208 protein-coding genes and 2 tRNA genes (2 of these 210 only partly in view) are annotated in these 230,686 nt (G+C 32.8%); 123 read left to right on the top strand and 87 right to left on the bottom strand.

The features are described 5' to 3' along the window. The 3 genes from FG167_RS01965 to FG167_RS01955 all read right to left on the bottom strand — a co-directional run. Positions 1–11, bottom strand: partial view of a SusD/RagB family nutrient-binding outer membrane lipoprotein gene (locus FG167_RS01965; protein WP_203459794.1) — the beginning only. Its footprint begins 1,483 nt before the window's first position; the window shows 11 of its 1,494 coding nt (coding positions 1–11); the start codon lies at positions 9–11; its stop codon lies beyond the left edge, outside the window. Positions 12–24: 13 nt separating this feature from the next. After that, positions 25–3,135 (bottom strand): SusC/RagA family TonB-linked outer membrane protein, encoded by a 3,111-nt coding sequence (locus FG167_RS01960; RefSeq protein ID WP_203459793.1) that lies wholly within the window; start codon positions 3,133–3,135, stop codon positions 25–27. Between the two features lie 120 nt (positions 3,136–3,255). Next, positions 3,256–4,950, bottom strand: coding sequence for a hypothetical protein (locus FG167_RS01955; RefSeq protein ID WP_239004428.1), 1,695 nt, complete (start codon positions 4,948–4,950; stop codon positions 3,256–3,258). Between the two features lie 180 nt (positions 4,951–5,130). Between FG167_RS01955 and rpsL the strand changes: the two genes are divergently transcribed. The 38 genes from rpsL (at position 5,131) to ctlX (ending at position 29,473) form a co-directional block, all read left to right on the top strand. Next, the gene (gene rpsL / locus FG167_RS01950; protein WP_008269190.1) at positions 5,131–5,505 is read left to right on the top strand and encodes a 30S ribosomal protein S12; all 375 of its coding nucleotides are present in this window, start codon (positions 5,131–5,133) and stop codon (positions 5,503–5,505) included. Between the two features lie 21 nt (positions 5,506–5,526). Further along, a complete protein-coding gene (rpsG, locus tag FG167_RS01945) occupies positions 5,527–6,003 on the top strand; it encodes a 30S ribosomal protein S7 (protein WP_203459792.1) in 477 nt (158 codons plus the stop codon). Between the two features lie 6 nt (positions 6,004–6,009). After that, the gene (gene fusA / locus FG167_RS01940; protein WP_203459791.1) at positions 6,010–8,136 is read left to right on the top strand and encodes an elongation factor G; all 2,127 of its coding nucleotides are present in this window, start codon (positions 6,010–6,012) and stop codon (positions 8,134–8,136) included. Between the two features lie 12 nt (positions 8,137–8,148). Continuing rightward, positions 8,149–8,454: a 30S ribosomal protein S10 gene (gene rpsJ, locus FG167_RS01935; protein ID WP_010181931.1), complete on the top strand. Its 306-nt coding sequence runs from the start codon at positions 8,149–8,151 to the stop codon at positions 8,452–8,454. Between the two features lie 212 nt (positions 8,455–8,666). Next, positions 8,667–9,284: a 50S ribosomal protein L3 gene (rplC, locus tag FG167_RS01930; protein WP_055442884.1), complete on the top strand. Its 618-nt coding sequence runs from the start codon at positions 8,667–8,669 to the stop codon at positions 9,282–9,284. After that, positions 9,284–9,913 carry a 50S ribosomal protein L4 gene (gene rplD / locus FG167_RS01925; protein ID WP_055442883.1) on the top strand — a complete coding sequence of 210 codons (630 nt, stop codon included), beginning with the start codon at positions 9,284–9,286 and terminating at the stop codon, positions 9,911–9,913. The genes rplC and rplD overlap by 1 nt, the downstream gene beginning before the upstream one ends. 7 nt (positions 9,914–9,920) lie before the next feature. Further along, positions 9,921–10,211 carry a 50S ribosomal protein L23 gene (rplW, locus tag FG167_RS01920; protein WP_055442882.1) on the top strand — a complete coding sequence of 97 codons (291 nt, stop codon included), beginning with the start codon at positions 9,921–9,923 and terminating at the stop codon, positions 10,209–10,211. Positions 10,212–10,221: 10 nt separating this feature from the next. Next, the gene (gene rplB / locus FG167_RS01915) at positions 10,222–11,046 is read left to right on the top strand and encodes a 50S ribosomal protein L2 (RefSeq protein ID WP_203459790.1); all 825 of its coding nucleotides are present in this window, start codon (positions 10,222–10,224) and stop codon (positions 11,044–11,046) included. A 3-nt stretch (positions 11,047–11,049) separates the two neighbouring features. After that, positions 11,050–11,328: a 30S ribosomal protein S19 gene (rpsS, locus tag FG167_RS01910; RefSeq protein ID WP_055442880.1), complete on the top strand. Its 279-nt coding sequence runs from the start codon at positions 11,050–11,052 to the stop codon at positions 11,326–11,328. A 4-nt stretch (positions 11,329–11,332) separates the two neighbouring features. After that, positions 11,333–11,740, top strand: a complete 408-nt coding sequence (gene rplV / locus FG167_RS01905; RefSeq protein WP_055442991.1) for a 50S ribosomal protein L22 — start codon at positions 11,333–11,335, stop codon at positions 11,738–11,740. A gap of 7 nt (positions 11,741–11,747) precedes the next feature. After that, entirely contained in the window at positions 11,748–12,470 is a 723-nt protein-coding gene (rpsC, locus tag FG167_RS01900; RefSeq protein ID WP_055442879.1) for a 30S ribosomal protein S3, read from the top strand. Between the two features lie 20 nt (positions 12,471–12,490). Continuing rightward, positions 12,491–12,910: a 50S ribosomal protein L16 gene (rplP, locus tag FG167_RS01895; protein ID WP_055442878.1), complete on the top strand. Its 420-nt coding sequence runs from the start codon at positions 12,491–12,493 to the stop codon at positions 12,908–12,910. 12 nt (positions 12,911–12,922) lie between these two features. Then, on the top strand, positions 12,923–13,114 hold the full coding sequence (gene rpmC / locus FG167_RS01890; protein WP_055442990.1) for a 50S ribosomal protein L29: 192 nt from the start codon (positions 12,923–12,925) through the stop codon (positions 13,112–13,114). Between the two features lie 13 nt (positions 13,115–13,127). Then, positions 13,128–13,385 carry a 30S ribosomal protein S17 gene (gene rpsQ / locus FG167_RS01885; protein ID WP_055442877.1) on the top strand — a complete coding sequence of 86 codons (258 nt, stop codon included), beginning with the start codon at positions 13,128–13,130 and terminating at the stop codon, positions 13,383–13,385. 2 nt (positions 13,386–13,387) lie between these two features. Beyond that, positions 13,388–13,756, top strand: a complete 369-nt coding sequence (rplN, locus tag FG167_RS01880) for a 50S ribosomal protein L14 (RefSeq protein ID WP_055442876.1) — start codon at positions 13,388–13,390, stop codon at positions 13,754–13,756. A gap of 14 nt (positions 13,757–13,770) precedes the next feature. Next, positions 13,771–14,082 (top strand): 50S ribosomal protein L24, encoded by a 312-nt coding sequence (gene rplX / locus FG167_RS01875; protein WP_055442875.1) that lies wholly within the window; start codon positions 13,771–13,773, stop codon positions 14,080–14,082. Positions 14,083–14,084: 2 nt separating this feature from the next. Beyond that, on the top strand, positions 14,085–14,636 hold the full coding sequence (gene rplE, locus FG167_RS01870) for a 50S ribosomal protein L5 (protein ID WP_055442874.1): 552 nt from the start codon (positions 14,085–14,087) through the stop codon (positions 14,634–14,636). Between the two features lie 3 nt (positions 14,637–14,639). Next, the gene (rpsN, locus tag FG167_RS01865; RefSeq protein ID WP_055442873.1) at positions 14,640–14,909 is read left to right on the top strand and encodes a 30S ribosomal protein S14; all 270 of its coding nucleotides are present in this window, start codon (positions 14,640–14,642) and stop codon (positions 14,907–14,909) included. 68 nt (positions 14,910–14,977) lie between these two features. Beyond that, positions 14,978–15,376, top strand: coding sequence for a 30S ribosomal protein S8 (gene rpsH, locus FG167_RS01860; protein WP_055442872.1), 399 nt, complete (start codon positions 14,978–14,980; stop codon positions 15,374–15,376). A 17-nt stretch (positions 15,377–15,393) separates the two neighbouring features. Beyond that, positions 15,394–15,936: a 50S ribosomal protein L6 gene (rplF, locus tag FG167_RS01855; protein ID WP_055442871.1), complete on the top strand. Its 543-nt coding sequence runs from the start codon at positions 15,394–15,396 to the stop codon at positions 15,934–15,936. A gap of 10 nt (positions 15,937–15,946) precedes the next feature. Further along, positions 15,947–16,303, top strand: coding sequence for a 50S ribosomal protein L18 (gene rplR / locus FG167_RS01850; protein ID WP_055442870.1), 357 nt, complete (start codon positions 15,947–15,949; stop codon positions 16,301–16,303). 6 nt (positions 16,304–16,309) lie between these two features. Beyond that, positions 16,310–16,834: a 30S ribosomal protein S5 gene (gene rpsE / locus FG167_RS01845; RefSeq protein ID WP_203459789.1), complete on the top strand. Its 525-nt coding sequence runs from the start codon at positions 16,310–16,312 to the stop codon at positions 16,832–16,834. 12 nt (positions 16,835–16,846) lie between these two features. Next, positions 16,847–17,029, top strand: coding sequence for a 50S ribosomal protein L30 (gene rpmD, locus FG167_RS01840; protein ID WP_055442868.1), 183 nt, complete (start codon positions 16,847–16,849; stop codon positions 17,027–17,029). A 14-nt stretch (positions 17,030–17,043) separates the two neighbouring features. After that, on the top strand, positions 17,044–17,496 hold the full coding sequence (gene rplO / locus FG167_RS01835; protein WP_055442867.1) for a 50S ribosomal protein L15: 453 nt from the start codon (positions 17,044–17,046) through the stop codon (positions 17,494–17,496). 13 nt (positions 17,497–17,509) lie between these two features. Beyond that, entirely contained in the window at positions 17,510–18,856 is a 1,347-nt protein-coding gene (gene secY / locus FG167_RS01830) for a preprotein translocase subunit SecY (RefSeq protein ID WP_203459788.1), read from the top strand. 10 nt (positions 18,857–18,866) lie between these two features. Further along, positions 18,867–19,082 carry a translation initiation factor IF-1 gene (infA, locus tag FG167_RS01825; RefSeq protein ID WP_007094967.1) on the top strand — a complete coding sequence of 72 codons (216 nt, stop codon included), beginning with the start codon at positions 18,867–18,869 and terminating at the stop codon, positions 19,080–19,082. 17 nt (positions 19,083–19,099) lie between these two features. Further along, entirely contained in the window at positions 19,100–19,216 is a 117-nt protein-coding gene (ykgO, locus tag FG167_RS01820) for a type B 50S ribosomal protein L36 (RefSeq protein ID WP_013305171.1), read from the top strand. 2 nt (positions 19,217–19,218) lie between these two features. Next, a complete protein-coding gene (rpsM, locus tag FG167_RS01815; RefSeq protein ID WP_203459787.1) occupies positions 19,219–19,593 on the top strand; it encodes a 30S ribosomal protein S13 in 375 nt (124 codons plus the stop codon). Between the two features lie 98 nt (positions 19,594–19,691). Then, positions 19,692–20,075: a 30S ribosomal protein S11 gene (gene rpsK, locus FG167_RS01810; RefSeq protein WP_055442864.1), complete on the top strand. Its 384-nt coding sequence runs from the start codon at positions 19,692–19,694 to the stop codon at positions 20,073–20,075. A gap of 172 nt (positions 20,076–20,247) precedes the next feature. After that, a complete protein-coding gene (gene rpsD / locus FG167_RS01805) occupies positions 20,248–20,853 on the top strand; it encodes a 30S ribosomal protein S4 (RefSeq protein WP_055442863.1) in 606 nt (201 codons plus the stop codon). Between the two features lie 95 nt (positions 20,854–20,948). Beyond that, positions 20,949–21,941, top strand: coding sequence for a DNA-directed RNA polymerase subunit alpha (locus FG167_RS01800; protein WP_203459786.1), 993 nt, complete (start codon positions 20,949–20,951; stop codon positions 21,939–21,941). A gap of 61 nt (positions 21,942–22,002) precedes the next feature. After that, the gene (rplQ, locus tag FG167_RS01795; protein ID WP_203459785.1) at positions 22,003–22,476 is read left to right on the top strand and encodes a 50S ribosomal protein L17; all 474 of its coding nucleotides are present in this window, start codon (positions 22,003–22,005) and stop codon (positions 22,474–22,476) included. Positions 22,477–23,004: 528 nt separating this feature from the next. Further along, positions 23,005–23,229, top strand: coding sequence for a hypothetical protein (locus FG167_RS01790; protein ID WP_203459784.1), 225 nt, complete (start codon positions 23,005–23,007; stop codon positions 23,227–23,229). Between the two features lie 101 nt (positions 23,230–23,330). Then, the gene (gene carA, locus FG167_RS01785) at positions 23,331–24,437 is read left to right on the top strand and encodes a glutamine-hydrolyzing carbamoyl-phosphate synthase small subunit (RefSeq protein WP_203459783.1); all 1,107 of its coding nucleotides are present in this window, start codon (positions 23,331–23,333) and stop codon (positions 24,435–24,437) included. Positions 24,438–24,580: 143 nt separating this feature from the next. Further along, positions 24,581–25,873, top strand: coding sequence for a phosphopyruvate hydratase (eno, locus tag FG167_RS01780; RefSeq protein WP_203459782.1), 1,293 nt, complete (start codon positions 24,581–24,583; stop codon positions 25,871–25,873). A gap of 172 nt (positions 25,874–26,045) precedes the next feature. Continuing rightward, the gene (locus FG167_RS01775) at positions 26,046–27,332 is read left to right on the top strand and encodes a citrate synthase (RefSeq protein ID WP_203459781.1); all 1,287 of its coding nucleotides are present in this window, start codon (positions 26,046–26,048) and stop codon (positions 27,330–27,332) included. 67 nt (positions 27,333–27,399) lie between these two features. Then, the gene (locus tag FG167_RS01770; RefSeq protein WP_203459780.1) at positions 27,400–28,314 is read left to right on the top strand and encodes a dimethylarginine dimethylaminohydrolase family protein; all 915 of its coding nucleotides are present in this window, start codon (positions 27,400–27,402) and stop codon (positions 28,312–28,314) included. A gap of 223 nt (positions 28,315–28,537) precedes the next feature. After that, positions 28,538–29,473 carry a citrulline utilization hydrolase CtlX gene (gene ctlX, locus FG167_RS01765; protein ID WP_203459779.1) on the top strand — a complete coding sequence of 312 codons (936 nt, stop codon included), beginning with the start codon at positions 28,538–28,540 and terminating at the stop codon, positions 29,471–29,473. On the opposite strand, the gene FG167_RS01760 is transcribed toward ctlX, so the two are convergent. After that, a complete protein-coding gene (locus FG167_RS01760; protein WP_203459778.1) occupies positions 29,470–31,560 on the bottom strand; it encodes an ATP-binding protein in 2,091 nt (696 codons plus the stop codon). The genes ctlX and FG167_RS01760 overlap by 4 nt on opposite strands. Before the next feature lie 386 nt (positions 31,561–31,946). Here FG167_RS01760 and argS point away from each other — a divergent pair, with 386 nt between their 5' ends. Next, positions 31,947–33,731, top strand: coding sequence for an arginine--tRNA ligase (gene argS, locus FG167_RS01755; protein ID WP_203461026.1), 1,785 nt, complete (start codon positions 31,947–31,949; stop codon positions 33,729–33,731). Positions 33,732–33,917: 186 nt separating this feature from the next. On the opposite strand, the gene FG167_RS01750 is transcribed toward argS, so the two are convergent. Beyond that, positions 33,918–34,382: a hypothetical protein gene (locus tag FG167_RS01750; protein WP_203459777.1), complete on the bottom strand. Its 465-nt coding sequence runs from the start codon at positions 34,380–34,382 to the stop codon at positions 33,918–33,920. A gap of 126 nt (positions 34,383–34,508) precedes the next feature. On the opposite strand from FG167_RS01750, the gene FG167_RS01745 reads away from it, so the two are divergent. Genes FG167_RS01745 through FG167_RS01735 form a run of 3 tightly spaced genes read left to right on the top strand, consistent with a single transcriptional unit; the run spans position 34,509 to position 37,709 of the window. After that, positions 34,509–35,105 carry a SprT-like domain-containing protein gene (locus FG167_RS01745; protein ID WP_203459776.1) on the top strand — a complete coding sequence of 199 codons (597 nt, stop codon included), beginning with the start codon at positions 34,509–34,511 and terminating at the stop codon, positions 35,103–35,105. A gap of 4 nt (positions 35,106–35,109) precedes the next feature. Next, on the top strand, positions 35,110–36,189 hold the full coding sequence (locus FG167_RS01740) for a mannose-1-phosphate guanylyltransferase (RefSeq protein ID WP_203459775.1): 1,080 nt from the start codon (positions 35,110–35,112) through the stop codon (positions 36,187–36,189). A gap of 2 nt (positions 36,190–36,191) precedes the next feature. Then, positions 36,192–37,709: a DUF389 domain-containing protein gene (locus FG167_RS01735; RefSeq protein ID WP_203459774.1), complete on the top strand. Its 1,518-nt coding sequence runs from the start codon at positions 36,192–36,194 to the stop codon at positions 37,707–37,709. A 106-nt stretch (positions 37,710–37,815) separates the two neighbouring features. Here the strand turns inward: FG167_RS01735 and FG167_RS01730 are convergent, their stop codons facing one another. Both FG167_RS01730 and FG167_RS01725 read right to left on the bottom strand, forming a co-directional pair. Beyond that, positions 37,816–38,586, bottom strand: a complete 771-nt coding sequence (locus FG167_RS01730) for an ABC transporter ATP-binding protein (RefSeq protein WP_203459773.1) — start codon at positions 38,584–38,586, stop codon at positions 37,816–37,818. Then, entirely contained in the window at positions 38,586–39,323 is a 738-nt protein-coding gene (locus FG167_RS01725; protein WP_203459772.1) for an ABC transporter permease, read from the bottom strand. The genes FG167_RS01730 and FG167_RS01725 overlap by 1 nt, the downstream gene beginning before the upstream one ends. A gap of 122 nt (positions 39,324–39,445) precedes the next feature. Here FG167_RS01725 and pafA point away from each other — a divergent pair, with 122 nt between their 5' ends. Further along, positions 39,446–41,113: an alkaline phosphatase PafA gene (pafA, locus tag FG167_RS01720; RefSeq protein ID WP_203459771.1), complete on the top strand. Its 1,668-nt coding sequence runs from the start codon at positions 39,446–39,448 to the stop codon at positions 41,111–41,113. A 373-nt stretch (positions 41,114–41,486) separates the two neighbouring features. Here the strand turns inward: pafA and FG167_RS01715 are convergent, their stop codons facing one another. The 7 genes from FG167_RS01715 to rsfS all read right to left on the bottom strand — a co-directional run bounded on the left by FG167_RS01715 (position 41,487) and on the right by rsfS (position 46,663). After that, complete coding sequence (locus FG167_RS01715) at positions 41,487–41,825, bottom strand: SdpI family protein (protein ID WP_203459770.1); 339 nt, start codon at positions 41,823–41,825, stop codon at positions 41,487–41,489. Beyond that, a complete protein-coding gene (locus FG167_RS01710) occupies positions 41,822–42,088 on the bottom strand; it encodes an acyl-CoA-binding protein (protein ID WP_203459769.1) in 267 nt (88 codons plus the stop codon). The genes FG167_RS01715 and FG167_RS01710 overlap by 4 nt, the downstream gene beginning before the upstream one ends. After that, positions 42,088–42,738 (bottom strand): phosphatidylserine decarboxylase family protein, encoded by a 651-nt coding sequence (locus tag FG167_RS01705; protein WP_203459768.1) that lies wholly within the window; start codon positions 42,736–42,738, stop codon positions 42,088–42,090. Before FG167_RS01705 ends, FG167_RS01710 begins: the two co-directional genes overlap by 1 nt. Further along, positions 42,728–43,549: a phosphatidate cytidylyltransferase gene (locus FG167_RS01700; protein WP_203459767.1), complete on the bottom strand. Its 822-nt coding sequence runs from the start codon at positions 43,547–43,549 to the stop codon at positions 42,728–42,730. The genes FG167_RS01705 and FG167_RS01700 overlap by 11 nt, the downstream gene beginning before the upstream one ends. 88 nt (positions 43,550–43,637) lie before the next feature. Beyond that, positions 43,638–44,246, bottom strand: coding sequence for an LUD domain-containing protein (locus tag FG167_RS01695; RefSeq protein ID WP_203459766.1), 609 nt, complete (start codon positions 44,244–44,246; stop codon positions 43,638–43,640). Positions 44,247–44,363: 117 nt separating this feature from the next. Beyond that, positions 44,364–46,283, bottom strand: a complete 1,920-nt coding sequence (ftsH, locus tag FG167_RS01690; RefSeq protein ID WP_203459765.1) for an ATP-dependent zinc metalloprotease FtsH — start codon at positions 46,281–46,283, stop codon at positions 44,364–44,366. An 8-nt stretch (positions 46,284–46,291) separates the two neighbouring features. Further along, entirely contained in the window at positions 46,292–46,663 is a 372-nt protein-coding gene (gene rsfS, locus FG167_RS01685; protein WP_203459764.1) for a ribosome silencing factor, read from the bottom strand. Between the two features lie 86 nt (positions 46,664–46,749). Here rsfS and FG167_RS01680 point away from each other — a divergent pair, with 86 nt between their 5' ends. After that, positions 46,750–47,481 carry a biotin--[acetyl-CoA-carboxylase] ligase gene (locus FG167_RS01680; RefSeq protein WP_203459763.1) on the top strand — a complete coding sequence of 244 codons (732 nt, stop codon included), beginning with the start codon at positions 46,750–46,752 and terminating at the stop codon, positions 47,479–47,481. Here the strand turns inward: FG167_RS01680 and FG167_RS01675 are convergent. Both FG167_RS01675 and pyrE read right to left on the bottom strand, forming a co-directional pair. After that, on the bottom strand, positions 47,478–47,873 hold the full coding sequence (locus FG167_RS01675) for an SRPBCC family protein (RefSeq protein WP_203459762.1): 396 nt from the start codon (positions 47,871–47,873) through the stop codon (positions 47,478–47,480). The genes FG167_RS01680 and FG167_RS01675 overlap by 4 nt on opposite strands. Positions 47,874–47,939: 66 nt before the next feature. Continuing rightward, entirely contained in the window at positions 47,940–48,584 is a 645-nt protein-coding gene (pyrE, locus tag FG167_RS01670; protein WP_203459761.1) for an orotate phosphoribosyltransferase, read from the bottom strand. A gap of 89 nt (positions 48,585–48,673) precedes the next feature. On the opposite strand from pyrE, the gene FG167_RS01665 reads away from it, so the two are divergent. Then, positions 48,674–49,255 carry an NUDIX hydrolase gene (locus FG167_RS01665; RefSeq protein ID WP_203459760.1) on the top strand — a complete coding sequence of 194 codons (582 nt, stop codon included), beginning with the start codon at positions 48,674–48,676 and terminating at the stop codon, positions 49,253–49,255. On the opposite strand, the gene FG167_RS01660 is transcribed toward FG167_RS01665, so the two are convergent. The 4 genes from FG167_RS01660 to FG167_RS01645 form a co-directional block, all read right to left on the bottom strand. Next, positions 49,252–49,935: an N-formylglutamate amidohydrolase gene (locus FG167_RS01660; RefSeq protein WP_203459759.1), complete on the bottom strand. Its 684-nt coding sequence runs from the start codon at positions 49,933–49,935 to the stop codon at positions 49,252–49,254. The genes FG167_RS01665 and FG167_RS01660 overlap by 4 nt on opposite strands. Next, complete coding sequence (locus FG167_RS01655; RefSeq protein ID WP_203459758.1) at positions 49,932–51,158, bottom strand: glutamate-cysteine ligase family protein; 1,227 nt, start codon at positions 51,156–51,158, stop codon at positions 49,932–49,934. Before FG167_RS01655 ends, FG167_RS01660 begins: the two co-directional genes overlap by 4 nt. Positions 51,159–51,160: 2 nt before the next feature. Beyond that, positions 51,161–52,606, bottom strand: coding sequence for a RimK family protein (locus tag FG167_RS01650; protein WP_203459757.1), 1,446 nt, complete (start codon positions 52,604–52,606; stop codon positions 51,161–51,163). A gap of 99 nt (positions 52,607–52,705) precedes the next feature. Then, positions 52,706–54,439: a M14 family metallopeptidase gene (locus tag FG167_RS01645; protein WP_203459756.1), complete on the bottom strand. Its 1,734-nt coding sequence runs from the start codon at positions 54,437–54,439 to the stop codon at positions 52,706–52,708. Positions 54,440–54,538: 99 nt separating this feature from the next. Between FG167_RS01645 and FG167_RS01640 the strand changes: the two genes are divergently transcribed. Together FG167_RS01640 and FG167_RS01635 are read left to right on the top strand one after the other, a co-directional pair. Beyond that, the gene (locus FG167_RS01640; RefSeq protein ID WP_203459755.1) at positions 54,539–56,200 is read left to right on the top strand and encodes a SulP family inorganic anion transporter; all 1,662 of its coding nucleotides are present in this window, start codon (positions 54,539–54,541) and stop codon (positions 56,198–56,200) included. Positions 56,201–56,294: 94 nt separating this feature from the next. Beyond that, a complete protein-coding gene (locus tag FG167_RS01635) occupies positions 56,295–58,484 on the top strand; it encodes an ATP-binding protein (protein WP_203459754.1) in 2,190 nt (729 codons plus the stop codon). Here FG167_RS01635 and coaD read toward each other — a convergent pair. Continuing rightward, the gene (coaD, locus tag FG167_RS01630) at positions 58,471–58,932 is read right to left on the bottom strand and encodes a pantetheine-phosphate adenylyltransferase (RefSeq protein ID WP_055442829.1); all 462 of its coding nucleotides are present in this window, start codon (positions 58,930–58,932) and stop codon (positions 58,471–58,473) included. The genes FG167_RS01635 and coaD overlap by 14 nt on opposite strands. Positions 58,933–59,158: 226 nt before the next feature. Further along, positions 59,159–60,133 carry a D-alanine--D-alanine ligase gene (locus tag FG167_RS01625; RefSeq protein WP_203459753.1) on the bottom strand — a complete coding sequence of 325 codons (975 nt, stop codon included), beginning with the start codon at positions 60,131–60,133 and terminating at the stop codon, positions 59,159–59,161. Between the two features lie 104 nt (positions 60,134–60,237). Between FG167_RS01625 and FG167_RS01620 the strand changes: the two genes are divergently transcribed. The 3 genes from FG167_RS01620 (at position 60,238) to yaaA (ending at position 63,254) form a co-directional block, all read left to right on the top strand. After that, complete coding sequence (locus tag FG167_RS01620; RefSeq protein WP_203459752.1) at positions 60,238–60,792, top strand: PASTA domain-containing protein; 555 nt, start codon at positions 60,238–60,240, stop codon at positions 60,790–60,792. Between the two features lie 74 nt (positions 60,793–60,866). Further along, positions 60,867–61,907: an RluA family pseudouridine synthase gene (locus FG167_RS01615; protein ID WP_203459751.1), complete on the top strand. Its 1,041-nt coding sequence runs from the start codon at positions 60,867–60,869 to the stop codon at positions 61,905–61,907. Between the two features lie 588 nt (positions 61,908–62,495). Beyond that, a complete protein-coding gene (gene yaaA, locus FG167_RS01610) occupies positions 62,496–63,254 on the top strand; it encodes a peroxide stress protein YaaA (protein ID WP_203459750.1) in 759 nt (252 codons plus the stop codon). Positions 63,255–63,312: 58 nt separating this feature from the next. On the opposite strand, the gene FG167_RS01605 is transcribed toward yaaA, so the two are convergent. Beyond that, the gene (locus tag FG167_RS01605; protein ID WP_083478232.1) at positions 63,313–63,444 is read right to left on the bottom strand and encodes a 30S ribosomal protein THX; all 132 of its coding nucleotides are present in this window, start codon (positions 63,442–63,444) and stop codon (positions 63,313–63,315) included. 93 nt (positions 63,445–63,537) lie between these two features. Between FG167_RS01605 and FG167_RS01600 the strand changes: the two genes are divergently transcribed. The 3 genes from FG167_RS01600 to FG167_RS01590 are packed head-to-tail and all read left to right on the top strand — an operon-like array spanning position 63,538 to position 65,295. Further along, entirely contained in the window at positions 63,538–64,260 is a 723-nt protein-coding gene (locus FG167_RS01600; protein WP_203459749.1) for a TRAFs-binding domain-containing protein, read from the top strand. Between the two features lie 37 nt (positions 64,261–64,297). Further along, on the top strand, positions 64,298–64,639 hold the full coding sequence (locus FG167_RS01595; protein ID WP_203459748.1) for a hypothetical protein: 342 nt from the start codon (positions 64,298–64,300) through the stop codon (positions 64,637–64,639). A 2-nt stretch (positions 64,640–64,641) separates the two neighbouring features. After that, the gene (locus FG167_RS01590) at positions 64,642–65,295 is read left to right on the top strand and encodes a uracil-DNA glycosylase family protein (RefSeq protein ID WP_203459747.1); all 654 of its coding nucleotides are present in this window, start codon (positions 64,642–64,644) and stop codon (positions 65,293–65,295) included. A gap of 1 nt (position 65,296) precedes the next feature. Here FG167_RS01590 and FG167_RS01585 read toward each other — a convergent pair whose 3' ends face one another. From FG167_RS01585 to FG167_RS01575, 3 genes are all read right to left on the bottom strand, one after another. Then, positions 65,297–67,591, bottom strand: coding sequence for a TonB-dependent siderophore receptor (locus tag FG167_RS01585; RefSeq protein WP_203459746.1), 2,295 nt, complete (start codon positions 67,589–67,591; stop codon positions 65,297–65,299). Further along, on the bottom strand, positions 67,584–68,480 hold the full coding sequence (locus FG167_RS01580; protein WP_203459745.1) for a FecR family protein: 897 nt from the start codon (positions 68,478–68,480) through the stop codon (positions 67,584–67,586). Before FG167_RS01580 ends, FG167_RS01585 begins: the two co-directional genes overlap by 8 nt. Before the next feature lie 83 nt (positions 68,481–68,563). After that, a complete protein-coding gene (locus FG167_RS01575; protein WP_203459744.1) occupies positions 68,564–69,079 on the bottom strand; it encodes an RNA polymerase sigma factor in 516 nt (171 codons plus the stop codon). A gap of 143 nt (positions 69,080–69,222) precedes the next feature. On the opposite strand from FG167_RS01575, the gene FG167_RS01570 reads away from it, so the two are divergent. The 4 genes from FG167_RS01570 (at position 69,223) to FG167_RS01555 (ending at position 74,611) form a co-directional block, all read left to right on the top strand. Beyond that, positions 69,223–71,304, top strand: coding sequence for a LamG domain-containing protein (locus tag FG167_RS01570; protein ID WP_203459743.1), 2,082 nt, complete (start codon positions 69,223–69,225; stop codon positions 71,302–71,304). 205 nt (positions 71,305–71,509) lie between these two features. After that, positions 71,510–72,838: a signal recognition particle protein gene (gene ffh, locus FG167_RS01565; RefSeq protein ID WP_203459742.1), complete on the top strand. Its 1,329-nt coding sequence runs from the start codon at positions 71,510–71,512 to the stop codon at positions 72,836–72,838. Positions 72,839–72,974: 136 nt separating this feature from the next. Next, positions 72,975–73,853 carry a bifunctional 5,10-methylenetetrahydrofolate dehydrogenase/5,10-methenyltetrahydrofolate cyclohydrolase gene (locus tag FG167_RS01560; RefSeq protein WP_055442817.1) on the top strand — a complete coding sequence of 293 codons (879 nt, stop codon included), beginning with the start codon at positions 72,975–72,977 and terminating at the stop codon, positions 73,851–73,853. A 17-nt stretch (positions 73,854–73,870) separates the two neighbouring features. Further along, positions 73,871–74,611: a TIGR02206 family membrane protein gene (locus FG167_RS01555; RefSeq protein WP_203459741.1), complete on the top strand. Its 741-nt coding sequence runs from the start codon at positions 73,871–73,873 to the stop codon at positions 74,609–74,611. Here the strand turns inward: FG167_RS01555 and FG167_RS01550 are convergent. The 7 genes from FG167_RS01550 to FG167_RS01520 all read right to left on the bottom strand — a co-directional run bounded on the left by FG167_RS01550 (position 74,580) and on the right by FG167_RS01520 (position 80,218). Then, entirely contained in the window at positions 74,580–75,002 is a 423-nt protein-coding gene (locus FG167_RS01550) for a VOC family protein (RefSeq protein ID WP_203459740.1), read from the bottom strand. The two genes, FG167_RS01555 and FG167_RS01550, sit on opposite strands and share 32 nt — an antisense overlap. Continuing rightward, positions 74,995–75,741: a pseudouridine synthase gene (locus FG167_RS01545; RefSeq protein ID WP_203459739.1), complete on the bottom strand. Its 747-nt coding sequence runs from the start codon at positions 75,739–75,741 to the stop codon at positions 74,995–74,997. The genes FG167_RS01550 and FG167_RS01545 overlap by 8 nt, the downstream gene beginning before the upstream one ends. Before the next feature lie 58 nt (positions 75,742–75,799). Continuing rightward, positions 75,800–76,627 carry an alpha/beta hydrolase gene (locus tag FG167_RS01540; RefSeq protein WP_203459738.1) on the bottom strand — a complete coding sequence of 276 codons (828 nt, stop codon included), beginning with the start codon at positions 76,625–76,627 and terminating at the stop codon, positions 75,800–75,802. Position 76,628: 1 nt separating this feature from the next. Beyond that, entirely contained in the window at positions 76,629–76,994 is a 366-nt protein-coding gene (locus FG167_RS01535) for a cupin domain-containing protein (protein ID WP_203459737.1), read from the bottom strand. Between the two features lie 51 nt (positions 76,995–77,045). Then, the gene (locus tag FG167_RS01530; RefSeq protein WP_203459736.1) at positions 77,046–78,017 is read right to left on the bottom strand and encodes a YitT family protein; all 972 of its coding nucleotides are present in this window, start codon (positions 78,015–78,017) and stop codon (positions 77,046–77,048) included. Positions 78,018–78,029: 12 nt separating this feature from the next. After that, entirely contained in the window at positions 78,030–78,584 is a 555-nt protein-coding gene (locus FG167_RS01525; RefSeq protein WP_203459735.1) for a hypothetical protein, read from the bottom strand. A gap of 107 nt (positions 78,585–78,691) precedes the next feature. After that, complete coding sequence (locus FG167_RS01520; protein ID WP_203459734.1) at positions 78,692–80,218, bottom strand: helicase HerA-like domain-containing protein; 1,527 nt, start codon at positions 80,216–80,218, stop codon at positions 78,692–78,694. 206 nt (positions 80,219–80,424) lie between these two features. Here FG167_RS01520 and FG167_RS01515 point away from each other — a divergent pair, with 206 nt between their 5' ends. Then, complete coding sequence (locus FG167_RS01515) at positions 80,425–81,057, top strand: 7-carboxy-7-deazaguanine synthase QueE (RefSeq protein WP_203459733.1); 633 nt, start codon at positions 80,425–80,427, stop codon at positions 81,055–81,057. A 56-nt stretch (positions 81,058–81,113) separates the two neighbouring features. On the opposite strand, the gene FG167_RS01510 is transcribed toward FG167_RS01515, so the two are convergent. After that, the gene (locus FG167_RS01510; RefSeq protein ID WP_055442802.1) at positions 81,114–81,659 is read right to left on the bottom strand and encodes a DUF2911 domain-containing protein; all 546 of its coding nucleotides are present in this window, start codon (positions 81,657–81,659) and stop codon (positions 81,114–81,116) included. A 232-nt stretch (positions 81,660–81,891) separates the two neighbouring features. On the opposite strand from FG167_RS01510, the gene asnB reads away from it, so the two are divergent. From asnB to secDF, 7 genes are all read left to right on the top strand, one after another. Next, a complete protein-coding gene (gene asnB / locus FG167_RS01505) occupies positions 81,892–83,565 on the top strand; it encodes an asparagine synthase B (RefSeq protein ID WP_203459732.1) in 1,674 nt (557 codons plus the stop codon). A 306-nt stretch (positions 83,566–83,871) separates the two neighbouring features. After that, positions 83,872–85,821, top strand: coding sequence for a DNA topoisomerase (ATP-hydrolyzing) subunit B (gene gyrB, locus FG167_RS01500; protein WP_203459731.1), 1,950 nt, complete (start codon positions 83,872–83,874; stop codon positions 85,819–85,821). A 105-nt stretch (positions 85,822–85,926) separates the two neighbouring features. Beyond that, the gene (locus FG167_RS01495; protein WP_239004427.1) at positions 85,927–86,808 is read left to right on the top strand and encodes a tetratricopeptide repeat protein; all 882 of its coding nucleotides are present in this window, start codon (positions 85,927–85,929) and stop codon (positions 86,806–86,808) included. Between the two features lie 66 nt (positions 86,809–86,874). Continuing rightward, positions 86,875–87,801, top strand: a complete 927-nt coding sequence (mdh, locus tag FG167_RS01490; RefSeq protein WP_203459730.1) for a malate dehydrogenase — start codon at positions 86,875–86,877, stop codon at positions 87,799–87,801. 121 nt (positions 87,802–87,922) lie between these two features. After that, a complete protein-coding gene (locus FG167_RS01485; RefSeq protein WP_203459729.1) occupies positions 87,923–88,591 on the top strand; it encodes a hypothetical protein in 669 nt (222 codons plus the stop codon). A 105-nt stretch (positions 88,592–88,696) separates the two neighbouring features. After that, positions 88,697–89,317, top strand: coding sequence for a hypothetical protein (locus tag FG167_RS01480; protein WP_203459728.1), 621 nt, complete (start codon positions 88,697–88,699; stop codon positions 89,315–89,317). A 146-nt stretch (positions 89,318–89,463) separates the two neighbouring features. Beyond that, positions 89,464–92,436, top strand: coding sequence for a protein translocase subunit SecDF (gene secDF, locus FG167_RS01475; RefSeq protein WP_203459727.1), 2,973 nt, complete (start codon positions 89,464–89,466; stop codon positions 92,434–92,436). Between the two features lie 528 nt (positions 92,437–92,964). On the opposite strand, the gene FG167_RS01470 is transcribed toward secDF, so the two are convergent. From FG167_RS01470 to FG167_RS17485, 7 genes are all read right to left on the bottom strand, one after another. Further along, the gene (locus tag FG167_RS01470) at positions 92,965–93,813 is read right to left on the bottom strand and encodes an alpha/beta fold hydrolase (protein WP_203459726.1); all 849 of its coding nucleotides are present in this window, start codon (positions 93,811–93,813) and stop codon (positions 92,965–92,967) included. Further along, on the bottom strand, positions 93,803–94,297 hold the full coding sequence (locus FG167_RS01465; RefSeq protein ID WP_203459725.1) for a DUF192 domain-containing protein: 495 nt from the start codon (positions 94,295–94,297) through the stop codon (positions 93,803–93,805). Before FG167_RS01465 ends, FG167_RS01470 begins: the two co-directional genes overlap by 11 nt. A 6-nt stretch (positions 94,298–94,303) precedes the next feature. Continuing rightward, positions 94,304–95,230: a prolipoprotein diacylglyceryl transferase gene (lgt, locus tag FG167_RS01460; protein ID WP_203459724.1), complete on the bottom strand. Its 927-nt coding sequence runs from the start codon at positions 95,228–95,230 to the stop codon at positions 94,304–94,306. A 199-nt stretch (positions 95,231–95,429) separates the two neighbouring features. Beyond that, positions 95,430–95,666 carry a membrane protein insertion efficiency factor YidD gene (gene yidD / locus FG167_RS01455; protein WP_203459723.1) on the bottom strand — a complete coding sequence of 79 codons (237 nt, stop codon included), beginning with the start codon at positions 95,664–95,666 and terminating at the stop codon, positions 95,430–95,432. Positions 95,667–95,881: 215 nt separating this feature from the next. Next, positions 95,882–97,363: a cysteine--tRNA ligase gene (cysS, locus tag FG167_RS01450; RefSeq protein ID WP_203459722.1), complete on the bottom strand. Its 1,482-nt coding sequence runs from the start codon at positions 97,361–97,363 to the stop codon at positions 95,882–95,884. Positions 97,364–97,387: 24 nt separating this feature from the next. Next, entirely contained in the window at positions 97,388–98,065 is a 678-nt protein-coding gene (gene folE / locus FG167_RS01445) for a GTP cyclohydrolase I FolE (RefSeq protein ID WP_203459721.1), read from the bottom strand. An 814-nt stretch (positions 98,066–98,879) separates the two neighbouring features. After that, a complete protein-coding gene (locus tag FG167_RS17485) occupies positions 98,880–99,074 on the bottom strand; it encodes a hypothetical protein (protein WP_370568422.1) in 195 nt (64 codons plus the stop codon). Positions 99,075–100,034: 960 nt separating this feature from the next. Between FG167_RS17485 and FG167_RS01440 the strand changes: the two genes are divergently transcribed. The 3 genes from FG167_RS01440 to FG167_RS17385 all read left to right on the top strand — a co-directional run bounded on the left by FG167_RS01440 (position 100,035) and on the right by FG167_RS17385 (position 117,121). Beyond that, positions 100,035–107,819, top strand: a complete 7,785-nt coding sequence (locus tag FG167_RS01440; protein ID WP_370568421.1) for a T9SS type B sorting domain-containing protein — start codon at positions 100,035–100,037, stop codon at positions 107,817–107,819. 253 nt (positions 107,820–108,072) lie between these two features. After that, positions 108,073–115,236, top strand: a complete 7,164-nt coding sequence (locus tag FG167_RS01435; protein WP_203459720.1) for an Ig-like domain-containing protein — start codon at positions 108,073–108,075, stop codon at positions 115,234–115,236. A gap of 25 nt (positions 115,237–115,261) precedes the next feature. Further along, on the top strand, positions 115,262–117,121 hold the full coding sequence (locus FG167_RS17385) for a T9SS type B sorting domain-containing protein (protein WP_239004426.1): 1,860 nt from the start codon (positions 115,262–115,264) through the stop codon (positions 117,119–117,121). Positions 117,122–117,195: 74 nt separating this feature from the next. On the opposite strand, the gene FG167_RS01425 is transcribed toward FG167_RS17385, so the two are convergent. Together FG167_RS01425 and FG167_RS01420 are read right to left on the bottom strand one after the other, a co-directional pair. Continuing rightward, complete coding sequence (locus FG167_RS01425) at positions 117,196–118,788, bottom strand: OmpP1/FadL family transporter (protein ID WP_203459719.1); 1,593 nt, start codon at positions 118,786–118,788, stop codon at positions 117,196–117,198. 99 nt (positions 118,789–118,887) lie between these two features. Then, positions 118,888–119,907 (bottom strand): hypothetical protein, encoded by a 1,020-nt coding sequence (locus tag FG167_RS01420; protein WP_203459718.1) that lies wholly within the window; start codon positions 119,905–119,907, stop codon positions 118,888–118,890. 101 nt (positions 119,908–120,008) lie between these two features. Here FG167_RS01420 and proS point away from each other — a divergent pair, with 101 nt between their 5' ends. From proS to rpsT, 3 genes are all read left to right on the top strand, one after another. Then, positions 120,009–121,487 carry a proline--tRNA ligase gene (gene proS, locus FG167_RS01415; protein ID WP_203459717.1) on the top strand — a complete coding sequence of 493 codons (1,479 nt, stop codon included), beginning with the start codon at positions 120,009–120,011 and terminating at the stop codon, positions 121,485–121,487. 172 nt (positions 121,488–121,659) lie between these two features. Next, a tRNA-Glu gene (locus FG167_RS01410) sits at positions 121,660–121,731 on the top strand. 32 nt (positions 121,732–121,763) lie between these two features. After that, entirely contained in the window at positions 121,764–122,015 is a 252-nt protein-coding gene (rpsT, locus tag FG167_RS01405) for a 30S ribosomal protein S20 (protein ID WP_203459716.1), read from the top strand. Positions 122,016–122,338: 323 nt separating this feature from the next. Here the strand turns inward: rpsT and rho are convergent, their stop codons facing one another. Further along, on the bottom strand, positions 122,339–123,994 hold the full coding sequence (rho, locus tag FG167_RS01400) for a transcription termination factor Rho (protein WP_203459715.1): 1,656 nt from the start codon (positions 123,992–123,994) through the stop codon (positions 122,339–122,341). Positions 123,995–124,192: 198 nt separating this feature from the next. On the opposite strand from rho, the gene FG167_RS01395 reads away from it, so the two are divergent. Together FG167_RS01395 and FG167_RS01390 are read left to right on the top strand one after the other, a co-directional pair. Next, on the top strand, positions 124,193–124,603 hold the full coding sequence (locus tag FG167_RS01395) for a DUF4293 domain-containing protein (protein WP_203459714.1): 411 nt from the start codon (positions 124,193–124,195) through the stop codon (positions 124,601–124,603). A 116-nt stretch (positions 124,604–124,719) separates the two neighbouring features. Then, positions 124,720–125,214, top strand: a complete 495-nt coding sequence (locus tag FG167_RS01390) for a hypothetical protein (protein WP_203459713.1) — start codon at positions 124,720–124,722, stop codon at positions 125,212–125,214. A 51-nt stretch (positions 125,215–125,265) separates the two neighbouring features. Here the strand turns inward: FG167_RS01390 and FG167_RS01385 are convergent, their stop codons facing one another. Further along, on the bottom strand, positions 125,266–125,757 hold the full coding sequence (locus FG167_RS01385; protein WP_203459712.1) for a metallophosphoesterase: 492 nt from the start codon (positions 125,755–125,757) through the stop codon (positions 125,266–125,268). Between the two features lie 185 nt (positions 125,758–125,942). Here FG167_RS01385 and truA point away from each other — a divergent pair, with 185 nt between their 5' ends. After that, positions 125,943–126,692 carry a tRNA pseudouridine(38-40) synthase TruA gene (gene truA / locus FG167_RS01380; RefSeq protein WP_203459711.1) on the top strand — a complete coding sequence of 250 codons (750 nt, stop codon included), beginning with the start codon at positions 125,943–125,945 and terminating at the stop codon, positions 126,690–126,692. Beyond that, positions 126,682–128,451 carry an ABC transporter ATP-binding protein gene (locus tag FG167_RS01375; protein WP_203459710.1) on the top strand — a complete coding sequence of 590 codons (1,770 nt, stop codon included), beginning with the start codon at positions 126,682–126,684 and terminating at the stop codon, positions 128,449–128,451. The genes truA and FG167_RS01375 overlap by 11 nt, the downstream gene beginning before the upstream one ends. On the opposite strand, the gene FG167_RS01370 is transcribed toward FG167_RS01375, so the two are convergent. Genes FG167_RS01370 through folP form a run of 4 tightly spaced genes read right to left on the bottom strand, consistent with a single transcriptional unit; the run spans position 128,448 to position 131,584 of the window. Continuing rightward, complete coding sequence (locus tag FG167_RS01370) at positions 128,448–129,242, bottom strand: DUF3667 domain-containing protein (RefSeq protein ID WP_203459709.1); 795 nt, start codon at positions 129,240–129,242, stop codon at positions 128,448–128,450. The two genes, FG167_RS01375 and FG167_RS01370, sit on opposite strands and share 4 nt — an antisense overlap. 1 nt (position 129,243) lies before the next feature. Further along, on the bottom strand, positions 129,244–130,029 hold the full coding sequence (locus FG167_RS01365; RefSeq protein WP_203459708.1) for a diadenylate cyclase: 786 nt from the start codon (positions 130,027–130,029) through the stop codon (positions 129,244–129,246). A gap of 35 nt (positions 130,030–130,064) precedes the next feature. Continuing rightward, complete coding sequence (locus tag FG167_RS01360) at positions 130,065–130,760, bottom strand: hypothetical protein (protein WP_203459707.1); 696 nt, start codon at positions 130,758–130,760, stop codon at positions 130,065–130,067. Beyond that, a complete protein-coding gene (folP, locus tag FG167_RS01355) occupies positions 130,760–131,584 on the bottom strand; it encodes a dihydropteroate synthase (protein WP_203459706.1) in 825 nt (274 codons plus the stop codon). Before folP ends, FG167_RS01360 begins: the two co-directional genes overlap by 1 nt. A 311-nt stretch (positions 131,585–131,895) precedes the next feature. On the opposite strand from folP, the gene FG167_RS01350 reads away from it, so the two are divergent. The 12 genes from FG167_RS01350 (at position 131,896) to FG167_RS01295 (ending at position 139,958) form a co-directional block, all read left to right on the top strand. Continuing rightward, on the top strand, positions 131,896–132,432 hold the full coding sequence (locus FG167_RS01350; RefSeq protein WP_203459705.1) for a DUF1599 domain-containing protein: 537 nt from the start codon (positions 131,896–131,898) through the stop codon (positions 132,430–132,432). An 82-nt stretch (positions 132,433–132,514) separates the two neighbouring features. Beyond that, positions 132,515–133,645 carry a BT_3928 family protein gene (locus tag FG167_RS01345; protein WP_203459704.1) on the top strand — a complete coding sequence of 377 codons (1,131 nt, stop codon included), beginning with the start codon at positions 132,515–132,517 and terminating at the stop codon, positions 133,643–133,645. A 195-nt stretch (positions 133,646–133,840) separates the two neighbouring features. Next, positions 133,841–134,917: an ABC transporter permease gene (locus FG167_RS01340; RefSeq protein WP_203459703.1), complete on the top strand. Its 1,077-nt coding sequence runs from the start codon at positions 133,841–133,843 to the stop codon at positions 134,915–134,917. Between the two features lie 50 nt (positions 134,918–134,967). Continuing rightward, the gene (locus FG167_RS01335) at positions 134,968–135,459 is read left to right on the top strand and encodes a TlpA disulfide reductase family protein (protein ID WP_203459702.1); all 492 of its coding nucleotides are present in this window, start codon (positions 134,968–134,970) and stop codon (positions 135,457–135,459) included. 31 nt (positions 135,460–135,490) lie between these two features. Further along, complete coding sequence (gene tpiA, locus FG167_RS01330; RefSeq protein ID WP_203459701.1) at positions 135,491–136,240, top strand: triose-phosphate isomerase; 750 nt, start codon at positions 135,491–135,493, stop codon at positions 136,238–136,240. A 184-nt stretch (positions 136,241–136,424) separates the two neighbouring features. Continuing rightward, positions 136,425–137,261: a 50S ribosomal protein L11 methyltransferase gene (gene prmA, locus FG167_RS01325; RefSeq protein ID WP_203459700.1), complete on the top strand. Its 837-nt coding sequence runs from the start codon at positions 136,425–136,427 to the stop codon at positions 137,259–137,261. 21 nt (positions 137,262–137,282) lie between these two features. Continuing rightward, on the top strand, positions 137,283–137,558 hold the full coding sequence (locus tag FG167_RS01320; protein ID WP_203459699.1) for an ATP-dependent Clp protease adaptor ClpS: 276 nt from the start codon (positions 137,283–137,285) through the stop codon (positions 137,556–137,558). Positions 137,559–137,618: 60 nt separating this feature from the next. Beyond that, a complete protein-coding gene (gene idi / locus FG167_RS01315) occupies positions 137,619–138,146 on the top strand; it encodes an isopentenyl-diphosphate Delta-isomerase (protein ID WP_203459698.1) in 528 nt (175 codons plus the stop codon). After that, positions 138,143–138,553: a 6-carboxytetrahydropterin synthase gene (locus FG167_RS01310; RefSeq protein WP_203459697.1), complete on the top strand. Its 411-nt coding sequence runs from the start codon at positions 138,143–138,145 to the stop codon at positions 138,551–138,553. The genes idi and FG167_RS01310 overlap by 4 nt, the downstream gene beginning before the upstream one ends. Then, on the top strand, positions 138,554–139,528 hold the full coding sequence (locus tag FG167_RS01305) for a type I phosphomannose isomerase catalytic subunit (protein ID WP_203459696.1): 975 nt from the start codon (positions 138,554–138,556) through the stop codon (positions 139,526–139,528). A 27-nt stretch (positions 139,529–139,555) separates the two neighbouring features. Beyond that, positions 139,556–139,825, top strand: coding sequence for a hypothetical protein (locus FG167_RS01300; RefSeq protein WP_203459695.1), 270 nt, complete (start codon positions 139,556–139,558; stop codon positions 139,823–139,825). Between the two features lie 59 nt (positions 139,826–139,884). After that, positions 139,885–139,958, top strand: a tRNA-Thr gene (locus FG167_RS01295). 465 nt (positions 139,959–140,423) lie between these two features. On the opposite strand, the gene FG167_RS01290 is transcribed toward FG167_RS01295, so the two are convergent. The 5 genes from FG167_RS01290 to FG167_RS01270 all read right to left on the bottom strand — a co-directional run bounded on the left by FG167_RS01290 (position 140,424) and on the right by FG167_RS01270 (position 145,116). Next, positions 140,424–141,116, bottom strand: coding sequence for a DUF4369 domain-containing protein (locus tag FG167_RS01290; protein WP_203459694.1), 693 nt, complete (start codon positions 141,114–141,116; stop codon positions 140,424–140,426). A gap of 119 nt (positions 141,117–141,235) precedes the next feature. Beyond that, the gene (locus tag FG167_RS01285) at positions 141,236–142,546 is read right to left on the bottom strand and encodes a DUF819 domain-containing protein (protein ID WP_203459693.1); all 1,311 of its coding nucleotides are present in this window, start codon (positions 142,544–142,546) and stop codon (positions 141,236–141,238) included. 238 nt (positions 142,547–142,784) lie between these two features. Continuing rightward, a complete protein-coding gene (locus tag FG167_RS01280) occupies positions 142,785–143,210 on the bottom strand; it encodes a hypothetical protein (RefSeq protein WP_203459692.1) in 426 nt (141 codons plus the stop codon). Positions 143,211–143,215: 5 nt separating this feature from the next. After that, positions 143,216–144,139 carry an alpha/beta hydrolase gene (locus tag FG167_RS01275; RefSeq protein ID WP_203459691.1) on the bottom strand — a complete coding sequence of 308 codons (924 nt, stop codon included), beginning with the start codon at positions 144,137–144,139 and terminating at the stop codon, positions 143,216–143,218. Between the two features lie 380 nt (positions 144,140–144,519). Beyond that, a complete protein-coding gene (locus FG167_RS01270) occupies positions 144,520–145,116 on the bottom strand; it encodes an alpha-ketoglutarate-dependent dioxygenase AlkB (RefSeq protein WP_203459690.1) in 597 nt (198 codons plus the stop codon). Between the two features lie 59 nt (positions 145,117–145,175). Here FG167_RS01270 and FG167_RS01265 point away from each other — a divergent pair, with 59 nt between their 5' ends. Continuing rightward, positions 145,176–145,841 (top strand): M15 family metallopeptidase, encoded by a 666-nt coding sequence (locus FG167_RS01265; protein WP_203459689.1) that lies wholly within the window; start codon positions 145,176–145,178, stop codon positions 145,839–145,841. A 1-nt stretch (position 145,842) separates the two neighbouring features. Here FG167_RS01265 and FG167_RS01260 read toward each other — a convergent pair whose 3' ends face one another. The 3 genes from FG167_RS01260 to FG167_RS01250 form a co-directional block, all read right to left on the bottom strand. Further along, entirely contained in the window at positions 145,843–146,829 is a 987-nt protein-coding gene (locus tag FG167_RS01260; RefSeq protein ID WP_203459688.1) for a hypothetical protein, read from the bottom strand. A gap of 260 nt (positions 146,830–147,089) precedes the next feature. Continuing rightward, on the bottom strand, positions 147,090–148,877 hold the full coding sequence (locus FG167_RS01255; RefSeq protein ID WP_203459687.1) for a DUF885 family protein: 1,788 nt from the start codon (positions 148,875–148,877) through the stop codon (positions 147,090–147,092). A gap of 102 nt (positions 148,878–148,979) precedes the next feature. Continuing rightward, entirely contained in the window at positions 148,980–149,327 is a 348-nt protein-coding gene (locus FG167_RS01250) for a DUF6249 domain-containing protein (protein WP_203459686.1), read from the bottom strand. A gap of 139 nt (positions 149,328–149,466) precedes the next feature. Between FG167_RS01250 and FG167_RS01245 the strand changes: the two genes are divergently transcribed. Together FG167_RS01245 and FG167_RS01240 are read left to right on the top strand one after the other, a co-directional pair. Then, a complete protein-coding gene (locus FG167_RS01245) occupies positions 149,467–150,057 on the top strand; it encodes an RNA polymerase sigma factor (protein WP_203461023.1) in 591 nt (196 codons plus the stop codon). Continuing rightward, positions 150,038–150,451, top strand: coding sequence for a hypothetical protein (locus FG167_RS01240; RefSeq protein WP_203459685.1), 414 nt, complete (start codon positions 150,038–150,040; stop codon positions 150,449–150,451). The genes FG167_RS01245 and FG167_RS01240 overlap by 20 nt, the downstream gene beginning before the upstream one ends. 2 nt (positions 150,452–150,453) lie before the next feature. Here the strand turns inward: FG167_RS01240 and FG167_RS01235 are convergent, their stop codons facing one another. From FG167_RS01235 to FG167_RS01170, 14 genes are all read right to left on the bottom strand, one after another. After that, entirely contained in the window at positions 150,454–151,764 is a 1,311-nt protein-coding gene (locus FG167_RS01235) for a hypothetical protein (protein WP_203459684.1), read from the bottom strand. Between the two features lie 598 nt (positions 151,765–152,362). Then, positions 152,363–153,604: a DEAD/DEAH box helicase gene (locus FG167_RS01230; protein WP_203459683.1), complete on the bottom strand. Its 1,242-nt coding sequence runs from the start codon at positions 153,602–153,604 to the stop codon at positions 152,363–152,365. 97 nt (positions 153,605–153,701) lie between these two features. Beyond that, on the bottom strand, positions 153,702–155,960 hold the full coding sequence (locus FG167_RS01225) for an FUSC family membrane protein (RefSeq protein WP_203459682.1): 2,259 nt from the start codon (positions 155,958–155,960) through the stop codon (positions 153,702–153,704). A 77-nt stretch (positions 155,961–156,037) separates the two neighbouring features. Beyond that, positions 156,038–157,045: a transglutaminase domain-containing protein gene (locus FG167_RS01220; RefSeq protein ID WP_203459681.1), complete on the bottom strand. Its 1,008-nt coding sequence runs from the start codon at positions 157,043–157,045 to the stop codon at positions 156,038–156,040. A 13-nt stretch (positions 157,046–157,058) separates the two neighbouring features. After that, complete coding sequence (locus FG167_RS01215; protein ID WP_203459680.1) at positions 157,059–157,736, bottom strand: carboxypeptidase-like regulatory domain-containing protein; 678 nt, start codon at positions 157,734–157,736, stop codon at positions 157,059–157,061. A gap of 116 nt (positions 157,737–157,852) precedes the next feature. After that, positions 157,853–158,413: a hypothetical protein gene (locus FG167_RS01210; protein WP_203459679.1), complete on the bottom strand. Its 561-nt coding sequence runs from the start codon at positions 158,411–158,413 to the stop codon at positions 157,853–157,855. A gap of 21 nt (positions 158,414–158,434) precedes the next feature. Next, positions 158,435–159,016 carry a tRNA-(ms[2]io[6]A)-hydroxylase gene (locus tag FG167_RS01205; protein WP_203459678.1) on the bottom strand — a complete coding sequence of 194 codons (582 nt, stop codon included), beginning with the start codon at positions 159,014–159,016 and terminating at the stop codon, positions 158,435–158,437. A gap of 1 nt (position 159,017) precedes the next feature. Beyond that, positions 159,018–160,889, bottom strand: a complete 1,872-nt coding sequence (locus FG167_RS01200; RefSeq protein WP_203459677.1) for a Xaa-Pro dipeptidyl-peptidase — start codon at positions 160,887–160,889, stop codon at positions 159,018–159,020. Between the two features lie 161 nt (positions 160,890–161,050). Next, positions 161,051–163,945 carry an NACHT domain-containing NTPase gene (locus tag FG167_RS01195; RefSeq protein WP_203459676.1) on the bottom strand — a complete coding sequence of 965 codons (2,895 nt, stop codon included), beginning with the start codon at positions 163,943–163,945 and terminating at the stop codon, positions 161,051–161,053. Positions 163,946–164,239: 294 nt separating this feature from the next. Then, positions 164,240–168,622 (bottom strand): AAA domain-containing protein, encoded by a 4,383-nt coding sequence (locus FG167_RS01190; RefSeq protein WP_203459675.1) that lies wholly within the window; start codon positions 168,620–168,622, stop codon positions 164,240–164,242. Between the two features lie 472 nt (positions 168,623–169,094). After that, positions 169,095–170,573: a T9SS type A sorting domain-containing protein gene (locus tag FG167_RS01185; RefSeq protein ID WP_203459674.1), complete on the bottom strand. Its 1,479-nt coding sequence runs from the start codon at positions 170,571–170,573 to the stop codon at positions 169,095–169,097. 105 nt (positions 170,574–170,678) lie between these two features. After that, positions 170,679–171,101: a hypothetical protein gene (locus FG167_RS01180; protein WP_203459673.1), complete on the bottom strand. Its 423-nt coding sequence runs from the start codon at positions 171,099–171,101 to the stop codon at positions 170,679–170,681. Positions 171,102–171,181: 80 nt separating this feature from the next. Continuing rightward, positions 171,182–171,835, bottom strand: coding sequence for a Yip1 family protein (locus FG167_RS01175; RefSeq protein ID WP_203459672.1), 654 nt, complete (start codon positions 171,833–171,835; stop codon positions 171,182–171,184). A 312-nt stretch (positions 171,836–172,147) separates the two neighbouring features. Continuing rightward, on the bottom strand, positions 172,148–173,098 hold the full coding sequence (locus tag FG167_RS01170; protein ID WP_203459671.1) for a T9SS type A sorting domain-containing protein: 951 nt from the start codon (positions 173,096–173,098) through the stop codon (positions 172,148–172,150). 244 nt (positions 173,099–173,342) lie between these two features. Between FG167_RS01170 and FG167_RS01165 the strand changes: the two genes are divergently transcribed. Continuing rightward, positions 173,343–174,158 carry a T9SS type A sorting domain-containing protein gene (locus FG167_RS01165; protein ID WP_203459670.1) on the top strand — a complete coding sequence of 272 codons (816 nt, stop codon included), beginning with the start codon at positions 173,343–173,345 and terminating at the stop codon, positions 174,156–174,158. Positions 174,159–174,301: 143 nt separating this feature from the next. On the opposite strand, the gene FG167_RS17465 is transcribed toward FG167_RS01165, so the two are convergent. The 5 genes from FG167_RS17465 to FG167_RS01145 all read right to left on the bottom strand — a co-directional run bounded on the left by FG167_RS17465 (position 174,302) and on the right by FG167_RS01145 (position 182,855). Beyond that, positions 174,302–174,433 (bottom strand): hypothetical protein, encoded by a 132-nt coding sequence (locus tag FG167_RS17465; RefSeq protein ID WP_255564144.1) that lies wholly within the window; start codon positions 174,431–174,433, stop codon positions 174,302–174,304. A gap of 249 nt (positions 174,434–174,682) precedes the next feature. Beyond that, a complete protein-coding gene (locus tag FG167_RS01160) occupies positions 174,683–175,660 on the bottom strand; it encodes an endonuclease/exonuclease/phosphatase family protein (RefSeq protein ID WP_203459669.1) in 978 nt (325 codons plus the stop codon). 210 nt (positions 175,661–175,870) lie between these two features. Then, positions 175,871–178,114: an ATP-binding protein gene (locus tag FG167_RS01155; RefSeq protein WP_203459668.1), complete on the bottom strand. Its 2,244-nt coding sequence runs from the start codon at positions 178,112–178,114 to the stop codon at positions 175,871–175,873. A gap of 202 nt (positions 178,115–178,316) precedes the next feature. Further along, entirely contained in the window at positions 178,317–181,769 is a 3,453-nt protein-coding gene (locus FG167_RS01150; protein WP_203459667.1) for a pyruvate carboxylase, read from the bottom strand. A gap of 24 nt (positions 181,770–181,793) precedes the next feature. After that, positions 181,794–182,855, bottom strand: a complete 1,062-nt coding sequence (locus FG167_RS01145) for a hypothetical protein (protein WP_203459666.1) — start codon at positions 182,853–182,855, stop codon at positions 181,794–181,796. A 565-nt stretch (positions 182,856–183,420) separates the two neighbouring features. On the opposite strand from FG167_RS01145, the gene FG167_RS01140 reads away from it, so the two are divergent. After that, positions 183,421–184,278 (top strand): YitT family protein, encoded by an 858-nt coding sequence (locus FG167_RS01140; RefSeq protein ID WP_203459665.1) that lies wholly within the window; start codon positions 183,421–183,423, stop codon positions 184,276–184,278. Positions 184,279–184,343: 65 nt separating this feature from the next. Here the strand turns inward: FG167_RS01140 and FG167_RS01135 are convergent, their stop codons facing one another. Continuing rightward, positions 184,344–185,291 carry a tRNA-dihydrouridine synthase gene (locus tag FG167_RS01135; protein ID WP_203459664.1) on the bottom strand — a complete coding sequence of 316 codons (948 nt, stop codon included), beginning with the start codon at positions 185,289–185,291 and terminating at the stop codon, positions 184,344–184,346. 358 nt (positions 185,292–185,649) lie between these two features. On the opposite strand from FG167_RS01135, the gene FG167_RS01130 reads away from it, so the two are divergent. The 4 genes from FG167_RS01130 to FG167_RS01115 all read left to right on the top strand — a co-directional run bounded on the left by FG167_RS01130 (position 185,650) and on the right by FG167_RS01115 (position 187,819). Further along, positions 185,650–186,126: an Hsp20/alpha crystallin family protein gene (locus FG167_RS01130; RefSeq protein ID WP_203459663.1), complete on the top strand. Its 477-nt coding sequence runs from the start codon at positions 185,650–185,652 to the stop codon at positions 186,124–186,126. Positions 186,127–186,223: 97 nt separating this feature from the next. After that, positions 186,224–186,484 carry a hypothetical protein gene (locus tag FG167_RS01125; RefSeq protein WP_203459662.1) on the top strand — a complete coding sequence of 87 codons (261 nt, stop codon included), beginning with the start codon at positions 186,224–186,226 and terminating at the stop codon, positions 186,482–186,484. An 11-nt stretch (positions 186,485–186,495) separates the two neighbouring features. Then, on the top strand, positions 186,496–186,969 hold the full coding sequence (locus tag FG167_RS01120; protein ID WP_203459661.1) for a hypothetical protein: 474 nt from the start codon (positions 186,496–186,498) through the stop codon (positions 186,967–186,969). Positions 186,970–187,078: 109 nt separating this feature from the next. Continuing rightward, the gene (locus FG167_RS01115; protein ID WP_203459660.1) at positions 187,079–187,819 is read left to right on the top strand and encodes a hypothetical protein; all 741 of its coding nucleotides are present in this window, start codon (positions 187,079–187,081) and stop codon (positions 187,817–187,819) included. Between the two features lie 195 nt (positions 187,820–188,014). On the opposite strand, the gene htpG is transcribed toward FG167_RS01115, so the two are convergent. After that, positions 188,015–189,904 (bottom strand): molecular chaperone HtpG, encoded by a 1,890-nt coding sequence (htpG, locus tag FG167_RS01110; RefSeq protein WP_203459659.1) that lies wholly within the window; start codon positions 189,902–189,904, stop codon positions 188,015–188,017. 275 nt (positions 189,905–190,179) lie between these two features. Between htpG and FG167_RS01105 the strand changes: the two genes are divergently transcribed. The 3 genes from FG167_RS01105 (at position 190,180) to FG167_RS01095 (ending at position 193,820) form a co-directional block, all read left to right on the top strand. Further along, the gene (locus tag FG167_RS01105; protein ID WP_203459658.1) at positions 190,180–191,745 is read left to right on the top strand and encodes a GMC oxidoreductase; all 1,566 of its coding nucleotides are present in this window, start codon (positions 190,180–190,182) and stop codon (positions 191,743–191,745) included. Between the two features lie 203 nt (positions 191,746–191,948). After that, a complete protein-coding gene (locus FG167_RS01100; protein ID WP_203459657.1) occupies positions 191,949–192,959 on the top strand; it encodes a 3-oxoacyl-ACP synthase III family protein in 1,011 nt (336 codons plus the stop codon). Between the two features lie 498 nt (positions 192,960–193,457). Beyond that, positions 193,458–193,820, top strand: coding sequence for a CoA-binding protein (locus tag FG167_RS01095; RefSeq protein WP_203459656.1), 363 nt, complete (start codon positions 193,458–193,460; stop codon positions 193,818–193,820). A 7-nt stretch (positions 193,821–193,827) separates the two neighbouring features. Here the strand turns inward: FG167_RS01095 and FG167_RS01090 are convergent, their stop codons facing one another. After that, positions 193,828–195,264: a sodium:solute symporter gene (locus FG167_RS01090; RefSeq protein ID WP_203459655.1), complete on the bottom strand. Its 1,437-nt coding sequence runs from the start codon at positions 195,262–195,264 to the stop codon at positions 193,828–193,830. An 82-nt stretch (positions 195,265–195,346) separates the two neighbouring features. Here FG167_RS01090 and recR point away from each other — a divergent pair, with 82 nt between their 5' ends. From recR to FG167_RS01075, 3 genes are all read left to right on the top strand, one after another. Further along, the gene (gene recR / locus FG167_RS01085; protein ID WP_203459654.1) at positions 195,347–195,964 is read left to right on the top strand and encodes a recombination mediator RecR; all 618 of its coding nucleotides are present in this window, start codon (positions 195,347–195,349) and stop codon (positions 195,962–195,964) included. Between the two features lie 10 nt (positions 195,965–195,974). Then, positions 195,975–197,072: a glycosyltransferase family 2 protein gene (locus FG167_RS01080; RefSeq protein ID WP_203459653.1), complete on the top strand. Its 1,098-nt coding sequence runs from the start codon at positions 195,975–195,977 to the stop codon at positions 197,070–197,072. Positions 197,073–197,174: 102 nt separating this feature from the next. Next, positions 197,175–198,506: a dihydrolipoamide acetyltransferase family protein gene (locus tag FG167_RS01075; RefSeq protein WP_203459652.1), complete on the top strand. Its 1,332-nt coding sequence runs from the start codon at positions 197,175–197,177 to the stop codon at positions 198,504–198,506. 106 nt (positions 198,507–198,612) lie between these two features. Here FG167_RS01075 and FG167_RS01070 read toward each other — a convergent pair whose 3' ends face one another. Beyond that, positions 198,613–199,248, bottom strand: a complete 636-nt coding sequence (locus FG167_RS01070) for a glutaredoxin domain-containing protein (RefSeq protein WP_203459651.1) — start codon at positions 199,246–199,248, stop codon at positions 198,613–198,615. Next, the gene (locus FG167_RS01065; RefSeq protein ID WP_203459650.1) at positions 199,248–199,871 is read right to left on the bottom strand and encodes a glutaredoxin domain-containing protein; all 624 of its coding nucleotides are present in this window, start codon (positions 199,869–199,871) and stop codon (positions 199,248–199,250) included. Before FG167_RS01065 ends, FG167_RS01070 begins: the two co-directional genes overlap by 1 nt. A 69-nt stretch (positions 199,872–199,940) precedes the next feature. On the opposite strand from FG167_RS01065, the gene FG167_RS01060 reads away from it, so the two are divergent. The 8 genes from FG167_RS01060 to ftsY all read left to right on the top strand — a co-directional run bounded on the left by FG167_RS01060 (position 199,941) and on the right by ftsY (position 205,102). After that, positions 199,941–200,717 (top strand): 3'-5' exonuclease, encoded by a 777-nt coding sequence (locus tag FG167_RS01060; RefSeq protein ID WP_203459649.1) that lies wholly within the window; start codon positions 199,941–199,943, stop codon positions 200,715–200,717. A gap of 194 nt (positions 200,718–200,911) precedes the next feature. Beyond that, positions 200,912–201,523 carry a fumarylacetoacetate hydrolase family protein gene (locus FG167_RS01055; protein ID WP_203459648.1) on the top strand — a complete coding sequence of 204 codons (612 nt, stop codon included), beginning with the start codon at positions 200,912–200,914 and terminating at the stop codon, positions 201,521–201,523. After that, complete coding sequence (locus FG167_RS01050; RefSeq protein WP_203459647.1) at positions 201,524–201,865, top strand: Hpt domain-containing protein; 342 nt, start codon at positions 201,524–201,526, stop codon at positions 201,863–201,865. It abuts the gene before it with no gap. After that, positions 201,865–203,118, top strand: a complete 1,254-nt coding sequence (locus FG167_RS01045; RefSeq protein WP_203459646.1) for a competence/damage-inducible protein A — start codon at positions 201,865–201,867, stop codon at positions 203,116–203,118. The genes FG167_RS01050 and FG167_RS01045 overlap by 1 nt, the downstream gene beginning before the upstream one ends. A 75-nt stretch (positions 203,119–203,193) precedes the next feature. Then, positions 203,194–203,430 carry a 50S ribosomal protein L28 gene (rpmB, locus tag FG167_RS01040; RefSeq protein ID WP_055445229.1) on the top strand — a complete coding sequence of 79 codons (237 nt, stop codon included), beginning with the start codon at positions 203,194–203,196 and terminating at the stop codon, positions 203,428–203,430. 25 nt (positions 203,431–203,455) lie between these two features. After that, entirely contained in the window at positions 203,456–203,638 is a 183-nt protein-coding gene (gene rpmG, locus FG167_RS01035) for a 50S ribosomal protein L33 (protein ID WP_055445230.1), read from the top strand. 32 nt (positions 203,639–203,670) lie between these two features. Beyond that, complete coding sequence (locus tag FG167_RS01030) at positions 203,671–203,823, top strand: DUF4295 domain-containing protein (protein ID WP_083478355.1); 153 nt, start codon at positions 203,671–203,673, stop codon at positions 203,821–203,823. A gap of 304 nt (positions 203,824–204,127) precedes the next feature. Further along, complete coding sequence (ftsY, locus tag FG167_RS01025; protein ID WP_203459645.1) at positions 204,128–205,102, top strand: signal recognition particle-docking protein FtsY; 975 nt, start codon at positions 204,128–204,130, stop codon at positions 205,100–205,102. A gap of 71 nt (positions 205,103–205,173) precedes the next feature. Here the strand turns inward: ftsY and FG167_RS01020 are convergent, their stop codons facing one another. Then, positions 205,174–206,055 carry a fibronectin type III domain-containing protein gene (locus FG167_RS01020; RefSeq protein ID WP_203459644.1) on the bottom strand — a complete coding sequence of 294 codons (882 nt, stop codon included), beginning with the start codon at positions 206,053–206,055 and terminating at the stop codon, positions 205,174–205,176. A 282-nt stretch (positions 206,056–206,337) separates the two neighbouring features. Beyond that, positions 206,338–207,414 (bottom strand): serine hydrolase, encoded by a 1,077-nt coding sequence (locus FG167_RS01015; protein ID WP_203459643.1) that lies wholly within the window; start codon positions 207,412–207,414, stop codon positions 206,338–206,340. A 121-nt stretch (positions 207,415–207,535) separates the two neighbouring features. Between FG167_RS01015 and rimO the strand changes: the two genes are divergently transcribed. Then, complete coding sequence (rimO, locus tag FG167_RS01010) at positions 207,536–208,837, top strand: 30S ribosomal protein S12 methylthiotransferase RimO (protein ID WP_203459642.1); 1,302 nt, start codon at positions 207,536–207,538, stop codon at positions 208,835–208,837. Between the two features lie 279 nt (positions 208,838–209,116). Here rimO and FG167_RS01005 read toward each other — a convergent pair whose 3' ends face one another. Beyond that, on the bottom strand, positions 209,117–209,872 hold the full coding sequence (locus FG167_RS01005) for a GDSL-type esterase/lipase family protein (protein WP_203459641.1): 756 nt from the start codon (positions 209,870–209,872) through the stop codon (positions 209,117–209,119). A 120-nt stretch (positions 209,873–209,992) separates the two neighbouring features. Beyond that, positions 209,993–211,270: a carboxypeptidase-like regulatory domain-containing protein gene (locus tag FG167_RS01000; RefSeq protein ID WP_203459640.1), complete on the bottom strand. Its 1,278-nt coding sequence runs from the start codon at positions 211,268–211,270 to the stop codon at positions 209,993–209,995. 132 nt (positions 211,271–211,402) lie between these two features. On the opposite strand from FG167_RS01000, the gene bshC reads away from it, so the two are divergent. The 5 genes from bshC (at position 211,403) to FG167_RS00975 (ending at position 218,261) form a co-directional block, all read left to right on the top strand. Beyond that, entirely contained in the window at positions 211,403–213,004 is a 1,602-nt protein-coding gene (gene bshC, locus FG167_RS00995; RefSeq protein ID WP_203459639.1) for a bacillithiol biosynthesis cysteine-adding enzyme BshC, read from the top strand. Between the two features lie 389 nt (positions 213,005–213,393). Then, entirely contained in the window at positions 213,394–214,929 is a 1,536-nt protein-coding gene (guaA, locus tag FG167_RS00990) for a glutamine-hydrolyzing GMP synthase (RefSeq protein WP_203459638.1), read from the top strand. A 602-nt stretch (positions 214,930–215,531) separates the two neighbouring features. Then, a complete protein-coding gene (locus FG167_RS00985) occupies positions 215,532–217,475 on the top strand; it encodes a LysM peptidoglycan-binding domain-containing protein (RefSeq protein ID WP_203459637.1) in 1,944 nt (647 codons plus the stop codon). A 1-nt stretch (position 217,476) separates the two neighbouring features. Then, a complete protein-coding gene (locus FG167_RS00980) occupies positions 217,477–218,022 on the top strand; it encodes a DUF922 domain-containing protein (protein ID WP_203459636.1) in 546 nt (181 codons plus the stop codon). 2 nt (positions 218,023–218,024) lie between these two features. Further along, positions 218,025–218,261 (top strand): DUF3820 family protein, encoded by a 237-nt coding sequence (locus tag FG167_RS00975; RefSeq protein WP_203459635.1) that lies wholly within the window; start codon positions 218,025–218,027, stop codon positions 218,259–218,261. 50 nt (positions 218,262–218,311) lie between these two features. On the opposite strand, the gene FG167_RS00970 is transcribed toward FG167_RS00975, so the two are convergent. Next, positions 218,312–218,947: an aspartyl/asparaginyl beta-hydroxylase domain-containing protein gene (locus tag FG167_RS00970; protein WP_203459634.1), complete on the bottom strand. Its 636-nt coding sequence runs from the start codon at positions 218,945–218,947 to the stop codon at positions 218,312–218,314. Positions 218,948–219,224: 277 nt separating this feature from the next. Further along, complete coding sequence (locus FG167_RS00965) at positions 219,225–219,449, bottom strand: hypothetical protein (RefSeq protein ID WP_203459633.1); 225 nt, start codon at positions 219,447–219,449, stop codon at positions 219,225–219,227. Positions 219,450–219,626: 177 nt separating this feature from the next. Between FG167_RS00965 and FG167_RS00960 the strand changes: the two genes are divergently transcribed. The 7 genes from FG167_RS00960 to FG167_RS00930 form a co-directional block, all read left to right on the top strand. Next, a complete protein-coding gene (locus FG167_RS00960; protein ID WP_203459632.1) occupies positions 219,627–221,243 on the top strand; it encodes a CTP synthase in 1,617 nt (538 codons plus the stop codon). A 100-nt stretch (positions 221,244–221,343) separates the two neighbouring features. Next, a complete protein-coding gene (gene yidC, locus FG167_RS00955; RefSeq protein ID WP_203459631.1) occupies positions 221,344–223,242 on the top strand; it encodes a membrane protein insertase YidC in 1,899 nt (632 codons plus the stop codon). 130 nt (positions 223,243–223,372) lie between these two features. Further along, positions 223,373–224,071 carry a toxin-antitoxin system YwqK family antitoxin gene (locus tag FG167_RS00950; RefSeq protein WP_203459630.1) on the top strand — a complete coding sequence of 233 codons (699 nt, stop codon included), beginning with the start codon at positions 223,373–223,375 and terminating at the stop codon, positions 224,069–224,071. Positions 224,072–224,321: 250 nt separating this feature from the next. Continuing rightward, positions 224,322–225,509, top strand: coding sequence for a tRNA 2-thiouridine(34) synthase MnmA (gene mnmA, locus FG167_RS00945; RefSeq protein ID WP_203459629.1), 1,188 nt, complete (start codon positions 224,322–224,324; stop codon positions 225,507–225,509). A gap of 164 nt (positions 225,510–225,673) precedes the next feature. Then, positions 225,674–226,615, top strand: a complete 942-nt coding sequence (locus tag FG167_RS00940; protein WP_203459628.1) for a nitronate monooxygenase family protein — start codon at positions 225,674–225,676, stop codon at positions 226,613–226,615. Positions 226,616–226,659: 44 nt separating this feature from the next. Then, positions 226,660–229,665 carry a sulfatase-like hydrolase/transferase gene (locus tag FG167_RS00935; protein ID WP_203459627.1) on the top strand — a complete coding sequence of 1,002 codons (3,006 nt, stop codon included), beginning with the start codon at positions 226,660–226,662 and terminating at the stop codon, positions 229,663–229,665. Positions 229,666–229,745: 80 nt separating this feature from the next. Then, positions 229,746–230,686 carry the 5' portion of an MATE family efflux transporter gene (locus tag FG167_RS00930; protein WP_203459626.1) on the top strand. Its footprint extends 436 nt past the window's final position, so the window shows 941 of its 1,377 coding nt (coding positions 1–941); it begins with the start codon at positions 229,746–229,748; its stop codon lies beyond the right edge, outside the window.

Genomic DNA, 230,686 nt, shown 5'->3' with positions numbered 1-230,686 from the left:
ATTTTTTTCATTTTCTTTTTATTTTTAAAAAGTTACGTTTAAACTCATACCTATAGATTGTGTAACAGGATATTGACCTGTACTACTAATACCTTGAGCGTTACCAGTTGTAAAGTTAGATTCTGGATCAGCATAACCTCTATTTTCTTTTGGTAATACTGTAAATAAATTTCTTCCAATTACACTAAAACTTACAGCTGATATAGGTGTTTTGTCTAACATTTTTTGACCTAAGTCATATCTTAAAGATAATTCTCTTACTTTAAAAGCAGTAGCATCTAATACATTATTCTCCCCAACACTAGCAACATAAGTACTGTAAAATTGAGTTAATTCAGCTGGTGTATTTGCTGATGTTACACTCGTGTTAGCAATATATTGCCCAGGATTACTAGGGTCTTCTATTGATGAATTAGGAAATAAGAATGCTCCTCTATTGTCTCCAGTCTCCACTATGTGTCCTGGCCAAGTCATATCATATTTTGTTTGAGAATAGAACTGATGTCCTGTTCTATAGTCAAAAGTTCCAGAAAGCGTTAAGTTTTTATAACGTAATTTTGTGTTTAAACCTAAGATATAATCTGGATTACTATGACCAAGTATTTGTGGTTCAACTGAAACTTCAGGAGTACCAGTAGCAGCGTTAATTATAACACGTCCTTGATCATCTCTAATGTATGCAGCTCCTTTAATTGTTGGAAACTGTTCACCTTCTACAGCATAAATACCTGCAAGTCTAGCGTCTGTATAACCTCCAACAAATACTTCATCGGCTTGGTCACTTACTTTAACTACAGTTGATTCATTTGTAGAATATGACATGTTTACGTCCCAATTCCAATCATCAGATTTTAAAACTTTTACACCTAAATCAATTTCGAAACCTTTACTATCCATTTGACCAATATTAATTGTTGATCCACTTAACCCTGAAGTTAAACTAGGGGCAATTGCAGTAATTAAGTCTGTAGTAGTAGTAGAGAATACACTAGCATCTAAAGTAATACGTCTTTTGAAAAATTCAGCATTTAAACCAAATTCTACCGATTCTGTAAATTCTGGCTTAATGTTAGGATCTACCGTTTCTGGGTTTACAACAAAAGAGTTAATCGTTCCGTATGGAAAACCTCCTGCTTGGGTGAAAGTTGGATTAATTTCATATGGTTCTATACCACCATCATTTCCTACTTTTACAAAACTTGCTGAAACTTTTAAATAAGACAATACATCACTTTTTAAACCACTAATTGCTTTAGTAGGAATAAATGATAATCCTACACTAGGATAAAAGAAACTATTGTTTTCTTCAGAAAGAACTGAAGTCCAGTCATTTCTTGCCGTTGCATTTAAAAATAAGTAATCTTTAAATCCAATATCTAAATTAGCAAATGCACCATATTTTCTTTTAAAAGTATGGTTATCATAAGTAATAGTGTCATCAAACCCACTTGATAAATTGGATGATGTATATAATCCCGGTATTGTTAAATTAGATCCACCAATTGTAGAATAATCATAATAGTTATATTGATTATTTAAACCAAGGTTAGCTTTTAATGTAAAATCTTCACTTAATTCATAATCAAAATTAACAAGGAAGTCTGTATAATAATCTCTCCAAGTACTTTTTTGTCTTCTAAAAGAAGATTGTTGGTTACGATTCGTATTTCCTGTAATTGCTACTACAGAAGCAGGATCTTCGTAAAAAGCTTCGTGACTTAAAGAATTTGAATTTGTAATTCTAACATTAGGTCTTAAAACTGCACTAATATTATCATTAAAAGCATATGTCAAGTCTGTCAACAAGTTAATTCTTTCTACTCTAGAATCTTCTCTATTATTATCTCTCATCCAGTAAGGGTTGAAATAGTATCCATTCCAATGACCTTCGTTCCCAGAGTTTTCAAATTGTTCTATTGGAATGTTTGTTGCAGTTTGCAATAACTCTCCATATAAATCACTACTTGCTTCTTTTGTTTTAGCTGATGAGTATGTAGCATTTCCACTAACTCCCCATTTTCCTAAAGTTCTACCACCTTTAAAATTAAAAGTAGATTTAGACAACTCATCTCCTTCAATAATGAAGTCTGTTTGTTGTTTTTGTGCTGAGATATTAATATATCCGTCAGCATCACCTGCAGATAATGATACTTGGTTTTGTAACGTTAATCCAGTTTTAAAGAAACCTTCAATATTGTCTGCACCCAAAGATGAATATGGAGCAACTACATAAGTTCCATCTGCTTGAGGTAAACCAATTGTTGCTGGAGAACCATCAAATTCAGGTCCCCATCCTCCATTTTCATAAGTGAAATTTGTAAATCCTTGATCTGGATCTGACCATCCTTGTCCATATCTAGTTTGTCTATCTGGAGTGTATGATATCGATTCGAAATCAGCAGAAGATTTAAAATCTACTGTAAATTTACTAGCAGAATCACTACCTTTTCTTGTTGTTACAATAATAACACCATTAGATCCATCAGAACCATATAATGCAGCTCCATTTGCACCTTTAATAACGTTAACACTTTCAATTGAGTTAGGGTTAATCGACTTCAAGAAATTTGCTGTTGAAATAACTCCATCAATAACAACTAATGCTTGGTTGTTCCCTGTAATTGAACGAACACCACGAAGAACAATTCTAGTATCAGAATTTACTCCTACAGAAGTAGTGTTAATTTGTAAACCAGAAACTTTACCACTTAAACCTTGAATAATATCAGGATTGTTAGCTTGTGTTAATTGTTCACTTTTCACAACTTGATTTGCTGTAGTAATCTCGTCTCTCTTTCTTTTAATACCCATTGCTGTTACAACAACTTCATCTAAAGTGTTGTCAGGTTGTAAAGAAACATCTATTTTGTTAGATGCACCGACAGTTTGATTTTGGTTGGCATAACCAACATAACTAAAAATTAATACATCACCTTGACTCGCAGCTATTGAATAGTTACCATCAAAATCGGTTGATGTCCCAGTAGTAGTTCCTTGAATAATTATTGTTGCCGTTGGAAGAGGCAATCCATTTTCATCAGAAACTGTTCCCGAAATTGTTTTTCCTTGTGCAAACGTAAATTGCACAACAAACGCCAGTAATAGCGTTAAAATTCCACTAAACTTTGTTTTCATTTTATATTTTATTTGAATTAGTCTATGCCAAAAATCATAATAAAAAGTTAATAAAACAATAATAATTGGTTAAAATTTCGATTTTTTTTTAAAATCAGCACTTTTAAACACAATATTAAGTTAAAAAACCGCTGTTAAACTTAGGTGGATTTTGGAGTTGGAAAATTTGAACTTTTGATTTTCGCTCTTACCGTTTGCGTAATTAAACTTTAATATACCTGCTTTGGTTAGTAAACCAAAGCCAAAGCCAAAACCATATAGTTTTTCTTTTTGTGTGGTAAGCTCGTTTTCAAAATAAGCGAAGTCAATAATAGAATGTATGTACAGAGAATTGCTAAGTTGGTACCTATATTCTGTGTTTGCAAGTCCATAAAGTGAAGCGGTAAGACTGTTTTCTTCAAAACCCCTAATGGAGTTAATACCACCAAACCTAAATAATTCATTCTCTAAATAGTTTTTAGAAAGCAGCGACGAAGCATTAATTCTTAAATAAGCACTATTCTTTTTATTGAGATTAAAAATTTTATAGGCATCAATAAATAATAGCGTTTGGTTTTCAGTGTTGTTGGCATAACTTCTTTTCCCATTACCTGCTTCAATAGCCAAAAAAAGGTTTTTATTAAAGAGATAATTGTTTTGAAGCTTATTATAAGTAAACCTTAAATTGTATATATTAGAGTTGTAATCCTGTATTTGGGATATGACATTTTCTTCTTTTAACAAATTATTAGATTTTGTACTATTAACGCCAAGGTAAATATTTGCTTGCGGATTTATTTGGTAAAATAATTTAGCAATTTGATTTACGGTGGTAAAGGAGGAATCTTTCTTAAATATTTTCAAGCCAACTTCTGCTCCAAGAGGAGAATTAAAGAGGTACGGTAAATTTAAATTGACATCAAAGGTCTTTTGCTCATTTTCATCGCTTTTATAAATCAGTTGAAAAGACTCTCCAGAATTTAGGTTGTTGTTTAAGTTTAGATTTAGATAACCGGTAAAATCAATTTTATTTGTTGTCTCATTAGAACCAAATCCCAAAAAACCATCAAAATTATTACTTTTCGTTTTTTCTACATATATATATAGTATTGTAGAATCTTTAGTAAAAAGTACTTCAGGCTCTTTTATTTGATTTGCAAATTTTAATTCTTTAAAGATTTCTGTCTTCTGTTTGATTTCTGAAAGGTTAAAAGTTTGCTTTCTTTTTAATTTTAAATAATGCTTTAAATACGCTTTAGGGAATTTATCATAGCCCTTTAAAATTATTTTGTCGATACTTCTTTTTGTTATGATCTCTTTGGAAACTAAAAAAGCCTTTAAAGTCGTTGTATTTTTTATAGAGATATTTTGAAGTGTAATTTCGCTAAACGGAAAACCAAGATCGCTAATTTTAGTGTTTAAGGAATAGAGTGAAGTTTCGATCTCATTAAAAGGTAAAACAAAATAATCATCATAAACTTCCGAAGAAATTTCCTCAAGGATAGATTTCTTAATGAAGTCCTCCTTATAATATATATGGATGTCTTTATAATTTTGTTTTAAATCGAAAATCCCGAAGTAGGTAGAATCATTTTCTTTACGAAGTTGTTTCAACTCATTTTCAATATAGCCAATTTTATAAAGTTGCTTTTGAAGGGAATCTACTTCCTGTATAATGGAATTTAATTCCAGATGTATTTTTTTGTAAGTTATAGAATCTAGAATACTTGTTTCTCTATCCGATTGACCAGTAACTTTTAAGTATAGATTTTGACTAATTGCTTCTGAAGCGAATAGAAAAGATAGGAATAGGAATAAAAAGAAAGGCTTAGTCACAGATATATGAAAACTTTTTTATAATGTAAATCTAACGGAAAAACCACAAAAATAATATAGTTTGAAACTTAAATTTTAAATTCTCTGAAAAATTAATGGGTTGAAGTTTGATTTTTTCAAATTAATTCCTACATTTGCAGCCCTCTAAGAAGAGGATTTTAAAATTTATATATAATATATATGCCAACAATTTCACAATTAGTACGAAAAGGAAGAGCCAAAATAACCAAGAAGAGTAAATCGGCTGCTTTAGATTCGTGTCCACAAAGACGTGGTGTGTGTACTCGTGTTTACACGACGACACCTAAAAAACCTAACTCAGCAATGCGTAAGGTAGCAAGGGTTCGTTTAACAAACGGTAACGAGGTTAATGCATACATCGGTGGTGAAGGACACAATTTACAAGAGCACTCGATAGTATTGGTTAGAGGTGGAAGGGTAAAAGATTTGCCAGGAGTTAGATATCACATCGTTCGTGGTGCCTTAGACACAGCAGGTGTTGCAGGTAGAACACAACGTAGATCTAAGTATGGAGCAAAACGCCCTAAGAAGTAATTTAAACTTTAAGAAGAAGACATGAGAAAAAGAGCAGCGAAGAAAAGACCGCTTTTGCCAGATCCAAAATTTAACGACCAGTTAGTAACTCGTTTCGTTAACATGATGATGTGGGATGGTAAAAAGTCTATAGCTTTTAAAGTATTTTACGATGCAATTGCAATTGTAGAAGAAAAGAAAACAGATGACGAAAAAACAGCTTTAGAAATCTGGAAAGATGCCTTATCTAACGTTATGCCTCACGTAGAAGTACGTAGTCGTAGAGTAGGTGGTGCAACATTTCAAATTCCAATGCAAATCCGTCCAGACAGAAAAGTATCAACAGCAATGAAGTGGTTAATTAGTTATGCTCGTAAAAGAAACGAGAAATCTATGGCACAACGTTTAGCTTCAGAGGTTTTAGCAGCAGCTAAAGAAGAAGGAGCAGCTGTTAAGAAAAAGACAGATACTCATAAAATGGCAGAAGCAAATAAAGCATTCTCTCACTTTAGATTTTAATAAGAAATGGCAAGAGATTTAAAATATACAAGAAACATAGGTATCGCAGCTCATATTGATGCAGGTAAAACTACAACAACAGAGCGTGTACTTTATTATACAGGAGTTTCACATAAAATTGGTGAGGTACATGATGGTGCAGCAACAATGGACTGGATGGAGCAAGAGCAAGAACGTGGTATTACTATTACGTCTGCAGCTACAACTTGTACTTGGAAGTTTCCATTAGAAAATGCAGAGCCAACTCCTGATACTAAGGATTATCACTTTAATATTATTGATACTCCTGGTCACGTTGATTTTACTGTAGAGGTAAATAGATCGTTACGTGTATTAGATGGTTTAGTGTTCTTATTTAGTGCAGTAGATGGTGTGGAGCCTCAATCTGAAACTAACTGGAGATTAGCAGATAACTATAAAGTGCCAAGAATTGGTTTCGTTAATAAAATGGACCGTCAAGGATCTGACTTTTTAGGAGTTTGTCAACAAGTAAAAGATATGTTAAAATCTAACGCGGTGCCAATCGTTTTAAACATTGGTGACGAAGAAGATTTTAAAGGTATTATAGATTTAGTAAAGAATCGTGCTATTGTATGGCATGATGAGACTCAAGGAGCAACTTTCGATGTTATCGAAATTCCTGAGGATATGAAAGAAGAAGCTCGTAAATACCGTGCACTTTTAATTGAAGAAGTAGCAAGTTATGATGAGAATCTTTTAGAGAAATTCATGGAAGATGAAGATTCTATTACAGAAGACGAAGTGCATAATGCACTTAGAGCGGCTGTTATGGATATGGCTATCATTCCTATGATTTGTGGTTCTGCTTTCAAGAATAAAGGTGTTCAGTTCTTATTAGATGCTGTATGTCGTTACTTACCTTCTCCAATGGATAAGGAAGGTATTGTTGGTATGAATCCAGATACAGAAAAAGAAGAAATTCGTAAGCCAAGTGTAGATGAGCCTTTCGCTGCATTAGCATTTAAGATTGCTACAGATCCTTTTGTTGGTCGTTTAGCATTCTTTAGAGCTTATTCTGGTCGTTTAGATGCAGGATCTTATGTGTTAAACAACCGTTCAGGTAAAAAAGAACGTATTTCTCGTATTTATCAAATGCACGCTAATAAGCAAAATGCAATTGATTATATAGAAGCTGGAGATATTGGAGCTGCTGTTGGATTTAAATCTATCAAAACAGGAGATACACTTTCTTCACAAGATCATCCTATCGTTTTAGAATCGATGGACTTCCCAGATCCAGTAATTGGTATCGCAGTGGAACCTAAGACTAAAGCAGATGTGGATAAGTTAGGTATAGGATTAGCTAAATTAGCAGAAGAAGATCCTACCTTTACTGTTCGTTCAGACGAAGCTTCAGGACAAACTATTATTTCAGGAATGGGTGAACTTCACCTGGATGTAATTGTAGATCGTTTAAGACGTGAGTTTAAAGTAGAAGTAAACCAAGGGCAACCTCAGGTTGAATATAAAGAAGCTATTACACAAGCAGCAGATCATAGAGAAGTTTATAAGAAACAATCTGGTGGTCGTGGTAAATTCGCAGATATCGTATTTACTGTAGAACCAGCTGATGAAGGTGTTGTAGGTTTACAATTCGAATCCGTAATTAAAGGTGGTAACGTTCCTAAAGAATTTATTCCTTCTATTGAAAAAGGATTTAAAATGGCAATGGTAAATGGACCATTAGCAGGTTTTGAAGTAGATGCAATGAAAGTAACATTGAGAGATGGTTCTTATCATGATGTCGATTCAGATCAACTTTCTTTTGAATTAGCTGCAAAATTAGGATTTAAAAACTGTGCTAAAGCTGCTAAAGCGGTAATCATGGAGCCTATTATGAAGCTAGAAGTTATTACTCCAGAAGAAAATATGGGTGATATTGTAGGTGATTTAAATAGACGAAGAGGTCAAGTAAGTGATATGGGAGATAGAGCTGGTGCAAAAACTGTAAAAGCAACTGTACCATTATCTGAAATGTTTGGTTATGTTACTACATTAAGAACATTATCTTCAGGTCGTGCAACATCAACAATGGAATTTTCACATTACGCGGAAACTCCTTCAAATATTTCTTTAGAAGTAATTAAAGCAGCTAAAGGAGAACAATCTTAAAAAGTTAAGAAAATGAGTCAAAAAATTAGAATCAAATTAAAGTCTTACGATCATAACTTAGTAGACAAGTCTGCTGAAAAGATTGTAAAAACAGTAAAAAGTACAGGTGCTGTTGTAACTGGACCAATTCCATTACCAACACATAAGAAAATTTTCACTGTATTACGTTCACCTCACGTAAACAAGAAGTCAAGAGAACAATTTCAATTAAGCTCTTATAAGCGTTTATTAGATATTTACTCTTCATCTTCTAAAACTATTGACGCTCTTATGAAATTAGAGTTGCCAAGTGGTGTTGAAGTAGAGATCAAAGTTTAAGTAAATGAAACTATACTTTCATTTTTGAAAGTAGTATGTTGAATTTATCCTAAATTTATTTTGGGATCTCATGAAAAGAGATTTCTGCTTTCGCAGAAAGTAAACATGTCCTTAACGATGGTTAAGGAAAAACGGTAAAAATACAATTCAAGGCTGAAACGTATTTTCAGCCTTGTTTTTTAATAAATAGTAACAAATAAATAAATAATAATATGTCTGGGTTAATTGGAAAGAAAATCGGTATGACCAGCATCTTTGATGAAAACGGGAAAAATATTCCTTGTACAGTAATCGAAGCTGGGCCATGTATCGTTACCCAAGTCAGAACTGAAGAAGTTGATGGTTATAAAGCTATTCAACTTGGTTTCGATGACGCGACAGAAAAGAGCGCTACTAAAGCAGACTTAGGTCATGCTAAAAAAGCGGGTACTTCTGTTAAGCGTAAAATCGTTGAGTTTCAAGGTTTTGATGCGGAGTACAAATTAGGAGATGCTATAACAGTAGAACACTTTGCAGAAGGTGAGTTTGTTGATGTAGCTGGAACTTCAAAAGGTAAAGGATTTCAAGGGGTTGTAAAACGTCATGGATTCGCCGGGGTTGGTCAAGCTACGCATGGTCAACATAACCGTTTAAGAGCTCCAGGTTCTATTGGTGCAGCTTCATATCCTGCGAGAGTATTCAAAGGAATGAAAATGGCCGGAAGAATGGGTGGAGACACAGTAAAAGTTCAAAATTTAAGAGTTTTAAAAGTAGTTGCTGATAAGAATCTACTTGTGGTTAAAGGATGTGTTCCTGGTCATAAAAACGCTTATGTAATTATTAGAAAATAATGAAAGTAGCAGTTGTAGATATTAACGGAAAAGACACAGGAAGAAAGGTAGACCTTTCTAAAGATGTGTATGCTATTGAACCTAATAATCATGCTGTATATTTGGATGTTAAACAATATTTAGCAAACCAAAGACAAGGTACTCACAAATCGAAAGAAAGAGCTGAGATTACTGGAAGTACACGTAAGATTAAAAAGCAAAAAGGTACTGGTACTGCAAGAGCAGGATCTATCAAATCTGGTGTATTCAGAGGAGGTGGTCGTATGTTCGGTCCAAGACCAAGAAACTATAGCTTTAAATTAAATAAAAACCTTAAGCGTTTAGCACGTAAATCGGCTTTAAGTATTAAGGCTAGTGAAAAGTCAATTGTAGTTATTGAAGATTTAAATTTCGATACACCAAAGACAAAAAATTTCACTTCAGTTTTAAAAGCTTTAGGATTAGAAAACAAAAAATCACTGTTTGTGTTGGGTGCGTCAAATAATAATGTATATTTGTCGTCACGCAATTTAAAAGGCACTGAAGTGTTAATTAACTCAGAGTTAAGCACTTACAAGATTTTGAATGCAAATCAAATAGTTCTTTTAGAGAGTTCTTTAGAAGGAATTGAAACGAATTTAAGTAAATAAGAAACAAATGAATATCTTAATTAAACCGATAATCACGGAAAAAGCGACAGCGAATAGCGAGTTAAACAACTGCTATACTTTCCAAGTGAATACAAAGGCGAACAAGGTAGAAATCAAAAAAGCGGTGGAAGCTGCTTATGGAGTTTCTGTTGAAAAAGTTCGTACTATAAATGTCCGTCCAGATAGAAGTACTAAGTTTACAAAAACTGGTATTCAACATGGTAAAACAAATGCTGTTAAAAAAGCAATTGTACAACTGGCGGAAGGTGAGATAATTGATTTATACACTAACATGTAATTAAAGAGAAATGTCAGTAAGAAAATTAAAACCAATCACACCAGGACAGCGATTTAGAGTAGTAAATGGGTATGACGCCATAACTACTGATAAGCCGGAGAAAAGTTTATTAGCTCCGAAAAAACGTTCAGGTGGTAGAAACAGTCAAGGTAGAATGACCATGCGCTATATAGGTGGAGGTCATAAAAGAAAGTATCGTATTATCGATTTTAAACGTGATAAAGCAGGAGTTCCTGGTGAAGTTATGTCAATTCAATACGATCCAAACAGAACTGCCTTCATCGCATTATTGAGTTATCAAGATGGCGAGAAAAGATACATTATTGCTCAAAATGGCTTACAAGTAGGTCAGAAAGTAATATCAGGTGATACTGCGAGTCCAGAAGTTGGAAACGCTATGCCTTTAGGAAAAATACCTTTAGGTACTATTATTTCTTGTATTGAGTTACGTCCAGGTCAAGGTGCTGTTATGGCTCGTAGTGCTGGAGCATTTGCTCAATTAATGGCAAGAGATGGTAAGTTTGCAACTGTAAAATTACCGTCAGGTGAAACACGTTTAGTGTTAATCACTTGTATGGCTACAATAGGGGTTGTCTCTAATTCAGATCATCAATTGTTAGTATCAGGTAAAGCTGGTAGAACAAGATGGTTAGGTAGACGTCCACGTACTAGACCAGTAGTAATGAATCCTGTCGATCATCCAATGGGTGGTGGAGAAGGAAAATCTTCTGGAGGTCATCCTCGTTCTAGAAATGGTATACCTGCTAAAGGTTATAGAACCCGTTCTAAAACAAAAGCGAGTAATAAATATATTGTAGAACGTAGAAAGAAATAAGATATGTCAAGATCATTAAAAAAAGGACCTTACGTTCATTATAAATTAGAGAAAAAAGTTGCAGCTAATGTAGATGCTAACAAAAAGACAGTAATCAAAACTTGGTCAAGAGCAAGTATGATTACTCCAGATTTTGTAGGACAAACTATAGCAGTACATAACGGTCGTCAATTTGTGCCAGTTTACGTAACAGAAAACATGGTAGGACATAAGTTAGGAGAATTTTCACCAACAAGATCTTTTAGAGGTCACGCTGGTGCTAAAAATAAAGGTAAAAAGTAGAGCTATGGGAAGTCGTAAAAAACAAATGGCAGACGCTATTAAGGAAGCAAAAAAGGAAATCGCTTTTGCAAAACTTAATAACTGTCCTACATCACCAAGAAAAATGCGTTTAGTAGCCGATTTAGTAAGAGGTGAACGCGTAGAAAAAGCACTTAACATATTAAAGTTTAGTCAAAAAGAAGCTTCAAATCGTTTAGAGAAATTATTGTTGTCTGCAATTGCAAACTGGCAAGCTAAAAACGAAGATGCATCTATTGAAGAAGCAGAATTATTTGTTAAAGAGATTAGAGTAGATGGTGGATCTATGTTAAAAAGATTACGTCCAGCACCTCAAGGTCGCGCACACAGAATTAGAAAAAGATCAAATCACGTAACAATCGTGGTAGGAGCTAACAATAACACACAAAGCTAAGATAGATATGGGACAAAAAACAAATCCAATCGGAAATCGCTTAGGAATTATCAGAGGATGGGAATCTAACTGGTATGGAGGAAATGATTATGGTGATAAGCTTGCTGAAGATTATAAAATCAGAGAGTATGTTCATGCACGTTTATCTAAAGCTAGTGTATCAAGAGTAATTATTGAAAGAACTTTAAAACTTGTAACCGTTACTATCACTACTGCTAGACCTGGTATTATTATCGGAAAAGGTGGACAAGAGGTAGACAAGTTAAAAGAAGAGCTTAAAAAAATTACAGGTAAAGAGGTTCAAATAAACATATTTGAAATCAAAAGACCAGAACTTGACGCATTTTTAGTAGGATCAAGTATTGCTCGTCAAATTGAAAACAGAATTTCATACAGACGTGCAATCAAGATGGCAATTGCTGCTACAATGCGAATGAATGCAGAAGGGATTAAAATCCAAATTAGTGGTCGTTTGAATGGTGCTGAAATGGCACGTTCTGAACATTACAAAGATGGACGTATTCCTTTATCAACCTTCAGAGCTGATATTGACTATGCTTTAGTTGAAGCACATACTACTTATGGTAGATTAGGTGTGAAAGTATGGATCATGAAAGGTGAAGTGTATGGTAAAAGAGAACTTTCTCCGCTTGTTGGATTATCTAAGAAGCAAGGAAAAGGTGGAAGAGGCGGAAGAGATAATAAGAATCAATCTCGTCGTAGAAAGTAATTTTTTAAAGAAAAGGAAAAATGTTACAGCCTAAAAGAACAAAATTTAGAAAAATGCAAAAGGGACGTATGAAGGGGAACTCTGGTAGAGGTCACCAATTATCATACGGTACTTTTGGAATAAAATCATTAGATTCAAACTTTTTAACTTCACGTCAAATTGAAGCTGCACGTATTGCTGCTACTCGTTACATGAAAAGAGAAGGATCATTGTGGATAAAAATCTTTCCAGATAAGCCAATCACAAAGAAACCTCTTGAAGTACGTATGGGTAAAGGTAAAGGTGCTGTAGAATATTGGGCAGCAGTTGTTAAACCAGGAAGAATCTTATTCGAAATTGGTGGAGTGCCATTAGAAGTAGCTCAAGAAGCTTTACGTCTAGCAGCACAAAAATTACCAGTAAAAACTAAGTTTGTAATTGCTAGAGATTATCAAGCATAATAATTTAAGATGATGAAACAATCAGAAATTAAAGAATTATCTATTGCTGAGTTACAAGAGAAACTTAGTGAGACGAAAAAAAGTTATTCAGACCTTAAAATGGCTCATGTAGTATCTCCTTTAGAGAATCCAATACAGTTACGTTCTGTAAGAAGAGCAGTAGCTAGAATTGCGACTGAATTAACTAAAAGAGAATTACAATAATTCAGCTGAAAAGATGGAAAAAAGAAACTTAAGAAAAGAACGTGTAGGTGTAGTTACTAGCAACAAAATGATGAAATCAATCGTTGTTGCTGAAGTAAAAAAAGTAAAACACCCTATGTATGGAAAGTTCGTGTTAAAGACAAAGAAATATGTTGCACACGACGAAACAAACGACTGTAATATTGGAGATACAGTAAAGATCATGGAAACAAGACCTTTATCTAAATCGAAATGTTGGAGATTAGTTGAAATAATAGAAAGAGCTAAATAATTATGATACAAACAGAATCAAGATTAAAGGTAGCTGATAACACTGGGGCGAAAGAGGTTTTAACCATTCGTGTTCTAGGTGGTACAAAGAGAAGATACGCTTCTGTAGGTGACAAAATTGTTGTTGCCGTAAAAGATGCAACTCCTAATGGAAACATTAAAAAAGGAGCTGTTTCTACTGCAGTAGTAGTACGTACTAAAAAAGAAGTAAGACGTCCAGACGGATCTTATATAAGATTTGATGACAATGCTTGTGTGCTTTTAAACCCAACGGGTGAAATGAGAGGAACACGTGTATTTGGACCTGTTGCTAGAGAACTTCGTGATAAACAATTCATGAAAATTGTATCATTAGCACCAGAAGTGCTTTAAGACAATATATTAAGATGACAAAGCTTAAAATAAAATCAGGAGATACTATTAGAGTAATTGCTGGAGATCATAAAGGATCAGAAGGTAAAGTACTTAAAGTATTAACCGATAAGAACAAAGCGATCGTTGAGGGAGTAAACATGGTGAAGAAACATACTAAACCAAGTGCTCAAAGTCCTCAAGGTGGAATCGTAGAAAAAGAAGCTGCAATTCAAATATCTAACTTATCGTTGTTAACTTCGAAAGGAGAGACAACAAGAGTTGGTTATAGAATGGAAGGCGATAAGAAAGTAAGATTTTCAAAAAAATCTAATGAAGTAATATAGTTATGGCATATTCACCAAGACTTAAAGAAGAGTATAAAAGCAAAATAGTTGCTGCTCTTACAGAAGAATTTAGTTATAAAAATGTAATGGAAGTTCCAAAACTTAAAAAGATAGTTTTATCTAAAGGAGTTGGAGCTGCAGTTGCAGATAAAAAGTTAATCGACTACGCGTTAGAAGAATTAACTACTATAACTGGACAAAAAGCTATAGCAACAATTTCTAAAAAGGATGTTGCTACATTTAAATTACGTAAAGGGATGCCTATTGGCGCAAAAGTGACTTTACGTGGTGAAAGAATGTATGAGTTTTTAGACCGTTTAATAACATCTGCCTTACCTCGTGTAAGAGATTTTAACGGAATTAAAGCTACAGGATTTGACGGAAGAGGTAACTACAACTTAGGAGTTGTAGAACAAATTATCTTTCCAGAGATTAATATCGATAAGGTAAACAAAATCTCAGGAATGGATATTACATTTGTAACTTCTGCCGAAACAGATAAAGAAGCAAAATCATTATTAACAGAACTAGGGTTACCTTTTCAAAAGAACTAAGTTATGGCTAAAGAATCAATGAAAGCCCGCGAGGTGAAAAGAGCAAATACAGTAGCAAAGTATGCTGAGAAACGTAAAGCTTTAAAAGAAGCTGGAGATTACGAAGCATTACAAAAGTTACCTAAGAACGCTTCGCCAGTGCGTATGCATAATAGATGTAAATTAACAGGAAGACCAAAAGGTTACATGCGTACCTTTGGAATTTCTCGTGTTACATTTAGAGAAATGGCAAATCAAGGGTTAATCCCAGGCGTTAGAAAAGCAAGTTGGTAAAATTAAATATAATCAGATTTTAGGTTCAACACCAACGTTGAAAACCGAGATCACAAAATCAATTAGTTATGTACACAGATCCAATAGCGGATTATTTAACTAGAGTTAGAAATGCTGTAAGAGCAAACCACAGAGTGGTAGAAATTCCTGCATCTAACTTGAAAAAAGAAATCACTAAAATATTATTCGATCAGGGATATATTTTAAGCTACAAGTTTGATGATTCTTCAGTACAAGGGACAATTAAGATTGCCCTTAAGTACAATAAAGAAACAAAAGAACCTGTAATCAAGAAAATTCAAAGAATCAGTAAACCAGGTTTACGTAAGTATGCAAGTTCAAAAGAACTGCCTAGAATCTTAAACGGTCTTGGTATTGCCATCGTTTCTACTTCTCATGGAGTAATGACAGGTAAACAAGCAACAAGAGATAATGTAGGTGGTGAAGTACTTTGCTACGTTTACTAATTTAAAGCCCAAAAGAAATGTCAAGAATAGGAAATAATCCAGTAGCCATTCCAGAAGGCGTAACAGTAGACATTAAAGATAATGTTGTTACTGTAAAAGGTAAATTAGGAGAATTAACACAAAACTTTGATACCATTGATATCAAAGTTGAAGATGGTAACGTTTTAGTTACTCGTTCTTCAGACTCTAAAGATCAAAAAGCCAAACATGGTTTATATAGATCATTAATGAATAACATGATTGAAGGTGTATCTAAAGGATGGACTAAAAATCTAGAGTTAGTAGGTGTAGGATATAGAGCATCAAACCAAGGGCAAAAATTAGATTTAGCTTTAGGTTTTTCGCATAACATAGTATTGGATATTGCTCCAGAAGTCAAAATTGAAACAGTTTCAGACAAAGGAAAAAATCCAATTATAAAATTAACATCTTTCGACAAACAATTAGTTGGTCAAGTAGCTGCAAAAATACGTGGCTTCCGTAGACCAGAACCTTACAAAGGAAAAGGTGTGAAGTTTGTTGGAGAAGTACTAAGAAGAAAAGCAGGTAAATCAGCTTAATAAGTTAATTATGGCACTATCAAAATTCGAAAGAAGAATAAGAATAAAAAACAGAATCCGTAAGACTGTATCAGGTACAGGATCTAGACCGAGATTATCTGTTTTTAGAAGTAATAAAGAAATTTATGCTCAAATAGTTGATGATGTAACTGGTAATACTATCAGTGCTGCATCTTCAAGAGATAAAGACATTAGTTCTGCTAAAGGGAATAAAACAGAAATAGCTACATTAGTAGGTAAGGCTGTTGCCGAAAGAGCAATAAAAGCTGGTATAAATACAATCTCTTTTGATAGAGGTGGATATATATATCATGGTAGAGTAAAATCATTAGCTGATGGAGCTAGAGAAGCAGGACTTAAATTCTAAGAAATTATGTATCAAAAATACAAAAGCGCAGAGCTAGTTAAACCAAGTGGATTAGATCTTAAAGATCGTTTAGTTGGTGTACAAAGAGTTACAAAAGTAACTAAAGGTGGTAGAGCATTTGGTTTTTCAGCAATCGTAGTGGTTGGTGATGAAGCAGGTGTAGTAGGACACGGTTTAGGAAAATCTAAAGACGTTGCTAGTGCAATTGCAAAAGCAGTAGAAGACGCAAAGAAAAATCTAGTACGTATTCCTTTAATAAAAAGTACATTACCACATGAACAAAAAGGAAAATTTGGTGGAGCAAGAGTAAACATCATTCCTGCAGCTCCTGGTACAGGAGTAATTGCTGGTGGAGCTGTAAGAACAGTTCTTGAGGCAGTTGGAGTACACGATGTTTTATCAAAATCTCAAGGTTCATCAAACCCTCATAACGTAGTAAAAGCAACTTTTGATGCTTTATTACAATTAAGAGATGCAAGAACAATTGCTCGTGATAGAGGAGTTTCTCTTGAAAAAGTTTTTAAAGGATAATAAAGGAAAACGATGGCAAAGATAAAAGTTAAAAAAGTAAAGAGTGCAATCAATCGTACACAAAGACAAAAGAGAACATTATTGGCTCTTGGACTTAAAAAGATTGGTCAAGTAGTAGAGCACGATGCCACACCAAATATCCTTGGTATGGTTGCTAAAGTTTCACATTTAGTTTCTGTTGAAGAAGCAAAATAATATAACACTTACAAATGGATTTAAGTAATTTAAAACCTGCAGAAGGTTCAGTAAAAAATCAAGGTAAACGTATAGGACGTGGACAAGGTTCTGGGAAAGGTGGTACTGCTACACGTGGTCACAAAGGAGCAAAATCTCGTTCTGGTTACTCTAAGAAAGTTGGTTTTGAAGGAGGTCAAATGCCTATTCAACGTCGTGTACCTAAATTTGGTTTTACTAATATTAACCGTAAAGAATATCAAGGTGTAAATCTTGATAAACTACAACAGTTAATTGATGACAAAGTAATTAAAGATACTCTTGATTTAGATACAATGATAACGTTACGTTTAGCTGGCAAAAATGAGCTAGTTAAAATTTTAGGACGTGGTGAATTAAAATCTAAATTAACAGTAACAGCTCATAAATTTACAGCAACTGCAAAAGCAGCTATCGAAGCAGCTGGAGGAGAAGCAGTAACTTTATAATTAATTAAGAAGCATGAAATTTATAGAGACATTAAAAAATGTTTGGAAAATTGAAGAACTAAGAAACCGAATAATTTTAACATTAGGTTTACTTTTAGTATATCGTTTCGGAGCACAAGTAGTACTTCCAGGTATTGATGCTTCACAATTAGAAGGTATACAAGGTAATACAGAAGATGGTTTATTAGGTTTATTAAATGCATTTACAGGTGGAGCATTTGCTAACGCATCTGTTTTTGCTCTTGGTATCATGCCTTACATTTCTGCTTCTATTGTAGTTCAGTTGATGGGAATAGCAATTCCTTATTTACAAAAACTGCAAAAAGAAGGAGCAAGTGGACAAAAGAAAATCACGCAAATAACAAGATGGTTAACTATTGGAATATGTTTGGTGCAGGCACCAGGATATTTAGCAAGTTTACCAGCATTAGGTATTCCGCAATCAGCCTTTTTATTAGGTCAAGGAGGTTTATTCTATTTCTCTTCTGTTATTATTTTAGTAACAGGTTGTGTTTTTGCAATGTGGTTAGGTGAGAAGATTACAGATAAAGGTATTGGTAATGGTATATCATTATTAATTATGGTTGGTATTATTGCAACTTTACCTAAAAACTTCTTATTAAATGCATCTTCAAGATTAGAGGGAAATAACGTCATGTTAATTCTTTTTGAATTAGTAATTTGGTTAGCAATTATTGCAGCATGTATCATGTTAGTAATGGCGGTTAGAAAAATTGCAGTTCAATATGCTAGAAGAACAGCATCTGGAGGATATGAGAAAAATGTATTTGGTGGAGCAAGACAATTTATTCCATTAAAACTTAATGCCTCAGGAGTTATGCCAATTATATTTGCACAAGCTATTATGTTTGTACCAGGTTTAATAGGTAGCTCTTCTTTCTTAAAAGATACTGCATCTGGACAATGGATGCAAACTAACTTTTCAGATATGTTTGGGTTTTGGTACAATTTAATATTTGCTTTATTAATTATTATATTTACATATTTTTATACAGCAATTACAGTACCTACAAATAAAATGGCAGATGATTTAAAACGTAGCGGAGGATTTATTCCTGGTATACGTCCTGGATCTGAAACATCAGAGTATTTAGATAAGATAATGTCTCAAATTACATTACCTGGTTCTATATTCTTAGCGCTTATAGCAATATTTCCAGCATTTATTGTTAAGTTAATGAATGTACAATCTGGTTGGGCTTTATTTTTTGGAGGTACTTCTCTATTAATTATGGTGGGTGTAGCAATAGACACTATGCAACAAGTAAATTCTTACTTGTTAAATAGACACTATGATGGCTTGATGAAGACTGGTAAAAATAGAAAAGCAGTAGCTTAATTTATATACTATGGCAAAACAAGCAGCAATAGAACAAGACGGAACAATTATAGAAGCATTATCAAATGCGATGTTTCGTGTAGAATTAGAAAACGGTCACATTGTGACAGCTCACATCTCAGGTAAAATGCGTATGCATTATATTAAATTATTACCAGGAGATAAAGTGAAATTAGAAATGAGTCCTTATGATTTAACTAAGGCTCGTATAACTTATAGATACTAAATACCAATACTAATACGATGAAAGTAAGAGCATCAGTTAAAAAAAGAAGCGCAGATTGCAAAATAGTGCGTAGAAAGGGTAGACTTTACGTGATTAACAAAAAGAATCCTAGATTCAAACAAAGACAAGGATAATTATGGCAAGAATTGCAGGTGTAGACATACCAAAACAGAAAAGAGGAGTAATATCTCTAACTTATATCTACGGAGTAGGTAGAAGCAGATCAAAAGAAATTTTAGCTTCAGCTAAAGTTGACGAAAGTATTAAAGTTCAAGATTGGGACGATGACCAAATAGCAGCCATTCGTGATGCTGTTGGAACGTTCACAATTGAAGGTGAATTACGTTCTGAAACACAATTAAACATTAAGCGATTAATGGATATTGGATGTTACAGAGGTATTCGTCATAGATCTGGTCTTCCATTAAGAGGACAACGTACTAAGAACAACTCTAGAACTAGAAAAGGTAGAAGAAAAACTGTTGCTAACAAGAAGAAGGCAACTAAATAATAATATAGTCTTTAGTCTTTAGACGTTGGAAAGAATCTGTTTGAAATTAAGGTTTAGGATTCTAGCGACTATTAACTAATACTAAAAGCTAAAATAATATGGCAAAGTCAAGTACTAAAAAACGTAAAGTTATAGTAGATGCTGTTGGAGAAGTTCACATTACGGCTTCTTTTAATAACATCATTATTTCACTTACCAACAAAAAAGGAGACGTGATTTCATGGTCTTCAGCTGGTAAAATGGGATTCAGAGGTTCTAAAAAGAATACTCCTTATGCTGCTCAACTAGCTGCAGAAGATGCTGCAGGTGTAGCAAAAGAAGCAGGTTTAAAGAAAGTGAAAGCTTATGTTAAAGGACCAGGAAATGGTAGAGAATCTGCTATTCGTTCTATCCACAATTTAGGAATAGAAGTAACAGAAATTATTGATGTTACTCCATTACCTCATAATGGATGTCGTCCTCCAAAACGTAGAAGAGTATAATTTATATATTTAATAATTTAATAGCAACTGTATTTTTATAGTTGCTATTAAATTTTTTATACGTAAATTTGCAAACTGAAAAATAATAATCAAGTATCAACAAGAGATTCACGTTTGTCGAAGGATAAGATTAAGACCTTAATTCATAAACACTCTTAAAAAACAATTTAAAATGGCAAGATATACTGGTCCTAAAACTAAAATAGCACGTAAATTTGGCGAAGCTATATTTGGAGAAGATAAATCTTTTGAAAAAAGAAATTACCCTCCAGGACAACACGGAAACGCTAGACGTCGTGGAAAAAAATCTGAATACGCAATCCAATTAATGGAAAAACAAAAAGCTAAATATACTTATGGTATTTTAGAGCGTCAATTTAGAGGTTTATTCAAAAAAGCAACAGCTGCACAAGGTATTACAGGTGAAGTTTTATTACAACTTTGCGAGTCTAGATTAGACAACGTAGTATTCAGAATGGGAATTGCTCCTACAAGAAGTGGAGCTAGACAATTAGTATCTCACAGACATATTACTGTAAATGGTGGATTAGTAAACATTCCTTCATATTCTTTAAAAGCTGGAGATGTTGTTGCTGTTAGAGAAAAATCAAAATCACTTGAAGCTATTGATAGATCTTTATCAAACTCAAGTAATGTATACGAATGGATTACATGGAACAATGATACCAAGCAAGGAACTTATGTTTCTGTACCTGCTAGACTTCAAATTCCAGAAAACATCAACGAGCAATTCATCGTAGAATTATATTCTAAATAATAAATTAATCATATTGGTATTTAGCCAAAGGATTTATTAGTCTTCTTCATACTTTTAAATCGCGCAACTAAATAACAATTAAAACGAAGAGCAAAATGGCAGTATTTAATTTTCAAAAACCAGACAAAGTAATCATGATAGATTCTACTGATTTCGAAGGTAAATTCGAATTCAGACCACTAGAACCTGGTTATGGTTTAACCGTTGGAAACGCTTTAAGAAGAGTATTACTTTCTTCTTTAGAAGGATTTGCAATCACATCTGTTAGAATGGAAGGTGTAGATCATGAGTTTTCTACTATCGCAGGAGTTGTTGAAGATGTAACAGAAATGATATTAAACTTAAAACAAATGCGTTTTAAGCGTCAAATTGAAGATGTAGACAACGAATCTGTTTCTATCTCTATTTCTGGTCAAGAACAAATTACAGCTGGTGATTTTCAAAAATTTATTTCAGGATTCCAAGTATTAAATTCAGAATTAGTAATCTGTAATTTAGATCCTAAAGTAAATATCAACATGGAAATTACAATTGAAAAAGGAAGAGGTTATGTTCCTGCTGAAGAAAATAAAAAGTCTTCTGCACCAATAGGTACAATCTTTACTGATTCAATTTACACACCAATAAAAAATGTTAAGTATAGTATTGAGAATTTTCGTGTAGAACAAAAGACAGATTACGAAAAATTAGTTTTCGAAATCCAAACAGATGGTTCTATTACTCCTCAAGATGCATTAACAGAAGGAGCAAAAACTTTAATTCACCACTTCATGTTATTCTCAGATGAGCGTATTACATTAGAAGCGGATGAAATTGCACAAACAGAAACTTATGATGAAGAATCTCTTCACATGAGACAACTACTAAAAACTAAATTAGTAGATATGGACTTATCTGTACGTGCTCTTAATTGTTTAAAAGCTGCAGAAGTGGATACATTAGGAGACTTAGTTTCTTTTAATAAAAATGACTTAATGAAATTCCGTAACTTCGGTAAAAAATCATTAACAGAGCTTGAAGAGCTTGTAAATGTTAAAGGTTTGAACTTTGGTATGGACCTTTCAAAATATAAACTAGATAAAGATTAATTACTTCATAATTTGCTCCTCAATAATGAGTAGAGCAAGATGAAGCTAAAACAAAAATGTCATGAGACACGGAAAAAAAGTAAATCACTTAGGTAGACAAACTGCTCACAGAAAAGCAATGTTAGCTAATATGGCTTGTTCTTTAATAGAACACAAACGTATTAACACAACTGTTGCTAAAGCTAAAGCATTAAAAGGTTTTGTTGAACCAATGATTACAAAATCTAAGGAAGATACTACACATAACAGACGTATTGTTATGTCTAGATTAAGACAAAAAGAAGCAGTTACAGAACTTTTTAGAGAAGTAGCTACTAAAGTTGGTGATCGTCCTGGAGGTTATACTCGTATTATCAAACTTGGAAACAGACTTGGTGATAACGCTGATATGGCAATGATTGAACTTGTAGATTACAATGAAATCTATAATGCTGATAAAAAAGCGAAGAAAACTACACGTAGAAGTAGAAGAGGTGGTAACAAAACTGTTCCTCCTGCTGTAGATTCTAAAGCGACTAGCGAAGAAGAAGAATAGACAACATATTTAACATGTTAAAAAAAAGGCAAACTTATTTAAGTTTGCCTTTTTTATTTACGTTATATTTTAATGTAATAATGTAATAATGTTAAAATGAAAAAACGAGTTTTATTCTCTATAGTAGTTTTTCTTCAACACTTTACAAATACAATAACTGTTTTTGAGGTGGTAGATGTTAGAGTAACGTAAGTAAACAAATAGATGTTTACGGAAATTAATATCTTAATGTTAATTAGAATATAGAAGCAGAAGTTTTTTTTAATAGGAGAAGTGTGCTTTGTAAATAATTTAAGTTTAAATACGAAAACCTTCGAAGTGAAAATTATGGATTTAATTACTTAGGCTAAAAATGTTTTTGTTTTTTATTCAAAGAATATTTTAATTGTTAAAATTAGTAGTGATGGTTATGTTAAATAACGGTCTCCTAAAACAAATAAAACCTATAATAAAGAAGATTTAGTAGTTGTAGATAAGGTTTATGTTCTTAAATATTGTGTAATTATAATTTAAGAGTTAAACTTTAATGTGCTTACAAAGCAGGTGGAAACTAATGCAAAACTTCTTAAAGATGTAAATTATTTAAAATCGGAAGTTAATATTGTTACTGTATTTAAACCTAAGAAAAGGTGTATTCTAATACTATTTCCGCATAAAAGATCAGAAGTTGGTGGTTATATAAAAGGAAACAAACTTAATGTAAAGTATGAAAGGGATTTAGTTAAAATATTTACCGACTACAATACATTATAGTAAATGTTAACAAGCATTAATAATATAAAGGATAAACTATTTTAGTTTATCCTTTTTTTTGTGCAATTTTGCAAACCAAACAACACTACAATAATTACACAATGAAATACCAATCTCTTAGAAAAGCGCTTATTCTATTAGCAGATGGAACCATTTTTCATGGTAAAGCAGTTGCTAATAAAGAAGGTACTGCCTTTGGCGAAGTATGCTTCAATACTGGAATGACAGGCTATCAAGAAATTTTTACAGACCCTTCTTACTTTGGGCAACTTATGGTGACTACCAATGCACATATTGGTAACTATGGTACCAAAGAAGATGAAGTAGAATCAGATGGAGTTAAAATATCTGGTCTTATTTGTAAGAATTTTAGCTATGATTATTCCCGTGATGCTGCAGACGCTTCCTTAGAAACGTTTTTAGAAAAAAACAACCTTTTAGCAATATCGGATGTAGATACAAGAGCACTTGTAAGCTATATTAGAGATAATGGAGCTATGAATGCTGTAATAACTACAGATGTCGAAAATGTGGAAGCACTTAAAAAGCAACTTGCAAAAATTCCAAACATGCAAGGTTTAGAGTTAGCTTCAAAAGTTTCGACTAAAGAGCCTTATTTCTATGGCGATGAAAATGCTTCCTTAAAAATTGCTGCTTTAGATATAGGAATTAAAAAGAATATCCTTCGTAATTTAGCAAAAAGAGATGCTTACATAAAAGTATTTCCATATAATGCAAAATTCGAAGAATTGAAAGCATGGAATCCAGATGGATATTTCTTATCTAATGGGCCTGGAGATCCAGAACCATTAGTAGAAGCACAACAAGTTGCAAAAGAAATTATCAAAAGAGATTTACCTCTATTTGGTATCTGTTTAGGGCATCAAGTAATTGCATTAGCAAATGGAGTATCCACGTATAAAATGCATAATGGTCATAGAGGGATTAATCATCCTGTAAAAAATTTAATTACAGGAAAAGGTGAAATTACTTCCCAAAATCATGGATTTGCTGTGAATAGAGAGGAAACAGAAGCACATCCAGATCTGGAAATAACACATGTGCATTTAAATGATGATACCGTAGCAGGAATTAAAATGAAAAGTAAAAACTGTTTTTCAGTACAATATCATCCAGAAGCAAGCCCTGGACCACATGATTCATCTTACTTATTTGATGAATTCATTAAAAATATTAAAAGTAATTAATACATTAAAGACAACGGAAATAGAAATTTGTTGTCTTTTATGTTTTACTAAATCGTTATCGAAAAGATTTTAAATAATTCTTTAATTAACGTACTTATTAAAAGAGAATTAAAAAGTAAATTTGAAGAACAAAAACATATTTTATGAGCATTATAATTAATATTCACGCAAGACAAATTTTAGATTCAAGAGGAAATCCAACAGTAGAAGTTGATGTTATTACCGAAAACGGATTTATGGGAAGAGCTGCAGTACCATCTGGAGCTTCAACAGGAGAACACGAAGCTGTAGAGTTACGTGATGGAGGAAAAGCATTTATGGGTAAAGGAGTTACCAAAGCCGTAAATAATGTGAATACTATAATTGCAGAAGAGTTATTAGGTGTTTCTGTTTTTGAACAAAATGAAATCGATCAAATTATGATTGATTTAGATGGTACGCCAAACAAATCAAAATTAGGAGCAAACGCAATTTTAGGTGTTTCTTTAGCTGCTGCTAAAGCTGCTGCAAATGAGTTAGCTTTACCTTTATACAGATACGTTGGTGGAGTTTCTGCGAATACGCTTCCTGTGCCAATGATGAATATTATTAATGGAGGTTCTCATAGTGATGCACCAATTGCATTTCAAGAATTTATGATAATGCCTGTAAAAGCTAAAAACTTTACACATGCCATGCAAATGGGGACGGAGATTTTTCACAACTTAAAAAAGGTATTACACGATAGGGGTTTAAGCACAGCTGTAGGAGATGAAGGTGGTTTTGCACCAAACTTAGAAGGAGGAACAGAAGATGCTTTAGAAACAATTGCAAAAGCAGTAGACAATGCTGGATATAAATTAGGGGATGATGTAATGATTGCTTTAGATTGTGCTGCTGCTGAATTTTTTGTAGACGGAAAATACGATTACACAAAATTTGAAGGAGATAAAGGAAAAGTAAGAACAAGTAAAGAACAAGCAGATTACTTAGCAGAATTAGCAGCTAAATACCCAATTATTTCTATTGAAGATGGAATGGACGAAAACGATTGGGATGGTTGGAAATACTTAACGGAAAAAATAGGAGATAAAGTACAGTTAGTTGGTGACGATTTATTTGTAACCAATGTAGAGCGTTTATCTCGAGGAATTGATAATGATATTGCAAACTCTATTTTAATTAAAGTAAACCAAATTGGTACTTTAACCGAAACGATTGCCGCTGTTAATATGGCACATAATGCAGGATATACTTCTGTAATGTCACATAGATCTGGTGAAACTGAAGATACTACCATTGCTGATTTAGCAGTAGCTTTAAACTGTGGTCAAATTAAAACAGGATCTGCTTCTCGTAGTGATAGAATGGCAAAATACAACCAATTACTTCGTATAGAAGAAGAATTAGGAACAGTGGCTTACTATCCTCAATTGAAAGCGTTTAAAATAAAATAAAACTATTTATTGGTTTAGAATGAAGTGCTTATTTATATAAAATAAGCACTTTTTTTATACTATCAATTTTTTCAATATTAATATTGTAAAAAGCTTTGTTAATTCGCTTTAAAAATCGTGTGATTTTTCGTAATTTAGCATTCCGCAAAACAAATAATATTCAAAATTAAATATGTCAAAAACAGCTACATTAGAAATTGATGGAAAAAAATACGAGTTTCCTTTAATAAAAGGAACAGAGAACGAAGTTGCTATAGATATTAAAACTCTAAGAAGCGCAACTGGTGGAGTTACAACTATAGATCCTGGTTTTAAAAATACAGGTTCTTGTGAAAGTGCCATCACGTTTTTAAATGGTGAAGAAGGTATTTTAAGATACAGAGGTTATTCTATTGAAGAATTAGCTGAAAAAGCTGATTTTCTAGAAGTAGCATTTTTGTTGATTTTTGGTGAGTTACCAAACAAAGAAGAGTTAGAGAAATTTCAAAAAGACATTAAAGAACAATCTGTTGTTGATGATGATATAAAGAAAATTTTAGACGCTTTTCCTAAGTCGGCACACCCAATGGGAGTTTTATCTTCTTTAACAAGTGCATTAACAGCATTTAATCCTTCTTCTGTAAATGTAGATTCTGAAGAAGAAATGTATAAAAGTGTCGTAAGAATATTAGGTAAGTTTCCTGTATTAGTTGCATGGACAATGCGTAAAAAACAAGGGTTGCCATTAGATTATGGAGATGACTCTTTAGGTTATGTAGAAAACATCTTAAAAATGATGTTTAAAAAACCAAACCAAGAATATGTACAAAACCCAATTTTAGTTAATGCTTTAGATAAGTTATTAATATTACATGCAGATCATGAGCAAAACTGTTCTACTTCTACTGTACGTATAGTTGGTTCTGCACACACAGGTTTATTTGCATCTATTTCTTCTGGTATTTCTGCGCTTTGGGGACCACTTCATGGTGGAGCAAACCAAGCGGTTTTAGAAATGTTAAGTGGTATTGAAGAAGATGGTGGAGATACTAAAAAATACATGGCGAAAGCTAAGGACAAGAATGATCCTTTCCGTTTAATGGGCTTCGGACATAGAGTTTATAAAAACTTTGATCCAAGAGCAAAAATTATTAAAGTTGCCGCTGATGAAGTTTTAGGAGACCTTGGAGTAGAAGATCCAATTTTAGATATCGCTAAAGGTTTAGAAAAAGAAGCTTTAGAAGATAAATACTTTGTAGATAGAAAATTATATCCAAATGTAGATTTCTACTCTGGAATTATTTATAGAGGTATGGGAATACCAACAGACATGTTTACAGTAATGTTTGCACTTGGTAGATTACCAGGTTGGATTGCACAATGGCGCGAAATGCGTTTACGTAAAGAGCCAATTGGTAGACCAAGACAAATTTATATTGGAGAAACGCTAAGAGCTTTTAAAGACATAAAAAACAGATAAGATTAAATATTTTTAATCCAAAAAAAGCTTCATAATTTCTTATGAAGCTTTTTTACATATTTACATTATGCTAAAACTAAACGTAAAAAACGAAACATCTAGACTAAGAGCTGTTGTTCTTGGAACAGCAATAAGTAATGGACCAACACCTAGTCTGGCCGAAGCTTATGATCCTAAATCCGCATTACATATAAAGGCAGGAACCTATCCTATAGAAGCCGATATGGTTAAAGAAATGGAAGCTGTTGCTAACGTTTTTAAAAAATATGATGTAACGGTTTATAGACCCGAATTAATTGAAAATTGTAATCAAATTTTTGCAAGAGATATTGCATTTGTAATAGATGATGTTTTTGTGAAAGCAAATATTTTACCAGATAGAGAAGAGGAGTTAGACGCGATACAATACATAGTAGATAAAGTAGATCCGGCTAAAGTTATTCGTCCACCTGAAGAAGTACATATAGAAGGAGGAGATGTTATGCTTTGGAACGATTATATTTTTGTTGGTACTTATAGAGAAGAAGATTATCCCGATTATATCGTTGCTAGAACAAACATGCAAGGTGTTGCTTTTATTGAAAAAACCTTTCCGCATAAAAAAGTAAAGTCTTTTAATCTTAGAAAATCGCAAACCAATCCAAGAGATAATGCATTACATTTAGATTGCTGTTTTCAACCTGTAGGAACCAATAAAGCTATTTTACATAAAGAAGGATTTTTGGAAGAAGAAGAATATGAATGGTTGTTAAATTACTTCGGAAAAGAAAATTGCTTCATTATAACAAAAGAAGAAATGTTTAATATGAATAGTAATGTATTCTCTATTTCGGAAGAAGTAGTAATTTCTGAAAAGAACTTCACAAGATTAAATACTTGGTTGCGTGAAAATGGAATTACTGTAGAAGAAGTACCTTATGCCGAAATTGCAAAACAAGAAGGCTTGCTACGTTGCAGTACTATGCCATTAATAAGAGATTAACTATAAACGACAGTTTAAAAATAAGTTTTTGTATCCTTCTTAATGAGATAAAGTATTTCGATTTTTATCTGTTTTAAGATAGGTATCGAGAGTAACTTATTTGGAATCAAAGCATGAGGATGGAAGCCCGAAAAATAGACTATAACAATTTTCAATTGGATGCTATTTATAGATGAAAATTAGAATTAATTAGTTTAGCTTTGCTCTGCTAAAAAGTAAGATCATGCAACAAACCACAAATACTATATTGATGATTCGTCCTATTAATTTCAGGAGGAATGAGCAAACTGCAGTTAATAATTTCTACCAAAAAGAAGCAGATAATGTATTGCCTGAAACCGAGAATGTTAAAGCGCAAAAAGAGTTTGATGCCTATGTAGAAAAGCTACGTAGTATTGGAGTTCAGGTAGTTGTTATTAGTGATACGGAAGAATTTGACACACCAGATTCTATTTTTCCTAACAATTGGATTTCTTTTCATGAAAATGGAACCGTTGGTATATATCCAATGTTTGCAGAAAATAGAAGAAATGAAAGACGAGAAGATGTTTTAGAGGAATTAGAAAAACAAGGCTTTGTAATTGAAAACATTGTAGATTATACAAGTGCTGAAGACGAAGGTGTTTTTCTGGAAGGAACAGGAAGCTTGCTTTTAGATCGTGTAAATAGTATTGCATATTGCGCTTTATCTGCTCGTGCAGACGAAGCATTGTTTATAGAATTTTGCGAAGATTTTGAATATACTCCAGTAGTCTTTTCGGCAAACCAAACGGTTAATGGTAAACGCGAAGCTATTTATCATACCAATGTAATGATGTGTTTAGCAGAAACTTTTGCTGTAATATGCTTAGATACTATTGATGATAAAAAAGAGCGTAAAAACGTTGTTAAACATTTACAACAAAGTGGTAAAGAGGTTATTTCAATAACCGAAGAGCAAGTCAGTAATTTTGCTGGTAATATGCTACAAGTAAAAGGGACAGACGATCAACGCTTTTTAATTATGAGTCAAGCAGCTCATGATTGTTTAACTCCTGCACAAATTAAGACAATTACAAAACATTGCGAAATTGTTAGTAGTAGTTTAGATACTATTGAATCTTGTGGTGGCGGAAGCGCACGCTGTATGATGGCTGAAGTATTTTTGCCTAAAAATTAAACGCCTCCAGTAGGATTTGTTTTTGGTAACTGTACATAAAAAGTACTACCAATATCTTCTGTGCTTTCTACCCAGATTTTACCGTGATTAAGTTCTACCAACTCTTTACAGATGGTTAAACCTAAACCTGTACCTTTTTCATTTTTAGTACCTATAGTAGTAAAAGAATTATTTTTAAATAACTGGTCTTGATTTTCTTTAGAAATACCAACTCCTGTATCGCCAATACTAATTAAACATTGTCCATTACTAATATGGTTTTGTATGGTTATAGTGTCACCAGATTTACAGAATTTTACAGCATTTGTAAGTAGGTTTTGTACAATAATTTCCACCATACTTCTGTCGGCATAAACAAAATCACGTAAAGAGTTATCTTCTATCGTAATATTTTTCTTTTCCGTTTTTTGTTCGATTAGTTTTAATTTATCTAAAAATACTTCTTGTACGTCAAACAAGCTTGGTTTAGATTCTAAAGATTGCATTTGCGATTTAGACCAATTTAATAGATTGAATAAAAGTAAAGATGCATTATTGGCATTCTCACTCAGTTCTGGTATTAAATGATTAAACTCATCTTTACTTAATGAACCATCCTTTAATAAATCGATAAAACCTTTAATAGAGGTAAGGGAGTCTTTTAAATCATGAGAAACTATTGAAAACAGTTTGTCCTTTACTTTATTAATATCTTCTAGATTTTTTGTCTGATCTAAAATAGCTTCGTTTTGAATATTAATTTGTTTGTTTTTGTCCTCTAATTCTTTAGTATATTTAATACTGTTGTTTCTTTTTAAGTAAATTAAAATTAAAAAAGTAGATACTACTAGTAATGCAATTAATAACGAATAAAAAATAAGGTTTAACCGGTCTATTTTCTTTTGACTGGCTTTCTTTTCTTCTTCATGTTTACTAATTAATGCTTGGTTTTCGATATTACTATTTGAGTTTAAAACTTGATTTTCAATAGGAACTATTGTCGATTTTTTTTCTATTTCTTTAGCAGAGGCATTTTGTTGTTGTCGCTTCTCCACTTTATTTTTAAGATCAAAGTGTCTTCTTTGCCAAATATAAGCTAGCTTAAAATTACTTTCTACAGAATCTAATTTAGCTCTTAAGCCATAATTCTTTATTAGCTGTTCTTCATCTTGTAAAGTTCTAGCTAAAGTAGTAGCTTCATATAGTAGACGTTCCGCAACAATTGGTTTCTTTTCTCTTAAATATAACTCTCCAGAAGTATTAAGTGCTATTAAAGTTCCATGATCATTGTTAATTCTTCTATTTAATCGTAGGCCTTTTGTGATATATTCTTTCGCTTGATCTAAATTGTTTAGGGAAAGATAGGAGCTTCCTATTTTTGTTAGAACATCACCTCTTAATATTGTATCACTGGTATCTATACTTTCTAGTACATTATTGAAATAATAAATGGCTTTTTGATATTCTTTTTTAACGTAAAATAAATCCCCAAGATTTTTATTGGTTTTTATAATTTCTTCTTCCTTACCAAGAGACTGCTCTAAATCAAGTGTTTTTTTGTAAAACGTGATCGCTTGATCATAAGCCTCCATTTTATCATAAGCCGTTGCTAAATTTCTGTAAGCATCACAAAGCTCTTCCTTTAAATCTCGTTTTTCAAGTACATCAATTGCAGATAGAGAAAATTGTAAGCCTTTATCATAGTTGCCTCTTGCTATTTCAATTAAGCCAATGCTATTATTAATTTTTGCAATACCTAAAGTATCTGCTAATGCAATGTAAAGGTCCTTCGATTTTGTGTAGTTATCAATGGCATTAATATAATCTTCTTTTTTTGCAAAAATTAACGCTTTGTAATACGTGATTTCAGCAATACCTGCATCATAGTTTAAATCATTAGATAATTTTTCACTCTCTCTAATAAATTGTAATGCTTTGTTGTAATCTTTAGTGTGGTATAATAACTTAATTATTTGTAAAGACGTATTGACCTTTGTAGTATCTGGCTTCTGAAACGCTAGTTGAATAGTAAGATTGTCGAGTTCCTCGGATTGTGAGAAGCCCAAAAGTGCACTAAAACAAAATAAAAGAGTAATCAGTTTCCTCATTTAATACATTTACAATAGTAAGGTATTAACTAAGAGTCTTTTTTGAGGGAATCAAAAACACTTTGTTAAATTATAATTAGTTAATAGTTATTAAAAAAATATCTCCTTTTTTAGGGATAAGATAAAATTTCTTGAAGGACAAAACTCAATAAAACAGATTTAATAAACTAATTAAAGCGATTTAATGCAGAAAAATTAGATAAAGTGAGCGTTTATTTTGGTGAACAATAATTTTACAGACAAAACACTAAAAACTAGGACTAAAAGAGCCTGTTTTTCACTCTAAAAAACCGAAATCTTATAGCTTTTTGTGTTTTAGTTTATGGTTTTGCTAAATTTTTCCGGCAATAAAATGCTATATTTGCAACCTTAAAATGAAAAGTAAAATGAGCCTTCAAAACACGTTATCCAAGCATATAAAACAAGCCGTAAATTCTATTTATAAAGTAGATTTAGAAACGATAGAATTTCAAGCAACTAGAAAAGAGTTTGCTGGAGATATTACGGTTGTGGTTTTTCCTATGCTACGCGCAATAAAAGGGAATCCAATGCAAATAGGGGAAGCTATTGGTAATTACTTAGTGGAAAATGTGGAAGATGTGAAAGCTTTTAATGTGGTTAAAGGTTTTTTAAATGTCGAAATTAATGAAGGCTATTATGTAGATTTTTTCAACACGATTAAAAGCGATACTACTTTTGGTTTTGTAAAACCTGCTGCAAATGAAAAAGCGGTAATGGTAGAATATTCTTCACCTAATACCAATAAACCTTTGCATTTAGGACATGTACGTAATAACTTGTTAGGATATAGTGTTGCCGAAATTATTAAAGCTTCTGGTAAAAAAGTATACAAAACACAGATTATTAATGATCGAGGAATTCATATTTGTAAATCTATGCTGGCTTGGCAACGTTTTGGAAATAACGAAACGCCAGAATCTACAGGATTAAAAGGTGATAAGTTAGTTGGTAATTACTATGTGAAGTTTGACCAGGAATATAAAAAGGAAATACAAGATTTAATAGCCAAAGGGCAAACCGAAGACGAAGCAAAAAAGAATGCTCCAATTTTATTAGAAGCACAACAAATGCTTATTAAATGGGAAGCAGGAGATGAAGAAGTAGTTGCACTTTGGACTAAGATGAACAATTGGGTGTATGACGGATTCAATATTACGTATAAAAATTTAGGAGTAGATTTTGATACCTTATACCACGAAAGTAAAACCTATTTATTAGGAAAAGAATTTGTTGCCGAAGGTTTAAAAACAGGCGTTTTCTTTGCAAAAGAAGATGGTTCTGTTTGGTGTGATTTAACAGAAGATGGTTTAGACGAGAAAATTGTATTGCGTAGTGATGGTACAGCAGTTTATATGACCCAAGACATTGGTACTGCAATACAACGTGTAAAAGATTATCCAGATGTTGGAGGAATGGTATATACCGTTGGTAATGAACAAGATTATCACTTTCAAGTATTGTTTTTAATTCTGAAGAAACTAGGATTCGATTGGGCTAAAAACCTATTTCATTTAAGTTACGGAATGGTAGATTTACCTTCCGGAAAAATGAAAAGTAGAGAAGGAACGGTTGTAGATGCTGATGATTTAATTACAGAAATGGCTAATACTGCTGGCGAAATTTCACAAGAACTTGGGAAACTAGAAAGCTATTCCACCGAAGAAAAGCAAGAACTTTACAAAACCATTGGACTTGGTGCATTAAAATATTATATACTAAAAGTAGATCCTAAAAAGCGTATTTTATTTGATCCTAAAAGTTCTATCGACTTTCAAGGTAACACAGGTCCTTTTATACAATATACCTACGCTAGAATACAATCTATCTTACGTAAAGCGAATATAGATGCATCTGTAACATTGAGTGCCGCAGAAGTGTCTCTACACGAAAAAGAAAAAGAATTAATTAAACAATTACAGCTTTTTCCAGAGGTAATACAAAGCGCAGCAGCAAATCATAGTCCTGCTTTAGTTGCAAATTATACGTATGACTTGGTAAAAGAATTTAACTCTTTTTACCAAAATGTATCTATTCTTGGAGCAGACACAGCAAATGAAAAAGTGTTTAGAGTACAATTAGCGCAAACGGTTTCAAATACTATTAAAAATGCCTTTGGTTTACTAGGAGTGCAAGTTCCAGAACGTATGTAACAAATTCCTGCGTAAGCAGGAATCCTATTCTTTTTTGTGATTTTGTTTAATGGTTTTTTATTTGGAAAAGTGCGTGTTTGCGTGCTTGTAATTTTGGAAGTAAATTCAGAAGTAGCAAACGTACAATTGTCTTTGTTTAAGTCTTAAATAAGCGATTTTTATGTACGTTGTGAGTTAATAGCATTTTTAATTTTTTTCTTCTGCTTTATTCTTTTCATATACTTGTTTCTGAACTCTTTCTCCAAACCAATAATAAACCTCTTTATCATAAAACAAACCAATTCCGTGCAGAATACCATTTGAGTATGGAATTTTTCGCATTATTGTTTTTCCTGAATCATCATATTCAATCCAAAGTCCATTTGGAAGTCCGTTTTTGAAATGTTTTTCTCTAATGGCCGTATCATTATAAAATGTTGTAGATTTTCCTTCCGCTTTTCCGTTTATAAATTCAGTCAGGCTGTATTGGTTTGGTAAAACTCCCGATATTTTATACATTCCCGATAATAACTTTCCGTTTTTAGAAACATTCATTTCTGTAGAGTCTTTATTCGATTCAAATTTCAAATCACACATTTCAACTTTCTTATATTCTTGAGCAGATATGTGATAAATAAATAATAAAAATAAAATGGTTAATGTCTTTTTCATTTTAGTGCGTTATTTTATTGCTAAAGTTTCTTTCGTATAAAATTGTTTCTACATTTTTTATTTCCAATGCTATGAAGTTAGTTTATTTTCTTCAGAAAGTCAATTAGATAAACTATTTTTGCTTTCATGCAAAAAACGCTTCAAAACTACATTCCAGCGCAAGCTATACCTTATGTTTTAAATTTATTAAAACATGATGATTTGGTGGTTAAGGTCAAAAAAGAACGCAAAACAAGACATGGTGATTATAGAAAATTACCAAACAATAAACATCAAATAACGATTAATGCAAATCTAAATAGCTACCGATTTCTAATCACATTAATTCATGAAATAGCACATTTAGAAGCTTTTACTAAATATGGTAGGTTTATAAAACCACATGGTAAGGAGTGGAAGCAAACGTTTCAGCATTTAATGCTTCCTGTTTTAAACCCAGAAGTGTTCCCAATGGAATTATTGCCTTTATTAGCGAAACACTTTAAAAATCCAAAAGCCACAAGCGACACAGATACGCAGCTGGCCTTAGCTTTAAAGCAATTCGACGAACCAAATGATAAACACTATGTTTTTCAAGTACCTTTGGGTGCATCCTTTAAGCTTTACAATGGAAAAGTGTTTACTAAAGGACAAAAACGAGTTAAACGTATTGAGTGCGTAGAAGTAGTATCTGGAAAAATGTATCTTTTTAATCCCAATGCTGAAGTAGAATTATTAAATTAGTAATATGAATAAAAATAATTATGCCATATTAATGGCTGGAGGAGTAGGATCAAGATTTTGGCCAATAAGTACCAAAGAATTTCCAAAACAGTTTCACGATATGTTAGGAACTGGAGAAACGCTTATCCAAAAAACATTTAATCGCTTAGCGAAAATAATTCCGCAAGAAAATATATTCATATTAACTAATGAAATGTATAATGATTTGGTGTTTCAGCAATTACCTCAAGTAACCAAACGTCAGGTAGTATTGGAACCAGCAATGCGTAATACAGCTCCTTGTATTTTATATGCTTCCTTAAAAATTCAGAAGGAAAATAAAGATGCAGTTATGATTGTTGCGCCAAGTGACCATTGGATTGAAGATGAGAATGCATTCATACAAAACGTAGAACAAGCTTTTCATTTTTGTGCAGAAAATGATGCCTTAATGACACTTGGTATTCAACCAACATTCCCAAATACAGGATTTGGTTATATTGAGTTTGATAAAGAAACTAAAGATGCCATTAAAACGGTGAAGCAGTTTAGAGAAAAACCAGATTACAAAACAGCTAAAGAGTTTATTGCACAAGGTAATTTTTTATGGAATGCAGGAATTTTTATGTGGAGCGTGAATAGTGTGGTTAATGCTTTTAAAAACAATCAGCCAGAATTATTTCAACTGTTTGAGCAAGGTTATGCGGTTTATAATACCGATTTTGAAGACGATTTTATTCTAGAGAATTACGCTAAAGCGGAAAACATTTCGGTGGATTATGCCATCATGGAAAAATCGGAGAATGTATATGTATTACCAGCAACCTTTGATTGGAATGATCTAGGAACTTGGGGTAGCCTTTATGATAAACTAGATAAAGACGAAAATAACAATGCTGTTGTAAATGCTAGAACACTAACCGAAGATGCTTCTGGAAACATGATACGTACCAAAAAAGATAAAATTGTGGTAGTAGATGGTTTACAGGATTATATAATTGTAGATAAAGACGAAGTTTTGCTTATATTTCCGAAAGCAAAGGAACAGGATATTAAAAAAGTACTCCAAAAGGTAAAAGATAATTTTGGTGAGAATTATGGTTAATTATGAGCGAAGAAAATAAATTTAATTTTTCTGAAGAAGAAAATACAGCCAAAGAAAATACAGCTAAAGAAAACATAGCTAAAGAGAAAGCTGTAGAGCAATCTAAAAAAGCTGTACAAGATGATGCTAAAGGTTTATTGCAAAGTATAAAACTTTTTTTTAGCGAGCTTTTAGACTTTAGAGAAGACACCGATAGAGATGCAACTATTGAAGCTATAAAATTAGATATTCCATTTAAAGGAGCAACCGCTTGGATTTTAATTTGCTCCATTTTTGTGGCATCGGTTGGTTTAAATGCAAACTCAACAGCAGTTGTAATTGGAGCCATGTTAATTTCGCCATTAATGGGGCCAATTCTTGGTATCGGACTTTCAGTAGCGATTAATGATATCGACACCTTAAAAAAATCACTGATTAATTTTGGGGTAATGATTTTGTTAAGTGTACTTACCGCATTTTTATTCTTTAAGTTCTTTCCGTTACAAGAACAATCTTCCGAGTTATTAGCCAGAACTAAACCAGATATTAGGGATGTTTTAATAGCCTTTTTTGGAGGTCTTGCCTTAATTATTGCTAGAACAAAAAGAGGAACTATTGCCTCTGTTATTTTTGGTGTTGCCATTGCTACAGCATTAATGCCTCCTTTATGTACCGTTGGTTATGGATTGGCTTATGCTTTAAATGATAATGTTTCCGAAGGATTACAATTTGCTTCTGGTGCCATGTATTTGTTTACTATAAACACCATATTTATTGCTTTAGCAACGTTTTTAGTTCTTAAGGTACTTCGTTTTCCAATGCTTAAATATGCAAACTCTGCAAAACGTAAACGTATTTCTAGATTGGCTTCGTTTGTAGCTATTTTAGTAATGATTCCTGCAGTACTTACTTTTTTAAATGTATTACGTGAAAGTAATTTTACTAATGATGCAAAACGATTTATTTCCCATGAGCTAGAGGCATTACCTAATGCAAACTATATTAAAAAGAATGCTACTTATATTTATAATCCTACCGAAACTTCTACCATAGAGTTAACCACTTTTGGTGCAGATGAAATTCCGGAAGCTACCGTTGCCGTTTTACAACAACGTTTTAATAATTACAATGCTTTAAAAGATGTAAAATTACAAGTAAATCAAGTTAAAAATAGAGTGGTAAATAACCTGGAATATATGGAAGAATTGCGTACTCGCGATTCATTAGATATGATGTCTCAACAACAAAAAATTACATATTTAGAAGATAAGGTTAGACAATTATCTAAGTTTGAATATGATTATATTCCTTTTGAAGAATTAAGTCAAGAAGTGAAGATTAACTACGAAACTGTAGAACAATTTTCTTATGCAAATGTTATAAATTCTAACTTTTCAAAAATAGATACACTTTCGGTTTTTACCGTAAAATGGAACGATTCGCTTACTACACCAGAAAGTAGAATTAAAGATAAAACGAAATTAGAAAGCTGGTTAAAACTAAAGTTAAAACTGGATACTTTGGTGGTGAAGCAGAAGTAGTAGTTTCTTTACGTATTACCTGAAATAGGAAGAATAAGAAAGCGTGATAAAAGCAATATCTAACTACTAAATTAGGTTTTTTTTTTACTGAGACTGAGACTTCAAACTATTTCTTATTCTCTTCCAAATACATTTTACGCACTTTCTTGAATAATTCCGAAGAGTATACAAAGTCTGTTACTACTTCATTATCTGTAATAAATATGTTTTCTTTAGAGCCTTCCCAAGCTTTTAAACCATCTTTTAGAAACACAATTTTTTCACCAATTTCCATTACAGAATTCATATCGTGTGTATTAATAATGGTTGTAATATCGTACTCGTCTGTAATTTCTTGAATCAAATTATCTATAACAATCGCTGTTTTTGGGTCTAATCCAGAATTTGGTTCATCACAAAAAAGATACTTTGGTTTATTTACAATGGCTCTAGCAATAGCTACACGTTTTTGCATTCCACCAGAAGCTTCACTTGGCATTTTATTATGCGCATCCGGAAGATTAACACGTTTTAAAACAAAGTTTACACGATCTTCCATTTCGCTTTTACTTTGCTTGGTAAACATACGTAACGGAAACATCACGTTTTCTGCAATCGTCATAGAATCAAATAAAGCAGAACCTTGAAAAACCATTCCCATTTCACTTCGTAAATCCCGTTTTTGATCTGTGGTTAATTCTGAATATATTTTACCATCATAGGAAATAGTTCCTTCATCTTTTTCAAATAATCCTAATAAACATTTTAAAAAAACAGTTTTACCAGAACCACTCTGACCAATAACTAAGCTGGTTTTTCCATTTTCAAAAGTGGTAGTAATACCTTTTAAAATATGGGCATCTCCAAACGACTTATGTAAATCTTTAACTTCTATCATTAGCTTAGTAGCATTTGGGTTAATATATAATTTAAAAGAATAATCACCACACTGGTCCAAACAAAAGCAGTGGTACTTGCTTTACCAACTTCTAGTGCGCCACCTTTCATATAAAATCCATGAAAGGAAGGTATGGTTGCTAAAAGAAAAGCAAATGCAAATGTTTTAATAAATGCATAAGCAATATGAAAGGGTATAAAGTCGGTTTGAATACCAATTATATAATCATCAATCGAGCTATAACCACCAAAAAAGCAAGCTGCCATTCCGCCAACGATACCCAAAAACATAGCTATAGAAATCACAAAAGGATACAACATAAGTGCAATAAACTTTGGAAAAACTAAATAGTTAACGGCATTAATTCCCATAACTTCTAAAGCATCAATTTGTTCTGTAACTCGCATGGTACCTATACTAGAAGTAATAAATGACCCCACTTTTCCTGCCATTATTATCGAAATAAAAGTTGGTGCAAATTCTAATATTATAGATTGTCTAGTTGCAAAACCAACTAAATATTTTGGTATTAACGGATTGTCAATATTTAATGCAGTTTGTATAGTAACTACACCTCCAACAAAAAAGGAAATAAATGCTACAATACCAAGAGAACCCATTATTAGGTCGTCAATATCTTTAAAGATCAATGTTTTCATTACAGACCATTTTGTTGGCTTGCGAAACATGTCTTTAATCATTATAAAGTAAGCTCCTATATTATGAAGGTATGTCATAAATAAATTTGTTAGTGCTAAAGTATAAAACTATGACGTATTTAACGATAAATTAATTGAAAAAGGAAAATTTAAAAGCTATAAATCTGTATTTTTGAACCTATAAATCTAATCATACTAATATGAAGTCTTTATTATATGTTTTTGCTTTCGCTTTATTTTTTAGCTGTAAAGCACAAACAGAGTACACTGCACAAAAAAATATAGAAACGAAAACCGAATTAAACGCAAGACCTAAATTGGTTGTTGGTGTTGTGGTAGATCAAATGCGTTACGATTACTTAACGCGCTTTTATTCTAAGTTTGGCGATGGTGGTTTTAAAAAATTAATGAATCAAGGTTTTAACTGCAAAAACAATCATTATAACTATATTCCAACATATACAGGGCCTGGACACACTTCCATTTATACGGGAACAACACCAAAATATCATGGCATAATTGCTAACAATTGGTATGATAAAGAAATTAACAAAAAGGTGTATTGTGCAGGAGATGATACCGAAAATTCTGTTGGTACAGAAGCATCAGCTGGACAAATGTCTCCACGCAGAATGAAAACGACAACCTTTGCTGATGAAAATAGATTGTTTACACAAATGCGAGGAAAAACGATTGGGATTTCTATGAAAGATAGAGGTGCCATTTTACCTGCAGGACATACAGCAAATGCGGCATATTGGTTTCACGGAAGGGATGAAGGGAATTGGATTACTAGTACCTTTTATAGAAAGGATTTGCCAAAATGGGTTACTGATTTTAATACTTCGGAAGCTGCAGAATCTTATTTAAAACCATGGAATACATTATATGATATTAATACATATACAGAAAGTGGTGCCGATTTAAATACTTTTGAAGGTGGTTTTAAAGGAAAAGAAACAGCAACATTTCCTTATGATTTAAAAGCTTTAAGTAAAGATAATAGAGGATTCGATATTTTAAAAGCTACCGCTTACGGAAACGCTTTAACTGCAGATTTTGCAATTGCAGCATTGGATGGAGAGCAACTAGGTCAAGATGCTATTACAGATGTTTTAACCGTTAGTTTTTCAAGTACAGATTATGTTGGACATAATTTTGGGGTAAACTCTAAAGAAGTTCAAGATACTTACTTACGTTTAGATAAAGATATAGAACGATTAATTAATGCTTTAGATGCTAAAGTTGGAAAAGGAGAATACACCTTGTTTTTAACCTCAGATCATGGAGCAGTAGATGTGCCTTCGTATTTACAAAGTGTACATATACCTTCAGGATATTTTGATAATAAAGACTTTAAAAGCAAATTAAGTGCATTTATTTCTAAACGATTTGGAGCAAGTGATTTATTAGAAAACATAAGTAACAACCAAATATTTTTAAATAGAGAACGTATTGGATTATTAGGTTTAGATTTAGAAACTGTACAAGAAGCTTTAGTAAATGAGTTATTGACTTATAAAAATATAGATAAGGCGTATTCTGCAACTACCATGCAAACTACAGATTTTACTAGCGGTATTGAAGAATTATTACAAAACGGATTTAATCAAAAGCGTTCTGGAGATGTTTTGGTGGTCTATGATCCTGCTGTAATTTCCTATGGTAAAACGGGTTCTACACATGGTTCTGGTTTAAATTATGATACACACGTGCCTCTTTTATTTTACGGAAAAGGAATTAATCAAGGAAGTACTTTTAAGAAAACTTATATTACAGATGTCGCACCAACTATTTCTGCACTTTTAGGAACTAGCTTTCCTAATGGAGCAACGGGAATTCCTTTGGAGTTTGTGATAGAAGAATAAATAAATTTCTGCTATGGCAGGAATCTAATTCAAAAAGATAAGCGTTTTATAAAGTAGATTACTGCTTTATAAAACGCTTATTTTTTTTAAAACCAATGCTTTCTTTTCAAATCCTTTTTCTAGGAATTTAAAATTCATGCTCCTCCTTAAAAGAAGTAGGAGAGTTACCTATTGAAAAGTAATTTCTAGATTTATAATAAATCATATACGAGTAAGAATTCCTTCCCTTTTAAAGGGAATATGGGTTTCATACTTACTTAGAATGGAAGACGGAAGGGTTGTTACTATAGAATTGTTTAAGTCTTACGAAGGCAGAAATCTAATCTAAAAAAATACTTGGGAATGGTTTATTTTTCAGAAATAAAAGAAACTCCTATAAATTTTTAAGCTTGTTTTCTGTTTTAATAACTAAAAAAATAACAGATCCAATTATTAAAATAGCACTAATTGTTTTTTCTAAATCTCCTTGAAGATTAAAGAAAAAATTTAATGTCGAAATTAGCAAAAGAAAAACGCCAATTATAGTTAATAGTTTTGCAGAGTATTTTTGTGAAAAGTCCCATTTTTGCTGGTTTTGCATAGAGCTACGAGTTCTATAACCATAAAGTGGATTGATTTTTTTTGGAGGAAACAACTGCATGATAATTCCTGTTATTATAAAAATAATGCCAACTACTGCTGGTATTTCTAATATGAAATCTAGAGGTATCATTTTCTATATAGAAAGTAGTTATTTACCAAGTCTATGTAGGTTTGTTTTGCTTGGTCTTGAGTTATACTTCGTATTTGAAATAAAGCGTTCGTTTTAAAGGCGTTTATAATTTCTTTCTTACTACTTGGTCTACTATAATCATTGGTAGCTTTTTTGTAGTAAGCATATAAACGTAGCAAGAAATCTGCAGGAAATGGTTCCTCATGCGCATTTATTCTAGCTACAGCATCTCTAAACGTTATGTCTAATTCTTCAGAAGTCATTATTTTTCTGCTATAATACTTTCACCACCACGAACTTTTTGATTCAGTGAAACTTTAATTTTAGTATCTAAAGGTAAATATAAATCTACTCTCGAACCAAATTTAATAAAACCAGAGTCGTCACCTTGTATTGCAGTATCTCCTTCTTTTGCATAATTAACAATACGTTTCGCTAATGCTCCGGCAACTTGTCGGTATAATACTTTACCATAGTTTGTGTTTTCAACAACTACAGTAGTTCGTTCATTTTCTTCACTAGATTTTGGATGCCAAGCAACTAAAAATTTTCCAGGGTGATATTTACTAAATACTACCTTTCCGTTAATAGGATAACGAGTTACATGCACATTTAAAGGAGACATAAATACACTTACTTGTAATCTTTTTTCATTAAAGTATTCTTTTTCAAAAACTTCTTCAATAACAACTACTTTACCATCTACAGGAGAAACTACGGTGCTGTCATTATTAACGGTATTTCTTTTAGGGTTTCTAAAAAACTGAAGGATTATGTATAAAAACGCTCCAAGCACTGTATATAATACTATTTGAAGCCAGTTTAAGCTTACAAATTTATCTATTAGCAAACAGGAAATTAATACAAGTATAAATGTAACTGTTATGATTTTATAACCTTCTTTATGAAACATATTGTGAAATTCTTAAAAATAAATAAATAAAAGGAGCTGCAAATATAATACTATCAAAGCGGTCTAGCAATCCTCCGTGTCCTGGCATAATTACACCACTATCTTTTACTTTGGCCTGACGTTTAAATTTAGACTCTATTAAATCGCCTAAAGTACCAAAAACGCTAACTATTATGCTTAAAATTAACCAATACGAAAATGTTAATGTATTTGTGTATTTAGCAATAAAATAACTAGATATGCATGCAAATAATAAACCACCAAGAAAACCTTCTACCGTTTTTTTAGGCGAAATACTTGGGAAAAGTTTTTGCTTTCCAAATTGTGAACCTACTAAATAGGCAAAAGTATCGTTAACCCAAACTAATATAAAACATCCTAATAATATGTTAGGGTTATAATCTGAATAATAATTAGCTATAAGAATTAAGAACACAAATGCGCTTGAAATATAAAAGGTAGTAAGTATAAATCTTTTAGAACTAAAAAGTGGGATTTTTTTTTCTGAAAACAAATCTTTAATTAATAATAAAAGGACAAAAATGGTAATTACTTGTAGTATTTGTGTGGCTTCGTCTAAACCAGAAGACGTGTTCATTACTAATTGCCAATAGCCAAAAATAAAATAGATAATAGTAAATACAATGTAAGAGATAAAGCCTTTAAACTGAATGAGTTTTTTAAATTCGGCTAAACAGATAAGACCAAAAACAAAAAACAGAAGTATTAATGCATGTTTATTATACAAAGAAAAGACTAGTAATAGTACATAAATTAATCCTGAAAATGCGCGAATAGCAATGTCTTTCATCTGTTGATTTTGTTTTTTTTAAAGGACAGATGTAATGTCTCTACCGTTTTTATTTATTAATAGTAAATGCATTTTTTTACATTTCATCTTAAAGGTCTTCTAAAAGCAGCAAATATAGGTTTTTTGAACTACTTCCATAGGTTAAGAAGTCTTTTTCATCACAAGATTTAAAGTGTTTAATGGTTGTGATGTTTGTGGGGATTCTTTGTTTGTTTTTCTTTTTAATTCCTTTTAAGCCTTCGCCAATGTTTTCTACAATCTGACTTGTGGTAGAGAATATGATAAAGTTATCTGGTAATTCATTTAGCTTTTTTTCTGCAATTTGATTAGAAGAAATAAGTAAAGAGCCATCATCTGCAATAAGATTTTCGCAAGTGGTAAGCATGTATTCTGCTTCCGGAATTTTTTTTGTTACTTTTAAATTAGAAGAGGAGAACTTGTCTTTTAAATTCTCATCTAGTATAAATGCGTTCGCTTCTTGCCAATTGTTTTCATTAAGAATTTGCTGCATACAATCAAAGACTTCATTTAAATTTTCGCAATACAAGAACTTACCGCCATTAGATTTAAAGTTTATAGTAAACTTTTCATCTATTGGTAGCTTTATTTCTGGCATGTATTTGCCACGTTTGTCCGAATGTAATTCTTCCTCTTGTTTGTCAGATTTGGAACCAAAAATTTTTCTAAAAAGACTCATTTAAATTATAGCAGGTTATGCTTTCGCTATAGCGTTTATCAAAGATAAAAAATCTTAAACTAACCAATGGGTTAATTTAAGATTTTAAATTAATGTTAACATTTTATTTGGAAAAAATTACTTATCTGTAACAGGTTCTTTTTCCGTGTCAAAAGGTCGTTTTCCTAAAAGTTCTTCTAAATCATCTTTAAAAATAACTTCTCTTTCTATAAGTCTATTAGCCAATTTGTCTAGTACATCTCTTTTAGACTCTAATAATTTTAAAGCACGTTGAAACTGCGTTTCAATAATGTTTTTAATTTCATTATCAATTAATTCCGCTGTTTTTTCGCTATATGGTTTTACAAATCCGCCTTCTCCTGCAGGATCGTAATAGGTTATATTTCCTATTTTTTCGTTTAATCCATAAATCATAACCATCGCTTTTGCTTTTTTGGTTACGCTTTCTAAATCGCTTAAAGCACCTGTAGATATTTGATTAAAGACTATTTTTTCTGCAGCACGTCCTCCCATGGTTACACATATTTCGTCTAGAAATTTTTCTGTTCTAGTAATATATGCTTCTTGTGGCAAGTACCAAGCAGCACCTAAAGATCTTCCTCGAGGTACAATAGTTACTTTTACTAGAGGATCTGCATGTTCTAAAAACCAACTTACAGCTGCGTGACCAGCTTCGTGGTATGCAATAGTTTTCTTTTCTTCCACAGAGAATAGGTTGCTTCTTCTTTCAAGACCACCAACAATTCTATCTACAGCATCTAAGAAATCTTGCTTTTCTACTGCCTTTTTATTTGTTCTTGCTGCTATTAATGCCGCTTCGTTACAAAGATTTGCAATGTCTGCTCCAGAAAATCCTGGTGTTTGTTTTGCTAAGAAATCGATATCTAGTCCTTCTACCTTTTTAAGAGGTCTTAAATGCACCTCAAAAATAGCACGACGTTCCGTTAAATTTGGTAGATCAACAAAAATTTGTCTATCAAATCGTCCTGCACGCATTAATGCTTTGTCTAAAATATCTGCTCTATTGGTTGCAGCTATTACTATCACATTGGTGTTTGTACCAAAACCATCCATTTCTGTTAGTAATTGGTTTAAGGTGTTTTCACGCTCGTCATTACTTCCAGACATTGCGTTTTTACCTCTTGCACGACCAATAGCATCTATTTCATCAATAAAAATAATTGCTGGTGATTTTTCTTTGGCTTGTTTAAATAAATCTCTAACACGAGAAGCCCCAACACCTACAAACATTTCCACGAAATCAGATCCAGATAGTGAAAAGAAAGGGACTTTCGCTTCTCCTGCTACTGCTTTTGCTAATAATGTTTTTCCTGTTCCAGGAGGTCCTACTAGTAAAGCTCCCTTAGGTATTTTACCACCTAAGTTTGTATATTTTTCAGGGCTTTTTAAGAAGTCTACAATTTCTTGAACTTCTTCTTTCGCACCTTCTAAACCTGCAACATCTTTAAAGGATGTTTTTACTTCCGTGTTTTCGTCAAAAAGTTTTGCCTTAGATTTACCTATATTGAATATTTGTCCGCCAGCGCCACCTCCAGAACCTCCAGACATGCGTCGCATAATAAATACCCAAACACCAATTAAAAGGATAAAAGGTATTAAACCAATGATTAAATCTCCCCAAGCATTAGAAACGGTTTTGTTACTTAAAATATCGTATTTACCGATTGCTTTAAGGTCGTTTTCAAAGTTTTGCAGATCACCAATTTCAAAACTGTAATTAGGTAATTTGGTAGAACTTGGTATAAAACTAGAAGGTTTAGATTTTTTGTGTACTTCTTTTTCTTGCGCTTCTTTTGTTAAATAAACGTTTGCTTCGTGTCTATTTATTATTTCAACTTTTGCAACCTCATTATCTTTTGCGTATTCAAAAAATTGTGAAGGAGTAATCGTTTTAGCGTCTTGTAAACCACTTCCACCTAAAAATTGCATTGCGATAAATATGGCTATTATGCCACCATAAATCCAATAATAATTAAACTTTGGTTTTTTGCTATTTGTGTTTTTTTCGTTTGCCATTAATTTGTTTAATAGTTAGATTCTATAACTGTTGTTTTTGCGTCTCCCCAAAGACTTTCAATGTCATAATACTCTCTAATGTGTTTTTGAAATACATGAACAACAACGTTTACGTAATCCATTAAAACCCATTCGGCATTATCTAAACCTTCAATATGCCAAGGTTTATCTTTTAAATCTTTGCTAACTTTTTTCTGTACAGAATTAACAATAGCACTTACTTGTGTATTAGAAGTACCTTCACAAACTATAAAATAGTCACAAACTGTATTTTCTATTTCTCGTAAATCTAGAATATTTATATTTTGTCCTTTTACATCTTCAATTCCAGATAAAATTCCTGCAATTAGTTGGTCTGGATTTGTTTGTTCTTTTGTCATTAATATGAATTAAATTTGTGCAAAGTTATTATTTTTTTAGTTCTTTATACTGATAAAAATCTATAAGATTTAAAACCACTAATATAATGCGTATAATCAAACTTAATGCCATCAACTCTACGAATACTTTTTTAAAGGAATTAAGTAGTGAAGAAGGGGTTGTAGATTATACGGTTGTACAGACAGATTATCAAACTAACGGCCGTGGACAAATGGGAACTTTGTGGACTGCTAATTCTGGGGAGAACCTTATGTTTAGTGTGTTTAAGGATGTATCGTTTTTGAATTTCAATCAGCATTTTTATATCAGTATCACGGTCGCAATTGCTCTTATTAAGACTCTTGAAAAACATCAAATTTCTAAATTAAGTATTAAATGGCCTAACGACATATTGTCAGAAAATAAAAAGATTTGTGGTGTTTTAATTGAAAATAGCATCAAACAAAATAAATTTAAAGATTCTATTATAGGGATTGGACTAAATGTAAATCAAACTAATTTTGAAAACTTACCACAAGCTTCGTCCTTACAATTATTAACAGGAAGGGTTTTTAATGTAGATGAAATCTTGTATGACTTTATTGAAAACTTGAAGCATTATTTTATGCTTTTAGAAAAAGGAGATTTAGAAATACTGAAAACAACCTATGAAAAGTATTTGTTTAGAAAAAAGAAACCTTCTACGTTTAAAGACATAGAAGGTAAAATGTTTTCTGGCATTATACAATCTGTTTCACAAAACGGAAATCTTCAAGTACTTTTAGAAGATAACGTTTTAAACGAATATGATTTAAAAGAAATTAAACTCTTGTACTAAACCGCTTCTGGCATATTAGCAGCTAAAGTTTCAATAAACTTACTAATTGGTTTTTTTATCATCATTCCCATCATTGCATTAAACTCTCCAGCAAAAGATAATTGTACTTCACTTGAGTTTTCTGTAATTTCAATAATATTTGCTGTTAAAGAAAAATCTAATTTTCCTCCAGCTGCTCCTAAAACAACTTTATGTGGTGCTTCTGTTTCTTTCTTTTTTAAGACAATTTCTGGCATACCTTTTAAAGCAAAAAGAAATTTGTCTTCACCTAAAACTTCAAACTTGCTAATGTTTTCTGGCATTAAAGTTTCAAAGTTTTTTATATCGCATAAAAAATCAAAGGTTTCTTGTGCGGATTTTTGAATAGTTGCTTTTGGAGATTGTAAATTCATTGTATTGTTTGTTGTTATTAGTTTACTTGTTTATTGTGTTTACAATATAACATTATTTCTGTTACTTCAAAAAGCGTTCCATTCGCTTGGGTTAGCATTCCAGTCAGATAAAGTTTTTAATTGATCTTCTGTAATATACTTTGTGTCTAAAGCTTGCTCCAATAGATTTTCGTAATTACTTAAGGTGTGTAAGGTTACGTTTTCTTCTTTAAAATTTTCATCTGCAATAGCAAAACCGTAAGAAAAAATGGCAACCATTCCTTTTACGTTTACTTTAGCTTCTCTTAAAGCTCTAACTGCATTTAAGCTACTTTTTCCTGTGCTAATTAAATCTTCAACAACAACAACGTTTTGTCCTGACTCAATAAATCCTTCAATTTGGTTTTTTCTACCATGGGCTTTTGCTTCCGGTCTAACATAAACAAAAGGAAGTCCTAAATATTCTGCAACCAACATACCAATACCAATCGCTCCTGTTGCAACTCCAGCAATTACATCTGGTTTTCCATATTGAGATTCTATATGTTTTCCCATCGTTTCACGAATATAATTTCGTATTGGAGGGAATGATAAAATGATTCTGTTATCGCAGTAAATAGGAGATTTCCAGCCAGAAGCCCAAGTGAATGGGTCTTTCGGACTAAGTTTTATGGCATTAATTTGCAATAAAACTTCTGCGGTTTTTTTGGCGGTGTCTTTGTTAAAAATCATAGTTACAAAACTAATATAAATTTAATTTTAATGCTATTTGTTTTGTGCAAAAAAATGATATTTTTACAAAACTAAACCAAACTAAAATAATGTATCAAGTTTTTGTAAGTGATAAACCTATAGTACTTACTAATATTGTAGAAAAAGAATCTGGTTTTAAAAACTATTTGCTTGACTCTGTGGATATTGTAAAAGTGATTAAAGAGCTTAATACTACTTCTCTAAAAGAGGTTAGGCTTATACACAAAAAACCAGAAAAGCTTCTTAAAAAATTTTTAAAACTGTTGCCTAATGTAGTTGCTGGAGGAGGTAAAGTTTTTAATGATACTGGCAAAATACTTTTTATTTATAGAAATGATAAATGGGATTTACCTAAAGGGAAAGCAGAAGCACATGAAACAATAGAAGAAACTGCAGTTCGAGAAGTTGCAGAGGAAACTGGAGTTGCTGGTTTAAAAATAGTAAAACCTTTACAAACTACCTATCATATTTTTAAACGTAATGGAAAACATAGAATAAAGATTACCTATTGGTTTGAAATGAAAACTAGCTTTACAGGTAAATTATACCCTCAGGAAAATGAAGGTATAACGAAGGTAGAATGGCTAAATGCAGAAGAGAGTAAAAAAGCTTTAGAAAATAGTTATGCTAATATTAAATTGTTAGTTTAAGATATACTTTTTTTTATTGCAGAAAAAAGCACTGCTTTTAGATTTTCATTTATTTTATTATTTATAGAGAATTTCTGATTGACTTCTAATTCCACACCAAGGTAGTTTTTAGGAAATTGTTTACGTAAATAGGTTGTAAACCCATCTGCTTTTCCTAAATACGGATAGTTATATCTTACGTTGAGCGTGTTATCTATCTTTAATATTTCTTTTTTTAAATGCTTACTAAACCCTTTTTCCGAAGCATTTCTAGAATCATATAATAACCCAATATCACAATCTCTCGTTTTGGTATTTAAAATAGGAGTAAAAGAGTGCACAGAGAGATGTACTACTTTTTTGCTTGTTTTTAAATATTTTTTAATTACCGTTTCTACTTCGTCTCTATACTCTAAATAATAGCGAGATATTATTTCTTCTTTTTCGTTTTCGGAAAGGGATTTAGATACCTCTGAAAATAAATTTTTATGATGTAAACTTCGGTTTAGTTCAATTAATAAGCGACTAGTTTCACTATACTCTGAAAAATTAGCCAAAGATTTTAAATAATTAAAAAGATCTAAAGCTCCTAAGTCATAACCACGATGGGAGTTTAAAATAGTGGCAGAATTATCAAAATACGATGGATATGGTTTCGGAATTTTATTACCGCCATGCTCACAAGTTAGTACGAGTTTCATGGTACAAATAGGTTGTTTTCCTGTAAACAAGAAGCTAATTTTCTATACGTTTTTTTGATGTTTTCTTCCGAATAATCTTCGTTTACCGCTTTTAATATTCTAGTCGCTAAAGTCCCTTCATTTAAAATAATATCTAATGCTTCATAATGCGAAGCATCTATATTTGGTTTTGCTAATTGATACAGATGTTTCCAAATGTTTTGAACCGTGGTACTGTCTTCTAATTGAAATAACTCTAAGTATTCTAGATTAGAGATTTTATAGGTTTCCGCATCTTTAATAATCGGATTTAAAATAGCAAACAAATCCTGTTTTAACCATTTTTTCTGGTTCTGTAGTGAACCAAGCCTTTTGTTTACTAGCAGTTTTAAAACTTCAATAATTAATACACAAATAGCAATATCTGCTTTTGGGCATTCTTGAATATCTACCAAACGTATTTCAATAGCGTTTCTGTCAAAACGAGCAATGGCACCTCGAGAGTTTAAAAAATGATGATCTAAAATCTTTTTAGTGTCATGTGGTCTTATGGCTCTTTTTATTGGTTCAAAAATAGTAGCGTAATAATCTAGCTTGCTAAAAACACGTTCGGGAATTACAGAACCAGTCATTTCTGGGATTTCCTTTTGGTTCGTTTTGTAATATTCTAATCTGGTGTCTTTAAAACCTGTCTTTTTTCCTTCTAAAATAGGAGAGCTTGCACATAATCCTGGAATTAATGGTAAGATGACGCGAATTGCTGCGTGTAATTTTTCAAACTCTTTATCATCAAAAAATGGTAAATTGATATGTGTGCTTTGAACGTTGCTCCAGCCATGCCCTTTACAATTAAAAATTCTGTTATAAAGTTCATATACTTCACTATAACTATGTTTCCAAAGTTGGGTGTCTGTTAACGGATTCATTAAAGGATGACATGCCGTTGGTAATAATTGGGAGTCTTCCGATTTTAAAATCTGGTTTATTTCTATAACATTCTTATGAAACAAATTCGACAAGGTATTTAAATCTGCCGTTGGTCCATTGGTTTTTAACTCCACCACATGACCAACCAATTCATTACTCCATGCAATATCTCCGTTGTCAATATCTGCGGAAAGTTTTCCCGCTTTTTTTGTTAATAGGGTATCTACAATAGGAGCAACTTTAAAATTGCTATTGTTTATTAGCATGTATTCTAGTTCTATTCCAAAAACTTCGAACAAATGATATCTTTTACTCATGATTATACTAATCTGTTTTTAAATGCGGTAAGAATCTCAGTGTATACTGCATCGCCATAATGCAAATCTTCTACACCAAAATCAATATTTGGGTTGTCGTTAATTTCAATTACCATTGGTTTGTTATTGACTACTTTAATATCAATACCATATAATCCTTTGCCAATAAGTCGTGCCGATTTTAAAGCCATATCTAAAACCTTTTTTGGTACATCTTCAATTGGTAAACAATCGGCATCGCCATCTTGATCATTTTTCTTCTTTGCTTTCCAGTTATATATTTGCCAATGTCCTTTTGCCATATAATATTTACAAGCGTAAAAAGGTTTATCGTCTATAATACCAATGCGCCAATCGTAATCTGACGGACAAAATTCTTGTGCAATAATAAGATCCGATTCTTTAAGCATCTCATTTACTAAAATGTTGTACTCTTCTTCTGTCTTTGCTTTTTTTACACCAAAAGAGAACGTAGAATCTGGAGCTTTTAAAACACAAGGCAAGCCTACTTCTTTTAAAACCTGATTTCTATTGTCTTTATGAACAATAATTGTTTTCGGAGTTGCAATATTAGCGTTGTTTAAAGCTTCTGCCATATATACTTTATTGCAGCATTTTAAGATGGCATCCGGATAATCAATAATAGCAATACCTTCTTGTTGTGCTTTTCGAGCAAAGGCATAGGCTTCATTATTTACTTCTGTGCTCTGTCTAATAAATAGTGCATCAAAAGAAGATAAACGGGAAAGGTCTTTTGGTTCTATGATTTCTGCATAAATATTCATTTTTTCAGCAATATCAATAAACTTTTTTAAGGCTTTTGCATTACTTGGTGGCGCAGGATCATTAGGGTTTACCAGTATGGCTAAATCGAAATCCGATTTTGCTAATTTTGGCGTATCATACCTTTTTTTTGAAAAATACTGATTTGCAAATTCATGTACACTTTCTAAATGTTCTTCCGGAATCTCCGATTCGGAAATAGCCTTGATACTTTGTATGTTCCATTTCGTGTTATAATTAAATTTAACACGTAAAAAAGGTACCTGAAAGTGTTTGTAAAATAAGCCGCTTAACTCCTTGTATTTTTGCGCTACGTTTTGTCCGAAATAAATACTTAAAGTAAACTCACGAGATTTAATGTTTTTTAAACTTTGCTGAATCACATCTTCAAATTCATCAGATACAATTCTAACCAGTTTTAAAGTTTTTAAATCTACAATGTTTTTAACGGTAGGAATAGCGGAATGCCCTCTAGCTTCCGCTAAAAGCGAAACATAATATCCTTTAGACTGGTAGGAGTAATCTTTACAAAGATTAAAAATTCTAGCCTTTTTTAAAAGGGAGAATGTAGGATTAGTAAGATACTCTTGCGAGGAAATTACCGTAATATTCTCAATCGAAAAATTCCATTTTTCAGGTTGATTGACAACAATGTATTTGTTCATTAAAAGCGATAATCGCGATATAAATTATAAACAAAATTAGATTATTTTTCAATTGGTTTTACAAAAGCATAAAAATATTTTTAATTCTTTTAACGTGCTCTATTTTAGTCGGTAAACAGGATATTGTAAATGTGCTTTTTCGTAGTTTTCACTTTGTTTGTGCAGCCAATCTAGTTGCGCATACCAATTATTAGCAAAATCTTTATCGAAAGATTTTTTGGTGTTAAAAGCGATTTGCAATTTCGGATTTTGATCTAACAAAGTTTTTGCTTTGTCTTCCCAAACATAAGGTGAGAATCCTTCTTTTTGCTGTAAAATAGTATCGAAGAAATTCCAGTTAAAAAAAGAATCTGGCGCTTGTGGTTCTAAGGTTTCTAATAAATAACGAAGTGCTCTTTGATTGGTATTAATCATATAATCTCCTTTACGGAAAGCGATTTTTTCAATAGAAGATTTTACAGAAGTATTATAATGTTGATAATGGCCTTCGTAGGCTTGTTTTCTGGTTTCAAAAGTACCCATTTTATACGATTCGACTTCTAGAATAGTATCGTTTTCTAGTTGTGACATTTCTACTTGATTTAACTTTAATAAATCAATAACGTTCCACCATCCTTGAGGAATGATATAAGCATTTGGAATAGTAACGCTATCTGTTGGTTTAAAATAATTCTGATACGTTACCTCTTTGGTAAACGGTTTTGTATTGTCGAATTTCAATCGGTCTTTTCCTGTTATAGTACTCGGAATCCTTTTTCCTTCAAAACCTTTAAAGTTTAAGATGGAAGACTTGGCAGTATCTACTTTCCAGTTTAAAGGATAGGTTTTATTAGCTAGTAGTTTTTGATGATAATCTTTACGAATTTTTTTAATGTTTTCACCATCAGCTTCCGTAATCTCAATCATACTTTTCATTAACTCATAAGTGCCTTCCGCTCTTTGTTTATATGGTTTTAGCATGTGTGTTTCTACCATCATTCCTAAAGTGTTAAACAAAGTCGTGTAACCAGTCGAGTATCTTGGTGAATCTAGAAATTGACTAAATCCAGATTCTGGTACTTGATTAAATACATTTACATAAGGCGTAATATCCCAATCTTTTTCGGAGAGCTTCTTTTCTAACTCAGGCATCATTTTGGTATGCAGATAATTTCCTAAACCGCCACCAAGTTTATTGTGTTGCGTAAATAAATGAGTAAGCGTGTATTGGTAATCGGCTCCATTGCTAACATGATTGTCTATAAAAACATCTGGTTGTACGAGATGAAAAATTTGCGCAAAAGTTCTAGCATTCTTCGTGTCACTTTTTATAAAGTCTCTGTTTAAATCATAGTTTCTAGCATTTCCTCTAAAACCATATGCTTTTGGTCCGTTTTGGTTGGTTCTAGTACTTGTGTTTCTATTTAAACTTCCTCCAATATTATAAATAGGAATAGTAACTAAGACCGTGTTTATTGGCCCTTTAATTTTTCCGTTAGCAATATCTCTAAATAATAGCATGGTGGCATCAATACCATCCGATTCTCCAGGATGAATGCCGTTATTGATAAATAGAATACGTTTGTTTTTTCTTATTTCTGAAAAATTAAAGTTCGCATCTGGATTTAGGGTTATTATATGTAGGGGTTTCCCGGAATCTGTATTTCCAATAGAATCTAAATGGATTTCCGGATATGCGTTCGATAGATCTGTGTAGTATTTTATAACTTCATTATAGGTTGCGGTTTCTAAACCTTTACTTTTTTCGAAAGTGGTAGTAAATTCATAGTTTATTTTGCTTTTTTCCGTTTTACAAGCTGTAATTAAAAGGAATAAGAAAATTATTTTCTTCATTTTTCAAACGTTTTAGTTCGTTGTTGAAGGACAAATATAATAATATCCACTTGCGTTTCTGTTAATTAACAGTACTTTTGCTCCTTCTAAAATAAAGAGATGACTGAGTTTATAAGAAAAATAGTGCCAAATGCAAAGGATGATGTTTTAGCAGGAATAACAGTGTCTTTAGCTATGATACCAGAAGTGGTTGCTTTTGCTTTTGTAGCACAGATAGATCCATTAATGGCTTTGTCAGGAGCATTTATTATTGGATTAATTACCGCAATTTTTGGAGGAAGACCAGGTTTAATTTCTGGTGCTGCAGGAGCTGTTGCTGTGATTTTTGTGACTATGATTGCAGACGGACACACCAAAGGTATGTTAATGGATACACCTATAGAAAACATGGGTTTTTTCTATCTAATGGCCTGTGTAGTGCTTATGGGAATCATTCAAATTTTTGCTGGAGTCTTTAAATTAGGACGCTTTGTACGTTTAATTCCGCATCCAGTAATGATGGGGTTTGTTAACGGTTTGTCGATTGTTATTTTTATGGCACAAGTAAAAATGTTTTCGCATAAATCTTTACAAGTATCTTCAGCAGGTGTAAAAGAATATGTAAGCACATATATGCAAGGATCTGAACTGTACGTTATGATTGGTTTGGTGTTATTGACTATGGGGATCATTTGGGGTTTACCTAAAATCACAAAAAAATTACCGGCTGCATTAACGGCTATTTTAGTTACCAGTCTTATTGTTATTGGTTTTAATATGGATGTTTCTACTGTTGGATCTTATATTATTGAAGGAGGAGGAACTGGTTTAAAAGGAGAGTTTCCAACACCAAATATGGAGCTTTGGGAAAAATTACCTTTTAATTTAGATACCTTAAAATTTATTGCATTACCTGCGTTTTTAGCAGCTTCGGTTGGATTGATAGAGTCTTTAATGACCATGAATTTAGTGGATGAATTAACCGAAACTAGAGGAAACGGAAATCGAGAATGTGTTGCGCAAGGAGCAGGAAATATTGTTTCTGGTTTATTTGGAGGAACTGGAGGTTGTGGTATGATTGGTCAAACCGTAATTAATATAAATGCTGGCGGACGAGGTAGATTATCCGGAATCATGATGGCAGTTACTTTGCTATCCTTTATTCTATTTGCAGATAAACTAATTGAAATGGTGCCAATTGCAGCTTTAGTAGGTGTAATGTTTATGATGGTTATTGAAACTTTTGCATGGTCCAGTTTTAGAATATTAAAGAAAATACCAGTTTCTGATGCCATTGTACTTATTACGGTATCCTTGGTAACTGTATTTGTCGATCTAGCAGTTGCAGTATTTGTAGGTGTAATTATTTCGGCTTTAGTATTTGCTTGGGAAAATGCTAAGAAAATTAGAGCTAGAAAACGTATAAGAGAAGATGGTACTAAGGTTTACGAAATTTGGGGCCCTTTATTCTTTGGAAGTATTCAAGCATTTAACGATAAGTTTGATGTGAAAACAGATCCTGAAAAAGTAGAAATAGATTTTGTAGAATCTCGTATTAGTGATCACTCTGCAATTGAAGCTATTTTTAATTTAGTGGAAAAATATGAAGCAGCAGGAAAAAGTATCAAGCTGAAACATTTAAGCGAAGATTGTAAGATTTTATTATATAAGTCCAGTCCTAAATTTAGAGATGTTGTTGTGGAGGATATAGATGATCCAAGATACCATCTAGCAGCAAATCCAGAAGACTTTCCTAAACCTTTATCCGAATATAAACTGTAATATACCATTTGTAAACAACTGTAAAACACGATAAAGTGTGATTTAACACCGATTAAACGCTTGGTTATCCTCTGTTTTTTTTATCTTGCAAAATATGAAAACGTGCCTAATAAAGTATTTTTACTTTAGTTTGGTTATTGTTGCTTGTTTAACCGCCCCAGTTTACGCGCAACAGGAACCTGATCTTTCCAAATATATGCTTACGGAAGTAGATAGAGCTTTTGAGCTCAATCAACGCGCTAAGTATGGAGAGTCCATTGAGATTAGTAGTAAGGTGTTAGTGTATGCTAACAAGGTAAATGACGATTATCTTAAAGCCAGTGTCTACAATAATTTAGGGGCTTCTCACTACTATATGGATAACGAATCTGTAAGTTTTGATTATCTATTTAAGTCTAAAGATTTATTCCTAAAATTAAAAGATACTTCCGAAATAATAATTGCCTATAACAATCTTGGCGTTAATTACAGGGCATTTAACAAATTAGAGGAATCTAATGTCTACTTTAAAAAGTCTTTAAATCTTGCTGAAATAAGTAAAGCGCAAGCCGAATTAGTATATCCTTTATATAATATGGGGGTTAATTTAATTGAAAAGGATGCACCAACGCCTAACGATTATAAAGAAAGCTACGGTTATATGAAAAGAGCTGAAGTTTTGGCGTACGAGCATTATCCCAAAGATGCAATTGTAGCCGAAGTGTTGGAGGTTCTAAGTTTCTTGCATCATAAACTTGGTGATGAAGAGAAATCGTTAGAATATTATCAAAAGGTTTTAGATTATTCTGAAAAATACAATTTCTTGGAAGTTCAGTCAGAAGCGTATTCTAATAGAGCTGATATTTATGTAGAGAAAGAAGATTTTAAGAGTGCTTTTTATGTTTTAGAGGATTATATCACAACTAATGATTCCATCAACTCTATGAAACAATATGAGAAGGCGAAACAAATCGAAGCAGACAATTTTATTAGAGAGAATGAACTTAAATTAACACTTGTAGAAAAAGAAAAAGCACTACAAGATCGAGATATCGCCAAAACTAGAATATTTAATGGCGTGCTAATTTTTTTCACTTCCGCTTTATTGCTTTTAGCCTTTTTTGGATATAAGAAAAATAAACAACTCCAGAAAGCTAGAGATAAAGCCGAAAATTTGTCTCGTGAAAAGAGTGATTTTTATTCTGAAATTAGCCATGAATTACGAACGCCTCTTTATGCCGTAACCGAACTATCTAATTTATTACTAGAAGAAGATGTTAGTCCAGATCATAAAGAATACCTAGAATCCTTAAAGTTCTCAGGAAATCATTTATTGTCGTTAATTAATAATGTATTAGAATTGAATAAAGTGGAATCAGGTACCATGAAAATTCAATTATTAGACATGGATCTGAAGAATATTATATCCAATATTATTGATAGTTTGGAATATGCGTTACGAGATAGTTCCAATACTATCCGATTAGATTATGATAATTCTATTCCGGATTTATTGGTAGGAGATTCTTTAAAACTGTCTCAAATATTTATAAACTTAATTTCAAATGCAATAAAATTCACAAATAAGGGTAACATAACGGTTACTGTTAGAAAGGTAAAAGATAAAGGAGATGAGGTTCGCATTTATTTTGAAGTTTCTGATACAGGAGTGGGTATTTCAAAAGAAAAACAGGGTCAGGTTTTTGAAAATTTCTACCAAGAACATGCTAAAATTGAAAAATCATATAAAGGTACAGGTTTAGGATTGTCTATTGTGAAGCGCATGGTGACAGCAATGGGTGGCGAAGTGAGAATTGACAGTGAACAAGGCAAAGGAAGTACTTTTTATTTTGAACTATGTTTTAAGAAGAGTCGTAAAATCAATGTGTCTAGCGAGCAGTTTTCGCTTCAGTTAAATGAGCTTAGAGACTATAAAATTTTGGTGGTTGATGATAACAAGATAAATCGATTAGTGACTAAGCGTGTATTAGATCAACTTAAAATGGAATCTAAAGTGCTAGATTCTGGTGAAAAAGCAATAGAGTTAGTGAAAATAGAACACTTTGATTGTATTCTAATGGACTTACACATGCCAGAATTGGATGGTTATGAAACTACAAAACGCATACGTGAGTTTAATAAAGAAATAGCGATTGTTGCTTTAACAGCAGCTTCCACAGATGAAGTACAGGTAAAGATTGTTAAGTATGAATTAGATGGATATATCCTTAAGCCATTTATTACCTCAGAGTTTATAGAGGTATTAAGCAAAGCGATAAAAAAAGACCGAGTTAATCTTGTTTAACGCGCACGCTATCTGGAACTAAAACGGTATAATCTCCATTATTGCGTATTACTTCTCTAACAATACTAGAACTTATATAAGAGGTTCTTGCTGCAGTTAATAAGAAAACAGTTTCTATTTTAGATAGTTTCCTGTTAGTGTGTGCAATAGCTTTTTCAAATTCAAAATCGGCAGGGTTTCGTAAGCCACGTAAAATAAATTGGGACTTTACTTCTTTACAAAAGTCGATGGTTAAACCTTTATAGGTTACCACTTTTACTTTTGGCTCGTCTTTAAAAGACTCTTCTAAAAATCGCTTTCTTTCTTCTAAAGAAAACATATATTTTTTTTCGGAGTTTACACCAATAGCAACAATCACTTCATCAAAAAGTTTTACACCACGTTTAATGATATCGTAATGTCCTAGCGTTATTGGATCGAAGGATCCTGGAAAAAGTGCTCTTTTCATATTTTTTTCCTGCGAAAGCAGGAATCTCATTTAAAGTTATCAATTGAATTCTTGAATCTCAAATTTACAATTTACTTATGGACTTCTTAATTCTGTAAACCTAAAAAAATAAACTTATTGTTTAAGGATCTACAGTGTAATTTATTCTTCATTCCTACGAAAGTGGGAATCTCTATTTTCAAATATAATAATTTATTATCTGGATACTGTCACCATAAATTACTTACTACTTCAATGCTTCCACAATAGCATTATCAAATAATTCAGGAAGTGTTATTCCTGCAACTGCTGCTTGTTGTGGTAAAATGCTTTGTCTGGTTAAGCCAGGAATTGTATTGACTTCTAATAAATGTGGTTCGCCATCTTTAAAAATATATTCGCTTCTACTAAAACCTTTCATTTTTAAAATTTCGTAAACTTTTTTTGCTAAAACATTTACTTTTTCTTCTTGTTCTTTGGTTAATCTAGCCGGAGTGATTTCTTGCGATTCGCCCAAATACTTCGCCTTATAATCAAAAAAGTCATTGTTAGGTACAATTTCGGTAATTGGTAATACTTTAGTTTCTCCTTTATAGGTAATTACACCAACAGAAACTTCCGTACCATCTAAAAAAGACTCTACAATAATCTCATCATCTTCTTTAAAAGCAACGTCAATCGCATTTTGCAAGTCTTCCTTTTTATATACTTTAGTGATCCCAAAGCTGCTTCCTGCTTTATTCGCTTTTACAAAACAAGGCAGGTCCACTTTTTTTACAATAGCATCTTCATCAATAGTATCGCCAAGATTTATATAAAAGCTTTCCGCGGTTTTAATGCCATAGGGTTTTAAAATACTTAAGCAATCTCGTTTATTAAATGTTACGCTCGCTTGGTACATATCACAACTAGTTTGTGGTAAATTAAGTAGTTTAAAGTAGGCTTGCATGTAGCCATCTTCACCTGGAGAACCATGAATTGCGTTAAAAACACAGTCAAAAGTGGTTTTTTTGTCATCAATAGTAACCGAAAAGTCATTTTTATCTATTGCAAATTCACTGTTGTTTGCATCTACATAAACCCATTTATTTTTAAAAATGTGTATTCTGTAAGCGTTGTATTTATTAGCGTCAAGTAGCTCATAGACAACGTTTCCGCTTTTTAAAGAGATTTCATATTCGCTAGAATATCCTCCCATTATAATGGCAATGTTTTTCTTCATATTAATAACAAACGATGAAAATAATCGTTAAGCTAAAATATCATTAATTAATCAAAAGTAAAAACAGTTCTGTTTTTATATCTTTGCCAATCTAAAATAAGATCATGAGCATAGTTCAATTTATTACCAGTAAAACGTTTTTAAAACAACTAGCGTTAGCCTTTGTAGCTATAGCAGTACTGACTTTTCTTATGTTAAGATGGTTGAGCTATACCACTAATCATGGCAAATTTGAAACCGTTCCAGAATTAAAAGGAAAGTCTATTGCAGTAGCAGAAATAGAGTTAAAAGAGAATAACTTGGTAATGCAAATTCAAGATTCTGCAAATTTTAATCCTAAATACCCTAAGTTTTCGGTAATCGATCAAGATCCTCCTTCTGGTGAAAAAGTAAAAGAAAATCGTAAAATTTATTTAACACTAAACCCTTCAGGATATAGAAAAATACAAGTTCCAGATTTAAGAGAGCGTACGTTCAGACAAGCAAAACCAATGTTAGAAGCCTTAGGGTTTACTATTGGAAAAATAACGTATATTGATTATTTAGGAAAAGACGAAGTGGTACGACTAAACTTTGAAGGAAAAAAAATAAATGCAGGAGACTTACTGCCAAAAACTTCTAAAATAGATATCGTTTTAGGAAACGGAAAAAGACCATAGTCTAAATTAAATCCAACTATTACAAGATAATCGCTTATGTTTATCTTAAGCACAGTCGAAAGACAAAACGAATAATGATAGAAGATTACACACCAGAAAGCCAGAACGAACAAGATGATCTTTATGAGCATCATGCTTTTACTGTAGATAAAGGACAAGCGCCTTTACGAATAGACAAATATTTAATGAATCGCATAGAGAATGCCATTCGTAACAAAATTCAAACAGCAGCCAAAAACGGTAATATTTTTGTTAATGGCGAAGCTGTAAAATCAAGCTACAAAGTAAAGCCTTTAGATCAGATTCGTGTTAAATTTGCGCATCCACCTTTTGAAAACCTTTTGGTAGGTGAAGATATTCCATTAGATGTTGTGTATGAAGATGACGAACTGCTAGTGGTAAACAAACCAGCAGGAATGGTGGTGCATCCAGGGCACGGTAATTATTCAGGAACGCTTATCAATGCACTTATTCACAGATTTGATAATCTGCCAAATAACTCTAGTGAACGTCCAGGATTGGTACATAGAATTGATAAAGATACTAGCGGACTTCTTGTCGTTGCTAAAACCGAAGAAGCCATGGCGCATCTTTCTAGTCAATTTGCCAAAAAAACTAGCGAGCGCGAATACGTAGCGTTAGTTTGGGGAAATATGGATGAAGACGAAGGCACTATAGAAGGTAATATTGGTAGACACCAAAAAAATAGATTGCAAAATACCGTGTATTTGGGTGACGAAGCAGAAAATGGAAAACCAGCCGTTACACATTACAAAGTTTTAGAGCGTTTAGGTTATATTACTATGGTTGCTTGTAAATTAGAAACCGGTAGAACGCACCAAATTCGTGTGCACATGAAACATATTGGTCACACGCTTTTTAACGACGAACGTTATGGTGGAAACCTTATTTTAAAAGGAACCACTTTTACCAAATACAAGCAATTTGTAGATAACTGTTTTAAAATCTTACCAAGACAAGCACTGCATGCAAAAACCTTAGGTTTTGTACATCCTAAAACCAATGAGTTTATGAGTTTTGAGTCCGAGATCCCAGAAGATATCCAACAATGTATCGAAAAGTGGAGACACTATTCCAAGCATGTCGATCATTAATAAATAGATGTTTAAAGAATAGGATTGCCCAACGGAACTAATGTGAAGTTGGGCGTTCCATTTTTATACCTACAAGGTTTTTAAAACCTCGCAGGAAAAAAATGTCGTGCTTTTCGTTAAATCTTTTTTTCGTGTTCTCGATACAATGCTCCTTTGGTCGCATCACTCGAACGGACACAAAAAAGGATATCACTGCAATCACTAACGCAAATTCCATTTCATAGTTAAATTATATTTTAGCATATAAAATTACTATTGCTTCAACTTTCTTTAATTGTGTACTATTTGTAAATTCGTAAAGAAGTTATGAAATAATAAATTATATTATTTTCGTACTTGAAATTCCGACATAGTCGGAAAACATCAAAATTCAGAAATAAAGAACGAAGAGATGAAGATGCGAAGCGCAGCTTCAAGCACGCAATCTCGAAAGAGAATGTTGCTTTAGCAATTTCCTAATTTTGATTGTGATCTTTTGGCTTGGTTTATCCTGAGCGTAGACGAAGGGTTTGCATCAAGGCAAAATGAACATAAAGAAGAAGAAATTATTAACCTTTAATGAGATTCCTGCTTTCGCAGGAAATAAATATGAAACTAGTACTATCTCCAGCAAAGTCCTTAGACTTTGAAACGCAATTACCAACCACAAAAAGCACAGAAGCAACTTTTTTAAACGAAGCAGAACGCTTAAATAAATTACTAAAAAAGAAATCGGCAAAAAGCCTATCTACGCTTATGCATATTTCAGATAATTTAGGACAACTAAATTACGAACGTAATCAAGAATGGCAATTACCGTTTACTAAAGAAAATGCAAGACCAGCAGTCTATACGTTTTCAGGAGATGTGTATAAAGGTTTAAATGCTAGTACTATTCCAATAGAAAAACTAGATACTTTACAAGATACGGTACGTATCCTTTCTGGTTTATATGGTGTATTAAAGCCATTAGACTTAATGCAAGCTTACCGATTAGAAATGGGAACGAAAATGCCTATTGGTAAAAACAAAAATTTGTATGAGTTCTGGAAAAAGAAAGTGACAAAAGCATTAAATGAGGAACTGGAAGACGACGAGTTGTTTTTAAACCTTGCTAGTAACGAGTATTTTAAAGCTGTAGATGTAAAAGCATTAAAAGTACCAGTGATTACTGCGAATTTTAAAGATTTAAAAAATGGCGAGTATAAAGTGATTTCGTTTTTTGCAAAGCAAGCAAGAGGTGCTATGGCAAGATATATTGTAGATACCAATGCCAAAACCATAGAAGATTTAAAAGGTTTTAATTACGAAGGTTATGGTTTTAGCGAAGCCATGTCTACAGAAAACAATTTAATGTTTATTAGGTAGTCCAGTTTCTGCGAAGGCAGGATTCTATTGGTAAATAGTTTTAAAAAAAATGTAGTAATTAAATCTTTACTTTTTTATTCACATTAATTTTATTTTCTGTTCGAACGCGTTTTTTTATTCTTGGTCTTCTAGCTCCAAAAGTACCTCTGTTTATTTTTCCGCGTTTTGTTTTTTTATCTCCTTTTCCCATAAATAATGTTTGTAAATTTGATTTACTCTTAAAATACAAAACTTTTAGCTTTTACTTTGCTATTTTTAATGCTTTAAAAATTATTTAACATTTATGCCTTATTATCTAATAGTAGCTTTACAAGCCTATTGTATTTATCACCTTATTAAAAATAGAAATGAATACTATTGGATATTCTTAATTATTTTTTTACCATTTATTGGATGTGTTATTTATTTAATAACCCAAGTGTATAACAAACGTGGTGCAGAAAAAGTGACGAATGAATTGGTAACACTAATTAATCCAACAAAAAAAATAAAAGATTTAGAAAAGAAACTGGAGTTTTCAGAAACGTTTCAGAATAAAATAAATCTAGCAGATGCTTATTTAGAAAATAAAGAATATCAAAAAGCTATTTCCCATTATGAATTAGCATTAGATAGTGATTATAAAAATGATTTTTACGTAATTAAAAATCTAATTACCGCTTATTTTAACCTAAATGATTTTAATCAAGTAGTTCATTATTCAGAAAAAATAAAAGAACATCCTGAATTTAAAAAGTCTAAAGCGCAATTTGTGTATGGTTTAGCCTTAGAGAAATTAGGAAGAATAGAAGAAGCCGAAAGTCAGTTGCGTGCTATTGATATTAGATACTCCAACTATGAGGAGCGTTTTATATTAGCTAAGTTTTTAATAGCAATAAATAAAACCGAAGACGCAAAAGAAATATTAAACGAGATGTATACAGAATCGCAGCACATGACAAAAAGGAACGGTAAAAAATACAGAACCACTTTTAGGAATGTAGAAAAACTTTTAAAAAGTGTATAGTTGTTTCTGTTTGTGGAATGAGAAAAAATAATAAGACATGAGTTCGGAAGATAAAAAAGTAGTTTGGTCCTTACAAAATAATAAACGTACCGAAGCGGAGCGCAATGTTTTTAAACCAACAGGTATAAAGAAAAAACAGCTTTCGGGTAAACAGTATCTAGTCATCAGTGTATTTGTGATTTTAATTTCTAGTTTTTCTCTTACATTTATGGTTGAGGAATCTTCAGAAGTATGTTTTATCTCCAGTTTTTGTTTTCAGTCTAAAGAAAATATTTTTCTATATACACTTTATATTTTTTTTAATATTATTATTGTTTTACTAGCTATTATTGTGGCTTATATTATTGGTAAAAAAATCGGAAATAAAATAAAAGTATAAACGTGTTTCTGTATAAACATCCATATCCGCCATTTATACAAAAAGACACCAAGAAATTAATTGTTGGTACGCTTCCGCCGCCAAGATTTAGTATTGGAGAACTTTTAGAAAAAGATGTGAATTTCTGCTATGGGAGTTATTACAATTCCTTGTGGTTGTATATTGAAAAGATTCACGGTTTAAGTTTGCGTTATGATAATTCCCAAGAAGCAATAGACCAACGTAAAGCATTCCTAATAAAACATCAAATAGGGGTTTGTGATATTGTAGCAAGTGCAGAACGGGAAAAGATAGATGCTTCCGATTTAGGAATGCAAAATATTCAGCTTCGGAATGTGATCGATTATATAAAAAAGTATCCAAGCATTGAAACGCTATTATTCACAGGAGGAAATAGTAAAAATGGTCCGGAGTATTTCTTCCGAAAACACATAAAAGAACATAACATAAAATTAGAATTGGTTTCTAATGAGGTACCAAGAGTGCATCAGTTTTATTTAAAAGAAAGAATAATCAAAACCGTTTCGCTTACTTCTGCTTCAGGATCTGCTAATAGAGCCATTGGTAGCATGCCTTTATACAAACATCTAAAGGCTAGTAATGCTACATTTAATACCTTCGATTATAGAGTGATGCAATACCAAGAATATTTATAGTCTAAAAATATACACGAAAACTTACGTTTGGCGTTATGCCTAACGATTGGTTTTCTACTTTCGAAATGTTATCCTCTGCATCCAAAACATAGTATCTGTTAATCGTATTTTTGGTGTTTAAAAGATTCCAAACAGAAGCGCCAATTTTAGCCTGAATTCCTTCCGAAATTTTTAAATCTTTTGTAGCCGAAAAATCGACACGTAAATAATCTTTTAAAGGATTACTGTTTGGTGCGTTGTAATTAATATTGCCAGCAGAGATGGTGTTGTCATGAGTTGTATAAGGCTTCCCAGAATGCCAGTTTACACCTAGGGCAAACTTGTATTTGTTTGCCGTGTAGGTATTGGAGAAATTAACCGCATGCGTAATGTCTGCGTTATTAGGAAAAGGGTTTCCGTTATTTAAGTTCTTAAACGTATAATCGTTTTTACTATACGAATAACTTAACCACGTATTAAAATGAGTAAACTGTTTATTAATTAAGAAATCCATTCCTTTTACTTGATAGCTTCCTATCGCTTTTTCATACTGAAACTGGTTTTGAAAGCCTTGGCTTCTGGTGGTGATGCCGTCAACTTCTTTATAAAAAACTTCTGCACTAATTAGTAAGTCGTTTTTGTTATAATGTGTTCCTAAAGATGCTTGTTTGCTTTTTATGATTGGAATATCTGTGTTGTTTGCTAAAATCCAACGACGCTTTTCGATACCTAAAAAATCATTTTGTAAATCGATGATTTGTGAGGTAGTCTGACTCTTAAATTCTCCAAGAAGTTCTACTCTAAAATGATTTGCAAACCGTTGGCTAAAACTTATTCTTGGTTCTGCTAAAAAAGCGTCTAATTTAGGAATGTAGTTAAATCGTATTCCTGCTTTTGCATTGGTGTTTTTGTTGTTAGCTATTAATTGGCCTTCAGCGAAAGCGGAATGACTTCTAATAACTTCCTTGATATAACTTCTAAATACGGGATTATTAACGTTTTCTAAATTACTAATGCCTACTTCAAAAAACTGATAGCCAATTTGAAGGTTGGTGTTTTTATTAATATGCCATTTGGTGTCTAGTTTTAAAGCGCTATCAAATACTTTATTTTCTTGAATTAATCGTTGGTCGTTTAAAATGTCAAAATTCTTGGCATCTAATTCGTAGTTAGAAATTGATACGTGTAGGTTAGAGCTTAATTTAGAATGCCACTTTCTGGTGTAGTTAATACCACTTGCCAAATTACGCTGAATAAGTTTACTATTTAAAGACTCGTTAATATTGTTAATAGTAGATTGTTCTTCGTAATCTAAATTATTATGAATGGTTAAAAAACTGATTTGGAGTTTGTCTTTTTTAGAAAGATTTAATAGCAATTTTCCCGAGAAATCATAAAAGTAAAAGTTTTCGTTTTTAGAGATCGTATTATTTTGTTCTTCCTGATTACTTTCAAAATCGGAATCTTGAAAAATGCGTTTAAAATACTGCTTGTAGGTTGGAGCAGTTACTAAATCGGTAAACGAACGTCTTGCCGAAAGTTGTAATTCTGCATGTTTACCAATTGGCGTTTTAGCATACCCATCTGCATGCACTAAATTAAAACCAGCCCCAGCTTTAAAATCATTTTGTATGGTGTTCGATAATTGCATATCTATCACACTAGAAACGCCATCGCCATATTGTGCTGAGGTTCCGTTTTTAGATACATTTACTTGCTTGGTTAAATACGGATTGAATGCAGATATAAGTCCGAAAAAGTGACCAGATTGATACATTTTAATACCATCCCAAAGTATGAGGTTTTGGTCGTGTGTTCCTCCTCTAATATTAATATTAGAAACCGTTTCATCTACACTTAAAACGCCAGGAAGTGCTTGGATAGTTTGCAATACATCTGGTTCTATTAAACCTGGTAAAATGCCAAATTGTTCTGGTCTTATAGTAATACTTCCTGTGGTGTTTTTATTTATTCCTGTGGTTAAATAGTTGGTGATTACTACTTCTTCTAACTTCTGAATGGTAAAAGGTTGTACTTCTTGTCTTACAATGGTAATAAACTGGTTGTTTAATTTGTTGAACTTTAATTGCGTTTGTTTTTCTAAAGCAGTTAGAATTACCTCTAAGTTTTCATTGCTATCCAAAAACACGTCAATATCTTTAATCGTACTATCGGCATAAGAAAAACTAACTTTAAATTGTTGTTCGATTATAGCCAATACTTGAGCTAGAGGTTGCTTTTTGTTTTGTGAAAAAACAGTCGAGTAACCCAAAAAAAAGAAAATTAATAATAGCGCAATTTTTAGCGATTTATTCACGCGATAAAATAATGGTTTTGTTGTTTTTTGTATAGCTTAATTGTAAAGGTTCTGTTATCGATTTTAGTGCAATATCTATGTTTTTATGTGTGAATTTTCCAGTAAATAACGTACTTGTCTCTATATTGGAAGTTTCAAATTTAACGTTGTATTGTCTTTCAAACTCTGCTAAAACTTCGCTTAATGGTACGCTGGAAAAAGCGCTAATATGGTTTAGCCATTCTGGTTGTTTGACGTTAGTAGTTGTAGCTGTTGTCATGTTTCCATTTAATACTAAAAACGAATCGCCAGCTTTTAAAATAGACTTTCCGGTATTGTAGTTTATTTCTACGGTGCCTTCATAACAAACTACTTCAAAATAATCCTTACGTTGTTTTACATTAAATTGAGTACCTAAAACAGTTACGGTTCCTGCATCTGTTTTTACGTGAAACGTGCTGCCTTTTTCTACTTTAAAAAAAGCTTCGCCATCTAGTGTAATGGTTCTGTTTGTATTCCAATTCTTTTTATTGAAGGTAATTTCTGAAAGAGCATTTAAATATACAGACGAATGATCCGGAAGCGCGAAAGTCGATTTTTCAGCATAATCTGTAGTAAAAGAACTATCCAAAGTTGTGGTGTAATAGTAGCTACCCAAACAAATAGCTAGAATAGCTGCGACTTTTAAGATAGGTTGAAACCATTTTTTTGAAACTGGTTTTTTCGCATTTATACCATGTAAGGTGCTTTCTAAAACAGCCTCGGTATTAAACTCTGGTGCTTTAAAACCTTTGCTGTACTTGGCTAGTTTAATTAACGACTCATAATCTTCGAGTGCTTCAAATGCTTCAAGTTCTTTCGGACTTAAGTCGTTATCTAACCATTTTAAAATTAATTCTTCTTTATTCATTGTATGCTATTCAAGTATATAACAAGTAAGGTTTAAAAACTCCTACCTCGAAATTAAAATTATTATTCCTATAAAAACAGAAATCATAATTCTTCAATGTCTTCTCGTAATTTTTTCAAGGCACCATAAATTCGTTTTTCTACAGCTTTGGTGCTAATATCTAAAAGCGATGCAATTTCTTTAAATCGTTTTCCTTCCACACGATTCATTAAAAAGGCAACACGTTGTGCTTCGGTTAAATTTGCAATGGCATTTTCTAGTTTTTTGCGGTATTCCTTTTCTTCCATTAAAAACTCTGGAGACTCGTTAGAATGTTCGGTTGGTTTTATTTTCTGATGTTTTAAAACTACTTTTTGATGTGCAACGGCATTCAGCATTAAATTATTTGCTACCGTATATAAATAGCTTTTCGCTTTTTCAGGAGAAACAGTACTGCAATTTTGCCAAAGTTTTATAAAAGCATCTTGCACTTTATCTTTAGGGTTTAAATGATCCCCAAATTTATAATACAAAAAGTGATGCAAGTCTTTAGCGTATTTGTTAAATAGGCCATTGAAACGATTCTCATTACAGACATTATTGTTTAAAGACTTTTGCATGTATAGTTAAAAAGGTTTCTGCAAAGTAGTAACAATTTTTTTTAAAAGTCAAGGTAGGAGTTTTTTTAACGAAGATGTTATAGTAGTATACAGCAATTAAAAGTTGCTATGAAAAGAAACAATTATTAATAAAAAACGAAACCATGAAAACTATCCACTCGAAATTTCTTCTTTTGCTATTCTTACTTTTTTTGATGTTATTTTCGGCATGTCAAGAAGAAGTAGTAGAAGTAACAGAACCCGATAATGAAGAAACGATTGCACCAAATTCTAATTTGGCTAATTTAATGCGCAATGTAGCTTCTAACGATGGTTCTGGTGATAATATTATCGATTATGCGAATTGCCTAGAGGTTGCTTTACCGGTAACCGTTACTGCAAATGGTGTAACAATAACTATAGAAAGTATTACAGATTATGATGCATTAGAAACTATTTTAGACGCTTTTACAATTGATGACGACGACGTAGAAATAACATTTCCAATAACCGTGATTTTAAGCGATTATTCTGAAATAATTATTAATAACCAAGACGAATTAGAAGCACAAATAGAAAATTGTAATGATGAAGATGAAGAAGATGACGATATAGAATGTGTCGATTTTCAATTTCCTATTACCATTTCCATGTATAATACAGATTTTCAGGTTATAGATACTGTTACCATAAATGATGATGAAGCCTTATATGCTTTTATTGAAAATTTAGATGGAGGAGTTTTAGCTAGTATAAACTTCCCTGTTACTATGGTGTTAGCTAACGGAGATACCGTTGTTGTAGAAAATAATACAGAAATGGAAGCTGCTATTGAAGCCGCTGAAGATACTTGTGATGAAGATGATGATTACGATTGGAATGACGATGATGGAGATGATGATTGTACGGAAGCGTATATTGCGTCTTCATTGATAGAATGTCATTGGAATTATGTTACAAGCTTATATTCAACTTTTGTTGCAGAATATTTTGTCTTTTTAGCAGATGGAAACGTAGAAATTTATAACGATGTAACTGGTGATTTAGTTACTACAGGAACTTGGAGTTTGTCTTCAGATAACGATATTACTTCTTTAAATCTTGATTTTAATATAGAGCCACATGCGTCTTTAAATATAGTTTGGGAAATGATTTCATGTGATGATGATAGATTTGAATTCTTTAATGGAAATAATAATTTAGTGTTAGAACAGGATTGCGAAAATGATGAGATAGAAGATTGTAATGTAAACCTTGCCGAATTAGAAGGCTTGTTATTAGAATGTGATATAGAAGCATCTACTTATGATGCATCTGGTAATATTTTAGATGAAAATTATTTAATGTTTGATGCTAATGGAGAAGTAACTGTTAATGGAGAACCAGCTGTAACAGAATTTGGCTCTTGGTCTCTTTTAGAATCGGGTTCTGGTTATACCTTAACCATTGAAGGATTGACTGTTTTTGATTTGTTAAATGGAGAATGGTTGCTTTTTGGTTGTGATGAAGATGCATTTATCTTTAGTCAGGAAACAAATTCAGGTAATGTAATTACTATGGAGCTCGAGCAAGATTGTGAAGATTGCAATACCCCAGAAGTTTTAATAAACGATTTGGTAATATACATGCCTTTTGCAGAAGAAGCTCACGATTTAATAAGTGGTTTTAACGTAGAAAATATTACCAATACATTTGTAGAAGATAGAGCAGGAAATTCTTCTTGTGCCATAGCTTTTACCGGAAATGACACCTTTGAGATTCCTGTAAATACAGACAGTGAGCTGGAACAAGGAGATAGTTTTTCTATAAGTTTATGGTTTAAAATGCAAAATACAGCGGTTGGAGATTTAGAATTATTTTTTAGATCACCAGGAAATGCAACACAAGGATTTCAATTGGGTGTTTATGATTTAAATACGCCTTTGTTTACAGATAATACAAGTTTTTATCTTTGGGATAATGACTGGAATGGCGGAGTAGATGTAGTATGGGAAAACACCGATTGGCACCATCTAGTAGTGACAGTAGATGCAGATAATACCGTTAGATTATATAGAGATGGAGTGCAAAGAAATATCGATGAGAATTCGAGCCTAAATATTGGTTCTCAAGCTTCAGATAGATACCTTATTGGGGAAGGTTTTGTTGGTCATCTGGATGATTTAAGAGTGTATAAAAGAACTTTAAGTTCAAACGAAGTAGGAGAATTATTTAATTTAGATGGGGAATGTTATACCTGTTTATAAGTTAAGTGTAACGAGTAAATTATTAATGAAAAAGAGGCTTCTTAAAAGAAGTCTCTTTTTTTTATTTTTAATTGTGAAAACTAAAATAGAGACAGTTGTTTTTCAAGGATGTGGTAAATATGCTTTAATTCCAATTAAACAAGCTTTTCCATTAAAGAAAAACAAAATATTTCTTTACTTTTGCAACTATTGAAATAAAAAAAATATGTTTAATAATTTAAGTGAAAAGTTAGATAAAGCGTTACATGTACTAAAAGGGCATGGAAGCATTACAGAAGTTAATGTTGCCGAAACTCTAAAAGAAGTACGTAGAGCGTTATTAGATGCCGATGTTAACTTTAAAATTGCTAAAGATTTTACGAATAAAGTAAAAGAAAAAGCACTTGGACAAAACGTATTAACAAGCTTACAGCCAGGACAATTAATGGTGAAGATTGTTAAAGACGAACTTACCCAGTTAATGGGAGGAGATGTAGAAGGTCTTAATTTAACAGGAACGCCAAGTATTATTTTAATGTCTGGATTACAAGGTTCTGGTAAAACAACCTTTTCTGGAAAACTTGCGAACTATCTTAAAACCAAAAAAACAAAGAAACCTTTATTGGTAGCTTGTGATGTATATCGTCCTGCAGCTGTAGATCAATTACATGTGGTAGGAGATCAAATCAAAGTAGATGTTTATAGCGATAGAGGAAATACAGATCCTGTAGCTATTGCACAAGCAGGTATTGCACATGCAAAAGCAAACGGACATAATGTAGTAATTATTGATACTGCTGGTCGTTTGGCTGTAGATGAAGCCATGATGGCCGAAATATCTAACATCCATAAAGCTATTCAACCACAAGAAACTTTGTTTGTTGTAGATTCTATGACAGGTCAAGATGCTGTAAATACAGCAAAAGCCTTCAATGATATTTTAAATTTTGATGGTGTTATTCTTACCAAATTAGATGGGGATACACGTGGTGGAGCAGCAATCTCTATTAAATCTGTAGTAAACAAACCAATTAAGTTTATTGGTACAGGGGAGAAAATGGAAGCAATTGATGTTTTCTATCCTTCTCGTATGGCAGATCGTATTCTTGGAATGGGAGATGTTGTATCTCTTGTAGAAAGAGCACAAGAGCAGTTTGATGAAGATGAAGCTAGAAAATTACAAAAGAAAATTGCTAAAAATCAATTTGGTTTTGATGATTTCTTAAAGCAAATTCAGCAAATCAAGAAAATGGGGAACATGAAAGACCTTATTGGAATGATTCCTGGAGCTGGAAAAATGATGAAAGATGTAGATATTGATGATGATGCTTTTAAAGGTATTGAGGCGATTATACATTCTATGACAGTAAAAGAAAGAACAAACCCTTCTATTATAGACGCAAGCCGTAAAAAAAGAATTGGTAAAGGATCTGGTACTTCGGTTCAAGAAGTAAATCAGCTATTAAAACAATTCAACCAAATGTCGAAAATGATGAAGATGATGCAAGGTGGTGGCGGAAAACGAATGATGAATGCAATGAAAAACATGAAGTAATTTCATGTTTTTTTTGTTTGAAATATACCCTGGATATAAAATGTGTCACCTCGAGCGCAGTCGAGAGGTCTCATTTCTAATTTGATATTAAACTAGGTATCGACTGCGTTCGACCTGATAGATTTAAAACAACAACATGACAATCTTAGATGGAAAAAAAGTAAGTAACGACATTAAAGACGAAATTACCGATCAGGTAAAAAAAATGGTTGCTAAAGGCGAAAAGGTGCCACATTTAGCTGCAATTATAGTTGGTAATGATGGCGCAAGTTTAACCTATGTTGCTAGTAAAGTTCGTGCTTGCGAACGTGTTGGTTTTGAGTCTACAATGGTAAGAATGTCTAATACTACAAGCGAAGTAGAATTATTAGACAAAATTGAAGAATTAAACACCAATAGTGATGTGGATGGTTTTATTATTCAATTACCACTACCGCCACAAATTAATACGCAAAAAGTATTAATGGCTGTTAATCCAGATAAAGATGTGGATGGTTTTCACCCAATGAATTTTGGTAAAATGGCATTAGATATGTCTACTTTTATTCCTGCTACTCCTTTTGGTATTCTAGAACTTATGGATCGTTATGGTGTAGAAACCAAAGGAAAACACACTGTTGTAATTGGTCGTTCGCATATTGTTGGTAGACCAATGAGTATTTTAATGGGAAGAAAAGGTTTTCCTGGAAACTCTACAGTAACCCTTACACATAGTCACACTAAAAATATTACACAAATTACAAGTCAGGCAGATATTATTATTTCTGCATTAGGAGTGCCAAATTTCTTAAAAGCAGAAATGGTGAAAGATGATGTTGTTATTATTGATGTTGGTATTACTCGTGTTCCAGATGAAACTGCAGCCAAAGGTTATGTAATAACAGGAGATGTTGATTTTGAAAACGTAAGTAAAAAAGCGAGTTATATCACACCAGTTCCAGGTGGAGTAGGACCAATGACAATTGCCATGTTGCTTAAAAATACACTTTTAGCAAGAGAAAGACATATGCAATAAACTGCTTATATTGCAGTATGAATTTTCTGCTTATTTTATTAATAAATATACAGCGAGTAACTATTGGTAGTGTACAACATGTGCTACCAATAGTACTTGTTGTTTTGTTTTGTGTGGTTTTATTTCGTTACGCTAAAAGATGGAATCAAAAGCAAAAAGAAGCCCTATTTCAAACTTTAGGTATTTTTGTTTCTCTAACTATTATTGTTTTTCATAGCTATAAAATTAGCCAAGGTGGTTATTCTGTTTCGGTTGATTTACCTTTGTATTTATGTAGTTTTTTAGCTTTGATTATTCCTGTTTTTACATACTATAGGAAATACTGGATGTATGAGATCCTATTGTTTTGGATTATCGCAGGAACCTCGCAAGGAGTGATTACTCCAGATATTGCAGTAGGTTATCCTAGTTTCGACTTTTTTAGATATTGGATTGCGCACTTGGGCTTACTAACCATTATTTTTTACGCCACTTTTGTTTTAAGAATGCGTCCAAAACTAAAAAGTGTTTTTAAATCACTTGTGGCAATACAAGGCTATTTAATCGCTTCGTTTGGTATAAATGCGTTTTTAGGATCTAATTATTCGTATTTAAATAGAAAACCAGAATCAGCTTCGGTTTTAGATTACTTGCCAGATTGGCCTTATTATATTATAGTTGTTGAGGTTGCTTTAATTCCTTTGTTTCTGCTTATTTACTTGCCTTTTTATTTAACAAGAAAGAAGATTACTTCGCAAACAGCTGATTTATATCTTTAAAAGCTTTAAACTCTAAAGCATTACCAGAAGGATCATTAAAAAACATAGTGGCTTGTTCGCCTACTAAGCCTTCAAAACGAATATATGGTTCAATAATAAAATGTATGTTTTTTTGTTTTAAGTCTTCCGCGAAAGCGTGAAAAACATCCCAATCTAAAACCACGCCATAATGCGGTATAGGAACTGCTTTTCCGTCTACAGCATTGGTTGGTGCTTTTTCAGTAGATTGTGCTTTGTAATGGATAACCAATTGGTGACCAAAGAAATTAAAATCTACCCAATGATCGCTACTTCTGCCTTCTTCGCAATTTAAAACATCTTTGTAAAATGTTCTGCACGCTTCTAAGTTGTGCACCGGAATTGCAATGTGAAAAGGAGAAAGTTTAGCCATTGTTTTCTAGATAGGTTTTCGTAGAACTTTCTAAAAGGGCATTTAGATCTTCTAATTCTTCCGTTGTAAATTCTCTGTACTCGCCAACAGGAACATCTAGTTCGATATTCATAATACGAACACGTTTTAAACTATTTACTTCGTAGTTTAGATATTCACACATTCTACGGATTTGTCTATTTAATCCTTGTGTTAAAATAATTTTAAACTTGTAAGTTCCTAGTTTTTCAACAATACAAGATTTAGTAGTTCTGTCTAATTCTTCTAAGTAAATACCATTAGACATTCTTTCAATAAATGTTTGTGAAATAGCTTTGTCTACCGTTACAATGTATTCTTTATCGTGATTATTGCTTGCGCGAAGTATTTTATTTACAATATCTCCATCATCTGTAAGAAAGATTAAACCTTCACTTGGTTTATCTAATCTACCAATTGGGAATATACGTTTTGGGAACTTTATAAAATCTATAATATTGTCTTTTTCTACTCTAGTATCTGTAGTACAAACAATACCAACAGGTTTATTAAATGCTAAATATGTAAAAGAATCTTTGGTGTTTACAATGGCTTTTCCGTCTACCTGCACTTCGTCATCTGGAGCTATTTTAGTTCCCATTTCTGGTACAACACCATTAATAGTTACTCTTCCAGCTTCAATAAGTCTGTCTGCTTCTCTACGTGAGCAATAACCAACTTCGCTTAAATATTTATTTATACGTTTAAGATTCTCTTCCATTTGGTAAAGATACTATAAGTTTAATCACTAAGTGAAATTTAAAATACTAGACTCTAGCTTAATTTGTAATGTACTTATTAATATACTCTATTATGGTTTCATTGTTTAATGAATGTCCGAAACCTTGCGTAGTTATTAATTGTGCATTTGCATAATTTTGTTCAAAACTCTTAGCGTCTTGATACGGGATAATTCTATCGCGTTCATCATGTATTAAAAGTGCTGAGGTATCAATATTTTTAGTGAAATCTGCGGCAGAAAAATAAGCCGGTAAGTGACCGTATTTTTCTAGAACGATTTCATTCATTTGTTTGTCAACTTTTTTATTGTATCCCATCATTTCTACATAACGATTAAAAACACCTGTAAAGTTGGAAGGAGCTCCTAATAAAACTAGTTTTTCTAGTTCTGTATTTTGGTATTTATGCTGATAAAATACAGTTGCCATACCACCAACAGAATGTCCAATAATGATATCTGGATTAAATTTTTTAGAAACGATATTTATAAATTCGGAATATAGAATAGCGTTGAATTTTTTACTTCCAGAACGGCCATGTGCTGGAGCATCTAGTGCAATAATGTTATAGTTTTGAGTTTTTAAACTTTCAACTAAAGGTTGCCATCTTGTAGCATTGCTTTCCCAACCATGTGCAAGTAATATGGTTTTGTTTTTACCAAGCCATCTATAGGTCATGATATTTAAGTCTTCGTGTTGTAATTCTTCTTTAAACGCAGTGTCTAAAAAGTCGGATTCTTTTTCATTAAATTTCTTTCCTCTAAAAGGCGTTGAGAATAAAGAAAGTGCTAATTTCCCAGCTAGTTTTGGTGAAATATAACTTATTAAGTTAATAAAAAATCCTATTGTTTTTGATAAAAAATTCATGTTAATCTTCTCTGTTTACTAAATCCATAGAAAATGCAGGAAAGCAAATAGCTATATATTCGCAAGCAATTGTAAATGGATTAGAATACTGCACACGCGTATTCTTATTTATTTTAATAGATTGTCCAGCTTCCAAAATTACAACTTCATCTTCAATAATAAATTGTTTTTTGCCTTTAATTATATAGGTATACTCGTCAAACTCTGGGGTTTGAAAAGGTTCACTCCAGCCAGCAGGAGCAATCATACGAGCTATGCTTATTTGAGAGTCCTTGTTGGTCGCTAAACCAAAGTGTTCTTCTATTACTTTTCCGTCTGTTGTAGGAACAACAAATGGAGAATCTTGTAGGGTGTATTTCTTTTTCATAATGTAAAAAAGTCTTTTAATTGTATATACGTAATTTTTACAGAATTGGTTTTATTTTAAAGGCTTACGTTTAATCATTCCTCCTTTTAAATCTTTTACTATACCAATAGTGACAAAGGCTTTTTTGTCTATTTTGTCAATTTCAGTATATAGTTTTGCAAGTTCTAACCTAGTCATTACTGTGTAAATAATGTCTTTGTCGTAATTTTTTCCGTTTACACCAAAACCACCTTTTCCTGCATATATTGTGCAAGCTCTGCGTAATTTTTCGGTAACCATGATTCTAATTTCCTCGTGTTTTTCAGAAATAATAGTGATACCTAGATACTCTTCAACGCCATCTACTACAAAATCTACGGTTTTAGCTGCCGACAAATACGTTAGTATCGCATAAAGTGCTGTTTCAATGGATAATACATAAGCGCCAAAAGAAAAAATAACAATATTTATAAGTAATAAGACATCTCCAACGGTGATCGACATTTTTCTACTCAAGTATATGGCTAAAACTTCTGTGCCATCTATAACACTGCCGCCACGCATGGCTAAACCAATTCCTAAACCTAAAAAGAATCCACCAAACACGGCTATTAGTAGTTTGTCTTCTGTGATTGTTGGGTAATTTACAAAGTGCACTACTAAGGCTAAAAAGGCAATGGCAATGACACTTTTAATGGCGAATTTTTTACCTATTGTTTGGGTTGCTAGTATAAGGAAAGGGAGATTCACTAATAGCAATAAAACACCAAGAGATAACGAGGTTATATTTTGAAGGAGTAAAGAAATACCTGTTGCGCCACCATCTATAAAATGATTTGGTAATAGAAAACCTTTTAAGCCAAATCCAGCAGAGAAAACACCAATTATAATAAATAGGTATTCTTTTATAGCGTGTGAAAACTCTACTTTAATATTGTCAATTACTGGAGTTATTTCTTTTTCGGTATATGGAATAGGGGCGTGTTTCGCTTTAAGCCTTTGCTTAGCTATATCTACTAATAGTTTACCAAATAATGGATTCATAACGCTTTAATGTTAATTCCAGCCTATCATGAAATGTTTAATTTTTGCGGTGTCAGGAATCTGTATTGCTTCAATTTTCTTGTTTACATCCATTCGTAATTCAGAAGGTAGTTCCATTTTGTCAATGGTGAAAAACCCATTTATATCATCTACAAAAACCACTACGTTTCTTAATGTGTTTTGAATACTAGAAATAGTATAATGGTTTTTAATATCCCCAAATGTACTAGTGGTATTTAATCCTTTTGCTGTTTTATATCTTGGGTCTACTACTTGAATGGTAGTAATAGTAGCAGTAGAATCTAAAGCTTGGTTAGGCGAAAGTATTAATAATTGCTTTCCTGTTTTGTCATAGATTTTTATGTCATTGATGCTTCCTGTAAATTCATCTCCATCAATTCGTTTTACAACAGAATCATTAGCATAAATAGCTTCCATATCTTTTACTTGTGTCGAGTCTGTTAAAAGTCCGATATTGGTTTTAGAGATTAAAAATGGGTTCACTTCTTTTTTGCATGAAGTAAAAACGATACTTAATAGGCAAAGTGTAAAAATGGTGTTTTTCATATTTATTTTCCGAGAAAGCGGAAATCTTATTTTTTAATTTCCGTGAAAACGGAAAAGATATGGGTTGTTGTTTTGTGTTTTATTTTATCTGAAACTTTAGCGAAAAGCTACAATACTTTTTTTAGAATTCCGAAAACAGAACGTATAAAAGTTGCGCTTGTAAGTACTTTTACAATCGGATTCATTCTTGTACTGCTTCTACTAGAGCTAGAACGTGTCGCTTTTTTTTGTTCTTTTTCTTTGGCTTCTCTAGCGTCTTCTTTAATTTGTAAAGCTTCGGCTTTTTCAATTTTTTTATGCAACATTTCATAGGCAGATTCTCTATCAATGGTTTCGTTATATTTCATAACCAATTTAGAGTCGTCTAATAGATTGTTTAGTTCTGTTTCTGTTAGTACATCCATTCTACTCATTGGTGCTCGCATCATAGTTGCAGCAAGCGGAGTTGGTCTTCCTTTTTCGTCTAAAGCAGAAACTAAAGCTTCTCCAATTCCTAAAGAAGTTAAAATTTCAGCGGTATCATAATATTCGGTATCTGGATAGTTTTGCGCTGCAAGTTTGATTGCTTTCCTGTCTTTTGCTGTAAAAGCACGCAAAGCATGTTGTATTTTTAAACCTAACTGACTTAATACACCTTCTGGAACATCGGTTGGATTTTGGGTTACAAAGTATAAACCAATTCCTTTACTACGTATTAATTTTACGATGCTTTCAATTTGATTCAATAAGGCTTTAGAAGCTTCATTAAAGATAAGATGCGCTTCGTCAATAAACATAATTAGTTCTGGCTTGTCAGCATCTCCTTGTTCTGGAAAAGTTTCATAAATTTCCGCTAATAAACTTAACATAAATGTAGAGAATAATTTAGGCTTATCTTGAATATCTGTTAATCTAATAATATTGATATAGCCTTTTCCGTCTCTTGTGGTACGGACTAAATCTTCCACATCAAAACTTTTTTCACCAAAGAAAAGCTCTCCACCTTGTTGCTCTATTTCTACCACTTTACGTAAAATGGCTCCTGTTGATGCAGAAGAAATTCGACCATAAGCATCCGAGAATTCTTCCTTTCCTTCTTTGGTAGCGTATTGTAATATTTTTTTAAAATCTTTTAAGTCTAATAAAGGTAATTTGTTATCATCACAATATTTAAAAATAACAGCAACTACACCAGATTGTGTATCTGTTAGGTCTAAAATTCTAGATAGTAGAACAGGCCCAAATTCACTAACAGTAGCTCGTAAACGAACACCTTCTTGTTCCGATAATGACATGATTTCTACAGGAAATCCCTTGGCTTCAAATGGTAAGCCTATTTTTGCATGACGTTCGTCTATTTTAGCATGTCCAGGACTTGGTTGTGCTAAACCACTTAAATCCCCTTTAATATCCATAAGTAAAACAGGAATTCCTTTTTCGCTTAAGTTTTCGGCTAAAACCTGTAATGTTTTGGTTTTACCTGTTCCTGTCGCACCAGCAATTAAACCATGTCTGTTCATGGTTTTTAAAGGTATCTTTACAAAGGCATCTTTAATAGTTTTTCCGTCTAACATTGCCGAACCTAAAGTGATAAAATCTCCTTTGGTTTTGTTCCCTTCTTCTATATGTTTAAAAAAATCATCCTGTCTGCTCATAGTATTCTTCAAAATTTGCATAAAAATAGTAATCTTTAATGTAAAACCTTTTAAAAAATCAATCAACTTTTCAACTAAAAGATCCAAATGCCTTAAGTTATAAGTACCTTGTCTTTTTATATTGAAAATGAAATCCGAAGCTTTTAACTTTAAATATTATGGGCACGATTAAACTTTAAATACTTAAATAACTATCTTTGCAAGCTATGACAAGAAGTGAAAGACAAGAGTTGCTAGATAAAGGGTTATTATTACCTTTAATGGAAGAGTTTTATACTATTCAAGGAGAGGGTTTTCATAAAGGAACAGCTGCGTATTTTGTACGAATTGGTGGTTGTGATGTTGGATGCCATTGGTGTGACGTTAAAGAAAGCTGGTTACCAGAATTACATCCTGCAACGGAAACAGTGCAAATAGCTGATAATGCTGCAAAACACAGTAAAACAATTGTAGTTACTGGAGGAGAGCCTTTAATGTGGAATATGGATCCGTTAACCAATGCCTTAAAAGAAAGAGGATTACAAGTACATATAGAAACTTCTGGAGCGTATAAGTTAACTGGAGTTTGGGATTGGATTTGCCTTTCACCAAAAAAGAATAAACTACCAACCGAAGAAGTATATGCACAAGCGCACGAGTTAAAATGTATTATTTACAATAAAGATGATTTTAAGTTTGCTGAAGAACAAGCAGCAAAAGTAAATAAAGATTGCATTTTATATTTACAACCAGAATGGAGTAAAAGTGATAAAGTGGTTCCGCAAATTGTAGATTATGTAATGGCTAATCCCCAATGGAAAGTGTCTTTACAAACACATAAGTACTTAAATATACCTTAATAAAAAAAGCCTTAGAATAATTCTAAGGCTTTTTTGTATACTATAATATGTGTTTCTTATTTCGTGAACGGTACCGCTACTACTGTGGTATCCCAACCTAAAAACATATCTACTCCTTTATCACTTTCTTTAAAAGCGATAGAAAAAGCTTCAATAGATTTTTTACTTGATCCAACAGGAACCGTAATTCTTGCTACGTCGTTAGCTTCATTATAAAAATAACTTCCCCAAGTGTTTAAATCTTTATTTAAAATGATAGTCCATTCTTTTTCTCCTGGAATAGTTGCTAAAGAATATGTTCCAGCTTTAACTAAAGTACTTCCTAATTTCATATCTGTGTATAACGTGATTTCGGTAGCTTCATTTGCACCAGTACGCCAAACCTTACCATTTGGAGCAAGCTTGTCTAAGCTTCTTTCTTTTAATTGTGGTCTACTATAAACTACTTTTATTAATTTGTCCGGGTTTTTATAATCTGTAGGGAATGCTGCTGCATCCATTGGGCTCTTGTTTAATTCGGCGAAATCTTGCGCGCTTAAATTAAAGCTTACTAGCATAATTAGTGTAAATGCTAAGGTGGTAATAAATGGTGTTTTTTTCATGATTAATTATTTTAAGTTTTCTTAGTAGTCGTAACAAGATGTTTAAATTTACAAATTATGATAAATAGTATTGTTTTTTCTTTGAGTTGATTTCATTTAATTATAAAAATTCATTTTATTGTTATAATATGTAAGTGTTTTAGCGTTTTATGTTTTTAATATGAAACAACAATCGCATATTTGCTTCAGTAATGATAACAACAAAGAATAAAAAATTAAAAATATATAAGTTATGTGTGGAATTGTATGTGCTTTCGACCTTAAACAAAAGAGTGAAGATTTAAGACCTCAGGTTTTAGAAATGTCTAAAACAATTCGTCATCGTGGACCAGATTGGTCTGGGATTTATAGTGACGATAAAGCCATTTTGGCACATGAGCGTTTAGCAATTGTAGATCCAGCTTCTGGAAAACAACCTTTGTTTAGTCCAGATAATAAACTGGTTTTAGCAGCAAATGGCGAAATATATAACCACAGAGAATTACGTAAGCAATTTGAAGGAAAGTATGATTTTCAAACCGAAAGTGACTGCGAAGTTATTTTAGCATTATACCAAGAAAAAGGTGTGGACTTTGTAGATGAGATGAATGGTATCTTCGGATTTGCAATTTATGACGTGGAAAAAGACGAATACTTTATCGCTCGTGATCACATGGGGATTATTCCTTTATATATTGGTTGGGATCAAAACGGAACTTTTTATGTGGCTTCCGAATTAAAAGCACTAGAAGGTATTTGTACAAAAATAGAATTATTTCCTCCAGGACATTATATGTCTAGTAAAGATGGCGAATTTGTAAAATGGTACAATAGAGATTGGAGTGAATACGATGCAGTAAAAGAAAACGAAACAAGTATTGCTGAAATTAAAGAAGCTTTAGAAGCGGCAGTACACAGACAATTAATGAGTGATGTGCCTTATGGTGTATTATTATCTGGAGGTTTAGATTCTTCGGTAGTTTCTGCAATTGCAAAAAAATATGCGCAAAAACGTGTGGAGAGTGATGATACGTCTGATGCTTGGTATCCACAAACCCATTCCTTTGCTGTAGGATTAGAAGGTTCTCCAGATTTAGCTGCAGCACAAAAAGTTGCAGATCATATTGGAACAGTACATCACGAAATTAAATTTACCATTCAAGAAGGTTTAGATGCTATTAAAGATGTAATTTATAACATTGAAACCTATGATATCACAACCATTCGTTCTTCGACACCAATGTATTTAATGGCAAGAGTTATTAAGTCTATGGGAATTAAAATGGTATTATCTGGTGAAGGAGCAGATGAGCTTTTTGGAGGCTATTTATACTTTCATAAAGCACCAAATGCACAAGAGTTTCATGAAGAAACTGTACGTAAATTAGATAAATTACACATGTACGATTGTTTAAGAGCGAACAAAAGTTTAGCTGCTTGGGGAATTGAAGGTCGTGTGCCATTTTTAGATAAAGAATTTATGGATGTTGCTATGCGTATCAATCCTCAAGATAAAATGATTAACGGAGAACGCATGGAAAAATGGGTGATTCGTAAGGCATTTGAAGACATGTTACCAGAAAGCGTAGCTTGGAGACAAAAAGAACAATTTAGTGATGGTGTTGGTTATAGTTGGATTGATACCCTTAAAGAAGTGGTAGATGAAGCGGTTACGGATGAACAAATGGCAAATGCTAAATTTAGATTTCCAATACAAACACCACAAAACAAAGAAGAGTTTTATTACCGTTCTATCTTTGAAGAACATTTTCCAAGTGATGCAGCTGCTTTAAGTGTGCCGCAAGAAGCAAGTGTAGCTTGTAGTACTGCTACTGCTTTAGAATGGGATGAGGCGTTTAAAAACATGAATGAGCCTTCTGGTCGTGCAATAGCAAACGTGCATGACAAGTCTTATGCAACTTCTTAATTTGACGATTTTTCATTAAATAATTAAAGATTATTAACTTCAAAACCTCGCTTCTGCGAGGTTTTGTGTTTTTAAGAGTTTTGCTTCTTAAATAAAAATACATAAATCTATTTTAAGATGGTTTTTAGGAGTTTTAAGACGTTTTTGTGGTTTTCAACAAATGTTAATAATTATTGCGTTCCATCGATAAAAAGCTTTTAAAATGCATCTTATTTTTGTATCTTTGGTTGTATTCAAAAGGATGCTTAAAGGCGTCTTTTTTTATGCGTTAAATAATTAGAAATAGATCATAAACATTATATAAATATGAGCGAAAAAAAAGAAGGATTTAACGAACACGGTTATTCGGCAGATAGCATTCAAGCATTAGAAGGAATGGAGCACGTACGTATGCGTCCATCCATGTATATTGGAGACGTTGGAGTACGTGGTTTACACCATTTAGTATATGAAGTTGTAGATAACTCGATTGATGAAGCTTTAGCTGGACATTGTGATAATATTACAGTTACCATTAACGAAGATAACTCGATTACTACCGAAGATGATGGTCGTGGTATTCCAGTAGATTTACACAAGAAAGAAGGAGTTTCTGCCCTTGAGGTGGTAATGACCAAAATTGGAGCAGGTGGTAAGTTTGATAAAGATTCGTATAAAGTATCTGGTGGACTTCACGGTGTTGGTGTAAGTTGTGTAAATGCATTATCCGAACATTTAACGGCTACTGTTTTTAGAAATGGTAAAATTTGGGAGCAAGAATATTCAAAAGGAAAAGCGTTATATCCTGTTAAAGCAATTGGAGATACAGATAAAAGAGGAACAACCGTTACTTTTAGACCAGACCCAACAATATTTAAGCAAACTTTAGAGTATAATTATGATACTCTTGCTAGTAGAATGCGTGAATTAGCGTATTTAAATAAAGGGATTACAATTCATTTAGTAGATAAAAGAGCAACGAAAGAAGATGGTTCTTTTGAAGGAGAAACGTTTCATAGTGAAGAAGGTCTTAAAGAATTTATCAAGTTTCTTGATGAAACAAGAGAGCCTTTAATGAAAGATGTTATTGCTTTTGAAGGAGAGAAAAATGGAGTGCCTGTAGAAGTTGCAATGATTTATAATACATCTTATGCAGAAAACCTGCACTCGTATGTAAATAACATTAATACGCATGAAGGTGGTACACACCTTTCTGGTTTTAGACGTGGTTTAACACATACACTTAAAAAGTATGCTGACGAGTCTGGAATGTTAGACAAGTTAAAGTTTGATATTGCTGGTGATGATTTCCGTGAAGGACTAACCGCTATTATTTCAGTAAAAGTTCAAGAGCCACAATTTGAAGGGCAAACCAAAACAAAGTTAGGTAACAGAGAAGTTTCGGCAGCAGTAAGCCAGTCGGTTTCTGAAATGTTAACCAACTATTTAGAAGAAAATCCAGACGATGCTAAAATTATCGTTCAGAAAGTAATACTTGCTGCACAAGCACGTCACGCTGCACAAAAAGCGCGTGAAATGGTACAGCGTAAAACGGTAATGAGTATTGGTGGTTTACCAGGGAAATTATCCGATTGTTCTGAACAAGATCCTGCAAAATGTGAAGTATACTTAGTCGAGGGAGATTCGGCAGGTGGTACTGCAAAACAAGGACGTGATAGAGCATTTCAAGCTATTTTACCATTACGTGGTAAGATTTTAAACGTGGAGAAAGCAATGTCACATAAAGTGTTTGAAAACGAAGAGATTAAAAATATCTTTACCGCTTTAGGTGTTACTATTGGAACAGAAGAAGATAGTAAAGCATTGAACCTTTCTAAATTAAGATACCATAAAATAGTAATCATGTGTGATGCCGATATAGATGGTTCTCACATTGAAACTTTAATTTTAACCTTCTTTTTCCGTTATATGAAAGAGTTGATTGAAAATGGTCATATTTATATAGCAACGCCACCTTTATATTTAGTTAAAAAAGGAGCGAAAAAACAATATGCTTGGAGTGATGAAGAACGTATCGCTATTATGGAAGACTTCGGAGAATCTTCAAAAATTCAACGTTATAAAGGTCTTGGGGAAATGAATGCATCGCAACTTTGGGATACTACCATGAATCCAGAATTTAGAACATTACGTCAAATTTATATAGACAATGGTGCAGAAGCAGATCGTGTATTCTCTATGTTAATGGGAGATGAGGTTCCGCCTCGTAGAGCATTTATTGAGAAAAATGCTATCTATGCAAATATTGATGCATAATTGTATTCTTGTAGGTTTTTAAAACCTGCAAAGTATTTGTATCAACAACATTTTAAAACCTGTAAAGTTTCATTTCTTTACAGGTTTTTTTTATATTTAGTATCTATGATATACTCCCGAAAAATATATAGGATTTTAATTGTTTTTAGTATCTTTTTGTTTGCTTGTGAAAGTAAAGAAGAACTAAAAAATAACGCTAAAAATCTGAAGGATTCAGAAATAAATAATCAGCAAAAAAAGAACCTTGGTTTAACTTCTTTTGAAACAGATTCTATTGCCAAGTTAGTGCTTCAGAAAGCAGCCAGATATCCTTTAAATTCTGAAAAAAGAAGGAATGTTTTAGATTCAGCTATAGCAAAACACCCAAAGATTGCATATCTCTATCAACAAAGAGCAATGCCTTTGTATAAAGAAGATAAAGACGAACTTGGATTGCCTTTTCTAGAAAAAGCAGCAGCTCTAGATCCTGAAAAATGGGTAGATTACATGGCTTTTATGAAATGTATATTTTCTAAGAATTACAAAGATGCTATTATCGATTTTAATAAGGCTTTAGAATTAAATGGGGAATCTTATGTGATGGACCATTCCTATTATTTTTATTTAGGATTATGCAATCTGCAATTAAATGCATTTGAAAAAGCAAAAGATTTTTTTGAAAAAAGTATCGCGCAATCCGTTAAAGAAGACGGTGAAGAATGGATTCATTTTACCGATTTAATGTACTTAGGAATTGCTAATTTCGAATTAAATAACTTTGAAGAAGCCATTAAAATATTTGATGAAGCATTACTTCTGCAGCCAGGATTTGCTGATGTAAAATATTATAAAGCAATATGCTTAGGAAGGATTGGAGAAATAGAAAAAGCAGAAAATACGTTTATGGAAGCCAAAGAAGATTTTATAAACGATGATATTATGTACGAAGACAATACCATATATGAACGTTATCCATATCAAGTGCGTAAAAGCTGGTTTGGATTATAGTAAAAGTCGTTAGAAATCATTAATTTTACACTTATAATAAATCAACACAAATTAAAAATATAAAAAATGAAAGTAACAGTAGCAGGAGCAGGAGCAGTAGGTGCAAGTTGTGCAGAATATATTGCGATTAAAGACTTTGCTTCAGAAGTCGTTTTATTAGACATTAAAGAAGGTTTTGCTGAAGGTAAAGCCATGGATTTAATGCAAACAGCGTCCTTAAATGGTTTCGATACAAAAATAACAGGAATTACGAATGATTATTCTAAAACAGCAGGTTCTGATGTTTGTGTAATTACTTCTGGTATCCCTAGAAAACCAGGAATGACTCGTGAAGAGTTAATTGGTATCAACGCAGGAATTGTAAAAATGGTATCTTCTAGTTTAATAAAGTACTCACCAGATACCATTATTATAGTGGTATCTAATCCAATGGATACGATGACTTACTTAGTTCACAAAACTACAGGTTTACCAAAAAATAGAATTATTGGAATGGGAGGAGCTTTAGATTCTGCTCGTTTTAAATACAGATTAGCAGAAGCTTTAGGAGCACCTATTAGCGATGTTGACGGAATGGTAATTGGTGGTCATAGCGATAAAGGTATGGTGCCATTAATTAACAAAGCAGTAAGAAATAGTGTTGTTGTTTCTGAGTTTTTATCGGAAGAACGTATGGATCAAGTAGTACAAGATACTAAAGTTGGTGGTGCAACACTTACCGGTTTATTAGGTACTTCTGCTTGGTATGCTCCAGGAGCTGCTGTATCTGGAATGGTACAAGCAATTGCTTGCGATACTAAAAAAATATTCCCTTGTTCTGCTTTATTAGATGGAGAATTTGGGTTAAGCGATTTATCTATTGGTGTTCCTTGTGTTTTAGGTGCTAACGGAATTGAGAAAATTGTTGAAATTAGCTTAACAGATGCTGAAAAAGCAAAATTAGCAGAATCTGCTGAAGGTGTAAAAGCAACTAACGGGTTATTAGAGTTATAATCCTATTATACGTATTAAAATAAAAACCTCAAAAACAATTGTTATTGAGGTTTTTTGTTTTTAACTTGTACTAAATTAGTAAGTTGTAATACGTAAAAAGGAATAATTTAAAATGAGAAAAATGAAAAAATATCTATTTGTATTATTAGTAGCTTTCAGCTTTTCTGCTGTAGCTCAAGAACAATTATTAGAAGGTGTTATCGCTTCTAAAATGACCATGTCCAGTGAGAGTCCTGAAGTGCAAGCACAATTAGCGATGATTGGCGATATAAATTCTGTAACCTATTTCAAGGATAATAAAACACGTACAGAAGTGAATAACCCAATGACCGGTGAGGCTATCAATATTATTGATTCTGAAGCTAAAAAAATGTTGGTTATGATGAATAACCCAATGGCTGGAGGAAAGCAATATGCGGTAAAAGATATAACGCAGCCTAGCGAAGAAGATTTAAAAGGAATGACCATTACTAAAGGAGATGAAACAAAAAACATTCTTGGTTATGTTTGTAATGTGTATCATGTTGTTATGAGTAAAGATGGTGTGACAATGACAATGGATATTTTTTCTACAGAAAAAATTAATGCAGTAAATCAACAAACAACAACTTTTAGTGATGAGTTTAAAGGCTTTCCTATGTATATGAAAATGACCATGAACCAAATGGGAATGGATATTATTATGATTAACGAAGTTACAGAGGTTAAAGAAGAAATTGTAGATGTAGCTAAATTTAATATGACACCATTAGAAGGCTACAAAAAAGTAGATAAAATTCAAGGCATGTAATTAAATTACAACACTTTAAAGGTTAATTTTAGAAGTCTGAGATGTTTATTAAACACCTCAGACTTTTTTTATAGATATACTATCTTATTTTCTTATATTTGGCGCATGAAAAAGTGGTACATCTGTACTTTAGTTATTGCCTTCACCTTACTAGGTTATATTAGTAAGGAGCAATCCGCTTTGCCAAATCAGAAAATTGTATTGCAATTTTCAGATACTTCTATCACTTCCAATGAAATTGAAAACACGGTTGCTATTGTAAAAAAGCAATTGTTTGACTTAGGCGTCGATAATATTCAAATTCATAAAATAAAAAACAACCAACTAAAAATCACCTATTATAGTGATGCCGATGTTGTTCGTGTAAAGAAAATACTTTCCAACGAAAAAAACCTAGCAATAGATTACACTTCCAAAAGTAAAGGAGAAAAAGTACCTTCAAATAAAGATACCGCTAATTATAATCTGGATGTTTTTAAAATTCAAGATGCTAAGGATGCAAACTCTGGCTTTGATGGTAAAGTTGCTATAGAACCTAAATTAGAAAGCGATCGTTATTCGAATCCAAATGTATATTTTTCAGCTTCTGTTGTAGAAGTAAATGAGATACATGCAGGTATACAGGTTGCCTATAAAGTGAATACAAATATTGCAATAGCAATAGATTATACTTCGTATCAAATACCTGAAGTTAGAGCAGGACCAAATACTAACAAAACTTCATAAAACTAGCTAATTAATTTTTTAACACATACTTGTGTCTAAGAATAAACGAGCTAAAATCTTATTTAAACATTAAAAAAAGTGTCAAAAAACTACGCGTAAACTATATATTTGCACGTTCAAAAAATTGACCATTAAAAATTATTAAAATGCAAAACAAAGGATTAGTAAAATTATTTGCGCTATTGTTTGGTTTGGTAAGTATTTACCAATTATCATTCACGTTTAAAAACAGTAGTATAGAAAGTAATGCAGCGGCTTATGCAAATGGGGATTCTGTAAAAGAAACAAGGTATTTAGATTCACTAGCTAATACAGAGGTGTATAACATCGGGATCGCAAAATATACCTACAATGAGGTAAAGGAAAATGCGATGAACTTAGGACTTGACCTTAAAGGTGGGGTTAACGTTATATTACAAGTTTCTGTAAAAGATATATTAAAAGGATTAGCTAATAATACAGCAAACCCTGTTTTTAATAAAGCATTAGACGATGCTACAGAACTTCAAAAAGATAGTCAAAATACATATTTAGAAGATTTTTATACTTCGTTTGAAGCTATAAAAGGAGATACTAAATTAGCTTCACCAGACATATTCTATACTAGAGCTTTAGATGGTGAGATTGACGGAAATATGACCGATTCTGAGGTGAAACCAGTAATCTCAAGAAAAATTGATGAGTCTATTGTTTCGGCTTTCGAAGTATTACGTAAGCGTATTGATGAGTTTGGTGTAACATCTCCAAATATTCAACGTATGGGAGATTCAGGACGTATTTTAGTAGAATTACCTGGAGTTAAAGATGTAGACCGTGCTACTGCATTATTACAAAGTACCGCACAATTAGAGTTTTGGGATGTGTACAACAAAACGATCTTTAATAGCTTTTTAGTAGAAGCTAATGAAACGATTAAAAGCATTCAAAAATCGAATGAAGTAAATACAGAAGAGGTTAAAGAAACAACTTCAGAAGAAGATAAGATTGCAGACCTTTTAGGAGATGATCCAGATTCTACAGTTGTAGTTGCAAATCCGCTTTTAGACAAGTTAATAGGTTCTCAAGATCCAGCAGCAATTGCTTTAGTTAATATTAACGATAGAGAAATTATTAGTGAGTATTTAAATATGCCACAAGTAAGAAACTTACTTCCTGCTGAACTACGTTATGTGAAATTCGCATTCGGAAAACAAAAAGGAGATAGTGAGTTAGTAGACTTATATGCATTAATTGCAAATAGAGAAAATGTACCAGAATTAGGTGGTGGTGTTGTTGTAGATGCAAGACAAGATTATGATCCTTTAGGAAAACCTCTTGTAAGCATGCAAATGAATAGTAAAGGTGCTAAGATCTGGGAAGAAATGACAGCAAGAGCTTTTACACAAAGAAGCCAAATCGCTATTGTTTTAGATGACGTAGTATATTCTGCACCTGGAGTAACAACAGGAGCAATTGCAGGTGGTAACTCTCAAATTTCTGGAAACTTCACACTGAATGAAGCAACCGATTTAGCAAACGTGTTAAGAGCAGGTAAATTACCAGCTAGAGCAGATATTATTCAAAGTGATGTAGTTGGTCCTTCTTTAGGGCAAGAAGCTATTGATAGTGGTAAAAACTCTTTCGCTATTGCATTAGCATTAGTATTAGTATGGATGTTCTTATACTACGGTAAAGCAGGGTTATTTGCAGATATCGCAATGGCATTAAATATCTTATTAATATTTGGTATCCTTTCTGGTTTAGGAGCAGTATTAACACTTCCTGGAATTGCAGGTATTGTATTAACTATTGGTATGTCTGTAGATGCAAACGTGCTTATTTTTGAGCGTATTAGAGAAGAACTAGCTAAAGGTAAAGACCAAGCAACATCTATTAAAGATGGTTTTGCAAATGCATTATCTTCTATTTTAGATGCCAATGTTACAACTGGTTTAACGGCATTAATTTTATTTGTATTTGGTACAGGACCAATTAAAGGTTTCGCAACTACATTAATTATTGGTATTGTAACTTCATTATTTACAGCAATCTTTATTACTAGATTATTAGTAGATTGGTATGCTAATAGAGGTGGTAAATTAGATTTCTCAACAAGCTTAACTAAAAACTTATTTCGAAACATTAATATCGACTTCTTAAAGAAACGTAAGATCGCTTATATTGTTTCTGGAGCTTTTATTCTTATCAGTTTAGGGTCTTTATTTACAAACAAATTAGATCAAGGTGTAGACTTTGTAGGAGGAAGAACATACCAAGTACGTTTTGAGCAACCAGTTAGTGCTTCAGAGATTTCTGGAATTCTTTCTGCTGAAGAAGTATTTGGAAGTGCAGATGCTAAATTAATAGGTACTAGTAATGATGTGAAAATTACTACTAAATATAAAATTAATGAAGCTTCTTCAGAAGTAGATGAAGAAATCAGACATAAATTATTTAACGCATTACAACCACATTTATCTAACATTAGTTACGATGAGTTTATCAATCTTAACGATGAGGATAAACAAATTGGTGTAATGGAATCTTACAAAGTAAGTCCTTCTATTGCAGATGATATTAAAAGAGCTTCTTTCTGGGCAATTTTAGGATCTCTTATCGTAGTATTCTTATATATCTTATTCCGTTTTAAAAGATGGCAATTCTCACTTGGTGCAGTAGCAGCAGTATTTCATGATGTATTAATTGTATTAGGTGTTTTCTCTCTTACTTACAAATTCATGCCATTTACAATGGAAATTGACCAAGCATTTATTGCAGCAATCTTAACGGTAATTGGTTACTCATTAAATGATACGGTAGTTGTATTTGATAGAATTAGAGAATTCTTCAACGAACATACTACTTGGGATTTTGATAAAGTAATTAACGCATCTTTAAGCAGTACATTAAGTAGAACCTTAAATACCTCTTTAACTACTTTAGTAGTGTTATTAGCAATCTTTATCTTTGGTGGAGATTCTATTAGAGGATTTATGTTTGCATTAATAGTAGGTGTAGTTGTAGGTACATACTCATCATTATTTATTGCAACGCCAATCATGTACGACTCTGTAAAAAGAGGTGGTGCAACAGATGCATTAAAAATTAAAGAAAAAGAAGACGAAGCGTTAGAAGCATAAGCAACTAGCAATTCCATTCTTATTATATTAAAAAACCTTTCCGTGTTATGCGGAAAGGTTTTTTTATTTCTTCTAGTTTCATAATTTGGGCGTTACCCTACTACGTGAAAACTCCGTAGCGTCAGGCTTTCCGCTGTTTCTTTTGTTGCTGGCGTATTGCAATAAAGATATTCTTTCTTAGCATGTCTATATGTGCTTTTGAAAAACCATTCTATCCAAAACAAAAGGATGCCGCATCAATCCTTAACGCAAACCCTTCACTTGAAACGCTTTTTTAATATCAATAATTTTCCATGTAAAGGTGTTAAGTTCTAATTTAGCCTGCACTTCCCTTGGTTTGATCCAGCTTATAATGTTAGTTATGGTATAATTCTGTGAACTGTTACAATAAAAATAAACTAGAAAAACGAGTAATGTGATGAATTTTTTGAAGCTTTTAAAGCTAGTTTAGCAACCGAAAAGGACTAAAAAAAGAATAAACCAAAATACCTAAGATTAGTTGTTTTGTAAAAAGAACTGTTTAAAAATTTAATGGGTACCTATCCAATTTTCAGTTAGTTGCCACAGAGAGTCTTTAAATTGTTCTCTAAAAAAACCAAAATGTTGCACGTCTTCTATTTGTAAATCTTCAGGAATAAGATGCCTTCTATCTACTTTGGTATTTGTGAATTTAGATGCTAACCAATCTACCGTTTCTTTCGGAGCATAACTGTCTCTAGGAAAACTAAGAGATAAAACATTACATTTTATGTTGCTGAATTGTAAGTCGCTAAATTCGCTGAACATGTATTCTGGATGGACTCCCCATTTCCGCCATTGGTATACCACATGTCTTGGAAGATTTTCAAACAAGCCAAGTTTTTTAGCAGGAAAATAACCAAATAGAGGCGTTGTGATTGGTATTAATGCATACCAAAAGACTATCATTCTTAGTCTATAAAATCCTTTAAAGTATTTCCAATAACCAGTTTGCGAAGCAATGGTCACTATAGAATCTACTAAATGTATTTCGGGATTCAAACCTATAAGTTGTCCGCCAATACTATGTGCTACTAAAGTTATTTTGTGTTGTAATTGCTCTTGCTTCGCAAATTTTATAACAGCAGCTTGGTCTAAAGCCCAAGTATATAAATCTGCAGTGTTCTGTTTTATATTTTTGGTTTTAGATTTTCCTATCCCATAATAATCAAAAGTGTAAACCGTAAATCCTAAAGTGCTAAAGTGCGTTGCAAATTTGGAATAGTACTTTTGTAAAACGCCAGTAGCAGAAGAGATAACAATGCTTTTGTTATTTGATTTTTCAGGCGAAAAAATGGTGACACTTATAGTGTGTCCTGTTGTAGTTTTTAATAATGTACTACGAACATTATTTTTCATTTATTTCGATGTATTCTATTCTATCACCAACCTCTAAAAGCCATTTTTCGGCTAATCCAGCATTTATTTCTAAAACATATTGCGCAGGAACTTTAGATGGCAAAGAAGCTTCGTCAAAAGGTACCGCGTTTTCTTGAAAACTTACAATATGTTTATCGTTATCTAAATAGATGAGGTCTAAAGGGATTCTGGTGTTTTTCATATAGAAAAAACGTTCGCGCATGCTAGGAAATACAAATAACATGGCTTGGTTTTCTTGCATAGAATTTCTGTACATTAACCCAGTTTGCACATCGTAATCTGTATCTGCAATTTCTATGTCTAATCTAGTAACTATAGAGTCTGTAGCAGCTTTGTATATAGTAAGATCTCCTTCTTTGTTAAAGGAAACTTCAATAGGTTCTATGTCTCTTTTTTGTTCTTTACAAGCGCTTAAAAATAAGGTTGCGCATAAAATAGTAGTGGTAAGTATTCTAAATTTCATAGGAATTTATTTTACAGCAGTTTTTGGTTTGTAGACAAACATAAAGTATAAACCAATTAAAATAAAAGGGATACTTAACCATTGTCCTGTGTTTAAAGCCCAAGTTGCACGATCGTCTACTTGTGCTTCTTTTACAAATTCTACAAAGAAACGAACCGTCCAAAGTAGAACTAAAAATAAACCAAATAAGAATCCTGTTTGATTGCCTTTATCTGTTTTAGTGTAGAAATACCAAAGAATTAAAAACACAAAGATGTAACTAAAAGATTCGTATAATTGCGCAGGATGTCTATAAGGTACTGCATCTAATAAATTTTGAAATTGCGGATTATTAGCAATAGCATTATATGCTTCTTTTGGCGTTTTCATTCCTGTGAGTTGCATGGCTTCGTATTTGTTATATTCTTCCTGAATAAAACGAACACCAAAAGGCGAATCGGTTACTTTTCCTATGATTTCAGAATTGATAAAGTTTCCTAAACGAATAAATATAGCACCACTTGCAACAGGAATTACAACTCTGTCTAAAATCCACATTAAAGATTTGTAGTTATATTTTCTTCGGTATAAATACATACCTATTATTATTCCAATGGCAGCTCCATGACTTGCTAATCCTTGAAAACCGGTGAATTCAAATTTTGGTACAAAACGGAAAGGTAAAAAGATGCTGAAAAAATCTTGAGAAATAAGTTCCGACTGATAAAAAATCACATGACCTAAACGTGCGCCAAGCATGGTTGCGATAATGGTATACAAAAAAAGAGGATCTAAATATTCTTCCTTTATATTATCTCTTTTAAAGATGCGTTTCATGATTTGTAATCCTAGCAGAAATGCAATAATCCACATAACACTGTAAAAATGTAATTTGAAATTACCAATGATGTCAATTCCTGTTGTAGGATTCCAATCGAATATTAAAAAATGCATAGAATTTATTTTGAAAACGTAAATATAAACGATTCTAAAGACTTAGCTCGTTAAGGAAATACTATTTTTTTAGGAGTCTTCCTTTTCTGGAACAGATAGATTTCTTTACAAGCTGGAAATGACTAAATGAATAACAAGTGGTAGGAATGTAAGATGTTTTTTGATGATGTCATTCCGACTGCAACGGAGGAGTCTTTTTTTATTTGTCCTCCTTTTCCGGAACAGGGTCGTAACCGGACTTTCCCCAAGGATGACAACTAAAAATTCTTTTTATAGCCAGTTTTCCACCTTTTAATAAACCATGTTTTTGCAAAGCTTCTTTGGTATAATGCGAACAGGTTGGCTGAAACCTACACGTAGAAGGTGTTAATGGCGAAATTAAAGTCTGATACACTTTAATTAAAAATAGGAAAGGAGCGATTAGTATTTTTTTCATATTCGTTTTCCACGAAAGTGGAAATCTTATTAATGGCACGTAAATTTTAAAAATAGATTCGCATTTTATGTCAAATTCTCTGCGTTTTATTTTCAGAAAATTCATCTTTCTTTAGTTAAAGGAAAGAGCAAATGCTAATTGTAATTTTCCTAAAATTTCAGATTATTAAAAGAATTAAAACCAAATAACTTTACAGCTTACAATGAATGACTTAATTAATTCACAGAAAAACTTGTACCCTCTTTACCATCTTTAAGCTGAATACCAACAGCGGCTAATTCGTCTCTAATTTTATCAGACATGGCAAAGTCTTTATTTGCTCTTGCTTCTTGACGTAACTGGATTAAAAGTTCTACAGCACCAGAAAGTTTGTCTGTTCCTTTTTCGTCTTTACTCACATTTTCAAGCCCAAGAATATCAAAAACAAAACTGTTTATTGTATTTTTTAAGACTTCTAAATCTTCTTTTGTAATGGTTGCACTTTCGTCTTTAATCTGATTGATATATTTAACGGCTTCAAATAAAGTAGCAATTAAAATAGGCGTATTAAAGTCGTCATTCATTGCATCATAACATTTCTGTTTCCATTCCGAAACATTAAATGTAGATGTGCTAGATGTAGGTAATGTATCTAATGCATTAACGGCGTCTAAAAGTTTGTGAAATCCTTTTTCACTTGCTAATAAGCCATTATCTGTTAAATCTAAAACACTTCTATAAGAAGCTTGCATCATAAAAAAGCGAATGACACTAGGACTATAGGCTTTAGACATAATGTCGTTTTTACCAGAAATCAATTCAGAAGGATTTATATAATTCCCAGTCGATTTACTCATTCTAGCACCATTAAGTTCTAGCATATTGGCATGCATCCAGTATTTTACAGGATCCTTTCCTTTTGCTGCTTTATTCTGAGCAATTTCACATTCGTGATGTGGGAATTTTAAATCCATTCCGCCTCCATGAATATCAAAATATTCACCAAGATATTTGGTACTCATCGCTGTACATTCTAAATGCCAACCAGGAAAACCATCGCTCCATGGAGAAGGCCAACGCATAATGTGTGTTGGTTCTGCTTTTTTCCATAGCGCAAAATCTTGCGGATTTCTCTTGTCGCTTTGTCCGTCTAATTCACGAGTATTGTGAATTAAATCTTCCAGTTTACGTTTGCTTAATATGCCATAGTCGTTCGTTTGATTGTACTTGTGTACATCAAAATAAACAGAACCATTAACTTCATACCCAAAACCGTTATCTATAATAGTCTGAATAAGATCAATTTGCTCTATAATATGCCCCGTTGCAGTAGGTTCTATACTAGGAGGAAGAAAATTAAAAGTGTTTAGCACATTATGAAAATCTACAGTATATCGCTGTACAATTTCCATAGGTTCTATAGCTTCTAATCTTGCTTTTTTAGTAATTTTATCTTCACCAACATCGGCATCATTTTCTAAATGACCAGCATCTGTAATGTTTCTAACATAACGTACTTTATAACCTAAATGTAATAGGTAACGAAAAATCATATCAAAAGACATAAAAGTTCTTACATTTCCTAAATGTACATTGCTGTAAACCGTTGGTCCACAAACGTACATGCCAACATAACCTTCTGTTATTGGTTTGAAATGTTCTTTTTTACCAGAAAGGGAATTGTATATTTCTATGTTTTGTTTTTCTGAAATTTGCATAAAGTAGGCTGTTTCCATGAACTACTAAAAAGTAGTCTCTAATTTAATATAATCTAAAAATTCTCTACGTGTATCTTTTTCTTTGAATTTACCGCCAAACTCACTAGTTACCGTACTAGAATCTACATCTCTAATTCCTCTAGAATTTACACATAAATGTTTCGCATCAATAACACAAGCAACATCTTCCGTATTTAAAACATCTTGTAATTCCTTTACAATTTGAATCGTTAAACGTTCTTGTACTTGTGGTCTATTTGAAAAATAATCTACTATACGATTCATTTTAGATAAGCCAACAACCGTTCCGTTAGAAATGTAAGCAACATGTGCTCTACCAACTATAGGAAGTAAATGGTGCTCGCAAGTAGAATAAACAGTAATGTTTTTTTCCACAAGCATTTCGCCATATTTATACTTGTTATCAAAGGTAGAAGCGCTAGGTTTATTTTTAGGGTCTAAGCCGCTAAAAATTTCGTTGACAAACATTTTAGCAACTCTATTTGGTGTACCTTTCAGGCTATCGTCTTTTAAATCAAGACCTAATGTTTCCATGATATGTCTAACATCGTCCTTAATACTATCTATTTTTTCCTCATTTGTAAGAGTAAAAGCATCTTCACGCATTGGTGTGTTTGTTGATGTACCAACATGGTTGTCTCCTAATGAGTTAAATTCGTCTAATTTGCTATCCAGTTTCATTAAAAATAATAATAATTATAATTTGCAAAGATAAGTAATTCCCGTTTGTTATGGTTTGAATTGAAGTAGAATTAATTTCTAATGGATTTCGGTTTTTTGCTTATTTTTTAACAACTTTTCATGCTAATTGCTTTAAGTTAAGTATTTTGCGATATAAATAAGGTTTTTCTAATTGCTTAAAATATGTCATGCCTTTTTTTTTATGAAGAGATTTTTAGTTATTATTTGTTTATTTGCTGTTCAGCTTGCAATTGCGCAAGGGCCAGGATGTTCTAATGTAGACGCTGGACCTGTGCAAATAAGTGTAGATTGTTCTACAGGTTGTACAGATTTAACTGCTACTTTTCTTGAAACAGGGGAAACAACATTTTATACTATTTCCTCTATACCTTTTTCTGATCCTTTTACTCCGCCATCTTCTTTTTCTTTTACAGGATTATCAAATCAATTATTTTTAACTTCTGATGATATTTGGTCCGATATTATACCATTGCCTTTTACATTTTGTTTTTTTGGGAATCAATATAATGAGATATTAGTAGGTGTTAATGGGGTATTGAGTTTTGAAACTACTTATGCAAATTCTAGTAATGACTTCATTTCTGGGGGTATATTGCCAAATAATTCTAACCCAGGTTTTAGCGAAGCTAATATTTTTGGTGCTGGTCATGATATAGATCCTTCGGCAAGTGGTGGTTCTCATGAAATTGGATGGGAAGTCCAAGGGGTTGCTCCATGTAGAAGGTTTGTTGCATCTTATTATAATGTTCCTCAATTTGGGTGTACGACAGAATTATCTACTCAAATGATAGTTTTATATGAAGGAACTAATACCATTGAAGTATATATAGCTGAAAAACCAACATGTTTTTGGTTGAATGGTAATGCTGTCGTTGGTATACAAAATGATAATGGAACACAAGCATTTCCTGTTCCAGGAAGAAATAATACGAATTGGATAGCAACAAATGAAGCTTGGCGTTTTACCCCTAGTGGAACACCAAACTATACGGTAACTTGGTATGATGGTACTAATAGTCCGGTTGGTAATACGCCAACTATTAATGTTTGTCCAGCTGTAAATGAGACTTTTTCGGTAGAGGTGGAATATACGAATTGTGATGGTTCTACTTTTATAGATATTGATACTATTGATGTTACTGTAAATGCAACACCAACAGTCTTATTAACCAGTAATACTTCGACTTGTTCTGGCGGAACAGCAAGCTTTACTATCACAGGAGCAGCAGGTGATATTGTCGATTATACAGGATTCACAGGGTCGCCCGTAAGTCCGGTAACCTTGGATGCTTCGGGAATTGCAACCATCATTGTAGCAGGAGTAACCACAGATCAAACCATAAATCTAACGAATGTTAGCAATCCAACGACAAGCTGTTCTGGAGTATTAAGTAACAGCGAAACGGTAACGATAAATGCAAGTCCAACAGTCTTATTGAGCAGTAATAGTTCCACTTGTTCTGGCGGAACGGCAAGCTTTACTATCACAGGAGCAGCAGGTGATATTGTCGATTATACCGGAATCACAGGGTCGCCCGCAAGTCCGGTAACTTTAGATGCTTCGGGAGTTGTAACCATCAGCGTAGCAGGAGTAACCACAGATCAAACGATAAATTTAACGAATGTTACTAATCCTAGTACGAGCTGTTCAGGAACACTTACTAACAGTGAAACGGTAACCATAAATGCGAATCCAACAGTTACCTTAAGTAGTAATACTTCCACTTGTTCTGGAGGAACAGCAAGCTTTACTATCACAGGAGCACCAGGTGATATTGTCGGTTATACCGGAATAATAGGTGCTCCAGCAAGTCCGGTGACTTTAGATGCTTCGGGAGTTGCAACCATCACCGTAACAGGAGTAACCTCAGATCAAACGATCAATTTAACGAATGTTAGCAATCCAACGACAAGCTGTTCAGAAGTATTAGCCAGCAGCGAAACGGTTATGATAAATGCAAATCCAACAGTTACCTTAAGTAGTAATAGTTCCACTTGTTCTGGCGGAACGGCAAGCTTTACTATCACAGGAGCAGCAGGTGATATTGTCGGTTATACCGGAATAATAGGTGCTCCAGCAAGTCCGGTGACTTTAGATGCTTCGGGAGTTGCAACCATCACCGTAACAGGAGTAACCTCAGATCAAACGATCAATTTAACGAATGTTAGCAATCCAACGACAAGCTGCTCAGGAACACTTACTAACACCGAAACAGTAACGATAAATGCAAATCCAACCGTCTCATTAAGTAGTAATACTTCGACTTGTTCTGGAGGAACAGCAAGCTTTACTATCACAGGAGCACCAGGTGATATTGTCGATTATACAGGAATCACAGGGTCGCCCGCAAGTCCGGTAACTTTAGATGCTTCGGGAGTTGTAACCATCAGCGTAGCAGGAGTAACCACAGATCAAACGATAAATTTAACGAATGTTACTAATCCTAGTACGAGCTGTTCAGGAACACTTACTAACAGCGAAACGGTAACCATAAATGCAAATCCAACCGTCTCATTAAGTAGTAATACTTCCACTTGTTCTGGAGGAACAGCAAGCTTTACTATCACAGGAGCACCAGGTGATATTGTCGGTTATACCGGAATAATAGGTGCTCCAGCAAGTCCGGTGACTTTAGATGCTTCGGGAGTTGCAACCATCACCGTAACAGGAGTAACCTCAGATCAAACGATCAATTTAACGAATGTTAGCAATCCAACGACAAGCTGCTCAGGAACACTTACTAACACCGAAACAGTAACGATAAATGCAAATCCAACCGTCTCATTAAGTAGTAATACTTTCACTTGTTCTGGAGGAACAGCAAGCTTTACTATCACAGGAGCACCAGGTGATATTGTCGATTATACAGGAATCACAGGGTCGCCCGCAAGTCCGGTAACTTTAGATGCTTCGGGAGTTGCAATAGTAACAGTAACGGGAGCAATCACAGATCAAACGATAAATCTAACGAATGTTACCAATCCAACGACAAGCTGTTCGGGAACACTTACTAACACAGAAACAGTAACGATAAATGCAAGTCCAACAGTCTTATTGAGCAGTAATAGTTCCACTTGTTCTGGCGGAACAGCAAGCTTTACCATCACAGGAACAGCAGGTGATATTGTAGATTATACAGGAGTAACAGGTTCACCGGCAAGTCCGGTAACTTTGGGTGCTTCGGGAATAGCAACCATCACCGTAACAGGAGTAACCACAGATCAAACGATAAATCTAACGAATGTTACCAATCCAACGACAAGCTGTTCAGAAGTATTAACCAGCAGCGAAACGGTAACGATAAATGCAAGTCCAACAGTCTTATTGAGCAGTAATAGTTCCACTTGTTCTGGTGGAACAGCAACATTTACCATCACAGGAACCGCAGGTGATATTGTCGATTATACAGGGATTATAGGAACACCAGCAAGTCCGGTAATTTTAGGCGCTTTAGGAATTGCAACCATCACCGTAGCAGGAGTAACCACAGATCAAACAATAAATCTAACCAATGTTACTAATCCAACGACAAGCTGTTCCGGAGTATTAAGTAACACTGAAACCGTAACTATAAATGCGAACCCAACGGTCACATTAAGTAGTAATATTTCCACTTGTTCTGGCGGAACAGCAAGCTTTACTATCACAGGAACCGCAGGTGATATTGTCGATTATACAGGAATCACAGGGTCGCCCGCAAGTCCGGTAACTTTGGATACTTCGGGAGTTGCAATAGTAACAGTAACGGGAGCAATCACAGATCAAACGATAAATCTAACGAATGTTACCAATCCAACGACAAGCTGTTCGGGAACACTTACTAACACAGAAACAGTAACGATAAATGCAAATCCAACAGTCTTATTAAGTAGTAATACTTCCACTTGTTCTGGAGGAACAGCAACATTTACCATTACAGGAACAGCAGGTGATATTGTCGATTATACAGGAATCACAGGGTCGCCCGCAAGTCCGGTAACTTTGGATATTTCGGGAGTTGCAATAGTAACAGTAACGGGAGCAATCACAGATCAAACGATAAATCTAACCAATGTTAGCAATCCAACGACAAGCTGTTCCGGAGTATTAAGTAACACTGAAACCGTAACTATAAATGCGAACCCAACGGTCACATTAAGTAGTAATATTTCTACTTGTTCTGGCGGAACAGCAACATTTACCATTACAGGTACTGCAGGCGACATCGTAGATTATACAGGAGTAGCAGGCACGCCAACAAGTCCGGTGACTTTGGATATTTCTGGAGTAGCAATAATCACAGTAGCAGGAGTAATCACAGATCAAACAATAAATCTAACCAATGTTACTAATCCAACGACAAGTTGTTCAGAAGTATTAACCAGCAGCGAAACGGTAACGATAAATGCAAGTCGAACAGTCTTATTGAGCAGTAATAGTTCCACTTGTTCTGGTGGAACAGCAACATTTACCATCACAGGAACCGCAGGTGATATTGTCGATTATACAGGGATTATAGGAACACCAGCAAGTCCGGTGACTTTGGATGTTTCTGGAGTAGCAATAATCACAGTAGCAGGAGTAACCACAGATCAAACGATAAATTTAACGAATGTTACTAATCCAACGACAAGTTGTTCCGGAGTATTAAGTAACAGCGAAACGGTAACGATAAATGCAAGTCCAACAGTCTTATTGAGCAGTAATAGTTCCACTTGTTCTGGTGGAACAGCAACATTTACCATCACAGGAACCGCAGGTGATATTGTCGATTATACAGGAGTAACAGGTTCACCGGCAAGTCCGGTAACTTTGGGTGCTTCGGGAATAGCAACCATCACCGTAACAGGAGTAACCACAGATCAAACGATAAATCTAACGAATGTTACCAATCCAACGACAAGCTGTTCAGAAGTATTAACCAGCAGCGAAACGGTAACGATAAATGCAAGTCCAACAGTCTTATTGAGCAGTAATAGTTCCACTTGTTCTGGCGGAACGGCAAGCTTTACTATCACAGGAACAGCAGGTGATATTGTAGATTATACAGGAGTAACAGGTTCACCGGCAAGTCCGGTAACTTTGGGTGCTTCGGGAATAGCAACCATCACCGTAACAGGAGTAACCACAGATCAAACGATAAATCTAACTAATGTTACCAATCCAACGACAAGCTGTTCAGAAGTATTAACCAGCAGCGAAACGGTAACGATAAATGCAAGTCCAACAGTCTTATTGAGCAGTAATAGTTCCACTTGTTCTGGCGGAACAGCAACATTTACCATCACAGGAACAACAGGTGATATTGTAGATTACACAGGAATCACAGGGTCGCCCGCAAGTCCGGTGACTTTGGATACTTCGGGAGTTGCAATAGTAACAGTAACGGGAGCAATCACAGATCAAACGATAAATCTAACGAATGTTACCAATCCAACGACAAGCTGTTCGGGAACACTTACTAACACAGAAACAGTAACGATAAATGCAAATCCAACAGTCTTATTAAGTAGTAATACTTCCACTTGTTCTGGAGGAACAGCAAGCTTTACCATCACAGGAGCAGCAGGTGATATTGTCGATTATACAGGAATCACAGGGTTGCCCGCAAGTCCGGTAACTTTGGATATTTCGGGAGTTGCAACAGTAACAGTAACGGGAGCAATCACAGATCAAACGATAAATCTAACGAATGTTAGCAATCCAACGACAAGCTGTTCCGGAGTATTAAGTAACACAGAAACCGTAACTATAAATGCGAACCCAACAGTTACCTTAAGTAGTAATAGTTCCACTTGTTCTGGAGGAACAGCAAGCTTTACTATCACAGGAGCACCAGGTGATATTGTCGATTATACAGGGATTGCAGGAACGCCCGCAAGTCCGGTGACTTTGGATGTTTCTGGAGTAGCAATAATCACAGTAGCAGGAGTAACCACAGATCAAACGATAAATTTAACGAATGTTACCAATCCAACGACAAGCTGTTCAGAAGTATTAACCAGCAGCGAAACGGTAACGATAAATGCAAGTCCAACAGTTACCTTAAGTAGTAATACTTCTACTTGTTCTGGCGGAACAGCAACATTTACCATCACAGGAACAACAGGTGATATTGTCGGTTATACCGGAATAATAGGTGCTCCAGCAAGTCCGGTGACTTTAGATGCTTCGGGAGTTGCAACCATCATCGTAACAGGAGTAACCTCAGATCAAACGATCAATTTAACGAATGTTAGCAATCCAACGACAAGCTGCTCAGGAACACTTACTAACACAGAAACAGTAACGATAAATGCAAATCCAACAGTCATATTAAGTAGTAATACTTCTACTTGTTCTGGCGGAACAGCAACATTTACCATCACAGGAACAACAGGTGATATTGTAGATTACACAGGAATCACAGGGTCGCCCGCAAGTCCGGTGACTTTGGATACTTCGGGAGTTGCAATAGTAATAGTAACGGGAGCAATCACAGATCAAACGATAAATCTAACGAATGTTACCAATCCAACGACAAGCTGTTCGGGAACACTTACTAACACAGAAACAGTAACGATAAATGCAAATCCAACAGTCTTATTAAGTAGTAATACTTCCACTTGTTCTGGAGGAACAGCAAGCTTTACCATCACAGGAACAGCAGGTGATATTGTAGATTATACAGGAATCACAGGCTCGCCAGCAAGTCCGGTAACTTTAGATGCTTCGGGAGTTGCAACAGTAACAGTAACGGGAGCAATCACAGATCAAACGATAAATCTAACCAATGTTACCAATCCAACGACAAGCTGTTCGGGAACACTTACTAACACAGAAACAGTAACGATAAATGCAAATCCAACAGTTACCTTAAGTAGTAATAGTTCCGCTTGTTCTGGAGGAACAGCAAGCTTTATCATTACAGGAACTGCAGGTGATATTGTAGATTATACAGGAATCACAGGCTCGCCAGCAAGTCCGGTAACTTTAGATGCTTCGGGAGTTGCAATAGTAACAGTAACGGGAGCAATCACAGATCAAACGATAAATTTAACGAATGTTACCAATCCAACGACAAGCTGCTCAGGAACACTTACTAACACCGAAACGGTAACGATAAATGCGAATCCAACAGTCTTATTAAGTAGTAATAGTTCCACTTGTTCTGGAGGAACAGCAAGCTTTATCATTACAGGAACTGCAGGTGATATTGTAGATTATACAGGAATCACGGGAACACCAGCAAGTCCGGTGACTTTAGATGCTTCGGGAGTTGCAACCATCACCGTAACAGGAGTAACTACAGATCAAACGATAAATCTAACGAATGTTACCAATCCAACGACAAGTTGTTCCGGAGTATTAAGTAACAGCGAAACGGTAACGATAAATGCAAGTCCAACAGTCTTATTGAGCAGTAATAGTTCCACTTGTTCTGGCGGAACGGCAAGCTTTACTATCTCAGGAACAGCAGGTGATATTGTAGATTATACAGGAGTAACAGGTTCACCGGCAAGTCCGGTAACTTTGGGAGCTTCGGGAATAGCAACCATCACCGTAACAGGAGTAACCACAGGTCAAACGATAAATCTAACCAATGTTACCAATCCAACAACAAGCTGTTCTGGAGTATTAAGTAACAGCGAAACGGTAATAATAAATGCAAATCCAACAGTCTTATTAAGTAGTAATACTTCCACTTGTTCTGGTGGAACAGCAACATTTACCATCACAGGAACCGCAGGTGATATTGTGGATTATACAGGGATCACAGGGACGCTAGCAAGTCCAGTAACTTTGGGTTCTTCGGGAGTTGCAATAGTAACAGTAACGGGAGCAATCACAGATCAAACGATAAATTTAACGAATGTTACCAACCCAACGACAAGCTGCTCAGGAACACTTACTAACAGCGAAACGGTAACCATAAATGCGAATCCAACAGTTACCTTAAGTAGTAATAGTTCCACTTGTTCTGGAGGAACAGCAAGCTTTATCATCACAGGAACCGCAGGTGATATTGTCGATTATACAGGAATCACAGGGTCGCCAGCAAGTCCGGTAACTTTAGATGCTTCGGGAGTTGCAATAGTCAACGTAGCAGGAGTAACCACAAGTCAAACGATAAATCTAACCAATGTAACTAACCCAACGACAAGCTGCTCAGGAACACTTACAAATACCGAAACGGTAACAATAAATGCAAATCCAACAGTCTTATTAAGCAGTAATAGTTCCACTTGTTCTGGCGGAACGGCAAAATTTACCATTACAGGAACCCCAGGTGATATAGTAGATTATACTGGAATTACAGGCTCGCCAGCAAGTCCGGTAACTTTAGATGCTTCGGGAGTTGCAATAGTAACAGTAACGGGAGCAATCACAGATCAAACGATAAATTTAACGAATGTTACCAATCCAGCAACAAGCTGTTCGGGAACACTTACTAACACAGAAACGGTAACGATAAATGCGAATCCAAGCCTAATATCATTAACCGGTAATTCCGATATTTGTGAAGGAGATGTCGCTATTTTTACTATTTCTGGCGATCCAGGAAACGAAGTTTTTTATAATATTAATGGAGGAGGAACTCAGCAAGCGATTTTAAATCCTTTAGGCCAAGCACAAATTAGTATTATAAGTGCAGTCGTAAACCAAACAATTACCTTAGAGACTATAATAAATCCCATAACTACTTGTTCTAGTTTGTTAGGAAATACATTAGCTATAAATGTTACGCCGCTAGTTGATGCGTCTTTTAATATGCTTCCAAATTGTAATGGAGCAACGGCAAATGTTACAGGAGATATAGGTGGTGCTTTTAGTTTTAATCCAGAACCAACAGATGGAGCAAGTATAGATGGTGTTTCAGGAGAAGTCATTAATGCTATTCCTAATACAACGTATTCCGTTATGTATAGTGTAACCGGAATATGTAATACAGATACAGAAATAGTATCCTTTTCAGTGCTTCCTTTACCGGTTGTAGATTTACAAGATGAATTTTTAATCTGTTTAGATTCTGAAGGAAATATCATTAATCAACCAAGAATAGATTCCGATTTATCGATAGTAGACTATTTGTTTGAATGGACAGAAATAAGTAATCCATCCGTAGTTTTAGGAACCAATACTTATTACGAGCCTATGGTTTCAGGGGTTTATAGTGTGTTAGTAACTAATACTGTTACTGGTTGTTCTACAGTTGTTGGGGACATTAATACGATAACAACAGTAACTAGTAGTATTATTCCAAGTGGATTAAACGCGATAATTACTTCGGAAACATTTGCAAACGAAAGTATAATAGAAGTCCGTGTGAATGAAGAGCCGGGAATTGTTTATGCATTTAGTTTAGATGGGAATACTTTTGAAAGTAATGGAACAAACGAATATGTGTTTTACAATGTGACCTCTGGAGAACACGAAGTAACGGCTACTGATGTTGCGGGTTGTGGAACGATAAGTATAATTATTTTTGTTGTGGATTATCCGTTGTTTTTTACACCAAATAATGATGGATACAATGATACTTGGCAAATTATAGGTTTAAATAATCCATTGGATGCTAAGGTTTCTATTTATGACAGATATGGTAAGTTGCTAAAACAATTAAATTCAAATAATGAAGGATGGGATGGAACTTTAAACGGGCAAGCATTACCATCCAGTGATTATTGGTTTACATTAGAATATAGAGATCCAAACAATCAATTAGATACTAGGGAAAAAGTGTTTAACGGACATTTTACTTTAAAAAGATAATTGGAAACAGAGGCGCTAAAGGTATTGATTTTATTCTCTTTACAAGGAAATAGAAATAATTATAAAAAAACGGATTAAAACAGATGCCTATTTTTATTCTATAATATAAATGAAGTATTTATTATTTCAAGATAATTTAACTAAAATTTCGCTAAATTTTTCTTAATTTTCCGAATTAATTATAATTAAGTTTCATGATTAGTAGCCAGAATTTAGGTTTTTGTTGCTATATCATTAATATAAATATCTCTTCATGAAAAGATTACTATCTTTATTTAGCTTTTTTCTAGTTCAATTTCTATGCGCTCAAGTGGGAAATCAAATGCCTGTAAGTTCAGGTCCTGGTTCTCATTCTTTAGACATGACTTCTTCTAATGGTTTTAATTTAGATTGCGTAACTACGTGTACAGATCTTACGGCCAGTTTTACAGAGTATGGTAGTACTGATACGTATACCGTTCAAGGAATAGATTTTAATCCACGATTTAATTTTTCAGGATTAGCAAATCAAGTATTTTTTGATGGTGGTGTTTATGAAGATGATCAATGGAGTGTGCCAATAGATTTACCTTTTGATTTTTGTTTTTTTGGAGATAGTTATGATCAAGTACAAGTTGGAGGTAATGGTGTGATACGATTTGATGTAAATGCCGGTGATACTTCCAATTGGTGGTCCTTTAACGAAACCTTACCTAATAATTCGAATCCTACTTTAAGCGAACCTAGTATATTTGGAGCAGCCCATGATTTGGATCCAAGAATAGGGGATCCTAGTTTGCTAGAAATTGGATGGGAGATAAAAGGAGAAGCGCCGTTTAGAGCTTTTATATATAGCTATTTTAATGTACCTCATTATGGAATACCTGGAACTCCTTGTAATAATTTAAGAACCACGCAAATGATGATCTTTTATGAAACAACAAATATCATAGAGGTACTTATTTTAGACAAACCATCGTGTGCTGACTGGAATAATGGAAATGCCGTAATTGGAATTCAAAATAATGCAGGAACAGTAGCATATACGCCTCCTAATAGAAATACAGGCGATTGGGCTACAAGTCTAGAGGCTTGGCAATTTGTACCTTCTGATGGTACGCCATCCGATAATTATACCTTCTCTTGGTTAGATGATACAGGAGCTGTAATAAGTAATAATTTAACATTAAGTGTTTGCCCAACAGTAACTACAACCTATACCGCTCAAGTAGAATACACTCCAGATTGTGGTTTTCCAATGTCTGTGGTTACTAGAGATGTAACTGTTAATGTAAATATTGGAGCAATAATCACAGGAGATTTAAGTATTTGCGAAGGAGAAACTACACAATTAGCAGGAAGTGGAATACCAAGTGCAACAACACCATGGGTTTCTTCAGATACAGCAGTAGCTACCGTAGATAACACAGGATTGGTAACAGGAGTAAGTCCTGGAACAGCAGATATTACCTATTCAGATAATACAGGATGTGTTGGAACAGTAACAGTAACCATTAATCCTATACTATCTCCTTCTATAAGTTGTGGAACTTCTACTACCAGTTCTACACAGTTTAATTGGCCTGGAATACCAGGAGCTACAGGGTATACCATTTCTTATCAGATTAACGGAAATCCGATAGTAAATATTGGAAATATTGGTAATATTTTGACCTATACAGCAACATCCACAGCTTCAGATCCTATTGTAGCAGGTGATAATGTAACAATAACGGTATCCCCATTAGGAGGGGCAGGAACTTGTTTTGAACCTAGTACTTTTTCATGTACCGCTAATAATTGTACTGCCCCAACTATCACAGGAACTTTAAATGCTTGTTTAGGACAAACTACGCAATTAACAGGAAGTGGAACAGCAAACGCAACAACACCATGGGTTTCTTCAGATACTGGAGTAGCTACAATAGATGCTTCCGGTTTAGTAACATCAGTAACTAGTGGAACATCAGATATTACATATACGGATGATAATGGATGTGATGTAACTGTAACGGTAACCATCAATCCAATATTATCACCTGCCATAAGTTGTGGAACTTCTACTACCACTTCTACACAATTTAATTGGAATACCATAGTTGGAACGACATCGTATACGGTTTCGTATCAGATTAACGGAAACCCAGTAGTAAACATTGGTGACATTGGTAATTTTTTAACCTATACAGCAACATCCACAGCTTCTAACCCGATAGTAGCAGGTGACACAGTGACTATAACTGTTACACCAGTTGGAGGAACAGGAACCTGTTTTGAAGCAACAACTTTTACATGTACAGCTATGAATTGTACAACGCCAACAATCACAGGAACTTTAAGTGCTTGTGAAGGAGAAACTACCCAATTAACGGGAAGTGGAACGGCAAATACAACGGCGCCATGGGTTTCTTCAGATACCGCAATAGCTACAGTAGATAATACTGGATTGGTAACCGGAGTAAGTGATGGAATAGTAGGTATTACGTATACCGATGATAATGGTTGTGTAGTAACAGAAAACATTACTATAAATGCAACACCAACAATCACAGGAACTTTAAGTGCTTGTGAAGGAGATACCACACAATTAACAGGAGATGGAACAGCTAACGTAACAACGCCGTGGGTTTCTTCTGATACAGCTGTAGCTACCGTAGATGGAACAGGATTAGTAACGGGAGTAACTAGCGGAACAGCAGATATTACATATACTAATGATATTGGTTGTGATGTAACGGTAACAGTTACCATAAATGCAACGCCAACAATTACAGGAACTTTAAGTGCTTGTTTAGGAGCTACTACACAATTAACAGGAAGCGGAACAGCAAATGCAACTACACCATGGGTTTCTTTAGATACCGGAGTAGCTACAGTAGATGCTTCAGGTTTAGTAACATCAGTAACTAGTGGAACATCAGATATTACATATACCGATGATAACGGATGTGATGTAACCGAAACGGTAACCATCAACCCAATATTATCTCCAGCTATTAGTTGTGGAACTTCTACTACGACTTCTACACAATTTAATTGGAATACCATAGCTGGAGCTACATCGTATACGGTTTCGTATCAGATTAACGGAAATCCAGTAGTAAACATTGGTGACATTGGTAATTTTTTAACCTATACAGCAACATCTACAGCTTCTAACCCGATAGTAGCAGGTGACACAGTGACTATAACTGTTACACCAGTTGGAGGAACAGGAACCTGTTTTGAAGCAACAACTTTTACATGTACAGCTATGAATTGTACAACGCCAACAATCACAGGAACTTTAAGTGCTTGTGAAGGAGATACTACCCAATTAACGGGAAGTGGAACGGCAAATACAACGACGCCATGGGTTTCTTCAGATATCGCAATAGCTACAGTAGATAATACTGGATTGGTAACAGGAATAAGTGATGGAACAGTAGGTATTACGTATACCGATGATAATGGTTGTGTAGTAACGGAAAACGTTACCATAAATGCAACACCAACAATCACAGGAACTTTAAGTGCTTGTGAAGGAGATACCACACAATTAACAGGAGATGGAACAGCTAACGCAACAACGCCGTGGGTTTCTTCTGATACAGCAGTAGCTACCGTAGATGGAACAGGATTAGTAACGGGAGTAACTAGCGGAACAGCAGATATTACCTATACTAATGATGCTGGTTGTGTTGTAACAGAAACAGTTACTATAAATGCAACGCCAACAATTACAGGTACTTTAAGAGCTTGTTTAGGATCTACGACACAATTAACCGGAAGTGGAACAGCAAACGCAACAGCGCCTTGGATTTCTTCAGATACCGGAGTAGCTACAGTAGATACTTCAGGTTTAGTAACAGGAGTAACTAGTGGAACATCAGACATAACATATACCGATGCTAACGGTTGTACTGCAACGGTAACAGTTACCATCGACCCAATACTATCTCCTTCTGTAAGTTGTGGAACTTCGACTACCACTTCTACACAATTTAATTGGAATACCATAGCTGGAGCTACATCGTATACGGTTTCTTATCAGATTAACGGAAACCCAGTAGTAAACATTGGAGATATTGGTAATGTTTTAACGTATACAGCAACATCCACAGCCTCTGATCCTATAGTAGCAAGTGATTCTGTTATAGTAACAGTGACACCAATAGGAGGAGCAGGAACCTGTTTTGAAGCAACTACTTTTACGTGTACAGCTATGAATTGTACAACGCCAATTGTAACAGGAACATTTTCAGCATGTATAGGAGATACTACGCAATTAACAGGAAATGGAACAGCAAGTGCAACAACACCTTGGGCTTCTTCAGATACAGCAATAGCTACAGTAGATAATACTGGATTGGTAACAGGAATAAGTGATGGAACAGTAGGTATTACGTATACCGATGATAATGGTTGTGTAGTAACGGAAAACGTTACCATAAATGCAACACCAACAATCACAGGAACTTTAAGTGTTTGTTCCGGACTTACCTCACAATTAGCAGGAAGTGGAACAGCAAATGCAACTACGCCATGGATTTCATCAGATACGGCAGTAGCAACAATAGATAATGCCGGATTGGTAACAGCAGTTAGTATTGGAACAGCCGATATTACATATACAGACGCTAATGGATGTGATGTAACGGTAACAGTGACTATTAATGCCCTTCCAACAATTACAGGAACTTTAAGTGCCTGTGAAGGAGATACTACTACATTAACAGGAAGTGGAACAGCAAGTGCTACAACACCATGGGTTTCTTCAGATGCTACAATAGCAACAGTAGATAATTCTGGAGTTGTAACAGGAGTAAGTACAGGAACAGCAGATATTACCTATACCGATGCTAATGGTTGTGATGTGACGGCAACAGTAACGATTAATGTAACACCAACAATTACAGGAACGTTAAGTGCTTGTGAAGGAGATGTTACACAGTTAACAGGAAGTGGAATAGCAAATGCAACAACGCCTTGGATTTCTTCAGATACAGCAGTTGCTACAGTAGATAATACAGGGTTGGTGACAGGAGTAAGTAACGGAACAACCGATATTACATATACATCTGATAATGGTTGTGATGTAACGGTAACAGTAACTATTAATGGCATTCCAACTATTTCAGGAAACGTAATTGTTTGCGAAGGAACTGATACGCAATTAACAGGAAGTGGAACAGCAGGAGCAACAACTCCTTGGGTTTCCTCTGATACGGCAATAGCTACAGTTTCTAATACAGGATTAGTAACAGGAGTAAGTGCTGGAACTGCAGATATTACGTATGCCGACGCTAATGGTTGTGATATAACGGTAACAGTAACTATTAATGCTACACCAACAATTACCGGTGTATTATCGGTATGTACCGGAGATAATACTATGTTAACAGGAAGCGGAACGGCAAATGTAACTGCGCCATGGGTTTCTTCAGATACAGCAATAGCGACGGTAGATAATACCGGATTGGTAACAGGAGTAAGTAGTGGTTCAGCAGATATTACGTACACCGATAGTAACGATTGTACCGTAACAGTTACAGTAGCGGTTACAGTGCCAACAATCACAGGGACATTAAGCGCTTGTTTAGGATTTACTACACAATTAACCGGTAGTGGAACAGCAAATGCAACTGCGCCTTGGATTTCTTCAGATACCGCAATAGCTACAGTAGATAATACTGGATTGGTAACAGGAGTAAGTGCTGGAACAGCCGATATTACATATACCGATGCTAATGGTTGTGATATAACGGTAACCGTAACTATTAATGCAACACCAACAATCACAGGGACTTTAATTGCTTGTGAAGGAGATACTACTTCGTTAACAGGAAGTGCAACAGCAAGTGCAACAAATCCTTGGATTTCTTCAGATACAGCAATTGCTACTGTAGATAATGCAGGATTGGTAACAGGAGTAAGTGCTGGATCAGCCGATATTACGTATACAGATAGTAATGGTTGTGATGTAACAGTAACGGTTACTATTAATGCAACGCCAACAATAACAGGAACGTTAAGTGCTTGTGAAGGAGATTTTACACAGTTAATAGGAAGTGGAATAGCAAATGCTACAACCCCTTGGGTTTCTTCAAATATGGCAGTAGCTACTGTAGATAATACAGGGTTAGTAACAGGAGTGAGTAATGGAACATCAAATATTACATATACCTCAGATAATGGTTGTGATGTAACGGTAACAGTTACTATTAATGCCATTCCAACTATTTCAGGAAACTTAATTATTTGCGAAGGAAGTGATTCGCAGTTAGCAGGAAGCGGAACAGCAGGAGCAACAACACCTTGGGTTTCTTCTGATACGGCAATAGCTACAGTTTCTAATACAGGATTAGTAACAGGAGTAAGCGCAGGAACAGCCGATATTACGTATGCCGACGCTAATGGTTGTGATATAATGGTAACAGTAACTATTAATGCAACACCAACAATTACAGGTGTTTTATCGGTATGTATAGAAGATGATACGCAATTAACAGGAAGTGGAACAGCGAGTACTACAAATCCTTGGGTTTCTTCAGATACAACAATAGCTACAATAGATAATACAGGATTGGTAACAGGAGTAAATGGTGGTACAGTAGATATTACGTATACAGATAGTAATGGCTGTTCTGCAGTAGAAACATTTACCGTGGATCCTAGACCAATTGTAGATCTTCAAGATACATTTATTCTATGTATGGATAATGATGGTAATATTGTAAATGATCCAACAATAGAAACTGGTTTGTCTACAGTAGATTATTCCTTTGCATGGACAGAAGCTGCTAATCCTACTACTATTTTAGGTACAGATTCTTATTATGAACCTATACTTGCAGGAACGTATAGTGTGTTTATAACAAATAATAATACGGGTTGTGTAACTGTTGTTGGGGATCCTAATACCATATCTGTTGTAACAAATAGTATTCCGCCAACAGGATTAGACGTTGTAATTCTTTCGGAAACCTTTGCAAGTGAAAATGTGCTTCAAGCAAGTGTAGATAATATTCCTGGAGCATCTTATGAGTTTAGTATTGATAATGGACCTTTTGAAAGTAACGGAACAAATGTATATACGTTTGGTAATGTTTCTTCTGGAGACCATACGATAACTGTTAGAGATGCAGACGGTTGTGGAGATGATGATTTCACCATCTTTGTATTAGACTATCCTTTGTTTTTCACACCAAATAATGATGGACATAATGATACATGGCAAATTTCTGGTATTAATCCAGATGCCGTAATTTATATCTTTGATAGATATGGTAAGTTATTAAAACAACTAAGTCCTACTAGTCTTGGTTGGGATGGAACTTTTAATGGACAACCTTTACCATCAAGTGATTATTGGTTCTCTTTAGAATATATAGATCCTAATGATTTAGAAGATACAAGTGTAAAAGAATTTATGGCTCATTTTACTTTAAAAAGGTAAATTAATATTATAACCATCTAAACTATTGAATAAAATAAGAAAATATCTTTTTAGCATTTTATTAGTTTTCTCTTTTGTTTTTTGTTTTGGTCAACAAAATGGAAGTGATGTAGGTTGTATATCCGCAGATCCTATTTGTAGTTCATCAGAGCTTTCTTTTGAAAACACTTCAAGTAGCTTAACGGCAGAAGCAGGGCCAGACTATGGTTGTTTAAGCACGCAACCTTATCCCGCCTGGTTTTTTCTTAAGATTGGAGAAAGTGGTGATGTCGAATTGAATATTGAACAAAGTAGTACCTTGAATGGTGTTCCAAATTTAGATGTAGATTTTATATTATACGGACCATTTGTAGATGTTTTAGATGCCTGTGATTCTGGTTTAACAAGTTTAAATATAATCGACTGTAGCTATTCTCCTAGTGAAACAGAAATAGCTAATATTGATAATGCCATATTAGGAGAATATTATTTGTTGTTAATAACGAATTATTCTGGTCAATTTGGATATATAACAGTAAATCAAAGCGCTGGTGCGGGAGCTACAGATTGTTCTATTCTTGAAGAAATAGAAGCTTGTGAAGGAGATTTATTAGCGTTAGATGCACAAACTACAGATGCCGATTCTTTTCTCTGGTATCAAGACGATGTTTTAAATCCAGGTTCTTTATTGCTTATTGCGGGTGAAAATGAAGAAGTATATTTTGCAACGACTTCTAATACTTATGTTGCCGAAGTTTTTGATATTTCAGGAAACCTTATAAAAACGATTACTTATGAAGTGTTGTTTTTAGAAAAACCAGTCATTTCAAATGCAATAGATCCTTATGTGATTTGTGATAATTTTGAAGAAAACGATGGTGTTGGTGAATTTGAATTGCATTTATGGGATGATGAAATACTAAATGGATTAGACGCAAACTCCTTTTCGGTTTCTTATTTTTCAAATGAAATAGACGCTCATGCTATGGAAAATCCATTACCTAATTTTTATGTAAACGATTTGCCAAATGAAACCATTGTAGTGCGAATAGATAATACAAGTTCTAGTGCAACGGCGTGTTATGTAATAGGAACTTTAGATTTAGAAGTAATACAGAAACCACAAGTTTCTTTAGAGGATTATTATATATGTACTTTTACTAATGGAACTGAAGAAATTACTAATCCAATAATAGAAACAGGATTATCTGCAGTAGATTTTAGTTTTGAATGGACAGAAAGTAGTGATCCAAATACCATTTTGAGTACCAATTCTTTTTTTGCTCCAACAATAGCAGGGATTTATAACGTATTAGTAACAGATAATAATACAACATGTTCTACAGAAATTGGTGATCCTGGTACTATTTCCATCATTACCGAAGGTTCTCCTCCTGTGGATTTTACAGCTGAAGTAATAACAAATACTTTTGCAGGTAACCATGTGATTGAAGCAAATATTGTAAGTGATAATGATACCGTTTTTGAATTTAGTTTAGATAATGGCGTTTTTGTCAACAATGGAACGAATACATTCTTGTTTAAAGATGTGCTTCCTGGAAATCATATCATAACCGCAAGAGATATTAATGGTTGCGGAAAAGCGACTATAAGTGTTCTTGTAGTTGGTTATCCGTTGTTATTTACTCCTAATAATGATGGTTATAATGATACCTGGCAAATTGTAGGAATTGGTGAATTATTAGATGCTAAAATTTCTGTTTTTGATAGATACGGAAAGTTGCTAAAAGAGCTAAGTCCTGGCAGTAAAGGTTGGGATGGAACCTTTAAAGGGAATCCATTACCACCCAATGATTATTGGTTCTCTATAGCTTACAAAGTGGATAATTATGTAGAAGGTAAAAGTCAAAAAGAATTTACAGCTCATTTCTCATTAAAAAGGTAATAGAACAAAACTGGATATAAAAAAACCTGAACAATTATTGTTCAGGTTTTTTTATGCTTAATGATTATTTCGGTTTATAAGTTAAAGCTAACCGACATGGTTACGTTCGCATTTTTACTATCTAAATTTGCAGTATCTGTTAAACCAACTTGATATAATTGATAGTTTGTTTCTCTTTGCCATTGATCGAAAGTTAGATCTAATTTTAGTTTTCCAAAATTATATCCTAGACCTAAAGAATACCCTGTTAAGTCACCAACGGTTTCTTCGTTTTTATAAGGACTTTCTTCAAATCTAAAACCACCTCTTAAGCTAAACTGTTTTATTTTGTATTCACCACCTATTTTATAAGTAGCAGCCGTAGTTAGGTTGTCGTTAATAACGCTATTTTGATAAGAAAAATAAGCGTCTGAGCTAGGTTTAAATTTAGTATTACTATAATCTTTTACAGAATAATCAAAACTTAGTAAACCACGAGTTCCAAAAACATAAGCCACACTTCCAGTTAATTTTCCAGGCGTTTTTAAATTGTATTGTTCGAATAAGTTAATCACTCTAGGATTTATATTTGCATTGTAAAAAGTGCCTCCACCTTCTAAAGCAATTCCATCATAACTTAATGTTTTAATAGATTGTCTTGTTTCATCTTCAATGGTATACCAAGTTGGTGTATCATAAGATAAACCAATTCTTAGTTGTTTTGCTACTTTTAAAATACCACCAAGTTGTATCGATACTCCAGAACCAATGGTTTTTAAGCTATTTTTAAAACCAACTTCATTAATTAAAGAACCTGCATTGTTATTTTGTTCAAATAAGTAAGTTGTATGCTCGTAGTTTATAAAATGGGTGTTAATATTAACTCCTAAAAATAGATTTTCGCCATATTGGGTAGAAGCGTTAATTGTAAATTTTCCGTTATAACCTGTTGCTGCGTAAGTATACTCTTGTCTGTATTCTCCATCCGCTATATTAGATGTGTAAACGGTGTTGGTGTTGTCAGTTGTTTCCGGTTCTAAAATAAAAGATTGATAACCTAAAAAGTTTTGTTGCTGTTGACTGTTTTCTACTTCTCCTAGAAATTGGTAACTCAATTCGTTGTATAAATTATCATTGTTAGCAATTAAGTTTTCATTAATATTAAAGTATTGGGATAATTCATTGTTAGAAGGGTAAAATACAAACAGCTCTTGGCCTTGTGCATTTTCTAAAAAATAATTTCCAATAGAGTTTCTATTGTTTGTTCCATGTGCAAACCAATCGTTATTGTAATCTTCAATTTTATTGTAAGTAACTCCTAATGTGAATTTTTTCCAATTCGAATTTGCATTTCTATTATTAAAAACAAAAGCGGCTCCAATTTGATTTAAATCGAAATTAGAATCTGAAGTATCCTCTTTACCATTAAAATATTGCGTTTCTGTTTTGTTGTTTTGGTTAGAGAGAGATATAGATATGTGACTATCGTTAAAAACAGAAGATCCTGCAGGATTAATGGTTATAGCACTCATATCTCCACCAAGGGCTCCAAAAGCACCACTTAAGGCTCTGTATCTTGCAGTTCCTTGTACATCATCTTTAGCATAACGTAAAGCATCTGTAATGTCCTGTGCATTAGTTAGTGAAATAGTTATAAAGCCTAAGCATAATAAGATTCCTTTTTTCATGTGTAATTAATTTAATTAGTATAAATAAAACGAGCTAACACCTTTAAATAAATTGGTTTGTTAGCTCGTTCGTATTCTTTTTTTTTTTTTTAATTGAATTTATCTTCTGCTGCTGCTACTGGAAGAACCACTTCTGCTTGAAGAGCTGCTTCTTGAGGAAGAACTACTTCTATTTGAAGAAGATCTAGGTGTAGAATACGTATTCGTTCTAGGTCTAGTAGTCGTTGTATTCGTTCTAGGTTTAGTAGTCGTTGAATTCGTTCTAGGTTTAGTAGTTGTTGTATTTGTTCTAGGTTTAGTAGTCGTTGTATTTGTTCTAGGTCTAGTGGTAGTCGTTGTATTCGTTCTAGGTCTAGTAGTAGTCGTTGTATTTGTTCTAGGTCTAGTAGTAGATTGCGTTGCTGTAGAGTTTCCACTTCTAGGAGATGTTGTTTGAACTCTAGGTCTCGTTGTGTTGTTTCTTCCGGTTATCGCACTACTTCTTCTTGAAATACTATTATATCTGTTTAAGTTACTGCCACGTCTTGAGTGGTGGTATGCAATATTATTTCTACCGTAATAATGGTTGTAGCCATAGTTGTTCCAGTACGGAGAGTTGTAATATCCGCCATATACATAGTATCCACCATAATAAGGAGAACACCAAAAAGGATCATAAAAACCAGAGTAACCCCAACCAGAACTCCAGTATGGAGAATAACCATATCCATAAGGTCTATACCAATTATTATAACCATAACCACCAAAGTTAGAGTATACATTTATGGTTACATCATTAGTGTCTTGTCCCCAGCCTGCATAAGATTGCTGTTCTGTACCATCTTGTTCTGCATAATTACCTTCATAAGAGTCAACATCTGTAAAAACGTCACCATCCTTTTCTTCTTCTTCTGTTATATAGTCATATTCTGTAGCTTGTTCCTTAAAATAATTTTTGTAGTATAAACTGCTATCGTCTTGAGCTACCTCATTATTTGCTACAGGTTCTTGGCTTGTTCCATAAATACCATCATTATCTTCGCTAGCATATTGTGAAGAACCACAAGAAGCCAAAACAAAAGCTATAGCTAATAGCGCTAAAAAAGGCATTTGTGCTTTGGTGTATTTTTTAAATTGCATATCTCTTAAGATTTAATTGTTGAACTATACAAAAATAGTTAGTTTTGCTGAACTATTTCATTATTTAACATAGTCACAATATTTGTGCCAAAACCCTGTATATGAGCAAAAAACTAACAAGTAGAGCAGAAGACTACTCAAAATGGTATAACGAATTGGTTGTGAAGGCTGATTTAGCAGAGAACTCAGCAGTTCGCGGATGTATGGTAATTAAACCTTATGGTTATGCCATCTGGGAAAAAATGCAAGCAGAATTAGATAAAATGTTTAAAGAAACAGGACATCAAAACGCCTATTTTCCACTTTTTGTACCGAAAAGCTTGTTTGAAGCGGAAGAAAAAAATGCAGAAGGCTTTGCAAAAGAATGCGCCGTTGTTACACATTATAGATTACAAAATGATCCAGACAACCCTGGGAAACTTCGTGTAGATCCGGAAGCAAAATTAGAAGAAGAATTAGTAGTAAGACCAACTAGTGAGGCTATTATATGGAGCACCTTTAAAGGATGGATTCAATCTTATAGAGATTTACCATTATTAATTAACCAATGGGCAAATGTAGTGCGTTGGGAAATGCGTACACGTTTATTTCTTCGTACTGCAGAGTTTTTATGGCAAGAAGGACATACCGCACATGCAACAAAAGGTGAAGCTATTAAAGAAGCAGAATTAATGAATAACGTTTATGCAACTTTTGCTGAAAATTTTATGGCAATTCCTGTTGTAAAAGGTGTAAAAACAGAAAGTGAACGTTTTGCAGGTGCAGAAGAGACTTATTGTATTGAAGCTTTAATGCAAGACGGAAAAGCATTACAAGCAGGAACATCGCACTTTTTAGGTCAGAATTTTGCAAAGGCTTTCGACGTGAAGTTTACTTCTAAAGAAGGGAAGAAAGATTATGTATGGGCAACATCATGGGGAGTTTCTACAAGATTAATGGGAGCCTTAATTATGACGCATAGTGATGATGAAGGGTTAGTATTGCCTCCAAGTTTAGCGCCAAACCAAGTGGTTATTGTTCCTATATATAAAACAGACGAGCAATTTGAAGAAGTTAGTAAGATTGCGAATCTTATTAAAAGCGATTTAAATGCCAAAGGAGTTTCTGTAAAATATGATAATAGAGATTCGTACAGACCAGGAGCTAAGTTTGCACAACACGAATTACAAGGAGTACCATTACGTATTGCAATTGGACCAAAAGATTTAGAAAATGGCACTGTAGAGATTGCTAGACGTGATACAAAGACAAAAGAAGTGATTGCAATAGATAATTTAACTTCTACGGTGGAGCGTTTATTAGAAGAAATTCAGAATAATTTATACAAAAAAGCACTAGATTTTAGAGATTCTCACACCACTGAAGTAGATAATTTCGATGATTTTAAAGATATTTTAAAAAATAAAGGAGGATTTATTTCTGCGCACTGGGATGGCACAACAGAAACCGAAGATAAGATTCAAGAGATCACAAAAGCTACAATACGCTGTATACCAATGGATACAAAAGAGGAAGAAGGGAAATGTGTGTTTACAGGAAAACCTTCTAAGCGTAGAGTATTGTTTGCAAAAGCATATTAATTGAAATTTTTTTAAAAAAATATAGCTTAGCTATTGCAACATTTAAAAATAGTTGTATTTTTGCATCCGCAATGGAAACGTTGTGAGTTTTTTGAAAGTAATTGCAAATTTTAAAAATAATTATTGTGGGTTTAAAAATAATAATTATATTTGCAATCTCAAAAGCAAAAATGGCCCGTTCGTCTATCGGCTAGGACGCATGGTTTTCATCCATGTAAGAGGGGTTCGATTCCCCTACGGGCTACAATTTTTTAATAAAAAGAAAAAAACAAACAAATGGCAAATCATAAGTCAGCGTTAAAAAGAATTAGAAGTAACGAAGCTAAACGTTTAAGAAATAAGTATCAGCATAAGACAACTCGTAATGCTATCAAGAAATTACGTGAGTTAACGGATAAGAAAGAAGCAGATGCTTTATTTCCTTCTGTAGTATCTATGTTAGATAGATTAGCTAAGAAAAACGTAATACACGCTAATAAAGCTGCAAACCTTAAGTCAGGTTTAGCTAAGCATGTTGCTGCGTTATAAGTCGTAACTTCTACAAGAAATTATAAGAAGCTTCTCCATTGGAGGAGCTTTTTTTGTTTGCTATATTTTGTTTCATAGTTACTATTTGCGTTAGTGATAGAAACGGTTAGCTTTTGGTGAGCGGACGCTTCGAGCCAAAACTAGTAGTGTATAGCGCAGTGCTACGTAGCTTTAAGATTTTGTTAATAGCTATGTATAAAACTTGTTAAGCGGAGTAGTAAACGCCCAAAGACGTAAAGTAAATATTATATAAGTGCTTATAAAGCGCATAAAAAAAGCCTTGAGAATCATCTCAAGGCTTTTTTATGTATATGTGAAGTGGTTTATCCGTTCATAGAAATTAAAAACTCTTCGTTGTTTCTAGTTTGCTTAAATCTCTCGTTAATGAATTCCATAGCTTCTACAGGATTCATATCTGCAAGATACTTACGCATTACCCACATTCTTTTGATAGTTGTTTCGTCTAATAGAATATCATCACGACGCGTACTAGAAGATGTTAAATCAATAGCAGGGAAAATTCTACGATTAGAAATCTTACGATCTAATTGTAGTTCCATGTTACCAGTTCCTTTAAATTCTTCAAAGATAACTTCGTCCATCTTAGAACCAGTTTCTGTTAAAGCGGTAGCTATAATAGTTAAAGATCCTCCGTTTTCAATGTTACGTGCTGCACCAAAGAAACGTTTTGGTTTGTGTAATGCATTGGCATCTACACCACCACTTAATATTTTACCAGATGCTGGTTGTACCGAGTTGTATGCTCTTGCAAGACGTGTAATAGAATCTAAAAGAATAACTACATCATGTCCGCATTCTACCAAGCGTTTTGCTTTTTCTAAAACAATGTTTGCAATTTTTACGTGCTCGTGTGCTTCTTTATCAAAAGTAGAGGCAATAACTTCACCACGTACATTACGTTGCATATCTGTTACTTCTTCTGGTCTTTCATCAATTAGTAAAATCATTTGGTATACTTCTGGATGATTTGCTGCAATAGCATTTGCAACATCCTTAAGTAACATGGTTTTACCGGTTTTTGGTTGCGATACAATCATACCACGTTGTCCTTTACCAATTGGTGCAAACAAATCCATGATTCGTGTAGAGATAGTCGCTTGCTTTTCGGCAATGTTGAATTTTTCTTGTGGAAATAAAGGGGTTAAATGCTCGAAAGCAACACGATCTCTTACTACATTTGGATCTTGACCATTTATTTTACTTACTTTAATTAATGGGAAATATTTTTCACCTTCTTTTGGCGGACGCACATTTCCTAAAACAGTATCTCCAACTTTTAGTCCGAATAAACGAATTTGTGATTGTGATACATAAATATCATCAGGAGAAGATAGGTAGTTGTAATCGGAAGAACGTAAAAATCCGTAACCATCTTGCATAACATCTAAAACACCTTCACTTTCAATTATTGCATCGAACTCAAAATCTGGTTCTCTGTAACGATTTCTAGTGTCTTTGTTTCCGTTATTTCCAGTGTTTTTATTCTGGTTTTGGTTTTTGTGTTGCGGTTTTTTATTTTCTCTAGGCTTTTCTACTTTTTCCGTTTTGTCGCTTTTAGAATCTGTTTTTTCTTTTTGCGGTTCTCTTTTTGCTTGCGGCTTTGGTCTTGGATTAGGTTTAGACTTTGGCTTAGGTTGTTGTTTTTCTTCTACTTTAGTTTCTGTAGCAACAACTTCTTCACTTTTTACTGGAGCCTTTGGAGTAGGCTTTTGCGCTGCTGGTTTTTGTGTAGCAGGCTTTTGAACTCTTTGTCTTGGTTTTTTTACTTCTGTTTTTTCAACAGGTTTTGCCACTGGTGCAACTGCAGCTACAGCTTTAGGATTTGCAGCTTGGTGATCTAGTATTTGGTATACTAAGTCTAGTTTTTTTAAAGTACGATACTTAGATACGTTTAAAGTTTTCGCTATTTCCTGTAACTCAGGAAGCTTCATTTCTTTTAATTGTGTGATTTCAAACATTATGTTGAATTGAATATTTTGTGTTAGATATAGAATTTGAATTATTTTGAAGAAAAATAGATCTTATTCTGAAGAATTAACAAGGTATAACTGTGAACGTTACATATTGTTATTGCAATTATACGACTTTATTTTAAGTTTTTCTGTTCTTTTTATAAAAGAAACTGTTATTTTTGTACTCAATATTTAAGGAATTTTATGATTCAACGTATTCAAAGTATTTATCTTTTATTAGCCGCAGTTGTTTCTGCTGGTTTAACTTTTGTGTTTAATTTATGGACTACTGTAAATGATACTTTGGTGTTTGCTAAAGATAATATGTTGTATTTTGGATTGTTTTTAGGCTCAGCAGCTTTATCTTTAATATCTATATTTATGTTTAAAAATAGGAAGTCTCAATTTATGTTGGGACGACTTAACATCATATTAAATCTTTTTTTACTAGGATTATTTGTGTATCAATCGCTAAACTTATCTGGAGAGACTATTGTTTCTGAGAAAGGTATTGGGATTTTTCTTCCTATTATTTCTATCGTGTTATTAGTTTTAGCTAATAAGGCCATTAAGAAGGATGAAGATCTTGTAAAATCTGTGGATAGATTACGATAAACCTATCATCTTAGTAGTATTAGTGCGTGAGCCCAAGGTGAAGATCTTGGGCTTTTTTATGGAAAAATTTCTTGCATATTATTATATTGTAGTTATTAATTTCTAAAATTAGTTGCATGAAAAAAAGTATATTAATATCCGTTTTTGTTTTACTAACAATTACTGTATTTTTTACTTCTTGTAGTAAAGATGATCAAGAATTTATTGTAGGTCAAGAATCGTTAAAAGTTGAAGAAATTTCCAATGTTGAATTAATTAATTTAGAGGGAGACAAAATTTCTACTAACTTATTGAAAATTCAATGGGAAAAACAAATGAAAGAGGAAGGTTATTTGGTAGAATTAATTACTTTTGAAATTATTGAAACGTATGATGAACAAAGTAATAAGTTGTACTTTTTAAAAACAACAAGCAAAGATGGTACTATTGAAACTGGTGCATTCTTAATAAATGATGGTAAAGGTACTTATAAATTATGGGCAAAAGAATGCACATGCATAGGTTGTCCTAATGGATGTCGTTTAGAAGTAGATGGTAGTACTTGTACTTGCTCGGGTTGTGGGACTGATACGAGTAAGAAGTGTACTAAATCAGAGACTGTTTTAATTTAACATGATAAAAAAAATAATATAAAAATGCCAAGATGAAAGTTTTGGCATTTTTCAATTTTCAAACTCCACAACCTCTAAATCTTTTATTTTTTCACCATCAATAACAAAACGAAGCATGGTTCTTACTTGTTGAAATCCGTGTTTACCAGACGCTCCAGGATTCATGTGTAAAAGATTTAATTTCTTGTCTTGCATCACTTTTAAAATATGCGAGTGACCAGAAATAAAAAGTTTTGGCGGATTTTTTTTTATCTCGTCTCGTATTCTAATATCATATCTATTTGGGTAACCACCAATATGTGTAATCCAAACATCTACACCTTCACACATAAAACGATTGTTTTCCGGAAATTCCATTCTAGCCTTATTGTCATCAATGTTTCCATAAACGGCACGAAGCGGTTTTAGTTTTTTAATTGCATCGGTTACTTTTAAATCGCCAATATCTCCAGCGTGCCATACTTCGTCTGCTTGTTTTACATGCTTTAATATGGCATCGTCTATATAACTATGTGTGTCTGAGAGTAGGAGTATTTTGGTCATATTTATTTCCCACGAAAGTGGGAATCTTTTATTTTTAGTTGTATTATTTATTCCACGAAAGTGGAAATCTGTTTTTTAGGGATTAAGATTTATAATGTGAAATCTTAAGATTAATTAACTTTTATTTGAAATTTAAAGATAGATTAAAATTCTATCTTTGCCTTTTACAAAAATACTACTTTAACTTGAAATATTTTTTACAACTTTCTTATAATGGCGCCGCATATCATGGTTGGCAAAATCAGCCCAATGCAATTACAGTACAAGAAGTTATAGAAAAAGCATTAAGTGTTTTACTTAAAGAAGAAACAGCTATTGTAGGAGCAGGACGTACAGATGCAGGAGTTCATGCTTCGCAAATGTTTGCGCATTTTAGTACCGAAGTTATTTTTTTAGAAACAGAATTAGTCTATAAATTAAATGCTTTGTTGCCGCAAGATATTGCTATTCAGAATGTTTTTAAAGTAATTGAAGATGCGCATGCTAGGTTTCATGCACAAAGCAGGGAGTATTTGTATCGTGTAGCACTGAAAAAAGATGTCTTTAATATGGATCTGTCCTATTATGTAAGACCTCAATTAGATATAGATAAAATGCAGGAAGCTGCGCAAATTTTATTGCAGTATAAAGATTTTCAATGCTTTTCTAAAACGAATACAGATGTAAAAACGTATAATTGTGATATTATGCATGCCGATTGGAAATTAGTAGATCAAGAATTACAGTTTACTATTAAAGCAGATCGTTTTTTACGTAATATGGTACGCGCTATAGTTGGTACTTTAATACGAATTGGTTTAGGAAAAATAAAAGTAGAAACCATGCATGAAATAATTAAATCAAAAAATAGAAGTGAAGCTGGCTATTCTGTCCCAGCACATGCACTTTACTTAACAGAAGTAGCATACCCAGAGTCTATAAAATATGGCAAATAAAAAACAAGATAAAATATTAGATATAGGACTTTTAAAACGTCTATCGTATTATACAAAACCCTATAAAAAGGTTTTTATAGGTGTATTTTTTGCGGTTATTTTATTAGCAGCTTTTAGTTCTGCAATTCCGTATATAACACAATATGTAGTAGATCATAATGTAACGAATCGAGATCCAGAAGGTTTTCTATTTTTAATAGTAATCATGCTTGGTTTATTAATTGCACAAACCGTGTTTCAGTTATTTTTCATTTATTATGCTGGCTGGCTAGGGAAAAATGTGGTTAAAGATATTCGTGTGAAATTATTTAATCACTTACTTCAGTTTAAAATGAAGTATTATGATAATTCTTCGGTTGGTGTTTTGATTACACGTTCGGTATCGGATATGGAACGTATTGCCGATATTTTTGGCGAAGGTTTGTTTATGATTTTTAGAGATTTGCTTACCATGGTTGTGGTTTCGGCTGTTATGATTTTTATGAATTGGAAATTAAGTCTTATTGTTTTTGCTATGCTTCCGTTGGTGTTGTATGCTACTAGAATTTTTCAGAAATACATGAAACGCGCTTTAGAAGAAGTCCGTACCGAAGTTTCCAATTTAAATTCCTTTGTACAAGAACGTGTTACTGGAATGAAAATTTTACAACTTTTTACTAGAGAAGATACCGAGTATAAAAAATTTAAAGCAATAAACGAAAGACATAAAAAAGGATGGTTAAAAACGGTCTGGTATAATTCTATTTTCTTTCCTATTGCAGATCTTTCTTCTTCTATTACCATCGGATTAATCGTTTGGTATGGAGGTTTAAATGTTGTAGAAGATAACTCTGTTTCTTTGGGGGTTTTAATTGCTTTTACTATGTTTATTCCTATGCTTTTTAGACCATTGCGTCAGATTGCAGATAAATTTAATACGCTACAAATGGGAATGGTAGCAGCTAATAGAGTGTTTAAAATTTTAGATACTACATCGCAAATTGATGATGCCGGAACACAAGTAGTTTCGCATTTTGATGGAAATATAGTTTTTAAAGATGTACACTTTAGTTATGTGGAAGATGAAGAGGTGTTAAAAGGTATTTCTTTTGAGGTGCATGCAGGAGATACGGTTGCTATTGTTGGCGCTACTGGAGCAGGAAAATCGACAATTATAAATTTATTGAATCGTTTTTATGAAATCAATAGCGGGACAATTACTATTGATGGTTTTAATATTAAGGATCTTACATTAGCTTCGTTACGTTCTAAAATAGCAGTAGTTTTACAAGATGTTTTTTTGTTTGCAGATACTATTTTAAATAATATTACTTTAAATAATCCGGAAATAACGGAAGCAGAAGTACAACGTGCAGCAAAGGAAATAGGAATTCATGAGTTTATTATGAGCTTACCTCATGGTTACCATTATAATGTAAAAGAAAGAGGAGCAATGCTTTCTTCAGGACAACGACAATTAATTTCATTTTTAAGAGCCTATGTAACCAATCCTAGTATATTGGTTTTAGATGAAGCTACTTCTTCTGTAGATTCGTATTCCGAGCAATTAATTCAAAATGCAACCGATAAGATTACAAAAGGAAGAACCTCTATTGTGATTGCACATAGATTAGCAACCATTAAAAAAGCGGACAAAATTATTGTTATGGATGCTGGAAAAATTGTAGAGGAAGGAACACATCAAGAACTACTTAAAAAGCAAGATGGTTACTATAAAAACTTATACGAAGTGCAGTTTATGCAAGCGGAAGAGGTTTAAATTATAGAAACTGCTTTTTGAGCAGCTTTCATCTCTTCAAAACCACCAGAAAAAATCATATAGGCAACAAATATTATGATGAATAATATAGAAAGAATAGTTAAGAATATTAGGAATAAAAAGGTTCTTAATATTATTTCCTTTAAGCTTAATTGATATAATTTTTTTAAACAATAAGCAGAATATAGTATTTGAAACGGTAGAATTACTCCATAAGTCAGGAATAGAATAGAGAGATCAAACGTAGCAAATAAAACTGTAATAACAGTTCCTGCAATAGATGATTGAGCAAGAATGTACATGAAAATAACTACATGCTCTGTATAGTTGAATTTCTTTAAATTGAAAAAAACTAACTTAGATAATAAGGCGTAAAATGGAACATATAACATCATGACGAAAGATTGATATTCCATCAGTAAATCCATATTCTTTTTTTGGAGATCCTCTGCTCCATCGGTTGCGAGAGACGAAAAATCTAAATAATCTGGAAAGATTTTATTTAGAATAAACATTTGTATTCCAAGCAGGGTAAGAGCAAGCGCAAAATAGCTTATTACATTTACATATTTTTTTCTAACCCCTTGAATATACCCCCCAATTACATCTTCGGGTTTTGTAAATAGCGTAATAAAAGTTCTTAGAAGTTTATTGTCGTAGTTAAAAAACGTTTCACTAAAATGTTCAAAAAGGTTTCTAATGGTTAACCTATTTCTAATCACTTTCGCTCCGCAACTATTGCAAAAATCATCTTGTTCTTTTAAAAGAGAGTCACAATTTTTACAAGTCATATTAGGCTAGATCTTTTTTTATTAATTCGGCTAGTTCTTCGGTGTCTTTAAACATAACAAATTCCCCACCTTTAAAATAAGATATTTGTCCGGTTTCTTCACTTACTGCCAAAGCTAATGCATCTGTTTTTTCCGTAATACCAACAGCAGCTCTATGGCGTAAACCAAAACGTTGTGGTAAGGTTTTTTCATTATTTACGGGTAAGATAACTCGGGTTGCTTTTACTACATTGTTTTCAATAATAATGGCACCATCGTGTAACGGACTATTTTTAAAAAAGATGCTTTCTATAATAGGTTGCGTCACTTCAATATTCATGACATCTCCTGTTGCCTTTAAAAAGTCTAGGCTATTATTATGTTCTAAAACAATAAGTGCTCCAGTTCTGGAGGCTCCCATTTTTGTACATGCAGCAATAATAACGTCTACATCTGTACCGTCGCTAGTTTCGGTTTGTAAAAATTTAAGCTGTTTAAAGAATTTTTTCCGACTCCCAAAATTGGTAGAACCAATCATAAGTAGAAATTTTCTAATCTCTTGCTGAAAAACAACAATAAGGGCAAACATTCCTACGCTAATAAAACCACCAAGAATATTACTCAACAGTTGCATTTGTAGTGCTTGTGTAATTTTCCAAATGATATAAATAATTACAATTCCGATAAATATATTAATCGCAACAGTACCTTTTACTAACTTATAAACATAGTAGAGAAGTAATGCTACCAAAATAACATCTATAATGTCTACGATGGTGAATTTTAGTAAATCGTCAAATATTTCCAATGGTTGGGGGTTTTTGTAAATTTAGTAAATTAAGATTAATAAATAAATTCGTTTTTAGAAACTGTTGGTCCTTCTGTATCAAAAACACGAAATAGCGATTTAATGCTAATGTATTCTTGAAAACTAAGGTTTCTATTAAAATGTAAGTTTACCGTAAAATCACTAGAATCTAAATCCAACCCATTGGAAACTTTTAGTGTGTTTACATCCGAAAGAATGCCGTCAATAATCGTTTTATTTGTGTTTACGGTTTCGGGCAAAAAAGACTGGATGAATATCTCATCCATACTGTTTACCATAATATTTAATACAAAAATGGTATTGTCAACTTCAAATGCTTCTTCATCGGTATAGGATCTATACATAACATCAGTAAACTCCAAAAAACCTAAGTTTTTAATACTTGTGTCATTACAAGTGTAATAATTTTTCACACCTTCTTTTTTATGGCTAGAATTCTTCTTTTTATTCTGTATAAAAGTTATCTGCGGAATTACTTGGTCTAGCGTTAATCTTTTATCCACATTCACTAACCAATTGGTGGTGCTAATTAAATTTTTTCGATTGAGTTCTAAACTGTCCGGTTTTGTTTCGTCATAGAAAATATAAGCAGGAGAAATGTCTAGAACTTCTGTGATTTCTGTATGGCTAATTTCTGGTAATTGTATCGTTTTTTCAGAACCACAAGAGGTAATTAAAATAAAGGTCAATAAGTAAAATAAATGTTTCATTAGTTGGCAAGTTGTGCTATTAATTTAATGGATTCTGTTGCTTCTTTTACATCATGTACACGTAAAATATTCGCTCCTTTTTGTAAAGCAACCGTATTTAAAACGGTGGTTCCGTTTAAAGCTTCTTTTGCTGTGTTGTTTAGTGTTTTGTAAATCATCGATTTTCTAGAAACGCCTGCAAGTATTGGTAGTTCTAATAATTTTAGTAGTTCTAATTGTTTCAGTACTTCAAAATTATGTGTTGTATTTTTTGCAAATCCAAAACCAGGATCTACAATCATATCTTTAATACCTAGTTTTTTTGCTTCGTTTATTCTTTCCGAAAAATAAAAAAGCAATTCTTTCATGATATTTTTATAATTTGCTTGGGCTTGCATGGTTTGCGGAGTACCTTTCATATGCATCATAATATAAGGAACTTGTAAATTAGCCACAGTCTGCAACATGTTTTCGTCTAGCTTTCCAGCGGAAATATCATTAATTAATGCAGCTCCCGCTTGCACAGACTGTTTTGCAACTTCACTTCTAAAGGTATCTGTAGAAATAATGATTTCTGGAAACTCTTTAATTAGTAATTCAATAATTGGTAACAAACGTTGTAACTCTTCGGCTTCGCTAATATGTGTTGCATTTGGTCTAGAGCTATACGCACCAATATCTACAAAAGTCGCTTCGTTTTTAAGCATCATATAGACTTGCGATAAAATTTCGCTTTCGTTTTTATATTTTCCGCCATCATAAAAAGAATCTGGGGTAAGATTTAAAATCCCCATCACTTTTGGTGTTGTGACATCGATGAGTTTTCCTTTGCAATTTATTGTCATATTCATTTCCTGCGAAAGCAGGAATCTCTTTTTAGGTTATATATTATTTAGTTTCGTAAAAGTATTCGTGGTTGAAGTAAAACTTTAAAACCCGAAACTTTGCACTCTGAACTATTTATGCGAAATTTACGCAAAATTCATTTTGAACTCATCTTGATTTTTTGTTTTTAACCGAAAATGAGATAAAAATTATTTAGATGAGATACTTTTTGAAAGGCATAGTATGGCTATGCATAATAAAAGTAACAAAATATTAGTGGATTTTAATCATTTTTTAGGAAATAGAAAAAAACAATATTAGTTCATCAAATATGCAAGATACTTCAAAACAATATGACGCTGTAATAAATACGTGCAGAAGCTTATTTATTAATAAAATGTCAGATTACGGAAGCGCTTGGCGAATACTACGTTTACCATCGCTAACCGACCAGATTTTTATTAAAGCACAGCGCATTAGAAGTTTGCAACAAAATGACGTTAGAAAAGTAGATGAAGGAGAAGTTAGTGAGTTTATTGGTATCATTAATTATAGCATCATGGCGTTAATTCAGTTAGAAAAAGGGGTTGTAGAGCAACCAGATTTAACTACCGAAGAAGCTACAGCGCTTTATGACGAAAAAGTAGCCATTACCAAACAGCTTATGGAAGATAAAAACCATGATTATGGTGAAGCTTGGCGAGATATGCGAGTGAGCAGTCTAACCGATTTAATCTTACAAAAGTTACTTCGTGTAAAACAAATTGAAGACAACGCAGGGAAAACCATTGTTAGTGAAGGTATTGATGCTAATTATCAAGACATGATTAACTATGCCATTTTTGCAATGATTCATTTGAAGGGGTAAAACTAGTAACTAAATGTCACCTTGAGCGCAGTCGAAAGGTCTTTTCTTGACAAGGAATTTAGAAATTTTCAATAATAAATTTATGAAATACATCACACACCTTTGCAGAATCCTAGTTGGAGGATTATTTATATTTTCAGGATTAATAAAACTGAATGACCCATTAGGTTTCTCCTATAAACTGCAAGAATACTTTAGTGAAGACGTTTTAAATCTTCCTTCTTTAATGCCTTACGCATTAGGTTTTTCTGTGTTTGTTGTAGTTCTTGAAGTGGTGCTAGGCGTGTTTTTATTAATAGGTTACAAACCTAAGTTTACCGTTTGGAGTCTTTTTGCTATGATTGTATTTTTTACATTCTTAACTTTTTACGCTTGGTATTTTGATAAAGTAAAAGACTGCGGTTGTTTTGGTGATTTCTTACCAATGAAACCCATAGAGAGTTTTATAAAAGACTTGATATTACTCGCTTTAATTATCGTATTGCTCATTGGTTTACGACATATAAAACCATTGTTAGGTAAATTTCCGACAACCATATTAGCGCTTTTAGGCTTTTTAGGAAGTCTTTGGTTTGGTTATCATGTGCTAATGCACTTACCAACTTGGGATTTTAGAGCATATAATGTTGGAGCAAATATTGAAGAAGGAATGGAAACTCCTGAAGATGCAGCTAAAGCAGTTGTAGAGTACGCTTGGAAATTTAATGTAAATGGCGAAGAAAAAATTATAACTACCAACGGAAGTTATCCAACAGTAGATGGCGAATATGTAGGTGTAGAAACCAATATTATTGATGAAGGTTATGATCCTCCAATTAAAGATTTTTCTATTGAAAGTGATGACGAAGATTTAACAGAACAATTTTTAAACGAAGAAAACGTAATCATGATCGTTTCTTATAGTTTAGAAACAGCTGAAACGGAAGGCATGCATGCCATAAAAGCAGCAACCGATAAAGCTATTAAAAATGGATATACCGTTATTGGTTTAACAGCATCTGGAGCAGACGTAAAACAAAAAACCAATGCAACGTATAACCTAAATTTTGATTGGTATTTATGTGATGAAAAAGCAATTAAAACTATCGTTCGTGCTAATCCAGGAATTGTAAAACTTAAAAAAGGAACGGTTACGCAAAAAGTACACTGGAATGATATTGACGATTTAGAGTTGCCAGTTGTAGAGAGAAAACCAGGGCGGAGACTATTGTAAAATCTGAAACCATTGCCTATTTTTTAAATGGTGTAGCTTCAACAAAAGAAGTTATTAATGCCTTGAATGAAAATACTATTGAAAAAGTTGATATTATAAAAGAAGGTAAGTTGCTTGAAGATTTCAATGCATCACAAGAAAAACCGGTTACAAGTATAGTAAGAGTGACTCTAAAAACAATAAACCAAGTGATTGTTGATTAATTATTTCTTAAATAAAACAGGTTATGCAATACTCACCTTATTTGGTGTAGTAACTGTGATATTCTTTTTATTTAATATCCTTCCTGGAGATCCTGCACAAATGATGCTCGGACAAAACGAAGACAGCGAGCAATTAGCGTTAGTAAAAGCGAAGTATGGTTTCGATAAACCTATTAGTACACAATATTTGTACTATTTAAATGATTTGTCGCCAATTTCATTTCACTCTAAAAACGAAGATAATTACACCTATTTACGAGAAAACAAATACACAGCTACCAAACTGTTTTCAATAGGGAACACTACAACCGTTTTAAAATTTCCATATCTAAGAGAATCCTTTACCAAACAAGGTAAAAAAGTAAGTCAGGTGCTTGTCGAAACCTTACCAAACACCTTTGTGTTAGCAGTGACAGCCATAGTAATTGCTATGCTACTTGGTGTGTTTTTAGGAATCGTTTCCGCGTTAAAGAAAGATACTTTTCTAGATAAAACTATTCAAATATTTAGTACGGTTGGTATGTCTGTACCTTCCTTCTTTTCTGCCATATTATTCGCTTGGCTATTTGGTTATGTATTACACAAATACACGAATTTAGAAATGACAGGAAGCCTTTATGAATTGGATGATTATGGTGAGAATTTCAATCTGAAATTAAAAAACTTAATCCTTCCAGCCATTGTTTTAGGTATTCGTCCGCTAGCAGTAATTATTCAACTCATGCGAAATTCCCTATTAGAAGTCTTTAACCAAGATTACATTCGTACCGCAAGAGCAAAAGGTTTGAGTGAGTTTCAAATTATTAAAAACCATGCAATTAAAAACGCATTAAATCCCGTAGTAACTGCAATTTCAGGTTGGTTTGCATCCATGCTTGCTGGAGCCGTTTTTGTAGAATATATATTCGGTTGGAATGGTTTAGGAAAAGAAATCGTAAACGCATTAAACACCTTAGACTTACCAGTAATCATGGGGTCGGTATTAATTATTGCAACACTTTTTGTAATTATTAATATTTTTGTCGACATAATCTACACCTGGTTAGATCCAAAAGTGAATTTAGAATAAATTCATTCCCAAGAAATTGGGAATCTTTTTAAAAGATATTAAATCAAAACATGAAAAAACACCTATTCATATTCCTTGTCAGCGTCTTATTTATCAGTTGTAAACCACAAGAAACACCAACACAATTTACCCAAGAAGCATTAAACGATACCTTTATCTCTTTGGGAAATGAAAAAATTTCCTTCAAAAATATTTTAGAAAAACATGAAGGAAAAACCATATTAATTGATGTTTGGGCATCCTGGTGTATCGACTGTATAAAAGGAATGCCAAAAGTGAAAGCATTACAAGAAACTAATAATGATGTGGTATTTTTATTCCTATCTGCAGATAGATCGCTCATAAGCTGGAAAACAGGAATTAATAAGTATCCAGTGAAAGGTGAGCATTACTTTATGCCAAAAGGAATGAAAAGCGTTTTTAGTAAATCTATAGACCTAGATTGGATTCCTCGGTATCTAATTATCGATCCACAAGGAAACATAAAACTATACAAAGCCATAAAAGCAGACGATTCTAAGCTGTTAAAAGCATTAAATTAGTTACTTTTGTAGTTAAAGTAAACTACAAAACATGAGAAATAATATAGTAGCAGGAAACTGGAAGATGAATAATGATCTTTCACAAACGGAAACCTTAATTACAAGCTTAAAAAAACAAACGCAAACATCTACTGCAGAAGTAATGATTGCACCAACATATACTAATCTTTGGCATGCATTTGAAGCCTTAAGACAAAGTCATATTGAGGTGATAGCACAAAACATGCACTTTGCCGAAAATGGCGCATACACAGGAGAAGTTAGTGCTGCAATGTTAGCAAGTGTTGGCGTGCAAACCGTAATTTTAGGACACTCAGAACGTCGTGCATACTTTAACGAAACAGACGAGTTACTAGCAAAAAAAGTAGATACAGCATTAGCGCATGACCTTCGTGTAATCTTTTGTTTTGGTGAGGAATTAGCAGATAGAAAAGCAAATAATCACGAAAATGTAGTCGCATCACAAATCCAAAATGCATTATTTCATTTAGATGCTTCCGCCTTTAAAAATATCGTATTGGCTTATGAGCCTGTTTGGGCAATTGGTACTGGTGAAACAGCAAGTCCGGAGCAAGCACAAGACATGCACGCATTTATTCGTAAAACTCTAGATACTAAATACGGTACAGAAACTGCAAATTCCGTTTCTATTCTTTACGGTGGAAGTGTAAAACCAGCTAACGCTAAAGAAATCTTCTCTAAACCAGATGTAGATGGCGGATTAATTGGTGGAGCAGCACTTAATGCAGAAGATTTTTACGCTATCGTAAACGCGTTTTAATTAAAAAATACACCACCTCGTGAAAACGAGAATCTAAATAATTTGGGCGTTACCAACTTTCGCAAAAGCTACAGTTGGTCGCGCTTTCCATTATATCTTTTTTTGCCATATATAGCAGCAAAAAAAGGATACCATTACAATCGCTAACGCAAGGCATACTAACAAAGACAAAACATACATATTTATGTCTAATACTATTTACCTAGGTTATTACTTTAAAGTAGAACCAATACAACCAGGAACCGAAATTCTAATCGCAGAATTAGGTTACGCAGGATTTGAAAGTTTTGTAGAAACCGAAGAAGGCGTAACCGCATACATTCAAAAAGAAGAATGGCAGGAAGCTATTTTAGAAGATATTCAAATCTTAAACTCAGAAGAATTTACGATTAGCTATACCTTTGATGAGATAGAACAAACCAACTGGAATGAAGAATGGGAAAAGAATTTTAACCCAATTGTTGTAGATAAACTATGTTCTGTTCGTGCACCTTTTCATGAAAAACCGGACACCCAATTCGATATTATCATCGAACCAAAAATGAGTTTTGGTACCGGACATCATGAAACCACACACATGATGTTACAACACATATTGCAAAACGATTTTAATGGTAAAACCGTTCTAGATATGGGTTGCGGTACAGGAGTTTTAGCAATTCTGTCCGAGAAAAAAGGAGCAACACAATTAGATGCCATAGATATCGATAATTGGTGTTATTTAAATAGCGTAGAAAACGTAGAACGCAATAATTGTAATAAGATTTCCGTTTTTGAAGGAGATGCAAGTCTGCTAGAAGGAAAAAGCTACGATGTTATAATAGCCAATATAAATAGAAATATTTTGTTGAACGATATCGAAACCTATGCTGCCGCTTTAAACAAAAATGGCATGTTATTTTTAAGTGGTTTTTATAATAATGACATTCCAGTAATTGAAGCAGCATGCAATAAACATATGTTAAAGTTAGACGAAAAACTGGAAAAAAATAAATGGGTTTCGTTAAAATTCTTAAATTAGTAGCACCAAATTGCCTTAAAAATGAGCACTAAAGAAAAAATACAAGAAGAAGTTCAGGTAGAAACTAAAGCGCTAAATCTTAATGAAATAGTGTTGTATAACGACGATGTTAATACTTTCGATCATGTAATAGATACGCTTATTTACGCTTGTGATCATACTCCAGAACAAGCAGAACAATGCTCTATTCTTGTACATTATAAAGGGCAATGCACCGTGAAAACTGGGGTTTATGACGAGCTAGAGCCACGTTGTACTATGTTGTTAGATGCTGGTTTAAGTGCCGAAATTATTTAAAAGCTTCCCAATTAATTCATCAAATTAGAACATTCTAAATTTTACTCGTACTTTTGTAATATGATAGAAGAACAAGTAATTCTTGTAAACGAAAATAACGAACAAATTGGCTTAATGCCAAAGTTAGAAGCGCATGAAAAAGCAGTATTGCATCGTGCCTTTTCTGTATTTGTATTTAATGATGCAAATGAACTCATGTTACAACAACGCGCTTTAGGAAAATACCATTCTCCAGCACTTTGGACCAACACCTGTTGTAGTCATCAACGCGATGGTGAAACGAATATAGAAGCAGGTAAAAGAAGACTGCAAGAAGAAATGGGTTTTGTAACAGAACTTGAAGAGTCTATTTCTTTTATTTATAAAGCGCCTTTTGATAATGGTTTAACCGAACATGAATATGATCATATATTAATAGGTAAATACAACCAAGAACCAAGTGTTAACGCTGACGAAGTGGCAGCATGGAAATGGATGCCCTTAGAAATGGTTAAAGAGGATATTGCAAATCAACCAGGATTATATACCGCTTGGTTTAAAATTATATTCGATAAATTCTACCAACATATAAACATTGCACAGAAATGAAAGTAACGGTTAGTAGAAAAGCACATTTTAATGCAGCACACAGATTGTATAGAAAAGATTGGAGCGACAAAAAAAATGCGGAAGTGTTTGATAAATGTAGCAATCCAAATTTTCATGGTCATAATTATGAACTAATAGCAAGTGTTACTGGCGAAATTGATCCGGAAACTGGTTATGTAATAGATATTAAGGTTTTAAAAGAGATAATTAGGACAGAAGTTGAAGATGCTTTTGACCACAAAAATTTAAATGTTGAAGTGCCAGAATTTAAAGACTTAAACCCTACTGCAGAAAATATTGTAGTAGTAATCTACAATAAAATAAAAAAACAATTACCATCCCATTTAGTACTAGAGGTTACTCTTTATGAAACCCCTAGAAACTTTGTAAGCTATTCTGGAATATAGATGTCAAATATGCTAAAATATCCAATAAAGTTTGAACCCATTTTAAAAGAAAAAATTTGGGGCGGACAAAAATTACATACCCTTTTAAAGAAAAAAAGTGCTTTACCTAATATTGGTGAAAGCTGGGAAATTAGTGATGTAGATCACGATATTTCTATTGTAAATAATGGCGATTTAAAAGGAAAGACATTAAAAGAACTTTTAGAAATTTATAAAGCAGACTTAATAGGACATAAAAATTACGAAGCTTTTGGTAACACGTTTCCGTTGTTAATTAAATTTATAGATGCTAAAGAGGATTTATCCATACAACTGCATCCTAATGATGCGCTTGCTTCTAAACGACATAATTCTTTTGGTAAAACAGAAATGTGGTACGTTTTACAAGCAGAAGATGATGCCAAGCTAATAGTAGGCTTTAATCAGGAAATGACTCCTGAAAAATATGTAAAACATCGAGAAGCAAAAACACTTCCTGAGATTTTAAATTTTGACAAGGTAGAAGAAGGAGATTCTTATTTTATAGAAGTAGGACAAATACATGCTATTGGAGCAGGAGTGATGCTTGCAGAAATACAACAAACCAGTGATGTTACGTATCGCATTTACGATTGGGATAGAGTAGATAGTAATGGAAATCATAGAGAGTTACATAATGATTTAGCAATAGATGCCATTAACTTCAAATCGCAAGAAGATTTCAAGGTGAACTATGCAAAAGCTAAAAATAAGGTAAATAAAATGGTAGATTGTCCTTATTTTATATGTAATTATATAGAGATATCAGAGACAATAGATAAAGAAAATAAAGTAGATTCCTTTATTATTTATATGTGTGTATCTGGCGAAGTTGAAATAGTAACAGCGCATGACACCGTAAAAATTAAAAAAGGAGAAACTGTATTACTTCCAGCAGCAATTAAAACATATCAAATTTCTTCTAAAAAAGGGAGACTATTAGAAGTTTATGTTTAATTTTGCAGGAAATTAAATTAAAATATTATGGCAAATAAAAGAATCCTAAAAAAAGACATAAACTATGTATTAGGAGACATTATTGAAGCAGTTTATGTTTGGGAGTATGCAAACCCAGAAAAAGACGCAAAAGGAAGTGAAAAAATTATTGATGAAGCTATTGCAACATTTGATGAATTAATTGCAAAAGTTAATGATAGAAGCGTTGAAAACAAAAAGGCTCATTTTAAGGCGATTAACCAAGAGTTAGAATCTAAAGGTCTTGCGTTAATTGAAAAAATTAATAAATTAGGATAAATTTCTAGAAAAAACACTTGCAAATATCATTTACAAGATTATATTTGCATTCGTTTTTCGCCGATGTAGCTCAGCTGGCTAGAGCAGCTGATTTGTAATCAGCAGGTCGTGGGTTCGAGTCCCTCCATCGGCTCTTTAAAAAGCCTCTCATTTTTTTGAGAGGCTTTTTTATGCGTTATACTTTAGGACGAGAAGTTTATCCTGAGCGCAGTCGAAGGGAGTCCCTCCATCGGCTCTTTAAAAAACCTCTCAATTTTTTGAGAGGTTTTTTTATGCGATATGTTTTGGGACGAGAAGTTTATCGGGTGCGTAGTCGAAGGGAGTCCCTTCATCGGCTCTTTAAGAAACCTCTCATTTTTTGAGAGTTTTTTTTATGCAATATATTTTGGGGCGAGAAGTTTATCTTTTAGAACCAGAAGGGATCCTGTAATAAAGAAGGAAAGAGTTGTTCTGTTGGCTATTTTAATCCGCTCTGCTTTTAGATATGCTTTTTTTAAGCATGGTGTTCCATAATGCAGTATTCCTCTTACATATGGCCATAAAAAAATCCCAAACATTTCTGTTTGGGATTTTAATTTTATACTATAAAGTAAACGTATTAGTTTTTCTTTTTTCTTTCTGTTATATAAGCTTCCAATTCTTTACCATATTTAGAAGCCTTCACTTTAGGGGTTAAAACATTGTTTATCGTGTCTAACCATCTTGTTTGTGCATTTTCAATTTCAGATAATGCTAAATAAGGAGCAATTTCATTATCCTTATTCGCTATTGCAAAGTTTACGGTATATAAGTATTTGCTTTTTAATAAATGGTTATACGCTATGGTATTTGCAACAATTTTGGCAGTATCCTTTGCCATTTTTGCTTCAAATTCTTCTTTTATTAGATTCAGGTTTCTGTCATTAAAACGAGACATTACTAATAGATACTCTTCTAAAGCTTTTTGTTGCTTAGAACCTTTAATTTTAGCATCCATTCCAAAGTTTTTCACACTTGTGCTAATTTCTGTAATTCCTTTGTCTGCAAAAAACGAAATGGTTTCATCATCGCTAGTATTTTTGTTTAACTGTAAGAAATACATTTCTGGAGTTTCTAAGTTAGTACTAAAAATAATTGGAGCTTCTCCTTGAACCACTAAAGAGTCTACTGTAATAATGGCAGTGTCTTGGGCTTTTTTAAGGTAAACGGTTCCTTTTTTTAATCCTTTAATATTAACTTTTACAGTTAAATCTTTCTCTTTTCCGCAAGAACAAAGAATTGCTAATGCTAGTACAAATATTGTTTTTTTCATTGAAGCTGAATTATTTCAGAGTTATTTCCGTGAAAACGAAAACATTTTTAGTGTTATTTTTAGATGCGCAAATATGCTATAAATAATTATTATTACCTATAAAACTATAAAATATAGTGCTATCCAGCAGCAGCCATTCTCATTAAAATGGTACAGCCAATTGCGGCTATAGTACCAACAGCATAACCAAAGACGGCTAGAAGCACACCTACTGTTGCTAGTGATGGATGAAATGCTGCAGCTACAATTGGTGCAGAAGCTGCTCCACCAACATTAGCCTGACTACCAACTGCTAAAAAGAAGTATGGTGCTTTTATAAGTTTGGCCACTACAATTAATAGAATGGCATGAATAGTCATCCAAACCACACCAATTGCAATTAATCCTACGTTGTCAAAGATCATGGTTAAATCCATTTTCATTCCAATAGAAGCGACTAAGATGTAAATAAAAATACTACCAATTTTACTTGCTCCAGCGCCTTCATAATCTTTGGCTTTGGTGTAAGATAAAAGGATGGCAATAAGCGTAGCAATACTTATCATCCAGAAAAAAGAGGAGCCTAAAAAGGTAAGCATGTTTCGAGTTCTTTGCGATGCTATTCCTGCAATCAAATTATCGAAAAATGGCGCTAAAAATCCAGAACATAAATGCGCAAAACTAACAGCACCAAATGCTATTGCTAGAATTAACATATAATCGGTTAAGCTTGGGTTTCTTTTTACACTTTCGGTATAAGAAGATACTTTTTCTTTAAGTGCTTCAATAGATGAGGTATCTGCCTTCAGCCATTTATTAATTCGGTCACGTTTACCAATACCAATTAATATAATAGCCATCCAAATATTGGCAACTACAATATCTACAAAGACCATCCCTCCATAGAGTTTTTGGTTGTATTCATAAATTTCTAACATGGCAGTTTGGTTTGCTCCACCACCAATCCAGCTTCCTGCAAGTGTAGATAAACCTCTCCAAACGGCATCTGGACCAATACCACCTACCGTTTCTGGTGAAACCATAGATATTAATAGAATTGCAATTGGTCCTCCTATTATGATTCCAATGGTTCCTGTAAAAAACATAATAAGTGCTTTCCAACCTAAGTTAAAAACAGCTTTTAAATCGATACTTAGCGTCATTAGTACTAATGCTGCGGGAAGTAAATAACGACTAGATACATGGTAAATACTTGATTTATGACTCACTAATTCACCGGCTTGGTCTACAGTTTCCCATTCTGGTGAAATTAAACCAATAGATGTTAAAACAGCAGGAAGCATATATGCCATAAAAAGCCCTGGAACGATTTTATAAAATTTAGACCAAAATCCAGTTTTAATATTTTCGGTATAAAATACAAAGCCTAATGTTAGCATTAAGAAGCCAAAGACTATTGCATCATTGGTAATTAGAGGTGTGTTTTCCATATTAGTTAGTTTATATACGCAAAATACCAAATTAAATGGGAATTTTAAAAGTTTGGCACGAGATTTGAAATATACTTTACAGTTACTACAAGAAGCTTTTTAAAGTGTGGTTACTTTTAATAAAAGTGTAGTAACTAATTTTTGGTTGGTTAGTTAAGAAAAGCATTCTTTGGAATGCTTTTCTTTTTTTATGCCTTTTACTTAAATTGTACTAGAAAAAATAGAGGTGCAATTTTAATTATTGCTTGAGTAGTTCTTTTCTTTCCATCCAGAAAATATCTGATTTATAAAATTGAAGTCTTGTTTTTACAACCTTATCCGATTTGTCTCGTGGTGACTTGCTAATAAATCTGGCTTTAGAATTATTAAAATCTAGTGTGTGTTTTTCGTTAAAATCTATATTTGGGTTTGCAGAAAATGTAATTATATTTTTTTCTGAAGTCCAAGTGCCTTTTCCGTATGTATTAGATTCTGGAGGAATTGCTTGTTTTTGATTGGAATAAGAATGGAATGTAAAAGTACCATCTTGTTGTAAGATAAGTGTATATGTAAACGAAGCGTTTTCAGTTTCTATACTTAAATTGTAATTACCAGCAAGTTTTTCAGATTGTGCAAAGCTGCCTAAACAGAAAGTAGATAATATAACGAGTAGTATATTTTTCAAAATAATTAGTTTATAAATTTCACTATACTTTCAATAACCTCAGGATTTAATTCTCTAAAAGATTCATTATACGATTTCGAGTTTTCTAAATTATCACCTGCTATGGTAAATAAGATATGATTCATATTTTCTATAATCTTAATTTCTGCTTTTGGGGTCGCCTCTTTTAAAAGGGTTGCTTCTTCCGTAGATACTTGTAAATCTTTAGTACCATTAATAATAAGGATTGGCATGTTTAATTCTTTAATTTTTTCAACAGGATTGTATTGTATCCAATTACTCATAAAAGGTTGTAAGCTAATATCAAACATAGAAGCTAATGCAGGTGGATAGTCTGTAGTAGTTTTGTTCTGTTTTAATACGTTAAAAACCTTTTTACAATCTTCGGAAAACATTGGTGCTGTTTTATTTACCTGTTCTAAAATAACAGCATCTATAGTTTGTCCTGCGCCAGCCAAAGAAATAAAACCATCTGCTTTATCTTTCGCTGCAAGCATACCAACCAAACTCCCTTGGCTATGGCCAATGATGTATATTTTTGAAAAGCGATTCTTTTCTTTAAAATAATCTAATACAGAAACAGCGTCCGTAACAAAATCATCAAACATAATGTTTTTGTCTACTTTTCCTTTTCGTATTTGTTTAACGATACGTTTATCATATCTAAAGGTTGCAATATTTTGGTTAGATAACCCTTCGGCAAGTTTTTTTAAGGAATTATTCTTTAAAAAGTTCTGATTTCCATCTCTGTTCGTTGGTCCAGAACCTGCAATAATAATTGCTAATACCGATTTACTATTGGCATTCGGAGTTAAAAGTGTGCCATCTATTAATTCATTAATAGCAATTTCTTCTGCAGTAAAAAGTTTTTCTTGAGCAAAAACGGAACAAGTAATGAATACTGTTAGAATTAAAAATTTGAATTTCATAGGTTGTAATTTTAATAGTTTTGACGGAAACAGCATACCATATAGTATCTATAACGTAAAATTAAATGAAATTAATCTACAAAAAGATAAAATAATCAGAATGTTTTAAAATATAAAAACATGCATTTCGTCGATTATTTAGTGAATTTGGACACCAAATGTTAAAAAAAAGCGTATTTCATCTAAAATAAATACTTTTAAACGTCAAAATTCAGATATAGTTTTATATTTGAAGTGTACTAAAGACACACTTTTAGTACATTGGATTAATTAATTAATATTTGCATTATGTTGTTGATACTAGAGACCCTAAATCATACCATAATATAATATGCAAATTACAAGAACAGAGGTTGAGGGACCTCTGTTTTTTTTATGCCTTATTTTGAAATTATTCTAAAAGTTAGATTGATTCTTTCGCCAACTTCCTTCTTTGTTTTTGGAATTTGATGTACCCAATTTTCTTGCGTGGCACCTTTCATAAGTAACAAACTGCCATGTTCTAGATTTATTTTGCATTTCTGTTCTTTCTTCGTTTTATGTTTTAAATGAAAAGATCGAGTAGCGCCAAAACTTACCGAAGCTATTATTGGGTTTTTGCCTAAAGCTTTTTCATTATCTGCATGCCAACCATTACTGTCTTTTCCGTTGCGATATAAGTTTGCTAAACAAGTAGTGAAATGAACATTGCAAATGCTTTCTATATGTTGTTTAATTTCTAAAAGTTCTTTTGTGAAGACTTTTGGATGCATGGTAATATTAGAGTAGGAGTAGGTATTGTTGTTATTTGCATATAATGCAGTAAGCCTTGGTTGCGCATGTGTTTTACCAAAAAGAGTGATGTTGTCTTGTTGCCAATTTATCGTTTTTAATAAGGATTTAAAATAGGTGTCTGCTTCTTTTTTTTGGAAACATTCTGGATAATAGATTGCTTCACCATCCTTTAATTGCAAATTTATTGCTTCGTTAAATAACATAATTTATAGATCCGGAATACGTTTATATTTTTCCTAAATTAGCATTTAAAGATTCTAATATGAAAATTAAGCTTGCTTTTTTACTATTTCTATTGCAATTATCAGCGTTTGCACAATTACCAGAAGGATTTGTTTATGTTGAGGATGTAATTCCGTCTATACAATTAGAACTTCGTTATTGTTTGAATAATAATTTTGTTGGTGAACCAGTAGATGGGTATCATGCGGAGGTTTGTATACTTACCAAACAAGCCGCTTATGCTTTAAAAAAAGTACAAGAAGATTTAAAAAAGGATAGTTTGTCTTTAAAAGTATTTGATGCGTACCGACCACAACAAGCGGTGAATCATTTTTCTAAATGGGCAAAAAATGTGAAGGATACTTTAATGAAACAGCAGTATTATCCAAATGTGGACAAGCGTAATTTATTTAGAGATGGTTATATCGCTTCAAAGTCTAGACATAGTAGCGGTAGTACTATCGATCTTACTATTGTGGATTTAAAAACAGGAAAAGAACTAGACATGGGAACGCCTTATGATTATTTTGGAACGCCTTCTTGGTATCTTCATGAAGGTTTAACTCAAGCACAAAAAGCCAATAGAGCATTATTACATAATATAATGCTTAAACATGGTTTTAGACATTACCCTAAAGAATGGTGGCATTTTACTTTACGAGGCGAGCCTTTTAAAAATCAGTATTTTGATTTCCCTGTGGAATAATTTAATCTTCCTCTTTATACACCTGCAGCCCTAAACCAATTGCATAATTATTTAATCCAGCTTTTAATAGATTGGAATCCTGAATATTCTTCTTGTCGAATAAAACCCATTGGTTGTTATTTAAAAACACACGTTTCACGAAAGTTTTTGGCGTTTTTACTAGATCGGTAAAAGGTAAAAGCGGTCTAAAGGTGGTCGATACTTTTATAATGCCACGCGCTGTTTTTACTTCTCTGTATTTTTTGTTAGGTAATAATTTTCCGGCTTTATCGGTATAGCCTAAAACTTGAAGCGAAACAAACATCCCTTCTTTAGGAATATAAATATTATTGCTAGAAACATCTACTTCAAAAACACTTTCACTAGCTTCTGTAACTCTAAAAACTATTTTATCGTAGGTTAAAACATCACCAGGAAGTCCATCTTCGTTTTCATAAAACTGCACCCGAAATAATGTAGAAAACGGAAGTTTATTCGACGTTTTTGTTTTGCGTTTGCTCCAATCTTTTGCTTCTACTTTAATGGGTAAAAGTAAGGTGTTTACTTTTTTTGCTTTCGCAGGATTATCGTTATCAAAATAAACGGCAATTTCACTTTCTATAGTTGGTAACCAACATTTGTAGTAATCGTCGTGTACGGTTGGTTTTAAGGTTTCTTCTTTAGATTTTCCTTTTGGAGTGTAGCGTAAAAGTACTTCGTCTAAAGCATCTTGAAATGGTAATAGCTCTACAGTTTTTGTCAGATTTACAGTGGCTACTTTATAATCTTTATAGCCTAAAGCTGAAATAAAAAGCGTGTCTATATCAGCATATAGTTTTTTTGTAAAAATGAATTTTCCTTCATCATCGGCAAAAATTCCATGTCCATTTCCAAAGGAAACCGTAGCATAAGATACCGGATTTCTATTTTCTTGATCTACAATCGTTGTTTGACTAAAAGTGATACTGCTTAGTAAGCAGGTAAATATTATAATTGCGTTTTTTATCATTTTGTTTTTTTTCTTCTCGATACAATCCCGAAGAAATATCGGGATCACTCGAAGTGACATGACGATTATGTTTTTGTCAGTTCGAGTGTTTCGACTTTAGGAGAAATGTATCGAGAACATCTTGTTTTAAAAGTGTTAATTTAAAATTTCTTTAAAAAAACACTACGCTTCTTAAAGCCATTTACTTGTTTCTTATAATTTCACTTCTCGATACAATCCCGAAGAAATATCGGGATCACTCGAAGTGACAACTCGAGAAGCTATTTGTTTGCTGCAATCCAGTTATCGATTTTATTTTCTAATAAAGCTAGAGGTACACAACCCGTTTCTAAAACTTGGTTATGAAATTGTCTAATATCAAATGTTGTGCCTAGCTCTTTTTCGGCTTTTGCACGAAGCTCTCTTATTTTAAGTTGTCCGATTTTATAGGATAATGCTTGTCCGGGATTCGCCATATAACGTTCAATTTCTGAAATAATACTCGCTTCACTTTCCGCTTCATTATCTAAAGAATATTGAATAGCTTGCTCACGTGTCCATCCTTTTACATGCATTCCTGTATCTACAACTAAACGGATTGCTCGGTGCATTTCCATACCGAGCATTCCAAAATATTGGTACGGATCGGTATATAAACCTAACTCTTTTCCAAGCGATTCGGTATATAAAGCCCAGCCTTCGCCATAAGCGCTATACCAAAGTGTTTTTCTAAATTCTGGTAAGTCTGGATCTTCTTGCTGTAAAGAAATTTGGTAATGATGTCCTGGAATGGCCTCGTGTAAAAATAACGCTTCATCACTAAATGTATTGTATTTGGTAACGTCTGGAATTGGTGTGTAAAAAATACCTGGTCGTGTACCATCTAAAGATCCTTGATTGTATTCTGCACTTGCTGAAGCTTCTCTAAAAGCTTCTGTACGTCTAACCTCGAAAGCTGTTTTTGGAGTTACATCAAATAATTCTGCTAACTTTGGTTTCATGGTTTCATGAATGGTATTAAAGTTATCTAGTACTTGTTGCGGATCTGTAAAAGGCATGAGTTCTTTATTGTTTCTAACAAAATCAAAGAAGGATATAATGTCTCCTTCATAGCCAACCTCTTTTTTTACAGTTTCCATTTCCGATAAAATTCTTGCGACTTCTTTTAAGCCAAGTGCATGAATTTCATCTGCAGACCTATTCGTCGTAGTGTACTTTTTTATTTGATGGTTGTAATATGCCGTTCCTTTTGGAGTTGCAGAAATTCCGCTAGATGCTCTTCCCGCTTTTAAGTAGGTTGTGCTCATAAAATCGTGCATTTTTTTATATGCAGGAATCACTTTGTCTTTTACCATTGTGGTGTAAGATGCGGTTAGTTTTTTCTTGTCTTCTTCCGAAAAACCTTCTGGGAAATTTTTTATTGGTTGATAAAACAAATGGTTTTCTACATTAGCTTCCGCCATGGCTGCCATTTGCGGAATTACTTTTGTGATTAAGGATTTAGGTAAAACATAACCCGTTTTTATTCCTTCTTTCATATTGCTTTCCGCGGAAGCGAGCCAAAGTAAATAACCGTCTACGCGTTTTAACCAATTATTATAATCGGTAACCGTCTCAAAAGGTTGTGCTCCAGAACCACTTGCAAGTTGCCCGATATTTAAATGCGGCGACCACATTTGATCGATTGGCATGAGGTCTTTTTTAAAAGTTAAGTCAGCAAGATTAATATTAATATCCCAATTTAAAGTGGCTTTGCTTAATTTTTCGGTTTCGTTTAAGTCTTCGTCTTTGTACCTGTTTAAAATATTTTTATAATTGGTATAATAGGCTTTCTGTTTTGCCTTGTATATTGGTGACAAATAGTTTGGCATTTTATCATTATATCGGTTGTCTCCAGCAAATGTTGCAGCTATAGGATTTAGCTTTAAACCATCTTGGTAGTAGGTATCCAACATGTTTTTGAATTCGGAATTCACTATTTTTTTTGTTTCTGAAGTTTCTTTTTTCACTTCGTCTTTACAAGAAGTAAATGCAATACACAAACAAAAAAGAGCTAGAATGTTTTTCATCTTTTAAAAGGTTTCCTTATTAGAAATATAAAGATACATTATAAAATAAAAAAACTGCTAGTGATTGGCTAGCAGTTTTATAGGTAGAAGGAGTAAGAGGTGTTATTCTTTATCTAAATTTTTAGTTAGATTGAATCCTATAAATAATCCAACACCAGCCATAAAGAAAATAGTTGCAGGATAAATAGCGTCCTCATCTAGTGACGTGAAGCTATCTAATAAAGAAGCGATAAAAGTACCTAAGCCAATTCCCATTAATAATAAGGCTAAGTTTAAAATGAGTACTTTCCATATTGGAGCAGTGTGTCCCTTTGCTTTGGTGAAAATACTTGCGTCTGCACCTTTTTCAATAAGTGCTAATCGTTCTTTGTTTCTAGTAGAAAAGTATAAATAAAATACTCCGAAAATTGCACCAAATATCACTGGTAAAATAATTAATTCTGATCCCATAATTGTTTGTTTTTAATTGATTAATTTTATGTGTTCTTATGCTTAAGACGACAACTTTTAAATGATGGTTACAACTTTTTCAAAATATTTTTTACTAGAGGCTGTAACCATGTCTGCTATTTTGTCGTCCAATGCGCAAATGACCACTAACCAAGATCAAATAATCATCCAACAAATCCTAGAAGGAGATACCAAAGCGTTTGCTGTATTGGTAGATCGTTATAAGGACTTGGTATTTACTTTAGCCATACAAATGCTGAAGAATAGGGAAGAAGCAGAAGAAGTTTCGCAGGATACTTTTATTAAAGTATTTAAAAAGTTGAAAAACTTTAAAGGCGATTCTAAATTTTCTACTTGGATTTATAGAATAGCGTATAATACCTGTTTAGATAGAATTAAAAGTAATAAGCGAAAACAAAACACCGTTGTTATTAATGAATTTACAGCACATGAAGTAAAGACTTTAGATAATGCTTTAAGTATTATGGAAGCACAAGAAAGTAAGCAGGCCATTCAAGATTGTTTGCAAATGTTACCAGCAGATGATTGTGCTTTGCTAACCTTATATTATTTTGAAGAACTTTCTTTAGAAGAAATTGGGAAAGTTATTGGTGTGAAAGCAAATCATGTAAAAGTAAAACTATTTAGAAGTCGAAAAAAACTAACTACCATTTTGCAGAATAAATTAGAACCAGAAATCATTGAAAGTTATGCAAGAGAAAGAAAATAAAAACATAGAGGAATTAGTCGATAAGATGATGCATTCGTTATCTGTGGAATCTCCTTCGGTAGATTTTACCAATACTATCATGTCACAAGTGGAAGCTTTAGAAAGTAAAAAAGTGACGACTTACAAGCCTTTAATTCCTGGTTATTTGTGGTTTGTTGGCGGATTTTTGTTAGTTGCAATAACGGGCTATTTATTTCTGAGTACTACTACCGAAGAATCTACTTGGTTTCATGCTTTAGATTTTAGTAAGCTCACTAATAATAACCTAACACAGTCCCTTTCTAGCTTTAGTTTGCCTAAAACATTAATGTATGCTATTCTTTCTTTAGGATTAATGATTTGTATTCAAGTTCCTGTACTGAAACATTATTTTGATAAACGATTAAGTGTGTAATATTAATCGGGATAATACCAAAACGGAATGCTAATGATGGTTCCTAAAGAATCCTTTTCTGGTTTCATTTGTCTTTTTAGTTGTAACGTATGCTTTCCTTTTTTTAAGCTGTCGAGTTCTATTAATGTTTCAAATCCAATTTGCTTCTTTTTGTTTTCCGAAAGGGTATAATCTAGATTATACTTTGTGCTATCTATGGTAACGTGATAAATGCTTTTAAAAGTTTTCAGGTATACTGAGATTAAACTGTCTCCATTCGTTTTTAATTCATTTATAGTAAAAGCACTAGTGCTAAGACCTCGTTTGTCTTTTTTAGGTTTTAAAGAAGGGTGGAATTCAATAATTCGATCTTCAATTCCTTCCACATAAGGGATAAAAAAAGAAAAATATGGTTTTGTAATTATCTTACTAGGAATAGCTGCAATATTTACAAACTCTTTTTCAGGCAATACACTATAGTAATTATTATTACTAGCATATTCACTTGTTGAAATATTAGTTCTTTTTATATAATTAGATGTTTTGTAATAGGTTCCTGTAGATAAAAAAATAATTAGGTACAAAGGAAATAAAAGGACGCTAATTCGTTTACCAAATTTATTGTCTAAAAAATTATAGACCAATGGTCTGTATAAAAAAGAAAGCGTTAAAATGCTAAAAACTAAATAAAAAGGAAAGTAGATTTTAGATAGCCACTTTTTCTTTTTTAAAAATCCTTGGGTTATAAAATCAATAAAAGTTAAAAGAATTCCAAATAAGAATATAATGCCTACTGTATTACCTATTGTATCTAAAATATTGGAAAAAGAACCTTCATATAGATTGAAATAATGCTTCACTAAAACGAATACTAAAGTCAACGTGATGAATCCTATGATGTAAAAAACCATTAAAAAGGAAACCGCAAACATGATACTAGAATAATCTTCTAATCTGGAAATATATCTGTCAAAAGAACCTACTTTTCGTTTTAAATACTTCGTGAATTTTTCAGAATACTTTAGTTTGTCATAATCAATATCGCCAGAAACATAACGCAAACCTAAAGCACCAATCCATAAACCACGTAGTAAAACGTGAACGATAAGATTAAATAGTAAAATGAGAATAATTGGAGCTACACTTGCTATTAGAGCAATGGAGTATACGTTGGTGTTTTGAGTGCTATAGATTAGTTCATCAAAAATATATCCTTTTAACCCAATTAATCCAAAAATAGCAAAACCAGAAATCAGCAATTCTAATTGCCAACTTTCTTGTTGTAATTTATCTAGTAGTTTTTTAAAGACATCTGAAGTGTAATCGTTTCTCATGCACAAGGAGTTGGAATAGCAAGATAAACAAAATATTAGTCTTTAATACGTACGTTGAAAAATGGTGTTTTTATTGGGTGAAAAGGGAAAAAAGGGATAAGTGATAAAGGGAAAAGGGATAAGTGAAAAGTGATAAAGGTTGAAAAAGAGATTTCTCGACATGCTCGAAATGACATAGGTTTCCGTCTTCCGCCGTTTTTCAATTTTTAATATAATTAGTTCTCGATACTAAATTGCAAAAAAGCAATTTCACTCGAAATGACATAAGTTTTAGTCATTAGTCATTAGTCATCAGTCTTCTGTCATTGTCTTGCAGGAGTAATTAGTTTCAGAGATTTCGCGACAAGCTCGAAATGACATGGGTTTCCGTCTTCCGCCGTTTTTCAATTTTTAATATAAATTAGTTCTCGATACTAAATTGCAAAAAAGCAATTTCACTCGAAATGACATAAGTTTTAGTCTTCTGTCATTGTCTTGCAGGAATAATTAGTTTCAGAGATTTCGCGACAAGCTCGAAATGACATAGGTTTCAATCAACAATCAACAATCAACAATCAACAATCAACAATCAACAATCAACAATCAACAATCAACAATCCTAATACCAACGCTTCTTTTTCTTTTTTGAAGCTTCACTTTTACGACCTTTTTTATGCTTACTTCCTGTTTTTTTAGAAGTATGTCTCACCGCTTGTGCTTTAGGATCTAAAGGATACGGATGGTCTTCTTCCACTGGAATCTGTACGTTAATTAATTGCTGAATGCTTTTAACATAGGCTTTTTCATCCGCAGAAACTAAAGAGTACGCTGTTCCAAAATTACCAGCACGACCAGTTCTTCCAATTCTATGTACATACGTTTCTGGTACGTTTGGTAAATCGAAATTAATAACCGCGTCCAACTCGTTAATATCAATTCCACGAGCAGCAACATCGGTAGCAACCAATATATTTACATAGCCATTCTTGAACTTTTTAAGCGCATCTTGACGTAAGTTTTGGTCTTTATCACCATGAATAGTTTCTACTTTAAAGTCATTATTCAAAAGCGTTTTTTCTAACTTATCGACACCATATTTGGTACGTCTGAAAATTAGAATATTTCCTTTTATTGTTTTACGAAGTAAGTGTAAACACAATTCAATTTTATCCTTTTTTGGTACGTAATACAACACCTGACTAACATTTTTTGCAGCAGAAGAAGTTGGCGTAATAGCAATACGTTCTGGCGCATTTAAAATCGTATTTGCAAGTTGTTCTACTTTAAAAGGGATGGTTGCCGAAAACAATAAAATCTGTTTCCCTTCCGGACAAAGGCGTTCTACTTTTTTTACATCATCAATAAATCCCATGTCCAACATAAGATCTGCTTCATCTAAAACCAAAGTTTCCACATAATCCAGATTCAAACAATCTTGTTTGTGTAAATCTAACAAACGTCCAGGCGTAGCAATTAAAATATCAACCCCCTTTTTTAATACGTCTTTTTGTGGTTCTATACTTGTTCCACCATAAATAACCGTACTTGTTAAATTAGTGTTTTTGGCATAGGTTTTAAAGTTTTCCTGTATTTGAGAAGCTAATTCTCTAGTCGGACTTACTATTAACGCACGAATCTTTTTTCCTTTTTTAGATCCTTCTTGCTTGTCGTATAACAATTGTAAAATTGGCAAAGCAAATGCTGCCGTTTTACCAGTTCCTGTTTGCGCAGAACAAATAACATCTTTTCTGTCTAGTACAAAAGGAATTGTTTTTTCTTGTACTAAGGTAGGATTGTCGTAACCAGCATCTGCAATAGCACGTAGCAAAGGTTTGTTTAGTTGTAAGTCTTTAAATGACATGTAATTTATTTTGTGCAAAGATAACCTAAAAGTAATGGAAGTCTTAAAATAAAATTATCCCTTTTTCACTTCCTTCTATACGGTGTAACGAAACCCGTTAATTAAAAACCGAAGTATACTTTAAAGTCACATTGTTTAAATTAATAGCTAGCGATTTTAGCCAGAGTAATTGATTGCTAATCAAATGTGCTTCTTGCAGATTTAATAGGGTTTTAGTATCAATTTGGGTCTGACCAGCTTGAATCGCGATATCTCTTTTTTGCGATAAATAAGCATAGCGTTTTTGCAGTTTTTCATGTGCTTGTGCAATTTCATTTTCTTCGGAAACTGTAAGCGTTTCATTACTCTCTAATTTGGAAGCCGCTTGTTTTAAGGAAGTCGTAATATCTGCAATAATAGTATCAAACTCCTCGGAAGCAGAAGTGGTTTTATGATTTAAAATATAGGTTCCAATAGATGCAATAGCAGAAAGAACCGTGTGGTTTAAGGTTACCATTTCATAAATTAAAGCCGATTCTTTTTGTTTCGATTTTGGATCTTGTGTTAATCTTTGAAAGGCTGCATTTAAATTACTCATGGCCAAAAAAGCCTTCTTTCGGGATAATTTATACGCTAAACTATTTTCCTTTTTGTTATGGTATAAATTCTTAGTGGCTTCTAAGTATTTGCTATTAGAAAGCATAACATCTACAATAACAGTATTTAGGTTTTTATATTCCCAACTTGGGAACAATAAATAGTTGGCTAGAACTGCAATGGTAGCTCCAAGTATAGTATCTATAACACGATATTGAACCACCAAAAATGCATTAGGATCTATCAAGGCGTAAACAAACACAATATTTAAAGTGATAAAAGCAGCGCCAACTTTATAGCTTTGCTGAATTAAAGAAAAAGCAAAAGTTAAGGATACAACAGCCAATACCATATAAACCGTCGTGTTTTTTGTAATTAAAATAATGCTTGTTGCTATTACTGCTCCAATAATGGTTCCTATAATTCTATTTTTAGAACGTTCTTTAGTTAAACCATAATTAGGACGCATGATCACAATGATGGTTAGTATAATCCAATAGGCATTTTTTAAGTCTAATAAACTACCTAATAAAAAGCCGAAAACAATAGCAGTAGAAAGTCGTAATGCATGCCTTAACATTGGCGAATTAAAACTAAAATGCTGTAATAATATATTAAAATTGTATTCTTGCGAGGTTAGAAATTGTTTTGACTCTTGTGTTTTTAACCTTGCTTTTGAATTGTCTTTTACCTTGCTTAATACACGTCTAATGGCTTTGACTTCTTGTACTAATTGCTTTTGGTAATCTTGAAGATTTCGAAGGGTAATTGCGCCTTCACGAGCTTTTGGTAATCCTACTTGGTCGACATATTCTAGTATTGCCTGCTCTGTTTTTTTAGCTGCTTTATTTAATAAATCGATATCTGGAAGTTTTCCTTTTTTTATTAAAAGCTCCGATAAAGTGATGAGGTGATTACCCATGACTTTATTCATTTTTTTGAAAGGTTTTAAATACGTTTTATGCAAGCCAAATAGCGAATCTATTTTAGAATAATCTAAAGAGTTTGCTAATGCCAATTCAAAAATATCGACTAAAGATATAAATATTAAAAGGCGTCGTTCATTAGAATGCGATCTCCCAGAACGTTTTCTGCCTTCAAAAAGTAACTCTCTTAATGTTTCGTGTTTTTCACTTATTTGTGTTTGAAGTACAAATGCTTTTGTGGAAAGTTTTTCACGTTTATTCGGCTTGGTAAGTAGCTTGGCTCTAACTTTTAAATATTTTCCAGTAAGGGATAATGTATCAGATAGTAATTGGTCGTCATCCTTTTTAGGAAACAACCAATTCGATAATAAGGAAACGGTTAAATACCATAAACCTCCTATTCCTAATAAACCAACATGAAGCAACATCGATTTTAAATCTGGCTTTGTAACAGCTAATGCCAATACAATGGCTAATAATCCGGAAAAGGAAATTAACGAAGCTCTAAAACCATACACCGAAATTAAACTAATTGCAAAACTTAAAATAGCAATGGCTATGAGTAGTAAAACAAAAACAGGTTTGGTTATAAAAACAATAAATGTAACCAACATGGTAAGCACAATGCTAATTAAGATCCCATTAATTTTACGTTTTAAACTTCCAGGAATATCACTTGGTGCATTTAAAAAAGTACCAAGAGCAATAGCAGGAGCATAGGCAAATAAGCCAATAGCATTAAAAATAAATAGCGGTAAAACAACAGCAATAGTTAATACAACTCCTCTGTAAAAACTAGAGCCTTTCAGGAATAATTCGGTGGTTTTTAAATAGGATTTTAACTTGTTCTGCATCGTAATGCAAAGGTAGTTTAATTGTTTTTAGCGATGTGAATCTTGTGTTAATTATAACCACAAAAAAGTCCTATTTTTTAGCTTTTGGTTACGCTTATGGTATAGGTTGCAACAATGTCTTCTTCCATTTTTATATGCACATCATAATCGCCTTTGCGTTTAATATGTGTGGTGAAACTTAGGGACCCATTTTCATTTTTTAGATTATAAATAGGAAAGGTTTTTTCCAACTTTCCAGAATACTGAATTAGCGAAATACTATTGGTGTTCCCGTTTTTTAATGTTTTAATACGAAACGGAATTTCTTCGTTTACCTTAGAAAGCACTTGCATTTCTTTTGGGTGTACAGCAATCATTTTATGTGTAAATGTTTCGCCATAGACTAGCGCAGAAGCAACAAATGGAGAAGCTATTAAAGTGCTATCTAACAACCATTTTTTTTGTAACGGATAATGATTTTGTGCAAATAAAACAGGATCGGTTAAAAAGTAACCATCGTTATAATCTTGTATAAAAAAGGAATCATACATCATATAACCACTAGACCAGGTAGCGTCACATAAATACCATTTGTTGTTTAGTTTTACAGCATTCCAAGAATGGTTTGCAAGTGCAAGGGAGGTAATATTCGCTTCAGTAGATCTGCCGTACCCATTAATAATTTCACATTCTATATGCACTAAAAAGCATAATTCTTTAATTAAATAAGCATAACCAGTACACATGGTTTTTTTGTTTTTCAATAGCTTTTTAAAGGCTGTTTTCTTGTACTTGTTATTCCATTTTAGATATGCTACACTATCGTTTTTGAGTTTTTTTCTTTGCTTAGTTACTTTGCTATCTTGGTTCGCATCTCCTTGAATGTTTTTACAAACCCAAGTATAAATTGCTCTAAATTTTTCCACATCTGTTTTTAAATGCGATGTAAGGTGATGCGCAAGCAGCGGCAGATTTTCTAAACTTTTGCCTTCGTGAAGCATCGCAGTATTATCTGCAATCGTGAAGTCGATGTTTTTAAAATCCGATACTTGCGCAATAGCACTATGTAAAAAGAAAATAGCAATATAAAAGAGGATGTTTTTCATAAAAACTATGGGTTTATTTTCTTTTTGAAGCATACACTTTTTTAGATGCAACCTTTCCCATAAGCACAACTGTAGGCATAGACATATCTATTTGTAAATTAATTTCTGAAGTAGCATTTTGATTGCTAATAACTACTTTTTGTGTTTGGTAACCTAGATAGCTAATTAATAAAACATCGCCTTTTTTTAGTTTTTTAGGAAAGGCAAAATAGCCATCAAAATTGGTAGTCGTTCCAATTGCGGAGTTTTCTAAAATAACATTTGCGGAAGGTAATGCCAAACCGTTTTCGTCTAAAATAGTTCCTTTTACTTCTATTTCTTGTTGTTGGTCTATGGTATTTATTTCGGAAGGATTTCCTGTAGATGCTGCTTTTTTAATTTCTTGTGCTTGTGCAGAAGTCATACTAAAAATAGCTAGACACGCTAATCCAATACCACTTAAAATATTTCTGATTTTACTTTTTTCTGGTTGGTATGAATACGTCGTTAATTGGTTGCTGTTAAATCTTCCGCAGGTATTTTCTATTTCTCTAGTTTTAAAATACGCGATAATTTCTGGAGCATTCATTTTGGTGAAGTCAATGACTTCTTTTTCGCAAGAATCGCAAAAACCTCCTTTTGCAGTTGGTGAAAATTTCTGAAAATCTTCAGAACAAGGGCTTGTAATGTTTACGTGGATTTGATTTTTCATGATATAAGATGTTAATGTTAGTATACATCAAACCTATATATTTTATAAGGATTTTAAAACCGACAATTAGTAAAAGCTACTTTTCAATGCGTGAAGTATCTTTTTCAGAAAGTCTGCTAATCACACAGATTCGCTTTTATACCCAATTGGTTGGCAAGCTTACGTCTTCTTAATGTTACTGTGTTCGGGTTGGTTTTTAAAAACTGAATCGGTAATTCGGTTCCTATTGGAATCGCATCAAAAGTAGTTTGGTGTTCCAAAAAGCATTCACTGGAATATGTTTTACTATGGTGCACGAACTCAAATGCTATTACATAAAGAAATGCTGCTACCTTTTTAGATTTCCCTCCTTGAAAAGTACTTGTGGTATGCGAATAATCATCCACTCTTTTGTTGGTCACTTTTGCAGTGGTATAGCTTCCGTGTTTTTTAGTAAGTGCTTGTTCGTAATAATGCAAGATGCTAGAAGGAAGCACATAGAGCATAAAGCCTGTACTTAGTATAATAAAGGTAAATCCGAAAAGCATAAATCCAAAACCTTCTTCGGTTGCTTTACTTCCTAAAAAAGCAAAAAAACCTCCAACAAGAAGAAAAACCAACCAAATACCAAAAAGCCCTAAATGTTGTTTTAGGGCAAATTGTATAAAGTTTTTTCTGTCGGTAAAAGAGAGTTTCAAAAGGGGCTTGGTTATAGAAAGTTATCCGTGAATGGTTTCACTTTTACCATAACTTTTAATCAGTTCGCCTTCAAAATCCAAAAATTCTTGCCAGCGTTTTTCTACATCGATACCTTCTCCATATTTTCTTGCAAAACCAATAAAAGTGGTGTAATGACCAGCTTCGCTAACCATAAGGTCGTGATAGAACTTGGCTAATTCTTGGTCTTTCATCGTGGTAGATAAAAGCCTAAAACGTTCGCAACTTCTTGCTTCAATCATTGCCGAAAACAAGAGTCTATCTACCAATTGCTGATTTCGGTTTCCGCCTTTCATTATAAATTTAGCCAGCTCATTGACATAGGAGTCTTTTTTTACTGGACCTAAAGTATAACCGCGTTCTTTAATAATATTATGCACCATTTGAAAGTGCTCTAATTCTTCTTGCGCAATGATTAAAAGGTCGGTAACTAAATCTACATGTTGCGGATTTAAAGACACCAATTTAATAGCATTGGTAGCTGCTTTTTGTTCACACCACGCATGATCTACTAAAATATCTTCTAAGTTGGATTCAGCAATATTTACCCAACGAGGATCTGTTTCTAATTTAAGTCCGAGCATATTATTTTGTAGCTTTTATTAATGCATCTATTCCTCCAACTACAGGAATGGAAATATTTGTTTTATTTAAGTCGATAGTGACTTTTGTTCCTGGTTTTGGGTGTAGCGTAAATTCTTTATCACTAGAGAATATCACTAAACCTATTTGTTGTCCGGCAGGAATGATTTGATCGTCTGGTTGTAATTTAAATTTTAAATCGTAGAATGCTCCTGGTTTTAAATCTTCGCTTTCGGATATGGATTTCGAATTTTGCGGATCTGCCCAACCACGAGTAATAATATTATCTGTAATGATTTTGGTGTTTTCTTTCCACGGAAGAGAAACCATCCAAACCGATAAATTTGCAGCAGATTTATTACTAGCAACGCTAATAGTAATTTCACTTTCACCAGAAAGATGTACCTCCGATTTTAATATAGGCGTAACATATAATAATCTGTTTTCCGATTTTAAAGCTTGTGCATGTTCTTTTCCTGAGATATTAAAATCATCCACAAAAGTTTCCGTTTTAGGTTTTGTATTTGGAGCATTAATCGATCCTAGGTTTTTTGCTTGTCCTTTTTGTTTATTCCACGTTAAAGCACCTGTTTTATTTCCGCCTTCTTCCAAATAAAGTGTTACACTTTTAGCTTCCGGATTAGGATACGCTTCATAAGCAGTAGGATTATCTTGTTTGTCATGTTCTCTTACAATCCAAGCTTGGGCATCATTTTCTACACCATTATCAATTCCATGTAAATAATGCGTAAACCAACGATTCATCATCGTCATTGGTGGTGGTCCTCCATGTCCGTTTTGATGGTAATACACTTGGGTGTCTAATCCCATTTTTTTCGCTTTTTGATAAATACGATTACTATGTTCTGGCATCACATTCCAATCATTAAAACCATGCGACATTAATAAAGCCGCTTTCATGTTGGACATCTGATTTAAATAATCACGTCCTTCCCAAAATTTATTATAATCTCCAGTAATTCTGTCCATACCGTTTTTCATTTCGGTATCTCTAACGGTTTTATTGTTATACGGACGTTTACTTTCGTCACCACTATGAATAAAATCATACAACACATCAATATCTTCACCCAAATAACCACCTGGAGAACGCACTAATCCGTTAGATCTATAATAATGATAATAGGAAGTATTTGGAGCAATAGGAATAATAGCCTCTAAACCTTCTACGCCTGTGGTAGCAGCAGCAAGAGGAATGGTTCCGTTATACGAAGTTCCTGTCATACCTACTTTTCCGGTAGACCAAGTCGCTTTCACTTCTTCGTTTCCATCTGGTGTTGTATATCCTTTTGCGCGACCATTTAACCATTCGATAACGGCTTTTGGTGCAAGCGATTCATTTTGTCCGCCAACCGTTGGACTACCTTGTGATAATCCTGTTCCTGGCGAAGACGAATGTACCACGATATAACCACGAGGCACCCATTTTCTAATATGAGAATTTGAAATTATTGGACGTTTTCCTCTTCGTACCACTTCTGGATGTACACGCTCTTTTGCGGTTTCCCCAAGTTCATGTTCTACATCCCACATCACACCAGGAAGATCTGCTGCAACACCTGCAAAATACGGACTAGAAACATAGACCACAGGTAATTTTAAACCTTCAGTATCTGTTTGTTTTGGTCTAGTAACGGCAACGTGCATTCTATCTAAGGTAGTATCTCCGTCTGTGTTAAAGGTAGTTTCTACCCAAAGATCATGACGAATCCATTCTTTATAATCGCTAAAGCCTTCTACTATTTGTGCTTCTCCGTTTTCAAAAACAGGAACCGTTTTTTCTTGTGCAAAACCAATAGTAATTGCTAAAAATAAGAGGGGAAATAATCCCAATGCATGTTGTCTTTTTTTCATAATAACGCTTGTCATAATTTGTTGTACAAGTTAGTTATTTTTTAGGAATAGGGAAGTGGTAGAATGTTAAGGGTTTTTTAAATGTTTTGGGTTAGTAGGTTAGAGAACTAGTAATTATTTTTATACGGTGTTAGGCACTGGCTTATATTGTCTTAGTACTATTAGAATACTTTAATTATAGATTTGTCAAGTTTAAAATTGTCAATAATATAAGATTTAACCTTAGTCTCGTCATTATTTTTATCAATAATGTAATCTAATTTTTTAGAGAATTTTTTGTCTTCTAACAAATTAATAAGTTTTTTTAGATCTGGTTTAATTTCCTTCTGTCGACCATATATTTCTTCGAAACGTAATTTATAAAGTATAGGAGTAAATAAAATTAAATAATCCTTATTTCTCAAGTGATTTAAATTTTTAATTAATATTTCAAGATCTTCTTCTTTTTCATAAAAAAATGGATGCCCAAAAATATTTTTTATTATTTCACGTTTACGAACTTTATACTTTTCATTTAGTAAAAAATATTCATTTAAAATATTTTTATTTGAATTAAAAAGAGCATTTTTTAAACAAATATATTGAATTGGGAAATAACGAAAGTTGGAAAACTTAGATTTTAAATCACTAATAAATGATTTTTTTTTGAAGTTTTCTAAAAATTCCTTAGCAAATGGAATAGGGGTTGAGTTGAAATCTAGACGATTAAATCTAAATTCCTGCATCACATAGATTAATGGATCTTCGAATTTTGTTTCTGTAGAAAATGAATTATAAACATCATCATCTTTATCACTATCATTAAAATTTTCAAATTTTTGACTCTCGTGAATCAATTCTAGATAGAATGAAAGTAAGACTTTATCATTGTTAAATTTGTTTTTATCTAATAAAACAGCAGTGATGCATCTCTTGATTGCTTGTTTCAATAAATCATTTTCAAAATGTTGAGAAAGTAAGAAAAAAGGTGAATTTTGTGGATTCCTGTAGTTTTCATTTTTTCCAGCTTTTGATTCTTTGTCTAAAATCCTATAAATTGAAATTTTAACTATTTCTTCAAATGTTGAAATACTTACGTTCTGTATAGTATTAAAAATTTGTAAAAAGAAGGTTGAAGATTCTTCATTTTCCTTAAGTTGATATTTAATTAATTCGTCAATGATTTCGTTATCTGCCTGGTCCTTATCAATTAAGTTAATTAATAACTCTAAAACGATATGCCAGTAAGGGCTTATAATATACTCTTTTATTAATTTATCTCTTTCAGCTTTTTTGTGTTTCTTTTCTATATTTGAAAATATCCAAAATGCTGTAAAATATTCAAGAAATGTTTTATGGGTAAAATTATTATCAAAATATAAAGATCGCTTTTGTGCATATAATAGAAATTGTTCTGAAAATAAATCTGAAGTAAAATCATCAGCAATCTTGAGTTTTTCTGTTAAACTTTCGGCTACCGTATTTTTTGCTCTTTGATATGTTACTTTCCCATCTTTTTTGCTTAGTTCTTTATATTGCCAATAGGCTAAATCTGCAAAAACAGTATCTTTTCGTTTATAAATGTCATCAGAAATGTTTATTTCCATTCCCTTACTCTGATCCCATTTGTCAACTAAGGTTTTAGTACATGACTGATATATCTCAAGCTTTGACTCTGGGACTTTTAAATTGTTTCTATATAAAATGACTATTAATGAAAGCAATAAAGGATTAGATATTAGTTCACTATCTATCATTTGTCTTTTTAACAAAAAATCATCAATTTCCTTTTTTCTTATTTGCTCATCATCTTCTTCAACTAAATACCAATTTTTAATATATTCTTCTATTTGCTTGTCGTCAAAATTGTTTATGGTTAATTTGAGTAGTTCTTCTTCCTTTAATGCTACGTCATCGTAACCTATTATTCTCGAGGTAACTATTGTTCTTGCATTTTTGTGCTGGGCGATAAAGTTTTCTATATCATTTTTAATTAATAATTTATCATTAAGATCAAAAATTTCATCCAGACCATCGAAAATTACTAGAGTATTCTTTTCTGCTAATATTTTTTGAATATCTTCAAATAAAACATTTGGGAAGCCATATTCAATTTCTAATAAAAAACGCAAATATTTTATTAGCCCTTCATTTTCATCTTTTTTAAACGCATGATATTTTCTCAATTCAATCCTAAAGGGAATATAGTCTTTGATTTTTTTATTGTCAAATAAAAATTTTTCACTTTGAATTAATTTTAAAGAGACAAATTTGGTAAAAATAGATTTTCCACTACCAGGATTTCCAAGTATTATTAAGTTTTTATCAAAATTGAATATTTTAGTTAGGGAAATTTTATTGTTAGAACTAAATGATGGATTTGTTTTCCGCAGAATTTCCAGATTAGATTCATTTGTTGAAAATGTTGGTTGAACAAATAAATCTTCTAGTTTTTTCCTTTTTCCTTTTTTTATACTTAAATCTAATCCTAAGCCCATAAAATTCAATTGGGAATAATTATTTATTAAGCTTGATTTATATTTATCAAAAAAACTTAAAAAGGAAAAGTTGTTTTGAAATTTAGACTCTATTAAGCCTTTTAGTTTTTTGACTTCTTCGAATGATAAAGAAGAAATCTCTAGTACTTCTTCAATTTTTTTATTAATTCCAATACTAATTAAATAAATCTCTTTATTAGATAATATATCGCTGAAATATTCATCCCTATAAAGTTCTTCTCTTAAAAGATTAATAAACTCTAAAATGAAATCGTCTGGTAATGTTTTAATATCAAATTTTTCTTCAATAACTTTTAAATCGACTTTTGAATTCAAAAAGAGTAATTTAATTAGTTCATTAAATACATCAATATGCTTAAAGAAATATTCTATATTCCCTCCTAAAGCATCAGGATGATTTGCTTGTAAAGAAATAGATGCTTTATTGACTTTATCATAAAATCTATCATTGAAAGTTTTTGAAGTAACTTTGGTGTGTAATGAATCAAAACCTTTGTCTAAAAGCTTATTCCCTAACCATGTACTAATTGATATTAATGCTGCTGTTTCGATTATCATAGTTTTTTTTTGCTTGTGCCTAACGTGTGCGTGTATGATTAGTGGCGTGTTTAAGCACCTAATTTAGTAAATAAAAAGCGAATAGAAAATCCGCGAGGATTTTCGTAAGTAGGCTATAACCAAGCAATTAATTATACACGGTGTTGTAAGTAGTGCTTTTTTCATTCAGCTTGGTTTTCCTATGTTTTTTATTTAGTTCAAATGTGAGCGTTGGCAAGACATACTCTTTTGCAATTTTTGGCGTAGCGTTGGCTGTAGCGAATTGCGAATGTGTATGGCTTTTTTAGCGTTGGCTTAATTTATAATTTCTAATATTCTAACGTACTTATCTAATCCTCCAATTTTCACAGTATCTCCTACAGATTTTCCATTTAAAGCCACTCCTAATGGTGTCTTTATATTTATTTTTTGAATTCCATTTGATTTTTCAACTTTAGATACAATTTGGTCAACTAAATGAACTTTCAAATCTTTGTTAATATTCAAATATTTTACTTTCACTTTACTATTGACCGTAATAGTTTCTTTAAATAATGTTGTCTGAATTTCCTCTTTTTTAGTAACAGCTTCTATGGTTTCTTTTAAATCCGTTTTAAGATGTTGAGTAACTTTAGAAAGTTCATTTTCGATTATTGTGATATTATCTGTAAACGCTAATCCTGTTTTTGATTTATCTTCAAAAATTGATGGACTACTGTTTTCGATACTTCTTATAAATTCAACTAGTTTTTTTGTTTCCTTTTGTGGGTTTCTCCACCAATTTGTGCTCCATATTCTATGAAATACAAAACCGTGTCCTTCAAGAATCTTTTGTCTGTGACTATCGTGTAAATATGCTTCTTGACTAGAATGATAAGAAGCTCCATCGCATTCTATTGCTATTTTTGGAAGTCCAATATGTTTTGTGTCGTAAACCATATCAATTCTAAATCCTGCAAACTGAAGTTGAGGAATTATATTTTTTTCGTCAAAATGTTTGGTTAGAGCTTCATAAACTTCCTCCTCAAATGGTGATTCAAGGTCTTCATTTAAGTTGTCGATTGTAGTGCTTTTTGTAGAATTTTCTGCTAGTGTATTTAAGACAGAAATTCTTGCTTCGTTGTCTTGTTCACTAACAGCTTTTGAGTATGCTAAATAGGCATATAAAGCTCCTCTTCGGTTGTTTGAACCTTCATTGATTAAATGCTCTTTATAATTTAAAAATACATCTTCTGGAATGGAAGAACATACATATACTTTGTATTTCGCTCTTGTTACAATAACATTTAAAAGTTTGTATCCTTTTTGATGATTTATTGAACCAAATCTTTGAGCAAATTTACCTTCCTTGTTAATACCATAAGTAGTTGAGAGGATTATGACATCTCTTTCATCTCCTTGAATGTTCTCTAAATTTTTTACAAAAAATCCGTTTTCTTCGAGTTCAACTATTTTGTCATTAAAATCTCTATATTTTTCAAATTTTCTTCTTTCATTAATTTTACCTAAAATTAGGTTTCTTTGATTGATGTTGAAAGTTGCTACTCCAACTGTTGGATATTCTCCGTTTGGAAGTCTTGAAATATTGTTATCAATAATCGACAGAATTGTTTCAGCTTCTGCGTCATTGGAAGTGTCAGAATATGTGCCATTTACGGGAACATAATTTATTGGAATGTAATCAAAACTGTTTGGAAGTGGTTTTAACCTTTGATTATAAAAGGCATAATTAGAATAATCAATTAGGTAAGGGTGTCTTGAGCGATAATGAAAGTCTAAATGTTTTTTCTCAAAACCTAATTCGGATGCAAAATCAAGAAGTGATTCACAATCTGAAAGTGAATTGCTTATATCGTTTTTAATTTTATCTATTTCGTCTTCAAATTCATCTTCATCATCAATCAAACCGTCAAATACTTTGCTGAAATAATTTGAAGGTGGCATTTGGTGTTCATCTCCTGCAATGATAATTTGTTTCCCTTTTAAAAGTGCTGGTAAATTATCTTCTAATTTTAATTGACTTGCTTCATCAAACATAACAATATCAAAATATTGATTTTTGCCTTTAAACAGATTACTTGCTACGTCTGGTGTTGTTAGAATTATTGGAAAAAAAGTTGTAAATAAATCCATATCCAACCTTATTATTTCTCGTAAGGATAAGCGTTTATGTCTTTTACCTGCTCGTTTGTTGTATAGATTTTCGACAGCTAAATTTGAATTCTTATTGTCAAAATCTCTAGTTGCATCTATTTGTTTTGAGAACCAATATTCTCTAATATATTTAATCTGTTCTTTTTCAAGTTCAGACAAAGATTTTCCTAATTCAATATGGTCGTTATCATTTGTTGGTAAATCTGTATTCGCCGAATTTACAAGCATAGAATTAAGATAGAATATTAAAAATGTTTTTCTCCAATTTGTTTTTTCCTTTAATTGGTCAATGATTAGTTTATTATCTGGTGATAATGAATTGTAGAATTGAAACCACTTAAATTCAATTGAAAAAAGGTCTTCTTCATTTGCAAAAAAATGTTCTTTTGAATCTAATAAAGTCTGAATTTGAGAACTTAACACGTTGTGAGAATCTCCATTCACTTCTTTGTTAGTCCAATTTTGGTCTTCTATTTTTGTTTTTAAATTACTGAAATTTGTTTTTATTGTTTGTAGTAGTTCTGTGTCAAATTCCTTTTCAGTTGATTTAAGTAAGTTTAAGAATTTGTACTCATTTTCTATTTTTGATTGAAACTCTTTGTCAATTCTCTCCGTAATTAACTTGTAATTTTTGAGAATATCTTGATTTTCTTTAATTGATTTAGAAAAATTAATACTTTCAAAGTCTTTGCTATTATTAGTTTTTAATGAATAATCTTCAAAAAGTGTATTTATTGTTTGTTGGTCAGTAAGTGTAGTTTTCTTTTCTTTTGAGAAGATAGAAATAGTTTTAAATAAAAATCCATTTGTTTTTTCTTCATCAAAAAAGTCGTTGTTTGTTTTGTGTTTCGTTAGGATATTTAGGATAGAATTATCAACATCACTTATTGAAGTTTTTTGCAATTTAAATTGTTCATTTCTAATTTTATAATATTCTACCTCATAGCTTGAAATGTCATCTAAAATTATTTTCAACTCTTTCTTATAGATTGAAAAATCTTCTTCAATCTGTTGTTCTATAATAAATGGATTGTCTCCAACTAATTTTGCAGAATTGATAAAAGAAAGGTTTAAATGAGGTTTAAACTCGTCATGTAAATTTTGTCCTTTCCTAATTAATTCTAATAACTGATTTAGTTCAGATGATTCATAACTAAATGTATCTTTTACTAAATCAAGATTGTATTCTTCTGAATTGTCCTTTAATTCTGATAATAGTGAGCCGACAATATGAGTCCAATTTTTATTACCGACTAAATTGGCTCCTAATTTTTTGTGTTTCTTATTTATTGAATCAATTAAGTTTCTTGACTTTTCAATTATGTTGTCTAAAGTTTCTTTGGAATGAGTATATCTATATCTGCGATATGAGGAATTATCAACTCTATCTCTTACAGAATCAACTGCGACTCTTCTGTCTTTAACAATATCTTTTAAAAGTACACATTGATAATTAAGACCCTTTTCATTTAGGGCATTGTGCAACACTTCTAAAGCTGTGCGTTTTTCACAGACAACAATTGTCTTTTTTTGATTCTCTAGTGCATTTACTAAAATCGCTGTAAGCGATTGACTTTTTCCTGTTCCTGGTGGTCCTTGAATTAAAATGTTTCGAGAAGCTTTTAAAGAATGTAAAATCCCTTGTTGTGATGGGTCAGTTTCGACTGATGATATTGGTTGAAACGTATGTTCTTCCATATCCTCAAGGTCAATTGTAGCACCTTTTAATTCTAGTAAATTCGAATAATCGTGAATAATATTTTGCTTCTGAACCTCAAAAATTGAAAAAAGTCCGCCAAAGTCTATAAATGAATTATTAGATGTTAATGGTAACTTTTCGTAATGCTTTTTTTCTGGAATAGATTTTATTTGATTCAGTTTTTTCTCAAATGTTTCACGAAGGTCATCTGGAATTGAACTGTTTATTGATTCTATGATATTTACACAAATATCTAAAAGCTCACTTTTATCAATTAAGCCATCATCTAAAAAATCTGTTGAAATTTGGTTAATCTCAATTTTGGAATCATTTTGTAAATGATTTATTAGAACCTCGTTTATATAAATTGGGTCGTCTTCTGTTCGCAGTATTTCCCAAGTATTAAATTCTTTTGTTCTTCTTATTCTTAATGACCAAATTAAAATAGGTGCAACTGTTAATTTGTTATCTGATTGGTCACGTCTTACAAGTATTGGAAAACCAAAACCGAATGTATTTATCCCTTTTTCTGATTCGATTGCATCTGTTTGATTGATAAGATTTTCAAAAGACTTTGTAATTTTTACTAATTGCGTTTGGTCATCTTCAAAAAGCGAATTCAAATCGGGAACATTATCTTTCCAACTAATTTTAAATTTTAAAGGTAATTCGGTTAATAATGCATTAATAAAATTTGTGGGAAGGTTTTCGTCAATGTGAGATAATCGTGTTAGGTCAAACTTGTACCTTGAACGAGCTGGAATTGCATTTAAATGTACTCCTCTTCGGCTACCAACTTTTAGTCGGTTTTGTAATTCAATCAGTAGCTTTTCCGTTATCTCCATATTTTTTTGGTTGATTTTCAGAGGTTCAAAATACGCACTTTTTTTTAATTCAGATTATGGTTTTCCTCACTTGGTTGAGCGTTGGCAAAAAAAACAGTTCTTTTAATTTTTTTAGCGTTGGCATTTCGCGTTGGCAAAAAAATAAATGTGCTGTTTGTGGGTTGGCTTTTTTAGTTCAAATGTTCAATTTTAGCTCGATTTCCGCATTACTTACAACGTGTTATATACTTACTTTTATTAATCCTATCCCTATAATAAATCAGGTTATACTAAGTTTAGGTTTACACGTCTAACAAACCTACAATTTTTCCTACGTATATGAAATACGTAGTTCTACGTATATTTATTTTGTAAAACCAAGTTACAACCCTCTATTTATTAAACCTTACGGTTTTCCGTAACGGTAAATAAAAGGCATAAAAAAAGCCCCTAAAAAGGAGGCTTTTTTTATATAAATATATTGTTGCTTTCGTTATTCTTTGATCACTCGATGTGTAGTGGTTTGATCTCCTATTTTTATCTCTACCAAATACACGCCTGCAATACAACGAGACAGGTCTATTTTACCAGCGAAGCTATTTTGGTTTTTATTATAGATTACTTGTCCCAAAAGGGTATACACTTGTATGGAAGTTATTTTTTTAGTAGCTTCAATATGTACCATATTATTCGTAGGATTAGGGAAAAGCTTAACCAGGCTCTTCGTTTCGAATTCTGGATTGGATAATAATGGCGTTATATCATATACCAATACTTGACCAGAACCTGTTCCGTTAGCACTGCTTCCCCAAACACCACATGCAACGGTTGTGCCATCACCAGAAAGCGCAACTCCTCTTCCTAGGTACTGTCCTGTGTTTTCTCCATCGATATCATTTCCAATTTGCTCCCAAGAACCTACATTATTTTTATATAGACGAACATGTCCGGAACTGCTTCCGTTACCATCATTGGCATAAGCACCAATAGCAACCAAATCTCCATTCGCACTTAAGTCTAATGAAAATCCTGAAAAATCAATTCTAGCTTCTCCATCAATATCATTACCAATTTGCGTCCATGTGCCATTTATATTTTCTAAAATTCTAACATGGCCGGAGTGTAATCCGTTTCCACCATTTTCATGTGCGCCTATTGCTACTATATTTCCATTAGAAGATAAGGAAATAGCAAATCCTGAAGAATCTCCTGTGTTTTCTCCAAGAATGTCTGCGCCTACTTGCATCCAAGAACCGTTATTGTTTTCATATACACGAACGATACCTGCATCATTTCCGGGAGCACCAATTGCTACAAATGCACCATTTGACGATAAGGAAACGCTTCTTCCAAACTCTTGCTCTGTGTCTGTACCATCGATATCATTTCCTATTTGAACCCATGCATTATTAATATTCTCATAGATACGAGCGTGTCCAGAATTGTAGCCATTTTGACTATTCTTAAAATCACCAACAGCCAAGATATTGCCATTAGAAGATAAGGAAATAGTACCTCCAAAGTGGTCGCCATAAGCCTGCTCTCCATAAATATCATCGCCAATTTGTGTCCAAATGCCATTGGTATTTTGATAAACTCTTGCCAATCCTAACGGATAAAAAGTACTGTTGCCAGCACCAATTGCTAGAATGGAACCATTTGCGGATAAGGATGTGCTATATCCTATTCCTGCGTAAGGCTGCATACCGTTAATAGCTGTACCCACTTGCATCCACGTATTATCTATATTTTCAAATACGCGTACATGACCAGCATAATAACCATTCGTGTCATTTTCAGGTGCGCCTAATGCGATAATTTTTCCGTTAGAAGAAAACGATATGGTTCTACGTCTTCCTAATCTGTCGCCTTCACTTTCGCCATTTATAGGGTCTCCTATTTGTGTCTGACTATAACAAAATAAGGGTATAAGAATAAAAGCGAAACAAAAGAATGGTACTATGGATTTCATAAAGAAGGCGTTTTAATTTGTTATGGATATTTTTTTGGTTGTGTTCAAAATTCGCGAGGGTTTTGGTAAGTAGGAGCGTACTAGCAAAGCATTATACCTTTTGATTTAGTACGTTTTATTGTTTTTCGTTAGTCTTAAATATTTGTTTTTTCCGAATGTGATGAAATATAAAGGATATAAAAACCCGATTGCTAGTATCCAAATTAAAAAGGACAAGTTCATATTTAGCGCATATTTTCCAAGATAATACACTAATGAGATTCCTAGTAATGCTGGGAAAATCCAAGTGCCATATTTAAAACCACGCAACTTTAAAGATGTTGTTTCGTTTTCAGAGACAATCCATTCTATTTTCGGACTTCGGCACCAATCTATTTTAGCATGTATTTCGTGTTTTCCAGATGCAACCATAAATTCTTTTGTTTCCCCGTCGTCTATTGTACCAGCTACTTCTCCGTCTATATAAATCCCAATGGTGCGGGCTTTATTATTCCATTCCGAATTTCTTTCTATTCTAATTGTATGCATGGGTTTCCGTTTTGTATGCGAGGGTTTCCGATAGGAAAATGAGAGGTAACAAATTTAATTTTTATGCTGTGTTTCGTTTTTTAAAAAGCGTTAGCAATCAAAAAGATGATTATAATTGGGATGGCAAAAACCAAAAGCGGTAAGAATAAATTTAGAATGGATTTTCCAATTGATAATTTTTGAACTTCCGAAACGCCAACTACACATAAAACGATCATCCATATCCCTAAAATGATTCCTAAAATCATAGATCCATAAACAAGAATATTTGGAATAAGTCCGGCACTGGTAATATCTCCATCGGATTTAAATATTTCGTTGCCATAAATTCCAATTTGAGGAACAAGTAGTAATAACGATATTGCTGCTGGTGTCATTGCGTATGCAAGTATTCGTAAAATGGAGGTAGTATCTCCTTTTCCTCCTAACCATTGGCCTGTCCAACTAAGTAATGCCGCATAAATATAATAGGAAATCCAGCCTAAAAGTCCGCCTAGTATAATACTCAAGCTTAAAATTCCCCATATAGACATGGTATCGCCCATATCTTTCATAGATGCTCTGTCAAATGCTCTTGAAATTCCTGCAAGTACTAAGAGTAATTTTACATATTTATCATAATGGTTGTCATTTATAAATTGGAAAACTTCTCTAGGCTTCGTCCATATTTTTGAAAATATTTCTTTATCCGTTAGATTTTTACTGTTATGTATATTGTCTATTTGGTTATCCATGTCATTAATTTTTGGGTGTAATATGCATTGATGTAAATGGTTTCTGATAATGAAGCGCAATCTGTTATATACTTAATGTTACTAATCCTTTGCTTTAAATTAATAATAGTAAGTTGATGTTTGCATGCTTAACAAACTTACAATTTTTCTGAAACTAAAAAAGATGTGTAGATACGTTTTTTTAGTTTCAAACGGCAATATAAAACAGGCTAGAAACGAAACGTTACGGTTTTCCGTAAGTGTGAATTAATGGTATAAAAAAACCACCAAAAGAGGTGGTTTTTTAGATTGTTAAAAGGTGTTTTATACTGCTTATTTTTTCATGAATTTAAAAGAATTTCCTTCTTCTAGTTTTAAAACATAGAAGCCATTCGCTAGGTTTTTGATGTCTAACTTTTGGTTTTCAGAAATAAAACCACTTTTCACTTCTTGACCTAAAGTATTATAGATAGTGTAGTCTTCGGTTTTTGTTAGTCTATTAATTTGAATATAATCTGTAGCAGGATTTGGAAACAATGTAACTTTATGGTTTTGCGTAAAATTATCTGTAGATAAAACAGCTGCATTTAGAATAGTTACATCGTCAATTATTGTGAAATAATAATCTCCATCAAAAGTGAATTTTAGTCTACATTGTGATAAGTTAGCAACTCCTTGAGTCGAAGTTGCTGGTAATGCTAAAGTCAAAAATCCTTCTAAATAAGGAGATGCTTGTGATGTAGTATAAGCAACCGAAGTTCCCCAAGTCGTTCCATCATCAGAAGAAAAGGAAAAAGTGAATTCCGAAGCAATAAAATTTCGATATTGGGAATAAAATTTCACAGCTAGAGGTACATCTGTATTTCCTGTTAAATTTATTCTTGGCGAAATCAGTTCTCCTTTATGTCCAGATGGTGATGTGCCCGTACCGAATGCGCTAGGTGTACCACCATTGTCCATAAAGTCAGAATCAAAAATAGCGATACCATTAGCCTGTGATGGCGCGTTTGTTGGCGTGGGTGCAGAATATGCACCTTGAGAATAGCCAAGTGTATTTCTTGTCCAATAAGCTGCTCCAGGTGTTACGGCGCCATCGGTATCATTTATAGAAAGTGCTGTCCAAGTGGAGTTAGAATAATTTCCTGCAGTTCCAGTTTCTATAAAGTCATTTTGAAATTCAGCATTCGCGACATCTACAGAAGCGTCTACTCCCCAATAATTTTGAGCATGTATATTTGACGTTAATGTGATAAATAATAAAATAAATACGTAATTTTTTTTCATGTTTTACCTGTTTTTTTAGTTCGTTATTAGGAATAATAGGTGTTTGGTAAACCTATGTTTTTTTTTCACAAAAAAATCAGGTATAATTACGTGATTTTGGGTTAATAGGAACATAAACGAATAGAAAAACCACCAAAAGAGGTGGTTTAATATGTATGCGAAAGGGAACTTATTTTTCTTGACTTTCTTTTCGTGTTTGTTTAAAATAAAATACTAGTTTTACATAAATTAAAAATTAAAAATCATGAAAAAAATTTACATTTTATTTATTCTTTTAGCACAAGTGACTTATGGTCAAATAAGTATTGGGCAAGAAAGTACCTTTAGTACAGATAATAATTTTGAAGGTTGGGATAATTTAAATACATCGTTTACTCCTGTTTCTGTAGCTGGTGGGTTTTTGACAGCAGGTGGATCACCATCTATACTTCCAGGAACGTTACCTCCTAATAGATTAATTATTGACAATATAACTTGGGGAGGAAATTATACTAGCGTAGGTGTTGGTGGTATTAGATTTGAAGCAAGGAATTTGTCTGGTGAAGATATGGATTTAGCAATTCTTTTATTTGATAACGGAACAGGAACAAACATCACAATAGCGGAGTCTGGAAGTGTTACGGTGCCTGCTTCTGCAACCAATTTTGAAACGTATACTATTTCATTATTACCCACACAACTAACCGTGGATGGTCCAAAGAGTCTTGATGATTTACTTATAGATGTATTAGGGCTTTCTATTACTCGAATAGACGATAATGGTGATGGTACAGAAAGTCTAGATTTTGATAATATTAAAGTGCTTTCTGTTGCAGAATTATCTCTAGAAAGTTATTTATATAATGATTCTTCTGTTCACGTGTTTGTGAATGCTGGAACTTTAAATGTTACATCTTCTAATAGTACTATAAAAACGGTTCGTATTTATAATATTACTGGTAAATTAATTAGTGAATCATTAGGAAACAAAGCGAATGTTAGTGTCTTAAGTAATGGTGTTTATATTGCTGTTATTCAGGACGTCAACAATCACGTAATTTCTAGAAAGTTTATAAAATAAAATTGCTAAGAACTTACTGAAAATAATGTTTTAGGTTAGTACTAATGTCATTTTAAAGAGTGTGTATAGCGCACTGTTTAAAATGACATTATTTGTTTAAGAATAGTAACTTCATCTTTGATTCGGAAAGAACTAAACGAAATCTAAACATTCGTTATGTGGGTTGTGTGCGTTACCGTTTCTTGTGCTTTAGCAGCATATCGTTTATCTATTTCAAGCGGTTTCCAAAGTGTCTTATTAAATAAAGGAGAGGTCTCTTTTTTTTTATTAGTCATTACATGGCTGTTATTGCAAAAATAAACAGGAGCCTGCGCATTTAAACTGCCCGGTTTTTAATCGTTTTAGTTGCATCTAAATCCTTTAGTTCTGACATGTGTAAATCCATTAAAATAAAATCCTACGTTTCCTTTTTAGCATATTCCTCAGCTAAAATACCATTCGCAACATGTTTTGTGGCAAGGCCCATTTATTAAGAATCTCTTCGGCTAAAAGAACCGTTTTGCTTGAACAAAAACGCTAATACATTATTTTAATTTAAAACGCATTACTACAGGCAAGTGGTCTGATGCTTGTTCAAACTGGTTGAGTACTTTTCCATCTACATAATGGATGGTGTTTTTGCTGTAAAAAATATAGTCGATACGTACGTCTGGTTTTTCGGAGTTAAATGTGAAAGCATAATCACTATTTGTAAATGCTGCATTTCCAATACTGTTATTTTGTAATATGTTTTGAATCACTGCATTTTCGTCATTGGCATCACTATTAAAATCTCCTAATAAAATGGTAGGATTTGTAGCTGCATAACTATTAAATAAATCCATAACTGTATGAAACTGGTTTACCCGTGTTTGTTTATCAAAAGCTTCTAAATGTACATTGATAATAACCACTTCTTTATTTTCTATTTGCACTTTTACTACTTGGGCTAAACGATCTATATAAAAAGCATCGCGATAAAACGGACTCGTTTTTACACGTTCTAAAACCATTCTCTCTTGGCTATTTATTTGGTATTTACTTAGTATAGATTGCCCAGAAATTACTTTGCCAAAGTGCATAGTAGGTGGCCAATACGGAAAAGGAACATAGGTTTCGTCCCAGTTTACAGCTTCGGCTTCATAGGTATAACCTAAGCTTGCTATTTCGTTATGCTGATTAATGTGATACGATCTGGATGCATCATAATCAATTTCTTGAAAAGCAATAATATCTGGATTTACTATTTTAAATTCTTGTAATACCTTTTTTAAATTAGCATCAAATAATGTTTTGGGTTTCTCCACAGCAAGATTATTGGTCATACCACTTAAATAGCCAATGTTATAGGTGATTATGCTGTAAATAGAATCGGTATCCGTAATAGAACTAAAATCGTTGACTTCTAGTTTTTGGTATTGGCTTTCTGGTAATGTAGCTGCAGAAGCCCAAAAGAAAAAAATCCCAGAGCATAAGGATAGTATTCCTAGAGATATGAGTGTTATTTTAATTCCTTTTTTCATGTTTTCTTTCCGTGAAAACGGAAATATTTTAATTTGTAATCTTTCTCTTTTTTGAAAATAATCTAATTTAAAGACTTTGCTTTTTCAAATTCCTAAAAGTAACAATCATTCATTTTATGTTAAAAAATGCAATTGTTTTAGGTAAAGATACGTATTCTGTAGAAGGAATCGCCTTTTGCTTAAGTCGTTTCCCTTTTTAAGGATTAATATTTAAACGAAGTCTAGACGTTTGGTAATTGGATGATTTGATTTTGTTTCTTCTGCCAAAGCATTATAAAGCTTATCAATATTTAGAGGCTTCCACAATACTTTATTAAATAATTGATAGGTCTCATTGTTTTCACTAGTCATCACATCTGCTGTTATAGCAAAAACAGGAGTCTGCACATTTAAACTGCCTGTTTTTTTAATCATTCTAGTTGCATCTAGACCATTTAGTTCTGGCATGTGTAAATCCATTAAAATGAAATCATACTTTTTCTTTTCTGCAAGAGAAACAGCTTCTAAACCATTAACAGCATGTGCTGTAGTAATTCCCCATTTAGAAAGAATCTTTTTAATTAAAACCGCATTCATTAACGTGTCTTCTGCTAAAAGAACGGTTTTGTTTGTTAACTGAGGATAAATTGTTTTTTCTTTAATTAATACCTTGGCAGATTTTTCTAGTTTAAGAGTAAAATGAAAGTCGGAACCTTCTTGAACCTTACTTTTTACTTCTATGTTACTATCATGAAGTTCGACTAGTTTTTTAACAATAGCTAATCCTAAACCAGTTCCGCCTTGTTCTCTTGTCATTACAGGTTTTATTTGCGAAAAGCTTAAGAATATTTTTGAAATATCTTGTTTAGAAATTCCTTCTCCCGAATCTTTTATACTTACTTGTATGGTATCGAATTTAGGATCTTCTTCTACTAGTTTTAAATTAAAAGATACTTGGCCTTTTTCGGTGAATTTTATAGCATTTCCTATAAGATTACTAAGTATTTGAGATAATTTGGTTTGGTCTAAAAGATAATTCCTGTCTTTTGGAATGGTATTATTTAAAACTAAACCTAGCCCCTTTGTTTTTGCAACGTTAAGATGTAAGTCAATAATTTTATTAGATAGTTCATAAAGATTGGTACTATCTATCTCTAAAGTGGTTTTTTTAGAATCTAGCTTCGTGAAATCCAGCACATTATTAACAATGTTAATTAGATTGTCGGATGCAAATTGTAAACTTTTAATAAGCGATTTGTTTTCATCCTTTACTTGGTCATCTAGAATAGATATTATAGTGGTTATAGCATTTAAAGGCGTTCTAATCTCGTGACTCATCACCGATAAAAAATCTTGTTTTAATTTTACGTCTTCTAGTTCGTCTTGATTCTTTTTTTCGATGACTCTTTGACGTTCATTTTGCAATAAAGCCTCACTTTCTAACACATTCATTTTATTGATTAAGTTATAGTTTTCCATAACTTGTTGTGTTTGTGTGTTCATTATAGCCTCTTTTTCTTTGAGGTATAATTCTAAATATTTAAAAGATTTGGAGATGTTGTCTTTATCTTTATAAATACGATATAACAAATGATAACCTTTAATTCTGGCCATTAAAATGTTGTAAGCTTCAGCTAATTGAAGCCCTTTTTTTACTGCTTTTTTTGCTTTTTTTAATTGATTAGATTGGAAGTGTAATTTGCCTAATTTATTGTAAGCCATGCAGGCTCCCATGATTTCAGCCACTTTACTGTGATAGTCTATAGCGTTTGAAAAGTCTATTTCGGCATTTTTTAAATCCCCAAGTTTAAGGTGAATTTTACCGCGACCATAAACAGCAAAGGCAAGCCCTCTGGTGTCTCCCGTTTGCTTTTTTAATACGATAGAATGCTCTATCATTTTCATGGCAACACTAGGTTTCTGTCTTTTTAATAATAGTCCAGATAGGTTGTTAAATACATTAGATTCTAAATTTAGATTCCCAATTTTTCTGGCATTTAGTATTGCACACTTGTACGCAGAAAAAGCGTTTGCAGGATCTCCAATATATTCATAAACCGTTCCTATAGCTTTTTCTACTTTAGATTGGCTTTCAAAATCATCAAATTTCTTATAGATACGAAGGGCTTCTTTTAAATAGATTAAGCCTTCGTGATAGTTATCTGTTTTGTAATGAACACTCCCAATATTGTATTTAGCATCTGCAATACCACGTTCATCTTGTAAAGATTTAAAACAAATAATGGCTTCTTCTGAATATTGATTGGACTTTTTGTAGTCACAAGTAATCATATAATAGAGAGAAAGCTGGTTTAAACTTTTTCCTATTAAGGATTCATTATCTATTTTTTTACTTAGATAAAGTGCTTTTTTAGCTAAAGCAATACTCTCGGGTAGGTTGGAGGTACGCCCAGAATAGGCGTTGTTTAGAAGTGTATTTACTTCTTTAATTTGTTGTAGGTTGTTGATAGTCATTGGGTAACTAGCTTTCAGTTTGCAAAACTAGTAAAAAATTAATAATTAGTGGTGTTAAGGTTCTTAAAGTTTTCTTAAGTATTTAAATTATTGATTTCCAGGTTTTTACGTGTATTTTGTTCTGTTTTATAAAGTTTTTAAAATGAATTAATAGAATTAAAAAACCACTTCTTTTTAGAAGTGGTCTTTTAATAGAAAATATTTACTCCATGGTAATCACTAAATCATCTTGTTTTACCATGCTTCCTTCTTTTAAAGTTACCGATTTAATTTTACCAGACTTAAATGCATTTACTGTCGTTTCCATTTTCATGGCTTCAATAACAAAAAGCGCATCGTTTTCTTTTACTTCTTGTCCTTTTTTAACCAGTATTTTATAAAGAGATCCTTGTAAAGGTGCTCCAATTTGATTGGTGTTTGCAGGATCTATTTTTGCGTTTTGTTCAATTTTAATGTTTAAAGACGTGTCTAAAACATCGACAAATCTGTTCTCTCCATTTACTTTAAAGAAAACGGTTCGCATTCCTTCGTCATTAGGAATACTAATAGAAAGAAGTTTTATTATAACGGTTTTTCCTGGCTCTAATTCGATTAATATTTCTTCGCCAAGCTGCATACCATAAAAGAAATTCTTTGTAGGTACCAACGCGATGTTTCCGTAGCTTTTATAATTTTCATGTGCTTGTTCAAACACTTTAGGGTACAAGGTGTAGGATAAGAAATCTTCTTCTTCTATAGCTCTTGTAAATCCTTTTTGAAACTTCTTTTTAAAGGCTGCATATTCTATGGTAAAATCTATAGGTTCTAAATGCGCATTTGGTCGGTCGGTATAGGCTGTCTTATTTTTAAGTATAATTTTTTGAAGCTTTTTAGGAAAGCCTCCAACCGGCTGACCAAGATCTCCTTTAAAGAAATTAATTACCGATTCTGGAAAAGAAATTTCTTCGCCTCGCGTCATGATATCTTCCGGAGTAAAATTATTGGTTACCATAAAAATAGCCATATCACCAACTACTTTAGAGCTAGGTGTTACTTTTATTAAATTACCAAACATGGCATTTACTTCGCCATACATTTTTTTAACTTCATCAAAACGGTCTCCTAAACCTAAAGCGGTTGCTTGCGGACGTAAATTAGAATATTGTCCGCCAGGGATCTCATGTTTAAATACTTCTGCAGTTCCTGCTTTTAAACCAGACTCAAAAGGATAATACATTTCGCGAGTGTCTTCCCAGAAATTAGAAAACTGATTTAAACTAGACATCTCAAAATCATGTGCACGATCTTGGTATTTCATCATTTCTACCACGGCATTAAAATTAGGTTGCGAGGTTAAACCAGACAAACCACCAAGTGCCACATCTACAACATCCACTCCAGCTTCAATAGCTTTTAAATAAGTTGCTGTTTGTAAGGAAGAAGTGTCATGCGTATGTAAATGAATAGGAACATTTACGGTGTCTTTTAAAGCCGAAACCAACTCGGTTGCTGCATACGGTTTTAATAAACCGGCCATATCTTTAATAGCAATCATGTGTGCACCAGCATTTTCTAAATCTTTTGCTAGTTGAGTATAGTATTTAAGATTGTATTTGGTTTGTGTGGTATCTAAAATATCTCCAGTATAACTAATGGCTGCTTCTGCAATACCACCCGTTTTATTACGAACATAGTTAATACTAGGTTCCATGGCTTTTACCCAGTTTAGGGAATCGAAAATTCTAAAAATATCGACACCATTTTCCCAAGATTTCTCGACAAATTTCTCGATTAGGTTATCTGGATACGCTTTATAACCAACGGCATTAGAACCGCGTAATAGCATTTGGAATAATATATTTGGAACCGCTTTACGTAATTCGCGTAGGCGTGTCCAAGGACTTTCATGTAAAAAGCGAAGGCAAACATCAAAAGTTGCTCCTCCCCAAACTTCCATACTAAAGGTATTCGGATGATTTTTCGCAAAACTTTCAGCAACTTTAAGCATGTCAAAACTTCGCATTCTGGTTGCAAGTAGCGATTGATGCGCATCTCGCATCGTGGTATCTGTATAATGTATTTTCTTATCTTCTTTTAACCATTGGCAAAAGGCTTCGGGACCAAGTTCGGTTAGTAAATCCTTCGTTCCTTTTGGATACGGAGCAGAGCCACTAAATTTTGGTGCTTTTGCATTTCGGAATATTTTACTGTCGTCTTTGAATTTTACATCTGAGTTTCCATTGACGCTAACTTCGGCTAAAAATTTCACCACTTTAGAAGTTCTGTCTTGTGGTAGTTTTATTTTAAATAAACTAGGCGTATTTTGAATAAAGTTTACGGTGACTTTTCCGTTTAAAAAATCTTCATGCTGAATCACATTTTGTAAAAAATGAATATTAGTTTTCACACCACGAATACGAAACTCTTTTAATGCGCGAACCATTTTACGTGTTGCGCCATCTAAACTTCTACCATGCGCAGAAACTTTTACCAGCATAGAATCGAAAAACGGACTTACTTGATAGCCTTGGTAAATACTACCAGCATCTAAACGAATTCCCATTCCGGATGCACTTCTATACGTCGTTACATTACCATAATCTGGAGTAAAATTATTTTCAGGATCTTCTGTAGTTAATCTACATTGTAGCGCAAAACCATAGGTAGCAATGCTATCTTGGTCGTACATTTTTATTTGCTCGTCCGATAATTTATAACCACCAGCAATAAATATTTGTGTTTTTACCAGGTCAAAACCAGTAACCATTTCGGTAACCGTATGTTCTACTTGAATTCTTGGGTTTACTTCAATAAAGAAAATATTATCTTCTTGATCTACCAAAAATTCTACCGTACCAATATTGTTGTAATTGACTTCGGAAGTAATAGCAATGGCATATTTGTATAAATCTTGTTTTACTTTATCGGAAACATTAAAAGAAGGTGCAATTTCTACTACTTTTTGATGACGTCTCTGTACCGAGCAATCTCTTTCATATAGATGACGAATATTACCATGTCTATCTGCTACAATTTGTACTTCTATATGCTTCGGGTTTTCTACATATTTTTCTAAAAACATAGTACCATCACCAAATGCATTTAATGCTTCGTTACTAGCAGAAACAAAATGCTGTTCTAAATCTTCGGTATTTCTAATAATTCGCATACCACGACCTCCACCACCAGAAGCAGCTTTTAGCATTAAAGGATAACCAATAGTCTTGGCTTCGGAAATTGCAATTTTTAGCGAGCTTAGTTTTTTCTTGTTACTTTCAATAATAGGAACATTACATTTTACCGCTATTTTTTTCGCTGTAATTTTATCTCCTAATGCATCCATAACTTCTGGATCTGGACCAATAAAAATAATACCGTTTTCGGCACACCTTCTTGCAAATTCGGAGTTTTCAGATAAAAAACCATAACCAGGATGAATAGCGTCTACATGCTTCGCTTTTGCTAAGTCTATAATCGCTTCAATATCTAAATATGGTTTTAAAGGTTGATTATCTTCGCCTATTTGATACGACTCGTCGGCTTTATTTCTATGTTGCGAGTATCTATCTTCATAGGTGTAAACAGCAACTGTAGCAATATTTAACTCGGTACAAGCACGAAGTACTCGAATCGCAATTTCGCCTCTATTGGCAACAAGAACTTTTTTAATTTTCATTATATGGTGGTAATTATAGTTGTGTTATTTTAAAATGTATGGATTTCCGGTTTGGTAATTTCTAATCACAAAATCTAAAGCAGCTTTTAGTAATTCGCCCATGTTTTTTGCGCGTTTAAATCGCACATCGCCTGTTAAAGTAAATAAGCCTGTTTTTAATTCCTGAACTTTTTCAGGATTAGAAATATTGTCTTTTTTCATGCATTGTATTAAAAGCTTTAAACGTTTTTGTTCACTCTTTGCACGTTTTGCTAAAAGAGAACGCTCTTCGTTTTTATATTGCTCTATCGACTCTTTCGCTAAAAGCTCTAAACTCATTTTTACAAACGGATTGTTTTCTTTTAAAAACTGCGGTTTATACACTTTAACATTCCCTTCATAACTCTGCTGATCAAAATCGACAGCACGAATACGGTATTGTTTTCTATCAAAATCGTAACTAATTACAATAACATAGTTGTACGAACGCATATCTCCTAATAGCCTAACAAAACAACGTTCATTGAACTTAACAAACTCTTTTGCTAATTCTCTTTTATCTTGTTCTGAAATGGTATCTAAATGCTCTTTTATGTAAATGTCGCCAGGGATTCCCGAAATATGTTCCTCTATTAAAGTGTCTTTATGGACTAAAAAGTTAATGTGATTTGGCGATAAGATATCTTCCAATTCTAATCCGTAAATACGCGATGCATCAGCCTTTTTTATGTAAAGAAAAAGATAGTTGTCGTTTAATATATTTCTAACTTTTATACGGAAAGGTTTACTGTTTCCAAAGGTGCAAAAATCGATACTATCAATATTTAAATAGGGTATAATCGTGTCGCTTCCATCAGAATGTAAGATGGAATACATTTGCTTTAAGCTACGATGTATTTCTTCCCGTTCATGTTCGGAATAGTAACAGCTAATCCATAAGGTGTCATTTCCTTCCGCATCAAAAACTTCTATAGCACCTTGAAACCTTAATAAATCATCATAATAAATAGGGATTTTTATGTTCCTACCTTGCTTGGTAAGATATTTCGATAACGCTTCTGTTATTGGAAACGCTGGCTTTTTCTTAGAAATTAACTTTTTGTTCATGGTAATTTGGTAAAGGCTATAAGGTAATTGTTAATTCTGAAAAATACAATGCGTGCATAGTATTTTTTTAAACAAAAAGGTAACTATGTTTAATGGAATTCCATTGCATGCATAGGATATATTTACGTTGTTTTTGTATGATGTAAAGTACAAAATCTGAAACGTAAAATCCACGATTAGTAATTACATTTTAGCAGAAATTGATTTTAAGTAAAAGAATGGTTTGTATGTTTAAAATAATTTTACCTTTGCATTATAATTATGAAAAACAATAACTTAAATATTATTTGTAAGAAGCACGCGAGGTTTAATCTCGAAGGCTAGAACGTATATATTAATAAATATTTAAAAGCGTTCTATTTTTATAGAACGCTTTTTTTTATACCTAGTAGTAAAATGAATTTTTTAAATCTGATTTCCATTAATGCCAATAAGAATGCACGTATTTATATGTGTAATAAGGTGTTTATTGTCCAATATCAGAGCTTTTAAAATTAGTTAGAACTTAAATTTTTAATCCCTTTGATTCATTATAAATCAAAGGGATTTTTTTATACCCAGTATTATGAAAAAAAGAATCGCATTATTATTAAAAAACGAGCAACTACTTACCGAACTTAAAAGCTATACCCATGTTATGCTTGGTTCTTTTGTAATGTCTGTAGCCTATGTAATATTTATTATACCTCACAATATTGTGCCAGGCGGAATTTTAGGTTTGAGTATTGTTATTAATCAGCTTACAGGAATGTCTATTGGTTTGGTAGCGCTACTTATTAATATTCCTTTGTTGCTTTGGGGAACAAAAGTACTTGGTAGAAAAACGGGAATTAAAACTGCTTTTTCGATGGTTTTAGTTTCTTTTTATATCGATGTTTTTTCACAGTTTTCAGAAAATAAAATCTTTGTAGAAGATGTTTTATTGTCTTCTGTATTTGGAGGTGTTATCGTTGGGTTCTCTGTTTTTATGGTAATGAAAGCTGGAGCAACAACGGGAGGAAATGATATCTTGGTTAGAATTTTGGCTACCAAAATAAAGCTTCCGTATAGCAAACTTATTTTAATGGTAGATGGAGTTGTTATTTTCTTCGGAATTCTAGTTTTTGAAGATTTTACCATGGCAGCATATAGTATTGCAGCAATTATAGCAATTAGTAAAACGATTGCTTATTATATAAAACAATCTACAACACATATGACGGTGTTTGTGTTTTCTAAAAAGAACTTACGTATTCAAGAAGCTTTTTTAAAACATAAAGATTATACCAAAACCATCTTTAAATTGATTCATCACGACTCTCAAGGAAAACTGATTTTAATTACTAAAAACACCAAACAACTAGAAGCTATTAAAGCAGTGGTTTATAAAGTAGATGCAGAAGCAGATATTAGTGTTTTAGAATCGAATACAGAATCTATTTAAAACAAATAGAGAGGTAAATAGGAAAGTAATTAGAGAAATGAAATCACTTTTTAATAGAAGTGGTTTTACTTTTCTTTATTTAAAACCTCTTTTACTGCTTGTCTATATTTTACAGGATTGCCAGCTTTTTTAATGGCTTTGTATGTTTTTTGCGGATTGGAAAACGATTGTGAAAAGAATTCCCAAAAACCAAGCATCTTCATTTTTATTGGCGTAGGACCAGAAAGGTATTCGTCATATTGTTGGTAAATGGTATCGTGAAATTCGGAAAAAATTTCCCATCTATTTTTAGGATATTCTGTCGTGTTATTTTTAATCATGCTTGGTAAAAAAGGATCTGCAATTAAACCACGACCAATCATAAAATGATCAATACTAGGAAAACGAGCTTCCATTTTCTTAAAAGCAGCAACACTGGTAATGTCTCCGTTGTAATATAACTTGTGTTTAGTACTCGTTATACATTTTTCAAAAGCATCTAAATCTACAGGACCTTTATACAACTGCTTGCCAATTCGGGCATGAATGGCAATATTTTTAAGCGGATATTTATCTAGAATAGGGAAGGTGTCTAAAATTTCTTCGGCATGATCATAACCCATTCTCATTTTCATGGAAACGGTAATATCGGTTTCGTTGTGTGCTCTTTTTAAAATGGCATCAATCTTTGTCGGATTGCAAATTAAGCCCGAACCCATTCCCGATTTGGTAACCATTGGGTACGGACAACCTAAATTCCAGTTGAGTTCTTTGTAGCCTAAACTTTGCACGTATTTTACAACAAACAAAAATTCGTCGGCATCATTAGTCATGACTTGCGGGATCACCTCTAAAGTGGTGTTGTTTTCCGGTTGTAAATCTAATTGGTAGGATTGCTTGATTTTTAATTTGCCGTTTAATCTAATATAAGGCGCGTAAAAAGTGTCGATGCCTCCAAAATAATGATGAAACGCATTACGAAACCTAAAGTCTGTAAAGCCTTGTAATGGCGAAGAAAGTAATGTTGTACTCATAGTTTATGCTTGCCGCAAATATAAGCGATTAGTTTTTGTTTTATAGGTGTGTTTTAAAGTTTCGTTGCATGTGTTTGTAAAGGATTCGTTGGTTGTGTTTTTGTTTTTAACGAAGTGACTTGTAATTGTTTGTAAGGGATTTAGTGTTGCGTTATTACTAGCCTTTCCTTGTCAATCTGACATTTGTTTAAATGAAAAAATGACAATTATTCTGAAAATCTGACAGAAATATTCCAGATTGTAAGAAGTTTTTTGCATAGTAATAGGAAGTATTCATTTTGGTATTTTATTTGTAATTATACTATCGAAATCGTAGTATTTCAAATTTGAAAAAATGTTTAATTTAAATTTTTTAATTATGAGCAATTTAGTTAATGTTCCTAAAAACGGAAGTTTAGCAAACACAAATTCAAATGCAAACTTCCCAACATTGTCCAATTGGTTAGAGGATATCTTTAATAGAGACCTACCATCTGTATTTACTTCCAATTTTAATACAGGAATTACTTTACCAAAAGTAAATATCAAAGAAACAGCCGATGCCTTTATGGTAGAAATGGCAGTTCCGGGTCTTAAAAAGTCGGATTTCCATCTCGACCTCGACAATCAAGTTTTATCCATTTCTACAGAGACCAAGGAAGAAAATGAAACTAAAGAAGAAAATTTTACACGTAGAGAGTTTGGCTACTCTTCGTTTAAAAGAACCTTTACTTTGCCCGAAAGTGTAGATGATGAAAAAATTGATGCGAACTACAAAGACGGTATTTTAAGTATTTTTTTACCCAAAAAAGAAGAAGCCAAACAAAAGCCTGCCAGAAGCATTAAAGTTTCATAATTGCATTCCTGAAATTTAGAGTGAAATGTTAAGAATGAGGCTGTTTTTTAGCCTCATTCTTATTCATTAATTTTTAATTATTAAAAAGAATACGGTTATGCCAAGAAAATTTAAACCTGGAGATTGGGTGAAAGTTAAAGGCAAACTTTCCGCTCCAAAAATGCAAGTAATCAAATATGTTTCAAAAAGAGATTGGATTTTTGGTTTGGTTAATAATGATTCTTATTTGGAATGTGTTTGGTATAAAAGTGGGGAACGAAAATTAAAAGTATACCACCAAAATAAATTGATTAAAGTGGCAGAAACTGGTGGTTTATTCCAAACATTTTTGATGCCTCCTAATTTAAGTTTAACTTAAAATCTAAAGTGATGAAAAAGTATTTGTTATTGTTTATGGTTGGATTATTAAGTGTTAGTTGTAGCGGACAAAATCAGGAAACAGAGAAAAAGGAAGAAAAGCTAGTAGAACAACCAAAAGGTTCATGGAAAGTGGATAAAGAGTTTGATGAAAATGGAAATTTAATTAGATATGATAGTATTTATTCTTGGTCTTCTAGTAATAAGTTCGACAACCTCTCTTTGTCAGAACGGGATAGCCTAACGGAATCTTTTAAATCCAAGTTTTTTAGAAACTTTTCGGAATTTGAAAATCAAGGGTTTGAATCTGTTTTCTCACCAGATTCCCTTTTTAGCAAACGTTTCTTTAATGATGATTTTTTCGAAAGTGATTTTGGTTCAGATTTTATGGATATCGATAAAATAAGACAGCAAATGATTACTAGACAAAAGAAATTTTTAGAGAAATACCAATCTAAATTAATCCAGTCGGAAGACGAAAACTAAATAGTTTTCGTCTTTTTTTTATTTTTTTATTTTTTAAGGATTAAACCTTTCTAAATTTTAATAGTCTTTATACCATACTATAAATTTTAAAATCTAACTTTTAACAAAAATGAAATATTTAATAATCGCACTCTTAACACTTTTAAGTTTTAATTCTTTTGCATCCAATAAAAAAAGTTTTCCAGCAGATACTACGCAAATAAGCAATGAAAACGTTTTGTATAAAGTTTCACAAGACGGCAATTATGTGCACCTTAATATAAGTACGACCGATAAAAAGACTGCAATGTCAATAATTAGAAATGGTCTTACCATTTATTATGACATTAAGGGAAAGAAAAAAAAGAATGTCTACGTTAAATATCCAACGGGTGACCAGCCAAAACAATTTGTACAAGGTTCACGAAATATGGATCCAAATACTATAGACTTAAATAGTATGATTGAAAAATTACCTGCAGAGGCAGCGTATAGTTCTTTTGAAGAAAGTCAAGTGTTTAATAAAGATTTAAATACTTTAGATATTGCGATAGAAACGAGCTACACAAACTTAAATCAATTATTTGAATTTTCCATTAAAATTCCAAAATATAGAATAGATCCCAAAGAAAATGGTGATTTTTCTAAATTATCGATAGGTGTTGTTACTAATAAAAAAGAAGGATCTAATAGTAAAGATAGAGGTCAAGGTCAAGACCAAGGAATGCGAAGTGGTGGCGGTGGTCGAGGAAATGGTGGTGGCCGTGGTGGAAATGGCGGAGGACGTGGCGGAATGCGAGGCCAAGACGCACAAGGGCCTAGTGCAGGAGCAGAAAAAGCAACTGTAGATTTTTGGTTTGATGCGAACTAAACACATAGGTATTCTAAAGGTGTTATGATTTACGCACTTTTGTTAATTATATCGGCTAATAACCGAAGTTAAATTACTTTTTTGATAGCTATAAGTAATAAAAAAAACCACCTCGAAAGGTGGTTTTTTGTTTCCGCGAAAGCGATAAAAAATAATAATTTCTATTCATGAGATTCCTGCCTTCGCAGGAATTTGTTACTTAATCATTTCGTAACTACGTTTAATAAAATTAGTTAACTCTTCTCCTTTTAATAAGCCTTGAGAAAGTCTCGCTAAATCTAAACTTTGCGTAATTAAACGTTCTTGTTTCTTTTTCGTTTTGGTGTTTAAAATTTCGTTCACCAATTCAGAATTTACATTAACAATAAGGTTGTGCATTTCTGGCATACTACCAAACATTTGCATTCCGCCTCCACCAGTTTGCTGCATCTCTTTCATTCTACGCATAAACTCTGGTTGTGTAATCATAAATGGCGTAGCATCGCTATCCATTGCTTCTAATTGCACCATGAATTTTTCAGAAGGAATAGTTTTTTTCAATAACTCCTCTAAAGTTTTCTTTTCGTCTTCACTTAATTTAGAAATAGTAGTGTCTTCTTTCTTGATTAAATTATCAATATGATCACCATCTACACGAGCAAAAGAAATGTTTTCTTTCGAGCTTTCTAATTTCTGAATTAAATGCGAAACGATAGGCGAGTCTAGCATTAATACTTCGTAACCTTTCGCTTTTGCAGCTTCAATATAACTGTGTTGCTCGTCTTTGTTAGAAGCATAAAGAAGTACTAATTTGCCATCTTTATCTGTTTGATTTTCTTTTGTTTTGTTGAATAACTCTTCATATGTATAGAATTTTCCATCTACTGTAGGATATAATGCAAATGCATCTGCTTTTTCAAAGAATTTATCTTCGGAAAGCATTCCGTATTCAATTACAATTTTAATATCATCCCATTTTGCTTCAAAATCTTCACGATTGCTGTTAAACAATGATTTTAATTTATCTGCAACTTTTCTAGTAATGTAAGACGAAATCTTTTTTACTGCACCATCTGCTTGTAAGTAAGAACGCGATACGTTTAATGGAATATCTGGCGAATCAATTACACCACGTAGCATCGTTAAAAATTCTGGTACAATACCTTCTACATTATCGGTTACAAAAACCTGGTTTTGGTATAATTGAATTTTATCTTTTTGAACGTTTAAATCGTTCGTCATCTTTGGGAAATATAAGATTCCTGTAAGATTAAAAGGATAGTCTACATTTAAGTGAATATGAAATAATGGATCTTCAAATTGCGAAGGGTATAATTCGCGATAAAATTCGGTATATGCTGCGTCATCTAAATCTGCAGGTTGTTTTGTCCAAGCTGGATTTGGATTATTGATAATGTTATCTACGATTGCTTTTTCTGGTTTTGCGCCTTCTGGTGCATCTTCTGGTAAAGCAACTTCAATTTCTTTTGTTCCAAATTTAATTGGAATAGGCATAAACTTATTATACTTATAAAGTAAAGTGCTAATTCTAGCTTCTTCTAAAAACTCTGTAGAGTCTTCTGCAATATGTAGTATGATTTCTGTACCTCTATCTTGTTTGTCAGATTCTGTTAAAGTGAATTCTGGGGATCCATCACAAGTCCAATGTGCTGCAACGCTTCCTTCTTTATGCGATTTAGTAATTAGTTCTACTTTTTCTGCTACCATAAAGGCAGAGTAAAAACCTAACCCGAAATGACCAATAATTCCAGAATCTTTTGCTGCATCTTTATAATTGTCTAAAAATTCTTCCGCTCCTGAAAAAGCAATTTGGTTAATGTATTTTTCAACCTCTTCTGCAGTCATTCCTATTCCTTGATCGATAATATGAAGTTTTTTTCCTTCCTTATCAATTTTCACTTCAATGATTGGATTACCATATTCTGCTTTAGATTCTCCAATACTTGTTAAGTGTTTCAGTTTTAAAGTTGCATCCGTACCATTACTAATTAGCTCACGTAAAAATATTTCGTGATCACTATATAAGAACTTCTTGATTAATGGGAAAATGTTTTCTACTGAAACATTAATATTTCCTTTTGCCATAATGAATTATATTTTTTTTATTTCCGCGAAAGCGAAAATCTGGTTATTTTTTGTCACTTCGAGTGCTTTAAGCTTTGCGTGAAGTGTATCGAGAAGTTCTCGGTATTTCCGAAAAAGCCGCAACTCTAACTGACTAATTATTATTAATTTGCTTTCCATGATATAGGCAACAAAAATGCCAATACTTTAAAAGTGACAAACTGACATCATGAAATAAAACTTTAAAACCAGAAATAAGGAATAATATTTCTAATTTTATAAAAAATGAATCTATAGTGAATTTAGAATATGATTATGTAATTATAGGAAGTGGCTTTGGAGGATCGGTAAGCGCTTTACGACTTTCTGAAAAAGGCTATAAAGTATTGGTTATAGAAAAAGGAAAATGGTTTAAGGATAACGACTTCCCAAAAACCAATTGGCATTTAAAAAAATGGCTTTGGGAACCTAAAGCTAGTCTTCATGGTATATTTAAAATGACCTTTTTAAATCATGTAACAGTGCTTTCTGGTGTTGGTGTTGGAGGAGGTTCATTAGTATATGCGAATACCTTGCCGATACCAAAGAAAGAGTTTTTTAATACAGGTAGTTGGGCAAATTTAAAGGATTGGGAAAAGGATTTAAAACCCTTTTATGATACCGCACATAAAATGTTGGGAGCAGCTACCAATCCAAAATTATACGAATCGGATTTATTAATTAAAGACCTTGCCAAAGATATTGGTAAAGAAGCACATTTTGAAGCTACAAAAGTTGCTGTGTATTTTGGAAAAGCTGGGAAAAAAGTAGCAGATCCTTACTTTAATGGTAATGGTCCAGATAGAACAGGTTGTGTGTTTTGTGGTGCCTGCATGACAGGTTGTAGGTACAATGCGAAAAATACATTAGATAAAAATTATTTGCATTTAGCACAACAATTGGGTGCTAAAATTATTGCAGAAAAAGAAGTTTTTAATGTTTCGACTTTAGGAAATAAAGATGGTTCTGATGGGTATAAAGTAGATTTTAAATCGAGTATTGGAAAAAAAAGTAAAGCAAGTGTAACTACCAAAGGAGTGATTTTTTCTGGAGGTGTTATGGGAACCGTTCCTTTATTATTAAAACTGAAAGCATCTACCTTACCAAATTTATCAGACGCGGTTGGAAAAAATATTAGAACCAATAACGAGTCTTTATTATTGATTACTTCTACAGATAAAAAACCGAAAGATTTTTCTAAAGGAATTGCTATTGGTTCTATCTTGCATACCGATGAAAATAGCCATTTGGAACCCGTTCGTTATGGAGAAGGTTCTGGTTTTTCTAAAATGTTAACAATTCCAACTATTCATAATAAATTTGCGATTTTTCGATTACTCGGAATTATAGGATTGTTTTTTAAACAGCCTTCCCGATTTTTTAAAACCATCCTTTCCAAAAACTATGCAAAACGAACGACCATTCTTTTGTTTATGCAAACCTTAGATAGTACACTACAGATTAAATTAGGAAAGTTTACCAAAATGAAAACCGTTAAAGAATCTGGTCCAAAACCAAGTGCTTTTATTCCTGAAGCTATGGAAATAGGAAAAAAGGTAGCCAAAAAAGTAAACGGGATTCCCTACGCTAATTTTACAGATTCTTTATTAGGATCGCCAACCACTGCGCATATTTTGGGAGGCGCTGTTATGGCAGAAAATGCATCCAAAGGAGTGATTGATAAACACAATAATGTTTTTGGTTATATAAATATGTTGGTTTGTGATGGGGCGATGATTTCGGCAAATCCTGGTGTAAATCCGTCCTTGTCTATTACCGCAATTTCAGAACATGCTATGCGTAAAATAAAAGCTAAAGGTTAAAGAATGATTAGCTAGCATGGATGACTTCGTAAAAAGACTATTCTATAGTTTGTAAGAAAATTTTCACTATTACAATCTGTTTTTGTTAAATTCATATTATAGATTAATTATTATGAGAATACTACTTTTAATGTTTAAATTGCGGCACCTTATATTGTTATATTAACAATACAGTTGGGTTTAGATTTTTAATTAATAGCACTATGTATAATTCTAAAATAATAGGACTTGGTCACTACGTTCCTGATAATGTAGTTACAAACGATGATTTGTCTAAAATGATGGACACTGACGATGCTTGGATTCAAGAACGAACAGGAATAAAAGAAAGGCGTTGGGTAAAACCAGGATCTGGTGAAACTACTTCATCTATGGGAGTGAAAGCTGCTAAAATAGCTATAGAACGAGCTGGAATAGATAAAGATGATATCGATTTTATTGTATTTGCAACTTTAAGTCCGGATATGTATTTTCCTGGTCCAGGAGTGCAAGTGCAACATGCATTAGATATAAAAACCGTAGGGGCTTTAGATGTAAGAAATCAATGTTCCGGATTTGTATATGCAATATCTGTTGCAGATAATTTTATTAAAACAGGAATGTACAAAAATATTCTTGTCATTGGAAGTGAATTGCATTCGCATGGTTTAGATAAAACAACAAGAGGAAGAGGTGTTTCTGTAATATTTGGTGATGGAGCAGGAGCAGTGGTTTTAACAAGAGAAGAAGATGCTAATAAAGGTATTTTATCTACACATCTACATAGTCAAGGAGAACACGCAGAAGAATTAGTACTTGTTGCACCAGGAATGGGAAAACGTTGGGTTACTGATATTTTAGCAGATAATGATCCTAACGATGAAAGTTATTACCCGCACATGAATGGACAATTTGTATTTAAAAATGCAGTGGTTCGTTTTAGCGAAGTGATTATGGAAGGTTTAGAGAAAAACGGATTAGCCAAAGAAGACATAGATATGTTAATTCCGCATCAAGCGAATTTACGTATCGCACAATTTATTCAGAGAAAATTTGGATTAGGTGATGATCAGGTATTTAATAATATTCAAAAATACGGAAACACAACGGCTGCATCTATCCCAATTGCTCTAACGGAAGCTTGGGAAGAAGGAAAAATAAAAGAAGGAGATACGGTAGTACTTGCTGCTTTTGGTAGTGGTTTTACTTGGGGAAGTGTAATTATAAAATGGTAAAATTCCTGCGAAATCTGGAATCTCATATAGAATCCAATAAAAAATAATTTAGGTCTTCATTGGAAGTCATAAAAAAAATCCGAAAACTTAGCAATTTCGGATTTTTTCTTATTGTTATTTCATATATAACAATAACTTCAATTAATATATTCTATTAAAAGGACTAATTCAAACATAATATAATAGTTGGTAGTTGTTTGAGTTAAACGGAACATATTTTCTTTTATTGTGTTGATTTTCAAGTTTTAACGAATTTTAACACTTCTTGTAAGAAAAAACAAAAACCCAAAGCAATGACACTTTGGGTTTTCTTAATTTAATAACCAAACATTAACACTAACCATCAACTATTATGAAGGTTATTAAATTTTGTTTTTATAACAATCTTCTTCTTATAATAAAGGTTGTTAGTTTCTATTACTATAGACGACTATTTTTACGTCTTGTTACTGCTTTTAGCACTACTTAACAAAATTTAACATTTTGAAATAAGATTATATGAATAAGAAAACCTTAGTATTTGGAGCTTCCTTAAAACCAAATCGATACTCTAATATGGCATTACGAAAACTGGTGAACTACAAGCATGAAACTGTTGCGTTTGGTATGAAAGCAGGTGAAGAAGCCGGAGTGATTATAGATAGCGTTTTAAAGCAATATGAAGGAATAGATACGGTGACTTTATATTTAAATCCTACACGACAAAAAGCGTATTACAACTATATCCTTTCTTTGAAACCCAAGCGTGTGATTTTTAATCCAGGAACCGAAAACCCAGAATTTTATGCTATTTTAAAAGAAAATAATATTGCTTTTGAAGAAGCTTGTACCTTGGTTTTACTTTCTACAAACCAATATTAATTGGGAGTTATTTTTTCTTAATAAGAAGTAATCCTAGAAAGGTTAAGAATCCATTTAAAATTAGAATAAAGAAACCAAATTCAAATCCAAACCACTTCAAACTATTCACACTTATTATATACGATAAGATAGGAGAAAGTATGGCTATAATTGGCACCAATTTATCTTTCACTTGCCATTTGGTAAATAGTCCAAAAGCATACAACCCTAAAAGAGGGCCATACGTATAACCAGCAAAAACAAAGAGTTTAGCAATAACACTTGCGTCTTTAATAAGATACTTAAAAGAAACAATTACAAGTATTAAAACGAAAGAGATTAGTATGTGAATACGTTTTCTTATTTGTACCTGTTTCTCCGGACTATGCTTCTTTTCAATATCTAAAATGTCAATACTAAAAGAAGTTGTTAAAGAGGTTAAAGCAGAATCTGCACTACTATATGCTGCAGCAATTAATCCTAATAAGAAAAACGCAAAAACACCAATGCCTAAGTGGTTTTTAGCTAGTAAAGGAAATAAATCATCTTTATGTGCATCAATACCATTCTGTTGTGCGTAAACTGTTAATAATAAGCCTAAACTTAAAAAGATAAAGTTTACAATAGTTAATACAATGGTGAACCAAAACATGTTTTTTTGTGCATCTTTCAATGTTTTGCAGGTTAGGTTTTTTTGCATCATATCTTGATCTAAACCAGTCATTACAATGGCTATAAATGCTCCAGAAATAAATTGTTTCCAAAAGTAGTTTCCAGATTTAAAATCGTCAAAAAAGAAAGTTTTACTCAAATCACTATCTAATACAAAACGTAGTACGTTGCTTCCGTTTAAATCTAATGCATCACTAACAAAATAAATCGCTACTCCAACGGCAACAAGCATAAATAAAGTTTGTAATGTATCTGTCCAAACAATCGTTTTTATTCCAGATTTAAAGGTGTACAGCCAAATTAGAAGTACCGTAATGGTAACGGTTTGCCAGAATTCTATGCCTAATTCATCAAACAAAATGATTTGTAAAACGTTAGCAACTAGAAATAATCTAAAACTTGCACCAATAACTCTAGAGATTATAAAAAAGGAAGCTCCAGTTTTATACGAATAATTACCAAAGCGTTCCTCTAAATAGGTATAAATAGAAGTTAGATTTAGTTTGTAATATAAAGGAAGTAAAACAGTACCAATTACAGCATAACCAACAATGTATCCTAAAACGACTTGCATATAACTAAATTGCGAGGCTTCAATCCAACCAGGAACCGAAATAAAGGTTACTCCAGAAAGTGATGCGCCAATCATACCAAAAGCAACTACATACCACGGAGACTGTTTGTTTCCTTTAAAAAAAGCATCGTTTCCAGATTTTTTTCCAGTTAAATATGAGATTAAAATAAGTACACCAAAATAGGCTGCAATGAGTAAAATGATTTGTGTAGCTGACATAAAATTTATTTAAAGGAGGCAAAATACAAATTACTTTAACAGATACTCAAACAAGTTGATAATAAATATTAAATTCGCAACCATGGAATTTTCTTCAAAATTATTAGAAAGCGCAGTAAACGAAATGTCACAATTACCAGGAATTGGTAAGCGTACGGCATTGCGTTTGGTTTTGCATTTGTTAAGACAGCCGGAGGAGCAAACTTTAAAACTGTCTAAAGCATTAGATAATATGCGTTCTAATATTAAATTTTGTAAATCTTGCAATAATATTAGTGATGTAGATTTGTGTGAAATATGTGCAAATCCGCATAGAAACCAAGAATTAATTTGTGTTGTAGAAGATGTAAAAGACGTCATGGCAATAGAAAACACAAGTTCTTTTAGAGGTTTGTATCATGTGTTAGGTGGAAAAATTTCCCCAATGGATGGTGTTGGTCCTCATGATTTAAACGTTACTTCATTAGTAGAAAAAGTAAAATTAGGAGAAGTAAAAGAACTTATTTTTGCATTAAGTTCTACTATGGAAGGAGATACCACTAACTTTTACATCTTTAAACAAATTCAAGATTATAACATTGTAACCTCTACCATTGCTCGCGGGATTTCGGTAGGAGATGAGCTAGAATATGCAGATGAAATCACACTTGGAAGAAGTATTATTAATAGAATTCCGTTTGAAGCTTCTTTAAAATCTTAATCTTTCTTATTTGAAATTATCTATAATCATATTAAATTATAATGTACGCTATTTTTTAGACCTATGTCTTCAAAGTGTACAAGCAGCTATTTCAGATATAGATGCCGAAATCATTGTGGTAGATAATAATTCACCAGATGATAGTTGTGAAATGGTCAAACAAAACCATCCACAAGTAAAACTTATTGAAAATAAAGAGAACTCCGGTTTTTCTACAGGAAATAATATTGGAGTAGCACAAGCAAAAGGGGAATATATCTGTATATTAAATCCGGATACTGTTGTTGCAGAAGATACTTTTACTAAAATTCTAAGCTTTGCAGAAAAACAAGAAAAGCTTGGTGCAATTGCCTGCCGATTAATAGATGGAAGCGGAAACTTTCTTCCGGAGAGTAAACGCAATGTTCCCGTTGTGAAAGTTGCTTTTCAAAAAATGATAGGAAACTCTAAAAACTATTACTCTAATCATTTAAAAGAAGACGAAGTAGGCGAAATAGATATTCTTGTTGGTGCATTTATGTTTCTGAAACGTAGTGTGTACAATGAGGTGAAAGGTTTTGATCAAGACTATTTTATGTACGGCGAAGATGTAGATTTAACGTATAAAATATTAAAAGCAGGATTTCAAAATTATTATTTTGGCGAAACTACAGTTATACATTATAAAGGAGAGAGTACATTAAAAGATGCAGAATATGCCAAGCGTTTTTATGGCGCTATGCAAATTTTTTACATCAAACATTTTAAAAGCAATTTGTTTTTTAATGCATTAGTTTGGTTTGGTATTGAGTTCGCAATCCGATTTAGAAAAGCGCCAGCAATAGAACCAAAAGTAGTAAATAATTATGCGGTTTTTGCTTGTGATTTAAATCCGAAAATAGCTTCAAAACTACCATTTAAAGCATATCAAATAAAAGATGTGAAAAATGTGAAACCAAATGCAGAAGTTATTTTTGATGCAAATACCATTAGTTATAAAGAGATTATTTCCCATATTGTTTATTTGCAAAAAAATAACACACATACTTTTAAAATTATTCCAAAAAACTCTAATTTTATCATTGGGAGTAATGACTCGCAAAACCGAGGAGAAATTCTTCATTTTTAATAAAAAGACACTTTGTAAAATTTTAATGAATATGGAAAGAAATCATTCGTTTTTTATTAATTTTGCAAAACAAAAATAAAAACTAAGGCTTACATTATAGATATGGCAAGATTTGAACTAAAATTACCTAAAATGGGAGAGAGTGTTGCAGAAGCAACAATTACCTCATGGTTAAAACAAGTTGGTGAAACTATTGAAGAAGATGAAGCAATTTTAGAAATTGCGACAGATAAAGTAGATAGTGAAGTACCAAGTGAAGTAGATGGTGTTCTAGTCGAGATACTATTTAATGTAGATGATGTTGTTCAAGTAGGACAAACCATTGCTATTATAGAAACAGAAGCAAGTGCTTCTGCAGCTGCTTCTGCGCCAAAAGTAGAAGCTGAAAAACAAGAAGCTCCAGTGCAAGCTGCTGCTGAGGTTGCAAAAACGGTTGTTGCAGCACAAGAAACTACAGCTCCTGTAATTTCTAGTGGCGAGCGTTTTTATTCTCCTTTAGTAAAAAACATAGCAAAAAAAGAAGGAATAACACAAGCAGAATTAGATACACTTCCGGGTACAGGAAAAGAAGGACGTGTTACTAAAAATGATATTTTAGCATACTTACAAAATAAAGGAACACAGCAAACGAACACAGTTGCTCCAGCACAATCTAATGTTGTTGCTCCAGCGGCTAGTAATACTGCAAAATCAAAAACACAAGCTGCTCCTGCAGTAGTGAGTGGAGAAGATGAGATTATAGAAATGACCAGAATGGGCAAGATAATTGCACATCACATGGTAGAATCTGTACAAAAAAGTGCGCACGTACAAAGTTTTATTGAAGCAGATGTTACTAAAATCTGGAATTGGAGAAAGAAAGTGAAAGACGGTTTCATGAAACGTGAAGGTGAAAATTTAACCTTTACCCCAATTTTTATGGAAGCGATTGCAAAAGCACTTCGTGAATTTCCAATGTTAAATATCTCTTTACAAGGAGACACTATTATTAAAAAGAAAAATATCAACCTTGGTATGGCTGCAGCTTTACCAGATGGTAATTTAATTGTTCCTGTAATTAAGAATGCAGATCAGTTAAATCTGGTTGGTATGACTAAACAGGTAAATAGCTTGGCTAGGAAAGCGCGCGAAAACAAGTTAAAACCAGATGATATACAAGGAGGAACATACACAGTAACGAATGTTGGTAGTTTTGGTAGTATCATGGGAACTCCAATTATTAATCAACCACAAGTAGGAATTCTTGCTTTAGGTGCAATACGTAAAATGCCAGCAGTTATAGAAACTCCAGAAGGAGATTTTATTGGTATACGTTACAAAATGATTATGTCGCACTCTTATGACCATAGAGTGGTAAACGGTGCGCTTGGTGGACAGTTTGTATTAGCTGTAAAAAATTATTTAGAGGCTTGGGATTCTAATCGCGAGATATAAAAATTCCTGCGAAGGCAGGAATCTCAAAAAGAGATTTATAATAATAGATTAAAAACAAAAAGCACCATTTTATAATGGTGCTTTTTGTTTTTATAATGAAATCGGCTTATTTGTAATGTAATTGTAACGTTTCAATTAATTGTTTTTTCGTTTTAATATTGGTGTACAACGAATCGTCAATCTTTAAAATTGGCGCTTGTATTTTAGATTTTATATTATTCGTTTTAAATTCTTTAAGTAAGCCTACCAAATATGTTGAATCTTGGTCGATATTAAATTCTTTGTAGTTTATTTTATTATTTGCTAGAACGTCTTTGGTTTGGTTACATAATAAACAATTGTCTTTAGTGAATAAATCCACCGTTTTAGATTTTAAAGAGGCATCTATTTTAAAATGAATGCCTGCATCGTCTTTTTGCATGGATAAGTCAAAACGAACTTCATTTACAACCAAAGTATATTTGTAGTTCGATTCTGTGTTTGCAAGTTTAACAAGCGTTATCATTCTAACCTTAGAGTTGGCAGGAATGTTTTTTATAATAGGTCTTGCGCTGCTTCGTCTGTAGCCAGTAGCATCTACTTTTAAGAAGATGTCATAAGCAATATTGTTGCTGTTCACAGCAAAAAGCTCTACCCGTTTACCAGTAACTTTTTCTTCTATACTAACAAATTCGTGCTTGTTTTGTGCAATAATATTTAAAGGTAAAAGGAGTGTGAAAACACAGAGTAATATAAATCTCATTAAAAGTGATTATTTAATGCTTTAATTAATTTGTCTCTGCTTTCTAATCTATTATAGATTGAATCTTCAATTTCTATAATGGGAACAAGTGACGTTTTATCGTTTTTTCTGTTTAAAAGCTCTTGCTGTATTTTTTGATAGTACTCTTTGTCTTCATCAATATTATATATAGTATATACAATGTTATTGTCGCTAAATAGCTTGATGGTATTATCGCATAAATCACAATAATCTTTTACAAAAACTGTAATCGGTTTGTTTTTTTTGTTTTCATCAAAAGTAAAGGTAATAGGATTTATTCTTTTTTCTTTATCATGACCAATTTCATTAACTATCACACCAAAAGTAACGTTAGAGTCCTCAGAGATTCTAATTAACGAAGCCATTTTTACTTCCGATTTAGCTGGAACCGTTTTTGTAACCATATTTTCTGCTGATTTTCTAAATCCAACAGCATTTATTTTTATGAAAACCTCATAATCTGTATTGCTTGAATTAACAGCGTAAACATTTACTTGTTTTCCTTTTTCCTTTTTTTCAATAGAAATATGGGCATGGTTATTTTGAGCAAAACTTAGTGTAGATAGAAAAAAAAGTAAAAAATAAAATGTGGTTTTTTTCATTATTAGTTTTAAATTTAAAAAAAAGATAAATATAATAAAAAGTATATTTGCAGAAACCATTCCAAACTAATGAATTTAAATTTAATAAAGCCTATCTGTTTTTTCGACTTAGAAACAACAGGAATTAATATATCAAAAGACCGAATAGTAGAGATTTCTATTTTAAAAGTTTTCCCTGATGGAAAGCAGGAAAGTAATACGTGGAAAGTAAATCCGGAAATGCATATTCCTGAAGAAGTAACTGCAATTCATGGTATTTCAGATGAAGATGTAGCAGATATGCCAACATTTAAGGAACTAGCAAAAGAGATAAATAATGTTATTAAAGATTCTGATTTAGGAGGATTTAATTCCAACCGTTTTGATATTCCGCTTTTAGCCGAAGAAATGCTTCGTGCAGATATAGATTTTGATATGAAAAACAGATCATCTGTTGACGTACAAACTATTTTTCATAAAATGGAACAACGTACGCTAGTTGCTGCATATAAGTTTTATTGCGATAAAGATCTAACCGATGCACATAGTGCAGAAGCAGATACCAATGCAACTTTTGAAGTTTTAAAAGCACAAATTGAAAAATACGAAGAACTAGAAAATGACACCAAGTTTCTTGCAGAGTTTAGTTCTCGTAAAAAGTTTGCCGATTTTGCCGGATTTATAGCTTATAATAAAGAAGGGGAAGAATGCTTTTCTTTTGGGAAGCATAAAAACAAACGCGTATTAGATGTTTTAAATACAGAGCCTGGTTATTTTGGCTGGTTGTTAAATGCAGATTTTCCGTTGTATACTAAAAAGGTGCTTACAGCAATTAAGTTACGAGCATTTAATAATAAGTTGGATTAATAAGGCTACAGCCCCAGTTTTCATGTAATGAAAATTAAGGTTAACGACTGATAGATATATAGTAGTAAAATAAAGATAAGTAAAATCACAAGAGTAAGCGTCTAGTTCCAAAAGCGAAGCGGTCTATAATCTCGATACTTAAATTTAAAATAATAAGATTTTCGCTTTAGCGGAAATGAAAATTAAGATTTTCAATGAAAATAATCTGCATAGGAAGAAATTACACAGACCACATTAAAGAACTGGAAAATGAAAAACCAACAGATCCTGTGGTGTTTTTAAAACCAGACACTGCTATTTTATTAAAAAAGCAACCGTTTTTTATTCCTGATTTTTCAAATGATGTACATTATGAAGTAGAGGTTTTAGTGAAAATCAATAAAGTAGGTAAGCACATTCAAAAAAAATTCGCACATAAATATTACGACCAAATAGGACTAGGAATAGACTTTACGGCACGTGATTTACAAAGTCAATTAAAAGAAAAAGGCTTGCCTTGGGAGAAAGCAAAATCTTTTGATGGTGCAGCAGTAGTGGGAGATTGGCTAGATAAAACACAGTTTCAGGATGTGGATGATTTAAATTTTTCACTTCAAAAAAATGGAAGCCTAGTACAGCAAGGGAACACAAGCCTTATGCTTTGGAAAATAGATGAAATTATAGAATATGTGTCAAAATATTTTACTTTAAAGATTGGAGATATTATATTTACGGGAACTCCAGCAGGAGTTGGCAAGGTCATTGCAAATGATAAACTAGTAGGATGTATAGAAAACACGCAAATGTTTTCAATAACAGTAAAATAAATGGAACAACATTACAAATTATTTCGAGTTCGTGAATTAGCCGAAGGAGATCAAGATTTTATTAATATACTAGCACAAACTTTTTTAGAAGAAGTTCCTGCAGATGCACAAACTTTAAAAGAGTCTGTTGAAAATAATAATCATCTAGCAACGTATCAAACTGCGCATAAGATGAAACCAACTATAGATATGTTTGAGTTGGGAGTACTTGACGACTTGATAGAAGTGCAAGATTGGGGGAAACATGAAAAAGCAGGAGTAGATATACTTCCGAAGTTACAAATTGTACTTGCGGCAGTAAAGCAAGCTTCAGACGAAATTCGTTCCGATTTTAATTTATAATGCAAGCAGAAATAATAACCATAGGAGACGAAATTCTTATTGGTCAAGTCATAGACTCCAATTCCGCATTTATTGCAAAGCAACTAAATAAAATTGGTGTATCTGTTTATCAAATAACTTCGGTTCAAGATGATAAAGAGCATATCATAAAGTCCTTACACGAAGCAGAAGAAAATGCAGATATCATTATTATTACAGGAGGATTAGGTCCGACAAAAGATGATATTACAAAAAAAACGATTGCAACGTACTTTCAAGATACGCTGGTACAAAACGCAGCAGTTTTAAAAAACATTGAAACGATTTGGGAAAAATATATTAAACAGCCACTTACCCAAGTTAATATAGATCAAGCATTAGTGCCAAGTAAAGCAACCGCTTTAATGAATACGGTTGGGAGTGCACCAGGAATGTGGTTAGAAAAGGGTAATAAAACCTTTATTTCGCTTCCAGGAGTACCTTTTGAAATGGAATCATTAATAGATAATGAAGTAATTCCAAGACTTCAAAAAAAATATAAATGTCCTTTTATTCTCCATAGAACGTTACTGACTTATGGTATAGGAGAAAGTAGTTTAGCCGAAAGAATAGAAGATTGGGAAGACAATTTGCCAAAACATATCAAATTAGCATACTTACCAAATTCAGGAAAAGTACGTTTACGTCTTTCTGCAAAAGGAGATAATAAAGAAGAAATTATACAAGAAGTGGATGAGCAAATTCGTTTATTACTTCCGCAAATACAAGAATATTTTACGGGTTTTGAAGACCAAGAAGAAACTTTAGAGGCCCTAATTGCAAAAAAACTAAGTGCAAATAAAAAAACTTTAGCAACTGCCGAAAGTTGTACCGGAGGAAAAATAGCAGAACGAATTACAGCAATGTCTGGAGCATCGGCATACTTTAAAGGAAGTATTGTAAGTTATGCAACACAAATCAAAATAGAGGTGTTAAAAGTGCCAGAAGCACTTATTGAAAAACACTCTGTAGTAAGTGCAGAAGTTGCAGAAGCAATGGCAATGAATGTGTTACAGTTGTTTAAAACAGATTATGCAATTGCAACAACAGGAAATGCAGGTCCAACAAAATCAGAAAGTGAAGAAGAAATAGGAACCGTTTTTATCGCAATTGCAACAAAAAACACTGTTTATTCTGAAAAATTCAGCTTTGGAAAACCTCGAATTAAGGTCATAAATAGAGCTGTAAACAAGGCTTTTGAAATGCTTCAAAAAGAAATTTTAAAAAATAGATAAAAATAAGATTGGGGAAACGTAAAGAATTTGTATATTTGCACCTCGTTTTGAAATAACAATAATACATTTAGAACAATGTCAAGAGTTTGTGAACTTACAGGAAAGAAGGCAATGGTTGGAAACAACGTGTCTCACGCTATGAATAGAACTAAACGCACATTTGATGCAAATTTAATCAAAAAACGTTTTTTTATTCCAGAGGAAGATAAGTGGATTACATTAAAGATATCTACATCAGCATTAAAAACTATTAATAAAATAGGTATATCTGCTGCATTAAAAGAAGCAAGAACCAAAGGTTTTATAAAATAATAGCCGCATTTAAAAGCTTAAGAAAATGGCAAGAAAAGGTAACAGAGTACAAGTAATATTAGAGTGCACAGAGCACAAAGCAACTGGTTTACCAGGAACTTCTCGTTATATTACGACTAAGAACAAAAAGAACACTCCAGATAGAATGGAAATTAAAAAATTCAATTCTACCTTAAAGAAAATGACTGTTCACAAAGAAATTAAATAATATTCTTTTATAGAATACTAAAACTATACGTCATGGCAAAGAAATCCGTAGCATCATTACAAACAGGATCTAAAAGATTAACAAAAGCAATAAAAATGGTTAAGTCTCCAAAAACAGGAGCTTACATGTTTGTTGAGTCTGTAATGTCACCAGAATTAGTAAGCGACTTTTTAGCAAAAAAATAAGTTTACTTTTAAAAAAGATATTTTAAAGCTGCTTTCTTAAAGAAAGCAGCTTTTGTTTTATATTTACATTTCATATTAATGACAATATTTCAGTAACTTAAAAAAGGCTCGACTATTGTTATTATATTTTGGCGTTACCTAAAGGTCAGGCTTTCAGTTATACCTGCCTGTCGGCAGGCAGGTCTTTTTGCAGAAAAAGCAAAAAGGTTAAGACTATTGAAGAATAGTCGAACGGCTGCAATCCTTAACGCAGAAATACGTGAAGTAACCGCTTCACCACTAAATAACAAACAACTAAAAAAGAATGAGTTTTTTTAAAAAAATATTTTCTTCCGATAAAAAAGAAACACTAGACAAAGGTTTAGAGAAATCTAGCACGAACTTTTTAGGTAAATTAAGTAAAGCTGTAGCGGGAAAATCTAAAGTAGATGATGCTGTTTTAGATAATTTGGAAGAAGTACTTGTGTCTAGCGATGTTGGTGTAAATACGACATTAAAGGTAATTACACGAATTGAAGAACGAGTAGCAAAAGACAAATACTTAGGTACCGACGAACTTAATAAAATACTACGCGAAGAAATTGCAGCCTTATTAAGTGAAACCAATACTGGTGAAGAAACAGAATACACCATTCCTAAATTACCAAAACAAGCAGATGGTAGCAAGACACCTTACGTACTTATGGTTGTAGGTGTAAACGGAGTTGGTAAAACAACAACCATTGGTAAATTAGCTTATCAATTTAAAAAGCAAGGACTTAATGTAGTGCTTGGAGCAGCAGATACTTTTAGAGCAGCAGCAATAGATCAATTACAAGTTTGGGCAGATCGCGTTGATGTGCCAATGATACGTCAAGAAATGGGAAGTGATCCAGCTTCTGTAGCTTTTGATGCTTTAGAATCTGGAGTAAAACAAAATGCAGATGTTATTATTATTGATACTGCTGGGCGTTTACACAACAAGATAAACTTGATGAACGAGCTTACTAAAGTAAAACGTGTCATGCAAAAGGTAGTAGGAGATGCGCCACATGATGTGCTTTTAGTTTTAGATGGTTCTACAGGTCAGAATGCTTTTGAGCAAGCAAAACAGTTTACAGCCGCTACAGAGGTAACTAGTTTAGCAGTAACCAAATTAGACGGTACGGCAAAAGGAGGAGTGGTTATTGGTATTAGTGATCAATTTCAAATTCCTGTAAAATATATCGGAGTAGGAGAAGGTATTGAAGATCTTCAAGTATTTAATAAATTCGAATTTGTAGATTCATTCTTCAAATAAAAATAAATATCCACATATAAAAAAAGCCTTAAGAATTTCTTAAGGCTTTTTTATTATAAAAGAACGTCTTTTTATTGTTTTGTAAGCCTAATGGTTATAGGTAAATCTGAAGCTCCACAACCTCCAGTACCATGGTATAGCTCAAAGAATGTGAATTCTAATACCGAATCATCACAAACATTATAAGGTTGGTCTTGGTTAGAAGGGCCTAGTATAATACTGGTTGTTGCTCCTTGATCACAAGAATAAGATAAAGTATCATTTATTCCTACTTCTACTAATCCAGAATTGGTTAATTGAAATTCAAAATAAGTGTCATTTAGAAAAGCGTCTGGGTAATAGGTGAAATTGAAATATCTTCCATTATTACTGCCTGCAGTAATGTAAACATATTGTTCTCCTACTATAGGACCTTGTCCACCTGCGGTAAATGCACCATCCGTTATAGATTCTATTAAATAATCTCCTTCTAAAAAGGTAGCATCTAGAGAAGTCATCGTTTCTGTTGTAATTACTAAAGCATTTGTATAATTACTATAACCGGCAGAACCACAATTAGCTCTTACATATACTTCATAAGTCGTATTTGGTAATATATTATCGGTAAGCGTAAAATACGTATCCGATGTATTAATTACGGTTCCAGTACCTAAAGAAAAACCAGATTCTCCATATTCAACTTCCCAAGCTGTTTCATTAACACCACTCCAATTAACAGTAAATTCACAGGTGCTTACTCCTCCAATATGTAAGTTTTCAGGTGTTGTACATGAACTCTGAGTTGTAATAGTTGTAGGTCCTACAACAGTACCAAAATCGGAAGTACCACATTTAGACTGAATATATATATTATAATTTGTTTGCGGATTTAAATTTTGAAACTCAAAATAGTCAGAAGAAGTATTATAAGTAGAGCCTGTTCCGGGTGTGAAACCTTGCTCTCCAATTTCCAAAAACCATGAACTTGGAGTTGTTTCATCAGTGTTTTCCGTATTCCAATTTATTGCAATAGAGTTTTCAGTTGTATAATTTTCAAATATGTCAATTGCTTTTTCACATATGGTAATTGGATCTTCATTGTCTCCGCTTCCAGAATCATCGCTACTAGAGCAACCTAATATAAATAACGAGATTGTAAATAATAAAATATTTTTTTTTATAAAATATGTATAAGATTTTTCAGACGCTAATATAGAGATTGCATCTAAATAAAAAAAACGGAAGATTTATGGCTGTTAATTGGTAAGAGCGTTTATCTTTTCCCAAAGCGCATTATCAAAAGTAGAAAGCGCAAAGTTAGAGTTATCTGCCGCTTCTCCCATTCTAATAACCACTAGTTTCTTACTAGGTACTACATAAATCTTTTGGTCATTTTTTCCTAAAGCCGCATACATGTCGTTTGGCGCATTCGGAATTAATGATCCTGGAAATTCTATTTGTGTTCCTGGTAAATGGTAACTTGTTTTTCCGTTTAGCCACCACAAGTAACCATAAGCTTCATTTATACTTTGTGAAGTGTTTGTAGCTTGGTTAAGATAATTTGGAGATACAATTGGCGTGTTTTCCCATTTCCCGTTAGCCGAAATCAACAAACCAAAACGCGCCATGCTTCTGGTGGTACTCCAATAGACACTTAAATCGCCTAAAGGAATCCAGCTTCCAGACATGCCAATTCTGTCTTTTAATTTGTTATTAAAATAACTTGACCACGTTTGGTTACTCGCTTGTGCAACTACTTCTTGCATTTTTACATACACATTATGATAGGCCCATCTTTGTCCGGCATCTGCAACATATTGTAGGTTTTCTGGTGCAACGTTATCGCCTAAACTATCGTCTAATCCAGAGTTCATAGATAATAGGTTTTTGCAAGTAATTAGATTCTCTTTGTCTAAAGGAGCACTTGTCCAACCAGTTCCTAAATAATCGGATACTCTATCATTTATATTGAGTAATCCTTCGTCTTGAGCTATTCCTGTTAGTGTAGTGGTTAACGTTTTTCCTGCGCTGGCCCAATACCAACTAGATGTCGATGTGTGATTATTCATGTATTCTTCTACAACAATTCTTCCGTTGTAAAGCATGATAAAACCTTTCGTGTTTTTTTCTTCTAAAAAATCTAATAACGGCTGTAAGTGATCTTCATTCCAACCAATTTCAGAAATAGAAATAGTTTCCCAAGTATTTAAAGTAATAGGAGGAAAATAGGTTGCTGTGTTATTATTGTTATCCTCTGCTTTTACTTCATCTGAAGTTGCACAACTAAAAAGTATACCTATTGCAAATAATAATACGTATGCATTAGTTTTCATAGCGTTGAATTTAATTTAAGACTGTTAAATATCTAAAAGGTTTAATTAAGATTGTATCTTTGCAACCTGAAATTTAGAAGAAGTATAATTAACGAAATTCCCGCTTTCGTGGGAAAAGAATATGAGAACAAAGACGCTTAAAAAGAATAAAATCAACGTGGTAACTTTAGGATGCAGTAAAAATGTATACGATAGTGAAGTGTTAATGGGACAATTAAAAGCCAACGGAAAAGAGGTTGTTCATGAAGAGGAAGGTAATGTAGTTGTGATTAATACTTGTGGTTTTATTAATAATGCAAAGGAAGAAAGCGTGAATACGATTTTAGATTTCATGCAGAAAAAGGAAGCTGGAGAAGTAGATAAAGTATTTGTTACAGGTTGTCTTAGTGAAAGATATAAACCGGACTTACAAAAAGAAATCCCTAATGTAGATGAATATTTTGGTACTACAGAATTGCCACAATTATTAAAAGCTTTAGGAGCAGATTATAAACACGAGTTAATTGGTGAGCGTTTAACGACAACACCAAAAAATTATGCATATTTAAAAATTGCCGAAGGTTGTGATAGACCTTGTAGTTTTTGTGCTATTCCTTTAATGCGTGGAAAACATAGAAGTACACCTATTGAAGAAATTGTTATTGAAGCTGAAAAATTAGCGGCAAAAGGCGTTAAAGAACTTATTCTTATTGCGCAAGATTTAACCTATTATGGTTTAGATTTATACAAGAAAAGAAACTTAGCAGAACTTTTGGAAGCTTTAGTGAAAGTGGATGGTGTAGAGTGGATTCGTCTGCATTATGCTTTTCCAACAGGATTTCCATTAGATGTTTTAGATGTTATGAATCGCGAACCTAAAGTTTGTAACTATTTAGATATACCATTACAGCATATTTCGGATAACATTCTTAAAAGCATGCGTCGTGGTACAACCAAAGAAAAAACGACTAAGCTTATTGGTCAGTTTCGTGAAGCGGTTCCAAATATGACGATTAGAACAACGCTAATTGTTGGTTATCCAGGAGAAACCGAAGAGAATTTTCAAGAATTAAAACAATGGGTTCAAGACATGCGTTTTGAACGTTTAGGTTGTTTTACGTATAGTCATGAAGAAAATACACATGCTTTTAATTTAGAAGATGATGTGCCAGAAGAAGTGAAAATCGATAGAGCGAACCAGATTATGGAAATGCAATCGCAAATCTCTTGGGAGTTGAATCAACAAAAAATTGATCAAGTTCTTAAAGTGGTTATCGATAGAAAAGAAGGAAACTATTTTGTGGGTAGAACCGAATTTGATTCTCCAGATGTAGATAATGAAGTGCGTATTGATGCTACTAAAACCTATTTGAAAACAGGAGAATTTGCAACCGTAAAAATTATCGAAGCAGAAGATTTTGATCTTTATGGTGAGGTAATTTAATATAGAAATATACTTTTAAAAAAAAGGTAAGCTAATAGCTTACCTTTTTTTTTGTTTTTTTTGATCCATTATTTATTTCCTATTCCATGTAAATAAGTATTTGGTAAATAGTGCGTAAAAACGGTTCTTTTAAAATGCTAATATTAGAGAGCTTTCAGTATTTGATATGGTGATAGAGATACTATATTAAAATAGAAACAAGTCTTTTTACACATAAAATGGGGATGCAATAGTTTTAATTGTTAATGCTATTTTATATAACATCTGTATTGTAAATCATTATTTTTCTAAATTCTCAACAATAGCTTCAAAGTATCTATCTGCAATTTCTTTTGCTCCTAATTCGTTGTAATGTAAATTGTCTGCCATATACGAATCTGTCCAATTGGTAGACATATTCACAAGAATCACTTTAGAGGAATCATTGGTTTGCTCCATAGCAATTGTGGCAAGGTTTTCAATAAAAGAATTATAAACGATTGTGCTTGCTGGTGTCATGATATTCGTTTTTCCGGGAGCAATTTGTTCTAAAAATATTGTGATATTCGCATTGCTATTTTGTAGGATATCGATGGTTTGGTTAATATTTTCTATTACTTGTTCTAGAGGTATCTCTCTAATTAAATCATTTCCACCAATTCCCAATAAAACAACATCTGGAGTTCCTAAATCTTCAAGAATATCTGGGATATTTTCTAAAACATCTTTGCTTTCAAATCCGCCAATGCCTTCGTGGTCTGAATCAAAATGCTTTCCTAATAATAAAGGATACGAAGTTTTATCTTTTTGTGTACCAACATAATCAATATTCCATTGGTTAGAAATTAATTTTTTCCATAAATCATATCGGTAACTAACAGAGTTGCTAGCAGCACCTTCCACTCTAGAATCACCTAATGGCATAATGGTAATGGCATTTGATGTAGCTTTGTTTTGTAAAGAAGTATTATGTATTTCTTCCGTTTTATGACAATCTTGAAAAGCTAAAAAAATGGATAAAATTATAAAAGGAAAAAGAATTGCTGTTTTTTTCATTAAAAATAAATTAAGATCTAATAGTTTTAAAAGATTAAAGGTAAGTTTTTTACCTTTTATTGTGATTTATTTTTATGAAAAAGTGAAATAGAATTTCTAAAAACTATTTATTGAAAAAGTTTAGGATGCCGTTTTTTTAAGTTGCTTGTTTATTTTTTTTATAGCGGTTTCTATAGATTTCTCAGGTTCAATAATGTTGTATTCTCCCCAAAATGAGGGGTCTGAAAAACCAGAAGCTTCATCACTTAAAATTACGGTTGATTTTAATTTTTTATCAGGAGTAGAATTTCCAGTTTTATTATATTCCCAATCGGTAACTGCCATTTCACTATTTAAAGAATATACACTATTAAACAATTTGCCTTTCCAGTCGACTTTAAAGGTTAGCTGAATATTACTATATCCAAAGTGCCATTTTCCATCTTTTATTCTATAGTCTACTCGGTAATATGCTTCGGTTGGAAAAACTTTTGCTCGGTTTGGCTTTTTACGAACAAACATAGCACTAGCAAGTTTTTTGTTTTTCACATTTAAATTATAAATAGCACTGGTTAAAGAAAAAGTTTCCGCATCTATATAAAGTTTTCCATAGTATAATGGGTAATCGATTTTAGGATTTGGCTCAAAAGCAACCACGTACACTTTCTTATTATTTATTTGTGTTGTATTATTAAAAGTAAAAAGGTATTCTGATAAGTTATCTTCCGTAAAAATAAATTCTGGATATTTAATCACATCTGCATATAATGCGCTTAATGGTCCACCTTGTAGTTTTAAAGCTAGGGTATCTAATTTCGAGTAATTGGTGTTTTTTCGAGCCTTTATAAGTTTTATTTCATCCTTTTTATTAGAGGTGTACGGTTGTTTATATATTTCTAGAACAGCTTCAGAAAGAGATGCGTTTTTCTTCCTGTTTTTAATCGTTTCTCTATAGAAAGCAGTCATGATAGCTTGGTGATTAATATAGTTGTCTCCTTTGGTTTTAAAAATTAGTCTAACCAAAGCTTCTGCATCTTTTGGCGCTTTTAAACTAATTTCATCTAATACAGTAATTCGTTCTTCTAATTTAATTCTATTCTTTTTGTGTTTTAATTCAGAGAGTGCAATAACCTTTGTTTTATACCCTAAAAAAGCAATATTTAAGTCTTTATTTAAATACATATTAGGTACTTTAAGTGAAAATTCACCTTCATTATTTGTTATAGTACTAATGTTGGTATCCAATAAATTTATATCTGCAAATACTAAGGCTTTATTTGTGTTGCTATCCATCACAATTCCTTTGAATTCTGTAAAACTCTGATTTTTTTCTTGGGCTTTAGTTGTATTACAAAAGATTAATAAACTAAATAAGAATAAAAGGGCATTCCAATTTTTGAGGTGAAATTTTCCGTCCATGGTTTTAGGTATTAATTAATTACCTTAAAAGGTATCAAAAATTAACCTGTTTTCCGTATATTTTATGTTAATTTTAAGAGTTTATATACACTAAAGAATCTTATATTTACAGAAGATTTTTTCATACAAATTATGCCAACAAATACTATTTCTTTTAAAGACACAAACTACTTTTCCTCACTTATTTGTGACTATTTAGAAGAGAATAAAAAACTACAACCTTTTTATAATAATTTTCCGAAGGTGGAAAATTTTAAAAAGCAAATAGAAGAGAAAACAGCATCTGTAAAACCGGAGTCTAGAATTATTTTATCTGAAGCCTTAAAAACGCAATATAAAAACACCGAGGCTTCGCTATTAACGCTTCAAAACATCGAAGCTTTAAGACTAGAAAACACATTCACCATTACCACTGGGCATCAATTAAACTTGTTTACAGGGCCTTTGTATTTCTTATTTAAAATTGTTTCTGTAATCAATCTTGCGAATCAATTAAAACAAGAATTTCCAGAGAATAATTTTGTTCCAATTTATTGGATGGCAACCGAAGATCACGATTTTGAAGAAATTAATTACTTCAATTTTAAAGGAAAAAAAGTACAGTGGAACAGAAATGCTTCTGGAGCAGTTGGAGAACTTTCCACCGAAGGATTAGATAAAGTATTCGAAGTTTTCTCCAAAGAACTTGGTTCCGGACAAAACGCAGATACATTAAGGAACTTATTTCAATCGGCATATCTAAAACATGATAACCTTGCAGACGCAACACTTTACTTAGCAAATGCTTTATTTACCAATTATGGTTTGGTAATCGTAGAAGCTAATAATAAAAATTTAAAGCAATTATTTATTCCTTATATCGAAGAAGAGCTCTTAAATCAGACTTCTTTTAAAACGGTATCAGAAACCAATAAACGACTAGAAGCATTATCCAGCGTTAGTAAAATTCAGGTAAATCCCAGAGAAATAAATTTATTCTACTTAAACGAAAACCTAAGAGAGCGAATCGTTTTTGAAGACGAAACGTATAAAGTACTTAACACAAATATTACCTGGAGCAAGAGCGAGATATTAAAAGAAGTCTCCAACTTCCCGCAACGCTTTAGTCCGAATGTTATCATGCGACCTTTATATCAAGAAGTAATTCTGCCAAACCTTTGCTATACAGGTGGTGGAGGAGAACTTGCATATTGGTTACAGTTAAAAGATTATTTTGAAGCTGTAAAAGTGCCTTTTCCAATGTTATTGCTAAGAAATTCAGCTTTAATAAAAACAGAAAAACAAGCAGATAAATTACGTAGGCTAAACATCTCTAACGAAGATATCTTTTTAAAGCGAGACGCCTTTATTAATAAAAAAGTAAGACAGATTTCTAATATTGATATCGATTTTTCCGAACAGCTAAAACAACTACAACTACAATTTAAAGACTTATATAGCTTAGCCGAGAAAACAGATAAATCTTTTATTGGCGCAGTTGCAGCACAAGAAAAAAAGCAAATTAACGGATTACAACATTTGGAAAAACGTTTGCTTACCGCACAAAAACGCAAACTAAAAGATCAAGTGGAACGCATGACAGAACTTCAAAACGAACTGTTTCCTAATGCTAGTTTACAAGAACGTAATACCAATTTTTCGGAATTGTATTTAGAATTCGGAGAAGCATTAATTCCAAAATTAATAGCAGAACTAAAACCGTTACAAGGAGATTTTACCATTATTACGATGTAGTTTGCAGTCGCAGTCGCAGTCGCAGTCGCAGTCTCAGTATTCACTAGACAGTAAACATTTTTTTTGCACTATTTTTCCAATATAATTTCAATTTTTTCAGCAACTCCTTTCAAAGACCTCCAAGAATAATAATAACTACAAATTGAAGTTTAGAACGCTCCGTGAAACTTCGTGCCTCTGTATGTCTCTGTGAAATAGAAATTCAGTGTGCAGTAAGTAGTCCTCAGTCTTTGGTCTTCAGTCTTCCATAATCTGTCCTCAGTCTTCCTATCTCATGTCCTCATTTCTAATCACACACCTTCCATTTTCTAAAAACAAAAAAGTTTAAAATTCTCTTAAAAAAGTTTACGTATCGTTCCCGATTAAAAAATCAATTCCTATTTTTGCGCATGCAACACAACAAGGTACTTATATTAGATTTCGGATCGCAATACACACAACTAATTGCGCGTAGAGTTAGAGAGCTTAACATCTTATCTGAAATACATCCATTCAACAAAATTCCAGCAAACATAGAAGATTACAAAGCAGTAATCCTTTCTGGTAGTCCAAACTCGGTACGAGGAGAAGACGTATTACATCCAGATTTATCTAAAATTAGAGGGCACAAACCTTTATTATCTGTTTGTTATGGTGCACAATACTTAGCCCATTTTTCTGGTGGTGAAGTAGCACCTTCTAACACTAGAGAATATGGTAGAGCCAACTTAAGTTTTGTAAAGGAAGACGAAGCATTTTTTAGCCAAATCTCTAAAGGAAGCCAAGTATGGATGAGTCATAGTGATACCATTAAAACATTACCAACCAATGGTGTGCTTTTAGCAAGTACGCATGATGTAGAAAATGCAGCCTACAAAATTGAAGGTGAAAAAACATACGCAATTCAATTCCATCCAGAAGTATATCACTCTACAGACGGAAAACAACTACTAGAAAATTTCTTAGTTCATATTGCAGGTTTAGACCAAGATTGGACACCAGATTCTTTTGTAGAAGAAAGCGTTCAAGCACTAAAAGACAAATTAAAAAACGATAAAGTAGTACTCGGTTTATCCGGAGGCGTAGACTCTTCCGTTGCTGCAATGTTACTACACAAGGCTATTGGTGAAAACCTATATTGCATCTTTGTAAACAATGGTTTACTTCGTAAAAACGAATACGAAAGTGTATTAGAACAATACAGCGGTATGGGCTTAAATGTAAAAGGAGTAGATGCTTCGGCACGCTTTTTGGATGCACTTGCAGGATTGAGCGACCCAGAATTAAAGCGTAAAGCAATTGGTCGTGTGTTCATTGAAGTTTTTGATGACGAAGCACATCAAATAGAAGACGTAAAATGGCTAGCCCAAGGGACCATTTATCCAGATGTTATAGAAAGTGTTTCTGCAACAGGCGGACCAAGTGCAACTATAAAAAGTCATCATAATGTAGGTGGTTTACCAGACTTTATGAAGCTTAAAATTGTTGAGCCTCTTAAAGCATTATTTAAAGACGAAGTGCGTCGCGTAGGTGCATCTATGCAAATGGACAAAGCCTTATTAGGTCGTCATCCATTTCCTGGACCAGGACTTGCAATCCGTATTTTGGGAGATATTACTCCAGAAAAAGTACGTATTTTGCAAGAAGTAGATGCTGTATTTATAGACAATCTAAGAAAATGGAATCTATACGATAGCGTATGGCAAGCAGGAGCAATCCTACTTCCAGTAAATAGCGTTGGTGTTATGGGAGATGAGCGTACATACGAAAAATGTGTGGCATTAAGAGCAGTAGAAAGTACCGATGGTATGACTGCAGATTGGGTAAATCTACCGTATGAGTTTTTACAAAAAACCTCTAACGAGATAATAAATAAAGTAAAAGGCGTTAATAGAGTAGTGTACGATATTAGTAGCAAGCCGCCAGCAACCATTGAGTGGGAATAAATTAACAAGTCACTTCGAGTGATTTTTGAAGAATGAGAAAATTGTATCGAGAAGTTGGGCGTTACTTTTTGCTCATCCCTACATGGTTTTAAAACCTTGCAGGATCACAAAAAGTCAGGCTTTACGTTGCAATCTTTTTTAAGAAAAATAAAAAAGGATTTACACTACAATCCTTAACGCGGGAATACATGAAAAGGTAAGTAGTTAGATGTAAAAAAGGAAGGTTTAATAATATAGTAGCTAATCATTTACATTATGGAAAATAAAATCAATTTAGTTGGATTTGCAGCAATCATGTTACTATCATTCGGAATTACGTATCTTAATTTGGAGGATCTAAGCTTGGAAGAAAATTACAAAGCGTATATTCAAATAGGTTTAGGGATTATTTTACTCCTAACAATTTATATAAAGAAGAGGAATGCGAGTTAAAGCATATACAATATTATAGTTTTTGGTAGCATTACCTGCTTTTTACGCATTTCCATTCGATGTAGGAATGCCCTATAGTCAAAGTCATAAGAAGGAAAAAGAAATAAATAACTTAAGCAAAACGTTATTATAAAGTGCTCTCCAAAGAGAAAAAGAAAACAAATTTTTAAATGAAGAATTTAATATACATATTCAGTTTCGTTTTATTATTCAGTTGTGCAACAACAGTACAAGCGCAAAACTATAAAACACATAAAGTAAGATCTGGAGAAACCATTGAAGGCATTGCAAAGCAATATAATGTAACCCCTTATGATATATATGCATTAAATCCGGATGCCAAAAAAGAATTAAAGAATAATGCCGTTTTAATCATTCCAAATTCTAAAATAGCAACACAGCAAACAACCACCACCACCGTAAGAGAGTTTGTAAACTTTAAAGAGCATAAGGTAAAACGTAAAGAAACCCTTTATAGTTTAGCCAAAAAATATAATGTGGAGCAGGACGAAATAAAAAAACACAATCCTTCATTATACTCCGAAAATCTTCGTAAAGGCGACCGAATTAAAATTCCGGTTTACAAAACAAAAACCGTTGTAGAAACCGTAAAAACGACTAAAGATTATACGGTTTTACCAAAAGAAGGAAAATGGCGAATTGCTTATAAATTCGGAATTACAGTAGATGAACTAGAAGCATTAAACCCTAATATGGTAGCGACACTAGATGTTGGACAAGTAATTCAAGTGCCAATCCTAGAAACAGCGGAGGTAAAAGAAATAGACGAAAGATATTCGTACTATTCTGTGTTACCAAAAGAAGGTTTTTATCGTTTAAAAATTAAATTAGGATTAGAGCAAGAAGAACTAGAAGCTTTAAATCCAGAATTAAAAGAATCAGGATTAAAATCAGGAATGGTTTTAAAAATTCCGTTTAATGCTTCCGTGACAGCGGTAAACTCTGGGATTGAAGGAGAGCTTTTAACAGGAGAAACTATTTTAACATCTAGTCTAGTAAGTCATATTAGAAATTACGAAACTAAAAACATTGTTATCCTATTGCCTTTTAGATTAAACAGAGTAAATGCCGATTCTGTTTATGACGCTAAAAAGCAAATTGAAAATGATAATTTTTTAAGACCTTCTTTAGATTTTCATTCGGGAGTTTTAATGGCTGTAGATTCGCTTAAAAAACTTGGAATTTCATTAAAAGTCGATGTGTACGATACTAAAAATGAATTAAGTGAAGTATCTCATTTATTAAGTTCTAAAAATATTGAAAATGCAGATGCAGTTATTGGTCCGTTAATGCCTAATAACTTTGCTCGTGTGGCTTCTGAATTGAAAAGAAATAATGTTCCTGTAATTTCTCCTAATTTAAAGGATTTAAAATTATCAGAAAATGTATTTCAGTCCATGCCTTCTTCCAATTTATTAAAAACAAAAATGATAGATTTTGTTAAGGCTGATAGCACTAAAAGTCATGTAATTGTAATTGCTGATGCTAAAAACGTTGCAACAAGTAATGCTATAAAAAGAGAGTTTGGTACTGCATCGCAAATTCATTCTAGAAAAGATAAAGAAGGAAAAGATTCGTATTACGTTTTAGAAGATGATATCATTGGTAAATTAAAACCAGGAAAAAACATCATCTTTTTAGAAACCGAAAACTACACTTTTGTATCTAACGTTACCAGTATTTTAAACTCGTTAAATAATGAAGAACACAAAATTGTTTTAGCAACAACAGATATGAATGCTGCTTTTGAAAATGATGAAATTTCAAACTATCATTTATCGAATCTTAGTTTTCATTTTCCAACCGTTTCCAAAACGTATAACGAGGACGATAATAATGGTTTTGTAAAACAATATAAAAATAAGTATGGTGCTACACCAAACAAAACGGCAGTTAGAGGTTTCGATTTAATGATGGATGTTGTTTTACGTCTTTCCGCTTCAGATAGCATGTACAATTCTGTAAATGAATTTCCGTTAACGGAATACATAGAAAATAAATTCGAATACAAAAAACATCTTTTCGGTGGTTATTACAACAATACCGTTTACGTTGTTAAATATGATGATTTAAAAATAGTAGAAGCCAAATAAAATGTTTTTAAGATTCTTGCTTATTAGTTTTTGTTTCCTCACACTTCATAAAGAAGCGTCTACAATTGCTTGGAGTGCATCGCGCCAACTTTCTTGGAACGATTTTAAAGGGTCAGTAAAAGCAGATACCGATGCGGTAGCAACAACAGCTTCTGGTATCACCTTTAGTTATTCTATAAAAAGAACGAATAAAAAGGAAGTCGTAGGTTTTAAAACCAAGATATTCGCGCATTTTTATCCGGAGAAATCATGGTATAAAGCAGCACTTGCAGACAACCACATATTAGCACATGAACAGTTTCATTTTAATATTACAGAGTTGTACGCAAGAAAGTTTAGACAACGAGTTGTGCAATTAGATGCATCGCCTGCTTTAAATAAGCAACTCGATAAAATACATCAGGAAATTAATCAAGAACTTTCTAATCTTCAAAAACTGTATGATGCAGAAACCGATTTTTCTAGAAACTACGAGATGCAATCCCATTGGCAAAATCACATTGAAGTGGAATTAGCCAAATTAGATAACTTTAGCTCTAAACAATAGGTATGCAATTACAACCAGATAGAGAATTTCTTGTGAAACTCGCACATACCAAAATGCCTTTTGGTAAGTATGAAGGTCGATATTTAATAGATTTACCAGAACATTATGTGGTTTGGTACCACAACAAAGGGTTTCCAAAAGGGAAGCTTGGTGAAATGCTAGAAACTGTGTATACTTTAAAATTAAACGGATTAGAAGGATTGATTAGAAATATACAGAAGAATTTTTCTAAGCCGTAAGGATTTGGAAGTCGGTTTTATGTGTTCCTCAAGTTTATGTTTTATGGAATTTATTCTTTAATTCCCTGTTCGCGTTTAAACTGTTCTAAAAAAGTTCTTGTTTCTGTAGTGTCTTGCAGTTCAAGTTCTTCAATAATCCGCAACACTTCACTTTTAGAATATACTTTTTCTATTTTCTTTTCTTGAGTAAAATCATATCCTACAGATTGGAACAATTCATCTGACCATCTGTTTCTAATACAATCAATTACCAGATGTACACGATTTGTTTGTCCGTTATTTGCTACACTATGCGGAAAGTTAACGTTGGTGTACCAAGCTTCACCAGATTTCATGATAATTATATGATCATTTAATATAAAATGAACTTTTTCATTCGTAATAACAGGAATATGTATGCGGAAAAAGCCGTCCTCATAACCACTCTCATGATCAATGTGTGTCTTAATAAGTCCGCCTGGAGGAATATTCATTAGTCGAATAGTTTCTTTTTTGCATAAAAAAGTAGCTATTACTTCTTGAAAATAGGAACATTCTTTTAGGGCAATTGTATCCTTATATTTTTCAATATTACCAGGGATTGCTGCTATCCTATTTAATTTTCCTTCCATGGAACGAAGGGGCAAAATATAATTTTCACCGTTGTAGTTTTCTGGGATATAGTTTTTTAGAAAATCAAATTTCATGCACTTTTCTAGATCTGCCTTAAGTAGCGAAGTGTTAAACTGAAATGGTAGCATAAAGGATGCGTTCTTTGGAGAATAGTAATTCATTTTTTTTTGAATTTATGGACACAATGATAATTTGGTGTATCTGTTTAGTAAATCATATCAAGAGTGAAACTAATTTAGTATTTTTTTTACGGAATTAGCAAAAGAAGAAATATCCTTTTTTTTTGCCATGTAGTATTTGTTCTCGTATAGGATGTAAATCTTTGTAATTTCATAATTGTTTCGAAACGAGTTATTTATAGTTAATTGCTAATGGGTTTAAAGAAGTTGTGTCTTTAATATTGCTGATTTTATTTTCTTCAAAGTTCCCTTCGTTTGCAATAAATCGATGGAATAAATTAGGTAGATACAATTGTGACTCTGCTAAAAGAATAGTTGGTGTATTCGCTTTTCCTTGTCGTTTGAAGGTTAAGGTAAACCCAATAACGTCACAACTAATTACTGTTATGATTTTCATAGGTTAATGTTATATATAATTATCTCTTCTAAAAATGTTAAGCTTAGCGTATTTCAGTGGCAAAGTCAAGTCTAAAAACGCTCAAAACGATTTAGAAATTCGTCTTAAAAATAAAACAGCAAACCCGTAAATTTTCAAACTTAAAATTGTAAATTTGCTCGCGTTTAACAGCGCAACATGACAACTACAACAAAATACATATTTGTAACAGGAGGAGTAACATCTTCCCTTGGAAAAGGGATTATTGCTGCATCCTTAGCGAAACTACTTCAAGTACAAGGTTACAGAACAACAATCCAAAAATTAGATCCTTATATCAACGTAGATCCAGGAACGTTAAATCCGTATGAGCATGGCGAATGTTATGTTACAGATGATGGCGCAGAAACCGATTTAGATTTAGGGCATTACGAACGTTTTTTAAACGTACCAACTAGTCAAGCAAATAATGTGACTACAGGACGTATTTACCAAAGTGTAATAGAAAAAGAACGTCGTGGTGAGTTTTTAGGGAAAACGGTTCAGGTAATTCCACATATTACAGACGAGATAAAAAATAGAATCCAAATTCTAGGAAATTCTGGTGATTACGATGTAGTAATTACAGAAATAGGAGGAACTGTTGGTGATATAGAATCGCTTCCTTACATAGAAGCTGTGCGCCAACTAAAATGGGATTTAGGAGATAATAATGCTATTGTTATTCATTTAACATTGGTGCCTTATTTATCTGCTGCTGGCGAATTAAAAACAAAACCAACCCAACATAGCGTAAAAACATTAATGGAAAGTGGTGTTATGGCAGACATTCTTGTTTGCAGAACAGAACACGAACTACCAAATGAGTTACGCAAAAAACTAGCTAAATTTTGTAACGTAAGAGAAGAAGCGGTTATTCAATCTATTGATGCTTCTACTATTTATGATGTACCAAATTTAATGCTGGAACAAGGATTAGATAAAGTAGTTTTAAAGAAACTAGCTTTAGAAAGTCATACGCCAGACTTAACCCAATGGAATAAATTTTTAACAAGACATAAAAACCCAAAAACCGAAGTAACTATTGGTTTAATTGGTAAGTATGTAGAATTGCAAGATTCGTATAAATCTATTTTAGAATCCTTTATTCACGCAGGAGCAGAAAACGAAGTAAAAGTAAATATTGAGTCTGTTCATTCGGAGTATTTAAATAAGGACAATGTTAAAGTAATGCTATCACATTTAGATGGTGTTTTAGTTGCTCCAGGATTTGGAGAACGTGGTATTGATGGTAAAATAGAAGCCGTAAAATATGTACGTGAAAACAATATTCCTTTCTTTGGTATTTGTTTAGGTATGCAAATGGCAGTTATAGAATTTGCTAGAAATGTTCTAAAGTTAGAAGATGCAAATTCTTTTGAAATGGATCCAGAAACTAAAAACCCAGTTATTAGTTTAATGGAAGAACAAAAAACCATTACAGATAAAGGAGGAACCATGCGTTTAGGTGCTTGGTCTTGCAATCTTAAAAAAGATAGCATTGTTGCTAAAGTGTATAAAACCGAAGCAATAAAAGAAAGACATAGACATCGTTACGAATTTAACAGTAAATATAAAGAACAAATTGAGGCTGCAGGAATGATAGCCACCGGATTAAACCCAGAAACCGGTTTGGTAGAAATTGTGGAAATACCAGAACATCCTTGGTTTGTTGGTGTACAATATCATCCAGAATATAAAAGTACTGTTTCTAATCCGCACCCTTTATTTGTAGCATTTGTAAAAGCGGCATTAAAACATAAAAAAAATAAGTAAAGTGTCACTATGACACAAATGTAAGAATGGATTGCTTTTTGAGTAATTCACTTTCTAGACTAGAAAAGTTTTAAAACATGCTAGTCTTAATTAATATAATATGGAAGAAAAAAAACTAGACCTTAATTCGATAATTGGATTCATCCTAATATTCGGAATTTTAGTGTACATGATGTACATGAACCAACCAACTCCAGAAGAACTTGAAGCGCAAGAAAAAGCAAAACAAGAGCAAGTGGAAGCAGAACAACAAGCAGAAACACCAGAAGATGTTTTGGTTACTACTGCTAACGATTATTCTGCAGCAACCGTTACAGACTCTACGCAATTAGTAGCACTAAACAATAAATTAGGTGCTTTTGCTTATTCGTCTACTTTGCCTTCCGCTACCAATAAAGAAACATTGGTAGAGAATGGAGTGCTTTCTTTAAAGTTTAGTAATAAAGGTGGTTATCTTAGTGAGGTTAAATTATTACCTTTTGTAGATTACGATTCTATTCCTATTTATTTAGTAAAAGATAACAATACTGCTTTTAATATTAGTTTTAATACTTCAGATAATAGAAATTTAAATACACAAGATCTATTTTTTGAACCAACAGTTACTAAAAAAGGAGAAAACACAGTAGTTTCTATGAAACTAAAAGTGTCTCCAACACAATTTTTAGAATACAGATATGAGCTAGTACCTAATGATTATATGGTGAATTTTACTATTAGATCACAAGGGTTAAGTAACGTGGTAAATGGTTCGCAAAAAATTAATTTAGACTGGAAACTGAAAACGTTCAGACACGATAAAAGTATTGCTTACGAAAACAGATATACGCGTTTAACATACCAACACGAAGAAGATAAAATTGATAAGTTAAGTCCTTCTGGTGATGATGAAGAGATTCTTGAAGACGTAAACTGGCTATCTTACAGACAACACTTTTTTAGTTCTATCTTAGTTTCCGATAAACCTTTAAAAGATGTAATAATAACGTCTAAAAATTTAGTTTTAGATGAAGAAATAGACACTGTTTCTACTAAAATATTTACTACAAAAATACCGTTAGAGTTACAAGCAGGAGAGTTTAATCAACCTTTACGATTTTATTTCGGACCAACAGATAACAAGGTTCTAAAAAAGTACGATATTGGTTTAGATGATAGTATTCCTTTTGGATGGGGTATTTTTGGATGGATTAACCGTTTCCTTTTTGTACCATTATTCTCATTCCTTAGTTCCTATTTACCTTACGGAATCGCTATTGTTGTAATGACGGTTTTAATTAAATTATTACTATCTTTTGTACAGTACAAACAATTTTTATCGCAAGCAAAGCTTAAAATTATTAAGCCAGAATTAGATGCGATTAAAGAAAAGTACAAAGACAACAAAATGAAAATCCAACAAGAAACCATGGCGTTGCAAACAAAAGCAGGAGCAAGTCCTTTAAGCGGATGTTTACCAGCTTTAATCCAGCTTCCTGTGTTTTATGCACTGTTTCAATTTTTCCCTTCTGCATTCGATTTAAGACAGAAGAGTTTCCTTTGGGCAGACGATTTATCTTCTTATGATGTGGTTGCAGAGCTTCCATTCCATATTCCTTTCTATGGAGATCACGTAAGTTTATTTCCAATATTGGCATCGATCGCTATTTTCTTTTATATGAAAATGACTACAGGACAACAAATGGCTACACAACCTGCACAAGAAGGTATGCCTGATATGCAGAAAATGATGAAGTATATGATTTACTTCTCTCCATTAATGATGTTATTTTTCTTTAATAATTATGCGTCTGGATTAAGTTTATATTACTTTATTTCTAATGTGATTAGTATTGGGATTATGCTTGTTATTAAGAATTACATTTTGGATGAAGATAAAATCCATGCTAAAATTCAAATAAGTAAAGCGAAACCTAAAAAACAGGGTAAATTTGCTAAAAAGATGTCTCAAATGATGGAAGAGGCAGAGAAACAAAAACAAGCGAAAAATAAGAAGTAAGATAAACTTCTAATAAAATAAAAAAAGCTGCCATATGTTTTTAAAACTTTGGCAGCTTTTTTGCTATAACAGTTTATTGATTAGATGGTTGTTCTAACAATTTTAATTATATACTAACGTTATTTTAAATATGAAAAATATACTATTCCTTTTTGTTTTTTTACTTTCAATTATTGCTTCAGCGCAAGATGTAAATCAATTAGATGCCCAAGGTGAAAGACATGGTGTTTGGAAAAAGAATTATGAAAATACAGATGTTTTACGCTATCAAGGAGAATTTTTTCATGGTAAAGAAATTGGTGTATTTAGGTTTTATAAAAATGTAAATGGTAAAGCTGTTTTGGCGGCCAATAAGCAATTCAATAAGGATAATAATATTGCAGAAGTGTCCTTTTATGCTTCTACAGGAAAATTAATTAGCGAAGGCCAAATGAATGGAAAATTATACATTGGGACTTGGACGTACTATCAAAATAAAACAAAAAGCATATTAAGTAAAGACACTTACAATGATAAAGGGGAATTGCATGGCCAACGTTTTGTGTATTATGATGATGGTGTTTTAGCCCAAACAGAAACCTACGTAAATGGGAAGCTTCATGGTCCTTCTATTTGGTATACTGAAAAAAGTATTGTGGTAAAAGAGTATGTTTATGATACTGGAGAATTACATGGTCCAGCAACGTTTTATGATAAAGCGGGTGTTATGGTCTTACAAGGGCAATACCAAAGAGACAGAAAACATGGTGTTTGGAAATACTACGAAAATGGTAAGCTTGTAAAAGAAAAAGATTTTACTAGAAAGAGTAATAATCCGTATAAAAAATAATTACAATTAGGTGTAAAATATAAGCTCCTTACTTGCGTAAGGAGCTTTTTTTTTAGGTAGTCATTTTATTATGAATAAGCTATTAATCAATCTAAATGAAAAGTGTTACCTAAATAGTGAGGCTAAATTAATATTTTTTTAGTTTTAAGAGAGTAATAATTTATTTTTTCGACTAACGGTATGTTTTTTTAACAAAGCATTATAATATGTTTTAATACCATTCAATTTTTTTTATTCGTAATTTTGTAGCATGAAAAGAGTAATAGTAGGACTTTCAGGAGGAGTAGATTCAAGCGTTGCTGCTTATTTATTAAAAGAGCAAGGTTATGAAGTAATTGGCTTGTTTATGAAAAACTGGCATGATGATACGGTAACTATTTCTAACGAATGTCCTTGGTTAGATGATAGTAATGATGCCATGCTTGTTGCAGATAAATTAGGGATTCCTTTTCAAACAGTAGATTTAAGTGAGCAGTACAAGGAGCGTATTGTAGACTATATGTTTCATGAATATGAAAAAGGAAGAACACCAAATCCAGATGTACTTTGTAATAGAGAAATCAAGTTTGATGTCTTTATGAAAATTGCTCTAGAGCTTGGTGCAGATTATGTTGCAACAGGGCATTATTGTAGAAAGGGAACTATAAATACTAACGGAAAAGAAACCTTTCAATTGCTTGCTGGAGCAGATGACAATAAAGATCAATCGTATTTTTTATGTCAGTTGTCACAAAACCAATTAGCAAAAGCATTATTTCCTATTGGCGAATTAAAAAAACCAGAAGTTAGAGAAATTGCTGCAAAATTAGATTTAATAACAGCAGATAAAAAAGATTCTCAAGGTTTATGTTTTATTGGTAAAGTACGTCTTCCAGAGTTTTTACAACAACAATTAAAACCTAAAGAAGGGGTAATTGTAGAAATACCAGAAAGCAATGCTTCTTTTCATAAAGTAGCACCAAGTTTTTCTAATAAAAAGGAAGAGTTGGTATATTTATCTGAAAAAGCAGATTTTAAAGTTGCAGATGGTAAGGTGGTAGGTAAGCATCAAGGAGCACATTATTTTACTAAAGGACAACGTAAAGGACTTGCCGTTGGTGGTACTGTAGAACCTCTATTTGTTATTGATACCGATGTTAATGATAATGTTATTTATACAGGACAAGGTAAAAATCACCCTGGTTTATATAAAAGAGCACTTTTTGTGTCTAACGAAGAAATACATTGGGTGCGTGAAGATTTAGCACTGCAAGTAGATGAAAGCATGGAAGTGTTGGCTAGAATTAGATACCGTCAAGATTTACAAAAAGCTACTTTACACCAAGTAGATTCTGGAATGTATGTAGAATTTGAAGAACCGCAATCTGCAATTCAGGAAGGACAGTTTGTAGCTTGGTATCATGGTGATGAGCTTTTAGGTTCTGGAGTTATTTCCTAAATAAATGCATGTAAATATTTTAAGCCTTTTTTTTAATGGAAGAAAGGCTTTTTTATATCAAAAGATTAAAAGTAATAAAATGTAAACTAATATTTCATCGTGCATGTTTCTATTGGTAGAGTGTAATCAAATTCTTAAATTACCATTTTAAAAAACAAACTTTTATGGCAAATAGAATCACACAGTTATTCCATATAAAACACCCTATAATTCAAGCAGGAATGATCTGGAATTCTGGATGGAAATTAGCATCAGCAGCAAGTAATTCTGGAATTTTAGGATTAATTGGAGCAGGAAGTATGTATCCAGATGTGTTAAGAGAGCATATTCAGAAATGTAAAAAAGCAACAGATAAGCCTTTTGGTGTAAACGTTCCAATGTTATATCCTAACGTAGAGGAGATCATGAATATTATTGTGGAGGAAGGTGTAAAGGTTGTATTTACTTCTGCAGGAAATCCGAAAACATGGACCAAATGGTTACAAGAAAAAGGAATAACAGTTGTGCACGTTGTAAGTAGTGTTAAGTTTGCATTAAAAGCACAAGATGCTGGAGTAGATGCTATTGTAGCAGAAGGTTTTGAGGCTGGAGGACATAATGGTAGAGACGAAACAACAACGCTTACCTTAATACCAATGGTGAAAGAGCAATTACAAATACCATTAATAGCTGCAGGTGGAATTGCCACCGGACAAGCCATGTTAGCGGCAATGGTTTTAGGTGCAGATGCGGTTCAAGTTGGGAGTCGATTTGTTGCTAGCGTAGAAAGCTCAGCACATCAAGCATTTAAAAAAGTAGTGGTGAATGCGAAGGAAGGCGATACACAACTTACATTAAAAGAACTCGCTCCAGTTAGATTGATTAAAAATAAGTTTTATAATGAGCTTCAAGAACTTTATAAAACATCTCCAACTCCAGAACAACTTAAAGAATTACTAGGTAGAGCAAGAGCAAAAAGAGGTATGTTTGAAGGAGATTTAGAAGATGGCGAATTAGAAATCGGACAAATAGCAGGATTGATTCATGATATTAAAACAACAGCGCAAATTGTGGAAGATATGATGCAGGAGTTTGAAGCTGCAAAAACAAAGGTTCTTAACTTCTAAAATACGTATAGTACTAAATTATCTAATCAAAAATAAATATATAAATGTTCGATTTTATTCAAATAATAATTCTGCTGTTTTTTTGCAGTGCTATTTTATTTCTTATTTCAAATGCAAAAATACGCACAGTTATTTCTATAATACTGAGTACTTTTTTTAGTCTAGAATGCTGCTCTTTATATTATGGTGGTAGTCTGATAGATTATAAGTTTTATCAGCATTCTAATTTTAATGATGTTTCAAAAAGTATATCGTTTTTCTGGAAAGAAGCAATTTTCTTAGTCCTATTTACAATAATAATCTTTCTTCTTTTTAAATTTATCTATACTAAGTTTAATACTAAAATTAAAAAAACGTACGTAATTGTTATTGCTATAATAACTTTTATTCTATTAAATATTTCGGATAGCGTTTTTAATAATATTTATAAAATATTTAAACTTAATAATGTTACCGAAGTTACTCTAGATAATGCTTTAAGCAAATTAAATATAGACGAAAAAGACTATGTATATTCCAAAGATATAAAGGCTGAAAAAGGTAAAAATATTGTGGTTATTTCTTTAGAGTCATATGAAAGAGGATTTCTAGAAGACGATTTAAAAAAATTAACCCCCAACTTAAATGCTTTTAAAAACAAGTATAGCTATTTTAATATGAATCAAGGAGATGGTAGTGAGTGGACTACAGGATCCATGTATACCTATCTTACAGGAACACCTATGTTTTTTAAAGGCCAAGGAAACGCCATTTTTCAAAATGCTATTGCTTCAAAAATAACAGGAATTAGCCATGTACTTGATAAAGCTGGGTACAATCAATTGTATTTAATAGGTAATCCTGAGTTTTCAGGAGTAAACGATTTGCTTAAAACATATGGTATTAATCATTTTGAACAATCCTATTATGATCAAAAATATGGGGATCAATCTTTTGGAATTCATGATTTCGATTTATTTTCCGAAGCAAAAGAACAAGTCTTAGACCTAAACAATAAAAATGCCCCTTTTGCACTTTACCTTTCTACTATTAGTACACATTTACCAAATGGAAGGTATGATGAAAGAATGGAGAAACATGTATCAAAAAAGGAATCCGATTTTGAGTTTATGGTTGCTTCTGTAGATTTTATGATACAAGATTTTATAAAATTTTTAGATACTAAAGGGATTTTAGAAAACACTACTTTTTATATATTTCCAGATCATTTAATCATGGGAAATAGTATAAATGTTTTAGATAAAATGGATAAGGAAAATAGATCTTTATTTTTATTGACTAATGCAAATAGAGATAACCTAAGTGCTATAGAAGCTAACCAACCTATTGAGCAAATAGATCTTCCTCGAATAATTTTAGATGGAGCTGAAATTAAACACAATGCTAAATTTTTAACCGACTATATAAAAGGAAACAAAAAAGCTTTCATTGAAAATAATAAGAAGAAAATTTTAGCACTAAATCAAGCTTCAATTAGTATTAATGGATTTAATAAAGATTTTAAAATTAGTTTAGAAGATTTTAAAGATTCACTAACAGTAAATACCATAAAGATTAAAACTAACGATAATTCCCTTCAATTTGAATCGGATAGTTTGTCAATAAATGACTATAGATATCATGCTTTTGTTTTTGATGAGCACATGAGAGTTATACATTATAAAAGAAAAAATGATAAAGTTTTTAGTAATCATCTAGATGGTAGAGTTAATATTTTATTGGATATAAAAGATGTGAATCATATTAATGTGTTTTTAAGGAAGGGAGGTCTTATCAGCAAAGCAAAAAAGAATTATACAAGTGAGATAGAAATTCTAAAAGAAGACTTAGATAATTTAAAACTACTTGGTGAATATGATTTTAAAAATGAAACTATCGCTGAAAACAAATATTTTAAATTAAATAATACGGAAGGTACATTTTATGTTACAAGCGCTTCAAACTTATCGTCTGTAAGTAGTGTTCCTTCTTCCATAGTATTAAATGGTAGAAAATTAAAAATTTCTAAAGGGTTAAATGTTATTCAATTACATAATCCTAGCTGGACCATAACCTATAGCGTTGATAACGGAAATATTAATAAACTGTCAAAAATAATTAAAAAATTAAAACAAGAAAAAAGACAATTTATTATTGTTGCAGATAATGTGGAAGACATAGAATCTGCTGAATTAAGATCTGAATTAAAAGAATTAGGACTTAATAAACTAAATTATATTCATAAAGGTTATTCCTATATCTCGTACTATGAAAACGGAATATTTGTGGAGCAAATGGATGATGAAACGCTTTTTTCGCAAATAAATATTAAGCAAGATGACAAACATAAAAAGGAAATTAATACTATAAAAAAGGATCCCTCTAGATTTATTGCGCATGCAGGTGGAGCTGTAGATGGTAAAACATATACCAACTCTTTAGAGGCTTTAAACTATAACTATAGTAGAGGTTTTAGGTATTTTGAACTAGATTTTATTAAAACAGTAGATAATCATTTTGTTGCTGCCCATGATTGGGGAAAATGGAAAAAAGATAATTTCTTTAAACCAGAAGATTCTATTTCTCTAGAAACATTCATGAGTGTTAAAAATAAGGGTAAATATACCCCATTATCTATGGTCGAAATTAATGCATGGTTTAAAAACCATAAAGATGCCATTCTGGTAACAGACAAAGTGAATACTCCTAAAGAATTTGCAGACGCATTTGTGGATAAGAATAGACTAATGATGGAGTTGTTTTCTAAAAAAGCAATTATTGAAGCAAACAATAATAATATTAAGTGTATAGCAGCACCAAGAATTTTTAAAGGATTAAGCATCAATCAAAAAATACAACTTATAGAAGATAATAATATTAAATATATATCGGTATCTAGAAAATCCATAATTAGTAATAAAACGTATTACACGACACTAAAAGAATTAGGGGTAAAAATATACGCATATCATATATCCTTTGAAAAATGGAAAGATGAAAACTATACACTTTTAAACGAAATGGAATTTATCTATGGAATTTATGCAGATAATTGGAACTTTAACGAGTAACCTTTTATTCCAAAGCATACACCTTCATTAATTCATAAATTTTATTCGCATAGCAAAAACCGAAGCACTACTTTTGCCAAATGGTATTACAAGATTATACAAAAGAATTTAAATATAACTGGAAACTTGCAGCTCCTGTAATGCTAGGTATGCTTGGTCATACCTTTGTTCAGTTTATAGATAATATTATGGTTGGCCAACTGGGTACTGCAGAATTAGCTGCGGTTTCTCTGGGTAATAGCTTTATTTTTATAGCTATGTCTTTAGGTATTGGTTTTAGTACTGCAATCACGCCTTTGGTAGCTGAAGCAGATGCTGCAAACGATTTTAAACAAGGGAAATCGGCTTTTAAACACGGTTTATTTTTGTGTACCGTTTTAGGTATTTCACTATTTTTTATGGTGTTTTTTGCCAAACCGCTGATGTATCTAATGAAACAACCGGAAGAGGTTGTTGCCTTTGCCATTCCTTATTTAGATTTGGTCGCTTTTTCTTTAATTCCGTTAATTATATTTCAAGCGTTTAAACAATTTAGTGATGGTTTATCTATGACTAAATACCCCATGTACGCAACCATTTTAGCGAATGTTATTAATGTGGTTTTAAACTATTTACTGATTTTTGGTAAGTTTGGATTTCCAGAACTTGGTATTATTGGCGCAGCTTATGGTACTTTAGTATCACGAGTGGTCATGGTGATCTACTTATGGTGGCTATTAAGAGGAAAAGAAAAATCGAAAGATTATGTAACCAATATTAAATTTTTCGTGTTAGAAAGTAGCATGATGAAAAAAATTATTGGTTTAGGAACACCAAGTGCTATGCAAATGTTTTTTGAGGTTGCTATTTTTACAGCAGCAGTTTGGTTGAGTGGGTTACTTGGTAAAAATCCGCAAGCAGCAAACCAAATAGCCTTAAACCTAAGCTCTATGACCTTTATGATTGCAATGGGTTTAAGTGTTGCTTCTATGGTACGCGTTGGTAACCAAAAAGGATTACAAAATTATGTGGAACTGCGAAG

The organism is Lacinutrix sp. WUR7, assembly GCF_016864015.1.
Taxonomy (GTDB): domain Bacteria; phylum Bacteroidota; class Bacteroidia; order Flavobacteriales; family Flavobacteriaceae; genus Oceanihabitans.
Note: the sequence above shows the minus strand (reverse complement) of the source record. Positions and strands in the feature narration are given on the sequence as shown.

Coding starts and splice junctions, on each gene's coding strand:
- FG167_RS01960 (WP_203459793.1), bottom strand. CDS start 3,135: ATGAAAACAAAGTTTAGTGGAATTTTAACGCTATTACTGGCGTTTGTT.
- rpsL (WP_008269190.1), top strand. CDS start 5,131: ATGCCAACAATTTCACAATTAGTACGAAAAGGAAGAGCCAAAATAACC.
- rpsG (WP_203459792.1), top strand. CDS start 5,527: ATGAGAAAAAGAGCAGCGAAGAAAAGACCGCTTTTGCCAGATCCAAAA.
- fusA (WP_203459791.1), top strand. CDS start 6,010: ATGGCAAGAGATTTAAAATATACAAGAAACATAGGTATCGCAGCTCAT.
- rpsJ (WP_010181931.1), top strand. CDS start 8,149: ATGAGTCAAAAAATTAGAATCAAATTAAAGTCTTACGATCATAACTTA.
- rplC (WP_055442884.1), top strand. CDS start 8,667: ATGTCTGGGTTAATTGGAAAGAAAATCGGTATGACCAGCATCTTTGAT.
- rplD (WP_055442883.1), top strand. CDS start 9,284: ATGAAAGTAGCAGTTGTAGATATTAACGGAAAAGACACAGGAAGAAAG.
- rplW (WP_055442882.1), top strand. CDS start 9,921: ATGAATATCTTAATTAAACCGATAATCACGGAAAAAGCGACAGCGAAT.
- rplB (WP_203459790.1), top strand. CDS start 10,222: ATGTCAGTAAGAAAATTAAAACCAATCACACCAGGACAGCGATTTAGA.
- rpsS (WP_055442880.1), top strand. CDS start 11,050: ATGTCAAGATCATTAAAAAAAGGACCTTACGTTCATTATAAATTAGAG.
- rplV (WP_055442991.1), top strand. CDS start 11,333: ATGGGAAGTCGTAAAAAACAAATGGCAGACGCTATTAAGGAAGCAAAA.
- rpsC (WP_055442879.1), top strand. CDS start 11,748: ATGGGACAAAAAACAAATCCAATCGGAAATCGCTTAGGAATTATCAGA.
- rplP (WP_055442878.1), top strand. CDS start 12,491: ATGTTACAGCCTAAAAGAACAAAATTTAGAAAAATGCAAAAGGGACGT.
- rpmC (WP_055442990.1), top strand. CDS start 12,923: ATGAAACAATCAGAAATTAAAGAATTATCTATTGCTGAGTTACAAGAG.
- rpsQ (WP_055442877.1), top strand. CDS start 13,128: ATGGAAAAAAGAAACTTAAGAAAAGAACGTGTAGGTGTAGTTACTAGC.
- rplN (WP_055442876.1), top strand. CDS start 13,388: ATGATACAAACAGAATCAAGATTAAAGGTAGCTGATAACACTGGGGCG.
- rplX (WP_055442875.1), top strand. CDS start 13,771: ATGACAAAGCTTAAAATAAAATCAGGAGATACTATTAGAGTAATTGCT.
- rplE (WP_055442874.1), top strand. CDS start 14,085: ATGGCATATTCACCAAGACTTAAAGAAGAGTATAAAAGCAAAATAGTT.
- rpsN (WP_055442873.1), top strand. CDS start 14,640: ATGGCTAAAGAATCAATGAAAGCCCGCGAGGTGAAAAGAGCAAATACA.
- rpsH (WP_055442872.1), top strand. CDS start 14,978: ATGTACACAGATCCAATAGCGGATTATTTAACTAGAGTTAGAAATGCT.
- rplF (WP_055442871.1), top strand. CDS start 15,394: ATGTCAAGAATAGGAAATAATCCAGTAGCCATTCCAGAAGGCGTAACA.
- rplR (WP_055442870.1), top strand. CDS start 15,947: ATGGCACTATCAAAATTCGAAAGAAGAATAAGAATAAAAAACAGAATC.
- rpsE (WP_203459789.1), top strand. CDS start 16,310: ATGTATCAAAAATACAAAAGCGCAGAGCTAGTTAAACCAAGTGGATTA.
- rpmD (WP_055442868.1), top strand. CDS start 16,847: ATGGCAAAGATAAAAGTTAAAAAAGTAAAGAGTGCAATCAATCGTACA.
- rplO (WP_055442867.1), top strand. CDS start 17,044: ATGGATTTAAGTAATTTAAAACCTGCAGAAGGTTCAGTAAAAAATCAA.
- secY (WP_203459788.1), top strand. CDS start 17,510: ATGAAATTTATAGAGACATTAAAAAATGTTTGGAAAATTGAAGAACTA.
- infA (WP_007094967.1), top strand. CDS start 18,867: ATGGCAAAACAAGCAGCAATAGAACAAGACGGAACAATTATAGAAGCA.
- ykgO (WP_013305171.1), top strand. CDS start 19,100: ATGAAAGTAAGAGCATCAGTTAAAAAAAGAAGCGCAGATTGCAAAATA.
- rpsM (WP_203459787.1), top strand. CDS start 19,219: ATGGCAAGAATTGCAGGTGTAGACATACCAAAACAGAAAAGAGGAGTA.
- rpsK (WP_055442864.1), top strand. CDS start 19,692: ATGGCAAAGTCAAGTACTAAAAAACGTAAAGTTATAGTAGATGCTGTT.
- rpsD (WP_055442863.1), top strand. CDS start 20,248: ATGGCAAGATATACTGGTCCTAAAACTAAAATAGCACGTAAATTTGGC.
- FG167_RS01800 (WP_203459786.1), top strand. CDS start 20,949: ATGGCAGTATTTAATTTTCAAAAACCAGACAAAGTAATCATGATAGAT.
- rplQ (WP_203459785.1), top strand. CDS start 22,003: ATGAGACACGGAAAAAAAGTAAATCACTTAGGTAGACAAACTGCTCAC.
- carA (WP_203459783.1), top strand. CDS start 23,331: ATGAAATACCAATCTCTTAGAAAAGCGCTTATTCTATTAGCAGATGGA.
- eno (WP_203459782.1), top strand. CDS start 24,581: ATGAGCATTATAATTAATATTCACGCAAGACAAATTTTAGATTCAAGA.
- FG167_RS01775 (WP_203459781.1), top strand. CDS start 26,046: ATGTCAAAAACAGCTACATTAGAAATTGATGGAAAAAAATACGAGTTT.
- FG167_RS01770 (WP_203459780.1), top strand. CDS start 27,400: ATGCTAAAACTAAACGTAAAAAACGAAACATCTAGACTAAGAGCTGTT.
- ctlX (WP_203459779.1), top strand. CDS start 28,538: ATGCAACAAACCACAAATACTATATTGATGATTCGTCCTATTAATTTC.
- FG167_RS01760 (WP_203459778.1), bottom strand. CDS start 31,560: ATGAGGAAACTGATTACTCTTTTATTTTGTTTTAGTGCACTTTTGGGC.
- argS (WP_203461026.1), top strand. CDS start 31,947: ATGAGCCTTCAAAACACGTTATCCAAGCATATAAAACAAGCCGTAAAT.
- FG167_RS01750 (WP_203459777.1), bottom strand. CDS start 34,382: ATGAAAAAGACATTAACCATTTTATTTTTATTATTTATTTATCACATA.
- FG167_RS01745 (WP_203459776.1), top strand. CDS start 34,509: ATGCAAAAAACGCTTCAAAACTACATTCCAGCGCAAGCTATACCTTAT.
- FG167_RS01740 (WP_203459775.1), top strand. CDS start 35,110: ATGAATAAAAATAATTATGCCATATTAATGGCTGGAGGAGTAGGATCA.
- FG167_RS01735 (WP_203459774.1), top strand. CDS start 36,192: ATGAGCGAAGAAAATAAATTTAATTTTTCTGAAGAAGAAAATACAGCC.
- FG167_RS01730 (WP_203459773.1), bottom strand. CDS start 38,586: ATGATAGAAGTTAAAGATTTACATAAGTCGTTTGGAGATGCCCATATT.
- FG167_RS01725 (WP_203459772.1), bottom strand. CDS start 39,323: ATGACATACCTTCATAATATAGGAGCTTACTTTATAATGATTAAAGAC.
- pafA (WP_203459771.1), top strand. CDS start 39,446: ATGAAGTCTTTATTATATGTTTTTGCTTTCGCTTTATTTTTTAGCTGT.
- FG167_RS01715 (WP_203459770.1), bottom strand. CDS start 41,825: ATGATACCTCTAGATTTCATATTAGAAATACCAGCAGTAGTTGGCATT.
- FG167_RS01710 (WP_203459769.1), bottom strand. CDS start 42,088: ATGACTTCTGAAGAATTAGACATAACGTTTAGAGATGCTGTAGCTAGA.
- FG167_RS01705 (WP_203459768.1), bottom strand. CDS start 42,738: ATGTTTCATAAAGAAGGTTATAAAATCATAACAGTTACATTTATACTT.
- FG167_RS01700 (WP_203459767.1), bottom strand. CDS start 43,549: ATGAAAGACATTGCTATTCGCGCATTTTCAGGATTAATTTATGTACTA.
- FG167_RS01695 (WP_203459766.1), bottom strand. CDS start 44,246: ATGAGTCTTTTTAGAAAAATTTTTGGTTCCAAATCTGACAAACAAGAG.
- ftsH (WP_203459765.1), bottom strand. CDS start 46,283: ATGGCAAACGAAAAAAACACAAATAGCAAAAAACCAAAGTTTAATTAT.
- rsfS (WP_203459764.1), bottom strand. CDS start 46,663: ATGACAAAAGAACAAACAAATCCAGACCAACTAATTGCAGGAATTTTA.
- FG167_RS01680 (WP_203459763.1), top strand. CDS start 46,750: ATGCGTATAATCAAACTTAATGCCATCAACTCTACGAATACTTTTTTA.
- FG167_RS01675 (WP_203459762.1), bottom strand. CDS start 47,873: ATGAATTTACAATCTCCAAAAGCAACTATTCAAAAATCCGCACAAGAA.
- pyrE (WP_203459761.1), bottom strand. CDS start 48,584: ATGATTTTTAACAAAGACACCGCCAAAAAAACCGCAGAAGTTTTATTG.
- FG167_RS01665 (WP_203459760.1), top strand. CDS start 48,674: ATGTATCAAGTTTTTGTAAGTGATAAACCTATAGTACTTACTAATATT.
- FG167_RS01660 (WP_203459759.1), bottom strand. CDS start 49,935: ATGAAACTCGTACTAACTTGTGAGCATGGCGGTAATAAAATTCCGAAA.
- FG167_RS01655 (WP_203459758.1), bottom strand. CDS start 51,158: ATGAGTAAAAGATATCATTTGTTCGAAGTTTTTGGAATAGAACTAGAA.
- FG167_RS01650 (WP_203459757.1), bottom strand. CDS start 52,606: ATGAACAAATACATTGTTGTCAATCAACCTGAAAAATGGAATTTTTCG.
- FG167_RS01645 (WP_203459756.1), bottom strand. CDS start 54,439: ATGAAGAAAATAATTTTCTTATTCCTTTTAATTACAGCTTGTAAAACG.
- FG167_RS01640 (WP_203459755.1), top strand. CDS start 54,539: ATGACTGAGTTTATAAGAAAAATAGTGCCAAATGCAAAGGATGATGTT.
- FG167_RS01635 (WP_203459754.1), top strand. CDS start 56,295: ATGAAAACGTGCCTAATAAAGTATTTTTACTTTAGTTTGGTTATTGTT.
- coaD (WP_055442829.1), bottom strand. CDS start 58,932: ATGAAAAGAGCACTTTTTCCAGGATCCTTCGATCCAATAACGCTAGGA.
- FG167_RS01625 (WP_203459753.1), bottom strand. CDS start 60,133: ATGAAGAAAAACATTGCCATTATAATGGGAGGATATTCTAGCGAATAT.
- FG167_RS01620 (WP_203459752.1), top strand. CDS start 60,238: ATGAGCATAGTTCAATTTATTACCAGTAAAACGTTTTTAAAACAACTA.
- FG167_RS01615 (WP_203459751.1), top strand. CDS start 60,867: ATGATAGAAGATTACACACCAGAAAGCCAGAACGAACAAGATGATCTT.
- yaaA (WP_203459750.1), top strand. CDS start 62,496: ATGAAACTAGTACTATCTCCAGCAAAGTCCTTAGACTTTGAAACGCAA.
- FG167_RS01605 (WP_083478232.1), bottom strand. CDS start 63,444: ATGGGAAAAGGAGATAAAAAAACAAAACGCGGAAAAATAAACAGAGGT.
- FG167_RS01600 (WP_203459749.1), top strand. CDS start 63,538: ATGCCTTATTATCTAATAGTAGCTTTACAAGCCTATTGTATTTATCAC.
- FG167_RS01595 (WP_203459748.1), top strand. CDS start 64,298: ATGAGTTCGGAAGATAAAAAAGTAGTTTGGTCCTTACAAAATAATAAA.
- FG167_RS01580 (WP_203459745.1), bottom strand. CDS start 68,480: ATGAATAAAGAAGAATTAATTTTAAAATGGTTAGATAACGACTTAAGT.
- FG167_RS01575 (WP_203459744.1), bottom strand. CDS start 69,079: ATGCAAAAGTCTTTAAACAATAATGTCTGTAATGAGAATCGTTTCAAT.
- FG167_RS01570 (WP_203459743.1), top strand. CDS start 69,223: ATGAAAACTATCCACTCGAAATTTCTTCTTTTGCTATTCTTACTTTTT.
- ffh (WP_203459742.1), top strand. CDS start 71,510: ATGTTTAATAATTTAAGTGAAAAGTTAGATAAAGCGTTACATGTACTA.
- FG167_RS01560 (WP_055442817.1), top strand. CDS start 72,975: ATGACAATCTTAGATGGAAAAAAAGTAAGTAACGACATTAAAGACGAA.
- FG167_RS01555 (WP_203459741.1), top strand. CDS start 73,871: ATGAATTTTCTGCTTATTTTATTAATAAATATACAGCGAGTAACTATT.
- FG167_RS01550 (WP_203459740.1), bottom strand. CDS start 75,002: ATGGCTAAACTTTCTCCTTTTCACATTGCAATTCCGGTGCACAACTTA.
- FG167_RS01545 (WP_203459739.1), bottom strand. CDS start 75,741: ATGGAAGAGAATCTTAAACGTATAAATAAATATTTAAGCGAAGTTGGT.
- FG167_RS01540 (WP_203459738.1), bottom strand. CDS start 76,627: ATGAATTTTTTATCAAAAACAATAGGATTTTTTATTAACTTAATAAGT.
- FG167_RS01535 (WP_203459737.1), bottom strand. CDS start 76,994: ATGAAAAAGAAATACACCCTACAAGATTCTCCATTTGTTGTTCCTACA.
- FG167_RS01530 (WP_203459736.1), bottom strand. CDS start 78,017: ATGAATCCATTATTTGGTAAACTATTAGTAGATATAGCTAAGCAAAGG.
- FG167_RS01525 (WP_203459735.1), bottom strand. CDS start 78,584: ATGAAAAACACCATTTTTACACTTTGCCTATTAAGTATCGTTTTTACT.
- FG167_RS01520 (WP_203459734.1), bottom strand. CDS start 80,218: ATGAGCAGACAGGATGATTTTTTTAAACATATAGAAGAAGGGAACAAA.
- FG167_RS01515 (WP_203459733.1), top strand. CDS start 80,425: ATGACAAGAAGTGAAAGACAAGAGTTGCTAGATAAAGGGTTATTATTA.
- FG167_RS01510 (WP_055442802.1), bottom strand. CDS start 81,659: ATGAAAAAAACACCATTTATTACCACCTTAGCATTTACACTAATTATG.
- asnB (WP_203459732.1), top strand. CDS start 81,892: ATGTGTGGAATTGTATGTGCTTTCGACCTTAAACAAAAGAGTGAAGAT.
- gyrB (WP_203459731.1), top strand. CDS start 83,872: ATGAGCGAAAAAAAAGAAGGATTTAACGAACACGGTTATTCGGCAGAT.
- FG167_RS01495 (WP_239004427.1), top strand. CDS start 85,927: ATGATATACTCCCGAAAAATATATAGGATTTTAATTGTTTTTAGTATC.
- mdh (WP_203459730.1), top strand. CDS start 86,875: ATGAAAGTAACAGTAGCAGGAGCAGGAGCAGTAGGTGCAAGTTGTGCA.
- FG167_RS01485 (WP_203459729.1), top strand. CDS start 87,923: ATGAAAAAATATCTATTTGTATTATTAGTAGCTTTCAGCTTTTCTGCT.
- FG167_RS01480 (WP_203459728.1), top strand. CDS start 88,697: ATGAAAAAGTGGTACATCTGTACTTTAGTTATTGCCTTCACCTTACTA.
- secDF (WP_203459727.1), top strand. CDS start 89,464: ATGCAAAACAAAGGATTAGTAAAATTATTTGCGCTATTGTTTGGTTTG.
- FG167_RS01470 (WP_203459726.1), bottom strand. CDS start 93,813: ATGAAAAATAATGTTCGTAGTACATTATTAAAAACTACAACAGGACAC.
- FG167_RS01465 (WP_203459725.1), bottom strand. CDS start 94,297: ATGAAATTTAGAATACTTACCACTACTATTTTATGCGCAACCTTATTT.
- lgt (WP_203459724.1), bottom strand. CDS start 95,230: ATGCATTTTTTAATATTCGATTGGAATCCTACAACAGGAATTGACATC.
- yidD (WP_203459723.1), bottom strand. CDS start 95,666: ATGAAAAAAATACTAATCGCTCCTTTCCTATTTTTAATTAAAGTGTAT.
- cysS (WP_203459722.1), bottom strand. CDS start 97,363: ATGCAAATTTCAGAAAAACAAAACATAGAAATATACAATTCCCTTTCT.
- folE (WP_203459721.1), bottom strand. CDS start 98,065: ATGAAACTGGATAGCAAATTAGACGAATTTAACTCATTAGGAGACAAC.
- FG167_RS01440 (WP_370568421.1), top strand. CDS start 100,035: ATGATAAATGCAAATCCAACAGTTACCTTAAGTAGTAATAGTTCCACT.
- FG167_RS01435 (WP_203459720.1), top strand. CDS start 108,073: ATGAAAAGATTACTATCTTTATTTAGCTTTTTTCTAGTTCAATTTCTA.
- FG167_RS01425 (WP_203459719.1), bottom strand. CDS start 118,788: ATGAAAAAAGGAATCTTATTATGCTTAGGCTTTATAACTATTTCACTA.
- FG167_RS01420 (WP_203459718.1), bottom strand. CDS start 119,907: ATGCAATTTAAAAAATACACCAAAGCACAAATGCCTTTTTTAGCGCTA.
- proS (WP_203459717.1), top strand. CDS start 120,009: ATGAGCAAAAAACTAACAAGTAGAGCAGAAGACTACTCAAAATGGTAT.
- rpsT (WP_203459716.1), top strand. CDS start 121,764: ATGGCAAATCATAAGTCAGCGTTAAAAAGAATTAGAAGTAACGAAGCT.
- rho (WP_203459715.1), bottom strand. CDS start 123,994: ATGTTTGAAATCACACAATTAAAAGAAATGAAGCTTCCTGAGTTACAG.
- FG167_RS01395 (WP_203459714.1), top strand. CDS start 124,193: ATGATTCAACGTATTCAAAGTATTTATCTTTTATTAGCCGCAGTTGTT.
- FG167_RS01390 (WP_203459713.1), top strand. CDS start 124,720: ATGAAAAAAAGTATATTAATATCCGTTTTTGTTTTACTAACAATTACT.
- FG167_RS01385 (WP_203459712.1), bottom strand. CDS start 125,757: ATGACCAAAATACTCCTACTCTCAGACACACATAGTTATATAGACGAT.
- FG167_RS01375 (WP_203459710.1), top strand. CDS start 126,682: ATGGCAAATAAAAAACAAGATAAAATATTAGATATAGGACTTTTAAAA.
- FG167_RS01370 (WP_203459709.1), bottom strand. CDS start 129,242: ATGACTTGTAAAAATTGTGACTCTCTTTTAAAAGAACAAGATGATTTT.
- FG167_RS01360 (WP_203459707.1), bottom strand. CDS start 130,760: ATGAAACATTTATTTTACTTATTGACCTTTATTTTAATTACCTCTTGT.
- folP (WP_203459706.1), bottom strand. CDS start 131,584: ATGACAATAAATTGCAAAGGAAAACTCATCGATGTCACAACACCAAAA.
- FG167_RS01350 (WP_203459705.1), top strand. CDS start 131,896: ATGCAAGATACTTCAAAACAATATGACGCTGTAATAAATACGTGCAGA.
- FG167_RS01345 (WP_203459704.1), top strand. CDS start 132,515: ATGAAATACATCACACACCTTTGCAGAATCCTAGTTGGAGGATTATTT.
- FG167_RS01335 (WP_203459702.1), top strand. CDS start 134,968: ATGAAAAAACACCTATTCATATTCCTTGTCAGCGTCTTATTTATCAGT.
- tpiA (WP_203459701.1), top strand. CDS start 135,491: ATGAGAAATAATATAGTAGCAGGAAACTGGAAGATGAATAATGATCTT.
- prmA (WP_203459700.1), top strand. CDS start 136,425: ATGTCTAATACTATTTACCTAGGTTATTACTTTAAAGTAGAACCAATA.
- FG167_RS01320 (WP_203459699.1), top strand. CDS start 137,283: ATGAGCACTAAAGAAAAAATACAAGAAGAAGTTCAGGTAGAAACTAAA.
- idi (WP_203459698.1), top strand. CDS start 137,619: ATGATAGAAGAACAAGTAATTCTTGTAAACGAAAATAACGAACAAATT.
- FG167_RS01310 (WP_203459697.1), top strand. CDS start 138,143: ATGAAAGTAACGGTTAGTAGAAAAGCACATTTTAATGCAGCACACAGA.
- FG167_RS01305 (WP_203459696.1), top strand. CDS start 138,554: ATGTCAAATATGCTAAAATATCCAATAAAGTTTGAACCCATTTTAAAA.
- FG167_RS01300 (WP_203459695.1), top strand. CDS start 139,556: ATGGCAAATAAAAGAATCCTAAAAAAAGACATAAACTATGTATTAGGA.
- FG167_RS01290 (WP_203459694.1), bottom strand. CDS start 141,116: ATGAAAAAAACAATATTTGTACTAGCATTAGCAATTCTTTGTTCTTGC.
- FG167_RS01285 (WP_203459693.1), bottom strand. CDS start 142,546: ATGGAAAACACACCTCTAATTACCAATGATGCAATAGTCTTTGGCTTC.
- FG167_RS01275 (WP_203459691.1), bottom strand. CDS start 144,139: ATGAAATTCAAATTTTTAATTCTAACAGTATTCATTACTTGTTCCGTT.
- FG167_RS01270 (WP_203459690.1), bottom strand. CDS start 145,116: ATGTTATTTAACGAAGCAATAAATTTGCAATTAAAGGATGGTGAAGCA.
- FG167_RS01265 (WP_203459689.1), top strand. CDS start 145,176: ATGAAAATTAAGCTTGCTTTTTTACTATTTCTATTGCAATTATCAGCG.
- FG167_RS01260 (WP_203459688.1), bottom strand. CDS start 146,829: ATGATAAAAAACGCAATTATAATATTTACCTGCTTACTAAGCAGTATC.
- FG167_RS01255 (WP_203459687.1), bottom strand. CDS start 148,877: ATGAAAAACATTCTAGCTCTTTTTTGTTTGTGTATTGCATTTACTTCT.
- FG167_RS01250 (WP_203459686.1), bottom strand. CDS start 149,327: ATGGGATCAGAATTAATTATTTTACCAGTGATATTTGGTGCAATTTTC.
- FG167_RS01245 (WP_203461023.1), top strand. CDS start 149,467: ATGACCACTAACCAAGATCAAATAATCATCCAACAAATCCTAGAAGGA.
- FG167_RS01240 (WP_203459685.1), top strand. CDS start 150,038: ATGCAAGAGAAAGAAAATAAAAACATAGAGGAATTAGTCGATAAGATG.
- FG167_RS01235 (WP_203459684.1), bottom strand. CDS start 151,764: ATGAGAAACGATTACACTTCAGATGTCTTTAAAAAACTACTAGATAAA.
- FG167_RS01230 (WP_203459683.1), bottom strand. CDS start 153,604: ATGTCATTTAAAGACTTACAACTAAACAAACCTTTGCTACGTGCTATT.
- FG167_RS01225 (WP_203459682.1), bottom strand. CDS start 155,960: ATGCAGAACAAGTTAAAATCCTATTTAAAAACCACCGAATTATTCCTG.
- FG167_RS01220 (WP_203459681.1), bottom strand. CDS start 157,045: ATGAAAAACATCCTCTTTTATATTGCTATTTTCTTTTTACATAGTGCT.
- FG167_RS01215 (WP_203459680.1), bottom strand. CDS start 157,736: ATGAAAAATCAAATCCACGTAAACATTACAAGCCCTTGTTCTGAAGAT.
- FG167_RS01205 (WP_203459678.1), bottom strand. CDS start 159,016: ATGCTCGGACTTAAATTAGAAACAGATCCTCGTTGGGTAAATATTGCT.
- FG167_RS01200 (WP_203459677.1), bottom strand. CDS start 160,889: ATGAAAAAAAGACAACATGCATTGGGATTATTTCCCCTCTTATTTTTA.
- FG167_RS01195 (WP_203459676.1), bottom strand. CDS start 163,945: ATGATAATCGAAACAGCAGCATTAATATCAATTAGTACATGGTTAGGG.
- FG167_RS01190 (WP_203459675.1), bottom strand. CDS start 168,622: ATGGAGATAACGGAAAAGCTACTGATTGAATTACAAAACCGACTAAAA.
- FG167_RS01185 (WP_203459674.1), bottom strand. CDS start 170,573: ATGAAATCCATAGTACCATTCTTTTGTTTCGCTTTTATTCTTATACCC.
- FG167_RS01180 (WP_203459673.1), bottom strand. CDS start 171,101: ATGCATACAATTAGAATAGAAAGAAATTCGGAATGGAATAATAAAGCC.
- FG167_RS01175 (WP_203459672.1), bottom strand. CDS start 171,835: ATGGATAACCAAATAGACAATATACATAACAGTAAAAATCTAACGGAT.
- FG167_RS01170 (WP_203459671.1), bottom strand. CDS start 173,098: ATGAAAAAAAATTACGTATTTATTTTATTATTTATCACATTAACGTCA.
- FG167_RS01165 (WP_203459670.1), top strand. CDS start 173,343: ATGAAAAAAATTTACATTTTATTTATTCTTTTAGCACAAGTGACTTAT.
- FG167_RS17465 (WP_255564144.1), bottom strand. CDS start 174,433: ATGACTAATAAAAAAAAAGAGACCTCTCCTTTATTTAATAAGACACTT.
- FG167_RS01160 (WP_203459669.1), bottom strand. CDS start 175,660: ATGAAAAAAGGAATTAAAATAACACTCATATCTCTAGGAATACTATCC.
- FG167_RS01155 (WP_203459668.1), bottom strand. CDS start 178,114: ATGACTATCAACAACCTACAACAAATTAAAGAAGTAAATACACTTCTA.
- FG167_RS01150 (WP_203459667.1), bottom strand. CDS start 181,769: ATGAAAATTAAAAAAGTTCTTGTTGCCAATAGAGGCGAAATTGCGATT.
- FG167_RS01145 (WP_203459666.1), bottom strand. CDS start 182,855: ATGAACAAAAAGTTAATTTCTAAGAAAAAGCCAGCGTTTCCAATAACA.
- FG167_RS01140 (WP_203459665.1), top strand. CDS start 183,421: ATGAAAAAAAGAATCGCATTATTATTAAAAAACGAGCAACTACTTACC.
- FG167_RS01135 (WP_203459664.1), bottom strand. CDS start 185,291: ATGAGTACAACATTACTTTCTTCGCCATTACAAGGCTTTACAGACTTT.
- FG167_RS01130 (WP_203459663.1), top strand. CDS start 185,650: ATGAGCAATTTAGTTAATGTTCCTAAAAACGGAAGTTTAGCAAACACA.
- FG167_RS01125 (WP_203459662.1), top strand. CDS start 186,224: ATGCCAAGAAAATTTAAACCTGGAGATTGGGTGAAAGTTAAAGGCAAA.
- FG167_RS01120 (WP_203459661.1), top strand. CDS start 186,496: ATGAAAAAGTATTTGTTATTGTTTATGGTTGGATTATTAAGTGTTAGT.
- FG167_RS01115 (WP_203459660.1), top strand. CDS start 187,079: ATGAAATATTTAATAATCGCACTCTTAACACTTTTAAGTTTTAATTCT.
- htpG (WP_203459659.1), bottom strand. CDS start 189,904: ATGGCAAAAGGAAATATTAATGTTTCAGTAGAAAACATTTTCCCATTA.
- FG167_RS01100 (WP_203459657.1), top strand. CDS start 191,949: ATGTATAATTCTAAAATAATAGGACTTGGTCACTACGTTCCTGATAAT.
- FG167_RS01095 (WP_203459656.1), top strand. CDS start 193,458: ATGAATAAGAAAACCTTAGTATTTGGAGCTTCCTTAAAACCAAATCGA.
- FG167_RS01090 (WP_203459655.1), bottom strand. CDS start 195,264: ATGTCAGCTACACAAATCATTTTACTCATTGCAGCCTATTTTGGTGTA.
- recR (WP_203459654.1), top strand. CDS start 195,347: ATGGAATTTTCTTCAAAATTATTAGAAAGCGCAGTAAACGAAATGTCA.
- FG167_RS01075 (WP_203459652.1), top strand. CDS start 197,175: ATGGCAAGATTTGAACTAAAATTACCTAAAATGGGAGAGAGTGTTGCA.
- FG167_RS01070 (WP_203459651.1), bottom strand. CDS start 199,248: ATGAGATTTATATTACTCTGTGTTTTCACACTCCTTTTACCTTTAAAT.
- FG167_RS01065 (WP_203459650.1), bottom strand. CDS start 199,871: ATGAAAAAAACCACATTTTATTTTTTACTTTTTTTTCTATCTACACTA.
- FG167_RS01060 (WP_203459649.1), top strand. CDS start 199,941: ATGAATTTAAATTTAATAAAGCCTATCTGTTTTTTCGACTTAGAAACA.
- FG167_RS01055 (WP_203459648.1), top strand. CDS start 200,912: ATGAAAATAATCTGCATAGGAAGAAATTACACAGACCACATTAAAGAA.
- FG167_RS01050 (WP_203459647.1), top strand. CDS start 201,524: ATGGAACAACATTACAAATTATTTCGAGTTCGTGAATTAGCCGAAGGA.
- FG167_RS01045 (WP_203459646.1), top strand. CDS start 201,865: ATGCAAGCAGAAATAATAACCATAGGAGACGAAATTCTTATTGGTCAA.
- rpmB (WP_055445229.1), top strand. CDS start 203,194: ATGTCAAGAGTTTGTGAACTTACAGGAAAGAAGGCAATGGTTGGAAAC.
- rpmG (WP_055445230.1), top strand. CDS start 203,456: ATGGCAAGAAAAGGTAACAGAGTACAAGTAATATTAGAGTGCACAGAG.
- FG167_RS01030 (WP_083478355.1), top strand. CDS start 203,671: ATGGCAAAGAAATCCGTAGCATCATTACAAACAGGATCTAAAAGATTA.
- ftsY (WP_203459645.1), top strand. CDS start 204,128: ATGAGTTTTTTTAAAAAAATATTTTCTTCCGATAAAAAAGAAACACTA.
- FG167_RS01015 (WP_203459643.1), bottom strand. CDS start 207,414: ATGAAAACTAATGCATACGTATTATTATTTGCAATAGGTATACTTTTT.
- rimO (WP_203459642.1), top strand. CDS start 207,536: ATGAGAACAAAGACGCTTAAAAAGAATAAAATCAACGTGGTAACTTTA.
- FG167_RS01005 (WP_203459641.1), bottom strand. CDS start 209,872: ATGAAAAAAACAGCAATTCTTTTTCCTTTTATAATTTTATCCATTTTT.
- FG167_RS01000 (WP_203459640.1), bottom strand. CDS start 211,270: ATGGACGGAAAATTTCACCTCAAAAATTGGAATGCCCTTTTATTCTTA.
- bshC (WP_203459639.1), top strand. CDS start 211,403: ATGCCAACAAATACTATTTCTTTTAAAGACACAAACTACTTTTCCTCA.
- guaA (WP_203459638.1), top strand. CDS start 213,394: ATGCAACACAACAAGGTACTTATATTAGATTTCGGATCGCAATACACA.
- FG167_RS00985 (WP_203459637.1), top strand. CDS start 215,532: ATGAAGAATTTAATATACATATTCAGTTTCGTTTTATTATTCAGTTGT.
- FG167_RS00980 (WP_203459636.1), top strand. CDS start 217,477: ATGTTTTTAAGATTCTTGCTTATTAGTTTTTGTTTCCTCACACTTCAT.
- FG167_RS00975 (WP_203459635.1), top strand. CDS start 218,025: ATGCAATTACAACCAGATAGAGAATTTCTTGTGAAACTCGCACATACC.
- FG167_RS00970 (WP_203459634.1), bottom strand. CDS start 218,947: ATGAAATTTGATTTTCTAAAAAACTATATCCCAGAAAACTACAACGGT.
- FG167_RS00965 (WP_203459633.1), bottom strand. CDS start 219,449: ATGAAAATCATAACAGTAATTAGTTGTGACGTTATTGGGTTTACCTTA.
- FG167_RS00960 (WP_203459632.1), top strand. CDS start 219,627: ATGACAACTACAACAAAATACATATTTGTAACAGGAGGAGTAACATCT.
- yidC (WP_203459631.1), top strand. CDS start 221,344: ATGGAAGAAAAAAAACTAGACCTTAATTCGATAATTGGATTCATCCTA.
- FG167_RS00950 (WP_203459630.1), top strand. CDS start 223,373: ATGAAAAATATACTATTCCTTTTTGTTTTTTTACTTTCAATTATTGCT.
- mnmA (WP_203459629.1), top strand. CDS start 224,322: ATGAAAAGAGTAATAGTAGGACTTTCAGGAGGAGTAGATTCAAGCGTT.
- FG167_RS00940 (WP_203459628.1), top strand. CDS start 225,674: ATGGCAAATAGAATCACACAGTTATTCCATATAAAACACCCTATAATT.
- FG167_RS00935 (WP_203459627.1), top strand. CDS start 226,660: ATGTTCGATTTTATTCAAATAATAATTCTGCTGTTTTTTTGCAGTGCT.